We start from the raw sequence: 227,814 nt of genomic DNA, 5'->3' as shown, positions 1-227,814 counted from the left end.
CCGGACAGCACGATGATGAAGACCGGGTTGATCGACTGCACCCACGACACCGGCATCTCCCACCCGAACAGCGAGCGGTCCAGTCGCTCATCGGAGTAGACGGTGACGACGGTGAACTGCTGCTGGTAGAGCGACCAGAACACCGCGCTGCCGATGAAGAGCGGGATGAACGCGAACACCCGCGAGCGCTCCTGCGCGGTGATGCCGCTCGTCAGGATGACGACGAAGTAGCCGATCGTGGCGAGGATCACTATCGCGACGACCACGGTGGGCAGGTTGCCGACGTTCAGCAGCCCGGTGAGCACGGCGACCACGACCACACCGAGGGCGACGACGACGCCGACACCGATCAGCGGCAGGCGTCGGCGGTCGACCGGGTTCGTGACGTGGCGGACGGTGTCGGGCAGGTTCTTGCGCCGGATCGCGTACTGCACCAGCCCCGCGGCCATGCCGACGGCGGCGAGCCCGAAGCCGTAGTGGAAGCCGAGCGAGCTCTGCAGCAGGCCGGTCAGGAGCGGTCCGAAGAACGCTCCGAGGTTCACGCCCAGGTAGTACAGCGAGAAGCCGGCGTCACGACGGGGGTCGTCGCGGCTGTAGAGCCCACCGACGATCGTCGTGGCGGTCGCCTTGAGCCCGCCGGACCCGAGCGCGATGAGCACGAGGCCGACGCCGACGCCCGCGACCCCGGGGATGAGCGCCAGGGCGATGTGCCCGAGCATGACGACGACCGCGCTGCCGAAGAGCGTGCGGTCGGCACCGAGCAGCCGGTCCGCGATCCACGCACCGATGATGGTGAACAGGTAGACGGCGCCGCCGTAGGCGCCCATGATCCCGCTCGCGACACCCTTGTCGATCCCGAGGCCGCCCTGCGTGACGGTGTAGTACATGTAGATGAGGACGATGCCCTGCATCCCGTAGAACGAGAACCGCTCCCAGAGCTCCACCGCGAACGGTGTCGACAGCTCGAACGGCTGTCCGAAGAAGGTGCGTTTGGGCTTGGGATCGTGTCCCGTGGTGGAGCCTGACATGTCGGCCAGTCTGCCCCGCGGGCCGGTGGCACGCCCAATCGTCGATGGGTGCTCAACAAATCCGGCGGCCGGGCCGCTTGGAGGGTTCCCACCAACGCGGCCGGTCCGCGTGGACCAGGGTTGTACGCCCCGCACCGCGTTCCGCCGGCTGTCGGGCGCGGTGTCTAGCGTGGGTCGTGCAACACCGGACACCGCAGTTCAGGAGGACTCCGACCATGGTCGACACCGCATCCGCGCAGCACACCGGCACCCAGAAGGCGAAGCAGGACGCCGGCGAGGACACGAGCAACACCGCGAGCACGAACAACAGCGCGAGAACGAGCACGAACACCGACGTCCGCATCGACGTCGACATGGTCGAGACCCTCCTGCTCGGCCGCTGGGCCGAGGACCGCCGCATCTCGCGCCGCCTCGTGCTCGACCCCGCACTGCACAAGACCGAGGGCCTCGGCACCATCGAGCACCGCGCCCGCGCGTTCGAGCAGCTGCAGATCCTGGTGGACGCCGGTGCGATCCAGCGCCCGTACCCGCGCGAGCTCGGCGGCCAGGACAACCACGGCGGCAACCTGGCGGCGTTCGAGGAGATCACCACCGCCGACCCGTCGCTGCAGATCAAGGCCGGCGTGCAGTGGGGCCTGTTCGGCTCCGCGGTGCACCACCTCGGCACCGCGCGGAACCACGAGGAGTTCCTGCCCGGCATCATCGGGTTCGACGTGCCCGGCTGCTTCGCGATGACCGAGACCGGCCACGGTTCGGACGTGCAGAACATCGCCACGTCGGCCACATACGACCCGGCGACGCAGGAGTTCGTCGTCCACACACCGTTCCGTGGGGCGTGGAAGGACTACATCGGCAACGCGGCCCTGCACGGCAAGGCGGCCGTCGTCTTCGCGAAGCTCGTCACCCAGGGCGTCGACCACGGCGTCCACGCCTTCTACGTGCCGCTCCGCGACGACGACGGCGCGTTCCTGCCCGGCGTCGGCGGCGAGGACGACGGCGTCAAGGGCGGTCTGAACGGCATCGACAACGGCCGGCTGCACTTCGACCACGTCCGGATCCCCCGCACGAACCTGCTGAACCGCTACGGCGACGTCGCCGAGGACGGCACCTACAGCTCGCCGATCGGCTCCCCCGGTCGCCGCTTCTTCACGATGCTCGGCACCCTGGTGCAGGGCCGCGTGTCGCTCGACGGCGCCGCGGTCGTCGCGCAGAAGATCGGGCTGCAGATCGCGCTCACCTACGCCATGCAGCGTCGGCAGTTCCCGACGGCCGGCGGTGTCGAGGGCGTCCTGCTCGACTACGGGCGGCACCAGCGCCGGCTCATCCCCCGCCTGGCGACGGTGTTCGCGCAGTCCTTCGCGCACGAGCAGCTGCTCCGCACCTTCGACGACGTGTTCAGCGGGCGTGCCGACACCCCGGAGCGCCGCGAGGACCTGGAGACCCAGGCCGCCGCGTTCAAGTCGCTGTCGACGTGGTCCGCCCTCGACACCCTGCAGGAGTGCCGCGAGGCCTGCGGCGGCGCGGGCTTCCTCGCCGAGAACCGCCTGACGAGCCTGCGTGCCGACCTCGACGTCTACGTCACGTTCGAGGGCGACAACACCGTCCTGCTGCAGCTCGTCGGCAAGCGGCTGCTCACCGACTTCCGGAAGCGGGCGCCGCGCGATGCCGCATCGACCGCGAAGTTCGTCGCCGCCCAGGTCGGCGTGAAGCTCGCGGACGCCTCCGGGATCCGCCGCCTCGGGCAGACGGTCGCCGACCGCGGGTCACTCGCGGCGAGCGTCACCGACCTGCACGACCCCGCCACCCAGCGGGCGCTGCTCGCCGGCCGAGTGGACACCATGGTCACCGAGATCGGGCTCCGGCTGAACACCGCCGGCAAGGACCGCGCCCGTCAGGCCGTGCTCCTGAACCGGTCGCAGCACGAGCTCATCGAGGCCGCGCGCGCCCACGCCGAGCTCATGCAGTGGGATGCCTTCACCGAGGCGCTCGCCGCGGTCCCCGAGGGCGACACCCGCCGGGTGCTCGTGTGGCTGCGCGACCTGTTCGCGCTCGGACTGCTCGAGCAGCACCTCGACTGGCACCTGGTGCACGGCCGCCTGAGCGCACAGCGCGCCCGTGCGGTCTCGGCGTCGATCGACCGGCTCGTCGCGCGGCTCCGTCCGGTCGTCCCGCAGCTCCTCGAGACCTTCGGCTACGAGCCCGGCCACGTGCGGGCGCCCATCGCGCTCGGGGAGGAGCAGGCGCGCCAGGACGAGGCCCGTGCGTGGTTCGCCGCCGAGGCGGCAGCCGGACGGCTCCCCGAACAGGAGAAGAAGCCCCGCGCGTAGCCGCCCGTCGTTCCGTCCGGTCCGCGCCCCGCCAGCGTCGTGGGGGCCCCCCCAGGCCGGGGGCGCGCCCCCCCCCCCCGGGGGCGCACCCCCCCCCCCCCCCCCCCCCCCCCCCGGCCGCCCGCCCCCCCCCCCCCCCCCGCCCCCCCCCCCCCCCGGGCCCCCCCCCCCCCCCCGCCACGGGGCGCGATGCCACCACGGCGCGCGCGGCCGCCACGGGGCGCGATGCCACCACGGCGCGCGACGGCCCGGACTACGCCCGGTCGGCCCCGCCGCGGTCGCCGAGCGCCGCGCGCAACCGCGCCTCGGCGTCGTCTCCGGAGGCACCGGACGCCCCGGCAGCCGCGGCGGCCTCGGCGTTCGCCTCGGCGACCGCGCGCACGACCTCTTCGCGCTGGATCTTCACCCCGCGTGGTGCGTCGATGCCGATCCGCACGCCGTCCCCCCGGGCGTCGAGGACCGTGATGACGATGTCGTCACCGACGAGGATCCGCTCGCCGACCTTCCGCGTGAGTACCAGCACCCGCTCAGCCTAGCGACAGGACGGGGACCCCCAGCAGGTCGACGGAGTCCGGCGTGGCGGTCTCCCCGGCGCCGATCGCGACGACGCCGGCCACCGGCAGCCGTGCGGCCACCGCGGAGACCATGGCCGCCGAGTCCTCTGGCTTCCGGCCGACGTCGACGACGACCCAGACCTGGTCCGCCTCGATCCGGTCGCCCGTGGCGCGGTCGTCCCAGGCCGCCACGGCGAGCACGGCGTGGCCGTCGCGCACGCCGTCGGCGCGGGCGAGGATCGCGGACCGTCGGTCGGCGGCGTCGGTCGGCCGCAGTGCGTGCCGGACGGCGAACAGGCCGGCGGCGGCGTCGACGTCGTTCGGTCGACCGACCAGCAGCACCAGGTCACCATCAGCAGACCGCACTGCCGGAACAGCAGACCGCGCGGCAGGAACAGCAGATCGCGCGGCAGGGGCCGTGGGCCGGGCCACGGGCACGGCGGGTGCGGCGTCGGGGACGGTGGCCGGGCCTCCTGGCAGGGTGTCGGCAACGGCCTGGAGGCGCGGGTCGACGTCCGCAGACCCGTCCGGCTCCGGCAGGACGCGCGTCGGGCGCGGGGCGCTCCCCGTGATCCCGTCCGCCACGAAGCCGTCGAGCACCGACGCGAACGCGTCGGCGCGCGTGGTCGCGGTGCCGTCACCACCCGCGATGCGGGCCTCGGCCTCCTCGGCGTCGGCGAGCAGCGCCGCGATCCCGATCCGCTGGACGGGCGAGTCGGCGATGACCACGCGTGCGGTCGGGGTCTCCCCCGGTTCCGGCACCTCGACGGTGGCCTCGACGTGCGCCTTGCGGAACAGCCCGCCGATGCCCGGCGTGGTGACCCGCTCGGCGGCGACGATCCGTGCGCCCGCGCCGAACTCGGTCCGGACGGCGTCGCGGACCTCGTCGAGCGTGGCGCCGCTACGCTGCAATCGGGTCGGCGGCACGGACCACTCCCACGGTCTCGATGGTGGAACCCGCGGCGGTGGCCTCCTGGTACGACAGCACCGGGAGCCCGTTCGACTGCGCGGCGACCATGCGGTGCACGGCCGGTCGGAGCTGCGGGGCGCAGACCAGGACGGCGGACAGGCCCTGGTCCTCGACGCTGCGCACGGCGTCGCGGACGGACCCGAGCACCTGCTCGATGCGGTGGGCGTCGAGGACGATCTGGCTGCCCTGCTCGGACGGCCGCAGGCCCTCGAGCATCGACTGCTCGAGCAGCGGGTCGATCATGATGACGCGGAGCGTGCCCTGGTCGGTGTAGCGGGCGGCGAGGGCGGGACCGAGCGCGGCGCGGGCGGCCTCGACGAGTCCCTCGGGGTCGGTGGACGCCTTGGCCCGCAGCGTGAGGGCCTCGCAGATCCGGCCGAGGTCGTTGATCGGCACCCGCTCGGCGAGCAGGCCCTGCAGCACGCGCTGGAGTTCGGCCATCGAGAGCATGCCCGGCACGAGCTCCTCGACCGCGGCGGGGTTGACCTGCTTGACGCCCTCGGTCAGGACCTTGACGTCCTCGCGGGTGAGCAGGCGGGCGGCGTTGTCGCCGATGACGGCCTGCAGGTGCGTCACGAGGACGGACACGCGGTCGATCACGGTGGCGCCGGTCATCTCGGCGGCGTGCCGGAGTCCGGCGGGCACCCACTTGCCGGTCAGACCGAACACCGGCTCGACCGTCGAGGCGCCCGGCAGTCCGTCCAGGTGGTCGCCGAGCGCGAGCACGCTGCGGGCCGGAGCGGTGCCGCGGCCGGCCTCGACGCCGGCGATCCGGATGGCGTAGGTGGACGGTGGCAGGTCGATGCTGTCGCGGGTGCGGACCGGTGGCACGACGATGCCCATGTCGACGGCGATCTTCCGGCGGAGCGCACGGACGCGGCCGAGCAGGTCGTCGGAGGCGCCGGACACCATGTCGACCAGGTCGGGCGCGAGGAGGATCTCGAGGGCGTGCACCCGCATCTGCTCGATGAGGTCCTCGGGGGTGTCGCCGGTGGGCGCTGCGGCCTCGAGGGCCTGCTGCTCGGCGGCGGCCGACTCGGCGTTCGCGGCGTTCCGGCCGATGCGCCAGGCCGTGAACAGCAGCGTCGCACCGACGAGCAGGAACGGCAGGATCGGCATGCCGGGGATGAACCCCATCGCGATGGCGGCGACGCCGGCGATCATCAGCGCGTTGCGTGACTGCGACAGCTGCGTCGCGGCCGAGGCGCCCATCTCGGACTCCGCGCCGGAGCGGGTGACGATCATGCCGGTGGACACCGCCATGAGCAGCGCCGGGATCTGCGTGACGAGGCCGTCGCCGATGGTCAGGATGCCGTACTTCGACAGGGCGTCGGTGGCGGAGAGCCCGTTCTGCAGCATGCCGATCGCGATGCCGCCGACCAGGTTGATGATGATGATCAGGATGCCGGCGATCGCGTCGCCCTTGACGAACTTCGAGGCGCCGTCCATCGCGCCGTAGAAGTCGGCCTCGGCGGAGACCGCGGCCCGGCGGTCCTTCGCCTGCTGGTCGGTGATGAGCCCGGCGTTCAGGTCGGCGTCGATCGCCATCTGCTTGCCGGGCATGGCGTCGAGGGTGAACCGTGCCCCGACCTCGGCGACGCGCTCGGCGCCCTTCGTGACGACGACGAACTGGATGACGATGAGGATCAGGAAGATCACCGCGCCGATGATGATCGACCCGGACACGGCGACGTGGCCGAACGCCTGGATGACGTCGCCGGCGAAGCCCTCGCCGAGCACGAGGCGGGTGGACGCGACGTTCAGGCCGAGGCGGAACAGCGTCGCGACGAGCAGCAGCGACGGGAACACCGAGAAGTCGAGCGGCTTCTTCACGAACAGCGTCGTGAGCAGGATCACCAGCGCCAGCAGGATGTTGCAGATGATCAGGAAGTCGAGCAGGAACGACGGCACCGGCAGGATCAGCAGCAGGATGATGCCGACGATGAACACCGGGACGACGAGCTTCGGCAGGTCCTTGCGGTTCATGCGGGGAGTCCTTCGGTCTGGTTCGCTGCGGTGCGCGGTGGGCGGAGCCTGCGGGGGCGGAGGTCGCCGGTGAGCGTCGCCGGGTCGATGACGCTCGCGACCTCGTCGGGCGTGGTCGGCCGCGGTGGTGCGTGGGTGCCGGCCGCTGCACCGCGGGCCTTGAGCGCCATCACGAACGACAGCACCCGGGCCACCGGCGTGTACAGGTCGACGGGGATCTCGTGCCCGAGCTCGCACGCGGCGTGCAGGGCACGGGTGAGCGGGACGTCGCGGACGATCGGCACGCGTTCCTCCTCGGCACGGGCGCGGATGACGTCGGCGACCGGGCCGGCGCCCTTCGCGACCACCCGCGGTGCGGCCTTGCCCGGCTCGTACTTGAGCGCGACGGCGTAGTGCGTCGGGTTCGTCATGACGACGTCCGCGGTGCCCACGGACGCGATCATCCGGTTGCGGCTCATCGCGAGCTGACGGGAGCGGCGTTGGCCCTTGACGAGCGGGTCACCGTCGCTCTTCTTGTGCTCGTCCTTGACCTCGCGCTTGGTCATCATGGTGCGCTTGCGGTTGCGGCGGATGACGACGAGCACGTCGATCGCTGCGAGGACGAGCCCGGCGGCGATCGCGGCGCGGAGCAGGGTGCCGGCGCCGTCCGCTGCCGCCTCGAGCACGGCGGACAACGGCAGCGAGCCGCTCGTCATGAGCACGGGCATCAGGCCCTGCACGGCGAACCAGAGCACGAGCCCGACGACGGCGGTCTTCAGCAGGGCCTTCGCCCCGTTCCAGAGCGCCTGGACGCCGAACACGCGCTTCAGGCCCGCGATGGGGTCGAAGTGCGACGCCTCCGGTGCGAGCTTCCGGATGTGCACCCCGCCCTGCGCGACGGCGGCCGCGGTGACCGCGACGAGGACCACCGCGAGCATCGGTCCGAGGGTCGCGCCGACGCTCGCCATCGCCTCGCCGAACACGTGGTTCATGGTGCCGATGGTCGGGTTCGCGATGACGGACTGCACGGCGACGAGCTGCGCGGTGCCTGCGGCTGCCGCGTTGCCGATCATCGACGGCACCATGAGCGCGACGACGGCGATGCCGATCCACGCACCGAGGTCCTGGGACCGGCCGAGCTGGCCCTTCCGGTGGACCTCCTGCATGCGCTTCTGGGTGGCCTTCTCGGACTTCTCACCACTGTCGGACACGGCGCCTCACCCCCGTCCCGTGATCGCCTGCACGGCGTCGCCGGTCAACGACGACACCACCGAGGGCAGCGCCATGAAGAGCGCACCGGCGAACAGGACGGTCAGCCCGATCTTGATCGGGAACCCCATCTGGAACGCGTTGAGGGCCGGCGCGACGCGGGTGAGCAGACCGAGGCCGACGTCCGCCAGGAACAGCACGACCACCAGGGGCCCGGCGATCTGCAACGTCGCGAGGAACATCTGCGACATCGCCGCCACGAGGGCGTGCGCCAGACCGTCGACGGCGAACGCCCCGGTCAGCGGCACGGCGTCGAAGGACCGCACGAGCCCACCGACGATGAGCTGGTACCCGCCCGAGGTGAACAGGAGCGCGAGCGCAGCCATCTGGAACAGCCGGGTGAACTGGGCGCCGTTGACCTGCGACTGCGGGTCGAACGCCTGTGCCAGCGTGAACCCGCCGAACAGGTCGATGAGCGCACCGGCGGACTGCACCGCGGCGAACACCAGGAACACGAGGAAGCCGAGCGACAACCCGACGACGAGCTGGGTGAGCAGTGCGAGCAGGAACGGCCCGGTGGCGAGCGACTCGTACCCGACGGCGACGCGCGGGGCGACGCCGATCGCCAGGCCGAGCCCGAGGATCACCTTCACGGTGCCGGGGAACGCCCGGTACGAGAACGGCGGCGCGATGACGAAGAACGCGACGAGCCGGACGCCGGCGAGCATGGTCGCCTCCAGACGGTCGGCGTCGACGCTGAGCTCCATCAACCGCTCCCGAGCAGCTTCGGGATCATGTCGAAGGCGACGTGGGTGAACGCCACCATCTCCGAGATCATCCAGTTGCCGCAGATCACCAGGGCGATCGCGACCGCGACGGCCTTCGGCACGAACGAGAGCGTGACCTCCTGGATCTGGGTCACGGACTGGAACAGCGAGATCGCGAAGCCGACGACGAGCGACGTGATGAGCACCGGCGCCGCGAGCTTCGCCGACACGAGGAGTGCCTGGAGGACCAGGTCGATGACGGCCTGCTGGTTCATGCGCGCCCCCTAGACAACGTGGTAGCTCTCGATGAGCGACGTGATGATGAGGCCCCAGCCGTCGACCAGGACGAAGAGCAGGATCTTGAAGGGCAGCGAGATCATGACCGGCGGGAGCATCATCATGCCCATCGACATGAGGGCCGCCGAGACGACGAGGTCGATCACCAGGAACGGGATGAAGATGACGAACCCGATGATGAAGGCGCTGCGGAGTTCCGAGATGATGAACGCCGGGATGACCGTCGTCATCGGCACGTCCGCCATCGACTTCGGGTTGTCGAGGCCGGCGGCGCGGGTGATCAGGGCGACGTCCTCGTCGCGGGTCTGGTGCAGCATGAACGTCCGCAGGGGCTTCGTGCCGATCTCGACGGCCTGGTCGAAGTCCAGGTGGCCGGCGAGGTAGGGCTGCAGCGCGTCGTCGTTGATGTGCCCGAGCACCGGCGCCATCACGAACAGCGACAGGAACAGCGCCAGGCCCGCGATCACCTGGTTCGGCGGGATCGACTGCAGTCCGAGCGCGTTCCGGGTCATCGCCAGGACGACGAAGATCTTCGTGAACGACGTCATCATGAGCATGAGCGCCGGGGCGACGCTGAGCAGCGTGATGCCGATGAGCGTCACGACCGCCGACGACGGGGTGCCGTCCGGACCGTTCACGCTGACGCTGAAGTCGCCGTCCGCGGGAGCGGTCGGGGTGGCGGGAGCGGTCGGCTCCACGACCCCGGCGGCGTGGGCACCGGTCGCGGTGAGCATGAGGAAGCCGGCGACGACGGCCAGCCCGAGCAGGACGAGGGCGACGACGCGTCCGGACAGCGCCAGCCGGTGCGACCCTGCGGCGGTCACCCGACCCGCCGGTTCCGGAGCACCGCGGCCGCCTGCCGCCACGTGTCGACCGACAGGATCGACCCCTGCAGCTGCTGCGCGGTCGGCAGCGTGGTGCGCTGCGCACGACGGTTGCGCGGGCGCATCGGCAGGGCCTCCGGGAGGCCCGTGGGAGCGTCCGCCTGCAGCGCCAGTTCCTGACCGAACGCGTCGGCCGACGGGGCGGGACGCACGGGCAGCTGCACGGGTCCGGTCACGATGGTGAGTTCGGGAGCGGGCGCCTGCCCGCTCGTCAACAGGCTGACGCCCTGCTCGGAGACCCCGAGCACGAGGCGCTCCCCCTCGACGTCGACCACGACGACGCTCGCCTTGCCGCCCAGGCCCTGGCGACCGACGACCTCGACGGTCGCCGCGCGGCGCCCGGAGGTCCTGCCCGCGAAGCGCTTCTTGCTGGCGCGGTGCAGCACCCACATGAGGGCGAGCACGACGCCGAGCGACAGCGCGACGCGGAGGGTGACGAGGAGGGTGTCCACGGGCAGGCTCAGAGGGATTCGGCGACGTCGAGGATGCGGGTGATCCGGACCGCGTAGTCCTGGTCGACCACGACGACCTCGCCGTGCGCGATCAGGCGGCCGTTCAGCAGGACGTCGGCGGGGGCACCGGCGCTGCGGTCGAGTTCCACGACCGCTCCGGGTTCCATACCGAGGACGTCGCGGACCGACATGCGGGTGCGCCCGATCTCGACGGTCAGGGTCATCTCGACGTTGTTGATGCGGCCGAGGTTGCCGGCGGGCACACCGACCGGCGCGGCGGCCGAGACCGTGCCGTGCTCGCGCACGCGGATGCCGAACCAGCCGCTCGGCACACCACCGGCGGCCAGCTCGAACACCACCGTGTCGGGGTCGGCCAGCAGCGCGGCGGCCGACTCGCGGCTCGCCTCGCCGAGGACCCCGACGCCGAGCACGGAAGCCGCGGCCTCGAGCGACGGGCGCAGCACGTCGGTGACGGCGACGATCCCGTGGTCGGTGCCGCCGGCCGCGATCACGGCCTCGAGGTCGGTGAGCACGAGGGCCAGATCGGCCGACAGGCCGCCGACGAACGAGGCGACCACGGCGTCGGTCGCCGCCTCGAGCACGACGGGGGTCGCGCCTCCCGGCAGCAGCTGTGCGCCCAGCGGGACGGCCGTCGGGAGCTGCGCCGCGAGCGACTCGGCCGCGGTGGTCTGGAGGGTGGTCGTGGCGTTCATGCGAGCTCCGTGCTGGTTGCGGACGACGTGCCGGCGGCGGCCGAGGTGGTGGTGACGACGATGCCGGCGAGGCGCGAGCCGTTCGCGCCGACCGCGGCGGTGCCGACGGGTTCCCCGTCGACCGCGATGGTGAGGGGACGGTGCTGCGGGTGCGGCAACGGCAGGACGTCACCGACGGCGAGCCGGAGCACCTGCGTCGGCAGGACCGTCGCCGGGGCGAAGCGCAGGCTGACCCCGACGGGCACGCCCGCGAGCTGCGCGTCGAGCAGGGCCTGGGCGTCGGCGGGCGACACGTTGGCGGCGGCCTCGCCGAGCTGCGGCAGCACGGCCTCGGCCGGCAGGGCGAGGGTGCCGGGGGCGACGCGGTCGCCGACGCGGATCGAGAACGCCGCGACGATCATCAGGTCGCCCTTCTGGGCGGCCTGGGCGAACTGCGAGTTGAACTGGAAGCCGCCGGCCGTGACGTCGTGCGCGAGCAGCCCGCCGAACGAGTACCGGAGGTCGTCGAGGGCGTCCTCGACGATCTTGCGCACGAGGGCCTGCTCGATGGGCGTGAAGGTGCGCTCCGGGGTCGGCAGGGGCTTCGAGGCGCCGAGGGCGTGCGAGACCCAGGTCAGGGCGGCGTCGAGCGGGACCTGCAGGACGCCCTTCGGGACGACGTCGGCGATCGGCAGCAGCACCATGCCGGTGAGCGCGGGCAGCGAGGCGGCGTACTCGTCGTACGTCACCATCTGCACCTGCTCGCAGGTGACCTGGCTGACGGCGCGGACCTTCGCGGTGAGCTGCGTGCCCCACTGGCGCGCGAACGTCTCGAACGCGAGTTCGAGGACCCTGGCGTGCTCGCGGGCGAGCGTCGAGGGGCGCGCGAAGTCGTACACCTCGGGCGCGGGCAGGGTCTCGGTCACGGGTGCGTCTATCGGTCGCCTGTGTGGCACCCGTCAGTGCTGTACCCCGTACTGGGGAGGCGGGGGTGCGGCCCAGTGGCGTTCGTCGTGTCGTTTGCGCGGGCGGCTCAGCCCTGGCGTGCTCCGTCCTGCGCCTTCGCGAGCGCCGGCATCAGTGCGCTGACGTCCTGGTCGGCGTTCGACAGCACCACGATGTCGACCCGTCGGTTCAGGGCGAGGTCCTGGTCCGTCCCGCCCTTCGCGAGCGGTCGGCTCGACCCGAAGCCGACGCTCTGCACGTGGTCGCCCGGCATCCCGCCGCGCTCGACCAGGTCGCGGAGGACCCCCGTCGCCCGGGCCGCACTGAGTTCCCAGTTCGTGGCGTACGGCGCCGTCGAGTTCCGCTGGTCGGCGTGCCCCTCGACGCTGACGTCGTGGTGGCTGCCCTTCAGCACCGGGGCGATCGCGTCCATGATCGACTTCGCCTGGTCGGACAGGTCCGCGCTGTTCGTGCCGAAGTACGTCTCGCTGCCGATGAGCCGGACGATCAGGCCACGGGCATCGACGGTGAACTGCACGTTGGCGGTCTGCCCGGCCTTCGCGAGGTTCCGCTTGATCGCCGTCTCGATCGCGGTGAGGTCGTCCAGCTCCTGCTTCGCGGCGGCGACGTCCTGCTTCGTCGCGGTCACCGGCACGACGGTCGACGCGGGGTCGACGTTGGTGTCCTCCGCGCCGGACGACGCCGTCGAGTGGTCGGCCTGCGACTTGTCGCTGGAGTACCCGGATCCGTCCTCGACCTGGTCCTTCGTCACCACCGTGCCGCTGGCGGTGTCGACCTTCTGCGACTTCACCTCGCCGAAGCCGGTCGCCAGGGAGTTCTTCAGGGCGATGTACTTCTCCTGGTCGACCGTCGACATCGCGAAGAGCACCAGGAACATGCACATCAGCACCGTGATCATGTCCATGTAGGACGCCATCCAGCGCTCGTCGGGGTGCTCGGCCTCGTCGTGGCCCTTCTTCGCACGACCGCGGCCGCGGCCCCGGGGGTTGGCGCTCATCGTCAGGCCGCCAGCTGCTGGTCGTCGACGTCCTGGTCGGTCTTGCCGGCCTTGCGCTTCGTGGTATCGGCGCGTGCGGCCGGCGGCACCATCGCCTTCAGGCGTTCACCGAGCAACCGGGGCTGGCTGCCGGCCTGGACGGCGAGCAGGCCCTCCATCAGGAGCGTCTGCCGGTCCGACTCGAGCTGCGCGAGCTTCCGGAGCTTGCCGCCGATCGGCAGCCACATGAAGTTCGCCGTCAGCAGGCCCCACAGGGTCGCGACGAACGCACTCGCGATGAGCGGGCCGAGCTCGTCGGGCTTGCCGAGGTTCGCGAGGACGTGGGTCAGGGACACGACGGTGCCGATGATGCCGACCGTCGGGGCGAACCCGCCGAGGCCCATGAAGAACGCACTCGCGCTCCGGGTCGGCGCCGCGTTCGACTCGATCTCGTCCTCGAGCAGGATCCGCAGCTCGTCGCCGTCGGTGCCGTCCGCGATGTTCTGCAGCGCCTTCTTCATGAACGGGTCGTCGTGCTTGTCGGCCTCCTGCTCGAGCGCGAGCAGACCGTTCGACCGCGCCGTCTCGGCCAGGCCCACCACGTCGTCGATGACCGACTGCGGCGGGGTGACCTTGCCCGTGAACGCCTTCGGCACGGCCTTGAAGCTCGCGATGGCGTCCTTCAGCGTCGTGCTCGCGATGCCGCACCCGATGGTCGCACCGAACACGAGCAGCATCGGCGCGGGCAGGAACAGTCCGGCGAGCTCGACGTGCTCCATCTCGACCATGCCGAACAGGGCGCCGAAGGCGAGGAAGATCCCGATGATCGTCGCGATGTCCACGTCAGCGACCCCCGTCCTGCGTGCGGAGGGGTGCGACCGCGGTGAGCGTCGGCTGCGGGCCGGTGGCGTTCCTGGTCGGCAGGTCGGTGCCGTACGCCATCCCGACGATGCGGGCGCGGTACGCGGCGATCAGGTCGATGACGTCGGCCATGGACTCGCGGACGATGTACTTCGCCCCGTCGACCATGATGAGCGTCGTGTCCGGCGTCTCGTGGATGCGCTCCACGAGGTCGGGGTTGACAGCGAATGCGCTGCCGTTGAGTCGTGTGACGACGATCATGGCCCGTCCTGGTTCTCGATCGTCCCGCCGCCGTCCGTGGGGCGGGATGCTGCCCGTCCGTGGGCCTGCACGGAGGTCTATCGGCGGGTGGGGCCGGGGCGTTAGCAGGGGTCTGGCGGCGTCTCGGCTGATCAGCAGGGAACCGGTGCATCCGATCGGGGCCCACGGCAGGTAGTGGGGGTACGACGTCGACGACGACGTCGTCCGCTCCGGCCCGGACCGGCCCGAAGGAGAACGCCATGCGCAAGACACTCGTCACCGGCCTGAGCGCCGGTGTGCTGTTCGCCGCCGCCGCCGTCGTACTACCGGCGACCGCCGCCACCGCTGCCACCGGTGAGGCGACGCTCTCGGTCCTGCACGCCGTCCCGGACGTCACCGTGGACGTCTACCTCGACGGGGAGCGCGCCATCGACGACTTCACCCCCGGGACACTCGCCGGCCCGATGATGGTGCCCGCCGGTTCCCACCAGCTCGCGATCACCGCCTCGGACGCCACCGACGCGTCGAAGCCGATCATCGGCCCGGCCGACGTGTCGTTCGACGCGGGCGGTGACTACACCGCCGTCGCACACGACGCGGCGGACGGTTCGCCGACCGCCACGGTGTTCACCAACGACACCTCCGCCGTCCCCGCCGGCCAGGGGCGTCTCGTCGTCCGGCACGTCGCGGCCGCACCCGCGGTCGACGTCCTCGCCGGCGGGGAGGCCGTCGTCACGAACCTGTCGAACCCGGACGAACAGGCGCTGGAACTCCCGGCCGGCACCGTCTCGGCCAGCGTCGCCGCGACCGGCACGACCGATCCGGTGATCGGCCCGGCGGACGTCGAGGTCACGGCCGGCGCCGACACCATCGTGTACGCCTGGGGCAGCCTGGACGACTCGAACCTCGCCCTCGCCACGCAGACGATCTCGGACCTCGGTGGGACGCCGAACGGTGTCCCCGCCGGCAACGCCGGTCTGGTGGCCACGAACGGTCAGGACGCCCTGCCGCTCGTCGGTGGTGCGGCAGCAGCCCTGGCCGCCGCTGCCGTGGTCGGAGCGGTCGTGCTCCGTCGCCGTCACGCAGCGGTCCGCCGCTGAACGTGCGGTTCCCCGTGCGCTCCGCCGCGGTGACGGCCATCGCCGTCGCCGCGGCGGTCGCATCCCTGACCGGGTGCTCGTCGGCAGGATCCGCCCCCGACGGGCAGCCGCCCGCCCTGCCGACGAGCACCCCCACCCCGGTCCCGACGGCGTTCTCCACCGAGGTGCCGCAGCAGGCAGCCACCATCCCCCCGGTCCGGCGTGCACCGGCTCCGACGAGCATCGTCGTCGACCACGACGGCATCAGCGCCCCCGTCCGGCCCGAGGGCGTCGACCGCACCGGGGCCATGGGGCTGCCGCCCGATCCCGCGACGGCCGGCTGGTACCGGTTCGGCGCAGCTCCCTCGTCGTCGGAGGGCAGCGTGGTGCTCGCCGCCCACGTCGACGCCGTCGGGTACGGCATCGGACCCTTCGCCCGGCTCCGGGACGTCCCCCGCGGGACGACGGTCACCCTCACCGACGCTGCCGGTACCGACACCCGGTGGCGGATCGACTCCGTCAGCATGCTCGAGAAGCAGGGGCTCCCCTGGGGCGACGTGTTCCGCGACGACGGACCGCGCCGACTGGTCCTGGTCACGTGCGGCGGCCGGTTCGACACGAGCACCGGACACTACGAGAGCAACCTCCTCGTCACCGCGGCACCGATCTGACCGTGGCGACCGACGGCCGCCTACGATCAGGTCGTGGTCGACGACGACCGCACCAGCGACAGGAAGACGTGACGACCATCCTCCCGGACGACGGCGAACTCTCCGACGCGTTCCGCGCCGGGGGCGAGCACGCCCTGCGCGCCGTCTACGAACGCTGGTCGTCGCTGGTGTACTCGTTGGCCCTGCGCGCCCTGGCGGACCCGGCCGCCGCGGAGGACGTCACGCAGCAGGTCTTCGTGAAGGCCTGGCAGCGGAGCACGAGCTACGACCCCACCAGGGGCCCGCTCGGCGCCTGGCTGGTCGGCATCACCCGCAACTGCATCGCCGACGCACTGAACGATCGCCGGCGGCACGCCAGCGCCGCCGACCCGGACGTGGTCGAGGAGACCACCCCGGCTCCGGAGCCGGCGTTCGACCTGGCCGAACGCGCACTGGTCGCGGGTGAGCTCGACCGACTCGACGAGACACCGAGACGGGTGATGCGACTGGCGTTCTACGACGACCTCAGCCATCGTGAGATCGCCGAACGGCTCGACCTGCCGCTGGGCACCGTGAAGAGCCACATCCACCGAAGTCTGGCTCGGCTCCGAACACGTCTGGAGGTGATCGAATGAAGCACGTCGACGACGAGACGCTGGCGATGCTCGCGGTCTCCGACCAGGTGGCTGCGGACGACGTCGCCGAACACCTGGCGTCCTGCGCCCGGTGCCGCGACGAGGTCGCCGTGCTGCAGCGGGTCGCCGCCGTCACGCGGGCGTCCGACGACCTCGAGCTGATCGCGCCCCCGGACCACGTCTGGGACCGGATCGCTGCCGAGATCGCGCAGACGCCGCAGCAGGTGACCGCGCCCGTCGACGCGCAGCCCCACGTCGTGTCCCGTCGACCCCGGTCGGGCACACGTCGTCGTCGCCTCGTGACGGTCGTCGTCGCGGGTGCCGGCGTCCTCGCGGTCGTCCTGGGCATCGGTGTGGCGACCGGCGTCGTCCCCGGGCTGCCCCACGGCGGCACCGAGACCGTGCTCGCGGACACCGAGCTCGCGCCCCTGCCCGGGTGGTCCGGCACGTCCGGCACCGCGGAACTCGAACGCGATCGGGACGGCCGGGTGACGCTCGTGGTCGACCTGCACGGTGAACGCGGTCGCTCCGGCACCGGACCGCTCCGCGAGGTCTGGATGATGCGATCGGACCTCGCCGGCCTGGTGAGCGTCGGGTACCTGGACGGCGACCGCGGCACCTTCACCGTGCCCGCCGACCTGGACACCGCGCGGTTCCCGGTGGTGGACGTCTCGGCCGAGGCGGACGACGGCGACCCGGCACACTCCGGTGACTCGATCGTGCGGGGAACGCTGACCGATCCCTGAGCGTGTTCGTCCCCCGAATTCTCAGCTGTGACGTATTCGAGACCACCAGGTGCGCGACAGGTGTCGATGTGCACCCGTTTTATCTCATGAGCGTGTTAGCGTGGCGCGCATGACCGACACCACCACCGTCGTCTCGCCGGCATCTCCGGCGACCGCAGCACCACTCCGCGAGGTCGGCGCCCTCATCCGGGGCGCCCGCAAGGGCCGCAGCATGACCCAGGCGCAGCTCGCCGAACGCGTCGGCACCAGCCAGAGCGCGATCAACCGCATCGAACAGGGTGGGCAGAACCTGTCCCTCGAGATGCTCACGCGCATCAGCGACGCCCTCGACCAGCAGATCGTCTCGATCGGCGGCGCCCCGCAGCGTGCCCACCTGCGCGTGCAGGGCGGCCGGAAGCTCAGCGGCTCCATCGCCGTGAACTCGAGCAAGAACGCGGCCGTCGCACTGCTCTGCGCGTCGCTGCTCAACCGCGGCGTGACCCGGCTGCACAAGGTCGCCCGGATCGTCGAGGTCGACCGCATCATCGACGTGCTCCGCAGCCTCGGCGCGAGCGTCACCTGGTCCGAGGACGGCGAGACCCTCGAGATCGTCGCCCCGTCCGACCTGCGCCTCGACGCGATCGACGCCGACGCCGCCCGCCGCACCCGCAGCGTGCTCATGTTCCTCGGCCCGCTCAGTGGCCGGTACGAGTCCTTCCGGCTGCCGTACGCCGGCGGCTGCGACCTCGGCACCCGCACGGTCGAGCCGCACCTCATCGCCCTGCGTCCGTTCGGCGTCGACGTCGAGGCGACCTCCGGCTGGTACGAGGTCGGCGTCGCGAACCAGGACGTGCCCACCAAGTCGGTCGTCCTCACCGAGCGCGGCGACACGGTGACCGAGAACGCGATCCTCGCCGCGGCAGCCCGCGACGGCGAGACCGTCATCCGCAACGCCAGCCCCAACTACATGGTGCAAGACCTCTGCTTCTTCCTCGAGCTGCTCGGGGTGCAGATCGAGGGCATCGGCACGACGACGCTCCGCATCACCGGCAAGAGCCGCATCGACGAGGTCGTGGACTACTGGCCGAGCGAGGACCCGGTCGAGGCGATGAGCCTGCTGACCGCGGGCATCGTCACCGACTCGACGCTGACCGTCACGCGTGCGCCGATCGAGTTCCTCGAGATCGAACTCGCGACCCTGGCCGAGATGGGCCTGCGCTTCGACGTCACCGACGAGTACCCGGCCGCGAACGGCCGCACCCGACTGGTCGACATCACCGTGCACCCGTCCGAACTGCACGCACCGATCGACAAGATCCACGCGATGCCGTTCCCCGGGCTGAACATCGACAACCTGCCGTTCTTCGTCGTGATCGCGGCCATGGCCGAAGGCACCACGCTCGTGCACGACTGGGTGTACGAGGGCCGGGCGATCCATCTGCTCGACCTGACCCGCCTCGGCGCGAGCGTCACCCTCCGCGACCCGCACCGCCTCGACGTCACCGGTCCGACGCACTTCTCCGGCGCCGAGATCAGCTGCCCGCCGGCACTCCGCCCCGCGGTGGTCATCCTGCTGGCGATGCTCGCGGCGAAGGGCGAGAGCGTCCTGCGCAACGTGGGCATCATCGCCCGCGGCTACGAGCAGCTGCAGGAGCGCCTGAACTCGCTCGGCGCGTCCATCGAGACGTTCCACGACTGAGGCGACCGCCCACCCGCGTGACCTGACGGCCCGTCCCCGCAAGTGGGGACGGGCCGTCACCCGTTCTGCGCGGATCGACCCGTGCCTCCAGGCTGATGCGCAGGAGCGCTCCACCACCCACCCAGGCGACCGGTGCTGGATGGGGTGATGGCCACGAGATCGCTCTTGACCGTCCCCCTGCTCACCACGGTCGCGGCCGCCGCCGCGGCCTGGTTCGTCCTCGGCCCCGCCGCCGCCCTCGCGTTCGTCGCGCTCGCGCTCCTCGAGATCGCGATGGCCGCCGACTCGTCGGTGCCGATGGCCGGCATCGCCGGACGACTGCACTCCCCCGCCCGCCGACTCTTCTTGTCGCTCGGCATCGTCGCGGGCGTCCTCGCCATGCGGCTGCTCCTCCCGCCGGCGGCGGTCGCCGTCGGCGATGCGACCGACCCGGCGAGCTCCGTGCAGGAGGCCGTGTTCGCCCCCGGTTCGTTCTCGGCACACCTCGCCGAGGTGCGCCCGGCCCTCGCCGCCTTCGGCGCCGCCTTCATCTGGCTCGTGTTCGCCGAGTACCTGTTCAACACGGACCGTGCGTCGCGCAGGTCCTGGCTGGGCCGCCTGGAGGCCCGGCTCGCCGCCGTCGCGCGGCCTCGCGTCTGGTCGCTGGTCACCGCTGCGATGGGGGTCGCCGTGACGGCCGTCCTCGTCGGCGTCGACCGCGCGTGGTCGCCGGGAGCCCTGCTGCCGGTCGTGCTCGGCGGCGCGGCGGGCATCGCGGCGTACCTCGGGTCGAAGCGCGTCGCCGCCTGGGCGCTCGACGGGGTCGGGTCGGACACCGCGTCGATCGGGGTCGGGCGGGGCGCCTGGCGGATCCACGCCTACGCGTCGACGGTCGTGTTCGAGCGGGGGCTCGTCGTGTTCATGCTGTTCGAGATCCTGGACGGGGTGTACAGCCTGTCGGGCTCGGGCACGCTCGGCGCCGACGGGCTCGGAGCGCTCGAACAGGCCGCGGTCGCGGTGGCGGCGATCGGCGTCGGCGCGGTGTTCCTGGCGCGGTTGACCTCACGGTTGGACGAGGCCGCCGGACTGAAGCGGTTGCGCTACCTGAAGGCCGGGGCGGCGTACGTGCTGGGCGTGCTCGCGGTGCTGCTCTGGGCGAGCCTGCTCGTGCCGATCCCGGGTGTCGTCGTCGGGTGGTTCGGCAGCGTGGTGATCGGCTCGGCGCTCGCGAGCTCCCTGCCGTGGCGGGCGTGGTGGCGTCGGCTGTCGCGGCGCCCGCACCCCGCCTGATCGCGCGCCTGGAAGGATCCACCGGCGATCGGCGTTGACTTGCGGGTCGGACGACGATCGGAGTGCACGTGCTGGGTCCTGAACTGGTGGTCGTCCTCGGCCTGGCCATCGCGCTGACGGCGGGGATCGCGGACCGGATCCGGGTGGCCCCGCCGGTGCTGCTGCTCGTGTTCGGCGCCGCGTTGGCGTTCGTGCCGCAGTTCGCCGACGTCGAGCTGCCCGCCGACGCCGTCCTGCTGCTGTTCCTGCCGGCACTCCTGTACTGGGAGAGCCTGACCACGTCGCTGCGCGAGATCCGGAAGAACCTGCGCGGCATCGTCCTGATGGGCACGCTGCTCGTGGTGGTCACGGCCGGAGCGGTCGCGGTGCTGCTCCACCTGCTCGGCCTGCCCTGGGGACCAGCATGGGTGCTCGGCGCGGCGGTCGCCCCGACCGACGCGACCGCGGTCGGCGTGCTCACGAAGATGCTGCCCCGCCGCAACGTCACCGTCCTGCGCGCCGAGAGCCTGGTGAACGACGGCACGACCCTCGTCGTCTACGGCATCGCGGTCGCCGTCACGGTGGGGACGCAGGAGCTCACCTTCTGGGGCGTGTCGGGGATGCTCGTCCTGTCCTACGTGGGCGGGGTCGCCGCGGGCCTCGCCGCCGCGTGGGTCGGGACGCTCGTGCTGCGCCGGGTCGACACCGTGGTGCTCGAGAACCTCGTCACGTTGCTCGTGCCCTTCGGTGCGTTCCTCGCGGCCGAGGCCATCGGCGCGTCCGGCGTGCTCGCCGTCGTGGCGGCCGGCATCGTCGTCAGCCAGGTCGGCCCGAAACTCGACCGGGCCGAGACCCGGCAGCAGGTCCGGGCGTTCTGGTCGTTCCTGACGTTCCTGCTCAACGGCGCGCTGTTCGTCCTGGTCGGCATCGAGGCGATGGTCGCGGCCCGGGCCCTCACGCCACCCGAGCTGCTCCGCGCCGCCGGGATCGTGCTCGCCGTCGCGGTGGTGCTCGTCGTCGTGCGGTTCGCCTTCCTCAACGCCGCAGGCGGCACCGTCTGGCTCGTCACGCGACGCACCGGCGGCGCACCGCGCGAGGGGCACCGCGACCGGCTCGTCAGCGGCTTCGCGGGCTTCCGCGGTGCGGTGTCGCTCGCGATGGCCGTCGCCGTGCCGCGCATGCTCGAGTCCGGAGCGGACTTCCCGGACCGCGACCTCATCGTCTTCGTGACGGCGGGCGTGGTCGTCGTCACGATCGTCGGGCAGGCCCTCGTGCTGCCGGCGGTCCTGCGGCGGGCAGCGCTGCCCGAGGACGAGTCGGTCGGCGAGGAGCGCCGCTTCGCGGAGCGGACCGCGATCGAGGAGGCCCTCGACGCACTCCCCCGGCTCGCACGCTCCACGGGCGCCGACCGGGCGACCGTCGACCGCGTCCGCAAGGACTACGAGGCGCACCTCGACGTCATCCAGGCACGCGAAGAGGACGACGACGAGCACCCGGCACTGCAGCGGCACGACTCCGCCGTCGCGCTCGAACTCGCCCTGGTGCAGCACAAGGCCGCGACCCTGCTGCGGCTCCGCGACTCGGACGAGATCGACGACCTGGTGCTGCGCCAAGTCCGCGCCGGGTACGACGCGGAAGAGGCACGGTTGGGCGGCATCACGCCGGCGTGACGCCACCGTCCGCGTCGTCGGAGGCCGCAGCGTCGGACGCGAGCGCCTTCCGACGCTGCGCGACCTGGACCGCGATCGCGACCGGGATCGCGGCGAGGGCGACCGCCCGCAACCACGGGCGGTCGAACACGTGCCGCGTGGCGTGGTCCAGCGACACCGGGCCGGGGCCGCCGAGCGCGAACATCGCCGCCGAGAAGCCGAGGAACGCCGGGAACTCGAACCCGCCGTCGGCGTTGAAGAAGCCGTTCGGGGTGTGCACGCTCGACGCGACGCCCATCGTCGTCGCTGCGCCCGCACCGGCGATCGGGGTGGCGAGTCCGAGTGCCAGGGCGGCGCCGGAGCCGGCCTCCCCGATCCCGGCCAGGACGGCGTTCCGCTTGGCGGGGCGGAACCCCATCGCGTGCATGCCCTGCGCGGTGCCCTGGATGCCTCCACCGCCGAAGGCGCCGAAGAGCTTCTGGGAGCCGTGCGAGACGAGGACGGCGCCGAGTGCGATGCGGAGCAGGGTCTTGGCGGTGACCGAAGCGGTGCTGGTGGTGTGCGAGCTCATGCGTTCTTCCGATCGTCCGTTGTGGTGGTCCAGGCGACGGTACGCCGGCACGGCTGCGGTGTGCTCGGGCGGATCATCGACTGCGCACGAGCCGCACGAGCCAGAGCGGCACGGCGGTCAGTGCCGTGTGCTGCAGCGGAGCGGAGCGCCCGTGCCGGCCATGATCAGGGTGCCTGGTCGAACAGGCGACCCGTGATCTCGTCGGGCGTCACCCGGAGCCGCGTCCCTTTGACGGTGGGGAGCATGGAGCGCAACTCAGTGCCTTCGGGCAGGTCGAGGTCGTCCGTCTCCGTCATCGTCCCCCGCACGATGACGCTCCACACGCTCCACCCGTCGTGCTCGTCGACCTCGAAGACCACCTGATCGTGCTCGGCTGCAGCGGTGCGGACGACCTCGCTCGACGTCTCGAAGACGATCGAGTGTCCGTCGGAGACGAAGTTCACCGGGCGGATCTCGATGCGGCCCGATCCGACGGTCACGATGCGCCCCGTCCGTGAGGTCTGCAGCCTCGTCCAGCACTGGTAGGGCTCGAGGGCGACTGCCGGGGAGGCTGAGTCGAGCATCTCGGCGGTGCTCCGTGCGACGCTGTGGCGGTTCATCATCGTGTCCTCCTGCTGGTTCGACCGGGTTGGCCTTCGTCAGTCTCCGGCCACTCGCAGTCGGCGCACAGGGCCGAAGGGCCCGTCCGTCCGGTTCCGGGACGTTCGGCTCTGGCCGAGCCGACATCCGTCGACTGGGATGGTGCCGGGTCCGTCGGGATCCGCATCGCACTCGAGAGGCTTCGCGCATGGACACCACCGGAACCCCGCGCCGGAGCGCCCGTTCCGAGCCCCGGCTGACCTGGCACCAACGACACCACTCGTCCCTCACCCGTGGTGAACGGGCGGCTGACGCGATGCGCAACAAGATGGGCAGTTGGGGCTTCGTCGGCGGGTTCGTCGTTCTCATGCTCGTCTGGGCCGCCGTCAACACGGTGGGAGTCGCATGGGACCCGTACCCGTACATCCTGCTGAACCTGTTCCTCAGCATGCTCGCCGGCCTGCAGGGCGCGATCCTGCTGATCGCGGCGAAACGGCAGGACGGCATCGCCGCGGCACTGGCTCAGCACGACTTCGACACCAACGCTGCCGCGAAGGTCGACATCGAGGCGCTGCTCGAGATCAACCACCGTCAGCTGCTCATGCTCGCCGACCTCCAGGCGATCCTGGGCCGGACGGTGTTCGGGCCGGAACCCGTGCCGCAAGCCGACGTCGTTCCGCTCGGCGCACCGCGGTTCGCGGGATCTGGTCACTGACGCTGCTGCGAGGACCGGGAGCCAGGTTCCCAGTACGCGCCGAGCGACGCGAGGAGGATCCAGAGCAGCCGTCGGAGCGCCGGACGGGAGGCACGGTGCGGGCGTGCACCGCGCCTCCCGTCCGTCACGGCGTGGCCCGGTCGACGACCGTCAGCCGGTTGTCGACGAAGTGGACGCCTTCGGTCCGCGCCACCGCCGCGTGACCCGCGACGCGGGTCGCGGCGTCGGGCACCACACCGTGCAGGGTCGCGACGTGGTCCACGACGGTCACCGTGACCGCGCCGCCACCCGGCACTGCGTCCAGCGCCGCGGCGGCGCGGGCCGCGACCGTGCCGTCGGTGTCGTCAGATCCCACGTGCAGGGGCCGGATCGTGATCTCGCTCCGGACGGCATCGGCGCCTGCGACCGCTTCCGCGATCTCGAGCGCGAGGGTCCGATCGGCGTGGCACCCGGTGTCCCCGCGGAGCAGGATGCGTTCCTCGTCGATCCGGAGCGATGCGACGAGGCCGGTCGCGTCGAGGGCGGCGGATGCGAGCCACCGTTCGGTCACGGTGTCGACGGTGCGCGTGGTGAGCAGGGGTCGGCGCACGGCGGTCATGCTGTCGGGACGACGCACACGGGTGTGCGGGATCCGTGGATGAGGTTCATGCCGACCGAGCCGAACAGTGCGCCGCCGGCGGCGGTGTGGTGTTCGCGTCCGATGAACACGATGAGCGCATCGGTCGCGGCGGCGGCGATGACGTCGATCGGATCGCCGTCGACGGCTTCCGCGCGGACGTGGACGGCCGGGTACCGGGTGCGGACCCGGTCCATGACCGCTTCCAGGAGTTCCGCGTCCTGCGGGCGCATCTGCGCCAGGCCGACCGCGCCGGTCCGTCCGCCGGCGACCACGGCACCGACCGGGATCGGACGCGCCGAGACGAGCTGCAGTGACCGGCCGAACACCTCCGCGAACCGGGCGCCGACGACAGCGGCGTTCGCCTCGTCGATCGTGTCGATGCCGACCACGACGTCACCGTCACCGTCGAAGCGGTTCCAGTCATCCGGGACCACGACCGTGGGCACGGTCGATGCGACGGCGATGCGTTCGGGGAGCCAACCGGTGGCCATGGACCGCAGCATGCGGTCCCGGTGCGAGCCGATGACGAGCAGATCGCCGCCGCGGGCCTCGGCGATCAGCCGCTGCACGGTCGGTCCCTCCGCGGAGATCTCCGCGACGTTGACCCCCGGGTGTTCCCGGCGCAGTGCAGCGGCAGCGTCGACGAGCCGCCGCCGTGCCGAGCCCGACGCCTCGCCGAAGAACTCCGTGACGGTCACCACCTTCACCACGTCGCGGGCATCGAGTGGCAGCGACTTCACCCAGTCGAAGGCAGCTCGTCCGCTGCTGGTGTCGTCGAGTCCGATGGTGTAGCTGGTCATGGCGGGGTTCCTCTGTTCGTTCTGGCAGGACGGTCCGGGGCCCCGGCGTCGCCGCTCAGCACGATCCTCGACGCCCGAGGGCTGGCGCCACAGGGCCGAACGGCCCGTGCGGTCGCGTGTGCGCATCCCCACCGGGCACCGCAGCCGCACTGATCAGGGACCTTCGGCTCTGTACGCATGGCGACTCCGGGATGAAACTCACTGCGGCCCGGTCAGACCAGACCAGACCCCGACAAGAGAGCAGACCGATGCAGGCAGCACGCTTCCACGGACGAGGCGACATCCGCATCGACGACATCTCGGAGCCGCAGCCGCGATCAGGGGCGGTGACCATCGACATCGCCTGGTGCGGCATCTGCGGCACCGACCTGCACGAGTACCTCGACGGGCCGATCTTCATCCCGCCCGTCGGCCACCCGCACCCGCTGACGCACGAGCAGGTCCCCGTCACGATGGGACACGAGTTCTCCGGAACCATCACGCAGGTCGGCGATGACGTCGCGGACCTGCACGTCGGCGAGCACGTCGTCGTCGAGCCCTACTTCGTCTGCGGTCACTGCTCGCAGTGCGTCGCCGGCCGCTACAACCTCTGCACGAGCATGGGCTTCATCGGACTCGCCGGAGGCGGCGGGGGGCTCAGCGAACGCATCGTCGTCGACCAGCGCTGGGTGCATCCGATCGGCGACATCCCGCTCGACCAGGCCGCGCTCATCGAACCGCTCGCCGTTGCCCACCACGCATGGGTGCGGAGCGGCGCGACGTCCGGGGACATCGCGTTCGTCGGCGGAGCCGGACCCATCGGACTCCTCCTCGCCGCCGTGCTGCACGCCGAGGGGCTGACCGTGATCATCTCCGAACCCGGTGCCGCTCGGAAGGCGATGGCCGCGAACACCGGTGTCGCCGACCACGTGCTCGACCCGACGACCGACGACGTCCCCGCACGGGTCCTCGAACTCACGGACGGGCGCGGCGCCGACGTCGGCTTCGAGTGCTCCAGCGTGCAGGTGGTCCTCGACCAACTCATCGACGTGGTCCGCCCGGGCGGCGTGATCGTGAACGTGTCGATCTGGAGCTCCCGCGCATCGATCGACATCCAGAAGGTCGTCCTCAAGGAACTCGACCTGCGCGGCACGATCGCGTACCGAGACGACCACCCCGCGACGATCGACCTGGTGCGGACCGGCAAGGTCGACCTGGCACCGTTCATCACCGCGAAGATCCCGGTGGAGCGGCTCGTACCGGACGGGTTCCAGGCGCTGATCGACCACCGCGAGACCGCGGTCAAGATCCTCGTCACGCCGAACGGACCGACGTCATGACCTCGGCGGACCGGCCGGACGTCCCGCCACGACCAGTCGCACTGGACCCGTGCCCCACGATGCCGCTGAACATCGCGGAAGTCCCGAACCGGCGGCGGGCTTCTCCCCCGCCAGCGTGTGGCGAGGTTCACGAGGCAACGCAGGGCCGCTGACGCGCGGTCGTGCCGTTGACTCTCCTCGGACGCTACGGGCGTCCCTGTGTTCGTCGCAGAGCCGAACGTCCCGCGGTGAGCCCTCGGCACGGCCGCGAGTACCAGCACGTCGACCCGTGGCGCCGTGGGACGTTCGGCACTGACCAGCGCGATCCGGCGGAAATACCGTGATGGGCGTCGGTGGAACTCCCTCCGGCCGAAGGGGCAAGGAGTCACGACATGACGCGCTACAGGATCAGCATCGACGACACCGTTGCCGGCCAGAACGCCCTGGCATGGATCGACGCGAACGTCCTCTCCGAACTCGACCAGGTCGACATCGTGATGATCGGCGAGCACCGCCGCGCGGGCACCGCCGGCTCCCCGGCCGCACCGCTGCACACTGCGCAGGAGCGACTGCGTCGCCGTCACCCGCGCCTCGACATCACGGTCCACGCAACCGGCACCTCCCCCGGTACCGTTCCCGCGACCGCGGCGGACGTCCTCGTGATCGGCGTTCGGCAAGCATCGCCCGTTGCTCGCGCGTTGTCCGGCTGGGTTCCGGAACGCGTCACCGCCAACTCCGGCATCCCCGTCATCGCTGTCCCCGAACACTGGGAGGAGCACCACGGCGGCATCGTCGTCGGCATCGACGCCGACACGTCGGACACCGCACTCGCGTTCGCGGCCGAGCGAGCGCTCACTGCAGGGTGCGAGCTGACGATCGTCCGCGCATGGCAGGTGCCGACCGTGTCGACGCCCTACGGGTACGCCTACGTCGAAGAAGACCGCGAGATCTGGGCACACCAAGCCGAAGAACTCGTCGGCCACTTCGCTCGCCGAGCTCTGGAGCAGTTCCCCGGCCTCCGGGTCCGGACCGCCGTCCGGGAAGGACGCGCCGGTCACGTGATCGCCGGACTGTCCGACTCCGCATCCTTGCTCGTCGTCGGCCGCCGCCACCACACGCTGCTCGGCGGCGCGCTGTTCGGATCGGTCGGGCAGCAGCTGTTGCGCGACTCCGGCATCCCGGTCGCGACCGTCCCCCCGGACGCACCCCTGCACGGCGGCACGCACCACGTCGCTGCAGACGCCGAGCACGATCAACCGCACACCGACTCGTCGGCCGTCACCACCGCGGGTGCACGATGAGCGACTCGATCGAGCGGCAGCACATCCTGGTCGGGGTCGACCACCACGACGCGAACAACCGCGCGGTCGACTGGGTCGTCGAGGCTGCACGGACGTCCCCGTGCGACATCGAACTCATCACCGCGATGGACAGCACGGGCTCGGATCCGATCGCAGCCGAGGAGCACCTGGCCCAGGTGCGACGCCGACTCGCTGGCTGCGCCGGGTCGACGGTCCGATCAGAGCTCCGATTCGGTGACGCTGCAACGGTCCTCGTGGACGCGGCCCGTCACGCGCAGCTGCTCGTCATCGGCTCCCGCCGTGACCACCCGGTCCGGACGGCGCTCGACGGCTGGCTGCCCGAGCGCATTCCAACACAGTCGACGGTTCCCACGGTGGTGGTCCCGTCGGACTGGTCCGGTGGAACCGGTGACGTCGTCCACGGCGTCGACGACGACATCGCGGTCCCGGCACTCGACGCCGCCGCCCGGGCAGCGCTCCGTCGTGGGCTCGGACTGGTCCTCGTGCGTGTCTGGCGTGCTCCCAGCACCGACGAAGGGGGCATGCTCGCCGCGCTGGGGGACCCCGCGCGACACGAGGAGCACGGCCGTCGGGTCCTCGACGACGCGACCCGGATCATCTCCGTCCGGTTCCCGGCGCTCCGCACGAGCGCGCTGTTGCTCGAAGGGGTGCCCGGCAAGGTGCTCGCATCGATCGCCGTGTCCGCGACACTCATCGTCATCGGGCGGAACCACCGCACCACACTCGGCGGCGCCCTCGGCGGGTCGGTCGCGCACCGGCTGGTCCAGGACAGCCAGACCCCGGTCTGTGTCGTCCCCGGAACCGAGGCCATCGAACGAGCGCAGCTCTCCGACGCCGACGCCCTCGAACGGTCCGCACCATGAGCATCGAGCAGATCACCGTCGGCATCGACGACAGCACCGGTGCGCGGGCTGCGGTCCAGTGGGTGGCCCATCGAGCACGAACGGGGCCGATGCGGGTCGAGCTCGTGCACGCCATCGAGTGGTACGAGACCGAGGCGTACTGGGCCTCGACGCGGGCACGGTTCGAGGAGATCGGGCAGCTCATCACCGCCGAGAACGACAACGCCGTCGTCACCCTGACGCTCCGGGCCGGCTCCCCGAAGCAGGTCCTCCTCGACGCGTCCGAGCGCAGCGACCTCCTCGTGATCGGTGCGCACCGTTCACGGATCATCCGCTCTGCCCTGTCGGGATCGCTCCCGGAGTCGATCGCCACCCTCGCGGCCGTGCCCACGGTCGTCGTGCCCGACGACGTGGTCATCCGAGACGGACCCATCGTGCTCGGCGTCGCGTCCGGTGAGCCCGACGCCGCGGTGGTGTTCGGTGCGGACGAGGCGGCACGAACCGGCGCCGCAATCAGCCTGGTCGCCGCATGGCAGCTGCCCGTCCCGATGGGTGCCCGGCCTGTCACCCTCGCCGAGCAGCCCGCACTGTTCCGGGAAGGAGCCGAACTCGAACTCACCGACGCGACGGCCATCGTGCGCGCACAGACGCCGACCGTCTCCGTCCACGCAGCAGTCGCTGAAGGCTCTGCGGCACAGGCGATCGCGGACGCAGCGACCTCGGCCGCGCTCGTCGTCATCGGAAGGAAGCACCGTACGACAGTCGGGGGCGCCGTGTTCGGATCCACCGCCCGTGACCTCTTCCACCGCACGCGCACGCCGGTGTGCGTGGTCCCGCCCACCTGGCGGCCGGCGCACCACTGACGAGCACGTCCGCTGCCGCCCGCTCGAACGTGACCGGACCCCATCGGGCAGGGCAGGGCTACCGTGCAGAGCAAGGACGGGACGGACCACATGGAACGGCAACTGCACTTCCCAGACGTGGCACGATCAGATCTCGAACGCAACGTCGCCGACCTCGTTCAGCACGCACACGCCGTCCTCCGGACACAGGGGCGGCTGCGGAGCCTCCTCAGCGCGAACCGGCGCATCGTCGAGCACCTCGACCTCGCCGACACACTGCACGCGGTCGTCGAGACCGCTGTCGAACTCGTCTCGGCCCGCTCGGGTCTGCTGACCGTCTCGAGCGCGATCGGCGGGACCGAACGCTCCGTCCACGCCGGCGAGGACCGTCCGCAGGACTCCGCCGAGGGCGGAGCGCGCCAGATCACGGTTCCGATCCGCGTCCGCGACACCGTGTACGGCACGTTGCGACTCGACGGAACGACCGATGCGGAGTTCACCGACGAGGACGAGGAACTCGCCGGTGCGCTCGCCGCGACCGCCGGCGTCGCCATCGACAACGCGCAGCTCTTCGAACACGTCCGCCTCCGCGAACAATGGACCACCACCACGTCGGAAGTGACGGCGGCCCTCCTCGCCGACGACGACGTCTCGGTCGTCCTCGCCATGGTCGTCGATCGGGTCGGAGCATTCGTCGACACCGAGTTGGTCTCCATCGTCGAACCAGTCGGGAATCCGGAGACCGTGCGGGTCACAGCCGCCTCCGGGAAGTGGGCCGACGACGTTCGCGGACGTGAGTACACCGCCGTCGGAACCCTCGCCGGTGATGCGATGGCCACGCAGCGCGCCGTGTCCGGCGACCTCAGCGGAACTCCCTCGGTCGCCGATTGGCAGCCAGCGCTCGGTCCGACGATCGCGATACCGCTCCGCGCCTTCGGCGGTGCGCTCGGATCGTTGGTCGCATCGCGGGCACCTGGCGGTGCTCCGTTCACCGAGTCAGAACTGGACATGGCCGCCGATTTCGGTCGCCAGACCAGCGTCGTGCTCGCCGTTGCGCGCAGCCGCCACGACCGAAGCGCACTCGACCGCGCTGAGGAACGCAGTCGGATCGCCCGTGACCTCCACGACAACGCCGTCCAACGCCTGTTCGGTGCCGGACTGGCCCTGCAGTCGATCGCGCGATCAAGCCCCGCTCCGCTCCGAGGACGACTCGAGGAACAGATCAGCAACGTCGACGAAGCGATCAGCGAGATCCGCACCGCCGTCTTCGCACTCGGCGCGATCGAACGACCCCGCGTCGATTCCGTCCGCGATCGAGTCCTCACGACGGTCGCGTCGATCGCGACTGCGCTCGAGGTGCAACCCTCCGTGACCTTCGCCGGCCCGGTGGACCTCGACGTCCACGGTCAGCTCGCCGACGACGTGATCGCCGTGGTCCGCGAGTCCGTCACCAACATCGCCCGCCACGCACCCGGAGCGTCCAGCCAGCTCCGGATCGCGACGGCCGACGGTACGCTCACCGTCCTCGTCTCCGACGACGGCCCCGGACCCTTTCCCGGAGCGAAGACACGGCGGAGCGGCATCGCGAACCTCGCCGCTCGCGCTGACCGCCGTGGTGGCAGCTGCGCTGTCGCACAGGGCGATCGCGGCGGCACGGCAGTCCGCTGGACCGTCCCGTTGCCGACGAGCCGCGGAAGTGAGCTCGAATGACGACGACCGTGTTCCTGCTGGACGACCACGAGATCGTGCGCCGCGGCGTCGCGGAGCTCATCAACGCCGAGCCCGATCTCGAGGTGATCGGCGAGTCCGCCACCGTCGCGCAGACCTTCGGCAGGGTCGCGGCGACCCGACCGGACGTCGTCGTGCTCGACGTGCGGCTCCCCGACGGCAGCGGGATCGACGTGTGCCGCGACATCCGTTCGGCGTTCCCGCACATCGCGTGCCTGATGCTCACCGCCTACGACGACGAGTCCGCAGCCGAGGGCGCCGTGCTCGCCGGAGCCGCCGGATACGTCATCAAGGACATCCGCGGCCAGTCCCTCGTCAGCGACATCCGACGCGCAGCAGCCGGTGAGCGACTCCTGCCACAGGCACTGACCGCCCGCGTCACGGACCGCCTCGCCCGGACACTGCCCAGCAAGGACCCCGATCTCTCCATGCGGGAACGCCAGGTGCTCACGCTCATCTCCGCGGGGCTCACCAATCGACAGATCGCCGAACAGCTCGACCTCGCCGAGAAGACCGTGAAGAACTACGTCTCCGGCTTGCTCGCGAAACTCGGCATGGAACGACGGACCCAAGCGGCCGTCTACGGAGCCACCAACCGCCCGACAGGCCCGGGCGGTCAGGAGTCCAGGAGCGCGCCTAGCGCTTCAGGTTCGTCAGCTCCTGCAGCACCTCGTCCGAGGTCGTGATGATGCGGGCGTTCGCCTGGAACCCGCGCTGCGCCACGATCAGGTTCGTGAACTCCTGCGACAGGTCGACGTTCGACATCTCAAGGGTGCCCGCCGCGAGCGACCCGACGCCGGCCGAGCCGGGGCCGCCGACGGTCGCGGTGCCCGAGTTGCCGGTCGCACGGTAGCCCGAGGCGCCGGTCTTCTCGAGGCCCGCCGGGTTCGCGAACGTCGCGAGGGCGATGCGGCCGAGGGCGAGCGACGCACCGTTCGAGAACGTGCCCGTGACGGTGCCGTCCTTCGAGATGGCGTAGCCCTGCAGCGCGCCGGCCTCGCGGCCGTTCTGCGACCCGATCGACGCGGTGTTGAGCGACGCGAAGCCGGTCAGCTCCCCCATGTCGACGGCGATGCCGCCGACCGTCAGCGTGCCGCCGGACGTCAGCTTGCCGTCGGTGCCGAACGTGAGGGACCCGTTCGCGGTGGTGCCCTGCCCGTTCCGGGCGGTGACGTCCCAGCCGTTCGCGGTGCGCGTGTAGGCGAGGGACATCGTGTGCTTGGCGCCGGAGGCGTCGTAGACGGTGGCCTCGCGGGTGATGGTCGCGCCCGCCGCGGTCTCGGACGGCAGGTTGCCGGCGACCGAGGCCGAGGTGGTGCGGACGGCCGGTGCCGCGGCGTCGAGCGGGAGCGTGATGTCGGCGAGGCCCCCGTTGTCGTTGACGACGCCGTTCGTGGCCGGGTAGCCCTGCACGATCTTGCCGTCGGCGGTGACGAGACGACCGTCGGCGTCGAAGTCGAACGCGCCGGCGCGGGTGTACACGGTGTCGTTGCCGAGGCGGGTGACGAAGAAGCCGTCGCCCGAGATCATCAGGTCGGTGGCCTTGCCGGTGGCCTGGGCCGAGCCCTGCGCGAAGTTGGTGGAGACGCCGGCGACCTGGACGCCGAGGCCGATCTGCGCCGGGTTGGTGCCGCCGACACCGGTCTGCGGTCCGCCGGCACCCTGGGTCATCTGCGACAGGGTGTCCTGGAAGACCGTCGACGAGGCCTTGAAGCCGACGGTGTTGACGTTGGCGATGTTGTTGCCGGTGACGTCGAGCATCTGCTGGTGCGAGCGGAGGCCGGAGATCCCGGAGTAGAGCGAGCGGAGCATGGTGCGTCCTTTCGGAGAGGCAGGAAGAGCAGGGAGGAAAAGGGGAAGGAGAACGGTCAGGAAGCCGGTGCGGTGGTGGTGATGCCGGAGATCACGTCGAGAGCGACCTCCTTCCCGTTCACGGTGACCGTGGGAACGCTGTTCGCGTACGACACGGCCGAGGCGGTCCCGGTGACGGCGGTGCCGGTCGCGGCGTCGGTGTAGCTGACCTGCTTGCCGACGAGGTTGGCTGCGGCGATGCGCATCTGGAGCGAGAAGTTCTCGTTCCCCGTCGTGGTCTGGTTGGTGATCTGCTCCATCATCGCGAGCTGCGTCTGCTGGCTGATCATCTGGTTGGTGTCCATCGGCGACGACGGGTCCTGGTTCTGCAGCTGCGTGACGAGCAGCTTCATGAACACCTCGGAGTCCATCGTCTGGGACTTCTTCGCGGTCGAGTTCGCGGCGAGGGCCGCGGCCTGGGCAGCCTGGTCCACGCTGCCGGTGATGCCGTCGATGGGCATGGTCTGGTTCCTGTTCGTGAGCCGGTCAGGCGAGGACGTCGAGTCCCGCGGTGCGGATGGTGGAGGTGGTGGCGGAGGACGCTGGCTGCGTGGCGGACGTGCGCCGTGCCTCCAGGCCGGTGTCGGCACGCAGGCGGCCGTCGGCCGGTCGCTGGTCGCGACCCGGCGCCGTGTCCGGGTGGTTCTGGGAGGACAGGTCGAGCGTCGTGCTCAGCCCGGTGCCGGCGGCGTCGCGCCGCAGGTCGGGCAGCACCTGGCGGACCGCGTCGCGGCCCGCCTCGGACGCCGCGAACAGCTCGACGTGCATGCCGTGGGCCGTGACGTGTGCGCGGACCGTGACCGGTCCGAGGCTGTCCGGCACGACCTGCACGGTGACGACGTGCTCACCGGGGCCGGCCTGCGCGAGCGAGAACACCGGGCGCGCGAGCTGCTGCCCGAGCGGTGCCGGCGTCGCCGACGCAGACGGAGCCGCGGTGGCCGGGGTGGGCGCGGCGGTCGGCGTCGTGGGCAGGACGAAGGGCGTCTCGCCACCGCGGGCGGTGGTGACTGCCGGGAGGCCCGGATCACCCGCCGTCGACCCCTGCTGCTCCGTCCCGTGGCCGGTCTGGGCACCGCGTGCAGCGGTCGCCGCGACGGCGGTGACGACGACGGGGGTCGCGGTCGCGGTGCCGTCCGCGGGGGTCGGGTTCGTGGGCGCGGCCTGCGTGGGGACCGCCGACGTGAGCGGTGCGGCGGCTGCGGTCGCTGCGGCGGCCGTAGATGCAAAGGCCGTAGGTGCGGCGGCCGTGCGGACGGCGGCTCCGGCCGAGCCGGCGTCGGTCGGGGTGGGCGGAACGCTCCCCTGCTGGGCGGTGGCCGCCAGGAGCTGCGCTGACGCGGTCGGCGCAGCGGTCGAGCGTGCCGGCGCCGGGGTGGACTCGCCCGCCGCTTCCCCTGCGTCCGCACCGGCGACTGCGTCGGAGCGTGCCGACTGCGCGGGGACCACGGGAGTCGCGGACAGCTCGGCCGGGGCCGGAACCGAGACCGCACCGGCCACCGGGGGCTCGGTCACGGCCGACCGCAGGACCGCCGGAGCCGTCGTCGCGGCATCCGCGGCGGACCCCGCTTCGAGCGTGGCGGCCTCCGGAGCAGCGGTGGCGGCGGTCGCCGGAACCGGGGCGGCGGTGGGTGTGGGCACCAGTCCGGGGAGCAGCAGCGCCTGCGCGTCGGCAGCCGCAGCCGTTTCGGCCGTGGCCGTCTCCGGCGTGGGCGGCGTCGTGTCCGGCGTGGGCGGCGTCGCGGGGGTGGTGCCGTCGTCGGTCGCGGTGTCGGCACCGTCGTCGCGCGCCGCTGCCCGGTCGCCGGCGTGACGACCGGTCGCGGCGGCAGCGGACAGGGCAGCGTCGAACGATCCGGGCGCTGCAGGGTCGGAGCTCGCGCGGGATGGCGCAGCGGTGCTCGCCGGAACGGGCGCGGGCTGGGGCTGGGTGGCGATGGTCAGGCTCATGCGGCGCTCCCGGTCTGCATCATGGACAGCAGCGCGGCGGTCTGCAGGTCGGTGGCACTGCTCGCGGCCGTGGTCGCGGTCGGCGCCGGGGTGGCGGACGCCTGGGCCGGCACGATGCGGCGGATGGTGGCGATGTCGGCGTCGGAGTACCAGTTGTCGACGATGCGGACGTCCTTCCCGGGGCGCGGCGCGTGCAGCACCTTGCCGTCGCCGACGTAGATGACGACGTGGCCCTCGCCCTTCGGGACGATCAGGTCGCCGGGCTGTGCGTCCTTCAGGGACCCGACCTCGACGCCCATCTTCGCCTGGTCCGGCACGACCCGGGGCATGGTCACACCGAGGTCCTTGAACACGGTCTGCACCAGCCCCGAGCAGTCCATGCCGGCGGTCGTGGTGCCGCCGAACACGTAGGGCACGCCGAGGTACTTCTTCGCGTCCGCGACGACGTCCGAGCCGGTGGCGCCGCTGCCCGTGGCGAGCGTCCCGGCGCCCGCGTCGACCGAGGTGGCCGGCGCGCTGCCGGTCGTGGCGGCGGCTGCGGCAGCGGTGGTCGCGGTGCCGGTGGAGCCCGTGGCGGTCGCCAGTGCATCGGCGAACGCGCTCGAGGACGCACTGGTCGCGGCAGCGGACGACGACGAGCTGGCCGCCGCGGCCGAGCCCCCGCGCAGGGTGTCGATCTGGGACCGGATCTCGGAGATCCGGGAGAGCACCGCTTCGACGCTCATCGGGCACCACCTTCCGTGCGGCGTCGTGCCGCGATCTCGTCGAGGGCGTTCTGTTCGGTGCGGAGTTCCTCGGCGGCCTGCTCGGCGGCGTGCTTGCCCTCGAGCTTCTCCAGGCCGACCGCGGCACGTCGAGCGGCGGTGTACTCGTCCTGCGCACGGTCGGCGTCCGCGCGGCGGGTTCGCACGACGGCGTCGAGCTCCTCGAGCATCCCGCGGGTCGCAGCACGCGCGGCGGCGACGGCGCTCAGGGTGGCGGCGTCCTCGATCGGCTGCGCGCCCTCGGTGTCGGCGAGGCTCCGGCGCGCGGCGATCCGGGCGTCGGCAGCGTCACGGACCCGTTCGTTCGCTGTGGCGAGCGAGGCGGCCGCGCGGTCCTGTTCGGTGTGGCGCAGGCGCAGGAGTCCGGCGAGCGGGAACCGGCGGGCCATCACGACACCCCCAGCTGCTGCACGAGGCCGCCGAGGCGCTGCCAGGAGGCGTCGGCGGTCGCCCGCTCGTCCATCCCCTGGCGCAGGAACGCGTCGATGGCGCCCTGGTGGTCCACGGCGGCGTCGACGAGCGGGTTCGAGCCGCGCTGGTACGCGCCGACGTCGAGCAGGTCCTGGGCGCCGGCACGCGCGGCCATCACCTTCCGCAGCACGGTGGCGGCGGCACGCTGCTCGGGTCGGGTGACCTTCGAGGCCACGCGCGACACCGAGCCGAGGGCGTCCACCGACGGGAAGTGCCCGGTGATCGCGAGCTTCCGGTCGAGCACGACGTGCCCGTCCAGGATGCTGCGGGCGGCGTCGGCGATCGGTTCGTTGTGGTCGTCGCCGTCGACCAGCACGGTGTACATGCCGGTGATGCTGCCGACCCGGTCGGTGCCGGCGCGCTCGAGCAGCCCGGCGAGCACCGAGAAGGTCGAGGGCGGGTAGCCCCGGGTCGCCGGCGGCTCCCCCACGGACAGCCCGATCTCGCGCTGCGCCATCGCGACGCGGGTGAGCGAGTCCATCATGAGCACGACGTCCTGGCCGGCGTCGCGGAACGACTCGGCGATGCGGGTGGCGACGAACGCGGCACGCAGGCGCATGAGCGCGGGCTCGTCGGAGGTCGAGACGACGACGATCGAGCGGGCGAGACCCTCGGGCCCCAGGTCGTCCTCGAGGAACTCGCGCACCTCGCGGCCACGCTCGCCGACCAGCGCGATGACGTTGACGGCGGCGTCGCTCCCCCGCGCGATCATCGACAGCAGCGACGACTTGCCGACGCCGGAGCCCGCGAAGAGCCCCATGCGCTGGCCGCGGCCGACGGTGGTGAGGGTGTCGAGCACCCGCACGCCGAGCTGCATCGGGGTGTCGATGCGGGTGCGCGCCATCGCGTTCGGCGTCGCGTGGTCGAGCGGCACCAGGTCGACCGGCTCGCCACCGGCGCCGACGAGCGGGCCGCGGTCGTCGATCGGCCGGCCGAGCCCGTCGAGCACACGGCCGAACAGCCCGGCCCCCGTCGGCACGAGCACCGGACGGCCGGTGGGGCGTGCGGGGGTGCCGGCGGTGACACCGGTCAGGCGGCCGAGCGGCATGCAGCGCACGCCGGAGGCGTCGGTGGCGACGACCTCGACGGCGGTCTGCACGCCGCCCTCTGCTCCGACCGTGACGACCTCGCCGACGTGGGCGTCGAGCCCGGCGATCGTCAGACCGAGGCCGACGGCGCTCGTGACGACGCCGACCCGCTGGGGTGCGGCCTGCCGCAGGGCGTCGTCGAGCCCCCGGGGCCGGAGCAGCGTGGCGCTCATGCCGACGCCCCGTGCAGCTCGACACCGAGCGCGGTGCGGGCGCGGTCGAGCGCGGTCGCGATCCGGGCGTCGAGGATGCCGTCCGGCAGGTCGACGACGGCGTCGCCGTCCCGCAGCGCGGGGTCCGCGACCACCGGGACCGGCAGGTCGACGTCCGCGACGCGGGCCGCGTCCGCCGGGCTGAGCCGGACGGCCACCGGGACGCTGCGGTCGATGGACGCGAGCGCCCGCCGGACGGTGGTCTCGGCGCCGGACGTGATCCGGGCCTCCCCTCCGTCATCGGGACCGACCGTCGGACGGGAGGCCCGGATCTCGTACCCGACGATCGCCTCGGCCAGGTCCGTGGCCGCGCTGGCGACGGACGCCTCGGCGTCGCTGAGGACGGGCGCGACCGTGGACAGCATCGCGTTCGTCGCGGCGTCGAGGACCGCGATGCGGCGGACGGTGTCCGCGCGCAGCGACGCGGTCAGCGCGGCGTGCTCGGCCTGCAGGCGGGCGCGCAGGGCGTCCGTCTCGGCCTGCGCGGCGCGGAGCCCTGCGGTGTAGCCGGCGGCGTGGCCGCGGACGTCCGCACCGGACGCACGCTCGCGCCCGGCGGCGTCGCCGATGACGGGGAACGCGATGCGCTGCACGATGCCGGCGGTCGTGGTGTCAGTCAACGAGCTCGTCCTCCTCGGCGCGGTGCACGGTGATGACGCCCTGCGCCTCGAGTTCGCGCACGGAACGGACGACCTCGGCGCGCGCCTCTTCCACCTGCGAGACGCGGACCGGGCCCATGGCCTGCAGTTCGTCGTCGAGCAGCGAGCGGTTGCGCTCGGACACGTTCGCGCGGATCGTCTCGACGACGGGTCCGGCTGCACCCTTCATGGCGGTCGCCAGCAGCTTCGAGTCGATGCCGCGCAGCACCTGCTGGATGTCGCGGGACTCGAGCTTGACGATGTCCTCGAAGGTGAGCATGCGCGAGCGGATGTCCTCGGCGAGCTCCGGGTCACGGGCCTCCAGCCCGTCGAGGACGGCCTTCTCGGTGGCGACGTCGGAGCGGTTGATGATGTCGACCAGGGGCGCGATGCCCCCGACGACCTCGACGCTCTCGCGCGGCGACACGACGGCGCCGGCGCGCTGCCGCAGGACACCCGCGACGATGCCGACGGCTTCCGGGGTTGCGCTGCCCATCGTCGCGAACGCCTGTGCGACGTCGGTGCGGACGCGCTCGTCGACACCCGCGAGGACGGCGCTCGCCTGCCCCGGCTTGAGGTGTGCGAGGACGAGGGCGATGGTCTGCGGCAGCTCGCCCTCGAGCAGGGTGATCACCTGACCGGGCTCGGCGTCGTCGAGGAAGTCGAAGGACTGGCCCGCCAGGTTCGAGGCCAGGCGGTCCATCACGCCGGCGGCCCGCTCGGCGCCGAAGGACGCCTCGAGCAGCCCGAGCGCGGTCTCCTTGCCGCCGCGCTTCTGCAGCCGACCACTCATCGTGATCCGGTGGAACTCCGACATGGTCTGATCGACGACGGTGTCCTCGACGCGGCGCATCCGGACGATCTCCGCCGAGATCTCCTCGGCCTCCATCTCGGTGAACTGCTTCATCACCTCGGCGGCGCGGTCGGTCTCCATCTGCATGAGGATGAGCGCGACCTTCTGCGCGCCGCTCAGCGTGCGGTCGCTCGAGTTCTTGCCGGTGCCGTTGCCCGGGCCGCCGGCGCTCGGCATCAGGGCGCTCACACCGGCGCCCGGTCGTCGAGGAGCCCGCGCAGCAGCTCGGCCGTGCGCTTCGGGTCGCGTTCGGCCAGCGCGGAGATGTCCTGGCGGCGACGCTCGGCCGTGATCTCGTCGGTCGTCAGCACCTCGGTCGGCGGGTCACCGGCGGGCATCGTCGACAGCACGGCGGTCGGGGCGTCACCGGCACCGAGGGTCGCACGGTCGGCGGCGCCGTCCATCGCGAGGGGCAGCTGGAACGTCTCGCCGGCGAAGGCGTCGAGCTCGCCGAGGTCGACCGCCTCGCGCTCCTGCTTCCGGCTGCGGCGGGCGATGACGAACATGACCGCGATGAGCGCGAGCAGGATGCCGATGACGATGCCGGCGGTGCGGATCGACGACCACAGGGCCTCCTGCTGGTCGGCCTTCTGCTGCGCTTCGAGGGCCTTGGCGGCCTGGTCGGCGCCGCTGGTGTCGAAGTCCATCATCGCGACCTTGACCTGGTCGCCGCGGTCCTGGTCGACGCCGGCTGCGGCGGAGACCAGGTCGTTGATGCTCTGCAGGTTCGCGTTCTGCACGGCGTCGGCCTTCGAGTTCAGCGCGACCGAGATGGTCTGCCGGTCGAGGGACCCCGAGGGGATCTGCGTGGTCTCGGTGGTGTGGTCGACGGCGTTGTTCTTCGTCGCCGACTCGTTCGTGTAGCCGTCGTCGCCCGTGCCGCTCGTCGCCGTCCCGTTGGGCACGGCGATGTTGTCCGGGCCGAGGACCCCGGTCGCACCCTTCGACGCACCGGATCCGGCGCCGTACTGCTCGGTGGTGCTCGACTCGTTGAGCGCGACCGGTCCGGAGGTCGGGGTCGTGTAGCTCTCCGACCTGCGGGTGCCGGACTCCTGGTTCATCGTGCCGGAGACCACGACGGTCGCGTTGCCGACGCCGAGGGTGGTGTCGAGCAGGTCCTGGATCTTCTTGCTCGTCGCGGCGTCGTAGTCGGCTGCCTGGTCGGCGCCGCTGCCGGTGGCGCCGGTGCCGACGGCGGACAGCGTCTGGCCCTTGGCGTCGACGACCGAGACGTCGGTGGTCTGCATGCCCTCGACCGACGCGCTGGTCAGGTGCACGATCGCCTGCACCTGGTCGGTACTCAGCTGCGTGCCGTTGTCGGTGGCGATGAAGACCGACGCCGTCGGGTCCTTCTCCTCGGACACGAACACGGACTTCTCCGGGATCGCGAGCTGCACGGTCGCGGTCTGCACGCCGTCCATCGCGCCGATGGTCTTGGCGAGCTCGCCCTCCATCGCCCGCTTGTAGGTGACGTCCTGCTGGAACTCCGAGCTCGTCACGCCCATCTGGTCGAGCAACGAGTACCCGCCCTCGTTCGACGACGGCAGCCCGTTCGACGCGGCCTTGAGGCGCTCCGAGTAGACCTGCGCCTGCGGCACGAGGATCGTCGCGCCGCCGTCGGTGAGCTGGTACGGCACACCGTCGGTCTGCAGCTGGTCGGTGATGGAGCTCGCGTCGGCGGCAGCCAGCCCGGTGAAGAGCGGCGCGTAGGAGGCCTTGCCGAGCCACGACGCCAGGGCGATCCCACCGAGCACGAGCGCGGCGATCACCAGGATCGCGATCGTGCGCTGGGCGGCGGAGAAGCCCTTGACGTACGCGGACAGGCGCGCGAAGACGTTCTTGACGGCGACGGGCATCAGGCCTGCATCCTCATGATCTCGTTGAAGGCGTCGACGCCCTTGTTGCGGACGGCGGAGACGAGCTCGAGCGTGACCTGCGCGCGGGTGGCGGCGATGGTCGCGTCGTGGATGTCGTCGAGGTTGCCGGTGACGGCCTTGAGCGCGAGGGTCTTCGAGTCGCTCTGCAGCGCCTGCAGCCCGTCGACGGCGTTCCCGAGGCTGGCGGCGAACCCGCTGCCGTCGGTGCTGGTGGCGCCGGCGGTTCCGGCGACGTCGCTGGACGTGCCGGACACGCTCGTCAGCGCGTTCGTCATCGCGTTGGTGGTCACACCGTTGACGGCGTCGATGGGCATCAGTTCTTCCCGATCTGCAGTGCCGCCTCGTAGGCGGTCTTGGCACGGTCGACCACGGCGGCGTTCGCCTGGTAGCCGCGCTGGGCCATGATGAGGTCCGCCATCTGCGTGCCGAGGTCGATGTCCGGCATGCGGACGTAGCCCTCGTCGTTCGCGAGCGGGTTGTCCGGGTCGTAGGTCACGCGGCCGGCGGCGCTGCCGAACGCGGCGCCCTTGACGTAGGCGCCCGACACGCCGTTGCCCTCCTGCACCTCGACGTAGCGGGCCTGGAACGCGGTGTCGTCCATCGACTTCACGGTGTTCGCGTTCGCCATGTTGTCCGCGACGGCGTCGAGCCACTTCCGGTGCACGGTCATGCCGGTGCTCGCGATGCCGATCGCGTCGAAGGTCGTCACGAGTTCGTCCGCATCGCCGCACGGACGCTGGTGAGCTCGGAGTTCATCGCCTGGGTGGCGAACTGGTACCGGAGCACGGTGTCGACGTTGGAGAGCGTCTCCTCGTCGAGGTTGACGTTGTTGCCGTTCGTGTTCGTCGGCTCGAGGCTGCGGGCGACCGTCGGCGCGGTGTCGCCGCTGCCGTCGGTGATCGACTTCGCCAGGACGTCCTCGAACTGGACCTTCTCGGCGTGGTAGTTCGGCGTGTTGATGTTCGCGATGTTGTTCGCGATCACCTTCTGGCGCATCGACAGGCCGTCGAGAGCGCTCTGCAGCGCGACGCTCGTCACGGAATCGAACACGGTGGTCCCCTCGTCAGGCGTCGTCGGTGGACGTCGCCGTGCGGTGGTGGCCGATCCGTGGCCGAACTGGTGAGCGATCCGTGCTCGTGTGGCGCTATCGGTGCCCGTCGCGCGCCGCGTTAGCCCTCGCCCCGAACGGGGGTGGCCGGTGCGCGTCCGTCCGATGCAGAACGACATCCCCGTTGTCGTACGACATCGATCACGTCGCACCGTGCACACGCGTCACGTTGCACGCGCGGGTCGACGACACTCTCGTTGTCGTACGACGTCGACGATGACGCACCTTGCACGCGCAGACAGTTGCGTCCGGGATCGGACGACATCGTCGATGTCGTACGACGACCACCTCGTCGCACGGTGCCAGCGCCGTCCATTTACGCTGGGAACGGTTGCGCTCGCTGGACGTCGACACCGTCGATGTCGTCCGACGACGAGCTCGTCGCAGCCTGCGCTCGCCCGATGTTGCAGACGCGGGCGAGCGACACGCTCGATGTCGTACGACGTCGAGCATGTCGTACCGGGTCGAGCGGGGCGGACGGGTCAGGCGGAGGCGTCGAGGTACACCGCGCCGCGCGGCTCGCGCGTCGCGTCGACGGCCCGCAGGGCACCGAGGTGCTCGAGCGTCGCCCGTCGGTCCGACTCCAGCTCCGCGATGCGGTCCCGCTGCGCGGCGAGCAGCCGGGAGGCACGCCCCACCAGGTCGCGCGGCACCGGACCCAGCCCGGCCGGCTCCGACCACCCCACCACGGCCGTGGGGTCGGCCGCCTGCCGGGCGGCGTCGTGCTCCAGGGAGTCGAGCAGGGCCTCCCAGGCGAGGCGGTGGTCGACCGGCTCAGGCGACGGTGCCGGCTCAGGCGACGGTGCTCGCTCAGGCGACACCGAGGGCTCCGCCCGTCGCCTGCTGGCGTGCCGGCGTCGCCGGGAGCGACGCCGCGGCGTCGTGCCACGACTGCCGCAGCGGTTCGAGGATCCGGATGCAGTCCCGCGTGGCCTGCACGTCACGGTGCACGTTCGCGGTGATGAGGGACGTCGACGCGTAGTTGTAGACGGCGAGCAGACCCTCACCCCCGTCCCAGACGTCGATCCGGAGCGTCGACGACAGCTCGCCGACGATCGCCTGGGCGTGCAGGAGCTGTTCGCGGGCGGCGTCCCAGTCGGCGCCGGTCTGTGCGGCCTCGGCACGGTGCAGGTCGAGCAGCAGCCGGTCGTAGAGCATCGTGACGAGCTGCGCCGGGGTGGCCGACAGGACGGCCTCGTTCGTGTACTGGGCGCGACGCTGGTCGGTCACGGTGCGGGGCTGCGCAGCCTGCCGGAAGGCGGCGGCCTGGAAGTCGAAGGTCATGGTGATCCCGTCAGCTCGTCGTCGACGCGAGCTGGCTGGCGAGCCAGCTCGACTGGGACTGGAGCTTGCTGAGGCTGGTCTCGAGCGACGAGTACAGCGTCTGGAGCGATGCGCGGCGCATCGTGAGTCGGTCAGTCCAGCTGTCGATCTGGGTGTTCAGGTCCTTGGCGACCGCCTGCTGGCCGGTGATCGCCGTGGTGAGGGACCCGTCGTACTTGTCGGACGCCGCCGTCGCGGCGGCACCGACGTTCGTGGCGACGCCGGAGAGCATCGCCTGCGTGCCCTCCGGGTCGGTGGCGAGGGCCTTCTGGAAGACGTCGGCGTCGAAGGTGAAGCTGCCGTCCTTGGTGATCGTGATGCCGATCGACGACGGCGACTTGCCGCCGACGGGCGCCGACATGGTGCTGCCCAGGCGCTGCACGGCGTCGCGTGAGGTCCCGTCGCCCATCAGGACGCCGGCGGTGGTGGTCGTGGCGCCGCTGGTCGCGCTCGTGGTGCTCGTGACCGCCGTGTTCGTCTTGTAGTAGGACGTGATCGCGTTCATCGCGTCGACGAGTCCGGAGGCCACGGCCTGCGCCTTCGTGGTGTCCTGCGCGACGCCGACCGTGACCGGGTCCGTCGACGCCTTCGACACGGTGACGCTGAGCCCGGGCACCAGGTCGGTGAACGTGTTCGTCGCGCTCGTGATCGTCTGCTCGGCGGCGGTGCCGGCCCACAGCGTGACGCTGGCGTCCTTCGCCTGGGCGACGACCGCGGCGCCGACCTCGGTCAGCACGTTCGTCGCGGTGCCGGCGGCGACCTGGTCGGCGGTCCCCCGGTACACCTCGAAGCCGCCAGCGGCGCCGGTCTTGGCGGACGTGAGCTGCAGCCGGTAGAGCTTGGTGCCGTCGGCAGCGGCGCCCGCGGCGACCTTCGTGGCGGTGACGCCCGCCCCTGACTTGTTGATCGCCGAGACGGTGTCGTCGAGGGAGCCCGACGACGGCGTGACGGTGGTCTTCGTGCCGTCCGCGCCCACCAGGGTGATCGGCTCGGCGGCGGCCGACCACGTCGACATCGCGGCGGTCACCCCGACCTGCGCGGAAGCGGTCGCACCGACGGTGAACGTCAGCGACCCGGCGCTCGCGTTCGTGCCGGTCACGGCGGTGACGCCCGACGACGAGCTCGTGGCGGTGAACAGGTCGAGCGAGGTCGCCTTCGCGGCGTCCTTCGCCTTCGTCGCGAGGGCCTGCACCAACCCGTTGATCGTCTGCAGTGACGAGATGAACGAGTTGGTGCTCGTGAGCTTGTTCTTGAGCAGGGTCTGCGGCACGCCCTCGACGCTCATCAACGAGTTGATGAGGTCGGTCGTCTTGAGCCCGCTGACGAGCCCGTCGATCGCGAGGCTGGTGCTCGAGGACACGGACGATGACATCGTCGACACTCCCTGGCGTCGTGGGGATGGTCAGGAGGGCGACGCCGCCTCCCGGGAAGCCTGAACGATCCCGGAAGGCGGCGTCGTGGGTGCTAGCGCAGGAGCGAGAGCACACCCTGCGTGCTCTGGTTCGCCTGCGCGAGCATCGACGTGCCGGCCTGGCTCAGGATGTTGTCGCGCGTGTACTTGACCATCTCCTGCGCCATGTCGACGTCGGTGATGCGCGAACCGGCAGCGGTGAGGTTCTCCTTGGCCACGTTCGTCACGTTGATGGCGTGGTCGAAGCGGTTCTGGACTGCACCGAGGTTGGAACGAGCCTCCGAGACCGACTTGATCTGCGCGTCGAGCTCGGTCACCGCGAGGCGAGCGTTGTCGCCCGTGGTGAAGTCGAGCGCCTTGACCGCCGTGGCGACCTTCGAGACATCCGCACCCGTGAGGTCGACGTCGATCTTGCTGGCGTCGGAGCCGTCCGCGCCGACCTGGAAGGTCAGCTTGCCGGTACCCGGACCGGCAGCCGTGGTGGAGGCCTTGCCGTCGAGCAGCTTGATCCCGTTGAAGTTGGTCGAGTCCGAGATGCGCTGCAGCTCCTCCTGGAGCTGACCGACCTCGGTCGTGATCGCCTTCCGCGAGTCCTCGTTGTTCGAGTCGTTGCCGGCCTGGACGGCCAGGTCGCGCATGCGCTGGAGGATCGAGTGGGTCTCGGTGAGGCCACCTTCAGCGGTCTGCACGACGGAGATGCCGTCCTGCGCGTTGCGGGCGGCGACCGTGAGGCCACCGACCTGGGACTTCAGCCCCTCGGAGATCGACAGACCGGCAGCGTCGTCGGCAGCACGGTTGATGCGGAGGCCGGTCGAGAGCTTCTCGAGGGACTTCGACAGGTCGTTCTGCGTCGCGTTGAGGTTCCGGTACGTGTTGAGTGCCGAGAGGTTGGTGTTGATGGACATACCCATGGTGGTTTCCTCCGTGAATTCTGGGTCGTACTACAGCCCGTCCGTGGGCTGACGTGGATGACTCTCGACCGGTTGCCGGGAGTCGTTAGGGAATCGACGGAAATGACCGTCGACGGTTCAGCTCGCCGCCACGACGACCGGCGCGGTCGCGTCGTGGACGGCACGCGCGACGCCGGCGGTGGCGTTCGACGCGACACGTGCGAGGTAGGCGCTCCGGCGGGCTGCCGTGGTGCGCGAGGCGGGTTCGGCGACCGCGCCGCCGTCCCCGTAGTGCGCGGCCAGGCCGTCGCGGAGCAGGCGCATCGCCTCCGAGCGCTGCTGCGACACGGCGGAGTGCGTGATGCCGAGCTCCGCGGCGACGTCGGTCACCGAGCGGTCCCCGAAGTAGACCGCCTCGACGACGAAGCGCATCCGCTCGGGCAGCGCCTCGACGGCTGCACGCAGGTAGCGGCGTTTCTCGGTCTCGAGCAGGTCGTCACCCGGCAACGGCAGGTCGGCGGCGACGAGGTCGTGCACGGTCTCGTCGAGGGGCGCGACGATGCGGGCCGCGTCGCTCATGGCGTCCGAGGCGGTCTGCCGGTCCACGCCCATCGCGTCCGCGATCTCCTGCACGCCGACGCTCCGGCCGAGTCGGGCGGACAGGGCTTCCTGCGTGGCGAGGGTCTCGCGGATGCGCTTCCGGGTCCCGCGCGACGCCCAGTCGGCGGAGCGCATGTCGTCGGCGAGGGCACCGGCGATCCGGGTCCGGGCGTAGGCGCCGAAGGGGACGCCGAGGGTGGGGTCGAACGCGTCGGCAGCGGCGACGAGTGCGAGCGAGCCGACGGCGGCGAGGTCGTCGCGGTCCAGGTGCGTGGCACGGGAGCGGACGTCGGCGACGATGTAGCCCACGAGCGGGAGGTGCTCCACGATCATCGCGTTGCGTGCGGTGCGGTCCATGCTGATCCCCTGATCGACCTGAGGTGACTGTCCTGACTCACCCGTCCGTGGGCACGGCGAACGCCGGCCTCGGATGGCCGATGCGTACGCCGAAGACCCGCCCGGTTCCCTCCGAGCGGCGCACCCCGCGCCTCGTTCGCGCGGTTCGAGGTCGCCCTCGTGGTGCGTTCCGAATGTATCGGCTGGCAATGCGCTGTACGGGGGTCGATCAGTCCCCAGTGCGGGGGTGTTCCCGGTGTTTCGGGGTCGGCATTTGTGGGGACACCGGGTCGGGAACGGTCGTTCTCGTCCCCCATCGGGGGTCATTGGTCCGCGGTCGGACGATATCCGTTCCACGCACTCGTCCTCGGGCCTTACGGGCGGTGCCACAGCGTCGATAGGTCTCGGTGTCCGCCGGAAGGTGGACCGGAAGACCCGAACACCCGACGACGACCCACACGGGAGGAGCTGATGAGCGTGAACGACCTGTCCGCCGTGCTCTGGCGCGAACGCGAACTGCTCGAGCTGCTCACCTTCAAGCTCGAGGAGGAGCAGCTGCTGCTCACCGCGGGCCGCTCCCGATGGGTGTCGCACGCCAGCCGCGAGGTCGAGCAGGTCCTCGAACGACTCCGCAGCACCGGACTCGAACGCGCCGCGTCGAGTGCCGAGGTCGCCGAGGAGTGGGGCGTCCCCGCCGACGCACCCCTGCGCGAGGTCGTCGCCGCCGCACCGAACGGACCGTGGGGTGAGATCCTCGCCGCGCACCTGACCGCGATGGTCGAACTGACCACCCAGATCGGCGCCCTGCGCGACGAGAACGACCGCTTCCTGCGCACCGCCGCCCAGGCCACCGAGGAGACCCTCGCCGGCACCGTGACGAACGCCGCGACCTACGACGCCTCGGGCACCTCCGGCGCCGGCTCCGACGGCGCCCGCCTGTTCGAGGGGACCCTGTAACCCCGTGGTCAGCACCTTCGGCTCCCTCGCCACCGCGTACTCCGGACTCGCCGCGGCCCGCGCCGGCATCGACGTCACCGGCCAGAACATCGCGAACGCCGGCACCGCCGGGTACACGCGGCAGCGCGTCACGCAGAACTCGATCCCGGCGACCCAGACCGGCTTCATGCGGGGCACCGCCGCCCTCGCCGGACAGGGCGTCTCGGTCGACGGCATCGCCCGGCTGGCCTCGCTGACGCTCGACGTCGGCGTCCGGGTCGCCGCTGGTTCCTCCGCCTACGCCGACGCCCGCGCGACGGCCCTGTCCGCCCTCGAGACCGGCCTGCACGAGCCCGGCAAGGACGGCCTGAGCGCCAAGCTCGACGCCTTCTGGTCGTCGTGGAGCGAACTCGCCAGCCACCCGGACGACCCGGGTGCCGCCAGTGCCGTCCTCGGAGCCGCCAGCACCGTCGCCGCGGCCCTGGCCTCCGGCTCGAAGGCGGTCGACGCGCAGTGGTCCTCGGTCCGGGGCACCGTGGCCGGCCAGGTGACGCAGCTGAACGACGCCGCGAAGCAGGTGGCCGACCTCAACGGGCGGATCCGCACCGCGCTGGCCTCCGGCGGCGCCGCCAACGAGCTCCTCGACCAGCGCGACCAGCTCACCGAGCAGATCGCGACGCTCGCCGGCGGGACGACCCGCACCAACGCGGACGGCACGGTCGACGTGCTGCTCGGCGGGAACCCGCTCGTGCAGGGCACCGACGCCCGCGCCGTCGCCCTCGGCGGTGGCGAACGGCTCGCCGACGGCGCGGCGGTCACCCTCACCTGGACCTCCGGCAGCGCCGGCGCGGTGTCCCTCAGCGGTGGGTCGATCGGCGGCGCCCTCGCCGTCCTCGCCCCGGCGAACGGGAACGGCACGGGCGGTGCGCTCGCCCAGGCAGCCGCGTCGTACGACGCCGTCGCGACCCAGCTCGCGACCACGGTCAACGCCGTGCACGCCACCGGCACCACCCCGGCCGGCACCACCGGTACCGCCTTCTTCGCCCTCGCGGCGGGCGTCCCCGCGGCACAGGGCCTGTCGGTCGTCCCGACGGACGGCAGCGGTCTCGCGACGCGGAACGCGGCGGGGCAGCTCGACGACTCGTTCGCCGACGCGCTCTCGCGACTCGGCACGGGCCCTGGTGCTGCCGACACGACCTGGGCGACGTTCGTGGCGGGGGTGGGCACCGCCTCCCGGTCGGCCGCGACGGAGTCGACGCTCACCGGACTCGCCCTGACCAACGCGCGCACCCAGCAGCAGTCGAGCGCGGGCGTCGACCTCGACGAGGAGAACGTGAACCTGCTGAGCTACCAGCACGCGTACCAGGGCGCGGCACGGGTCCTGACCGCCGTCGACGAGATGCTCGACACCATCATCAACCGAGTCGGACTCGTCGGGAGGGGCTGATCGTGATCACCCGGGTGACCACCCAGATGTCGATGGCCGCGGCCTCGGCCCGCCTGCAGACCGGTGCGGCGCGCGTGGCGCAGCTCACCGAGCAGGCCACCACGCTGCAGGCGATCCAGAAGCCGTCCGACGACCCGGTCGGCACCGCGTCGTCGATGCAGGTGCGCAAGGAGCAGGCCGCCGCGGCGCAGTACACGCGCAACGCGAACGACGCCGTGGCCTGGCTGGCGACCACCGACAGCGCCCTGTCGAGCGTCTACTCCGTGCTCAACAGCGTGCGCGACCTGACCGTGCAGGCGGCGAACTCCGGCACCATGAGCGACACCGACCGCGACGCCTTCATCACCCAGTTCCGGTCGCTGAAGTCCGATCTCGAGGCACGGGCCAACACGACCTACGGCACCCGGTCGGTCTTCGCCGGTGCCTCGACCGCCGCCGCCGCGTACGACCCGGCGACCGGGTGGGCAGCGTCCGGCACGGACGTCACCCGCCGGATCGGCGACGGTACGACCGTGCGCGTCGACACCGCAGGGGCCGACGTGTTCGGCACCGGGGCGTCGTCGGTGTTCGGCGTGCTCGACTCCATCGTCAGCGACCTGCAGAACGGGGTGAACGTGAACGCGCGGATCAACGACGTGGACGGTGCCCTCGGGGCCGTCCGCGGCGCCCAGGCCGACGTCGGTGTCCGGCACGCCACCGCCCTCGCCGCCCAGGACTCGCTGAAGACCGCGTCCGTCGCGCTCGAGAACCGCCGCGCCGGCATCGAGGACGTCGACCTCGCCAAGGCCGTCCTCGACCTGCAGGTGCAGCAGACCAACTACCAGGCAGCCCTCGCCGTCACCGCGAAGGTCCTGCAGCCGACCCTGATGGACTACCTCCGATGAGCATCTCCCTGACCTTCGCCGTCCCGCCGTTCGGCCTGTCCCCCGCGCCCGTGTTCACGCTGGCCCCGGTGGACGGCGCCGAGGGCCTGTTCACCCTCGTCGGGGGTTCCTCGCGCCTGTTCCTGCTCGACGCCGCGGTGCACCTGCCGTCCTACGCGCCGGAACTCACCGACGAGCAGGCCGCCGGGCTCGAGCTGACCGACCCCGCCGACGCCATGCTGCTCGTGGTGGCGAACCCCGGCGCGTCCGGCACGACCGTCAACCTGCTCGCGCCCATCGTCGTGAACGCCCGGACCGCGGTGGGCGCCCAGCTCATCCTGGAGGACCAGGACCTGCCGCTGCGGGCGGAGCTCGCGCGGGCGTAGGGGCGCTGGTCGGCCGGGTCGGCTCGGCAGCTCGGCAGCTCGGTCGACCCCGAACGACGTCCTCGATGTCGTACGACATCGAGTTCGTCGCACTTGCGCGCGCGCAACAGTTGCACGCGCGGCCCGGCGACAACATCGACGTCGTGCGACATCAACGGTGTCGCACCGTGCGTCCGCCTCATCCCTCCACAGACTGGAGGCCCGGCTCGTTTCCCACAGATCGTCGCGCCGAACCGACGTGGTCGGCTCGCACCGCCGATCGTTGGGACATGCACGACCGAGTCCTCGCAATCCCCCTCGTCCGCACCGGTGACCATCCGAGCGCTGAACGGCGCGCCCTGCAGCGTCGTGTGCACCGCGGCTCGCTCGCTCCGGTGCGGCCCGGCGTCCTCGTCGATCCGTCGCACCTCCAGGGTCTGCGAAGCGAGGACCGTCTGCTCCTGCTCGTCCGAGCGACGACTTCTTCCGTCGAGCTGCCCCGTGCGTTCTCGCACTCGTCCGCAGCAGCCGTGCACGGACTGCCCTTCGTCGCGCCGGCCCCCACCAGGGTCGACGTCCTCGACCCCCGTCTGACCCGGCCGGAGACCACGGCGCTCGCCCGGGTCAGGCCGGGGCACGCGATCGACGACTCCGGCGGACGATGGACCGGGACTCCTTCGACCATGCCGATCGAGATCGACGGCTCGCCGGTGACATCGTTGGTCCGGACGCTGGTCGATGTCTCTGCCACTGCACCGCTGGACCAGGCCGTTCCGATGATCGACCAGGCGCTGCGCGAGCGACGGGTCCTGACGGAGATGCTCGGCGACGAACTCTCAGCCCACGAGCGGAAGGGGTCCGAGAAGGCGGGGGTGGCGATCGGGATGGGATCGGCACTGTCGGGGTCGCCGGCGGAGTCTGTGTGCCGGGTGCGCTTCCGGCAGGTCGGGACGCCGGAACCGGTGCAGCAGCACGAGTTCCGACGCGCCGGTGGCGGGACGGCCGTCGTCGACTTCTGGTTCCCGGATCAGGGCGTCGTGGTCGAGGTCGACGGCCGCGCGAAGTACGAGGACCCGACGATGCTCGACGGGCGCACCACGGCCGAGGCGCACTGGCAGGAGAAACGGCGCGAGGACTTCGTCCGGTCGTTCCCCGAGGTGCGGTTCGTGGTCCGGCTGTCGTGGGCCGACCTGATGCAGCCCGACCGCGTGCGCGCTGCGCTCCGCCGGGCAGGGGTCCCGTGCCGGTGACGAGGCGACGACCGACACCCGTTCGTCCGGCGGCGTCAGCGGCTCGGCGCCTCCGGGTGGTGTGCACGCTGCCGTTCGACGACGAGCGACGCACTGGGCACGCCGCCGCCGACGACCACCTCGCCGACGCCGACCCGCGCTCCGTGCACCCGTCCGATCCCCTTGACCACCCCGGCACGTCGGTCCGGGTCGGCCTCGCGGTGGTCGCCGCCCGCTGCGAGCACGGCGTCCCGAACGGCGACCGCACCCAGCACCTGCGCCCCGGCACCGAGGACGGCGGGCCCTTCGACGAGGCACCCGCCGGACAGTCGAGCGCTGTCGCCGACGCGCACGTCCGACCCCGTCGCCGTGATCGTGACGGGACCGGGCCCCAGTTCGGCACCGGACCCGATGGTCACCCTGGCCGTGGTCGCGACGACGGTGACGCACCCCGGACCGAGCCGCACGCCGGACCCCACGGTGATCGAGCCACCGGCGCGGGTCTCGAGCACGGTTCCCGGGTAGAGCACCGTCCCGGCTGCCAGGGCCACGTCCGCACCGATGAGCACCGAGCCGGGATCGAGCACACGGACCTCGGGCAGCAGACCGAGCACCTCGGCGACCGTCAGGAACCCGGCGTCCCGCCGAGCGTCGTCCGCCGGGTCCGGCGCGCCGTCGATGTCCATCCAGCGAGCCTCCCACATGCCCGGCGTACGGTGAGCGCATGGCCCGCTCCCCGAAGGACCAGGCGATCGTGCCGCTGCCGAACGCCCAGGTCTCCCCCATGCCCGACGACTCCCGGACCCCACAGGTGCAACAACCCGCCGGGTGGGTCAAGTTGCTCGACCGTGCCATCAGCGTCCAGCGCCCGGTGGTCGTGGCGCACGTCAACGCGATCCGCCGACGCAAGCCGGACGCCACCCCCGCCGAGGTCATCCAGATCCTCGAGCGGCAGTACCTCACCGCGGTCACCACCGGTGGCGCAGCGGTCGGTGCGAGTGCGGTGATCCCCGGCGTCGGGATGGTGGCCGCCCTCGGCCTGAGCGGCGCAGAGACGATCGGGTTCCTCGAGACGACGGCACTGTTCGCCCAGTCGGTCACCGAGGTCCACGGCATCGCGTTGGACGACCCTGAGCGGGCACGGACCCTCGTGATGGCGATGATCCTCGGCGCGCCGGGCACGCAGCTGATCAAGCAGCTCGGCGGGCAGATCGCCGGCGGCCAGGCTCGCACCGCGTTCTGGGGCGAGATGGTGACCTCGTCGTTGCCGAAGCAGGTCGTGAACGGCCTCGGCGGACAGGTCCGCGACCAGTTCATCAAGCGGTTCGCGGTCCGTCAGGGGACGTCGGTGCTCGGCCGCGCCCTCCCGTTCGGGATCGGCGCTGCGGTGGGTGGGCTCGGCAACCACGCGCTCGGGCGGAAGGTCATCCAAGCCTCGCGGACCGGGTTCGGGCCGCCGGCCGCGCACTTCCCGATCGTGCTCGAGCCGAAGTCGGGCAAGCAGCCGAAGTCGGGCAAGCAGTCCAGGGCCGACAAGCAGCCGAAGGCCGACAAACGGTCCACGGCTGACAAGCACCTGAAGGCAGAGAACCAGCCCAAGCCGAAGGGCCTGGGCTGGCGCCGAGGATCGGCGAAGGACGAGGACCTCTGGTCGGAGACCCCCGAACGCTGAACCGCTCTGCTCGGGAACCGGCACGGCCCGGTCAGAACGACCGAACCGGCGTCCTGACCACCTGCCCGGCGTGCGCGAACCCGCCGCCGAACCCGAACAGCAGCGCGGGGACGCCCTCGGGCAGGTCCCCGCGCGCCCAGGCCTTCGACAACCCGAGCGGCACACTGGCGGCCGAGGTGTTCCCGGACTCGACGACGTCGCGGATGACGAACTTCGACTCACCGCCGAGCGCGGTGACGAGCGGCTCGATGATCCGCAGGTTCGCCTGGTGGAACGCGAAGACCTCGATGTCGTCCATCGTGAGTCCGGCGGCCTCGACGACCTTGCGGGCGTGTCCCTCGGCCTCGGTGATGGCCCAGCGGTAGATGGAGCGGCCCTCCTGGTTGAAGCGGCCGGGCGACCCCTCGACCCGCACCGCGTCGAGCAGGTGCGGCACGCTGCCCCACGACACGGGTCCGATCTCGGGGGTGTCGGTGGCGCCGAGCACGGCGGCCCCGGCTCCGTCGCCGACGAGCACGCACGTCGAGCGGTCGGTCCAGTCAGCGATGGCGGACAGGGTCTCGGACCCGATGACGAGCGCGACGTCGGCAGAACCGACGCGGATCGACTGATCGGCGAGGGCGAGTGCGTACTCGAACCCGCTGCAGGCGGTGTTGATGTCGATGGGCGCGGGACCGTTCGTCATCCCGAGCGCCGCGGCGACCCGGCCGGCGGTGTACGGCGCGCGGTCCTGGTGCGTGGTGGACGCGACGATGACGAGTCCGACGGCCGAGGGCGAGACCCCGGCGTCGGCGAGGGCGTTGCGGCCCGCTTCGATCGCCATCGACGTGACGCTGTCGTCCGGTCCGGCGATGTGCCGGGTCTGGATGCCGGTCCGGGTGCGGATCCACTCGTCGTTGGTGTCGACCATGGTCGAGAGCTCGTCGTTGGTCAGGATGCGTTCGGGCTGGTGGTGACCGAACCCGAGGATCCGGCTGCCACGGAGTGCTGGGGTGTTCACCGACGTCACGGTACTCCTCCCCGCAGCACCGACATGCCCCCGACGGCATGCAGAACCACACGACGGACCAGGCACGACCACAACGCCGCACCAAGCACGACCACGACGCCGCGCCGTGCAGAACCGGTACTCCCAGGGCCTGGCACGGTGCCCCTCGGAGCGCGTAGACCGGAGTCATGGACTACACACACCTCGGACGGACAGGGCTGTCGGTTTCACGAGCAGTGCTCGGCACGATGAACTTCGGCCCGGAGACCACAGAGGACGACTCGCACGCCATCATGGACCGGGCCCACGAGCTCGGCGTCAACTTCTTCGACACCGCCAACGGCTACGGCGGCTCGGTGGGCAAGGGTGCCACCGAGGAGATCATCGGCCGCTGGTTCGCGAAGGGCGGCGGCCGCCGCGAGAAGACGGTCCTGGCGACCAAGGTCTACGGCGAGATGATCGACTGGCCGAACGGCGGCAAGCTCAGCGCGTTCAACATCCGCCAGTCGCTCGACGCCAGCCTGCAGCGGCTGCAGACGGACCACATCGACCTGTACCAGTTCCACCACGTCGACCGTGCGACGCCGTGGGACGAGATCTGGCAGGCGATCGACGTCGCCGTGCAGCAGGGCAAGGTCCTGTACGTCGGGTCGTCGAACTTCGCGGGCTGGCACATCGCCCAGGCGCAGGAGGCCGCGAAGCGCCGCCACACCTTCGGCCTGGTGAGCGAGCAGTCGATCTACAACCTCGTCGTCCGCGACATCGAGCGCGAGGTCCTGCCCGCCGCCCGCGAGTACGGCCTCGGCGTCATCCCGTGGTCGCCCCTGCAGGGCGGCCTGCTCGGTGGCGTCATCGAGAAGACCGAGAACGGTTCCCGCCGCCTGTCGGGTCGCAGCGCCGAGTACGTCGAGGGGCACCGTGACCAGCTCACGGCCTACGAGTCGTTCGCGAAGGAGCTCGGCCACACCCCGGGTGAGCTCGCCCTCGCGTGGCTCCTCCACCAGCCCGGCGTGACCGCGCCGATCACCGGCCCCCGCACGATGGAGCAGTGGGAGTCCGCGGTCCGCGCCGTCGACATCCGCCTGGACCAGCGTGCGCTGGACCGGCTCGACGAGATCTTCCCGGGGCACGAGACCTCGCCGGAGGACTACGCCTGGTGAGCTGACGGAACGGGCCGGGACCACGGCCCGCGATCAGGACCACGGACGGGAGGCACGGTGCGCGTCGGACGCGCACCGTGCCTCCCGTCCGCCGTTGCGGCCACTGCACGTGGCGAGCCGCAGGGGCCACGCACGCCCGTCAGAGCGACGCGATCTCCGCGTCCGTCAGTCCGGTCCAGCGCAGGTACGCGCCGACGCTCCCCCAGCGCGACTCGACGTGCCGGACGACGGTGGTCATCGTCTCCGGCACGCACCGCTGGGCGACCGCGGTGGCCTCGGGGTCGGTGCTGACCGCACGTTCCGCGACGAACCGGTCCGCCAGCCCGACAGCACTGGCGGCGTAGTCGACGCCGACGGTCTCGAGCGACGCGCCCCAGAGTCGGGCGAGCAATCCGCTGACGACGCCGGTGCGGTCCTTGCCGGCCGAGCAGCAGACGAGCACGTCGCCGTCGGCCCGGGCGATGGCGCGGAACGCCGCGGCGATCCCGGTGCGGTGCCGTTCGAGCCAGTCGACGTACTGCTCCTCGAGCTGCACAGCCCGGGCGCCGGACTCGACGGTCGACGGGTCGAACAGCGGGACGAGCCGGTAGCCGTCGGTGGTCGCGAGCGGGTGCGGGACGCGGGCGGCCTCGTCGTCGCGGCGGAGGTCGACCACGGCGCTGAGGCCCGTCGGGTACACGTCGGCACCGACGCGCTCGGTGTTCGCGCGGTACACGGTGTGGGCTCGGGCGTCCTGCAGGCCCGGTCCCCCGACCTCGCGCAGGTTGGTGAGGGTCGACGTCGTCGTCATGCGACCACCCTGTCAGAAGACGGACGCCGGACGCCGGACGCCGGATGCCGGACGACGGACCGCACGACGACGGGCCCCGCGCTTGCTGTGTGCGCGGGGCCCGTCGTCGTGCGGGTGGTGCTGGTGTCTGCTGGCTAGCGGACCGAGACCGGCGAGTCGTCGGTCTGCTCGTAGAGGACGTAGCCCTCTTCGCCGTGGACCGCGGTGTCGATACCGGCGACCTCGTCCTCGGTCTTGACGCGGAAGCCGATCGTCTTCTCGATGAGGAAGCCGATGACGAACGCCAGGACGAAGGAGTAGATGCCGACGGCCAGGGCCGCGGTGGCCTGCTTGCCGAGCTGCTCGAACGAACCGGAGTAGATCAGGCCGGTGTCGTTGGCGAAGAAGCCCAGGTACAGCGTGCCGACGATGCCGCCGACCAGGTGGACACCGACGACGTCGAGCGAGTCGTCGAAGCCGAGACGGTACTTCCAGTCGATCGCGAAGCAGCAGATGATGCCGGCGACGAAGCCGAGCAGGATGCCCCAGCCCGGGGTCAGGTTGGCACATGCCGGGGTGATCGCGACGAGACCGGTGACGGCACCCGAGGCGGCGCCGACCGAGGTGGCCTTGCCGTCCTTGAGCTTCTCGACGAGCAGCCAACCGAGGATGGCGGCGGCCGGAGCGGCGAGGGTGTTGACCCAGGCGATCGCGGCGATGCCGTCAGCAGCGCCCTCGGAGCCGGCGTTGAAGCCGAACCAGCCGAACCACAGGATGGCGGCACCGAGCAGGACGAAGGGCGGGTTGTGCGGCTTGTGCGCACCCTTGGCGAAGCCGACGCGCTTGCCGAGGACGAGCGCCAGGGCGAGACCTGCTGCACCGGCGTTGATGTGCACCGCGGTGCCACCGGCGAAGTCGATGACGCCCCACGTGGCGGCCCAGCCCGAGGTCAGGTTGAAGACCCACGAGGCGACCGGGAAGTAGACGACTGTGACCCAGATGCCGGCGAAGACCATCCACGCGCCGAACTTGGCGCGGTCGGCGATCGCACCGGAGATGAGAGCGACCGTGATGATCGCGAACGTGGCCTGGAAGCCGACGAACGCCATCGACGGGTACGCCGCCTGGATGTTCGAGGACTGCGCCTCCTCGAAGGCCTGGCCGAGACCGATCTGGTTCCAGTCGATGCTGAAGAACCCGACCACACCGGAGACCGCCGTGCCGTCACCGTGGTTGGCGAAGGCGATCGCGTAGCCGTAGAGCACCCACAGGACGCTCACGAGTGCGATCGCACCGAACGACATCATCATCATGCTGATGACGGACTTGGCCTTCACCAAGCCGCCGTAGAAGAAGGCCAGGCCGGGTGTCATGAACAACACCAGCGCCGCCATGACCAACACGAACGTCGTGTTGCCCTGATCAAGCATCTGTTCACCTCTCGATTGCACGAACGGCTCTTGGACCGCCTCGGGTGTCACCGAGTCTGGCGATGCGAGGTTTCGCGAGGGAGCACGATGTGTTTCGCGGATGTAACGCGACGGCGCGGTTTGTAAACGTCGTGTTTCGCACGGCCCGAAGCCCCCTGGAAAGGGGGTGCACCGACCGGTCAGCGGACGGCGAGGGCGAGCGTCAGTCCTGGGCGCGCGTCAGCGCCACGACACGGCTGGCGGCACGCAGGTACTTCTTCCGGTACCCGCCGTCGAGCATCGCGTCGGGGTACACCTGGTCGAGCGGGGTACCAGAGGCGACGATCCGGACCTGGGCGTCGTACAGCCGGTCGACCAGGGCGACCCAGCGCAGCGCGTCGGTCTGGTCGGTGAACGCCCGGACGTCGGTGAGCCCGACGGCGTCGAGACCCTCGACCAGCGCGACGTACTTCGAGGGGTGGACCGACCCGAGGTGCGCGACCACGGCCGAGAAGTCGTCGAGAGTGGCATCCCCGGACGGCAGGGCCGCGGCCACGTCGGACACCACACCCGCCGACTCGTCCACCGCGCGGCGGCGGTAGTCGAGCCCGTCGATCCGCATGGTGTCGAACCGGTCGGACATCGCCTGGATCTCGCGCAGGAAGTCCTGCGCCGCGAACCGCCCCTCGCCGAGCGCGCCCGGAGGCGTGTTCGAGGTGGCGGCGAACCGGGTGCCGGTCTCGGTGAGCTCCTTGATCAGGCGCGTCATGACCATCGTGTCGCCCGGGTCGTCGAGCTCGAACTCGTCGATGCAGACCAGCGCGGTCCCCCGCAGCAGGTCCACCGTGCCCTGGAACCCGAGTGCGCCCACCAGAGCGGTGTACTCGATGAACGTGCCGAACGTCTTCCGCCCCGAGGCCGCGTGGTACGCCGCGGCGAGCAGGTGGGTCTTGCCGACACCGAACCCGCCGTCCAGGTAGACGCCGGACTTCGCGGCGGGCTCGACCGACTGCTTCCGGCGGCCGAACAGCCCGCGACGGGGCGCCTCGGTCGGACCCGCCGCGACGAACGCGGCGACGGCGTCGCGCACGTCGGCCTGCGAGGCGTAGTCCGGGTCGGGCCGGTACGAGTCGAACGAGGCGTCCGCGAACTGGGGCGGTGGCACGAGGGCCGCGGCCATCTGCTGCGGGGTCACCTGGGGGTCACGGTCGACGAGGTGCGCTGGCAATCGAGTGGGCCTTCCGGGAAGCAAGTCGTGCGGTGTCACGTTGCGGCTGGGGCACGGTACGTCCGCGTACCGTTGCCCACAGGCACCGACGACCGATCCTAGTCCGGTGCCGGATGACCACCTGGAGGTAGCCCACCATGACCGCACCGGTCGACCCGTCCGAGAAGTTCACCGCCTACGCCCACCCGGAGCGTCTCGTCTCCACGGAGTGGCTGCAGGAGCAACTGGACGCCCGCACCCCGGACCTGGTCGTCGTCGAGTCCGACGAGGACGTCCTGCTCTACGAGACGGGCCACATCCCCGGTGCCGTCAAGATCGACTGGCACACCGACCTCAACGACCCGGTCGAGCGCGACTACATCGACGGCGAGGCGTTCGCCGAACTGCTCGGCAGCAAGGGCATCGGCCGTGAGACCACCGTCGTGGTCTACGGCGACAAGAACAACTGGTGGGCCGCCTACGCGCTCTGGGTGTTCTCGCTGTTCGGCCACGAGGACGTCCGCCTGCTCGACGGCGGCCGTGCGAAGTGGATCGCCGAGGACCGCGCCCTCACCACCGACGAGACCGTCGTGACGCCGGCCGAGTACCCGGTCGTCGACCGGATCGACACCGAGATCCGTGCCTACAAGGACGACGTGCTCGCCCACCTCGGCAAGCCCCTCATCGACGTGCGCAGCCCAGGCGAGTACGACGGTTCCCGCACCACCGCCCCCGACTACCCGGAAGAAGGAGCGCTGCGCGGCGGCCACGTCCCCACCGCGGTGAACATCCCGTGGGCCACGGCCGCCGCACCGGACGGCACCTTCAAGCCGCGCGCGGAACTCGACGCGATCTACCGCGAGGGCGCCGGCATCGGCGACGCGGACGAGGTCATCGCCTACTGCCGCATCGGTGAGCGGTCGAGCCACACCTGGTTCGTCCTGCAGCACCTGCTCGGCTACGACAGCGTCCGCAACTACGACGGTTCGTGGACCGAGTGGGGCAGCGCCGTCCGCGTCCCGATCGTGCAGGGCGCGGAGCCGGGTACAGTTCCGAACCGATGAACGACGCCACACTCCCCGCCACCCTCGCCGAGATCCGCGACGACTTCCTCGCCCTGGGCCAGAAGGACCGCCTGCAGCTCCTCCTCGAGTTCTCGAACGAGCTGCCCGCACTGCCCGAACGGCTGCAGGGGCACGAGGACGAACTCGAACGGGTCGAGGAGTGCCAGTCCCCCGTGTTCATCACGGTGACCGTGGGCGAGGACGGCGACGCACCCGACGTCGTCCGCATGCACGCGACCGCTCCGCGCGAGGCGCCGACCACGCGCGGCTTCGCATCGATACTCGCGCAGGGCCTGAGCGGCCTGACGGCAGCGCAGGTGCTCGCCGTGCCCGCGGACTACCCGTTGACGATCGGCCTGTCCGAGGCGGTCAGCCCGCTGCGGATCCGCGGCATGGTGGGCATGCTCGGTCGCGTGCAGCGTCAGGTGCAGGCTGCGGTGTCGTAGACGCGACCGGAAGGCGGACGGGAGGCCCGTGGCGGATCCGCCACGGGCCTCCCGTCCATCCCCCCTCGGCACGCATGCCGTCCTCTGGAATACCAGTCCGGACCCGTGCCGGGATGGTGCGGTCAGCACCAGGGGGAATGACGATGGCGAGTGGGACCTGCTCGGTCGCAGTCGGCGACGTGTTCACCGTGCCGTTCCCGATCAACGCCGGTTCCTGCCCGCGTTCAGCCACGGATCAGAGGACTACGACGGGGTGCACGTCACGAACTTCGAAGGGTCGAGGATGCGGAGGGCGACGGCTGACGAGCGCGGCCGGGCCGACCGGCGACTCGTCTCGAGGAGTTCGGGCCTTGCCAGCAGACGACGAACGGAACGATTGCCGCACCACCCGCTTCGTGAGCAGGAAGGGTCGAGTGCGCGACGGTGACCCGACCATTTCTGCTCACGAAGCGACCGAACGCACGCAACTTCGGACGGGAGGCGCGGTGCCAGCTGACACCGCGCCTCCCGTCCGCCCTTCGGTCGCGTCTACCGCGCGCTGGCCGCCCCGCGCCGCTGGACCACCTCGGTGAGCCACGCGAGGATGCGGGCGTCGAACCAGTCGGCGTCGTGGTTCCAGAGCTTGGTGTGCCGGGCCGTGGTCTGCACCTCGAGCCGTACCAGGTCGGGTCGGGCGCGTGCCAGGTCGTGCGACGCGGACGACGGCACGAACCCGTCGTCGTCGCTGTGCAGGAGCAGGATCGGCACCGTGAGCTCGGCGGACCGGGTGACCATGTCGAGCTCGCGCAGGTCGACGGGCCGCTGCAGCCCCGCCAACCGGTGGAGCACCGGGGTGCGGAGCAGCCGCTGGGCGACCTTGCGGACCGGGCGCGGCAACCCCATGAGCTGGCTCTGGGACTTGAGCACCGCGTGCCAGTCGACCACGGGCGACTCGAGCACCACACCATCGACGAGCCCGGCGAAGCGCGAGCGCAACAGGGTCTGCAGCACGACGGCGCCGCCCATCGACCAGCCCATGAGCACGACGCTCTGCGCGTTCTGGGCGCTGAGCCAGCGGAGGACGGAGTCGATGTCCTCCCATTCGGTGCTGCCGAGGCCGTAGCGGCCGTCCACGCTCGGCGGTGCGACGCCGTCGTTCCGCCACGATGCGAGCACGACCGAGTAGCCGGCGGCGCGGAAGACCGGGACGGCGCGGATGGTCTCGGCGCGGGTGACGCCGCGCCCGTGCACCAGGACGGCCCACGGGGCATCCGGGTCGTCGGCACGGACGACCCAGGCGGGTGCGGGCCCATTCGGGGTGGGGATGTCGATGTCCTCGACGGGCACGTCGAGCTCGCCGGGGGTCAGGTAGAACCAGCCGCCCCAGCGACCGCGGCGTGCAGCGGTCGGGTCGCCGGCGTCGATCGCGATGATGCGACGCGTGACCGTGGTGTCGGTGGTGCCGAGGACCTCGCCGACGCGCATGTGGCCGGTGCCGGCACCGAACCAGAGCGAGTACCGGCCCTGCAGCTCGGTGTCGGCGGTCCGCTCGATGGTCACGGTCATCCGGACCGGATCGACGGCGTGGATCGGGACGCGTTCGGTGCGTTTGCGGTCCGGGGTGACGACGGCACGGGCGACGGCGGCGACGAAGCCACCGATGACGGCCGTTCCCACGGCGGCGGCGGCCAGACCGGCGCCGAGTGCGATGAACCCGGCCGATCGTGCGGTCTCCTGGACGGCGTCCTCGGCGGGTCGCGCGGATCGGGACATGGCCCGGAGCCTAGTCTGCATGTGTGTCCGAAACCCGAGAGCCCGACGCCTTCGCGCGGCTCCGCGCGTTCGTGTCCTCCGGCAGCAGCCGTTCCGAGACCACCGTCACCGAGATCCCCTCGCCCACGCGGATCGCACCGTTCTCGATCGCCCTGGCGGCGGACGTGTCCGGCACCGCGCACGGCGTCGAGTCGGACCTCGGCACCGGGCGCTTCATCGCCCTGTACGACCCCGAAGAACCCGAGGGCTGGGGCGGTGCCTTCCGGGTCGTCTCGTTCGCCCAGGCGCCGCTCGAACCGGAGATCGGTGTCGACGAGTTCGTCGCCGACGTCACGTGGAGCTGGCTCGTCGACGCGCTCGAGACGCACGGCGCCGAGTACGACCATGCCTCGGGCACGGCCACCAAGATCATCTCGCGCGGGTACGGCGACCTCGCCGCACAGGGTGACGGCGCCCAGCTGGAACTCCGCGCATCGTGGACGCCGCGCGGTGACGACCTCACCGCGCACGTCCGGGCATGGCAGGACATCGTCGCCATGCTCGCCGGTCTGCCTCCTGCCTCGGACGGCGTGACCCTGTTGGCCCCGAGGAGGCTCGCCAAGTGACCGACCCCGTCAGTTCGACCCCCGGTGCACCGGACCCCGCGTTCGAGGACTCGCACGAGGCCGTCAAGGTCATCGACTCGCGTGACGACTACCTGGCCGCCGTCGCGGCGATCGCTGCGGGTCACGGCCCCGTTGCCGTCGACGCCGAGCGCGCCAGCGGCTACCGCTACTCGCAGCGCGCCTACCTGATCCAGGTGTTCCGCCGCGGTGCCGGCGCGTTCCTGTTCGACCCGATCCCGATCGGCGACTTCTCCGAGCTGCAGGCGGCCATCGTCGACGAGGAGTGGCTCTTCCACGCCGCGTCGCAGGACCTGCCGTGCCTGCAGGAGGTCGGCCTCGTCCCGACCCGAATCTTCGACACCGAACTCGGCGCGCGCATCGCCGGGTTCCCCCGGGTCGGCCTCGGTGCCGTCGTCGAGCAGCTGCTCGGGATCACGCTCGCCAAGGCGCACTCGGCGGCCGACTGGTCGACCCGACCGCTGCCGCAGTCGTGGCTCGTGTACGCATCGCTCGACGTCGAACTCCTGCCGGACCTGCGCGACGCCCTCGCCGCGAAACTCGACGAGGCCGGCAAGTCCCGCATCGCGGAAGAGGAGTTCGACGCGGTGCTGCACCGCGCCCCGAAGCCCGTCCGTGCCGAGCCGTGGCGCCGACTGTCCGGCATGCACGCCCTCCGTGGTGCCCGCGCCCTGGCGATCGCTCGGTCGCTCTGGGTCGCCCGTGACGAGTACGCCCGCGCGGCCGACATCGCTCCCGGGCGCACCATCCCCGACGCCGCGATCGTCGCAGCGGCGGCGGCCGCACCCGCGTCGCGCGCCGAGCTCGGCGGGCTGAAGGCGTTCACCGGCCGGGCCAGCCGGTCCGAGCTCGACCGCTGGTGGGCCGCGGTGGACGAGGGCCGGACGACCGAGGACCTGCCGAAGCTCCGCGGATCCGGCGAGGCCACGCTCCCGCCGCCCCGCGCCTGGGCCGACCGCAATCCCGCGGCCGACCGCCGGTACAAGGCCGCCCGTGCTGCGGTGACGAAGCGGTCCGAGGAGCTCGACATCCCGCTCGAGAACCTGCTCACCCCGGAGACCCTCCGGGTGGTGTCGTGGGCACCGCCGTCGCCACCGTCGACCGAGCTGGTCGGGGCTGCCCTCGCCTCGCACGAGGCCCGTCCGTGGCAGGTGGAGGAACTGGCCTCGGTCATCGCCTCGGCCTTTGTCGCTGCTGCACAGCAGCCCGCGGCGACGGATGACGTCGAGTCGTAGGAACCGCCCAACCGGCATGCGGCCGCCCAGCCTGGGGGCATAGCGTCGGGAGCGTCGCCGGGCGAGGCCCGGCCGGCCGGAGCGACCAGCGTTCCGGCCCGATCGAAGAGGATCTGGGAGGCCCGGATTGCCAAAGGCATCAGACGTCGTGTTCGTGGACGGAGTACGGACGCCGTTCGGACGAGCCGGCGAGAAGGGGGTGTTCTGGAAGACCCGGTCCGACGACCTCGCGGTGCACGCGATGCGCGGACTGCTCGACCGGAACGCCTCGCTCGACGGAGCAGCGGTGGACGACGTCGCCGTCGCGGCGACCACGCAACAGGGTGACCAGGGGCTGACCCTCGGCCGCACCGTCGGCATGCTGGCCGGCCTGCCGAAGTCGGTCCCGGGGTACGCGATCGACCGCATGTGCGCCGGTGCCATGACGAGCGTCACGACGCTCGCGGGGGCCATCGCCTTCGGTGCCGCGGACATCGCGATCGCCGGCGGCGTCGAGCACATGGGACGCCACCCGATGGGCTTCAACTCCGACCCGAACCCGCGGTTCATCGCCGAGCGCATGGTGTCCAGCGACGCACTGGTCATGGGTTCCACCGCCGAGCGCCTGCACGATCGCTTCCCGGCGATCACGAAGGACCGCACGGACGCCTACGCCGTCCAGTCGCAGCAGCGCTACGCCGCCGCCTGGGCAGCCGGCAAGCTGCAGCCGGACATCATCCCGGTCGAGGTGAACAAGGGCGACGGCTGGGACGTCGTCAGCACCGACGAGCCGCCGCGTCCGGGGACCACGCTCGAGGCCCTGGCCGCGCTGAAGACCCCGTTCCGTCCGCACGGACGCGTCACCGCCGGCAACGCCGCCGGTCTCAACGACGGCGCGACGATGAGCCTGCTCGCCTCGGCAGAGGGCGCCAAGGAGCACGGCCTGCCCGCGAAGATGCGGATGGTCTCGTTCGCCTTCGCCGGCGTCGAGCCCGAGGTCATGGGCGTCGGCCCGGTCCCCGCCACCGACAAGGCGCTGTCGAAGGCCGGCCTGTCCATCGACGACATCGGCCTGTTCGAGATCAACGAGGCGTTCGCGGTGCAGGTGCTCGCCTTCCTCGACAACTACGGCATCGCCCAGGACTCCACGAACGTCAACGCCTGGGGTGGCGCGATCGCCGTCGGGCACCCGCTGGCATCGAGCGGTGTCCGCCTGATGACGCAGCTCGCGGCGCAGTTCGCCGAGCGTCCGGACGTCCAGTACGGCATCACCACGATGTGCATCGGGCTCGGGCAGGGCGGCACCGTCATCTGGGAGAACCCCGGTTTCAGCAAGTCCGCAGCACGTTCGGCTCGGAAGGGGGCTTGAGCATGACCACCGTCGACACCGACCGCCTGTCCGAACTCAGCGAGGACGAGGTCGTCACGCACTCGTTCGTCAAGCACGTCACGATGCCCTCCGGCGGCACACTGGCACTCATCACGCTCGACAACGGCAAGGACTACAAGCGTCCGAACACCCTCGGGCCGCGCACGCTGCACGAACTCTCCGGGGTGCTCGACACCCTGAAGACCGAGGCGGCCGCCGGGACGATCCAGGGCGTCGCGATCACCGGCAAGGAGTACTGCTTCGCCGCCGGGGCCGACCTGTCGCAGGCGGCCTCGGTGCCGTCGCGGGACGTGGCGCACGACCTCGCGGCCCTCGGCCACGCCACCCTCCGCAAGCTGTCCGACCTCGGCGTGCCGTCGTTCGCGTTCATCAACGGCATCGCCCTCGGCGGCGGGCTCGAGATCGGACTGCACTGCACCTACCGGGCGTTCTCGTCCGCCGCGCAGGGCATCGGCCTGCCCGAGGTCTTCCTCGGCATCATCCCCGGCTGGGGTGGCGCGACGCTCCTCCCCCGCCTGATCGGCCCCGAACGAGCGCTCCGCGTCATCGTCGAGAACCCGCTCAAGAACAACCGCCTGATGGACGGCCCGGCCGCGGTCGAGATCGGCATCGGCGACGTGCTCATCCCGTCGGTGACGTTCCTGCCCGCAGCGGTGGCCTGGGCCGACGGCGTCATCACCGGCGCGACCAAGGTGGTGCGCAAGAACGAGCCGGGCATGCTCGAGAAGGCTGCCTGGGGCACCGTCGTCAAGGTCGCGAGGGGGCAGGTGGCGTCGAAGATCGGCACCGTGCCGAAGTCGCCGTTCCGAGCGCTCGACCTCGTCGCCGCGGCTCGCGGCGGCTCGTTGGACGAGCGGTTCGCCGACGAGGACGACGCCCTCGCGGACCTGCTCTCCGGCGATCAGTTCGCCGCGTCGATGTACGCGTTCGACCTGGTGCAGAAGCGTGCGAAGAAGCCCGTCGGCGCTCCGCAGGGCGTCGAGCCGAAGAAGATCACGAAGGTCGGTGTCCTCGGCGCCGGGCTGATGGCGTCGCAGTTCGCGCTGCTCTTCGCCCGACGCCTCGGCGTCCCCGTGGTGATCACCGACGTCGACCAGTCCCGCGTCGACGCCGGCGTGGAGCGCATCCGTGGCGAGGTCGCGAAGCTGCTCGACAAGGGCCGGATCTCCCCCGACGACGCCAACCGCATCACGGCCCTCGTCAGCGGCTCGGTGTCCTACGACGCCTTCGCCGACGCCGACTGGGTGATCGAGGCCGTCTTCGAGGAGATGACCGTCAAGCAGGAGGTCTTCCGGAAGATCGAGCAGGTCATCGCCCCGGATGCCATCCTCGCGACGAACACCTCGTCGTTGTCCGTCTCCGAGATGGGCTCGGTGCTCTCTGACCCGTCGCGCTTGGTCGGTTTCCACTTCTTCAACCCCGTCGCCGTGATGCCCCTGCTCGAGGTCGTCCGGACCGCCGACACCTCCGACGAGACACTCGTCACGGCACTCGCCGTCGCGAAGACCCTCAAGAAGACGGCGATCATCACGGCCGACCAGCCGGGCTTCGTCGTCAACCGCGTGCTCGCACGGGTCCTCGGTGAGGCCATGCGCGGCGTCGAGCAGGGCACCTCGTTCGACGTCGTGGCGGCCGGTGCCGCGCCGCTGGGACTGCCGATGTCGCCCTTCGAGCTGCTCGAGCTCGTCGGACTGCCGGTCGGCGCGCACGTGCTCGACTCGCACCACGCCGCGTGGCCAGAGCGCTTCTACCCCGGTGACGGGCTGAAGAAGATCGCCGAGCACGGGAAGATCCTCACCCGCGACAAGAAGGGCACCGCGACCGGGTACGATCCCGCCGCCGTCAAGCTCGTCGCGCCGTCCAAGAAGGACGCGAAGCCCGTCGACGCCGCAGCGATGCAGCAGCGCTTCGAGGACGCCCTGGCCGACGAGCTGCACCGCATGCTCGAGGACGAGGTCGTCCAGCACGTCGAGGAGATCGACCTCGGCCTGATCCTCGGTGCGGGCTACCCGTTCCAGGCCGGTGGGATCAGCCCGTACCTCGACCGCAGCGGTGCGTCCGAGCGCGTCTTCGGCGGGAGCTTCCACGACCCGCTGATCGTCGGCCCGGCTTCTCGCTAGCCGGCGCGAGTCCGTCCCGCACAACCGAAGTCACCCCGAACCGCGGATCGCCGTGGTTCGGGGTGACTTTGGTCGTGCGTGGCCGGCCCGCAGCGGTGTCGTCCACCGCCGTCGTGAGCCGCCGTCAACCGCCGACGCAGTCGTTGCTGCCGCTGAAGCACGGCGGGACCGACGGCCGTGGTGCCGACGGCTCGGGCGGCTCGTTGTCGTACGACGTGAAGTACGCGGCGCTGTGCGTCACGACGAGCACGTAGTCCGCCCCGCTCGCCCGGACGGCGTCATCGCGTCGGTCGACGCCGAGACCCGGTGCGGACTGCACGACGGACGATCCCTCCGACTGCCACAGTCCGAGTGACCCGTCCCAACCGCGGACCCGCACGACCGCGAACCGGTCCTGCCCGAGGTCGCTGCCGAGTGCGATCGACTGCCGCCCACCGATGTCAACCAGGGACGGCGTCGATCCGTCCGGCTGGATCGCCTGTGCCACGAGGTCTTCGTCGGTCAGGCCGCCCGCGCGCAATGCCGGACCGACGATGCGCACCGCGTCGACCGGTGTGTCCGCACCGTCGATCGTGTACACCGCTCCGGCGTCGATCCGACACGTCGTGCCCGAAGCGGGCTGGAAGAACCCGGAGTTGCTCGCGTGGCCGCACGAGTCGGTCCAGGTGGTATCGACCCGGTGGACTGCGGCGGTGCCCTTCCAGTCGACCACACGGTGCATCGTCTGTCTGGCGCTGATTCGGGCATCTGCACCGAGCTCCGGCGCGACCGAAGCGTCGTTCATCGCTGCGCACCCTGAGGACAGGGCCACCACGGCGAGACCGATCGCCACCGCCGTCGTCCTGAACCCCCGTCGCATGCAGCGATCCTGCCAGACGTCCCCGAGGGACATGCCCCTGACGGCATGGGTGACCTTCCGGCGGAACCAGGTTCCGGACACAGCACCGCGGAAGTACGTGGTGCCATGTCCGGAACCTGGTTCCGCGCACCCCGCCTAGCGGTCGGCCGACTCCCGCGACCGCGCGGGCTTCGCCTGCGGCAACTTCGTCCCGACGACCTGGTCGATGACGTCGCGGGCGATCGCCTGCGCCGTCAACCCGACGTCGGCGAGGATCTGCGACCGGGTCGCGTGGTCGATGAACGCGTCCGGCAGGCCCAACTCGTTCACACCCGTGTCGACCCCGGCGGCCCGCAGGTCCTGCCGCAGTCGTGTGCCGACGCCGCCCACGCGCACGCCGTCCTCGATCGTGATGACGAGCCGATGCGTGCGCGACAGCTCGATGAGCGACGACGGGATCGGCACCACCCAGCGCGGGTCGACCACGGTGACGCCGATGCCCTGCGCCTCGAGCAGCCCGGCGGCCTCGAGTGCGGTCGGCACCATCGAGCCGACGGCCACGAAGAGCACGTCCTCGACGCCGTCCGCGGCGGCGTGCAGCACGTCGACGCCGTCGGGGAGACGACGGACCGCGGGGATGTCAGGCCCGACCTGGCCCTTCGACCAGCGCAGCACGGTGGGGGCGTCGTCGACCGCGATCGCCTCGCGGAACTCCTCACGCAGGGTCGCGGCGTCGCGCGGAGCCGCGATCCGGATCCCCGGCACGACCTGCAGGAGCGCGAGGTCCCACATGCCGTGGTGCGAGGGGCCGTCCGGCCCGGTGATCCCGGCGCGGTCGAGCACGAAGGTCACGCCGGCCTTGTGCAGGGCGACGTCCATCAGCACCTGGTCGAACGCGCGGTTCAGGAACGTCGCGTAGAGCGCCACGACCGGGTGCAGGCCGCCGTAGGCCAGACCAGCTGCCGTGGTGACGGCGTGCTGCTCGGCGATGCCGACGTCGTACACGCGGTCGGGGTGCTGCTCCTGGAACAGGTGCAGCCCGGTCGGCCGGAGCATCGCCGCCGTGATCGCGACGATCCGGGGGTCCGAGTCACCGGCCGACGCCAGCGCCGACGCGAACACCGAGGTCCACGACGGCCCCGACGCGGCGTCGAGCGACTCCCCCGTCTCCGGGTCGATGTGTCCGACGGCGTGGAACTGGTCGGCCTGGTCGCGCAGGGCGGGTTCGAACCCGTGCCCCTTCTCGGTGATCGCGTGCACGATCGTCGGGGCACCGTAGGCCTTCGCCTGGCGGAGCGCCGCTTCCATCGCCCGCTGGTCGTGGCCGTTGACCGGGCCGATGTACTTGATGTCGAGGTTCGAGTACAGCGCCTCGTTGTTCGTGAACCGCGACAGGAACCCGTGCAGGCCCCCACGCATCCCCCGGTAGACCGCACGTCCGGGGGCACCGAACCGGTCCGCCACCGCCCGCGAGGTCTCGTACAGCGCCCGGTACTCGCGCCGCGTCCGCATCGAGCTGAGGAAGCGCGCCATGCCACCGATCGTCGGGGCGTAGGACCGGCCGTTGTCGTTGACCACGATGAGCAGCCGGCGGTCGTTGTCGTCCGAGATGTTGTTGAGCGCCTCCCACGTCATCCCACCGGTGAGGGCACCGTCACCGACGACCGCGACGACGGTGCGGTCGGTCTGGCCGGTCTGCCCGAAGGCACGGGAGATCCCGTCGGCCCAGGACAGCGACGACGACGCGTGCGAGGACTCGACGATGTCGTGCTCCGACTCGCTCCGCTGCGGGTAGCCGGCGATGCCGCCCCGCTCGCGCAGCTTCGAGAAGTCCTGCCGCCCGGTGACGAGCTTGTGCACGTACGACTGGTGTCCGGTGTCGAACACGAACGGGTCGTTCGGCGAGTCGAAGACCCGGTGCATCGCGAGCGTCAGCTCGACGACGCCGAGGTTCGGTCCGAGGTGCCCGCCGGTCTTCGCGACCTCGGCCACCAGGAACCGGCGGATCTCGGCGGCGAGGTCGGTCATCTGCGCGTCGGAGAGACGCTTCAGGTCGCGCGGCGACGTGATGCTGCTGAGCAGGCTCACGGGCGCTCCTTTCGTGGGGCTGTCGGCCCACTCTATGCGCGCAACCGGCAGACGGGCTGGAGGCCCGTGGCGGGTTCGCCACGGGCCTCCAGCCCGTCGTGTGGTCGCGTCAGCGACCCGTGCTCACGTCGTTCAGACGAGCGAGCGGAGCACGTACTGCAGGATGCCGCCGTTGCGGTAGTAGTCGGCCTCACCCGGGGTGTCGATGCGGACGACCGCGTCGAACTCGACCGGCTGCTTGCCGGCGGGCGAGTGCTCGCTCGGCGTCGCGGTGACGTGCACGGTCTTCGGGGTGCGGCCCTCGTTCAGCTCGGTCAGGCCGGAGATCGAGACGACCTCGGTACCGTCGAGTCCGAGGGACTCGACCGTCTCGCCCGCCGGGAACTGCAGCGGGACGACACCCATGCCGATCAGGTTCGAGCGGTGGATCCGCTCGAAGCTCTCGGTGATGACGGCGCGGACGCCGAGCAGGTTCGTGCCCTTGGCCGCCCAGTCGCGCGACGAGCCCGAGCCGTACTCCTTGCCACCGAAGATGACGAGCGGGATGCCCTGTTCCTGGTAGTGCTGCGAGGCGTCGTAGATGAACGACTGCTCGCCGTCGGCGGTGGTGAAGTCGCGGGTGTAACCGCCCTCGACACCGTCCAGCAGCTGGTTGCGCAGGCGGATGTTCGCGAACGTGCCGCGGATCATCACCTCGTGGTTGCCACGACGGGAACCGTAGGAGTTGAAGTCCTTGCGGTCCACGCCGTGCTCCGCCAGGTACTTGCCGGCCGGGCTGTCCGCCTTGATCGAACCTGCGGGCGAGATGTGGTCGGTCGTGACCGAGTCACCGAGCTTCGCCAGCACGCGGGCGCCGGAGATGTCCGACACCGCGTCGGGCTGCATGGTCATGCCCTCGAAGTACGGGGGCTTCCGCACGTAGGTCGACTCCTGGTCCCACTCGAAGGTGTCGCCCATGGGGGTCGGCAGGTTCTTCCAGCGGTCGTCGCCCTCGAACACGGAGCCGTACTCGTGGGTGAACATCTCGGTGTCGATCGACTCGTCGATGACCTGCTGCACCTCGGCCGCGTCGGGCCAGATGTCCTGCAGGTAGACGTCGTTGCCGTCCTGGTCCTGCCCGAGGGCGTCCTTGTCGAAGTCGAAGTGCATCGACCCGGCGAGGGCGTAGGCGATGACCAGCGGCGGGGACGCCAGGTAGTTCATCTTGACGTCGGGGTTGATCCGACCCTCGAAGTTGCGGTTGCCGGAGAGCACCGCGGTGACGGCGAGGTCGTTGTCCTGCACGGCCTGCGAGATCTCGTCCGGCAGCGGGCCCGAGTTGCCGATGCAGGTGGTGCAGCCGTAGCCCACCGTGTAGAAGCCGAGCTGCTCGAGGTAGGTCGTGAGACCGGCCTTCTCGTAGTAGTCGGTGACGACCTTGGAACCGGGCGCGAGCGTCGTCTTGACCCAGGGCTTCGAGGTGAGGCCCTTGGCGGCGGCGTTCCGCGCGAGGATGCCGGCCGCCATCATGACGGACGGGTTCGACGTGTTCGTGCACGACGTGATCGCGGCGATCGCGACGGCGCCGTGGTCGATCGTGAACGGGTCGGCCCCGTCCATCGCGACCTTCGTCGGGGCCGAGGCCGTCGACGGGGCGCTCGACACGAAGACGTGCTCGTGCAGGTCGGTGTCCTCGTTGGTGGAGCCCGCGGCGATCGGGTCGGAGGCCGGGAAGGTCTCCTCCACCGCGTCGTCGAGGTCGGTCTGCTCGCTCGGGGTCGTGTAGTTGTTCAGGTCGACCTCGAACTGGCTCTTCGCGTTCGTCAGCTCGATGCGGTCCTGGGGACGCTTCGGACCGGAGATCGACGGCACGACCGTGGAGAGGTCGAGCTCCATGTACTCGGAGTAGTTCGGCTCCACCGAGGCGTCGTGCCAGAGGCCCTGGGCCTTGGAGTACGCCTCGACCAGGGCGATCTGCGCCTCGTCGCGACCGGTCAGGCGCAGGTAGTCGAGCGTGACGTCGTCGACCGGGAAGATCGCCGCCGTCGAACCGAACTCGGGCGACATGTTGCCGATGGTGGCGCGGTTCGCGAGCGGGACGGCACTGACGCCCTCGCCGTAGAACTCGACGAACTTGCCGACGACGCCGTGCTTGCGGAGCTCCTGCGTGATGGTGAGCACCACGTCGGTCGCGGTCACGCCGGCCGGGATCTCGCCGGAGAGCTTGAAGCCGACGACCTTCGGGATGAGCATCGACACGGGCTGGCCGAGCATCGCGGCCTCGGCCTCGATGCCGCCGACGCCCCAGCCGAGCACGCCGAGCCCGTTCACCATCGTGGTGTGCGAGTCGGTGCCGACGAGGGTGTCCGGGTAGGCGTACGTCTCCCCGTCGAAGTCGCGGGTGTAGGTGACCTTCGCCAGGTACTCGATGTTCACCTGGTGCACGATGCCGGTGCCCGGCGGGACGACCTTGAAGTCCTCGAACGCGGTCTGGCCCCAGCGGAGGAACTGGTAGCGCTCACCGTTCCGCTCGTACTCGAGGTCGGTGTTGCGCTGGAGTGCGTCCGTGCTGCCGAAGAGGTCGGCGATGACCGAGTGGTCGATGACCATCTCGGCCGGGGACAGCGGGTTGATCTTGTTCGGGTCGCCGCCGATGTCCGCCATGGCCTCGCGCATGGTGGCGAGGTCGACGATGCACGGCACACCCGTGAAGTCCTGCATCACGACGCGCGCCGGCGAGAACTGGATCTCGGTGTCCGGGTCGGCGTCGGGGCGCCAGGAGCCGAGCGCGCGGATCTGCGCCTCGGTGACGTTCTTGCCGTCCTCGGTGCGGAGGAGGTTCTCGAGCAGCACCTTGAGGCTGTACGGGAGCTTCTCGTGCCCGGGCACCGTGTCGATCCGGTGGATCGCGTAGTCGACACCCCCAACCGACAGTGTGTCCTTCGAGCCGAAGCTATTGACTGCAGCCACCGTGCCGCCTCCCTACTGATCGGTTTGCCCTCATCCTCGCGGGCCGTGGACCGTCCCACCAGCAAGGCAAACCTAATCCCGAGAACGCGTGCGCGCCCTGCGAGAACTATCTTGATGTCGAGACAACGCTACACCGTGGTGGCGGCGTCCCCTCGCACGAACACGGTCCGGACCAGCAGCCACGTGACCCAGAGCACGGCGGCGTAGAGCGGAACGCCGAGGATGAGCTTGAGGCCCGCCAGCAGCTCGACCTGGGCGGTGAGGTACAGCGGCACCTCGACGGCCAGGCGGAGCGCGAACAGCCCGACCCAGATCCAGGTGGCGACGGTCAGCACGCGGCGCTTGACCGGATCGGCGCGCCAGTCGACGTGCGAGCCGTCCTCGTTCGCCGGCAGCAGGAACCCGACGACCAGACCGATGAGCGGCCACCGCACGGCCAGCGAGACCAGGAGCCCGACCAGCCACACCGAGTTGATGACGATCCCCGGGATGAAGTTGCTCTCGGCACGCCCCGTGATGAGCGCGAGCCCGGCCGACACCGCGACGCCGAGGATGCCGGCGAAGGACATCGTCAGCGACTGCCGCTGCGCCAGGCGCAGTGCGACGAACACCAGACCGACCACCACGGGGATCACGACGCTCGGCACGAGCTCCTTCGTGATCGCGTAGACGACCAGGAACGCGAACCCGGGCAGCACCGACTCGGCCAGCCCACGGATCCCGCCGACCGCACCGAGCAGCGCACGGCCGGACGGTGCCTCGCCGGGAGCGACCCGGGCGATGCCGGCGTTCTGCACCGCGTCGCGGAACTGGGAGGAGAACGACGGCGCGACGGGCTCGGACCCGGCCGTCTCGGGTCGTGGGGTGTCGTCGTGTTCCGGCACCGTGCCTCCAGGCGGGTTCGTCGTCAGGTCGTCAGCCGGCCGCAGCGTCAGATCGCGGTCTGCGTCGACTTCGGCATGTGCAGCGGGATGAGGTCGCGCGGCGGCATCGGCGTCGTGCCGCGCACGACGACGACGCTGCGGAACAGCTCCTCGATCTCGCTCGCGTCGTCGGGCTGCTCGGCGGCCTTGCCGGCGATCACGCCACGCAGGAACCAGCGGGGGCCGTCGACGCCGACGAAGCGGGCCGGCCGGACACCGGCCGCGCCGCCGTCGCCGTCGACCGCGACGGGCACGGATGCACGGAGCTCGGGGCCGAACGGGCCGTCGACCTCGGTCACGACACCGCCCTGGCGCTCGATCTGCTCGGCGATCTGCGCGCGGATCTCGTGCCACAGGCCCGTCGAGCGGGGTGCGGCGAACGGCTGGACCTGGAGCGTCGAGTCGTCGTAGTCGAGCCCGACCGCGACGACGCGCTGCGAGCCCTCCTCCACCTCGAGGCGCAGGTGCAGCCCCTCGCGCGGCAGGACCTTCACGCCACCCAGGTCGACGTACGGACGGACCAGGTTCGCCTCGGTCTCGTCGTGCGGACCGTTCTCGGCGCGGTCCTCGGGCGCGGACTTGTCCGTGGGGGCCACCGCGTCGACCTCGTCGAGGTCCGCGTCGGCGTCCGTCGCGATGTCGACCTCGGGGGTCGTGTCCGCGATCTCGACCTCGTCGGCGACGGCCTCGGCCACCTCGACCTCGGCCACCTCGACCTCGGCCACCTCGCCCTCGTCACGCTTGCGTCGACCGAACTTCATGCGCGCGTTCCTTCCTGAACATCGTCGGCGGCACCGGTCACGGCGCCGCTCCGGTCACCGTAGCCCGACGAGCCGAAGCCACCCTGGCCCCGGACGCTGTCGGGCAGCTCCTCGACGTGCGTGTACGTCACCCGCGGGACGGGCATCACGATCAGCTGCGCGATGCGGTCACCGACGTGCACCTCGTACGGCTCGGACCGGTCGGTGTTGAGCAGTGCGACCTTGATCTCGCCGCGGTACCCGGAGTCGACCGTGCCCGGGCTGTTGACGATGCTGATGCCGTGCTTCGCGGCGAGGCCGCTGCGCGGGACCACGAACGCGGCGTACCCCTCGGGGAGCGCGATCCGCAGCCCCGTGGCTGCGAGGTGTCGCTCGCCCGGCTGCAGCACGAAGGACTCGGCCGAGACGAGGTCGGCACCCGCGTCGCCGGGGTGGGCGTGTCCGGGGCGGTTCTCCCCGGTCCAGAGGACGTCGACTGGTTCGGTCACGTGTCGAGGGTAGTGCAGAGACGTGACCCGACCGTGACCTGGCCTGAGTCGTGGTCGAATGGACTCGTGACCCTGTACCGCGAACGACTCTGGGCCCCGCCCGCCCTGTACCTGGCGACGGCGCTCGTCATCCCCGCCACCCTGCTCGTGTTCCTGCCCATCAGCGTGCTCGCCGGTGTGCTCGTGGCGATCGGCATGGAGCTCGGCGTGCTCGTGCTCCTGTGGGCACTCGCACCCACCATCGAGGTCACGGACAGCGAGTTCCGCGCCGGCAAGGCGCACCTGCCGCGCGCGCTCGTCGGCACGGTCGAGGCGTTCGAGGGCGCCGAGGCGACCACGCAGCGCGGTCCGAAGCTCGACGCCCGGGCGTGGACGCTGTTCCGCGGCTACGTGCGCGGGGTCGTCAAGGTCGAGGTGCGCGACGACGCCGACCCGACGCCCTACTGGCTGGTCAGCGTCCGACAGCCCGGCAAGGTGGTCGAGGCGCTGCGGTCCTGACGGTCCGCAGCGGGCGACCGGGAGGCCCGGCGCGCGTCCGCCCCGCACCGCACGAAGAAGGCCCCGCATCCGGGAGGATGCGGGGCCTTCGGTGATCGGTGCGTCTACAGCGCCGCGCATTCCGCGCAGACCGGCCCGAGCTTCGACTCGTGGTCGAGCTGGGAGCGGTGCTTCACGAGGAAGCACTCGACGCAGGTGAACTCATCGACCTGCGGGGGCAGCACCACGACGTCGAGGTCGACGTCGCTCAGGTCCTGCCCGGCGAGTTCGAAGCTGCCGGGGTTGTCCGAATCATCGTCGACGACCCCCGACATCTTGTCGGGAACGCGCTCCTTGAGGGCCTCGATCGACTCCGAATCGGAGTTGTCATCGGTCTTCCGGGGGGCGTCGTAATCGGTGGCCATGCCCATCCATTTCTCGTATCGAGAGGTCGTCGCCGGGTGATCGGCGGCGACAGTTTGCACGACGTCCCGCCAGAGTGCAAACCGAGATCTGCGGCGCGTCGTCACGGCCCTGCAACCCGTACCCCGTTCCGGACATTCCCGACACCCGTCGACGCTCGCCGCAGACTCCGCGGCACGCCCGTGCGCCTCCGTGGAAACCGTCCACGACCACTGCATACTCACGGGGTACGACGCACGACCGTACGCGACGCTGGGAAGGCTGGACCATGCAAGACGTGAGAGTCATCGGAGTCGAGGCAGGCGCACTCCTCCTGGCGACCGACGGCGGTACCGAGTTCCGGTTGCCCGTCACGTCCTCGCTGCCGGGGCAGGTCCGTCAGGCCAACCCCGACGCCGGGCCGCAGAAGCGGGTCTCCCCGAAGGACGTCCAGGCACGCATCCGTGGTGGTGCCGACGCCGCCGACGTCGCCGCCGCGCTCGACGTCGACGTCGAGTACGTCCGACGCTTCGAGGGTCCGGTGCTGGCCGAACGCGCGTTCGTGCTCGACGCCTCGCACCGCGTGCCGGTGACCCCGGTCGACGACGAGGCTCCGGACACCTTCGGCGCGGCGATCACCGCGAAGCTCGAGGCCGGCGAGGCCACCGCGATCAGCTGGGGCTCGTGGAAGCACCCGGAGAGCGGCTGGCAGGTCCGGGTCCGCTACACCGCGGCCGAGGTCGAGCACGACGCCCAGTGGCGCTTCGACCCGAAGACCTCGACGCTCGTGCCGGACAACGGCGACGCGCACCGGCTCTCGCACACCGACGACGAGGGCATCGCGCCCCGCCTGCGTGCCGTGGAGTACGAGCAGCAGGACGACGACGGCACCCGCTTCGACTCCGGCGCCTTCCGCGTCGAGGAAGAGGACGAGGCCGTCACGAACCCCGACGTCCCCGACCGCGCGCCGCTCCGCGCACCGCTGCCCCGCATCGGACAGGCGGCCGTCGAGGAGCGCGCACCCGGCAACGAGACCGCCGACCTGCTCGAGGCCCTCCGCCGACGCCGGGGCGAGCGCGAAGCCGCCTCGTTCGGCGAGCAGCGCGACGAGCCCGCCCGCGGCACCTCGATCAGCGTCGTCGACATCCCGCTGCAGGGGTTCGAGGACCAGCCCGAGAGCGACACCGCCCCGTCGTCGACCGACGCCCGCCCGGCATCGGCGCCCGAAGCCGAGGGACGTGCCGAGCGCAAGAAGCGCAACCGCCGGTCGATGCCGAGCTGGGACGAGATCGTCTTCGGCACCCGCCCGGAGGACCCGGCCTGATCCGCTCGGACTGATCCGCGGTAGCCGGCGACCGGCTACTGCGCGAACGCCCCGGCGAGCCGGAGCGGCACGAGGGTCTCCTCGTCGGTCATCGCACCGTGCTGTCCGATCATGCGCTTCGGGACCTCGCCGTCGCGCAGCGCCCGGTCGTCGTTGAACGCCCACGAGCCGCGTGCCACGACGATCACGTCGCCGATGCGCGGGACCACCTCCGGCGAGACCGCACCGAACCAGCCGGCGGCGATCGCCTCGTCACGGCTCGCGACGTACGCCTTCTTGCCGTAGCGCGCACGGAAGGCCCCGACGAGCCCGCGCACGTCGGTGCCCGGCGCCACCGTGAACTGGCGGCACCGGGGGTCGCCCGCCACCCCGACGACATCCGTCAGCAGCAGCGGGTCGACGGCGATGTTCGCGTGGTCCGGCACGTCGAGCACACCGTGGTCCGCTGTGACCAGGATGCCGACGTCGCGTGCACCACGGGCGTCGAGGCGGGCGAGTTCGCCGTCGAGCAGCTCGAGCGTCGCCGTCCACCGGTCGGACTGCCACCCGGACTTGTGTCCGATCGAGTCGAGCTCCGGCACGTACAGGTAGACGAGCGACCGGCCGGTGGCGGTCTCGGCCAGGGCGGCGTCGATGCGCTCCGGGATCGTGTCCGCTGCCACGTACCGCGCGCCACCGAGGACGTTCGCGGTCATGCCGGACGCCCGGTAGCGCTCCGGACCGACCACGACGGGGTCGACGCCGAGCTCCGCGGCCCGGGTGAACAGCGTCTCGACGAGGAACCAGTCCGCCGGCACCTCGGTGTCCCACCCGCCGAGCAGGTTCATCACCGCGCCGGTGTCCGGGTTCCAGCCGCTGTAGCCGACGACACCGTGCGTGCCGGGCGACCGTCCGGTCGTCAGCGTGCTCAGTGCCGCGGCCGTCGTGGTCGGGAACCCGCTGCGGAGCTTCTTCGCGGTGCCGGTGCCCTTCGCCGCGGTCAGCCAGCGGGCGTGGCCGGCGCGAGCCGACAGCGCGACCGAACCGAGGCCGTCGACCAGGACGACGATCGCGGAACGGGCGGGACGGAGGGCGATCCGGGCCTCCAGGCCGTTGGCACGCGACCACGCGTCGTCCGCAGCCCCGAGCGCCACGAGGCAACTCGGGAAGACGTCGGCGAGGTTCGCGGCGGCGTCGGGGGCCGTCGGTACGCTTGTTCCCATTCCACAGAGTCTTCCAGACGACCCCGGTCTTCCAGACGACTCCGGTCTCCCAGAAAGGTGCCATGGCACGCACGGACGCAGTCGGCCTGCCCGACGGTGAGCGCATCGAGGACGTCGACGTCTCCGAGGAGATGCAGGGCTCCTTCCTCGAGTACGCGTACTCCGTCATCTACTCGCGGGCGCTGCCCGATGCGCGTGACGGCCTGAAGCCCGTCCAGCGGCGCATCCTGTACCAGATGGCCGAGATGGGCCTGCGGCCGGACCGCGGGCACGTCAAGAGCGCCCGCGTCACCGGCGAGGTGATGGGCAAGCTGCACCCGCACGGCGACGGCGCGATCTACGACGCCCTGGTGCGGATGGCGCAGCCGTTCACCATGCGGGTGCCGCTGATCGACGGCCACGGCAACTTCGGCTCGCTCGACGACGGTCCCGCTGCCGCCCGGTACACCGAGGCACGCCTGGCCGAACCGTCGATGGCCATGACCGAGGGCCTCGGCGAGGACGTCGTCGACTTCGTCCCGAACTACGACAACCAGATCATGCAGCCCGGCGTGCTGCCGGCGGCGTTCCCGAACCTGCTCGTCAACGGCGCCTCGGGCATCGCGGTCGGCATGGCGACGAACATGGCGCCGCACAACCTGGGCGAGGTGGTCGAGGCCGCGAAGCACCTGCTCATGAACCCCCAGGCCACCCTCGAAGAGCTCATGGAGTTCGTGCCCGGCCCGGACATGCCCTCGGGCGGCACGATCGTCGGACTCTCCGGGGTCCGCGACGCCTACGCCACCGGGCGCGGCACGTTCCGCACACGCTCGAAGGTGAGCGTCGAGAACCTCACTCCGCGCAAGGTCGGACTCGTCGTCACCGAGCTGCCCTACCTGGTGGGCCCCGAGCGCGTCATCGAGAAGATCAAGGACGGCGTCCAGTCCAAGAAGCTCGTCGGCATCTCGGACGTCAACGACCTGACCGACCGCAACCACGGGCTCCGGCTCGTCATCGGCATCAAGAGCGGCTTCAACCCCACCGCGGTGCTCGAGCAGCTGTACAAGCACACTCCGCTCGAGGACGGCTTCGGCATCAACAACGTCGCGCTCGTCGGCGGATCGCCCCGCACGCTCGGGCTGCGCGAGCTGCTCGACGTCTACGTGCAGCACCGGCTGTCGGTCGTCACCCGGCGGTCCGAGTACCGGCTCGCGCGTCGTCGCGAGCGGTTGCACCTGGTCGAGGGACTGCTCATCGCGATCCTCGACATCGACGAGGTCATCCAGGTCATCCGCACCTCGGACGACTCCGAGGCGGCACGCAGCCGACTCCGCGACGTCTTCGACCTGTCCGAGGTGCAGGCCGAGTACATCCTCGAGCTGCGGCTCCGGCGCCTGACGAAGTTCTCGCGCATGGAGCTCGAGGCCGAGCGCGACCAGCTGCTCGCCGACATCGCCGCGCTCGAGGAGCTGCTGGCGTCCGACGAACGGCTGCGGGCCCAGGTGGCGCTCGAGCTCACCGAGGTGTCCGACAGGTTCGCCACCCCGCGCCGCACGCTGCTGACCGAAGCCGACGCACCCGTCAAGGGCGGTCGCAAGGCAGCCGTCGACCCGGAGTCGCTCCAGGTCGCCGACTCGCCGTGCCGTGTGCTGCTCTCGACCACCGGACGGCTCATCCGCGTCGACATCCCGACGTCGGAGCTCAGCATCGTCCGCGTGCCGAAGCGCTCCAAGCACGACGCCGTCCGGTCCGCCGTGGTGAGCACCGTCCGGGGCCAGGTCGGCGCGCTGACCTCCACCGGTCGGGTGCTGCGGCTCTCCCCCGTCGACGTCCCGGCGGTGCCGCCCGCAGCCGTCCGGCTCGACGCTGGCGTCCGGGTCACCGACTTCCTGGCGCTCACCAAGGGCGAGACGGTCGTCGCGCTCGTCGACCTGTCCGGCGCGTCGTCGGACGCACTCGCCATCGGTACCGCACAGGGTGTGGTCAAGCGCGTCGTGCCCGGCACCTGGCCCGACAAGCCGGAGTTCGTCGCCATCGGCCTGAAGCCCGGCGACACGGTGATCGGCGCCGCTCAGGCACCCGAGTCCGACGACCTGGTGTTCATCAGCTCGAACGCCCAGCTCCTGCGGTTCCCCGCGGCAGGCGTCCGCGCCCAGGGGCTCCCCGCCGGCGGTGTCGCGGGCATGGCGCTGGCCTCCGGCGCCTCGGTGATCTGGTTCGGGTCCGTCGCCCGCTCCGACGACGCCGTGGTCGCCACCGTGTCCACGACGTCGACTGCGCTGCCCGGCACGGACTCCGGGCGCGCCAAGGTCTCCGCGCTGTCCGAGTTCCCCGCCAAGGGCCGTGCGACCCAGGGCGTCCGGGCGCACGCGTTCCTGAAGGGCGAGGACGGGCTCACCGTGGGCTGGGCGGGCATCGCTCCCCCGCACGCGGTCGGCACGGACGGCGCGGCGCGGACCCTGCCGGACTGGCTGTCGAAGCGTGACGGGTCCGGTGCGCCGCTCGAGGCCGTCATCGGCTCGATCGGTGGCAGTGCCGCTGCGCTCGACGGCACCGCCGGCGACGCGTAGGCGGGCCGGGCGCTGCGCTACGCCCACCCTCCGCCGCGCTGCGCTGCGACCCCCGGCGCTGCGCTGCGCCCACCCTCCGCGAAAGCGACAGTGTCCCGCGAACAGTTCGCGGGACACTGTCGCGTTGGCGGCACGGACGGCGCAGGGTGGCGTCACAGTGTCGCTTCGGCGGCACCGAGACTCGGCCTGAGCGACATCATTCGCGGTCCGGCACCCGAGTTCAGTCGCCCACCGCGAGACTCGCTGGCCGGGAGGCGCGGGCCGGTCCCGTCTGGAGATCCCGCCCCACCGGCGCGAAAGCGACAGAAGTCCGCGAACAGTTCGCGGGGCACTGTCGCGTTGGCGGCACGGTCGGCGCAGGGTGGCGTCACGGTGTCGCTTCGGCGGCACCGAGACTCGGCCTGAGCGACATCATTCGCGGTCCGGCACCCGAGTTCGGTCGCCCACCGCGAGACTCGAGCCGGCTTCGCCGCGACTCGGGCCAGCAGCGGCACCGCGGCCCGGCGCGCTACGCGTCGATGCGGTCGCGGTCGAGGCCCTCGCCGGCCAGGATGAACTCCTTGCGCGGGGCGACGTCGTTGCCCATGAGCAGCTCGAACACCTTCGCCGCGCTCTCGGCGTGCGTGATGTTCACCCGCCGCAGGGTGCGGTGCGCTCGGTCCATCGTGGTCTCGGCGAGCTGGTCGGCGTCCATCTCCCCCAGGCCCTTGTACCGCTGGATCGGCTCCTGGTACTTCTTGCCGGTCTTCTCGAGCTTCTTCAGCACGGTCTGCAGTTCCTGCTCGGAGTACGTGTAGAGCGTGTCGTTGGGCTTGCCGCGGTTCACCACGACGACCCGGTGCAGCGGCGGAACGGCAGCGAAGACCCGGCCTTCCTCGATCATCGGTCGCATGTACCGGAAGAACAGCGTCAGCAGCAGCGTGCGGATGTGGGCGCCGTCGACGTCGGCGTCCGACATGATGATGACCTTGCCGTACCGCGCCTGGTCGATCTCGAACGTGCGACCGGAGCCGGCGCCGATGACCTGGATGATGGACGCGCACTCGACGTTCGACAGCATGTCCGAGACGGACGCCTTCTGCACGTTGAGGATCTTGCCGCGGATCGGCAGCAGCGCCTGGTACTCGCTGTTGCGTGCGAGCTTCGCGGTCCCGAGGGCCGAGTCGCCCTCGACGATGAAGAGCTCGGTGCCCTCGGTCTCCTGCGACCGGCAGTCCGCGAGCTTCGTCGGCAACGACGAGTTCTCGAGCGCGTTCTTCCGGCGCTGCGTCTCCTTGTGGGCGCGGGCGGAGATGCGGGTCTTCATCTCGGCGACGACCTTCTCGAGCAGGGTCGCTGCCTGGGCCTTCTCGGTGCGCTGCGTCGACGTCAGGATCTCGGTGATGCGCTTCGACACGACCTGGTCGACGATCTTCCGGACCGCCGGCGTACCGAGGATCTCCTTCGTCTGCCCCTCGAACTGCGGCTCGGGCAGTCGGACGGTCAGCACGGCGGTCATGCCGGCGAGCACGTCGTCCTTGTCGAGCTTGTCCTGCCCGACCTTGAGCTTGCGGGCGTTCGCCTCGACCTGCGCGCGGACGGCCTTGACCAACCCGGACTCGAAGCCGGCCTGGTGCGTGCCGCCCTTCGGCGTGGCGATGATGTTGACGAAGCTGCGGAACACGGTCTCGTAGCCGTCGCCCCACCGGAGGGCGAGGTCCACTTCGCAGGAGCGCTCGACCGCGGTGGAGACCATGTGGCCCTTGTCGTCGAGCATCGGGACGGTCTCGGTGAAGGTCCCGGTGCCCTGCACGCGCCAGACGTCCGTGACGGCGGTGTCGGTGGCGAGGTGCTCGACGAACTCGCCGATGCCGCCCTCGTAGCGGAAGCGCTCGACGACCGGACCGGCCTCGACGGCGGTGCCCGTCGCCTCGGCACGCGCGGCGGCGGCCTCGATCGAGGACACGCGCTCGTCGGTGATCGTGATGCCGAGTCCGGGGACGAGGAACGCCGTCTGCCGTGCGCGGGTGACCAGGTCGTCGGTGCTGAACCGCGCGTCGGCCGTGAAGATCTGCCGGTCCGCCCAGTAGCGGATGCGGGAACCGGTGACGCCCTTCTTGACCTTGCCGACGACCCGCAGCTCACTGCCCGATGTGAAGGGGCTGAACGGAGCGTCCGGACCGATCCCCTTCGTGTCGTCGAACGTGCCGGGCTCGCCGCGGTGGAAGGACATGGCGTAGGTCTTGCCGCCGCGGTCGACCTCGACGTCGAGGCGCTCGGACAGGGCGTTGACCACCGAGGCACCGACGCCGTGCAGCCCACCCGAGGCCGCGTACGACCCGGAGCCGAACTTGCCACCGGCGTGCAGCTTGGTGAACACGACCTCGACCCCGGTCAGGCCCGTCTTCGGTTCGACGTCCACCGGGATGCCACGAGCGGTGTCGCGGACCTCGACCGAGCCGTCGGCGTGCAGCACGACACCGATCTCGTCGCCGTGCCCCGCCAGGGCTTCGTCGACCGAGTTGTCGATGATCTCCCACAGGCAGTGCATGAGGCCGCGGGAGTCGGTCGAGCCGATGTACATCCCCGGACGCTTCCGGACCGCCTCGAGCCCTTCGAGGACGGAGAGATGGCGTGCGGAGTAGTCGGAGCTCACCGTCCGATGCTACCGAGCGGCACCGACACCCTCGGCGTGGACACTCGCACTGGGGACAACCGATCCGCGCTCAGCGAAACAGCGCTGCACAATGCATCGTTCTCAGGCATCACGTGTTGAAATGGTGCAACCACCCGGCACCACCTGCGATCCGTGAGGAGCACAGCAATGACCCAGACCGTGCAGGACCCCTCCATCGACGAAGTCAGCAACCACCAGCTGACCGCCGCCGACCGTTGCGACAGCTGCGGGGCGCAGGCCTACATCCGAGCCACCATGTCGAGCGGCGAACTGTTCTTCTGCGCCCACCACGGCGCCGAGTTCAAGGACAAGCTCGCGGCGACCGCCATCGAGTGGCACGACGAGAGCAGCCGACTCTACGAGTCGAAGTAGCGCGCGAAGGCGCGAGCACAGCAAGACGGGAGGCCCGGTGCCAGCTGGCACCGGGCCTCCCGTCTGTCTGTTGCCCGTCTCAGAACGCGCGGTTCAGCGCCCAGGCGGCGCCGCGGTAGCTGTTCGGCCCCCAGACACCGTCGATGGGGCCGCTGTAGCGGCCGTGGGCGGCCGCCCATCGCTGCAGTGCCCGGATGATCTCGGGGCTCTGCCAGTTGTGGAGGTCGCTTGCACGGAAGTACCCGCCCTTCGCGAGCTGCTCGGAGAGACCCGACCAAGAGTACGGCCCCATGACGCCGTCGATCGGCCCCTTGTAGCCGTAGTACCCTGCCATGCTGCCGAGGCACTGGAGCCGCTTGTAGAAGATCGTCCCCGGAACCCCGTCGAACTCGGTCGTGGTCGTCGGTACCGAACTGCAGGCATCACTGATGCGCGGCGTCGCGGCCTCGGCCGGAGCTGTCTGGACGACGGCCCCGGCAGTGGTCAGTGTCACGACGAGGGCGCCGACCACGGCGAGGACGGATTTGTTGTTGAGCATGAAGCCTCCTTTGTCGGCTTCCAACATTTCACATCCTGAACACGACCGGACGGGGTTGGCAATAGTTGCCACTTTTCGGAGACGATGAAGGCCGGGTCCCGTCGGGACCCGGCCTTCGTGAGCGTCACGCGATGCGCTTGAACGCCTTGTCGACGTAGCGGTCGACGGTCGCGCGCGCTTCGCGTGCGTAGCGGTCGATGGTCGCCGTCTGCTCCGGGTCCGGCGTGTACTCGCGGCCCAGCCGTGCGGCGGCTGCGGCGAGGACACCGTCGGTCAGCTGCGGGTTGAGCGGCAGGATCGGGCCCTGGGTGTGCGTGCCGAAGGACGTGCCGACGATCGCACCCTCGACCGGGGCGCCCGCCTGGTTGCCGCCGCCGGACACGACGTCGGCGAAGGGAGTGACCCCGGCCGCGAGCTCGATGCTGGTGGCGTGATCCTCGAAGCCGGCGAGACGCTTCGGCGCTCCGGGAAGCAGCGGGTAACGGGTCTCGAGCACGAAGTAGTTCACGCGCCGCTCGGCACCGCGGACGGCACGGGCGTCGAACACGCCGAACCCGGCGACCGGTGCACCCTCGGTGGGGACGACCTCGTTCGTCGACAGGTCGAACCCGCCGCCGACCGCGATGACCGGCACCCCGTTGCTGGCGAACGCGCGGAGCGGGGCACCGATGCGCGTGACGTCGGCGCCGAGGGACCGCATCGCGCTGAGCGGCCCGTTGCCGATCACGACGACGTCGGCCGCCGTGGGGAGCTCGTCGCCGGGCGCGTACTCGAGCACCTCGGTGTCGAGGCCGGCTGCAGCGGCACGGCGCACGAGGGCCGCGACGTTGCCACGGTCGCCCGAGACGCCCATCTGCCGGGGGTAGACGTGCAGGATGGTCAGCCGGTCGGCCGTCATGCGGTCTTCTCCATGTCCGGGTGGCCGAGGGCCTTGCGGGCGATCATCATGATCTCGTAGTTGACGATGAAGTTCTTCGTCCCGCTGGTCGTCGACCCGAGCTGCTCCATGTGCTTGATCGCGGCCTCGACGTCGGGTTCGACCCGACCGATGCGGACACCGGCGTGCTCGAGGGCGATCGCGATCTGCCAGGCCTTGTCACCGGAGACGACGTCCACGTGGTCGAGCTTCGAGAAGTCGATGTCGTAGATCCAGGAGATGTCCGGCGTGCCCTCGTCGATCGCCATGAGGACCTGCTCGGGGCGGTCCGGCAGCGCGTCGAGGTTGAGCTGGAGGCTCGCGGCGTTCTTGAACATCGTGAACTCGGCGGACTCGCCCGCGATCGGGAGTCGTTCCCCACGGCCGTAGGCGGGCTTCATCGTGCCGAAGGCCTTCGTCACGGCGTCGGCGCGGAACTGGGTGCCGAGTGCCGCGCTGGCCGTGGCCGTGGCCGCGGCGGCGTCGACCGCGTAGTGCAGGCCGCGGGCCGGCAACCGGACCGGGATCTCGGCGCCGTCGAAGCGGATCGTCGCACCGTCACCGGTGTTCACGACGACCTCGGCCTCGGCGGCGTTCGGCTGAGCGTCCTGCCGGTCGAAGTCGTCGGCGTTCTGCAGGCCGTTCGGCGCCGCGGCGACGACCTCGGCGCTCGCACCGAAACGCAGGACGCGCTGGCCGGTCCGTGCCACGTAGGCGTCGAGGAACTGGTCGTCGCGGTTCGTGATGACGTTCGCCGTCGACAGTGCCGCGGTGTCGAGCATCATGTCGGCGACGCGTTCGGTCTCGAAGAACCGGTACAGCTGGTCGACCTGCACGTTGAGCATCGTCACCGTGGACGGCGACAGGATGCCGGCGAGTTCGACCGCGAAGGCCTCGTCGACCTCGAGGATGCCGATGTCCGCCTTCAGGCGACCGGTCAGCGAGACCTCGGACAGCAGCGCCGACGCGATGCCCTGCGGCAGGTTCGCGCCCGAGGGGTTGGTGAAGACACGGAGCCCGTGCGCCCGGACGATGTCCGAGATCATGTGCGTCGTCGTCGACTTGCCGTTCGACCCGAGCACGAAGACGACACCGTTGGGGAACTGCTTCGTCACGTGCTGCAGGAAGTCGGGCACGAGCTTGAGCACGATGAAGCCGGGGTACGCGGATCCCCCGCCCCGCGCTCGCGCGAGGGCACGGAGGATCCGCCCGATCAGGATCGGGATGAAGAACCGCATCGGCCTACTCGAGGTAGTCGCGCAGCGACTGCGACCGCGACGGGTGGCGGAGCTTCGCCATCGTCTTGGACTCGATCTGGCGGATGCGCTCACGCGTCACACCGAACGTGTCACCGATCTGGTCGAGGGTCTTCGGCTGGCCGTCACCGAGGCCGAAGCGCATGCGGATGACGCCCGCCTCGCGCTCGGACAGGGAGTCGAGCAGGCTCTCGAGCTGCTTCTGCAGCATCGTGAAGCCCACGGCGTCGGCCGGCACGACCGCCTCGGTGTCCTCGATGAGGTCACCGAACTCGGAGTCGCCGTCCTCGCCCAGGGGCGTGTGCAGGGAGATCGGCTCGCGGCCGTACTTCTGTACCTCGACGACCTTCTCCGGGGTCATGTCGAGCTCGCGGGCCAGCTCTTCCGGAGTGGGTTCGCGACCGAGGTCCTGCAGCATCTGGCGCTGGACGCGGGCGAGCTTGTTGATGACCTCGACCATGTGCACCGGGATGCGGATGGTCCGGGCCTGGTCGGCCATGGCGCGGGTGATCGCCTGGCGGATCCACCACGTCGCGTAGGTCGAGAACTTGAAGCCCTTGGTGTAGTCGAACTTCTCGACCGCACGGATGAGGCCCAGGTTGCCCTCCTGGATGAGGTCCAGGAACTGCATGCCACGGCCGGTGTAGCGCTTGGCGAGCGAGACCACGAGGCGGAGGTTCGCGCCCAGCAGGTGCGACTTCGCACGCTGACCGTCGCGGGCGACCCAGCGCAGCTCGCGCTCGGCCGGCTTGGTGAGGCCGGTCGAGTGCTGCAGCTTGTCCTCGGCGAACAGGCCGGCCTCGATGCGCATCGCGAGCTCGACCTCCTGCTCGGCGTTGAGCAGGGCGACCTTGCCGATCTGCTTGAGGTAGTCCTTCACCGGGTCGGCGGTCGCGCCCGTGATGGTCGTGGAGTAGACCGGCGCCTCGTCGTCGTCGGTCTGCGAGATGACGAGTGCGCCGGCAGCGACCGCAGCGGCGGCGTCGGGCTTGATCGCCTTGTCGTCGGTTTCCTCGACGTCCTCGGTCGGCTCGTCGGTGGCTTCGTTCGCCTCGTCGACGGGGTCGACCTTCTTCGCCTTCGGGGCGGCCTTCTTGGCCGGGGCCTTCTTGGCGGGGGCCTTGGTGGCGCGCTTCTTCGGCGCGTCGGTTCCCTCGGTGTCCGTGGCGTCCTCTGCCACAGCACCTTCGGGCTGAGTGTCCTTCGTGGGATCGATCGTCGTGCTCCGGGCAGCCATGCGATCACCTCTCTCGTCGTGCCACGTTCGTGGGGTCGTGGCCTCCCTCGCCGCCCAGGGCCCGAGCCGCAGTCCCCCGCGTCGTCGAGTCCTACCGTTCCGGGCAGCACTAAGACCCATGTCAAGTCCCCCGTGTCGATCGGCGCTCCGAAGTGCTCCGACAGGAAGGGGGTCCTGAGTGGGTCCGTGATCATTATTGCACGTGCCGCTTCCGCAGGCGCGCAACGAGTGCAACCCAGAGCGGTCCGACGCGTATTCCCTCCTCCGCGTGGAGCACTCGCCGTGTCCGGCGCCGAGCGTGCAGGAGCATCGCGACGCCGAACCCGACCACCAGGTACTGCACCGTGAGGGCCACCCGGAAGTTGTCCCAGGCAAAGACGGTCTCGCCGGTGACGCGGGACATCACGTCGAGCAGCAGCCCGATCAGGTACATCATCACGAACGCCGCCAGGAAGCCGCCGACGTTGACGACACCGTTCGCGGACCCCAGGGAACCGACCGGGTTGAACGTCCGGGCGAAGTCGAACCCGATCAGCGAACCGGGGCCGCCGATCCCCATCGCGACGACGAGCAGCACGAGCAGCCAGGTGGGCGGGTGGCCGGGCCAGAGCAGGATGGCGGTCCACACCACGGCGAGCAGCACGACGACCCCGAGCACGAGGTTCGAGCGGCGCATCGGGAACCGCGCGCACAACAGGCCCAGCACCGGTCCGGCGACGAAGCCCACGGCGACGATGATCGTCAGGAAGCCGGCGGCCTCGGCCGGGCTGTAGCCGAGTCCACGGAGCATCGGGACGCCCCACAGCAGCGAGAACACCGTGCCGGAGGACTGCGTCACGTAGTGCGACCAGAAGCCGAGCTGCGTGCCGGGACGCCGCAGCGCGTGCCCGAAGGTCCGGAAGGCGGCGCCCCACGAGTGCGGCAGCGGGATCGTGCCGGTCCGGACGACGACCGGGCCGTTCCGGACGAAGACGAAGGCCAGGACGAGCCCGACGGCGCTCACCGCGGCGGCGACCCCGAACGCGGGAGTCCACCCTGCGGCGTGCAGGAGCACCGCGAACGGGAACGCCGACAGGATCTGGCCGATCTGCCCGAGGTTGCCCGTCCACTGCGAGATCTGCGGCAGGATCCGGCCGCTGAACCACATCGGCACCAGACGGATCACCGAGATGAAGGTCATCGCGTCGCCGGCACCCACGAGCACGCGTCCCGCGATCGCCGGGCCGATCGTCGGCGAGAAGGCCACCACGGCCTGCCCGACCACGAGCAACGCGGCGCCGAGCAGGACGAGCTTGCGCGGCCCCACCCGGTCGAGCGCGACACCCACCGGGATCTGGAGTCCGGCGTACACGGCGATCTGCACGACCGCGAGTGTGGAGAGCACCGCCGCCGACACGGCGAACCGGTCCTGCGCGTCGACGCCGGACACCCCGAGCGAGGACCGCTGGACGACCGCGAGGACGTAGGCGAGCACCGCGATGCCCCAGACGAGGAAGGCGCGACGGGAGTTCACCCCGACAGGTTACCGATCCGGCGGAGCCGGATACGCGACGGCTGTCGTCGAGGCTCGCGACGCTCTGGTCACGACCGGACGACGGACGGGAGGCGCGGTGCGGGCCCGCCACGGGCCTCCCGGCCGCCGTTCCGGACCGTCCAGGGCCCGACCCGGCTACTCGCCGCCGTCACCCTGGGTGCGACGATCCGCCAGGAAGCGCTCGAGCTCGGCCGCGATCGCGTCCGCGGTCGGCACCTCGCCGTCGACGTCCGTGAGCGGCGACGCGACCGGGTTGCCCTCCATGTACGTGTCGTGCCGCTCCTCGAGCACACCGACGAGCCGCTGCAGCTCGGCGTTGCCGGCGACCTGCTCCTCGACCCGGGTGAGGAACTCGCGACCCGCTTCGCGCAGGGCGTCCGTCGGGAAGATGAGGCCGGTGGCCGCGGCGATGCCGGACAGTGCGGCGACGGCCGCGTCGGGGAACTCGGTGTCCGACAGGTAGTGCGGCACGAGGAGGACCAGGCCGGTGACCTGCGATCCGGTGGACGCGAGCCGGTGCTCGACCAGGTGCAGGACGTTGGCCGGCGCCTGGGTCTCGGGCTTCCAGACGCTCATCTGCTCCACGAGGTCGGCACGGGTGCCGGAGACGGTCAGGCTGATCGGCCGGGTGTGCGGAACGGGCATCGGGATCGACTGCACCCAGGTGGTGTCCGCGACCTGGAGCCGGGCGGCGAGGCCGGTGACGGCGTCCACGAACCGGTTCCACTGGAAGTCCGGCTCGTACCCGGACAGGAAGAGGAACGGCTGGCCGATCTCGTCGCGCACCAGGTGCAGCGCCAGGCGGGGCGGCTCGACGGCGGCGATGTGGTCGTGCTCGAAGGTGATGACCGGCCGTCGGGCGCGCCAGTCGAGCAGGACGTCGGGGTCGAACTCGGCGACGAGCTGAGTGTCGAGGTCCTCGAGCACGGACGTCGTCACCTGGGCCACGGCCGAGCCGGCATCGGCGAAACCGGTGAGCCCGGCGACCAGGTGCAGTCCGGCCGGGACGGTCGGGGCGGCCTCGTCGAACGTGTAGAGCTCCTCGGGGTGGTTCACCGTCCCCATGCTAGGCGGGGCCACCGACGCACCCGCGTGGGACGGCCACGCCGACAGCGAACAGCGCGCGGATAGGGTTGGCGCATGGTCCGACCGACGCTCTCCACCACCAGTTCCGCCCCCGAGACCACCACCGCCGACGTGCTCGTCGTCGGGGTCCGCCCCGGGTCGTCCACCGACGCCGCGCCGTCCGGCGACACCGCTGCCGGCGCGTCCCTCGCGCCGAGCGCCGCCGGTGTCGTCGAGGCACTCGCCGGGCTCGACCTCGCGGCGATCGGCGTCACGGGCGCCAAGGACCAGCTCGTCCGCCTGCCCGGCACCGGCGTGGCCGCGTCCTCGATCGCACTCATCGGTCTCGGGTCGGCCACCGGCGTCGCGGCGATCCGTGCCGCCGCCGGCAGCGCCGTCCGCCAGCTCCCGCAGGTCGCCTCGATCACCCTGGCCCTGCCGACCGACTCGGCCGAGCTCGTCGACGCCGCACTCGAGGGCGCCGCGCTCGGCGCCTACGCCTTCACCCGCCACAAGGGCGCCGGCACGACCACGCCGACGCGGGGTGACCAGCGCATCGAGGTCGTCGCGCCCGCCGACGTCGCCGCCGACGCAGCAGTCCGGCCCGCCATCGTCGCCGACGCCGCGTCCCTCGTCCGCGACCTGGTCAACACCGCCGCCGGCGACCTCGGGCCGCAGGACGTCGCCGACGTGGCGACCGGCCTCGCCGCGGACCTGCCGCTCACGGTCGAGGTCCTCGACGAGCAGGCGCTCGAGGAGCAGGGCTTCGGCGGCATCCTCGGTGTCGGCCGCGGTTCGGCCCGTCCCCCGCGCCTGGTCGTCGTCCGCTACGCGCCGGAGTCCGCCACGAAGCACCTCGCCCTCGTCGGCAAGGGCATCACGTTCGACTCGGGCGGGCTCTCGCTCAAGCCGGCGGCGTCGATGCTCGGCATGAAGACCGACATGACCGGCGCCGCCACCGTGCTCGCCGCGACCGTCGCCGCCGCGCGCCTCGGCCTCGACGTGCGCGTCACCGCCTGGCTCGCGCTCGCCGAGAACATGCCGTCGGGCACGGCGACCCGCCCGGGAGACGTCCTCACGCTGAAGAACGGCAAGACGGTCGAGGTCACGAACACCGATGCCGAGGGCCGCCTGGTGCTCGGTGACGGCATGGCCGCCGCCTCGCTCGAGACGCCCGACGCGATCGTCGACGTGGCCACCCTGACCGGCGCGCAGGTCGTCGCACTCGGCGACCGCACGACGGGCCTGATGGGCAGCGACGACCTCGTCGCGAAGGTCCGCGCCGTGGCCGAGGGCGTGTCGGAGCCGATCTGGCCGATGCCCCTGCCCGAGGAACTCGACGCGCGGCTCGCCAGCGACGTCGCCGACATGGTCAACGCCACGGTCGGCAACCCGGCCGGCGGCATGCTGCTCGCCGGCAAGTTCCTGGAGCGCTTCGTCGGCGAGGGCATCCCGTGGGCGCACCTCGACATCGCCGGCCCGTCCGAGCACAAGGGCGGCGGCTACGGGTGGCTCGGGAAGGGCGCGACGGGTGTGATGGTCCGCACGCTCATCGCACTCGCAGAAGACCTCCAGTCCGAGTAGTAGGTTTGGTACCGGTGGGACGGGGCATCGACGCGCCTCCCACCGGTACTGCACGGGACGGGACCGGAACCACGCGGTCCGACCGTCGGACGCCGCCCCCGCGGTGTCCACGTAGGGCCCGATCGGCCCGACACGCACGAGGGAGTTGCACCAGGTGACGGAACAGACTTACGACGTCGTGGTCCTCGGTGGCGGGAGCGGTGGCTACGCCGCTGCGCTCCGGGCCGCCGAACTCGGCATGAGCGTCGCGCTCATCGAGGGCGACAAGCTCGGAGGGACGTGCCTACACCGTGGCTGCATCCCCACCAAGGCGCTGCTGCACGCGGCCGAGGTCGCCGACGCGACCCGCGACGCCGAGAAGTACGGCGTGATCGCGGAGTTCGCCGGTGTCGAGGTCCCGAAGGTCATCGAGTACCAGCAGGGCGTCATCACCTCGAAGTACAAGGGCCTGCAGGGCCTCATCAAGGCCCGCGGCATCACCGTCGTCGAGGGCTGGGGTCGACTCACCTCGCAGAACACCGTGCAGGTCGGCGACCAGAACATCGTCGGCAAGAACGTGGTGCTCGCGACCGGCTCCTACTCGAAGTCCCTGCCCGGACTCGAGATCGGCGGGCGTGTCATCACGTCCGAGACCGCGCTGCGCATGGACTACGTGCCGAACAAGGTCGTCATCCTGGGTGGTGGCGTCATCGGCGTCGAGTTCGCCAGTGTCTGGAAGTCCTTCGGTGCCGAGGTCACGATCGTCGAGGCGCTCCCCCACCTCGTCCCCGCCGAGGACGAGTCCATGTCGAAGCAGCTCGAGCGCGCCTTCCGCAAGCGCGGCATCGAGTTCTCGCTGGGTGTCCGGTTCCAGGGCGTCGAGCAGCACGAGAACGGCGTCGTCGTCACGCTCGAGGACGGCAAGACCTTCGACGGCGACGTCCTGCTGGTCGCCGTCGGTCGTGGCCCGGTCACGCAGAACGTCGGCTTCGACGAGGTCGGCGTCGCCATGGACCGCGGCTTCGTCACCACGAACGAGCGCCTCGCCACCAACCTGCCGAACGTCTACGCGGTCGGCGACATCGTCCCCGGCCTGCAGCTCGCGCACCGCGGCTTCCAGCAGGGCATCTTCGTCGCCGAGGAGATCGCCGGGCTCAACCCGGTGGTCATCGAGGACAAGAACATCCCGAAGATCACGTACTCCGACCCCGAGGTCGCCTCCGTCGGCCTGTCGCAGGCGAAGGCCGAGGCCGAGTACGGCGCCGACAAGGTGGACTCGTACGAGTACAACCTGGCCGGCAACGGCAAGAGCCACATCATCGGCACGTCCGGTTCGGTCAAGGTCGTCCGCGTCGTCGACGGCCCCGTCGTCGGCGTCAGCATGATCGGCGCCCGCGTCGGCGAGCTCATCGGCGAAGCGCAGCTCGCCGTGAACTGGGAGGCGTACCCGGAGGACATCGCTCCGCTCGTCCACGCCCACCCGACGCAGAACGAGGCCCTGGGCGAGGCGTTCATGCACCTCGCGGGCAAGCCGCTGCACGCGCTGTGACCCGCACGAGTCCGCGCCCTGTGACAATGACATCAACAACAACTGCAACCCCCCGCGAAGAGGAGTCCACCCGATGAGCGAATCCGTCAGCCTCCCGGCGCTCGGCGAGAGCGTCACCGAGGGCACGGTGACCCGATGGCTGAAGAACGTCGGTGACCGGGTCGAGGTCGACGAGCCGCTGCTCGAGGTCTCGACCGACAAGGTCGACACCGAGATCCCGTCGCCCGTCGCCGGCGTCATCGAGGAGATCCTCGTCCAGGAGGACGAGACCGTCGAGGTCGGCACCGCCCTCGTGAAGATCGGCGATGGCTCGTCCGACTCCGGTTCCTCCGACGCCGGTTCGTCCGACGAGTCCTCGAACGATGCCGCTGCCGAGGCAGAGGCCCCCGAGGCCGAACCGAGCACCGAGCAGGAGTCCGAGACCCCCGCCCCGGAGCCCACCGAGCCCGAGCCGGCTCCGGCCGGACAGACGCAGCCCGCAGCCCCGCAGGCACCGTCCGCGCCGCCCGCCGCCGCCCCGGTTCCGCAGGCAGCCCCGGTCCCGCCGCCCGCCGCCGCCCCGGCTCCCCCGGCCGCGGTCCCCGCCCCCGCAGCACCGGCCGCAGCGCCCAGCGCGACGACCGCCGCCGCGGTGCCGAACCCGTCGCAGGACGGCGCAGCCTCCGGCTACGTCACGCCGCTCGTCCGCAAGCTCGCCAACGAGCAGGGCGTCGACCTGTCCACCGTCACCGGCTCCGGTGTCGGCGGGCGCATCCGGAAAGAGGACGTGCTCGCGGCCGTCGCGAAGGCCCCGGCCGCCGGTGGTGCAGCTGCACCCGCCGCCGCGTCCGGCCCGTTCGTCGCCGAGGTCTCGCCGCTGCGCGGCACCCGCGAGAAGATGACGCGCCTGCGCAAGGTCGTGGCCGAGCGTGCCGTGCAGTCGATGACCTCGACCGCTCAGCTCACGAGCGTCGTCGAGGTGGACGTCACGAAGGTGGCGCAGTTCCGCGACGCCCACAAGGCGGAGTTCCTCGAGAAGACCGGTTCGAAGCTCTCCTTCATGCCGTTCTTCGCCCTGGCTGCCTCCGAGGCGCTCAAGGCCCACCCGAAGATCAACTCGACGGTCGAGGGTGACGAGATCGTCTACCCGGAGTCCGAGAACGTCTCCATCGCGGTGGACACCGAGCGTGGCCTGCTGACCCCGGTCATCAAGGACGCGGCGTCGCTCGACCTGGCGCAGTTCTCCAAGTCCATCGCGGACCTGGCGGAGCGCACCCGGAACAACCAGCTCAAGCCCGACGAGCTCGCCGGCGGCACGTTCACGCTGACGAACACCGGTTCGCGTGGCGCGCTGTTCGACACCCCCGTCGTGTTCCTGCCGCAGTCGGCGATCCTCGGTACCGGCATCGTCACGAAGCGTCCCGCGGTCGTGAAGGTCGACGGGCAGGAAGCGATCGCGATCCGTTCGTTCGTCTACCTCGCGCTGTCGTACGACCACCGGATCATCGACGGTGCGGACGCATCGCGGTACCTGGTCGCGGTGAAGAACCGCCTGGAAGAGGGCAACTTCGCCCCCAACCTCGGGTACTGACACCCCGCAGCACGGCCGACGGCCCCGGTTCCCCTTCGTGGGGAGCCGGGGCCGTTCCCGTTCGTGGGGAGCCGGAGCGGTCCTCGTTCGTCGGCGGCCGCGGCGTCAGCCACCACCACCCGGCGGACCGGCACCGAGCGCGGAGACGGCCGCGACGACCGTGCCGATCGCGACGACGACGCCGACCAGGGCGCGCCGGAGCGGCACGCGTCGCTCCACGCCGACGGGGATGCCGAGTTCGACGACCGCACGCAGCCGAGCCGCCACGCCACCGGGATCGAGCGGCGGGTCGGCCTCCGCGAACACCAGGTCGGCCGGGGGTGGCGTCCACCGGAACGGCCGTGGCGGCGCAGCGCCCCGCACCGTGTCGAGGGCCGTGCTCACCGCGGTACGGTCACCGTCCAGTGCCGCGACGAGTGCAGCGTCCACCTGGTCGCGCGACGGATCGCGCGGGTCCACCCGGTCCCAGACCACCCGCGCGGCGAGCACGAGGACGCCTGCGGCGTCGGTGCTGCCCGGGTCCGTGCCGTCGCGGACTGCCCCAGCCGGGTGGTCGCACAGCACGACGGCGCCGGCGTCGTCGACCAGGACGTCGTCGATCCCGGCGACACCGAGCCGCAGCGCACCGTCCACCGCCGCGACGAGCAGCTCGAGCAACGGGACGCAGAGGGTCACAGCGACCCCGGTCGTCGGGGCGCCGAGCCGTTCGAGCGCAGCCGGGAGCGGCGTCCCGCACGGGCGGTCGAGCAGCACCACGAGTGCGCCGTCAACGGTCCGACCGACCGCCGAGACGGGGACCAGGTGGCGGTGCCCGGTGGCACACCGGTCCGCCACCCACGAGGCAGCTGCAGCGTCGTCGGCCTGCGCGACCCAGCGGTCGGTCCGGGCGCCGTGGGTGCCCTGGTCGGTGCTCGTGTCCATGGTGACGAGCGTGTCGGACGCGGGTCGGGCCTCCTGGCCGTCCGGCCCGACCTGTGGACAACGCGTGTTCGCGCACAGCCGGACCGGCTGCGGTCTCCCCCGGACCGCGGAGGCCGTATCCTGTCAGCATGGCACGCAGCACTTCCACAGACACGAAGGCGAAGGAGCCGGGGCGTCTCAAGCAGATGTTCCAGGTCTTCCAGATGACCCGGCGGGCCGACCCGTCGTCGGTCTGGTGGTTCGCCCTCGCATTCGTCGGCCCGGTCGTCCTCGGCATCGTGCTGGCGCTGGTGCTCCCCGGCCAGAACTGGCTCGCGATGATCCTGTGGATCGTCGCCGGTGTCCTGATGGGCGTGCTCCTCTTCCTGATCGTCCTCGGCCGGTTGGCCGAACGCGCCGCGTACTCCCAGATCGAGGGCCAGCCCGGCGCCGTCGGTGCGGTGCTCTCCAACTCGCTGCGTCGGCAGTGGCGCTCGAGCGAGATGCCCGTCGCCGTGCACGGCCGGTCGCAGTCCGCGGTCTACCGCGCGGTGGGTCGCCCCGGCGTCGTCCTCATCACCGAGGGCCAGCGCGGCAACCTGAAGCGGCAGCTCGACGAAGAGCGCCGCAAGGTGCAGCGCATCGTCCCGAACGTCGCGGTCCACGTGGTCAGCGTCGGTGACGGCGACGACACCATCACCCTGCACAAGCTCCCCCGTGCGATGAACAAGTTCAAGAAGTCGCTCAACCGCAACGAGGTCCTGGCGGTCGCGAACCGCCTTGACTCCCTGACGCAGAGCCCCGCGGCCGCGATCCCGAAGGGCATGGACCCGATGCGGGCTCGCGCCGGCCGTCCGCGCTGATCCGTCCCCGAAGCTGCACTGCAGAACGCCCCCGACCGTGCCAGGTCGGGGGCGTTCTGCGTGCGTGCGGCGGGCGGGGCCAGCCGGGCGCACCGTGCGGCTTCGGTTACCCGGTGCGGGGTTGGCCACTCGGTGCGAGCCTGTCGCGCTGCACCGAGCGGGCAACCTCCCGTGCCGACGAACCTCGCACCGTGCGCCCGCACCCCGCCGCGCCCCGGCGACGAACCTCGCACCGTGCGCCGCAGGACCCGGCCGCGCCCCCGCCGCACGTGACGCCGGTCAGCGCCGGACCAGCACCGTCCCGGCGATGCGGTCGTGCGCGCCGCGGCTGTCCCGGTCGATGATGAGCGCCGGCACCACCAGGCAGAGCAGGACGGTGCGGACGACCGGACGCCACACCCCGACGTAGCCCCCGCGCATCGGCACGACGCGCAGGCCGACGCAGATGTGCCCGAACGAGCCGGACAGCAGGCAGATGAAGAGCACCTGGAGCGCGGCGAAGATCGCCAGCTGCACCCACGAGTGCGCGATGTCCCCGGAACCGTTCACCGGCGACCAGACCCCGGTCACGTAGGCGATGAGGTCGGCGAGTGCTCCGTCGATCAGCAGGGCGACGATCCGCCGTCCGATCCGCCCGACGCTGCGGGGACCGTCCTCGGGCAGCCCCAGGTCCTTGCCCGGCCAGCCGTCCGGGTGCTCGGAGGGCGCGGACGGACGGGAGGAGCTGCTAGCCATGCGACAAGCGTAGGCGACCGGCCGCCCGTAACACGCCCGAAACAATCCAGTCACGTCCGGGAAACCCCGTGTCAATAGCCTCGTCGGAGGTGCCTTGATCGGTGCCTCCGACATCACCCAACCCATTGGAGATCGGCCCCATGTTCAGCGATTCCTCCGAGGTCCTGGCCTTCATCAAGGACACCGACGTCAAGTTCCTCGACATCCGATTCACGGACCTGCCGGGTGTGCAGCAGCACTTCAACATCCCCGCCTCGACCGTCGACGAGGACTTCTTCTCGGTCGGCCAGCTCTTCGACGGCTCCTCGATCCGTGGGTTCGCGTCGATCCACGAGTCCGACATGCAGCTGATCCCCGATGTGACCACCGCGTACGTGGACCAGTTCCGCGCCGAGCGCACGCTCATCATGATCTTCGACATCTACAACCCGCGGAACGGCGAGATCTACGGCCGCGACCCGCGCCAGGTGGCGAAGAAGGCCGAGAAGTACCTCGCGTCGACGGGCATCGCGGACACCGCGTTCTTCGCCCCCGAGGCCGAGTTCTACATCTTCGACGACGTCCGCTACTCCGTCACCCAGAACGAGTCGTTCTACGCGGTCGACTCCGAAGAGGGCGCCTGGAACACCGGTCGTGATGAAGAGGGCGGCAACCTCGCCAACAAGACCCCGTACAAGGGTGGCTACTTCCCCGTGTCGCCGGTCGACAAGACCGCCGACCTGCGCGACGACATCACCCTCAAGCTGATCGACGCAGGCTTCGAGCTCGAGCGCTCGCACCACGAGGTGGGCACGGGCGGCCAGCAGGAGATCAACTACAAGTTCGACACGATGGTCCACGCCGCGGACGACATCCTGAAGTTCAAGTACATCGTGAAGAACACCGCTGACCAGTGGGGCAAGGTCGCGACGTTCATGCCGAAGCCGCTCTTCGGCGACAACGGCTCGGGCATGCACACCCACCAGTCACTCTGGTCGGAGGGCAAGCCGCTGTTCTACGACGAGAACGGCTACGGCGGCCTGTCGGACCTCGCTCGTTGGTACATCGGCGGTCTGCTGAAGCACGCTCCGGCGCTGCTCGCCTTCACGAACCCGTCGATCAACTCGTACCACCGCCTGGTCAAGGGCTTCGAGGCGCCGGTCAACCTGGTCTACTCGGCCGGTAACCGTTCGGCTGCGATCCGCATCCCGATCACGGGCACCAACCCGAAGGCCAAGCGCATCGAGTTCCGCGCACCGGACGCCTCGGGCAACCCGTACCTCGCCTTCGCGGCGCAGCTGATGGCCGGCCTCGACGGTATCCAGAACCGCATCGAGCCGCACGAGCCGGTCGACAAGGACCTCTACGAGCTCCCGCCCGAGGAAGCCAAGAACATCCCCCAGGTCCCCGGCTCCCTCGACGAGGCGCTCGACTTCCTCGAGGCGGACCACGAGTTCCTCACGAAGGGCAACGTCTTCACCGAGGACCTCATCCAGACCTGGATCGACTACAAGCGCGAGAACGAGATCCTCCCGCTGGCCCAGCGCCCGCACCCGTTCGAGTACGAGCTGTACTTCGGCGTCTGATCCCCACGCACGGAAGGCCCCGCACCGTCAGGTGCGGGGCCCTTCGTCTGTGCCGCGACAGCGACAGTGTGCCGCGAACCATTCACGGGATTCTGTCGCTTTCGCGAGACGATTCGGCCGGCTGGAGCGCGGGCTGCGGACGCACCGCACGCCAGCGCGCACGGGAACGGGGCCCGTGCCGCCCGGCACGGACCCCGCTTCGCGAACGGTGACTACCGAGCCGTGGCCAACGAGTCGTTCGTCCCCGCTGCGACGCTCACGGGTGCACCCGTGACCGGCGTGGGCCGTCCCAGGGAACGGACGGTCCACCCCGCTTTGACCCAGTCGTGGACCGGGAGGCAGTTGCGCGCGTCGATCACGACGCGGCGACCGACGAGGTCACCGAGGGCGACCGGGTCGGCGGTGATGATCTCTTCCCACTCGGTGAGCACCAGGACGACGTCGGCGCCCTCGATCGCGTCCGTCATCGACGCGGCGTAGCTCAGCGTCGGGAACGAGCGCTTCGCGGGTTCCATCGCCTCGGGGTCCCAGAGGGTGACCTGGGCGCCGCGCAGGTGCAGCGCAGCGGCGACGTTGAGCGCCGGGGAGTCCCGCACGTCGTCGGTGAGGGGCTTGAACGCGGCGCCGATCACGGCCACGCGACGGTTCAGCACCGATCCCCCGGCCGAATCGATCGCCATGTCGATGACCCGCTGACGCTGGCCCATGTTGATCTCGTCGACCTGCTGCATGAGCCCGACGACCTGGCCCGCGCCGATCTCGTTCGCGCGGTGCATGAGGGCCCGGATGTCCTTCGGCAGGCAGCCGCCGCCGAAGCCGAGGCCGGCGTTCAGGAACTTCCGGCCGATGCGGGCGTCGTGCCCGAGGGCGTCGGCGAGCGTCGACACGTCGGCGCCGGTGATCGCGCACATCTCCGAGATCGCGTTGATGAACGAGATCTTCGTGGCGAGGAACGCGTTGGCGCTCACCTTGACGAGCTCGGCCGTCGCCAGGTCGGTGGTGATGACCGGGGTGCCCTCGCTGATGGGTGCGGCGTAGACCTCGCGGATGACGGCGTCGGCGGCCTCCGACGCGCCGCCCCAGACCAGGCGGTCCGGGTGCAGGGTGTCCTCGACGGCCTTGCCCTCGCGGAGGAACTCCGGGTTCCAGATGAGCTCGGCGTCGATCCCCGAGGGCGTGAACTCGCGGACGATGCCGCGCAGCCGCGCTGCGGTGCCGACCGGCACCGTCGACTTCCCGACGATGAGGCCCGGGTGGGTCAGGTTCTCGGCGACACCGCGGGTGGCGCTCTCGACGTACGCCAGGTTGGCGGCGTGCGAGCCGGCCTTCTGCGGGGTGCCGACGCAGACGAAGTGGACGTCCGCGGCGGCGACGGCCGATGCGATGTCGGCGGTGAACCGGAGCTTGCCGCTCGCGACGTGCTTCGTGATGAGCTCGGGCAGGCCGGGTTCGAAGAACGGGACCTCGCCGGCGGACAGTGCGGCGAGCTTCGCCGGGTCGACGTCCACGCCGATGGTCTCGAAGCCCATCTCGGCCATGGCGGCCGCGTGGGTGGCGCCGAGGTAGCCGGTGCCGATGACGCTGATGACGGGTGCGGGACGGGTGTCGGCCTGGTCGGGCGACTTCTTGGACGCGGTCATGGCGTGACCTCCTGCAGGTCGTAGTCGATGTCGTTGCGCTTGATGCCCTCGGCGAAGGCCGCCAGGGAGTCGGCTCGTGAGTTGAGCCGCCAGTCGTTCGTGGTGCGTGTGCCGTCGACGATCGTGGTCGCGGTCTCGCTGAAGTACGCGAAGCCGATGATGTCCGAGTTGGCGGGGTCGGCCAGGGCGTCGAAGAGCGAATCGATCCACTGGGTCTTCTGCGGGTTCGAGACGCTGCCCCCGGTCTCGGTGGCCCCGATCTCGTTGAGCACGATGCCCTTGCCCGGCGCGACCTGCCGGATCTGGGCGAGCGTCGCGCCGAACGTGTTCTCGAAGGTCGGCTGCTCGGTGGCGTCACGGTAGTAGCCGCTCATGCCGACCCAGTCGACGTACTCTGCGCCCGGGTAGTAGTTCTGCATGTACTCGAGCGTCTGGTACTTCGCGTTGCCGAGCTTGTCGATGCGCGACGGCGACCAGTCCCAGATGGCGTACTGGTTCGCCCCGTTGGCCTGGAAGACCTTCCAGACGTGCTGCCACATCGCGGTGTACGAGCCGGCGGCGTTCTGCTGCTTCGCGGATTCGGACCAGTTGTACCACTGACCGTTCATCTCGTGGTCGAACCGGATGACGAGCGGCTGGCCGTTGGCCGCCAGCGCCTTGGCGTACTGCGTCAGGTAGGCGTCGAACTTGCCGGAGATGACGTCCTCATTGGTGTAGCCCTCGACGTACGGCTGGTCGTTGCCCGTCTTGGCGGGTACCGACTCCCACGTCATCATCGGCAGACGCCCGTTCGCCCACGAGCGCTGGACGGCGTTCTGGTTGAAGTCCTGGTCGAAGCCCTGGAAGAAGCCGACCATGTTCGTCGCCTTCCCGACCTCTTGCGAGACCTGGTCGTACTCGGACCAGTTGAACGGGGACTGCGCCGTGTACAGGCCGTACCAGCGGGACTGCTGCGCGAGGATGTCCGCCTTGGTCGGGACCGCCACGGGCGTGGTGCCCGGGTCGGTCGACGGGCCGGGGTTCGGGTTGGTGACCCCACCGGAGCCGCCGTCGGACCCGCCGGAGCCGCCGCCCGAGCCGCTCCCGCTCCCGCTCCCCGAGCCGGACCCGTTGTCGGACACACCGGACCCGCCGGACCCGCCTGACCCACCGGACCCACCGGACCCACCGGACCCCCCGGACCCGGAACCCGAGCCGGAGCCCGAGGTGCCGGCCCCGTTCGCACCGGAACCCGAAGCGTTGACGGAGGACGAGCCTCCCGAGCCCTTCGCGGAACCGAGCTGGGACTGGAGCGACGCGATCTGCGCCTTGAGCTGCGTGATCTGGTCGCCGCGCGACCCGGCCTGGGCCGTGCGGGAGTCGAGCTTGCCCTCGAGCGCCCAGATGCGGTCCTGGGCGGCGTCGAGCTGCGTCTGCAGCTCGGCGGCGGACACCTTCTTGGCCTTCGGGGCGGTGACCCCGAGCGCCTGGTGGACGGCGGTGGAGACGGGGCCGGCCGGGGAGACCCAGACCGACCAGGTGATGAGGGCGAGGGCGAGGACGATGGCGGTCGTGCCGACGGCCGTCCAGCGGGCGTGCTTGCTCGACTGCGCCCACCAGGTACTCGAGGAGCGGATGATGTCAGACAATGAGGAACGCCTCCAGGGCGAAGATCGCGAAGCCGATGCAGTACGGGATCGCGGCGTACGGGTTGTACCGGCGGGCCTTCACGGGGGCGGTCCGTGGGGCCGCGGGCTGCTGGTCGGCGAACGCCGCTGCTGCCTCGCGCCGGGTCGCGAGCACGGTCGCGGTGGAGTTGGTCGTGGCGTCGGCGCCGAAGAGCTCGTCGAATGCGCGGTCCACGGCCACCTGCTCGTGCGCGGCGCCGGACGGTGTGCCCTGCAGCTGGACGAATCCGTCGAGCGCCTGGGCGCGGTCCGCCGCGTCGATCGGGCTGAACGGGATCTGCGTGCCAGGGGTGGTCGGCTGGACGCTCTCGGCGGGGTCCTCCTGCATCGGACCGCCGGCGTAGGCGCCGGCCCGGGTCCCCCAGCCGGACGCGTGCGCCAGGCGGAAGAAGCCGATGAGCCGGATCGGCATCAGGAAGAACGTCGACACGATGATGAACATCGGCAGGCGGAAGAAGTCGCTCGGCTTCTCGGCCAGGTGGCGCATCTGCCGGATGGCCATGCTGAGCACCGACGACACGACCATCAGCGCGGCGACGTAGACGAAGCCGGTCGAGAAGCCGTACTGCGACAGGATGCCCTGGTACAGGTTCTCGCCCTGCCCGGTGAATGCCCGGTAGACCCAGCCAGCGATGACGCCGAAGAGCATGAACGGCAGGATGATGTCGGTGATGAAGAACGCCGCCAGCACCGGGGCGTGGCCGAGCATCCACGGCAGCATGCGCAGCGTGTTGTACTGCGAGCCGCGGGCCCAGCGGAGCTGCTGCTTGAACAGCTTCTTCACCTGCAGCGGGGCGTCCGTGTAGACCAGCGAGGTGTACTGGTAGACGGTCCGGTACCCCTCCTTGAGCGTGAGGTTGGTCAGCGTTCGGTCGTCGGAGACCTCGAGGAAGACGCCCATGAACTTCTCGTGCATGAACTTGTCCATGACCCGGACGAGGATGTTCCGTCGGAACGCGATCGTGCGCCCGGGCAGGCAGCCGATCTGCCCGAGGACGCTCTGCGCGGGCATCGAGTAGAGCGCCCGGGAGTTCTCGAGCCAGTCGGCCCAGCGCGTGATCCAGCTGCGCTCGGGCTCGAGGATGCGCTGCCGGGTCGTGACGCCGCCGACGGACTCGTCGGCGAAGGGCTTGAGGAGTTCCTCGAGCGCGCCGGGGGTCCAGACGGTGTCCGAGTCGACGAGCACGGTGATGTCGCCGTTGGACATCTCGGTGCCGACCTTGACGGCGTTGCGCTTGCCCGGGATGGGCGTGTGGGTCCAGCGGACGAGCGGGGCGAACTCGTCGCAGACGGCTTCGAGCGCCTCGTTGCGGGCGCCGTTGATGACGACGATGATCTCGCCGGGTCGCTGCTCGACCATGCGACCGATGACGTCGCGGAACAGGTCGAGCGGTTCGTCCACGACGGGGACGACGACGCTGGTGGTACCGACGAAAGTGCCGGTGAACGGGCGGTAGCGGGCGGAGATGACGACCTTGACCAACCAGAGCAACCAGATCACCGCGGAGTACACGGCGAACAGGTAGAACTCGGGGTGGCCTTCGACCATCTGCCTGATCTGCAGAATGAAGGTGAACACTGATCCCTGCTTCAACGTTCGAGGTGGAGATTCCGCGACGTTGGGGAATCAGGGTCGGTTCGGGTGATGCCATTGACGCAGAAACCTGAACCCCCGCGCAACGCGACCCCCGTCCGGGGGCGTTTCGAACGCGTTACGGGGTACACACTTGTCCCCATCTCCGCCGGGACCAGTGGTCCCCCCTCGTGCTGACAGCACTCCTGCGGACCGGGTCCACCCGATCGGTCACCCTGGTACGCGACGCGTGATGCCGGGAGGCGCGGATCACCAACCCAGGAAACCCCTGTTCAGGGCGTCGTCACCGGGCGAGTCGGCGCGCACCTCCGGCAGGTCGGCCGGCAGCCCGGTGCAGGGTGGTCACGACGCGGTAACGACCGGCCCGCCGACGCCGCTCGGGGTACAGTCCGAAACGAACGGGGGACGGTGCGCGACACGGGGAATTAACCTCCGACGTCCCGTCAGCTTCGGCTCCGGGGAGCATGCCCGGGCGTGTCGCGGTCGCGTCAGGCGCCGTAGAACTCGCGCTCGAAGACCTGCCGTGCACGCCGGGTGACGCCGAGGTAGTCCTCTTCCAGCTGGCTCGCCGAGCCGGGCGGGTACTCCATCAGCCGCGCCACGCCCTCGAGCTGCACGCGGTCGACGGGCAGCACGTCCGTCGTCTTCCCCGACCAGAGCACCAGGGCGCTGCGCGTCCGCGAGGCGAAGCGCCAGGCCGCACCCAGCCGCTCGCCGTCGTCGGCGCTGACGAACCCCGCGGACACCGCACCGTCGAGCGCCTCGAGCGTCGACGTGGTGCGGAGCGCCGGGACCTCGAGCGCGTGCTGGAGCTGCAGGAGCTGGACGAACCACTCGACGTCGCTCAGGGAGCCCCGACCGAGCTTGAGGTGGCGGGCCGGGTCGGCACCGCGCGGCAGCCGCTCGGACTCGACGCGCGCCTTGATCCGCCGGACCTCGCGCACCTCGTGCTCGTCGATCCGCTCCGGGTAGCGCGTGCGGTCCGCCAGGTGCTCGAAGTCGCGGAGCAGCTGCGCATCACCCACGGCGCCGCGGGCACGGAGCAAGGCCTGCGCCTCCCACGTCAGCGACCACCGGGCGTAGTAGGCACCGTAGGACTCGAGGGTGCGGGCCACGGGGCCGTTCTTCCCCTCGGGGCGCAGGTCGATGTCGAGGTCGAGCGGGTGGACGGTGTCCTCGGTGAGCCGGTTCAGCTCGCGCACGATGGTCTGCGCCGTCCGGGAGGCCACCTCGGGCGCCAGGTCCGGGGCACGGTAGACGTAGAGCACGTCGGCGTCGGAGCCGAAGCCGAGCTCACGGCCGCCGTACCGGCCCATCGCGATGATCCCGAACTCGAAGTCTGCCGGGGCGTCCCGTCGAGCGAGCGCGAGGGCCCCGGCGAGCGTCGCCTCGGTCACGTCGCTGAGTGCCGCGCCGAGGGCGTCCACGTCGAGGTGCCCGAGCACGGCGGCCATGCCGAGGCGCAGGGTCTCGCGGCGACGGGCCGAGCGCAGCAGGCCGGCCGCCCCGTCGACGTCGTTGCCGTGCCGCGCGGTCGTCGCGGTCATCTCGGCGAGCAGCGACTCCATCGGGCGGGCACGGAGGAGCGTTTCGGGTTCGTCGAGCCAGGCGACCGCCTCGGGGAAGCGTTCGAGGAGTCCGGACAGGAACGCCGACTCGGACAGCACCGTGGTGAGCGAGTGCGCGGCCCCGGACGAGTCGCGGAGCATCCGGAGGAACCAGCTCGACTCCCCCAGCGTGTCGCTGAGCCGTCGGAACGCCAGCAGGGCCCGGTCGGGTGCCGGCCCCTCGGCCATCCACCGCAGGAGCACCGGCAGCAGGTTCCGCTGGATCGCCGCCCGTCGGCTCGTCCCCTGCGTGAGTGCCCGGATGTGCCGCAACGCACCGGGCGGGTCGACGAACCCGATCGCGCCGAGACGGTCGACGACCTGGTCGTCGGTCAGGACGATCTCGTCCTCGGTCGCGGCGACGGCGGACAGCAGGGGCCGGTAGAACAGCCGCTCGTGCAGGCCACGGACCTCGAGCTTGACGGCACGCCAGCGGGTCTCGAGCGCGGAGGCCGAGGTGGCCACGCCGCTCGACCGGGCGAGGACGCGCAGCTCTTCCTCGTCCGTCGGCATCAGGTGCGTCCGCTGCAACCGGCGGAGCTGGATGCGGTGCTCGAGGACGCGGAGCAGGGCGTAGTCCGGGCCGAACCGTGCGGCCTCGGCCCGCCCGACGTAGCCGGCAGCCGTCAGGGCGTCCATCGCCTCGAGGGTGGACCGGACCCGGACCGACTCGTCGTCGCGACCGTGTACGAGCTGCAGGAGCTGCACGGTGAACTCGACGTCCCGCAGCCCACCGGGACCGAGCTTCAGCTGCCGGTCGACCTCGCCGTCGGGGATGTGCTCGGTGACGCGTTCGCGCATGCGCTGGACCGACTCGACGAACCCGGGGCGTGCCGACGAGCTCCAGACGAACGGGGCGACGGCGTCGGCGTACCGGGCACCGAGGTCGGCCGACCCGGCGATCGGCCGCGCCTTCAGCAGCGCCTGGAACTCCCACGACTTCGCCCACCGCTCGTAGTAGGCGACGTGCGAGTCGAGCGTGCGGACGAGGGCACCGTCCTTGCCCTCCGGTCGCAGGTTCGCGTCGACCTCCCACAGACCGGGCTCGGCGGCCAGGTCGGTGATCGCGTGGGTCGCGGCGATCGCGATCCGCGTCGAGATGAGGACGGCGCGGTCGGTGCTGATCTCGTCGGTGGACTCGGTGACGAAGATGACGTCGACGTCGCTGACGTAGTTCAGCTCACGGGCGCCGGCCTTGCCCATCGCGATCACGGCGAGCGGGGTCGCGGCGACGTCGGCCGCCGGGAACGGGACCTCGCGCCGGGCCACGTCGACCGCGGCGTCGAGCGCTGCCCCGGCCAGGTCGGCCAGTCCGGCGGCGACCGCCGGGAAGGCCTCGGTCGGCGACGTGTGCAGCACGTCGTAGAGGGCGATCTGGGCGAGGTGCCGGCGGTACCGCACCCGCAGGCACATCCGCGCCTCCTCGCCGGTGGCGCCGTCGATCCCGTCGATCAGGGACGCCGTGTACTGCTCCTGCGACCAGGGTGCGACGACGGGCTCGAGCAGCAGCGCGAGCTCGGCCGGTCGGCGGTGCAGGAACTCCCCGAGACCGACCGAGGCGCCCAGGAGTCGGATCAGCCGCTCGGTCGCTGCCTCGTCCGCCAGGACGGGGCGCAGCTCGTCAGGAGCACGTTCCAGCAGCCGTTCCAGCAACCGCAGCGCACCGTCGGGATCCGCGGTGATGCCCCAGAGCGCAGGGGTGCCGCTGACCGGCAGCGGGACGACGGAGCCGAACCGCGCCTCCAGGTCGGCGATCCGCTCGAGGCTCTCCGACAGCTCGGCGAACCCCAGGCGGGCCAACTCGGAGCGCGACGACGTCGTCCGACCGGTCATGTGGTGCGCTCGCTCAGAGGGCGCCGAGGTTGGTGTCGAGCTCGAACGGCGTGACCTGGTCGCGGTACCGCTTCCACTCCTGCCGCTTGTTGAGGAGCACGAAGTTGAACACGTGCTCGCCGAGCGTCTCCGCGACCAGCTCGGAGTCCTCCATCAGGCTGAGGGCGTGGTCGAGGCTCGACGGCAGCTGGCTGTACCCGAGGGCACGGCGCTCGGCGTCGGTCAGGCTCCAGACGTCGTGCTCGGCCTCGGCCGGCAGTTCGTACTCTTCCTCGATGCCCTTGAGGCCGGCCGCGAGCAGCAGCGAGTACGCCAGGTACGGGTTCGCCGCCGAGTCGATGCCGCGGTACTCGATGCGCGAGGACTGACCCTTGTTCGGCTTGTACAGCGGCACGCGCACGAGCGCGGAGCGGTTGTTGTGGCCCCACGTCACGAAGGACGGGGCCTCGTCGCCACCCCAGAGGCGCTTGTACGAGTTGACGAACTGGTTCGTGACCGCGGTGATCTCCGGTGCGTGCTTGAGCACACCGGCGATGAAGTGCTTGGCGGTCCGGGACAGCTGGTACTCGCCGCCGGCCTCGTAGAACGCGTTCTGGTCGCCCTCGAACAGCGAGACGTGCGTGTGCATGCCCGAACCCGGCTGCCCGGAGATCGGCTTCGGCATGAACGTCGCGTAGACGCCCTGCTCGATGGCGACCTCCTTCACCACCGTGCGGAAGGTCATGATGTTGTCCGCCATCGTCAGCGCGTCGGCGTACCGGAGGTCGATCTCGTTCTGGCCCGGACCGGCCTCGTGGTGGCTGAACTCCACCGAGATGCCCAGGTCCTCGAGCATCCGGACGGAGCGGCGTCGGAAGTCGTGCGCGCTCCCGCCGGGGACGTTGTCGAAGTAGCCGGCCTGGTCGACGGGCTGCGGGCCGCCGTCCTTCCACTCGCGGCTCTTGAGCAGGTAGAACTCGATCTCGGGGTGCGTGTAGAACGTGAAGCCGCGCTCGCTCGCCCGGGCCAGCGTGCGCTTCAGCACGTTGCGCGGGTCGGCGACGGCGGGCTGCCCGTCCGGCGTCGTGATGTCGCAGAACATCCGCGCGGTCGGGTCGATCTCACCGCGCCACGGCAGGATCTGGAACGTCGAGGGGTCCGGGTGCGCGAGCACGTCGGCCTCGTACGAACGGGACAGGCCCTCGATCGCGGAGCCGTCGAACCCGATGCCCTCGGCGAACGCGCCCTCGACCTCCGCCGGGGCGATCGCCACCGACTTGAGGGTCCCGATGACGTCCGTGAACCAGAGTCGGATGAACTTGATGCCGCGCTCCTCGATGGTGCGGAGCACGAAGTCCGTCTGCTTGTCCATGCACGACCTTTCCGTGTATCGGGTGGCCGCGGGCGGGCCTCGTCCCAGGCTAGTGGTCCGGCGGTGTGCGCGGGGCCGTGCGACGCGCCGCCGCCGCACGTGTCCGGCTCACTGGTCCTCGGCGTCCCACTTCTCGTTGTTCGCGGCGATCCGGTCGAGGGCGTGCTGTGCTTCCTCGCGCGTGTCGAACGGGCCGATGCGGTCGCGCTGCGGGGACTGCGGCCCCTGCTCGACCTGACCGGTCTTGTCGTTGAACCACCACTGGGACTCGATGCGCTCGTCGCTCATGTCGCCCACCGTACCCAGGTGACGGCCTGGAGGCCCGGGGGGGGGGCGGGGGGGCCGCCCCCGGCCGCCCCGCCGGCCCCCCCCCCCCCGCGGGGCCCCCCCGGGGGGGGGGGGGCCGGCGGGGCGGCCGGGGGCGGGCCCGCCCCCCCCCCCCCGGGCCTCCAGGCAGTCACGCCCACCCCGTCGGGCCGCACCGTGGGGCGGTTGCGCTCGGCGCGTCGCGCCGCGGCTAGAGTGGTCGGCATGCCCCGGGACGAACACGGACACCTGACCGCTGGCCGCATCTCCCCGCACCGGGCAGTCCCGAAGGACATCGAGCGTCCGGAGTACGTCGGCAAGGTCGAACCGCACGAGCACGGCCTGGGTGACACGTACTCGCCGGACGAGGTCGAGCGCATCCGCACCGCCGGCCGCATCGCCTCGCAGGCCATCGACGCCGTCGGCGCCGCGATCCGTCCGGGCGTGACCACGGACGAACTCGACCGCATCGGCCACGAGTTCGTCGTGGCGCACGGCGCCTACCCCTCGACGCTCGGGTACCGCGGGTACCCGAAGTCGCTGTGCTCGAGCCTCAACGAGGTCATCTGCCACGGCATCCCCGATGACACCGTCCTGCAGGAGGGCGACCTCGTCAACATCGACATCACCGCCTACAAGGACGGGATGCACGGCGACACGAACCGCACGTTCATCGTCGGGCAGGCGTCGCAGGAGGTCGAGGACCTCGTGACCCGCACGCGACTCGCCCTCGAGCGCGGCATCAAGGCCGTCGCCCCCGGCCGCCAGGTCAACGTCATCGGCCGCGCCATCGAGGCCTACGCGAAGCGCTTCGGCTACGGCGTCGTCCGGGACTACACCGGCCACGGCGTCGGTCGTGCCTTCCACTCCGGCCTGATCATCCCGCACTACGACGCGCCGCAGTACGACACGGTGATCGAACCGGGCATGGTGTTCACCATCGAGCCCATGCTCACGCTCGGCGGGATCGAGGCCGACATCTGGTCCGATGACTGGACGGTCTCGACGCGCGACAAGTCGTGGACCGCGCAGTTCGAGCACACCCTCGTCGTCACCGAACGCGGCGCGGAGCTCCTCACCGTCTCCTGACCGGATCCGTCTCCCTGACGGGACCCTCTTCCTGACCGGGCACTCCGGCAGGCAACCGAAAGGCACGACAACCTCATGACCTCCCTCGCAGTCGGCGTCGACATCGGTGGTACGGGCATCAAGGGCGCGATCGTCGACGTCGCGTCCGGTGAACTCACCACGGACCGCATCAAGAAGGCCACCCCCGAAGGCGGGAAGCCCCACGACATCACCGCCGTCGTCGCCTCGATCCTCGAGGACCTCGCCCCCGCGGCCGACGTCCCCGTGGGCGTGTGCTTCCCCGCGATCGTGCGGGACGGCAAGACCATGTCCGCCGCGAACGTCTCGAAGAAGTGGATCGGCTTCGAGGCCGAGGCGTTGTTCGAGAAGGAGCTCGGCCGCGCCATCCACTTCGTGAACGACGCCGACGCCGCCGGGTTCGCCGAGCAGCAGTTCGGTGCGGCGAAGGGCAAGGACGGCCTGGTCATCGTGACCACCCTCGGCACCGGGATCGGCAGCGCGCTCATCAACGACGGCGTGCTCATCGTCAACTCGGAGCTCGGGCACCTGGAGATCGACGGGCACGACGCCGAGTCGCGGGCTTCGTTCGCCGCCAAGGAGCGCGACGACCTGTCCTGGAAGCACTGGGCGAAGCGCCTGCAGACGTACTACTCGACGCTCGAGGCGCTGCTCTCCCCCGAGTTGTTCGTCGTCGGTGGTGGTGTGTCGAAGCAGTACGAGGAGTTCCTGCCGCTGCTCGACCTGCAGGCGGAGATCATCCCCGCGACCCTGCGCAACAACGCCGGCATCATCGGCGCTGCGACCCTGGCCGCGCGCAGCGCCTGACCCGGCGATCCGCTCAGACCGCACACCGGCCCGCAGCGTGCGGTGTGGGAGTTGTCCGGCGCGGTTCGACGCGCCCGGCCGGTCGCACCGAGGTTCCACGACTCGCCGTCTGCGGTGCGCCGAGGTTCCACGGAGGCCCCTCGTGCGCGCCGACATGCCGAGATTACGGAACCTCGGGGCCGGGGCTCGGGCGCGGGCGCGGGGCCGGTAGACTCGGACTGCGAATGGGTCGGTGAGACGGTCGCGTCACTCCCCCGGGAGTGCCGAGGAACGTCCGGGCTCCACAGAGCAGGGCGGTGGGTAACACCCACCCGGAGCAATCCGCGAGACAGTGCCACAGAAAGCAGACCGCCGGCGGCAACGTCGGTAAGGGTGAAACGGTGGTGTAAGAGACCACCAGGGGTCCGGGTGACCGGATCTGCTCGGTAAACCTCGCCCGGAGCAAGGTCAGACAGAGGACGCTGAGGCTGCTCGCCGAGTCCTCGGGTAGACCGCTGGAGGCCGACGGCAACGTCGGTCCGAGAGAGATGGCCGTCACCGCCGTGCAAGCGGCGGGACAGAACCCGGCGTACGGCCGGCCCATTCGCCCCACTTCCACGAGCCCCGTGCTCGACGCACGATGCGGCGCTCGCGATCCCGTGCGAGGTTGCACGCTCGGTGCAGCGCCACAACGCCGCACCGAGCGTGCAAGCTCGCACCAGGCGAGAGACCCTGCACCGTGCGCCGCCACACCCCGCACCCCCGCCGACAGACCCGCACGGTGCGACGTTCGCGACCCGGTGCGAGGTTGACCGCTCCGTGCGCCGCAACAGCCTCGCACCGAGCGTGCAAGCTCGCACCAGGCAACCGGCTACGCACAGACGGGAGGCGCGGTGCCAGCCCGGCACCGCGCCTCCCGTCGACAGCGTGCGAGCGCCTACAGCCCCGACTCGGCCGTGCGCACCAGGATCGCGTCACTGTCCGGGCAGAGCACCACGTCGTCCGGAGCGGCCCGACGGATGTCCTGCAGGTCCGAGTTGTTCAGCGCGACGCCCGACGCCGTCGACACCCCGCCCTGCAGCAACGACGCACCGAATCCGTAGCGGGCGCGCTGCCGGTCGTAGAGCGCGAGCAGCTCGGCCGGCACCTTCGCGGCGACGTCGGCGCGGGCCTGCTCGGCGGATGCGCGGTCGGAGGACAGCCGTGCGATCTCGGCATCGCGCTCGGCAACCAGGCCGGAGCGCGCTGCCTCGACGTCGGCGAGCTGGGCCTCGACGTCGCCGACCCGGGCGCGGAGCCCGTCGAGGTTCTCCATGACCTCGAGCTCGGCGGTCTCGAGGCCACCGATGCGGCGCTGGAGCGACTCGAGCTCGTTCTGGAGCCCGGCCGCGTCCTTCGAGTTCGACACGTTCTGCAGCATCGTGGTGTCGCGTTCGACGCGGGCCTGCGCAGTTGCGGTGTCGGACTCGAGACGGGCGAGTTCGCGTTCGGCGTCCTCGACCAGGCCGGTCGCGGCGACGAGTTCGCTGCGCAGCCCGGCCGCCTTGGTGCCGAGTTCGGTGAGCTGGTCGCCCTTCTGCAGCGACGTGATCCGGTGCGCGATGCGGGTGACGTCGTTGTCGAGTCGTTGGACGTCGAGGAGGATGACCTGGTCCTCGGGTGCTGCCTTCATGGTCAGACTCCTTCAGTGGGGGTGGTGGGTTCGGCCGCCGGCAGGACCGCGAAGTCCCACGGGTCGGTGCGGAGGTCGCTCACGGTGACCCGGACGCCGGCGGCGTCGCGCAGTTGCGCGGCCGCGACGTCGAGCCAGAGCCACTCGGTGGCCCAGTGCGAGGTGTCGATGAGGGCGGGGCCGCCGCCGAGCAGGGCCTGTTCACGGAACTCGGACGCCGGGTGGTGGCGGAGGTCGCTCGTGATGTACACGTCGGCCGCGAGGACGGCGGGGTGCCCGAGCAGCGAGTCCCCCGCGCCGGCGCAGAGTGCCACGGTGCGGACGGGCTGGTCGAAGTCGCCGGAGACCCGCACGCCGGTCGCGGTGGGCGGCAGCAGGTCGACGAGCTTCCGCGCCAGGGCGCCGAGCGTGGTGCCCTCGGCGAGGACGCCCACACGGCCGATGCCCGTCGCGGGGTCGGAGCCGGGGCCGGACCCGGGATCGAGGGGCCGCTGGTCGGTCAGCCCGATGCGATCGGCGAGCACCGCCGAGGTGCCGGTGGTGACGACGTCCGCGTTGGTGTGGGCGGCGACCAGGGCGCTGCCACCGCGCACGAGGGTCGCGAGGACGCTGCCCTTGTACGTCGACTCAGCGATCGTCGTGACGCCGCGCAGCAGCAGCGGGTGGTGCGTGAGGAGGAGTCCGGCGCCGAGCTCGACCGTTTCGCGTGCGGTCGCGGGGACGGCGTCGACGGCCAGGTGCACGTGCTCGACGGTGGCGTCGGGGTCTCCGGCGACCAGTCCTACGGCGTCCCACGACTCGGCTCCTGCGGCGGGCCACAGGTCTTCGATCACGGCCTGGAGTTCGCGGAGCGTCGGCATCCGGTCAGTCTACCGAGGCGACCGCGTCGGAACCGGCAGCCGGTCCGCGCGGGGTGATCCGGGCCTCCCGGTCAGCGGCGACCGAGCGCACGCAGCAGGCCGGCGACGAGCCGCGACCACCAGCCGGGCCGGGACGGCTCGTCGGTGTCGATGTCGACGTGCGTGGGAGCCGCCGTCTCGACGGGCACGGCGACCGCGTCCGGCAGGACGACGGGCGTGCTCGCGGTCGTGCCCTGGTGGGCGGTGAGGGCCGCCGCGAACGCGGCACGGTCGATGACCGTGGGTCCGGTGGCGGGCTGGACGAGCGGGGTCGGTCGCGTGTTCGCGGACACCGGCGACACGGCCGGGAGGCCCAGCACCGGTCGCACGGGTTCGTCGCGTTCCGGGGTGACCAACGCCACGGCCGGGGTCGCCGTGACGACGTCGGCTGCGGGCGCGGCGACTGCCGCAGGTGCGGGGCGGACGACCGCCGCCGGAGCGGGGGCGGGCCCGGTCACGACGGCGACCGGGGCGGTCGCGGCACGGCGGGCGGCCGCGCGGTCCTGACGGTCCGACTCGGCGGCGGCGTCCTCGAGCAGGTCGGCGAAGACCGTCCGGGCGAAGGCGCGAGCGGCGGTGAGCTCCGGGTCGTCGGCGCCGGAGACCGTGGCCTCCCAGGCGGCGAGGCGCGCGAGGTCCTCGTCACGACGCCGGACCTCGGTCTCGAGCAGGACGATGCGCTCGATGGTGCTGCGGCCGGTGGACGAGGAGACCTCGATCGCGAGGTCCTCGATGCGCAGGGCCAGGCGCTCCGGGGGTTCGGGGAACGACGGTGCGCAGACGGCGGCGTGCCGAGCGCGGTCACGGCGGAACGCGGGGGCTGCCGGCGACTGCTCGACGACGGGCGTCGCGGTGCCGTGTGCAGCCGTCTCGCTGCCGGCTTCCGGCAGCTCGACGGCGGTGGCCTCGGCCGCGACGCCGGGGCGCTGCACGGGGCCGGTGACGGGCGGGACCACGAGGTCCGCCACGTACGGCGTGCGCGTCGCCGGGGCGTCACGGAGCCACTCCTCGACCTCGCGACCGAAGGGGTCGACGAGGGGGGTGCGTGCACCGGACTGGGTTTCCATGTCCGAAGGATAAATATCGCGCGCGTCGGAACTGCGGACATCCGCGGTGTGTCGCAGCAATCCCTGCCATATCGCCCGGAACGTGAACGGCGTGTCGTCCGTCACACCGGCGCGCGCCTCAGAGGGTCTGCTCGAAGGCGTCGAGGAGCTCCCGACCGGCCGACCACCCGCCGACGCCGCTGGCGACGTTGACGTGGCCGAGGGTGCCGACACGGAGGACCGTGGCGCCCATCGTGTCCGCGAAGGCGACCGCACGGTCGACGGTGCAGTACGGGTCGTCGTCGCTCACGACCATGCGGATCGGAACGCGGCCCGCCGCGGTGCCGAGCGGGACGGGGCGGGGCGCCGTGAACCCGGAGGCAGCGGCGGGGAAGCCCGGTGCCGAGGGGTCCGGTGGTGCCACGAGGAAGGCCCCGGCGACGGCGGTCTCGCCCGGGCCAGCGCGGTCCGCTCGGTCGGCGGCGAGCCAGTCGGCGACCGCGAGCACGCCCAGGCTGTGCGCCACGAGCACCGGCGGCTCCGCGCACGACGCGACGGCCTGGGAGATCGCGTCCCGCCAGTCCCCCGGGTCCGGCTCCCCCCAGGACGCCGGCGCGATGCGGACCGCGTCGTCGCCGCGCTCGCGTTGCCAGACGGACTGCCAGTGCTCCGCGTCGGAGTTCCAGATCCCGGGGACCATCACCCACGGTCGAGGTCTGCTCACCCGGGAAGCGTAGCGAACCCGGCCGGCGCTAGCGCTGCAGTGTGTCGCGCGGGTACTCGGAGAACCGCGCTGCGTACGCCGCCGAGAACCGGCCGAGGTGCGCGAAGCCCCACCGCATGGCCACGCTGGCCACGGTGAGGTCGCCCACCGACGCGCGGCGGAGTTCTTCGCGCACGCGGTCGAGGCGGATCCCGCGCAGCATCGCGTTCGGAGCGGTACCGACCTGGCGTTGGAACGCCTGCTGCAGACCGCGGACGCTCAACCCCACGTGCTCGGCGACGTCGGTGGTCGAGATCGGCGTGTGCGCGAAGGCGTGCATGTACTCGACCGCCTCGCGCACCCGGCCCGTGGCACCCTGCGGCAGGGGTATGTCAGGAGCCAACAGCTTGTGCGGGAACGTGCGGAGCAGTGACCGGGCGGTGTCCTGGGCGACCTCGGCCAGGGCGAGCGGACTGACCGACGCCCGACCGAGCACGATCGCCGCGGCACGCTGGACCTGCGCGTTCCAGCCCCGCAGTTCCGCCGTCCGGGGTGCCGCCGTGTGGTCGAAGACGAGCGGGCCCGGCTGGGCACCGTGGACCTCGGCGGCGACGCGCTCCAGAGCGGTCCGGTCGAACTGCACCAGGCTCTGCCGGACGTCCTGCAGGTCGAAGGCGAACGGCCGCCCGGTCGGGAACATCATCGGGGTGGCGGGCGTGAACGCGACCTCCTGCCGGCCGACGTCGACGCGTCCGCCCCCGTCGGTGGTCCACATGACTACGTACTCGTCGCGGACGTCCAGCTCGCCCTGCATCCGGGCGTCGAACCGGGTCGAGCGGAAGGACATCACGTCGTCACCCACGACGCGGAAACGGTACGCGAACGGCCGCTCCGTGCGGGTCGCGGTGAAGCCCACACTGGCGTAGGCGTCCTCGTACATGTGCACGGCAGCGTCGAGATCGACCCCCGACGTCTCGAAGCTGATCCTGGGATCCGGTTCGGCTGTCATCGCGCGAATCGTGACACGGCGGCCAGGTCGCCCGGGAATCCGCCGGGACACCTTGCGGATTGTGGCCCGTGGAGTGCGCGAGACGGACGAACGGCGGTGGGGCGGGGTCAGTGCCGGGAGCGCAGGACCGTCCAGCGGTTCTCGTCGGCGATCCGCTCGTACCGCAGGTCGTCGACGACCATCCGGACCAGGGCGAGTCCGCGGCCGCTCTCGGCGAGTCCCTCCGGCAGCTGGGCCGCCTCGGTGTCCACGGTCGCGGCGACGCCGTCGTCGGACAGCAGTGCGGAGAACCGGTCCGCTCCGATCTCCAGGCGCAGGCGGCAGGTCACGCCGTCCGGGCGCGTCCCGTGCTCGATCACGTTCGACGTCAGTTCGACGATCGCGAGTTCGAGGGCCATCCGGTCCTCGACGGACACCGACGGCTCGTCCTGCCACACACCGGCCAGGAACTCGTGCACGGCGGACACGTCGTCCGGCGGGCAGGACAGGGCGAGCGTGTGCTCGGCGGCGGAGGCGGTCATCACCAGTCGGTGACCGCAGCGTCCCCGTCGGGGTACGTGCGGAGGATCTTGTCGATGTTGGAGAGCTGCAGGACCATCTGCACCTGCTCGGACGGCGCGGCGATGCGGAGGTCGCCACCCGCCTGCCGCGCGGTCTTCAGGCTGCCGACCAGTGCGCCGAGTCCGGACGAGTCCATGAACTCGACACCCGAGAGCTCGACCACGACGCGGGCACGTCCGTTGCCGACGACCTGCGCGACCGTCTCGCGGAACGCCGGGGCGGACACCATGTTGAGGCGTCCACTGCACTCCAGTACCGCGGTGTCGGGCTGCGCTTCGTGTACGACGATGTCCATGCCGGGTGGCCTCCTCAGGTCGGTGCGCCTTGCAACCAGCAACCTACCGGCTCCGTCGTGTCAGGTCCCGGTGCGGTCCCGCCGCGTCGCGGTGATCTGCACCACGACGGCCGCCGCCATGAGCGCCGCCATGACGCCGCCCATCGCCAGCGCGGTCCCGCCGAGGGCGCCGGCGAGCGGTGTGCCGAGGCCGCCGATCCCGAAGGTGAGACCACCCTGCAGGGCCGCTGCGGTGCCCGGGTGCGCCGCGCCGACGTGCTGTGTGCGGGTCATCGCCGCGGGCAGCACGAAGCCCCACGCGCCCGTGACGACCGCGAGCGCGCACCAGACCGGCACCGGGCCGAGGTCGAGCAGCGCGGCGACGAGGACGGCGGCCGCGCCCGTGGTGCCGACGAGCAGTCCGGCGGTGAGCAGGGAGTCCTCGGAGAACCGCCCGACGACGCGACCGAACACCAGCGTCGTGACGATCATCATCGAGGCGTTCGTGGCGAAGACCAGCGTGTACATGCCCTCGGAGAACCCGAACTGGGTCTGGAACACGAACGAGCTCGTCGCGATGTAGGCGAAGAAGCCCACTGTCGAGAGCACCCCGCTCAGCACGTAGGCACGGAACCGCGGGATCGCGAGCAACTCGCGGATGCGTCGCCCGTTCGCCGCGAAGCCCACACCGCCGCGTCGCTCCGGTGGCAGGGTCTCGCGGAACCAGAGCAGCACCATCGCGAAGAACAGCGCGCCGAGCACCGCGAGCACGACGAACATGACCCGCCACGTGCCGACCGTCAGCACGGCTCCCCCGGCGAGCGGCGCCACGACGGGGCCGATCGCGTTGATCGCCGCGAGCGTGCCGAAGACCTTCGCCATCCGGGTCCCGCTCGCCACGTCCGACACCATCGCCCGGCCGGCGACCGCACCGGCGGCGCCGCCGAGCCCCTGCGCGATGCGGGCGACGACGATCGTGCCGACGTCCGGCGCGAGGGCGCACCCCACCGAGGCGAGCGCGAACACCGCCGTGCCGACGACGAGCATCGGCCGCCGGCCGACCCCGTCGCTGACCGGCCCGACGAGCAGCTGCCCGACGGCGAAGGCGACCAGGAACGCCGTGAGCGACAGCTGGACGACACCGGGTGTCGTCCCGAGGTCGCGCGCGATCTGCGGCAACGCCGGGATGTACATGTCCGTGGCGAACGGTGACACCCCGACGATCAGGGCCAGTGGCACGACCGGCGGCAGGGTGGTCGTCGTCGGCTTCCGCATGCGCTCCGTCGTCACGGTCGACACGCTACGCGCAGCCGAATCGATTCGACGCACCCCGCCGGCCGCGGATCAGCCGGTGTTCTGCAGGCCGGCGGCGATCCCGTTCACGGTGAGCAGCAGCAGGCGGTGGTCGGCGTCGGTCGGGTCGGTGCTGCCCGTCGTCCGGATGGACCGGAGCGCGCGGAGCTGCAGGTGCGACAGGGCGTCGACGTACGGGCTGCGCAGGCGGACGGCCCGGGCCAGGACCGGACGGTCCTCGAGCACGTCGCTGCCACCCGAGATCCGGAGCACCCAGTCGCGGGTGCGTGCCATCTCGTCGAGCACCTTCGCGGCGAGGTCGTCGCGGTCGGCGAGCTCGAGGTACCGACGGGCGATGTGCTCGTCGGTCTTGGCGAGCGACATCTCGACGTTCTTGATCATCGCGCCGAACAGCGGCCACTCGGCGGACGCGGCGCGCAGGACGTCGACGTCGCCGACGGCCTCGAGCGCGGAGCCGAGCCCGTACCAGCCGGCCAGGTTGATCCGCGCCTGGGTCCAGGAGAACACCCACGGGATCGCGCGGAGGTCCTCGAGCGACTCGACCGACAGCCCGCGGCGGGCCGGGCGAGAGCCGAGCGGGAGCAGACCGATCTCCTCCATCGGGGTGACCCGCGCGAACCACGGGGCGAAGCCGTCCGCCTTGACCAGCTCGTAGAACGCCGCGCGCGACACGTCGTCCAGCTGCTGCGCGAGGTCGGCGAACCGGGTCGCCGCCGTGGCCGTGCGCGCCTCGTTCGACGGCGACGACGCGAACAGGGTGGCCGAGGCCATCTGCTCGAGGTGGCGGGCCGCGATGTCCTGGTCGCCGTACTGGGCGAAGATGACCTCGCCCTGTTCGGTGAGCTTCAGGCGACCGTCGATCGATCCCGGCGGCTGCGCGAGGACGGCTTCGTTGGCCGGTCCGCCGCCGCGGCCGAGCGAACCACCGCGGCCGTGGAACAGGGTCAGTTCGACCTCGTTGTCCCGCGCCCAGTCGGCGATGCGGGCCTGGGCGTCGTAGAGCGCCAGGTTCGCGGAGACGGGGCCGACGTCCTTCGACGAGTCCGAGTAGCCGAGCATGACCTCGAGTCGACGGCCGGTCGCGGCCAGGCGACGCTGGAACGTCTCGGTGCGGACGGCCTCGTCGAGGATGTCGACGCTGGCGTGCAGGTCGGCGAAGGTCTCGAACAGCGGGATCACGTCGAGCACCGGCGCGGCCTCGGGCGACCCGAGTGCGGCGACGGCGAGCTCGTGCACGTTGGCGAGGTCCGCCGCCGACTGCGTGAAGGACACGATGTACCGGCTGGCGGCACGGACGCCGTACCGCTCCTGCAGGCCGGCGATGGTCCGGAAGACGGCGAGGACCTCTTCGGTGGTCTCGCTCAGGGCGCCGCCGGCACGGATCTCGGCGAGGGCCGTGCGGTGCACCTGGGAGTGCTGGCGGACCTCGAGCTCCGCCAGGTGGAACCCGAAGGTCTCGACCTGCCAGATGAGGTTCTGCAGCTCGCCGTTCGCCGGTCGGATCGCGCCGGCGGCGACGAGCGACGCCTGGATCGTCCGGAGGTCGGTGAGCAGCGCGTCGGGCCCGCTGTACCCGAGCGGCGTGGTGCCCTGGCGGGTGGCGTCGATGCGCGCCGCGACGAACAGCAGGGCACGACGGTGGGTCTCGTTCGGGGCACGGACGCCGATGCGCTCCGCGATGGTCGGGTCGAGGGACTCCTGCGCCGCGACGAGCGCGGTGAGCCCGGCGTCGGCCGGGGTGTCGCTCGCGTCGAGCGTCAGGGCGCTGCCGATGCGGGTCGTGGCACGGGTGAGGCCGATCAGGATGTGCTCGGCCGCGATCTCGGCGGCCTGGCGCGTGATGTCGGCGGTCACGTGCGGGTTGCCGTCGCGGTCGCCGCCGATCCAGGTGCCGAACCGCACGAACGCGGGGGCGGTCACCGGTGCGCGACCGGCGTCGTCGCCCTGCAGCCGGTCGTCGAGCAGGCGGTACACCTGCGGGACGATCTCGAACAGGGTCTGGTCGAACACGCTCATCGCGGTGCGGACCTCGTCGAGCGGGGTCGGGCGGGTGGTGCGGAGCGGCGAGGTGCGGAGGAGGGTCGTGATCTCCTCGAGCAGCCGTCGCTCGTTCTCGGCACGTGCCGTGGCGTTCTTCGCGCGGTCGCGCTCGTCGATGAGGTCCGTGATGCGCCGCACGCCCGTGGTCACCGCACGACGGCGGGCCTCGGTCGGGTGCGCGGTCAGCACCGGGTGGAACCGCAGCGTCCGGAGTCGCTCGGCCGCCTCGGCCTCGCCGACCTCGGCCACGAGTTCCGCGTAGGTCGCCGGGAACGAGTCGCCGGCCAGCCCGCCGTCGTCGCCACGCTGTCGGAGCACCCGCACGCGGTGGTGCTCCTCCGCCAGGTTCGTGAGGTGGAAGTACGTCGTGAAGGCCTGTGCGACCGCTTCGGCGCGCTCGGCCGACATCGCGGACACGAGGGTCTGCGCGCGGGCGGCGCCCTCGGCGTGGTCGCCCTCGTAGGCGTCGATCACGGCTGCGCGTAGCGACTCCACGTCACGCAGCAGCTCGTCGCCGCCGTTCTCGCGCAGCACCCGGCCGAGCAGGTTGCCGAGGTAGCGCACGTCGGCGCGCAGGTCACTGTCGACCGCGCCGCTGACGTCGTCCCGAGCGCGCTCATGGCGCGCCGATCCGTCGATCGCCGTCATGGGGTCCTTTCGGGGTCGTCCGGGAACACCGTCCCGGCTCCGAGCAGCGTATCGGCCAACGGCCGCCCGTGACGTCGACCGTCCGGACGGACCAGCCGGCCGTTCGTGCCGCGCGCGGGCACGCACGGAGGACGCCGGGATCGCGACGCGAGGCGGGAGCACCCCTGCAGTTGCGACGCGATCCGCGATCCCGGCGGGTCTGTGGTCGGCGCGGCTCGGCTCCGCTCGGCTCAGCTCGGTTCGGCGAGCTGGGCCTGCGCGGCGGAGTGGACCTCGACGATCTGCACCCGAGCCGAACGGCGGTCGGTCAGCGGCGACGTCCACGGCACGATGACCTGTTCCTCGTCGCCGTCGTCGAGGCGGGCGAGCCAGACCCCGGCGACGGCGTCGATCTCGGTCATCGTCGCCGCCACGGCGGTCGCGGCACCGTTCGCGCGGACGATCGCCAGGTTGTCGCGGGCGTGGTCGGCGTTCATGTGCCGGAGGATCGCGCGGCGCGCCTCGTCGTCGAACGGCTCGGTCACGCGGTCACCGCCGCGTCGCCGGCACCGTCCGTCACCGGCCGCCGACGGGCGTCGAGGCCCTCGAGCAGACCGCTGTTGAGCGAGTACGCCAGTTCGACCTCGGCGATGACCCGTTCCTGCTCGTCCGCCGACCACGGTGCCGCGTCGAGCTGCGCACGGTAGGTGTCCTTGAAGGCGCTGGGGTCCGCGACCTGGTCGAAGATGTAGAACAGGACCCCGTTCGTGTCGAAGCCGAACTGGTCGGACAGCATCCGCCCGATCATCTGCCCACCGGACAGGTCACCGAGGTACCGCGTGTAGTGGTGGGCGACGAAGCCGCCGGGCCACTCCGCCGCGACCTCGTTGAGCCGCCGCACGTACGCCGTCGTGGCGGGGAGCGGGCACACCAGCTCGGACCAGTCCGGACCGATCAGGTACTCGAGGTCGGCGCGGATCGCCGGCATCCGCGTGAGCTGCGAGGTCACGAACGGCGCCGCCACGGGGTGTTCCGCCATCCGGTCGGCGGCACGCTCGAGGGCGTCGTAGACGAACGAGTACTGTCCGAGCAACGCCGCGTAGTCGGCGACGTCGCACCTCCCGCCGAGCAGGTCGTGCATGAAGCCGTTCCCGGCCGAGGAGCCGTGCGAGCGCCGGGTGCGCTTGCGCAGCAGCTCGGAGAACGGGATGACGGTCGTGTCCATGAGGTAAGGCTAACCTTAGTTCGACAAACGTCAAGCAGGAGAGAGGACGCTCGTACCGATGAGCTCCAAGCCCAAACGCCCCCAGCACGTCTTCGTGGTCGACCGAACCGAGCGGCTGTCGCCGCACATGGTGCGCGTCCACCTCGGCGGACCGGCCTTCGACGACTTCGTGGGCACGGCCGATCCGGACAAGCTGGCCGCCACCGACAAGTACGTCAAGCTCCTGCTCGCCAAGCCGTCGCTCGGCCTCGAGCCGCCGTACGACCTCGAGGCGCTCCGCGACACCCTGCCGAAGCAGGACCGGCCGGCCCGCCGCACCTACACGGTGCGGGCCGTCGACCACACCGCGAGGACGATCGCGGTCGACTTCGTCGTGCACGGCGACGAAGGGCTCGCCGGGCCCTGGGCCGCAGCGGCGCAGCCCGGCGACAAGCTCGCCCTGTCCGGTCCCGGCGGTGGCTATGCGCCCGTGGGCGACCCGGACGTGACGCACGTCCTGCTCGGCGACGACAGCGCCCTGCCGGCCATCGGCGCCGCGCTGGAGTCCATGGCCGACACGGCCACGGGCGTCGCCCTGGTCGAGGTCGCCGGCCCGGCCGACGAGCAGCAGATCGCGCACCCGGCCGGGGTCGACCTGCGGTGGCTGCACCGCGACGCCACCGGCGCCCAGCCGGGCACGCTCCTGCTGGACGCGGCCCGGGCGCTGCCCCGCGCCTCCCGGCCGGTCCAGGTCTTCGCGCACGGTGAGCGGACCGCGATGAAGGCGATCCGTCGGCTGCTGCAGGACGACTGGGGGCTCGAGAAGCGCGAGATGTCGCTGTCCGCCTACTGGGCGCTCGGGCGCGGCGAGGACCAGTTCCAGGAGGAGAAGCGCGAGCCGGTCGGCGTGATCTTCACCGACTGACGGCCGGCTGCCTGCGCGCGGTCTTTCCCAGAGCGGTTGCGATGGGAAGCGGAAACGGGCCTACCTGGTCGTTCCAACCGACCAGGTACGGCCGGTTCCGGCAGGTGCGCACCGGTTCCCGCAGGTACGCCCGGTTTCTGCAAGTACGCCTGGCTCTTCCCAGAGCGGTTGCGATGGGAAGCGGAAACGGGCGTACCTGGTCGTTCCAACCGACCAGGTACGCCCGTTTCCGGCAGGTGCGCACGGTTCCGGGAGGCACGGGGGACGTCGGTGGGTCCGGCTAGCGTTCCGGACATGGTCACCTCGTCGTGCTGCGTGCCGGGTTGCGCAGGCACCGCTGCGGACGCGCTCGCGGGCGTGCCCCTGTGCGCCACGCACGTCACGCTGGTGACCGAGTTCGCGGCCGAGCACGTCGGCGTCGAGGACGCCCTCCCGGGGCCCTGCGCGGTCTGCGGGTCGCGCATCGGCGTGCGGTTCCCGTCCGGCTTCGTCTGCGCGCGGTGCGAGTGGCGGTGGGGCGACGTGCCCGACGGCGACCTCGCTCCCCCGCGGGTCGACGTCGTGTACTACCTGCGGATGCGCGACGACTTCGGCGACCGGGTGAAGATCGGCACGACGACGAACCCGCGCCAGCGGCTGGCCGCGATCCCGCACCAGGACCTGCTGGCGTTCGAGCGGGGCGACCGGTCGCTCGAACGCCGCCGGCACACGCAGTTCGCCGCCACGCGGTACCCCGGCACCGAGTGGTTCCGGGCGACGCCGGCGCTGCTCGCACATGTCGACGCCGTCGCCGCCGGCGTGGACGACCCGTGGAACCTGCACGCCCGGTGGACGAGCGAGGCACTCGCGCTGCGCGGCTGACCGGAGCGGGCCGTGGCACGATCGCGCCGTCGGCCCGCTCGCGCAGGTCAGGCGGCCCGCTCGCGCAGGTCAGGCGGCCCGGAGCATCCGGTCGGCGGTGCGGAGCGACAGCGCCATGATCGTCAGCGCCGGGTTCGCGATGACGGCGCTCGGGAACACCGAGTTGTCGGCGATCCACAGGTTCGGGACGTCCCACGAGCGGCCGTTGGGGTCGACGACGGAGGTCTCGCGGTCCGCGCCCATGCGGGCCGTGCCGATGGTGTGCGCGGTGCGCTCGAGGATCCGGACGTCCTTGCCGCCGGCGGCCTCGACGATGGCGGTCATGGTGCGGACGGCGTGACGGCGGATCGCGTCCTCGTTGGACCCGGGCGTGAACGACACCCGTGCGCGCGGGACACCGTGCTCGTCGACCTCGTCCGCGAGCACCAGGCGATTGTCGTCGTACGGCAGGCACTCGGCGTTGATGCCGACGCCCGCCGAGTACGGGTAGTCCTGCAGCGCGCGCACCAGTTCGGCGCCGCGCAGGCCACCGCCCCGGACGAGCGTGTTGGCGAAGGTCTGCGGCTGCACCCCGAGGCTCTGGATCAGGTACCCGCCGGCGAAGTCCGCGTCGGCGGGCCGGACGAAGTCCTCGGTGATGATCGACGAGGGGTAGCCGCGGTAGGAGCGCATCGACTGGTCGAAGCGGGCCCAGACCTGGGTGGCGCCGTGCGCGGTGAAGTTCCGGCCGACCTGGTCGCTGCCGTTCGCGATCCCGGTGTGCAGCAGCAGGCGCGGGGTCTCGACGCCGCCGGCGGCGAGCACGAGCGACCGGCAGCGCTGCCGGTGCTCGCGGCCGTCGTGGGTGTACAGCACGGCACTGACCTCGCCCGCGGCGTCGAGCTCGATGCCGTGCACGAACGAGTCCGGCCGGATCTCGGCGCCGAACGCCACGGCGGCCGGCAGGTACGTCGTGTCCATCGAGACCTTGGCGCCGTTGCGGCAGCCCTGGTGGCACGAGCCGCAGGACACGCAGGCATGGCGCAGACCGTGGTGCTCCTGGTGGCGGTCCTCGGTGGTCAGGCCGACGGGGGCGTCGGTCGCGGTGATGCCGGCGGCCGCTGCCCCGCGCATCATCATGTCCGACGAGGCGTTGCGCGCCGGCGGACGCATCCGGTAGCGGCGCGACGGGTCCCACGGGTAGTGCTCGGGACCGGCCACCCCGACGTCGTGCTCGACCTGCTCGATCCAGCCGGTGAGCTCGGCGTGGCTGATCGGCCAGTCCTGACCCTGGCCGCTCTCGGAGCGCAGGCGCAGGTCGTGCTCGCTCGGGCGCGGTGTGAACGCACCCCAGTGCAGCGTCGAGCCGCCCACGCCGGTCCCGCTGTTGTTCGGGCCGAACGCGGTCGGTGCTCCGCCGCCGCTCAGCCGCTCATCCATCCAGTTGATGTCGCCGGGTGCGGCGACCTCGTCGGGCACGTGGTCGCCCGGCTCGGTGTTGCGACCGGCCTCGAGGGCGACGACCCGCAGGCCGCGACGGGCCAGGGAGGCCAGCAGGGGGGCTCCGCCGGCGCCGGTCCCGACGACCACCACGTCGACGACGTCGTCCGTGCCGTAGGTGCGCTGTCCGTCGAGTCTCATCGTGCTGCTTCCGTCGTCGTGGTGTCGTCGCGGGTGTCGTCGCGGCGGTGGGGTGCCGGTGGTTCCCAGGCCTCGCGCTGGTCGGCGGCGAGCAGCTGGAACCCCTGCTTGCGCACGCCGTCGCCGCCGTTCGCGAAGCCGTCGAAGTCGATCGCCGCCATCGTCGCGGGGTGGGCCAGCCAGTGCTTCACGAGGTCGACGCTGGCGTCCTCGAACCAGGCGCGCAGCTGCTCGGCGTCGAGCACGCCGTCGGCACGGTACCGACCGGCGGAGACGTCCTGCAGCGCGCGGTCGAGCACGCCGTCCTGCGCGGGCCCGGCGAGCACGTCGAGCGCCGCCCGGTACGCCTCGACGTCGGCCGGCATGCCGTCGACGCGCCACCCGTCACCGAGCCCCGCGGCGAGCTGGTCGTCGACGCGCAGGGCGAGGTCGACCTGACCGTCCCCGGGCTGTGGGACGACGATCCGGGCGATGGCGCGGAGGGTCTGCAGCTGGAGCGCCGTGAGCGCGCGCGGCGCGGCGGTCGGGTCGTCGGGCAGCGCGCGTGCCGCCAACAGGGAGCGCATGCGGGCGCTGACCCGCGGCGAGGCGATGACCCGTGCCTGCTCGACGGGCACGACGGGAGCCCCGGTGAAGCGGCGGGTCCAGAAGTCGCGGATGCGGTCGGCCACGGCCTCGGGCTGTTCCCACGGCAGCAGGTGTGCAGCGCCCTCGACGACGTGGAGCTCCGAGTCCGGCCAGTGCGGGAGCGTGAGGCGACGCTGCGCCTCGGCGTCGAGGTCGCCGTCCTCGGCACCGGCGAGCACGAGCGCCGGCACGGGGTTCGGCGCCGCGTCCGACCAGTCCTCGCGGCTGCCGCGCGTGAGCCACGCCGTCCACGCGCCGGGATCGGTGCGCTGGACGTCCTGCACGGCGGTCGTGTGCCGCTCGGGCGCCAGGGTGGATGCGGTGTTCGCGTCGACGAACTCGGCGGCGTGGGTCGCGCCGATCGGGCCGTCGGCCGCCCAGGACAGCATCGCGGCGCGGCGCTCGTCGTCCATCGGTTCCGGCGCCAGCGGGGAGGCCGCCAGCAGCACGACGGCGCGCAGGCCGAACAGGCCGTTCGCGCCCGACATGGTGCGGTCGGCGACGACCGTGGCCACCTTGCCGCCCATGGAGTGCCCGATGAGCACCCACTCGCTCGCGCCGCTCGCACCGATCGCGCGCTCCACGAGCACGGCCATCTCCTCGACGGTGGTGCCGGACGACGCAGGGCTTCGGCCGAAGCCGGGCAGGTCGATGCCGATGAGTTCGAGGTCGTCACGGATCAGGGCACGGCGGAGCAGGGCGAACTCCTCGGAGCTCGCCCCCAACGCGTGGAGGCAGAACGCAGGGGTCACCCCTCTTGCCTACCGGTCGCTCCGCGGCGGACCCAGGCGGCGTGTACCCCGTCGGACGATCCTGTCCCCCGATCGGTCATCGTGCGTACGCGTCGACGAAGAGGTCGCCACGGATCCGCCGCAGGGTGTCGGCGAGCCGATCGACCGTCCGGCCGGAGATGCCGGACACCTGCAGGTCGTACGGGCCGAGCGCCGGCAGTCGTCCGGTGCGGATGCGCACGACCTCCCAGCCCACGGCGCGGACCGCGCGGTCCTTCTTGCGGTCGGTGTCCTGCCGCGGCCCGACGTGTTCGAGGCCGTGCCGACCGGTCGAGTCGTACTCGATCGCCACGCGGAGCTCCGGCAGGATGATGTCCGGCCAGACCTCGACGTGGTCGAAGAACGGCCGGTCGAGGCGGATCGCCGAGTGGTCGTAGGTGAACGCGAACCGGTCGGACAGCGCGGCGCGCAGCTCGGCTTCGACCGCGGACGCCGTCGCCGGTGCGCAGACGCTCGCGAACGACTCACCCGACGGCAGCCGCGGGGTCTTCGGGCAGATCGTGCGGGGCACCGGCTGGTTCGCGCGTCGCGGTACCCCCGGCACCGGTCGACGCGCTCGGGTGCGGCTCGAGGCGACGGCGCCCGCCGGGGTGCCGCGGGAGGGCGCCGCCGGCAGGGTCTGGCGGCCGGTGGCACGGACCACCCGCTGCGGGACCGGCACCTGCGACGGCCAGTCGGACGGCAGGACCGGCCAGCGCTGCGGCTGCGCCTGCACCGCGCACTCCGGGCACCACACCGAGCGCCGGCGTTCACGACCGGGTCGGGACCGCTGCTCGGCGGGAGTGGCGACGAAGACGTGGCCGACGTCGCACTCCCAGGTCAGCAGGACCTCGGCCGCCGGCGGGACCTGGGTCAGGACGACACCGTGGTTCCAGTCGGGGTGGTACTGGCGGATGAGCACCGGGTACGGCGCCCAGTCGGCGCGGAACTGCCCGACGGCGTACGGCACCGCCTCGCCGCGCGACCACTGTCGGCGGCGCCACCACGCGTCGACGGGTTCGGCCACGTCCACACGCTAGGCACCGCCACCGACACTGCCGTCGACACCGCGGGACGGCGACGGGTGCTCAGCGTGCGAGGGCCTGCTTCGCGTACGCCACGAGCGCGTTCGCGTGGCCGTGCCCGAGCCCGTGCTCGGTCTTCAGCCAGGTGACGACCTGCATGTGCGGGTGGTCGTCGAGCTGCTCGGCAACCAGGTCGAGCCACTCCTGGACGGGGCGGCCGTACGTCGTCTCGATGCTCGGGAAGTACGACGCCGGACCCTTCGGCTTGCTGCCGTCCGCCGGGGGCACGGGAGCGGTCACGCGGTGCGCTGTCATGGCAGAACCGTACTGCGCACAAGGCGTCACGGAACGTCATGCGCGACGCGACTGTGACGCCGCGTTCCGCCCCGTAGCGGTGTGTTGCACCGTGCGTTGTCCAGGCACCGCGACCCTTCTACGGTCGCGACATGACCGACACCAGAACGGGACCGCCCCGGGACGCGACCAGCGCCGTCGCGGGGACCGATGCGGTCGACGCGACCAGCGTCGACGACGCGGCCGGATCGCGGGGCACACCACGGGCCTCCCGGACGACGGACGCGACCGTCGACGCGGCCGGACGCGCCGCGCTCGACCGACCCGTCGTCCCGTTGCGGCACCCGCTGCGCTGGATCGCCGCAGCCGTCGTGCTGGTGGTGCTCCTGAACTTCGTCGAGACCCTGTTCACGAACGAGTCGTGGGGCTGGCCGGCCGTCGGGAAGTGGCTGTTCAGCCCGGCGATCCTGACCGGTTTGCAGCTCACGCTCGTGGCGACGGCACTCAGCGCGGTCATCAGCTTCACCGGCGGCATCGTCGTCGCGATCGCCCGGCTCTCACGCAACCCGGTGCTGTCCGGGCTGGCGTGGGGGTACGTCTGGCTGTTCCGCTCCGTGCCGCTCATCCTGGTGCTCGTCTTCCTGTACAACCTCGGGTCGCTGTACCCGACCATCGGCATCGGGATCCCCTTCGGGCCGCAGGTCGAGGTCACCACGGCCAACGTCCTCGGCGACCTGGCGATCGGCGTGATCGGGCTGAGCCTCAGCGAGATCGCCTACGCGTCCGAGATCGTCCGTGCCGGGGTGCTCGCCGTCGACCACGGCCAGCACGAAGCCGCGCAGGCGCTGGGGCTCCCCCGCCGTCGCCAGTTCGTGCGGGTGATCCTGCCGCAAGCACTGCGGTCGATCGTGCCGGCGTTCGTGAACCAGGTCGTCGGGCTGCTCAAGGCGTCGTCGCTGCTGTTCTACGTGTCGCTGCTCGACCTGTTCGGCGTCGTCCAGAACCTGTCCAGCACCTACCCGACCGACATCATCCCGCTGCTCGTCGTCGCGACGCTCTGGTACCTCGCGCTCACCAGCGCGGTGTCGGTCGTGCAGTACTACGTCGAGCGGTGGACCGCTCGCGGGTCGGTGCGGGCGTTGCCGCCCACGCCGTTCCAGCGGGTGCGGGCCGCGGTGCGTCGCGGTTCCGGACGCGGGCCGGGTCGGCCTGGAGGCCCGGATCGCGCCCGGCAGGCCGCCTCCGCCGCGGCCGTGGTCGCGTCCGGCCCCGGTTCCACCATCGACGACAGGACCATCTGATGAGCGCGGCGATCAGCATCCACGGAGCCGTCAAGGCGTTCGGCGACACGGTGGTCGTCGACGGCGTCGACCTGTCGTTGCCGTCCGGGAGCGTCACCGTGGTCCTGGGTCCCTCGGGCTCCGGTAAGTCCACGCTGCTGCGCGCGATCAACCACCTCGAACCGCTCGACCGCGGGGTCGTCACGGTCGGCGGAGAGACCATCGGCGTCCGGCTCCGGACCGGGCGCGACGGCATCCCCCGGTACAAGGAGCTGCCCGAGCGCCTGATCCTGCGGCAGCGGTCGCGGATCGGGTTCGTGTTCCAGCACTTCAACCTGTTCCCGCACCTGACCGCGCTCGAGAACGTGGCCGAGGGACCCATCGCCGCCGGGGTCCCCCGTGCCGTGGCGCGCGACCGCGCAGCGGCTCTGCTCGAGCGCGTCGGACTCGGCGACCGTGGCGACACCCGGCCCAGGCAGCTCTCCGGCGGGCAGCAGCAGCGCGTGGCCATCGCGCGGGCGCTGGCGCTCGAGCCGTCGGTCGTCCTGCTCGACGAACCGACCTCGGCGCTCGACCCGGAGCTCGTCGGCGAGGTGCTCGGGGTCATCCGGGGGTTGGCGGACACGGGCACCACGCTCGTCATCGTCACGCACGAGATCGCCTTCGCCCGCGAGGTCGCCGACCACGTCGTGTTCCTCGACCACGGCCGCGTCGTCGAGCAGGGCTCCCCCGCCCAGGTGCTCGACGATCCGCAGCACGCTCGCACGCGGGACTTCCTGTCCCGCGTCCGCTGACGCCGTTCCCTCGACGTTCCTTCTTCCCCTTCCACCCGATCCCAGGAGAACCATGTCCATCACCACCCCTTCCCGCTGGCGGACCCGCGCCGGCGCCCTCGTCCTCGCCACCGGAGTCGTCGTCGCCCTCGCCGGGTGCGCCACGTCGGCGACGGCCGGCTCCGGCTCTGGCTCTGGCTCTGGCTCTGGCTCCGGCGCGTCCGACGGCACGGTCACGATCGGCGCCGCGTCGAACGGTGCCGCCACCGAGACGAAGGTCACCGTCGACGCGGACGAGAAGCTCCACGACGAACTCCCCGCGTCGATCAAGAAGTCCGGCAAGCTCGTCGTCGGCATCGGTGCGCTGCCGGCCGGGTTCCCGCCGCTCGCGTTCACCGGCGACGACCAGAAGACGCTGACCGGCTCCGAGCCCGACCTCGGCCGGCTCGTCGCCGCGAAGCTCGGCCTCGAGGCCCAGGTCGAGAACGCCACGTGGGACAACCTGTTCGTCGGGATCGACGGCGGCAAGTACGACGCCGGGTTCTCGAACATCACGGTGACCGAGCAGCGCAAGGAGAAGTACGACTTCGCCTCGTACCGCCAGGACAACCTCGCGCTGCAGGTGCCGGAGGACTCCTCGTTGACGTTCGACGGCGACCCGTCCGTGCTCGCCGGCAAGACCGTCGCGGTGAGCTCGGGCACCAACCAGGAGCTCATCCTGCTCGGCTGGAAGGCCGACCTCGCGAAGCAGGGCAAGACGATCACGATCAAGTACTACCCGGACGGCAACGCCGTGAAGCTGGCACTCGACTCCGGCAAGATCGACGCGTACTTCGGGCCGAACCCGACGGTCGCGTACCAGAACACGTTGAGCGCGGACGGCGCGAACCCGACGAAGACCGCGGGCACGTTCTCCGGAGCGGGCGGCGACCTGCAGGGGCTCATCGCGGCGACGACGAAGAAGGGCAGCGGGCTCGCCGAGCCCATCGCGGACGCCATCGACGAGCTGATCGACGACGGCACGTACGCGAAGTGGCTCAAGTCGTACAACCTGTCGAACGAGGCCGTGGAGCACTCCGAGGTCAACCCCGAGGGGCTGCCGCTCGACGCGAGCTGAGGGCCGGGGTCGGGCCCGGGGCCGGGTCCGTCCGACTCGGAACGACTCCCTCGATGTCGCACGACGTCGAGGGAGTCGTTCTGTGCGTGCGCGGGCGGTCGGCTCCGACGCGGAACGACATCGTCGACGTCGCACGACGACCACGGTGTCGCTCGTTGCGCGTGCATCGTCCGACACTGCACGAGGTGATCGACGCGTGGACCGTCGGAGCATGCGCGCGCATCGGCCGCACGGGCCGCACGCCGAACGACTTCGTCGACGTCGCACGACGACCACGGTGTCGCTCATTGCGGGCGCCGACACTTGCACGCGCGCACGAACGACGAGCCCGATGTCGTGCGACATCGGGCTCGTCGTTCCGGGTCGACACGGACCAGTCCGGTCAGCGCACCAGTGCGGTCAGCGCACCCCGGCACCCACGCCAGCCCCCGCACGCGCAGCACCAGTACCAGCGCCAGCACCACCACCAGCACCCCGCGCGGCCCACTCCGCCGCGAGCAGCTCGTACGAGCGCACCCGGGCGTCGTGGTCGTGCGTGATCGTCGTCACGAGGAGCTCGTCCGCGCCGGTCGCCCGCTGCAGCACCTCGAGGCGGTCGGCGACGGCCGTGGCATCGCCGACGAACCGGGTGGCGAGCCGATCGGCGACCGACGCCGCCTCCGCCGCAGCGAGCGGCGCAGCCCGTGCCGCGGACGGCGTCGGGTACTCGATCGCCCCGACGCCGGAGCGGATCGAGTGCACCCACTCCGCGTACCCGAGCGACAGCTCCGCGGCCTCGGCCTCCGTGCGCCCGACGACGACGTCCGCCGACACGATGACGCGCGGTGCCTCGAGCACCCCCGGGCGAAATGCGTCGCGGTAGGCCTGCGCCGACGCCAGGACCGTGCCGGGCGACGTGTGGTAGTTCGCGCCGTACGGCAGTCCGAGTGCTCCGGCGACCCGGGCGCTCTCGCCTCCGGTCGACCCGTGGATCCAGAGCTCGACGGCGGCTCCGGTGGCGGGCGGCGCCCCGACGACGGCGCCGTCCCGCGACCAGGTGCCGGCGAACAGCGCACGGACGAGGTCCAGCTCGCCCTCGAACCGGTCGACGTCACCGGGCACCCGCCCGAGCAGCTCTCCCTGCAGCGCGAACCGGCTGCCCGGTGCGATGCGGAAGTCGAACGGTGCGGGGACGAGCAGTCCGTCGACGACCTCGTCCGACCGGGGCGCGAGCGACGGCGGCTTCGGGGTACCGGGAGCCGGCGCCCCGGAGCGGCCGAGCCCGAGGTCGATCCGCGGCCCGTACAGCGCAGCGAGGGTGCCGAAGGTCTCGGCGATCTGCAGCCCGCGGACGTTGCCGACGAGCGTCGCCGCACTGCCGACCCGGATCGTGGACGTGGCGGCGGCGACCGCACCGATCACGATGGTCGGCGCGCTGCCGGCCACCCCGGGGTTGAGGTGGTGCTCGGCGAGCCAGTAGCGGGCGTACCCGGCGCGTTCCGCGGCGACGGCCAGGTCGACGGTGCGGTGCAGCGCCGTGGCGGCGGACGACCCGGCGGTGACCGGCACCAGGTCGAGCACCGAGAGCGGCGCCCGTCCAGCGGCGCTCACGACGCGTCCTTCCACGCGCCGGTCAGCTGGTCGAGCCGGGTGTCGGCCCCGAAGACGATGCCGTGCACGTCCGTCGCGGGCGCGATGATGCTGGTGAGTTCGTGCACCGGGACGAAGTCGACCTGGGACGCGATGCGCTGCTGGATCTCCCCGAAGGTGGCCGACCGGTCGGACGCCGACGACTGGGACAGTTCCTTCGTGAACAGCGCGTCGAGCGTCGTGTCCGACGCACCGATCGACTGGGCGCCCGAGCTGGAGAACTTCGACCGCAGGACGTCGCCGTCGGCGCGCGAGCTGTTGTCCCACGACAGGTCCCAGTCGCCGCTCGTCAGGTTGGCGAGGTACTGCGGCACGGTCCCGCTCTCGAGGGTGACGCCGACGCCGACCTTCCCGAGCTCCTGCTGGATCAGCTCGAGGGACGTCTGGTTCGGTCCGAAGTTCGTGATCCAGACGAGCTTGAGCTGCAGCTTCGTCCCGTCCTTCGAGCGGATGCCGTCGGAGCCCTTCTTCCACCCGGCGTCGTCCAGGGCAGCCGCCGCGGCCTTCGGATCGTACGTGGCCGAACCCGACGACGTGGCCGAACCCGACGACGTGGCCGAACCCGACGACGTGGCCGAACCCGACGACGTGTCCGCGTACCCGGGTGTCGTCGACCCGAGGACCGAGTCCGCGACCTTGAACAGGTCGTTCAGTGCGGTGTCGCGGACCGCCTTCGGGTCGACGGCCTGGGCGATCGCCTTCCGGACGACCAGGTCGGACACGATCGGCCGCTTCTGGTTGAACGTCAGGCCGAACACCTGGCCCGGGTTGGCGCGGGTGACGAGGTCGTACTGCGCCTGCAGGGTGTCGACGTCGCTCGGCTGCACGCTGCTGATCGCGTCGAGCTGGCCGGACTGCAGGCTGCCGGTGCGGACGCTGGCTTCGGGGACGACCTGGAACGTCACCTCGGACAGGTGCGCCGCCCCGGCGTTCGACCGCGCGGCGGGGCCCCAGTCGTAGTCCTTGCGCTTCGTGAGGACGGTGGAGGTGTTCTTCGTGTACGACTGCAGCGTGAACGGCCCGGTGCCGATCACGGCCTTCCCGTCGGCACGGTCGTCGAACGGGGTCTCGGTGGTCTTCGGGGCGACGATGCCGAGGGCGACCGACGCCGTGGCGTTCGGGAACGCGGCGTTCGGCGTCGAGAATTCGACCTCGACCGTGTCGTCGTCGACGACCTTCGTCCCCGTGTAACCGGAGAAGTACGCGGCGGCCGTGCTCGATGCGCCGGCCGAGGCGATGTCGTCGAAGGTGTCCTTGACGGCCGTCGCGTCGAACGCGGTGCCGTCCGAGAACGTGACACCGGAGCGCAGGTCGAACGTGAACGCGGTGGCGTCGGCGTTCGCCGAGTACTTCGTCGCCAACCACGGCTTGAGCGAGCCGTCGGACGGGTCCTGCCAGAGCAGCGAGTCGACGAGCTGCCGCGTGATCGCCAGCGTGTCGTTGCCCGCGCCGGTGCCCGTCGGGTTGAGCGTGATCGGGTCGTTCGCGATGGCGTAGGTGAGCGAGCCGCCGTCGACGGGCTTCGACGACGAGGACGTCGACGCGGTACCGCCCGATGAGCAGCCCGCCATGACCAGGGCCGCCGCGGTGCCGGCCGCGATCGCGGCCACCAGACGGAACGGGGTGCGGTGGGTGGTCATGAGACTCCTTCGGTGGTGGCGACGCGCCGGGATCGTCCCGGGATCGCGTCGAGCAGTGCGCGCGTGTACTCGTGCTGCGGGTCGTGCAGCACCTGCGCCACGTCGCCGTGCTCCACGACACGGCCGCCCCGCAGGACGGACACCTCGTGCGCGATGCGACGGACGACGGCGAGGTCGTGCGAGATGAACAGGTAGGAGACGCCGAGCGTCGACTGCAGCTCCGCGAGCAGGTCGAGGATCTGCGCCTGGACGGACACGTCGAGTGCGGAGACCGGTTCGTCGAGGACGATGAACGACGGATCGAGTGCGAGCGCGCGGGCGATCGCCACACGCTGCCGCTGTCCGCCGGACAGCTCCGCCGGTCGACGACCGAGCACGGACGACGGCAGCGCGACGAGGTCGAGCAGCTCCGCCGCCCGTGTCGCGCGGGACCGCCGGGTGCCGATGCCGAAGGCCGCGAGCGGGTCCGCGATCACCGCCCCCACCGACAGCCGCGGGTGCAGCGCCGCGTACGGGTTCTGCTGCACGATCTGCGCCTGCCGCCGGTACGCCCGCAGCGCCGCACCGCGGGCTCCGCCCACGTCGGCGCCGTCGAACCGCACGCGGCCGGCGTCCGGGCGTTCGAGTCCGAGCACGAGGCGTGCGGCGGTCGACTTGCCCGAACCGGACTCCCCCACCAGCGCCAGGGTGCGGCCCCGCGGGACGGTCACGTCCACGCCGTCGACGGCGGTCACGCGGTCGAAGGACTTCCGCAGTCCGGTCGCGACGACGAGTGGGTCGCCGTCTGCCGGGAGGCCCGTGCGGAGTCCGACGGACACGGTCACGTCGTCGAGACTGGGCGCCGCCGCGATCAGTGCGCGCGTGTACGGCTCGCGGGGTGCGCCGAGCACCTCGGCCGGGGTGCCCTGCTCGACGACCCGCCCCTCGGACATCACGACGATGCGGTCGGCCCGGTCGGCGGCGACCCCGAGGTCGTGCGTGATGAACAGCACGCTCGTGCCCCGTTCGGCGACGAGCCGGTCCAGGTGGTCGAGGATCGTCCGCTGGACCGTGACGTCGAGCGCGCTCGTCGGTTCGTCCGCGACGAGCAGCTCCGGGTCGCCGATCAGCGCGATCGCGATGAGCACCCGCTGCCGCATGCCGCCGGACAGCTCGTGCGGGTACTGCCGCGCGCGGAGTTCGGGTCGGTCGATGCCGGCACGGCGGAGCTCCTCGACGGCGTGTTCCCGAGCCTCGGCACCGGTGGCGAGCCCGTGGATCCGGAGCACCTCGGCGACCTGCGTGCCGATCCGCGTCACGGGGTTGAGCGACACCGTCGGGTCCTGCGGCACGAAGCCGATCCGGACGCCGCGCACGGAACGCACCTGGCGGTCGGTCGCGGTGACCAGGTCGAGGTCCCCGGATCCGTCGGCCGCCCCGGAGAGCCGCACCGTCCCCACTGGCTCGGCCGTGCCGTCGCTCCGCAAGCTCCGCGACGCCCCGGAACCGGCCAGCGTGGCCCCACCTCCCGTCAGGTCCGCCGCTGCGGGCAGGAGCCGGAGGACCGCGTGCGCCGTCGTCGACTTGCCCGAACCGGACTCGCCGACGATGGCGACGCGCTCGCCGCGGCCGACCTCGAGCGAGACGCCGTGGAGCGCGGTGCGCGCACTGCTCCCGCGGCCGTAGGTGACGGTCAGGTCCTGGATGCTGAGCAGGCTCATCGGACGGCCCTCCGTTCGGTGTCGAGCGCGCGGGCGACGCGGTTGCCCGCGAGCACCGTGACGGCGATCACGAGGCCGGGGATGGTCGTGAGCCACCACGAGGACGCGATGAAGTCGCGCCCGGTGGCGACGAGGGAACCCCACTCGGGCTGCGGTGGCTGCGCGCCGTAGCCGAGGAAGCTCAGGCTGGAGACGGCGAGGATCGCGGTGCCGAACTCGAGGGCGGCGAGCACCAGGACGGGACCGGCCGCGTTGGGCAGCACGTGCACGGCCAGCACGCGCCACCAGCGGTTGCCGTTCGCGCTCGCCGCCTCGACGTACGGCGCGGTGCGGACCCGGACGACCTCGGAGCGCATGATGCGGGCGATCGTGGCGATGCTCGCGACGCCGACCGCCACCGCGACGTTCACGGTGCCGAAGCCGAGCACGGTGACGATCGTCAGCGAGAGCAGCAGGCTCGGGATCGCGAGCAGGACGTCGGCGACGCGCATGAGCACGGCGTCGACGACCCCGCCGACGAAACCGGCGACGAGCCCGACGAGCGAGCCGCCGACCAGGCCGATGACGATCGCGAGGACCGCGGCCTGCAGTGTGAGCGCGGTGCCGTGCACGACGCGGGCGTACAGGTCACGGCCGAGCTGGTCGGTGCCGAACCAGTGCGCGGCGTCGGGAGCGGTGAGCTTGGCGGCCGGGTCGGCGGCGAGCGGGTCGTGGTGGGTGAGTGCTCCGGGCAGGAGCGCGGCGAGCACGACGAGGGCGAGCCAGACGAGCGCGACGGTGAGCGTCGGGCGGGCGACGAGCGCACGGAGCGCTGTCGTGGTGCCGCCGGGGAGGCGGTCAGTGGCGAGCGACGCGGGGCGCCCGATGGCGAGCTGCGTGGTCTCGGTCATGCGGGGACCGCCTTCGGTTCGGTGGCGCTGGACGGGGTGGCGTCGGGCGTCGCGCCCGGTGTCGCGCCGTCCTGGTCGCGGAGCTTCCGACGGCTGCCGGCGACGACGACGCGCGGGTCGAGCAGCGGGTACACGAGGTCGACGACCAGGTTCACGACGACGAAGATCGCGGCGGCGAGCAGCACGATGCCCTGCACGACGGGGATGTCCTGCTGCTGCACGGCGGTCGCGGTGACCCGACCGAGGCCTGGGCGGGAGAACACCGTCTCGGTGACGACGGTGCCGGAGAACAACTGCCCGACGATGAGTCCCGTCACGGTGAGTGCGGGCAGCGCAGCGTTCTTGAGCGCGTGCCGGAGCTGAACCCGCCAGCGTCCGGCACCCTTGGCGTACGCGGTGTCCACGTACGGCTCACGGAGGGTCTGGACGAGGGACTTCGACAGCAGCTGGGCGATCGTGGCACCGGTCGGCAGCGCCAGGGTGATCGCCGGCAGGACGACCGACGCCGGACCCTCGCCACCGAACGCCGGGAAGACGTGCAGCCCGAACGAGAACCACTGCACCAGCAGCAGCGCGAACCAGAACCCGGGGACGGCGACGCCGATCGGGGGCAGCTGGAGCAGGAACTGGCCGAGGGCCCGGTTCCGGGTCCACGTCGCCAGGACCGCGATCCCACCGCCGAACACGATCGCGAGCACGAGGCCGGCGACCGCGATCTGGGCGGTCGGCGCGATCGCTTCGCCGATGACGTCGGCGACCGGTCGACCGACGCCGATCGAGCGGCCGAGGTCGCCGGTGAGCAGGGCGCCGAGGTGTTGGACGTACTGCACGAGCACCGGCTGGTCGAGGCCGTACTGGTGCCGGAGCGCGTCGAGCTGTGCCGCCGTGACGTCGGTGGCGTCCGGGCCGACCATGATCCGGGCCGGGTCGCTCGGCAGGACGTAGAGGACGAAGAACGAGATCGTCCACGCCGCCCAGAGCACGAGCACGGCCTGGCCGATGCGGGAGAGCAGGTAGCGGGTCATGCCGCCACCGCCGTCCGCGCCGTCCACCCGAGCGCCGGTGCGACCTTCGCCACGACGTCCGAGACGATCTGCTCGTACTCGTCACCGGCGAACTCGTAGGGCAGCTCGATCCGGAACTCGTCGACCTCGGCCAGCGTCGCGTCGTGCACGAGCTGCTCGACGATCTGCTCGGCGGGCCCCACCAGGTCGGCGGAGAACAGGGTCCGGCGCGGCCCCTGGGGCGCGGTCTGCCGTGCGAGACGGGACTCGGACCAGGTGCGGTACCGCTCGCGCGAGACCCGATCGGCCGAGTCGGTCGGTACGACGCACCGGCCCCAGGCCACACGGGGCGTGCGGCCGGTCGGCAGCGCGGCGCGGTACGCCGCGAGCTGGTTCCGCTGGGCGGTGCCGTAGTCGTCGGTGCCCTCGCCCGAGGTGAGGTTGCCGAGCAGCAGGTTGAGCCCGGAACTGCCGGCGAAGGAGGCCGACCGGAGCGACCCGCCGCCGTACCAGACCCGGTCGACCAGACCCGGCGCGTACGGCTGCAACCGGGGGCGCTGGACGTTCCCGGGACTCTGGATGACGGTGTCGTCCGCGCCGAGGAACGCGCCGCGGAGGTTGTCCACGAACCGGGACACCCGCCCGTATCCCCGGTCGAACGCGCGCCAGTCGCCGTCGAACACCAGGTCGCCGAGGATCTCGGCGTGCGGCGAGCCGGTGGACAGCCCGACCTGCAGCCGCCCGTGCGCCAGGACGTCGGCGAGCGAGAAGTCCTCGGCCAGGCGGAAGGGACTCTCCCACCCGATCGGCACGACGGCCACGCCGAGCTCGATGGACGTGGTGCGCTGCGACGCCGCCGCCAGGAAGACCGCGGCCGAGCCGATGCCGTGCTCGAGGTGCCGGTGCCGGACCCAGGCGCCGTCGACGCCGAGCCGCTCGGCCGTGGCGAACAGGTCGAGGGTGGCCTCGAGACCGTCGACGGGGGCGTCGTCCTCGAAGTTGCCGGGGACGAGGATCGCGAGGCTGGAGATCGTCACGCGAGCACCCCGGCGGACGCTGCCGCACGCGCCGGACCCGCCGCAGCGGCCGTGCGTGCGGCGGCCGATCGGTCGCGGATCGTGCCGGGCAGGTCGAGCGTCTGCCGGAGGGTCGCACCCTCGTCGTAGGACTGCCGGTAGACGCCGCGCTCCTGCAGCAGCGGGACGACCGTGTCGACGAACTCGTCGAGGCCGTACGGGTTGGTGTGCGGCACGACGACGAACCCGTCGGTGGCGCGCTCCTGCACGTACCGGTCGATCTCGGCGGCGATGTGCGACGCCGTCCCGACGAACCCGCCCCGGGTCGACGCGCGGATGACGAGGTCGCGGATCGACAGGTGCTCGGCCTCGGCCAGGTCGCGCCACGACTGCACCAGGGCGGGGACGTCGCGGGTGTGTCGGGCGCGGCCCCGGGTGATCGCGGCGCCCTCGTAGTCGGGCTCGATCGTCGGCAGCGGGCCGTCGACGTCGTACGACGACAGGTCGCGGTTCCAGACCTGCTCGAGGAACGCGATCGCCGTGGCCGGGCTGACCTGGGCGCGACGGATGGCGTTCGACCGCTCCTCGGCGTCCTCCGCCGACGAGCCGATCACGAAGGTCGCGCCGGGCAGGATCTGCAGCTCGTCCTTCGACCGTCCGACCCGCTCGAGCCGCTCGGTGACGTCGCGGTAGAACGCCTGCGCGTCGTCGAACTCGGTGTGCAGCGAGAAGATCACCTCGGCGTTCGCGGCGGCGAGGTCGCGCCCCTCGTCGGAGTCACCGGCCTGCACGATCACCGGGTGCCGCTGCGGACTGCGGGGCACCGGGAACGTGCCGGTGACGTCGAACTGCGGGCCGTGGTGGTCGACGTCGTGGATGCGGGACCGGTCGGCGAACACGCCGTCCGCCAGCGCGCCGCCCGCGGCGGTGCCGGCGACGACGGCGTCGGCCTGCCACGAGTCCCAGAGCTCGCGGGACAACGCGATGAACTCGGCAGCGCGCGTGTACCGGTCGGCGTGGTCGAGGAACCCGCCGCGGCGGAAGTTCGCGCCGTGGAACGCGTCCGAGCTCGTCACGACGTTCCACCCGGCACGACCGTCGGTCAGGTGGTCGAGCGTGGCGAGCTGCTTCGCGAGTTCCACGGGCTCGTTGAAGGTCGTCTGCAGGGTGCCGACCAGACCGATGTGGTCGGTGACCCCGGCCAGGGCGGCCAGGACCGCGAGGGTGTTCGGACGCCCGACGACGTCGAGGTCGTGGACGCGGCCCTTCTGCTCGCGGAGCCGCAGGCCCTCAGCGAGGAAGAGGAAGTCGAAGAACCCGCGCTCGGCGTTGCGGGCGAAGTGCTCGAACGACGAGAACGCGATCTGGCTCTCGGCACGGTCGTCGCTCCAGATCGTGGTGTTGTTGACGCCCGGGAAGTGGGCGGCGAGGTGGACCTGACGCTTGGTGCTCATGCTGAGACCTCCACGGAGACGGAACCGGCGGGTGCGGACGCGTACCGGCTGACCGCCGGGGCGATGCCGAGCCGCGTGCGCAGGTCGGCGGTGGGACGGGACGCCACGTCGGCGCGGAGCCCGGCGGTGACGAGCGCGGGGACGAGCTGCCTGGCGATGGCGGTGCTGTCGAGCGGGATGCGCAGGGGGCGGAGCCGGACGCCGGCGAAGCCGAGGCCCCGCAGGTCCCCGATCAGCGACACCAGTTCGGGCACCGTCGTCGCGAGCACGGACGTGTCCGACGCCCCCGCGTACGCGCTCCCGGCAGCGCCGTCGAGCGCGGCGAGCTCGTCGGCCGCGGCAGCGGACGACGACCCGATCAGCACCGCGAGGTCGGCGAGGACCGGACGACGGACGTCAGACCCGGCCACCTGCTCGAGGTGACGGACCTCGTCCAACAGGTCCCGCGCCTCCCGGCCCTGGTACCCGGGCGTGACCAGCACGACGTCCGCAGCGTCCACGGCGAACGCCGCAGCGTCGGCGCGGTGGGCCAGGGCGAAGACCGGCGGCCGCCCCTGCGGCGACCGCGGCACGATCGACGCGCCGTGGACGGACAGGTGGCGGCCCGCGTACTCGGCGTTGTGGATGCGGTCGCGGTCGATGAACCGGCCGGTCGTGACGTCGCGGATGATCGCGTCGTCGTCCCAGCTGTCCCACAGGCGGGAGACGACCTCCGCCGCCTCGCGGGCCTCGTCGAACAGGGTGGCCGCGTCGTCGCCGCCGGGTCGACGGCCGAACAGGGCCGCCTCGCGGGTCGTCGGACTCACCTGGATCCGCCAGCCGGCTCGCCCGAGCGAGACGTGGTCGAGGGTCTGGAGGCCCGTGGCCACGTGGAACGGCTCGGTGTGCGTCACCGAGACGGTCGGCACCAGACCGACGGCGCGGGTCGCGGGGGCGACCGCGTTCGCGACGAGGAGGGCGTCGAGCCGTCCGACGACGGTCGTGGTGTCGAGGTCGTGGTCGGCAGCCGTCGGGCCCGCGGTGAACGAGTCCTCGATGGTGACGGCGTCGATGCCGAGACGGTCCTGTTCCACGACGACGTCGCGCCAGTGCCGGAGGCTGGACAGGCGCTGCGCGACCGGGCCGGCGACGCGCCAGGCGGCGGGGTGCCAGCCGGCGCCCTGCAGCGCGGTGACGAGGGTGATGCGGTCGGGCATGGCGGTCCTCCTAGTGGGTGTGCGCGGCGTGGTCGGCGGCGGCCGGTGCTGAGTCGGCGGGGGTCGCGCGGGCCGGGGACGCGTCGGCGGGGGTCGCGTCGGCGCCGAACTTGAAGCCGAGTCGGCCGTGCGCGAACCCGCCGCCGGCGCGGATCGCGGTGGCGACCCAGGCGGCCTCGGCGAGCTCGGCCTCGGTCGCGCCGGCCGTCACGGCGCGCTGGCTGTGGCCGTCGATGCAGTAGACGCACTGCGTGGTGATGCCGACGGCGAGGGCGATGAGCTCCCGGTACTTCAGCGGGATCGCGCGGCCCTCGGCCTGGAACACCGACTCGTCGAACTGGACGAAGGCCTTGAGGATGTCCGGGGTCTGCTGCTTGTAGACCTTCGTGAAGGTCTTGTCCTGCTCGCGGTCGAGGTAGTCGGTCATGTCGGCGACGCTAGGGCGGTCGTGGCCCCGAGGCGACGGGTGTTGCGGACCGTGACCGGCGGTGTCGCCGTGTGACGCGGTGCCGCGGTGCCGGCCGTCACACAGCGTCACGCGGGGTGCGGGACGCGCGGTGCGGACGGTGCGGGACGCGCGGTCCGCACGGTGCGGCTTCCGTCGGTCGGTGCGAGGTTGCTCGCACCGTGAGCGGCTGCGAGCCCGCACGGTGCGACCAACCTCGCACCGTGTGAACGCACGCGCACGGTGCAGCAGCGCGGCCGTACCGCGGACCGCGCACCGTGCGAGGTCAGAGCCCCCGGGCACGCGCGGCGAACCGCCCGCGCAGCGTCACGTCCTCGTACGACCGGTGGAACACCCCGCGGCGCTGCAGGATCGGCACGAGCTCGTCCACGACGGTCTCGAGGCCCCGCGGGAACTCGTCGATCATCAGGTTGAAGCCGTCGGCGGCACCGGTGCGGTACCAGTCCTCGATGGTGTCGGCGGCCTGTTCCGGGGTCCCGACCACGATCCGGGCGCCGTACCCACCGAAGCCCCGCAGCACGTCCCGCAACGAGGTGTTGTTGGCGCGCACCCACCGCACGACGGTCTCGTGGTACCCGAGCGAGGGCCCGTAGGTGACCGGGTCGACCTCGCGGTCGAGGATCGCCGACGGGATCGGCGCGTCCGGGTCGAGCCCCGAGAGGTCGGCGTCGAGGTGCGTCCCGAGCGCCCGGAGCGAGTAACCGTCCGGCGCGAGGGCTTCGAGCTCGTCGAACCGGCGCTGCGCCTCGGCCTCGGTGCTGCCGAGCACGAGCGACAACCCCGGCACGATCGCGACGTCCGCTGCGCTCCGCCCGTGTGTCTCCGCAGCGGCCTTGACGGCGCGGCGGTGCTCCCGCGCCGGTTCCGGCGTCAACTCGACGGCGAAGACCCCCTCGGCGACGCGTGCCGCCAGGTCGCGGCCGTGGGGCGATCCCCCGGCCTGGAACACGACCGGGTGGCCCTGGGCCGACGACGGGACCCGGAGCACGCCCTCGAGGTCCAGGAACCCGCCGTGGTGCACGACGGGGACCCCGGTGGCGGCGGACCGCCAGAGCGCCGTCACCAGGTCCACGAACTCCCCCGCACGGGCGTAGCGCTCGGGCCGGTCGGGGTTCGTCGCGACGCCGAAGTTCGCGGACACCGAGCGGTCGTAGGTGGTGACGGCGTTCCACGCGACGCGTCCGCCGGACACCGTGTCCAGCGACAGCAGCCGCTCGGCGACGTCGAACGGGTCGTTGTACGTCGTCGACGCGGTGCCGACCAACCCGAGGTGGCTCGTCGCGTCGGCGATCGCCCCGAGCGCCACGAACGGCTCGAGCAACCCGTAGGCGCGGACGTTCGGGTCGCCGAACGCCGGGTGGTCGGCGAAGAACACCATGTCGAGCAGGCCGCGTTCGGCGGTGCGCCCGAGGTCGGCCCAGAACTCCGCCGTGAGCAGGTCGGTGGGCTCGACGTCCTGGGTCCGCCAGGCCGCGGGGCGCTGCCCGAAGCCCTGCAGGTTCACGCCGAGGATCAGCCCGGCGTCGTCGGCCGGGCCCGTCACGCGGTCACCGCCGTCGGGTCCGGGAGTCCCAGCAGGGTGCGGAGCGTCGGTCGCGCTGCTCGCGGTGGCCGTGGTGGTCGCGTCGCGGTCGACCGGGAGGCCCGGTGCGGCTCCGCCTCGGACCTCGCCGCCGGCAGCGGTGCGAGCGGGTGCGCGGTCCCGCCCAGGACGAGGTCCGCTCCGGGCAGGTCGACGTCGTGCCAGACCGCGAGGACGGGTTCACCCTGCCGGCTCGACGGCGTCGTGAGCGGTCCCCGGACGCGGTAGCCGTCCGGTCCGCCGTCGTGGTCGAGCGGTCGGATCCGGTCGATGTGCGCGAAGAGCCCCGACGTGCGGTCCCCGACGATGCTGTCGAGCGGCCAGGTGCGCCACAGCCCGCGGAGCACCCGGGCGAACTCGGCAGGGTCGTGCGGTGCGCCGGTGCTCGGGACTCCGGTGTTCGTTGCGCCGTGGTCTCGGGCGCCGACGACGGCGCCCACCCGACCGTCCAGGACGTGGTCGAGCGAGAGGACCCGGCGGGCGGCGTTGTACGGGTGCTCGCGGGTCGGGGCCACGGCGACGAGGAACCCGTGGTCCGGCAGCGCACGGCCGAGGGCGAGTGTCGCGGTGGTGGGGTCCAGCCGGTGGCCGGTGCTCGTCGCCGGATCGAAGCGGTCGGTGCCGACGGCGACGACGGCGGCACCGGAACCGGCGAGGCGGTCCGCGAGTCTGTCGATGCCGCCGGGTGTGGCTGCCGCTGCTGCGAGGTCCGCGTCCGGCACGGCGACGACGGGTGGTGCGGGGGCGGTGGTCACGGTGGTCCTCCCGTTCGGGTGCGCAGAACGGCCCGCCACGGTCGCCTCCCCAGCGTCCGTGGCGAGCCGGTGCACCGACCGTAGGGGCTCGCCTCGGCGCGGCGCACGCAGGTGTCGGCGGGTTGCGCTCCGTGACGGTCCGTTACGGTCAGCGGTCCAGCGGACTCGCACCGTTGACGAGCAGGTCGGCGACGATGCGGCGCTTGTGCACCCGCGGGTTGTGCGACGCCAGGGTGCGGGCGTTCCGCCAGTGCCGGTCGAGGCCGAGCGAGCGGAACGTCCCCGAGGACCCGAGGGCGTCGAACACCAGCGTCGTCGCGTCGAGCACCGCGTCGGTGACGACCGTCTGGGCGCGCGCCACCGCGATCCAGCTGCGTTCGAGCGCCGCCCGGAGCACCGGGTCGGTCGACGGTTCGGCACCGGCCGCACGCAGGGCGGTGTGCCGGTCGACGGCCGCGTCCACCGGGCCGAGGCTCGCGGCGAACGCGGCGTCGGCGGCGTGCACCCGGGCGTCGACGGTGCCGATCACGCTCAGCAGCTCCGGATCGCGGGCCGGGTCGGCAGCGGTGCCGTTGTGGTGTCCGCGCGCCCGGGATCGGAGTGCCTCGACGCCCTCCCGCAGGGCAGCGCGGCCGATGCCGACGAGGATCGCGTGCATCACGGTCTGGTAGTACTGCTCCTGGTACGGGTACCGGGTCGCGTACGGCAGCACCCGCTCGTCGGGCACCGGCACGTCGGTGTACGTCACGCTCCCGCTGCCGGTGATGCGCTGGCCGAAGCCGTCCCAGTCGTCACCCACCACGACGCCGGGGCCCTGGGCGTCGACGAGCGCGACGAACCGTGCACCGGTGTCGTCGAGCGCCAGGACCGTGATCCACCGGGCGTAGACGCTGCCCGTCGAGTAGAACTTCCGGCCGGTCAGCCGCCAGGACCCGTCCGGGTCGCGGACGATCCGCGTGGTCAGGTCGCCCCCGGCCGGGTTCGGCGACTCGCTCCACCCGCCCCCGACGAACTCGCCGTCACCGAGCCGCGTGACGATCGCACGGTCGAACGCGGTGCCCTCGGCGTGCACGCGGTCCTCGACGAACGAGAAGTGGTTCCGCCACACGTGCGCCAGGTTCGGATCGACCTCGGCGATCTCGGCGATCGCCCGGAACACGTCGGACAGACGGGCACCGACCCCGCCCCACGCGACCGGCGTCCGCCACCGCGCGAAGCCGGCGTCGACGAGCCAGCCGAGCTGTTCCGTGGCGAGACGCTCCTCGCGTTCCCGCTGGCGGGCGTCGATGCCGATCCGCTCGACGACGGGCCGGAGCGGTGCGATCAGCTCGTCGTAGCGGTCGTCGGCCGGGATCTCACTCGGACACATGGCGGCACGCTACCCAGGTGCGATCACGGCGCGGCCGGCCGCCGCAACGCGGGGCAACGGAGCGCAACCGGACGTCACACGGTCCGCCGACGGCATCACCACACGATGCGGGCGAACTCCTCGCGGAGCCGTCGGGCGCGGCCCGGGTTGACCTGCTCGACCCACCCGATGCGCCCGAGCAGGTGCGCCCGGAACTCCGGGTGACCCGAACGGTTCTGCGAGGCAGGCCCGTGCACCGCGGCGTTGTGCAGGACGGCGTGCAGCCGGTCGACCTCGCGGCGCCCGGGCGACGGACGCTCGTTGACCACGACACCCGTGACCGACTGCCGGACCCCGCGGCGCCGCACCCGGGTCTTCGACGGGTTGAGGCGGTGCCCCTGCTCGGTCACGATGCGGTCGACGCCGCGCAGGAACGCGTCCGGTCGTGCGGCGAGCCGGTCGCCGCCGCTGAACGTCAGGTCGTCGGCGTAGCGGGTGTACACCGCGTCGACGGCCCCGGCCCATCCGGCCAGCCGGGCGTCGAGGTGCCGCAGCGAGGTGTTCGCCAGCGCGGGCGACGTCGGGGCACCCTGGGGAAGGTGCGCCCTCGCCAGGGCCTGACACAGCGCGTGACGCTCCTCCGGCGAGCCGCCGGCCGGCATCGCGCTGAGCACGTGGACCGGTACCCGGTGGGTGCAGAGCCCGGTCAGCACGTGCGCGAGCGGCTCCGCGAACCCGGCGGCCCGGAAGACGCCGTAGACGGTCGGCGCGGAGACGCTCGCGAAGAACGTCGTGAGGTCCGCGGTGACCACGACCTGCTGACCGGTGTGCACCGCTGCTCCCGTGACGACGCTCCGGCCGGGCACGAAGCCGTGCGCGGCGTCGTGCACCGGCAGCATCGTCAGGAGTTCGTCGAGGATCGTCCGTTGGGTGCGACGGAGCATGTCCATCGGCTTCTCGAGCAGGCGAGGCGCGCGACCGGGCCGGGTGATCCACTCGTGCCGGTGGTGGTGGAGGGGGCTCGAGGGTCCCTGGCGGCGGTTCCACGCGCGGGTGTCGGCGAGCCAGAGCAGCCGGCCGACGGTGAGGTCGAGTGCCCGCGCGAGCTCGGGCAGGGTGTCGACGAGCAGCGGGCTCGCCGTCTCCGGACGGGCACGGACCGCGGTGGCCCGGCGCACGAGCACCCGGATCGGCCGACGGTCCTCGCGCGACCGGTGCTGCGCGACGAGGCGCGGCGCAGCGGCGAGCACGGCCGCGAGCTGGCGCGGAGCGTCCACCGGTGGCCGGGGGTACGCCTCGAGCGCGGCGGCGACCGCGAGCCCGACGTACGCACGCTCGACGCCGACGACCACGTACCCGACCGCCGTCAGCACGTCCGCCTCCCACCGCTCGGCGGTCAGGAACGCGTCGGCCAGCGCGGCGGTGACGACGGAGAGGGGCGTGGGGTTCCCGGAGGACCTGTCGGTGCCTCCGTGCAGCGTCGCGCGCGGAGCGCGCTCGCCTGCTCGGGGCGTGTCGTCCTGCTGGTCCTGCGTGCCCCGGGGTGACCCCGGAGAGGTCGACGCGTCACGCGCGCCGGCCGCCTCCCCCGGGAACTCCACGCGCTCACCCTACGACGAGCCCCCGACGCGCACACCACCCCGGTCCGTGCCAGGATCGCCGGATGGTCTCGTACTTCCTGAGCCACGCCGAGGTCGTCGTAGAACCCGCCGAACCGATCGAGTCGTGGGGACTGTCCGTCGTCGGGCGCACCCGTGCCGGGCGGGCGGACGCGCTGGCGTGGGACTCGGGTGTCGATCGCATCGTGTCGAGCACGGAACGCAAGGCCGTCGAGACCGCCGAGCTGCTCGGGGCCGCGGTCGGGCACGTGCCGACGCAGGACGAGCTGCTCGGCGAGATCGACCGCAGCGCGACGGGCTACCTGCCACCGACCGAGTTCGAGGGGGTCGTCGACCGGTTCTTCGCCGAGCCGGCCCGGTCGGTCCGCGGATGGGAGCGCGCCGTCGACGCCCAGGCCCGCATCGTCGGAGCGGTCCGGCGGCTCACTGCGGCGGGCGACGCGACCATCGTGTCGCACGGTGCGGTCGGGGCGCTCCTGCTCGCCGACCTGACGGGAGCGCCGGTGTCACGCGCGCTCGACCAACCCGGCATGGGCAGCGTGTTCGCGTTCGATGCGCGGGCGTGGCGGGCGACGAGCACCTGGGAGCGCGTGCCCCTCGCCTGACGCACGCCGACCGCCGACGCCGAGCGACACCGTGGACGTCGTACGACATCGACCTCCTCGCTCCCGCGCGGCTGCAACGACCCGCGCGCGCAACGAACGACGTCCTCGTCGTCGCACGACATCGAGGACGTCGTTCCGCGTCGGGCGTGCGCGGCCCCCAGCCACACGGGCTCAGACGGGCAGCCGCTCCCCCGCCTCGACGGCCACGTCGAGCCGGTTCTCGGCCGGGGGCAGCGGGCACGTCGCGTGCGCCGTGTACGCGCACGGCAGGTTCGTCGCGCGGGTGAAGTCGATCCGGGTGGCGCCGGTGGCATCCGGGGCGGCGATGTCCAGGCTCCGGTTGGCGGCGTAGGTCGTGACACCACTGGTGCGGTCGGTGAACAGGACGTGCAGGCCGTCCCCGTGCCCGTTGAACGCGAGCAGCGACCGCGGCCCGTCGAGGTCGAAGGTCAGCACGCCCGGCGCCGAGTAGACGTGCTGCAGGCCGTCGACGACGGAGCCGACGGTGACCTCGCGCGGTTCGTCGAACGGTTCGAAGTGCGCGTCGACGACGAAGCGTTCCGACGGCTCGTACGTCGGGGTGCCGGGGTACTCGGTCCGGGTCGCGTTTCCGGGGTGCCGCGGGCGGATGACGTCGCTGCCGCCGCGTCGGGCGACCTCGATCACGACGGACTCGTCGCCGTCCTGCCACACGACGTTCGTGCTCGAGCGCTCGGGCAGTGGTCCGAAGCGGTGGGTTCCGGTGACCGACTGCCCGTCGACCGTGATCGTCTCGCCGTCCGCGAGCTCGACGACGGGTCCGTCCTCGCCCGTCGACCACGTACCCGGGGCGTCGTCGAAGCGCTCGGGCGTCGCGGGGAGCCACCGGATGCTGGTGATGGCGAGGAAGCCGTGCTCGCTCGCCCGTGCCCGCTCGTGCTCGTCGTGCCAGGCGGCCCACTCGGTGGCGAAGTCGGATGCGGTCGGCGTCGTCGTGCTCATGCTCCGACGCTACGGCGTCGCGACGGCGGCCGCGCCGACGTCGTCGCACGGCGTCACGCGCGCTGCCGGCCCCGTGCCCTGGACGCGCCCGCTCACCAGGGGTGGGCGATGCTGCGGAGGTGCACCGGGCCTCCCGGTCGACGCCCCGGACCGGCACCGCGGACGGCGGGTGCGGGCACGGCGAGGTCGGCCTGCAGCACCGCGCAGGCCACACCGCGGGCGACCGAGGCCTCGCCGAAGGCGGTCGCCGCGACCGTCGGGAACGGCCCCTGCGGCAGGCGGACGGCGAGCCGCTCCCGGACGGCCGCGATGAAGACGTCGCCGCCGGCGAGGGCCGCGCTGCCACCGATCGTGACCCGCGGCACATCGAGCAGCTCGACGACGTGGGCGAGCGCCGATCCGAGTGCGGCCCCGGCCTCCGCGACCAGCGGTGCCGCGGCCGGCGTCGCGCAGAGCCGCTCGAACGCGCGTCGGACGTCGGTGGCCCGGTCGAGCGGGATCCCCGCGGGGAGCAGCCCGGCGGTGACCGCGCGCCGGACCTGCTGCAGGGGCTGGCAGGCTTCCCAGACCTCGGTCCAGCGGCCGTGCGCCTCGACCGGCATGCCCCCGAACTCGCCGGCGTTGCCGGTGGCGCCGCGGACCACCTCGCCGGCCGCGACCGTCGCCGCGCTGATCCCGTGGCCGAGGAAGACGGACACCAGGTCGTCGGCAGCGGGCTCGGCCCAGACCTCGCCGAGGGCGCTCGCGACGCCGTCCTTCTCGAGGAGCACGGGCAGACCGGTCCGGGCGGCGAGCTCGTCGGTGACGGGCAGCGACCACCAGGCGGGCAACTGCGCGGGGGTGCCCATCCGGACGCCGTCCGGGTCGATCGATCCGGGGACGGCCAGGCCGATGCCGGCAGGGGCGGAACGGCCGCCGCGGACGCGCCGCACGGCCGCGGCCATCGTGTCGAGCGTCCGCGCCGGGTCGTCGGTCGCGTCCAGGTCGACGTGCTCGACGGCCAGCACGGCACCGGTCAGGTCGGTGCGCACCACGACCAGGTGCGCCGGGTCGAGGTGCACCCCGATCGCCGACCGCGACCCCGCGACGACCTCGAGCCGTCGCCCACCGCCCGGCACCTCGCGCACCAGCCCCGCCCCCACGAGTCCGGCGGCGATGTTCGACACCGTCTGCGCGCTGAGCCCGGTCGCACGCACCAGATCGGCTCGGGCGAACGGCCCCCGGCGGCGGACGAGGTCGAGCACGAGCGCACGGTTCTGGACTCCGACGCGCACGAGGTTCGTGCCGCCCGTTCTGCCCTGCACCACGGTGTCAGGAAGGGGTTGACGGGGCTCGGACATGATCCCTAGCATCTCTGGTCATACGAATTTGTCAATCAATTGGATTGAAACCGCGACGGTGCGATCGGTTCGCCCGTCCGACGACGGATTCGCCTGTGCCACACCGGCGTGGCACGGGGTCGGAAGGGACGCTCGTGACGACGACGACACGATCCGGGACCACTGCACCACCACGGACGCGCACGGGCGGTGACGCTCCGGCCCGTCGACGACCACGCGAGAAGCATCCGTGGACCCCGGCCGAGAAACGCCGGCTGCGCGTCGGCATCGCGTTCATCTCGCCGTGGATCCTCGGCGTGCTCGTGTTCATCGCCTACCCCCTGATCTACTCGTTCGCGATCAGCCTGACCCGGTACTCGGGCATGGCCGACATCACCTGGGTCGGGTTCGCCAACTACGTCGCCGCGTTCATCGACCCGCTCGTGCACACCGCGGTCGGCAACACCCTGTTCTACGCCGTGATCGCAGTGCCCGTCGGCATCGTGATCGCCATCGTCATCGCCATCGCGATGAACCAGGACGTCCGCGAGATCGGCTGGTACCGGACCGCGCTGTACATCCCCTCGCTCATCCCCACCTTCGCGCTGGCGTTCATCTTCGTGGTGCTCGTCAACCCGCAGACCGGCCTGGTCAACCAGGTCATGAAGCTCGTCGGGATCCCGGCGACGAACCTGCTCGGCGACCCGACCACGGCGAAGCTCGTCATCGTCGCGCTCGCCCAGATGGGTGCCGGCAACGCGGCGCTGATCTTCCTCGCCGGACTGCGCGGGATCCCGAAGACCCTGTACGAAGCCGCTCGCGTGGACGGCGCCGGACCGGTCCGGCAGTTCTTCGCGCTGACGCTGCCGCTGCTCTCGCCGGTGATCCTGTTCAACCTGATCACCGGCATCAGCAACGGCCTGCAGGTCTTCACCGAGGCGTACGTGATCTCGTCCGGCACCGGCGGCCTCGGCAGCCCGGACAACGGGACGTTGTTCTACATGCTCTACCTCTACAAGAACGCGTTCAGCTACGCGCAGCTCGGGTTCGCCAGCGCCATGGCCGTGCTGCTGTTCCTGGCCGGCATGATCCTGTCCGGGCTCGTGTACTGGCTGTCCAAGCGCTTCGTCAACTACGACGTGACCGGGGAGTGACCGATGACACTGCGCACTGAACGACACCCGGACCGCGACACCGTCACCTCGTCGATCGAGGCCGTCCGGCCCCGCGGCCGCAAGGGTGCCGACGACCGCTCCCGCAACGCCGACGGCTCGATCCGCTCGCCGTGGTCGTCCGTCCTCGCCCGCGTGCTCCTCATCGCGATGAGCCTGCTGTTCCTCATCCCCATCTACTGGATGGTCATCTCGGCGCTGAAGGGCAACTCCGAACTCGGTGCCTTCCCGCCCACCTGGTTCCCGCAGTGGCTCGACTGGTCGAACTTCGGCAAGGCGATCGACGCGATGCCGTTCTTCACGTTCTTCCGGAACACGCTCATCATCACGGTCTGCGTGACGCTCTTCTCGATGGTCTCGAACCTCGTGATCGCCTACGGGTTCGCGTGCCTCGAGTGGCGCGGCCGCGACAAGGTGTTCTACGTCGTGCTCGCCACGCTGTTCATCCCGTTCCCCGTCACGCTCATCCCGATGTTCGACCTGTACGCCCGACTCGGCTGGATCAACACCTTCCTGCCGCTCATCGTGCCGAGCCTGTTCGGGTCCGCGTTCTACGTGTTCCTGCTCCGGCAGTTCCTGCTGCAGATCCCGAAGGACCTGCTCAACGCAGCGCGGATGGACGGCGCCTCCGAGTGGGGCATCCTCTGGCGGATCGTCTTCCCGCAGGCCCGGGCGGCGCTCGTCACCGTGGGGATCTTCGCGGCGGTGGGTGCCTGGAACGACTTCCTCGGACCGCTCATCTACCTGCAGGACGAGAACGTGCAGACGCTGTCCATCGGGCTGCAGATCTTCCGCCTCAACAACTCGCAGGACTTCCAGTTCAACCAGCTGATGGCGGCATCGGTGCTCATCATCCTGCCGCTCGTGGTCCTGTTCTTCGTGTTCCAGCGGACGTTCATCAAGGGCGTCCAGATCGGGAGCTTCAAGTGAGCAGCGCATTCGACCGACGAACGTTCCTCCGCGGTGCCGCGGCCACCGGCGGGGCCGGCGCGCTCGCACTGCTCGCCGCCTCGTGCGCGAGTGGCTCCGGGGCGCGCAGCAACCCGAACCAGGTCACCATCTGGGGCGTCACGGGCACCTTCGTGCCGTTCCAGACGAAGGTGATCAAGGACTTCAACGAGGTCCACCCCGAGGTCGACGTGAAGGTGAACGTCGTGCCCTCGCAGGGCACCGGCGACGCCACGAGCATCATCACGGCCGTGCGCGGCGGCACCGCCCCCGACCTGTGGCTCCTCGACCGGTTCAGTGCGGCGCAGTACGCGGCGATCGGGCTCATCGAACCGATCGACGACATGATCGAGGAGTTCGAGGACCAGCCGAAGGACGAGTTCCTGGCGCAGTGGCTCGGGTTCACGATCGGCGAGGTCAGCTACCAGGGCAAGACCTACGGCCTCCCCCACGACACCGACGCCCGCGGCATGTTCGTGAACCGGAAGATGCTCACCGGCGCCGGGATCGACCCGGACGAGTTCGACTGGGAGCACAACGGTCCGGTGAGCATGGACCGGATGTGGGACGTCAGCGAACGCCTCACGAAGAAGTCCGGCGGGAACTACACGCACGTCGGACTGCTCCCCTGGTACGGCGAAGGCTGGCCGTTCACGTGGGGGCTCGGCCTGGGCGCCTCGTACTTCGACCAGCAGGACTCGAAGATGACGATGGACTCGGCGAGCGTCCGGAGCATCTTCGAGTTCTACGAGGACTGGGCCAAGCGCTACGGCTACAAGGACGCCGACACCTTCATCGCGACCTACGAGCCGACCGGGCACCCGCCGGGACAGACCGCGTTCATGGCGGACCGGATGGCGTTCATGGTCAGCGTCCCGTCGACGATCCAGACCTTCGACAACTACGGCCCGAAGGACCTCGACTGGGGCACCGCGTACCTGCCGACCCAGCAGGACGGCGGCGACAAGTACACCTGGTCCGGCGGCTTCGCGCTGTGCGTGCCGAAGGGCTCGAAGAAGAACAAGGCCGTGTGGGAGCTCATGAAGTACTTCACGAGCAAGCAGGGTCAGGAGACCTACATGGTGCCGGCCACGAGCGTGCCGTCGAACATCGCAGCGCTCGAGGACCCGAAGGGCTCGGCGAAGTCGATCCGCTTCTTCACCGAGTCGATCGGCGCGTCCACCTGCCGCCCGCCGTTGCCCGTCGGCGGCGCGTGGTGGGACTCCCTCGCCGACGCGCGGTCGAGCGTCCTGCTCGGCACCGCGAGTCCGCAGGAGGCCGTCGAGCGTGCGCAGAACCGCGTCGACCCGATGATGCAGACGTACTCGCCGTTCACGCTGCCGAAGGACTACGACACGGTCCGGATCTGAGCAGGAACGCACCGCCCGTCACCACGAGAGGAACCACCGACACATGCCCTCCACCCCCTTGCGCGTCGCCGTCCTCGGCTTCTGGCACGTCCACGCCGGCGACTACGCGCAGCAGACCGTCGACCACCCCGGCACCGAGCTCGTCGCCGTGTGGGACGACGACGCCGAGCGCGGCCGGGCCGGCGCCGAACGGTTCGGTGTCGAGTTCACCGACGACCTCGACGCCCTGCTCGCCCGGCCGGACGTCGACGCCGTCACGATCACGACCTCGACCGACGTCCACCGCGACGTCATCGTACGCGCCGCCGCGGCCGGCAAGCACGTCTTCACCGAGAAGCTCCTCGCCCCCACCGTCGAGGAGTGCGAGGCGGTCATCGCCGCCTGCGACACGGCCCGCGTCGCGCTCGTCGTCTCACTCCCGCGGCTGTACCACGGGTACACCGCCGCGATCCTGCGCGAACTCGACGCGGGTCGCCTCGGCGACGTCACGTCCTCCCGCGTCCGGCTCTCGCACGACGGTGCCGTCGCACCGTGGCTGCCGGAGCGCTTCTTCGACCCGGCGACGGCGATCGGCGGCGCCCTCACCGACCTCGGCTGCCACCCCGTGTACCTGACCCAGCTGTTCCTCGGCGCACGGCCGGACAGCGTCGCGGCCGTCTACCGTTCGGTCACCGGCCGAGCGGTCGAGGACCACGCCGTGGTCACCGTCGGCTACCCCTCGCAGGCGATCGGCGTGATCGAGGCCGGCTTCGTCGCCGGCACCCCGTTCACGATCGACGTGGCCGGCACGCGGGGGTGGCTCGCCTACTCCGACCTGGAGGCCCGGCTCACCGCCGGCGGACCGGCCTACGGCGACGAGACGGTCACCCTCGAGGTCCCCGCCGACACCCAGGACGCGTTCGGACAGTGGGTGGACCACGTGGCCGCCGGCACGCGTGCCGACGACAACCTCGCCCGCGCCGTCGAGCTCACCCGCCTGGTGGTCGCCGCGAACGACGCCGCGGGCCAGCCCGCGGGACACGCCGCGGTGTACGCCGCGGGGCACGCCGCCCCCGTCGGCGCATCCGTCTGACGGCCCCAGCAGTCCAGCAGTGCAACGCCACGAACCCACCACAGGAGTCACCATGTCCAGCGACATCATCCGCGTCGGCCTGATCGGCGGCGGGGGCATCGCCACGTTCCACATCAGCGGGTACGCCCAGCACCCGGAGCTGATCCGGGTCGCCGCGGTCGCCGACGCGTTCGCGGCCACGGCCGAGGAGCGCGGCGCCGAGCTCGGCGTCCCCTGCTTCACCGACTACCTCGAGATGCTCGAGCAGGCGGACATCGACGCCGTGGACATCTGCCTGCCGCACCACCTGCACCGCGACGCGATCGTCGCCGCCGCGAAGGCCGGCAAGCACGTGCTGTGCGAGAAGCCGCTGTGCCTGAGCCCGGACGAGGCCGCCGACGTGCAGCGTGCGGTGTCGGAGTCCGGCATCACCCTGATGTGCGCGCACAACCAGCTGTTCATGCCAGCGGTCGCGAAGGCCAAGGAGCTCATCGACGGCGGCGCGCTCGGCACGGTGTACGAGGTCCGCACCACCGACTCGTTCCGCAACGAGTTCGACCCGTCGAACATGGGGTGGCGTGCGCACGCGTCGACGAGCGGCGGAGGTGAGCTCATCGACACGGGCTACCACCCGAGCTACCTGCTCATGCACCTGGCCGGCGGCGTCCCGGTGCAGGCCACCGCGATGCTGTCCACGCACCGACTCGCCTTCATGGAGGGCGAGGACTCGGCACAGGCCCTGTTCCGCTTCGACAACGGCGCCGTGGGGCAGCTCGTGACGAGCTGGGCGTACGACCCGGCCGCCGGCACCGAGCGGTTCAGCGTCGTCGGCGAGCACGGCTCCCTGACGAGCGACGGCACCACGCTGCGGTGGGACCTGCGGGACGGCACGAGCGAGTCCGTCACCTTCGACGAGGTCGACACCTTCGCTGCCGAGATCGGCGCGTTCGGGGCGTGCCTGCGTGACGGCACGCGGCCGATCCACTCCGAGCGGGAGGGCATCGCGGTGCTCGGCATGATCCTGGCGGCGTACGAGGGCGCCCGGACGGGCACGATCGCCCCGGTCCTGACGGCGGACGAGACCGTCAGCGCCTGACTGGCGCGGATCGGCCCCGGACGACATCCTCGACGTCACACGACGTCGAGGATGTCGTTCCGTGTCTCGGGGCTTCGCGCGTCAGCTCGTCGCCGGTGCCGCGTCCTCGTCGTCGGCGGCGTGCAGCACCGACTCCGCCTGCCCGAGCAGGTGGCGCGCGGCCAGGTTCAGTGACCGCACCCCGACCACGGCGACGAGCAGGGTCAGCAGCACGAGCAGCACGGTCGTGGGCACCCAGGCCACCGGCAGGTCGAGCACCCGGAACCACTCGATCGCCGCCGTCGCGACCGCCGCCGCCGGGAACACGAAGGACCAGAACCCGAGCGAGAACCCCAGCCGGACGTACCGGGGCAGCAGGGCGAGCTGCACGAGGAGCATGAGGACGCCGAGCCCGGCGATCGCCTGCACGGGCAGGGTGAGGGCGTCGTCGGTGAGCGCGAACAGGGAAACGGTGGCCACCGCGGGCGGGGCCACGAGGATCGCCATGGTGGGGACGAGGGGGTCGGGCAGTGCCGGGCGGAACGACAGCCGGATGAGCAGCAGCCCGGTCATCACGCCCCAGAAGAACACGCCGACGCCGAAGCAGGCCCACGACGACCAGCCGGCTCCGACCTCGTGGGTGGCGACGGCGGCCACGAGGGCGGCGGCGACGGTCGGCAGCAGGTAGCCGCCGTGCACGGCCTCGAGGCTGAGGCGCCCCTCGAACCACGTGCTCAGCAACCACGCCGCGAACCCGGCGGCGACCGTCACCGCGAGCAGCACGAGGACCTGCCCGCCGAGCTCCCAGAAGCGAGCGAGGTCGACACCGAGGAGCATCGCGGTCGCGGGGACCAGCGCCGCGATCGGCCCCTGCGCGGGGTGGCGGAGCTGGTCGACCAGGCGTTCCTCGACGCGGACGCCCCGCAGGACGTGCGCGCCGAGCAACCACACCCACGCCACCGCCGCGACCGCCCAGAACACCTGTGGGACGACGGCCGGCAGTCCGAGCACGGGCGCTGCGTAGGACCAGGTCTCCGCGAAGCCGGCGAGGCCGAACGGTGCGGCGAGGGTGTTGAGCGGGATGCGGGAGGTCGGGCGCGCGCTGGGCATAGGGGTCCCATTCTCCCCGGACCGCGTCGCGTCGCGTAACGCCTCGCCCACCGTGACGCCCCCGTGGCACATTGGGCCCATGCCCTTCGAGAACACCGACCACGTCCAGGCCACCACCGCCGGTTCGCTTCCCCGCACGCCGGAGCTCATCGCCGCGAACGCCGCCCGACCCGTGGGCGCGGACGGCTTCACGCTCGAGACCACCGACGAGGTCCGTCAGCTGACGAGCGCGGCGGTCGACGACGTCGTCGCACGCCAGACCGCCCTCGGCATCACGCAGCCGGGCGACGGCGAGTTCGGCAAGGCGATGTCGAACGGCGTCGACTACGGCGCGTGGTGGGGCTACTCGTTCCAGCGGGTCAGCGGCCTCTCGCTCACCGAGGAGAACGTCTTCACGCAGGAGCCGGTCCGCTCGAGCCCGGGCAACGTGCAGCTCACGAGCTTCCCGGACCGCCGCGACTGGACGATCTTCCGCGACGCCTACACCGACCCGGAGTCGGGCATCGGCACCGGCAAGAACGCCACCGCGTTCCCCACCACGACCGGCCCGATCACCTACACCGGGCACGACGCCGCGCGCGCCGACGCCGCCAACCTCACGCACGCGGTCGCGGCCGCCGGCGCCGACAACGGGTTCATCACGGCGCTCTCCCCGGGCTCGGCAGCCCGGGTCGCGAACGAGTACTACGCGACGGACGAGGAGCACATCTGGGCCTGGGCCGACGCCCTGCGCGAGGAGTACCGGATCATCCTCGACGCCGGTCTCGTGCTGCAGATCGACGACCCGTCGATCGCCGAGAACTGGGACCAGATCAACCCCGAGCCGAGCCTGGAGGACTACCGCGCCTTCACCCGCATCCGCGTCGAGGCACTCAACCACGCGCTCAGGGGCCTCGACACCAGCCGCGTCCGCTTCCACCTGTGCTGGGGCTCCTGGCACGGCCCGCACACCACCGACATCGAACTCCGCCACATCGTCGACCTGATGCTCGACATCGATGCCGGCGCCTACTCGTTCGAGGCCGCGAACGCCCGCCACGAGCACGAGTGGACCGTCTGGCAGGACGTCACCCTGCCCGACGGCAAGGTCATCGTGCCGGGTGTCGTCGGCCACGCCACGAACGTCGTCGAGCACCCCGATCTCGTCGCGCAGCGCATCGAACGGTTCGCCTCGGTCGTCGGGCGCGAGCGCGTCATCGCCGGCACCGACTGCGGGCTCGGCGGCCGCATCCACCCGCAGATCGCCGCCGCCAAGCTCGAGTCCCTCGGCGAGGGTGCCCGGCGTGCGAGCGCGAAGCTCTTCTAGCCGCCCGTTCCTTCCCAGAACGGCTGCAGTACCTAGCGAGATCGGGCGTACTTGCCGAGAAGAACACGGCAGGTACGCCCGGTTTCGGAAGGTACGCCCGATTACCGGCGCGCGCGGCCGAGCACGACCGCGCCGACCGCCGCAGCCGCGCCGAGCCACACGATGGGGCGTGTGACGCGTCGCCGCTTGGCGACCCAACCGCCGTTCGTGGCGTTGTCGGCGTCCGCCGGGGCGTAGAGGTTGCCGTCGGTCGGCGCGGCCCTCCCGCGCAGCGCGAAGGTCTCGACCATGGGCTTCGTGATCTTGTGGAACAGGCCAGGGAACACGTACTGCAGCGGCACGAGCGACGCCTGGATCCGGCCGACGAAGCGGTACCGCTTCGGGTGCGTGGCGGCGGTGACGACGGCACGACCCGCGCGTTCGACCGACACCGTCGGCGGCAGCGGGTGCGAGTTCTTGCCGGTGTAGTTGGCGCCGTTCTGGTAGATCGGGGTGTCGATCGTCGACGGCAGCAGCGCGGTGAAGTGGATGCCGGTGCCGGCGAACTCGTCACCGAGGACGTCGATCAGGCCGAGCGCCGCGTGCTTGCTCGTCACGTAGGCCGACTGGTACGGCGCGGACAGCAGCGACTGGATCGAGCCGACGAGCACGTACGTGCCCTTCCCGCGCTGCTTCCAGTGCGGCAGCAGGTGGGTCACGGCGTTGAGGTGCCCGTACAGGTTGGTGTCGACGACGCGCTTGAAGGCCTCGGTGGGGGTCTGTTCGAACAGGCCGTATACGAACAGGGCGGCGTTGCCGACGAAGACGTCGATGCGGCCGTGCCGACTCGTCACCGTGCCGATGAGGTCCTTGACCTGGTGCTCGTCGGCGACGTCCGTGGGGATCGCCACCGCGTCGGCGCCGAGAGCCCGGCACTCCGCGGCGGCGGCCTCCAGGGAGTCGTGGCCGCGTGCGGCGAGCACGAGCGTCGCGCCCTGCCGGGCGAACTCGTGCGCCGCGGCCCTCCCGATGCCGCTCGATGCTCCGGTGACGACGACGATCTTCCCGCGGTACCGATGTCCCATGCGTCCTTGGTACGCGCCGCTGGTCCGTTCCCGCACAGACGCGCCGTACCCCTGCACCCGGTGCGAGGATGGAGCATGCGCAAGGACGACCTGACCGTCGACGAAGCCACGGTCATCGCCGAACACGCCCGGTCCGGTGCCCTCGAGCTGGACGACCCCGAGGTCCGCAGGGTCGTCGAGCAGGCGAACCGCGTGCTCGTCCGTGCACAGATGTGGGGCGAGGAGCGGAGCCCGAAGCTCCGTCGCCGCCGCCGCTTCATCGCGATCGGCGCACTCGTGATGGTGCTCGTCTGGGTCGCCGGACTGTTGGTGCCGCTCGCACTGCGGTTCGGGGTGTAGCCGGAGCCGACCTCGCGTCGCCGTTCGGCTCAGCGGCCGGTGCGGGCGTTGCGGGCGAGGAGCCAGAGGTACGTGCTGTGCCCGACGAGCGCCAGGCCGAAGAAGATCGCGGCGACGGCGTAGACGCGGTCGAGCTTGCCCTGCCCGATCACGAGCATCACGACGCAGAACGCCACGGCGATCGCGAGCACGCCGACCTGCACGGTCGACCAGATCCGTCGGAAGCGCGGCATGCCCGTCTCGTTCACCCGGCCATTCTCCCCCATGCCGGGCCTGCTGTGCGGTCAACCGACGTCGGCCCGCGGTACGACACGGACGTCGCACGCCGGTACCGTGCTCCGATGCGCGGCGGTCCGAGCCGGACCTAGCGTGCAGGCATGGACACGCACCACCCCACGGCCACCCCCACCAGCACCCCGGCCCGACCTGCACGCCGACGACGCCGCCGCCGCCCGTTGAGGATCATCGGGTTCTCGCTCGTCGGGCTCGTGGGCCTCGGCGCCCTGACGCTCGGCGGCACGGCCACCTACGACGCGATCGCGACCGCGGCGGAACGGGACGACATCCGCCCGTACGGCGAACTCGTCCCTGTCACCGGCGGTCGGCTCAACGTCGCCGTCACCGGGTCCGGGGCGTCGACCGTCGTGCTGCTGCCCGGCTTCGGCACGGCGTCCCCCGTCATCGACTTCGCCCCGCTCGTCGACCGGCTGCAGGACACCCACCGGGTGGTCGTGGTCGAGCCGCTCGGGTACGGCCTGAGCGACGGCACCGACCGACCACGGACCAGCGCGAACATCGTCGACGAGGTGCACCAGGCGCTGTCGACGCTCGGCATCGATCGGTACGTGCTCGCCGGGCACTCGGTCGCCGGGATCTACGCGCTCGAGTACACGAACGCGTACCCGGACGAGGTGCAGGCGTTCGTCGGCATCGACAGCAGTGTGCCGACGCAGCCCGGCATCGACGAGGCCGTCGGGTCCGGCCTGTTCCGCTTCGTGAAGACCACCGGCCTCGCCCGCGTGCTCACTGCCGTGTCCGGCGACGCGTACGCCGGGTTGCCCTACACCGATGCGCAGAAGGAGCAGATGACCCTGCTGTCACACCGCACCAGCATGCGCGCGACGTACCTGGACGAGTACGAGCACCTCGGCGCGAACTTCCGGCACGCCCGCAGCGTCGCGTTCCCCGCCGATCTGCCGGTCCGCCTGTTCGTCGTGGGCGACGACCCGGAGGTGCCGGGGTGGGAGCGTCTGCACCGTGAGCAGGCGGCGTCGGTGGCCGACGGTCAGGTCGTCCTGCTCGACGGCGGGCACTACCTGCACCACACGCACGCAGCGGAGATCGCCGAGGGCATCGACGCGGTCGCCGACCTCGGTCAGTGATCCCGGAGCGCCTCGACGAGCTCGGCCTTGCGCTTCGACGAGTACCCGGTCAGGCCGAGCTCCTTCGCCCGCTTCCGGAGGTCGGCGACGGTCCAGTCTTCGTAGGAGCCGGACTCGCCGCCCTTCTTCCCGACTGCCTTCTCGCCGCGGGCCGCTGCGGCGTTGCTGATCCGCGCGGCCTTCTCCTTGGAGTTGCCCTCCTTGCGGAGCTCCTCGTACATGTCCGGCTTCTTGAGTTGGTTCGGCATGGGACGTCACGGTACGCGCACCGGCCCGGCGTCGTTCCGAGCCGGCGGCGGCTCAGCGCTTCTCGGGGTCGTGACCCCAGTTCATCAGGGACCACCGCCACGGGGTGTCGTGCACGTCGCCGTCCGGCCGCTGCTCCGAGTGCCGGGCGACGTAGCCGATCACCTTCCGCATGTGGGCGTGGTCGTCGTCGGTCCGGTCCGCCTTGTGCTTCTCGAGGATCCGGATGACGTGCCGCCCGCTCTCGTGCCCGGTCGACTCGCCGCCCCCAGGGGGCTTCTGCCCGACGTGCTTCGACTCGTCGGTGTCGAGCCACTCGCGGAGCTCCGACGGGGTCATGTTCACCGCGTCGGCGAAGTCGCGCTCGGTCTGCTGGTCGTCGTCGTCGCTCATCCCCCGAGGCAACGCCCCGGCCCTGGACGAGTGCGCAGGACGGACGGCGCTCCGGCTTCCCCCAGCGCCGACGGGTTCGGTGGTCACGAGCCAGCAGGAAGGAACCCCATGCCCACCGACCAGTACGAACACGGCGACCCGCGCACCCGCTACCCCGATGTCCAGCCGGAGCCGCAGACCCAGGACGAGCCGGGCCTCCAGTCCGCCATGGACCCGGTCCCCGACCTGGGCGAGACGAGCTACCGGGGCACCGGTCGGCTCGCCGGCCGGAAGGCCCTGATCACCGGCGGTGACTCCGGCATCGGCGGCGCCGTCGCGATCGCGTTCGCCCGCGAAGGCGCCGACGTTGCGATCGCCTACCTGCCGGAGGAACAGTCCGACGCCGACCACGTCCTCGAGCAGATCCGTGCCACCGGACGCACCGCCGTCGCGATCCCCGGCGACCTGCGCGACAAGGCGTACGCGCAGGAGCTCGTCGACCAGGCGGTCGCCGGACTCGGCGGGCTCGACGCCCTCGTGAGCGTCGCCGGCAAGCAGCGGTGGCAGCCCGACGTGCTCGACATCACGGACGACCAGTTCGAGGCGACTTTCGACGTGAACGTCTTCGGGCTGTTCCGCCTCGTGAAGGCGGCACTGCCGCACCTGCAGCCCGGTGCGACGATCACCACGACGGCCTCGATGGAGGCGTACAAGCCGGCGCCCGACCGGCTCGACTACGCGGCGTCGAAGGGCGCGATCAACAACCTGTCGAAGGGGCTGTCCCAGCTGCTCGTCGAGCGCGGCATCCGCGTGAACGTCGTCGCTCCCGGGCCGACGTGGACGGTCCTCCAGCCGAGCGGCGGCGTCGACCCGTCGACGTTGCCGGAGTTCGGCAGCAGCGAGTCGCCGATGGGTCGCGCCGGGCAGCCGGCTGAACTCGCCCCGGCCTACGTCTTCCTGGCGTCGGACGAGTCGAGCTACGTCGTCGGCGAGACGCTCAACGTGAACGGCGGCATGGTCACGCCCTGACCGGCACCGCTCGCCGACGACACGGCAGCGGGTGGGAATGGATCGGACCCGCCCGCTGTCGGACTCTGCACCGATCACGAAGACCACGAAGGAGCACACCATGAGCCTCGAACCCCACAAGGGCGCAGCGATCGTCGACGAGCGCACCTGCACGCCGAAGCCCGTCCTGACCAAGCTGCACGACACCCGCACTCCGGCGTTCGGCCGGTGGCTCGGGCAGATCAACCGCCAGGACTGAGGCGCCGCCCGGCGCACCGCGTCGCCCTGCTAGCGTGCAGACGTGTTCCGGGGCCGGCTCTACTTCGCACTGCAGGCACTCGGTGGCGCTGTCTGGTGGATCACCGTCGCGACCGTCCCGGGCATCCGGACGCTCACCCTCGGCTCGCTCGACCCGGTCGCCGTTGCGGCCGTCGACGTCCCGCTGTTCGTGGTCGCGTCGGCGATCGCGGCGTCGTCGGCCAGTGCCCTCGGCCGGGCCGCCGCGATCGTCGCCACCAGCTGGACGGCGGTCGTCCTCGCGGCACTCGCCGTCTGGGCCACCGTCACCGGTGAGGCCGGCTGGGGAGTCCTGGTCATGACCGCGGCCACCGTCGGCTCCGGGCTGGCCCTCGCGCTCGTCCTGCTCGGCCGGGTGCCGACCGAGTGGCTGACGTCCGGTCCGCTGCGGTTCCGCACCGCCGACCCGGGTGCCGCGACGTCGCGGCACGTGGTCGCGACGACCGTGCAGATCGTCGTCTTCTGGGGACTCTTCCTCGGCGTGTTCCCCGTGGTCATCGCCGCGGCCGAGCACCGCTGGCGGCTGCACCAGGCGCTGCCCGAACCGGTCGTCGTCACGCTGCTCGTGATCGGGCTCGTCGTCCTCGCGCTCGCCAGCGCGCTCGGCATCGCGTCGGCGGCGGCGATGTCGACCAAGGGCGCGGGGACGCCGCTGCCGTCCGCCAGCGCGAACCGGCTGGTCGTCGCCGGCCCGTACCGGTCGGTCCGCAACCCGATGGCGCTCGCCGGCATCACGCAGGGCGTCGCCGTCGGCCTGCTGCTCGGGTCGTGGATGGTCGTCGTCTACGCGCTCGCCGGCTCGATCGTGTGGAACTGCGTCGTCCGACCGCTCGAGGAGGCCGACCTCGAGGTCCGCTTCGGCGACGACTTCCGCCGCTACGCCGCGCGCGTCCGGTGCTGGGTGCCGCGGTGGCCGATCGCCGCGAGCGTGGGCGGCGTGCCCGTCGCCGTCAGCTCGTCGACCCGCTGATGTTCACGAGCCACGTGACCCGGAACCGGTCGGTGAGCATCCCGAACGTGTCGCCCCACGGCGCCTTCGTCAGCGGTTCGATGATCGTCGCCCCGTCGGCGAGCCCGTTCCAGTAGCGGGTCAGCGCCTCGTCGTCGTCGCCGCTGAGCGACAGCGAGATGGTGCTCTCCGACGGCGTCTCCATGCCGGTCGGCGCGTCCGACGCCATCAGCAGCAGGCCGTTCTCGCCCTCGAGCTGCCCGTGCATGACCTTGTCGACGTCGGCCGGGTCCTGGCTCATGCCGGCCTCGCCGAAGGTGCCGATCGTGAGCTGGCCGTGGAACACCGAGTGGTAGAAGTCGAGGGCCTCGCGGGCTCCGGAGCGGAAGCCGAGGTACGGGTTGAGACGCACGGACATGGTGGACTCCTCACGACGGGCGGGCGTCGTCGCCCGCTGCGCGCCCATCGTCGCAGACGCGACGTGCCCGCGGAAGGGCACGTCGCCGTGGACGGGCGTGCGATGCGGCCTGGAGGCCCGTGGTGGGGCCGCCCAGCGCCTCCAGGCCGTCAGGCGGTCGCGGTGCGGTCCGTGGCCGGGTCCGCACCGGCCAGGTCGCGGATGCGCTTCGCCGGCACGCCGGCGTAGACGCCGTGCGCCAGCAGGCGCCCGGTGACGACCGCGCCGGCCGCGACGACCACGTCGTGCTCGATGTGCGCGCCGGGCAGGATCGTCGCCCGGCCGCCGATCCACACGCGGTCCTCGATGACGACCGGACGGCCGGTCGCGGTGTCGCTCCACCGGCCGTCGGCGTCGATCGCGTGGTGGCTCGTCATGATGAGGACCTGCATGCCGATCGCGGCGTTCGCACCGATGGTGACGGGGGCGATGGCCTCGATGGTCGTCCCGCGGTTGAAGTAGACGCCGCGCGCGACCGACAGGTTGCGCGGGTCGCCGGTCAGTGAGAACCCGGGACCGGGAGCCGACTCGGCACGGGCGCCTGCGGCGTTCAGCAGCAGCCGTCGCACCACCCGCGGCAGGAACGGCGAGCCGAGCAGGGCGGTGAGGAGGACGTGCTCCCGGGCGTGCGCGGCGTCCTCGCGGAGGCGTCGGGAGAACGTGGAGGGGACGGGGACGGGGACGGCTGGCGTGGCCATGCGGCCTCCTGGGTTCGACGGGGGGGGGTGCGATGTCGCACAGCCGAAACGTAGGCGCTGCCGGGCGACCCGACAACGGACACCGAGGCGGTTGCGTGATCCTTGCGGTAACGCCCCGGCCCGCTACTCCCGCGCCGCCAGCGCCGTCTGCCGCGGCAGCTCCCCGAACTCCTGCCGGTAGCTGCCGGCGAACCGGCCCAGGTGCGCGAACCCCGTCGCCCGGGCGATCTCGGCGACGCTGCGGTCGTCGCCGGCCTCGAGCTGCTCGCGGGCGAGCAGGAGCCGGATCCGGCGCAGGTACATCGTCGGCGTGATGCCGTGGTGCCGCTGGAACGCGGCCTGGACACCGCGCACGCTCAGGCCCGCGGCCTCGGCGACGTCGTTGACCGTGATCTGCTCGGTCGCGTGGTCGAGCAGGAACGTCTCGGCGCGGGCGAAGCGGGCGGTCGAGGCCATCACCGGCTCGTGCTGCCCCACCGGCCAGTGCGGGATCGCGGTCAGCAGCCCACCGGCGGCGAACCGGGCGAGCTCGCGCTCACGTTCCACCGGCACGTCGGCCGGGCCCTGCAGCACCTCCTGCGCGACCGACCGGACCATCAGCCACCACGCGGCCAGCGGCGCGCCCTCGGGTACGTGTCGCGGACGGAACTCGAGCGGACCCGGTGCCCAGTCGCCACGCTCGGCGGCGACCTGCTCGACGATCGTCCGGTCGATGCGCAGCACGTCGTGCTGGACGTCCACCCACCGGAACCGCTGGGGGTCCTGCCGGTAGAGCACCGGGCGGCCGACCTTGACGGGGTTGTCGTCGACGACCGCGGAGCCGGACTTCACCCAGACGATCATCATCGCCCGTCCGGGCTCGACCGCGCCGCTCAGGGTGCCCGTGCACCGCGTCGACTCGAGCGACAGCAGGGCGGTCCCCCGCACGCGTTCCTCGAAGGCGAACCCCTCGCCGGTGCCCTCGACGGTGAGGCCGTGGGTCACGTGGGTCACCGAGAGTGCCTCGGCCGCGACCGACGGCTCGTCTGTCCTGATCTGCCGCTGCGTGCGGTGCATCATCTCGGGCACAGGACGATCCTCGCGACATGTCGGCATCCGCGCAACGCACGACGCGCCGGGTTCCTCGGAAGACAGCCAGCAACCGCGCGTTTGACTGGTGGGCCATGAAGTACATCCAGTACGACCGCTCGACGATCCTGACCAGCGACGACGTCGCCGATGCCGTGATCGAGTACGCCGCGGCGCTCGCCGGCGGCAACCGAGCCGACGCCATCGCGATCCCGGCGGTGGCGGAGGACGGCACCATGACCACGACGAAGATGCTCATCGGCCCGTCGAGCGAGATCGTCGTCGCCGATGCGGACGAGGACGAGCTCGAGGTCGAGAACGGCGAGTTCGTCGCCCGTCTGCGTGCGGCAGCCGGCACGTTCGAGCACCCGGAGACGATCCACGCGGACACCCGCTCCGACCTGACGGGCGAAACGCCGGTCGCCTGACCGCAGCACGGTCGTCGCGACGCTCACCGGCCGAGGTCGGTCGGGAACCTGCTGGCGTCCACGGCGAGGACCGCCTCGGTCCGTCGGCGCATCTCCGCCAGGAAGGCCCCGCCCTCGGGCTCCAGGTCGTCGTCCGGCGCCGGCTCCAGGGCGACCGCCACCGCAGGAGCGAGGAGCAGCTCTACCGTGCTGGCCGCGCCGAACTCGTCGGTCGTCGGGACCGACACGACGTCGCTCAACCGGCTCTGGTGCAGCGCGGCCGCGTACCGGATCACCGCGTCGGCCACCGCGTCACCGGTCAGGACCCGGACGGCCCCCGCGTAGTTGACGTACTTCATCGGTGCTCCCTCGTGACGAGGGGCACCCGCCGCGGTGACGGTTCCCTGATCCTGCTGGACAGTAGGCCGTGGTCGCCGCGCGCGTCACAGACAGCGACGCCGGAGACGGCGCCGAGGGGTCTGTCCGCTCCGCGCTGTCGCTCGGGATCCCGCTGGTAGCAACGAGGTGCGTGCCGCCACCCGTGCGGCGCGGGAAGGAAGCGACTCTTGACCGAGATCACCGCCCACCACGGGCTCTTCAAGGACACGAACCTGCACGTCGACGACACCGGCGGTTCCGGCCGCACCGTCGTCCTGATCCACGGCTGGCCGCTGTCCGGCGAGTCCTGGAGCAAGCAGGTCCCGGCGTTCGTCGACGCCGGCCACCGCGTCGTCACCTACGACCGTCGCGGCTTCGGTCGCAGCGACAAGCCGAAGACCGGCTACGACTACGACCACCTCACCGAGGACCTGCACACGATCCTCACCGAGCTCGACCTGCAGGACGTCACCCTCGTCGGCTTCTCGATGGGCGGCGGCGAGGTCGCCCGCTACTTCTCGAAGTACGGCACCGAGCGGCTGCACAGCGTCGTCTTCGCCTCGGCCGTGCCGCCGTACCTGCTGCAGACGTCGGACAACCCGGACGGCCCGCTGCCGAAGGAGCAGGCGGCCGAGATGACCGCGAGCCTGACGAAGGACGAGGACGCGTTCTACGACCAGTTCACGACCGACTTCTTCTCGGTGGACGGCACCCTGGTCGTCTCCGAGGAGGACCGGCAGCAGGCCCTCACGCTCGCGAAGCAGGCGTCGAAGACCGCCGCGCTCGAGGCGATGGCGTCCTTCGCGAACACCGACTTCCGCGACGACCTGCCGAAGGTAACCGTGCCGACGCTCGTCATCCACGGTGACGGCGATGCGACCGTGCCGTTCGACGGCTCGGGTGCCCGCACGCACGCCGCGATCGCCGGCTCCGAGCTGCACGTCGTGGCCGGCGGCCCGCACGGCGTCAACGTCAGCCACCCGGACGAGTGGAACCGCGTGGTGCTGGAGTTCCTCGCGAAGTAGCGCGGAGACAGGGCGGACGGGAGGCCCGTGGCGGGTCCGCCACGGGTTCGCCGTCCGCCCTGTGCGCAGGTCCAGGGCCCCACTCAGGCCGCGGGAGCCACCAGACCGGCGCGCCGGCGCAGGTCGAGCGCGGCCGCGACGAGCTCGCGGGTGCGCGGGTGCGCGCCCGCGTCGAACAGCCGCTCCGCGGGGCCCACGTCGACGACACGACCGCCGTCGAAGACCGCGATGCGGTCGGCGACCCGGCGCACGACGGCGAGGTCGTGCGAGATGAACACGCAGGTCGTGCCGGTGGTGCGCTGCAGGTCGAGCACCAGGTCGAGGATCCGCGCCTGCACCGAGACGTCGAGCGCGGACGTGGGTTCGTCGCACACCACGAGCGGCACCGGTCCGGCGAACGCCCGGGCAATGGCGACGCGCTGCTTCTGCCCGCCGGACAGCTGGGCCGGCCGGCGGTCGAGGACGTCGGCGGGCAGCCCGACCCGCGCCGCGAGCTGCTCGGCGGTGCCGTCGCCGTGCAGCAGCAGGATCGCCCGTCCCAGCACCTGTCGGACCGTCCGCCGCGGGTTGAGCGAGGCGTCCGCGTTCTGGAACACGACCTGCACGGGTGGGGTGCCGGCCGGCGTCCGGTCGCCGGCGTCCAGCGCGATCGTGCCGTCGTGTCGGACCAGTCCGGCGAGGGCTCGGCCGAAGGTCGTCTTGCCAGAACCGGACTCCCCCACGACGCCCAGCACCTCACCGCGGCGCAGCTCGAGGTCGATGCCGTCGAGGGCGACCGCGCCGTCGTACTCCTTGCGGAGGCCCCTGATCGTCGCGAGCACGTCGTGCTGCGCGGTGTCGGCCGACGTGTCGGCCTTGCCCGCCGTTCCTGCCTTGCCCGTCGTGATGTCGGGCAGGGCGTCGACGAGCTGCTTCGTGTACGGCTCCGTGGGGTGGAGCAGCACCTGGGTCGCGGTGCCCTCCTCGACGAGCACCCCGTGGCGGAGCACCCCGACCCGTCCGCAGTGCGCCGCGACCAGCGGCAGGTTGTGGCTGATGAGCAGGGTCGCGAAGCCGATCTCGGTCCGGAGCTCGTCGATGAGCGCCATGATGCCCGCCTCGACCGTGCTGTCCAGGCCGGTCGTCGGTTCGTCGAGCACGAGCAGGCGCGGACGGGCCACCAGGGCCATCGCGATCGCGACGCGCTGCTGCTGACCGCCGGACAGCTCGTGCGGGTACCGGACCCCGATCGTCGTCGGCGACGGCAGCCCGACCCGGGTGAACGCCTCGATCGTCGCGGTGTCCGCAGCCGCGCGGCCGGAGCCCGTGGCGCGCAGGACCTCGGCGACCTGGCGTCCGACCGTCATCGTCGGGTTGAGGGCGAGGCCGGGTTCCTGGTGGACGACCGCCACGACGTCGCGCCGGAACCGCCGGAGGCGCTCACCGCGCAGGGACGCGACGTCGACGCCGTCGACGACCAGCGCCGACGACCCGACGGCGGCGTCCGGGCCGAGCGACGCCGTCAGCGTGCCGGCCACGGTGCTCTTGCCGGAGCCGGACTCGCCCACGAGCCCGTACGAGCCACCGGGCTCGATCACGAACGCGACGTCGTCGACCACCCGGGTGCCGCGGTACGACACGGTGAGCCCCTCGACGCGGACCAGTGCGTCGGTCGTGCCGGTGGTCCGGGGCTGCTCGCTCGTGCCGGTCTGCTCGGTCACTCGGAGACCTCCTTGAGGTTGTCGGCGATCAGGTTCGCGGACACGACGATCGACGCCACGGCGACGCCCGGGAACACGACCGTCCACCACGCGGCCTGTAGGTAGGCGCGGTTCGCGTTGATGTCGAGCCCCCAGTCGGCGGCCGGTGGTTGCGAACCGAGCCCGAGGAACGACAGCGACGCGGTGATGAAGATCGCGGCACCGAGGCTCAGGACCGCCTGGATCACGAAGACCCCGATCACGTTCGGCAGCAACTCGGTGACCATCGCCCGGACGGCGCTCTCGCCCTGCAGCCGTGCGGCCTGGACGTAGGACTTGCCCATCTCGACGAGCACCGCGGCCCGGACGATCCGCGCGATGCCCGGCGCGAAGAGCACGCCGACGATGAGGACGAGCGCGGGCGTCGACACCCCGAACGCTCCGACGAGCACGACCAGGAAGATCAGGCTGGGCAACGCGAGCAGCACGTCGAAGAACCGCATCAGGGCGGTGTCGACCCAGCCGCGGTGGTAGCCGGCGAGCAGGCCCAGGGTGCCGCCGACGACGGTCGCCAGCGCCGCGCCGAACGGGCCGATGACGAGCGCCGGCCGGGCCCCGGCGGCGACGCGGGCGAAGACGTCACGGCCGAGCGAGTCGGTGCCGAACCAGTGCGCAGCGCTCGGCGCCTGCAGGAGCTCGCCGGTGCGGGCGAAGGGCTGCAGGCCGAGCAGGTGCCAGCCCACGGCCAGGACGACCCACCAGAGCAGGATCGCCACGGAGACCAGGAACGTGGGACGCCGGAGGAGTCCGCGCCACCCGCGGCGGGTGACCCGTACGGTGCCCGTGGTGGTCGACGCCGACGGACGACCGGCGAGGGCGTCGGTCTCGACGGCACCGGGGACGACGGCGGTCATGCGGTGGCCGCCCGTTCGAAGCGGATCCGGGGATCGACCACCACGAACAGCAGGTCTGTGAGCAGGAGCGCGCCGAGCGAGAGCGCCCCGGCGAGCATCACCCCGCTCTCGAGCAGCAGGGCGTCCTTGCGTTCGGCGGCCGACACGAGCAGCGCGCCGAGGCCCGGGTAGGAGAACAGGGTCTCGACGATGACGCTGCCGCCGAGCAGGGTGCCGAGGTAGATGCCGAGCACCGAGAACGTCGGGATGAGCGCGTTGCGGACGACGTGCCGGCGGACGACCTGGCCGGTGGTCAGGCCCTTGAGCACGGCGGTGCGGTGGAACTGCGACCGGATCGTCTCGATCGTCCCCGCACGCACCATCCGGGTCAGGACGGCGAGGTACGCCAGGGCGAGCACCACGGCGGGCAGCGTGAGCACCCGGAGCCGCTCGCCGAACCCGGCGTCGAGCGCACCGGACGCCTGCACCGGCACCACCCGCAGCCAGACCGCGAAGACGAGCAGCAGCACGATCCCGACGACGAACTCCGGCACCGCCGAGATCGTCAGCAGCCCGACCGTGACGGCACGGTCGGAGCGGCGACCCTGCCGGTACGCCTGCACGGCGCCGAGCGTGATCGCGACCGGCACCATGATGACGAACGCGTACGCGCCGAGCAGCAGGGAGTTGCCGAGACGGCCGAGCACCAGGTCGCGGACCGGCTCGGAGTAGACGAAGCTCGTGCCCCAGTCCCCCGTGACGAACCCGCCGATCCAGTGCAGGTACCGGCTGACGAGGGACCCGTCGAGCCCGTGGTCGACGTTCCACGCGCGCACCTGCGCCGCCGTCGCGTACTGCCCGAGGGCGTTCCGGCCCGGGTCCCCCGGCACGACCTGGACGAGCCAGAACGTCAGGACGGAGACCACGACCAGGACGAGCGGGATCTGGACGACCCGTTGCCCGACCAGGGTCAGCAGACGACGGCGGCGCGCGGTGCTCATGACGCGGTGACCCCGATGCCCCGGAAGTCGAACCCGCCCGGGAAGTCCTGCCCCGACCGGAAGGTGCCCGTGACGCGCTTCTGCAGCAGGATGCTGCTCGACGCGAACGCGGGGACGATCACGGGCAGGTCGGTCCACTCGATCTCGGCGATCTGGTTCGCCAGGTCCTGCCGCTCCGACTCGTCGGTCGTCGACTCGTACCGGTCGGTCAGCTGCTCGAGCTCCGGGCTCGAGTACTTCGAGGCGTTCCAGACGGCGCCGTCGCGGTAGATCAGGTCGACGTACTGCGCGGGCAGGCGCTGCGCCCAGTTGGTGATCGTCACCGGGGCGTTCAGCCACGGGGTGTCGTCGCCGTCGGCGTAGTACTGCGCGCTCGTCAGCACCTTGAGGGTGACGTCGAACCCGCCGACCGCCTCGAGCTGCTGCTGCACCACCTGGGCGAGGGCCTTCTCGGCGTCGAGCGTCGTGATCTCGAAGGAGACCGTCTTGCCGCCGAGCAGGTCCGCGACCTTCGCCTTGTCCTGCTCGCGCTGCTCGAGTCCCTTCGGCTGGATCGCCGAACTCGGGAAGAACGTGGTGTCGTTGCCGACCTCGGCGGCTCCGCCGTAGACCGTCTTGACGATCTCCTCGCGGTCGAGCGCGAGGGCGAAGGCCTCACGGACCTTCGGGTCGTCGAAGGGCGCCTTGGTGACGTCGAGGAAGATGCCGTCGAACTTGTTGAAGTACGGCTCGGTCTCGGTGTAGTCCGAGGCCCGCAGCGTCGACGTCGCAGTGGGGCTGGCGGCGATCTGGTCGATCTCCCCGCTCTGGAACGCGAGCAGCTGGGCCTGGTCGTCGGCGTAGAACTTCACGTCGACCTGCTGCAGCTCCACGTCCTTCGCGTCCCAGTAGTCCGGGTTCTTCGTGAACGTGGCGCCCTGGCCGGCCGAGTACTTCGTCAGCACGAACTGTCCGGCGCCGACGGGCTGCTTGGCCCAGTTCGCGCCGGCGTCGAAGCCGGCCGGCTGGATGGTCGTGTTCGAGCCCGTGAGCAGGTAGGGGAAGTCGGCGTACGGCTTGGCGAGCGTGAAGTCGACGGTCGAGGCACCGTCGGCGGCGACCGACTGCAGGATGCCGTCGAAGCTCGACTTGCCGGGCGACTGGCTGTCCTTGCCGATGATCGAGTCGAACGTCGCGACGACGTCCTTGCTCGTGAGCGCGGCACCGTCGGAGAACTGCAGGTCGTCGCGGAGCTGCACCGTCCAGGTGCGTCCGTCGGACGACGCCTTCCACGAGTCGGCCAGACGCCCCTCGAGCTTGCCCTTCGCGTCCTGGCTGAGCAGGCCCTCGGACGCCAACCCCACGATGAACATCGCGTTGTAGTCCGAGGTGGTGAGCGGGTTGATCGTGCTGTCGGGCTCCTGGAGCCCAAGCGTGTAGGTGCCGGTGTCCGAGGACGATCCGGGCGAGGCGTCGCCGCCGGACGAGCACGCGGCGAGCGTGAGGGCGAGGGCGGACGCGGTGGCCGCGAGGGCGAGGCGCTTGAGGCGACGCCGCCGCGACGTGAGGTCGACGGTCACGGATGACTCCTAGGGGTTCGGGTTGCAGGGGTGCGGTGCAGGGAGCGGTGGAGCGGTCAGCGGTGCGCGCGGTCCGGCACCCGGGGGTGTCCGAAGCGCTCGCGCAGGGTGAGGTCGTCGTACGCCGTCGCGGTCCGGCCGCGGCGCTGCAGTTCCGGGACGACGTGGTCGACGAACCGGTCGATCCCGCCGGGCAGGTACGGGAACTGCACGATGAAGCCGTCGGCGCCACCGTCGTCGGCGAGCTCCTCGAACCGGTCGGCGATCTCCGGACCGGTGCCCGTCAGCAGGCTCCGGCGGTACGACCACGCGTAGACGTCGCGGGGCGTCGCCGGGCCGTCGGCGAGCAGCCGTTCGACCGCGGGCTTCGGCGAGCGGGTCTCGTTCGAGGTGTCGAACTCCTCGGCGTAGTCGAACGGCACGTCGACGTCGCGGCCGGACAGGTCCTGCCCGATCTGGTGCGACACGTCCTCGAGGATGAGGGCGTCCGGCGTCAGGGCGAGGATCGCGTCCGCCTCGGCTCGGGCGTCGGCGGCGGTCTCCCCCACGACCGGCATCACCGACGGCATGATCTTCACCGCGTCGGCGGAGCGGCCGTGCCGGACGGCGCGGGCGCGCAGGTCGTCGACGAAGCGTCGGACGTCCGCGGCGGAGCCACCACGGGTGAACACCGCGTCGGCCGTGTCCGCGGCGAGTTCCAGCCCGGACTCGGACCCGCCGGCCTGGAACAGCAGCGGGTGGCCCTGCGGCGGCCGCGCGATGTTGAGCGGCCCGCGCACCCGGAAGAACTCGCCCTCGTGGTCGAGACGGTGCAGGCCGTCGCGGCGCGCGAAGACCCCGGACGCCGGGTCGGCGACGATCGCGTCGTCGTCCCAGCTGTCCAGCAGACCGTTGACGACGTCGACGAACTCGCGACCGCGCTCGTACCGCCGGGAGTGGTCGATGTGGGCGTCACCGCCGAAGTTGCGGGCCTCTTCGTCGTAACGACTCGTGACGAGGTTCCACGCGGCTCGCCCACCGCTGAGGTGGTCGAGCGAGGCGAGGGTCCTGGCCACGTGGTACGGCTCGTTGTACGTCGTCGACACGGTCGCGGCGAGGCCGATCCGCGACGTCACCTGGGACAGCGCGGCGAGCAGCGTGAACGGTTCGGGCCGCAGCGCACCGTAGTGGTCGACGCCCGACGGGTACCGGTCCCAGAAGTACAGGCCGTCGGCGAGGAAGAGCGTGTCGAACACCCCGCGCTCGGCGGTCTGCGCGATGTGCCGGTGGTGCCGGATGCTCAGGTGCTCGGCGGGACGCGAGGACGGGTGCCGCCACCCGGTGACGTGCGCGCCTCCCGGGTGGAAGGCGAAGGCGCCCAGCAGGATGCGGTCGCTCATGCGGACGCCTCCTGGTCGACTGTCGCTGGCGCGGGCACGGCTGCCGAACCGTCGTACCGGCTCGCCGGTCGCGCCAGCCCGAGGTGCTCCCGCAGGGTGTCGCCGCGGTACGCGCGGTCGTACACGCCACGACGTTCGAGCTCCGGCACCACCTGGTCGACGAACCGGTCGACGCTCACCGGGATCGACGAGAACGCGAGCATGTAGCCGTCGGCGGCGTCCTGCGCGTAGCGCTCGGTCAGCCAGTCGGCGATCTGCTCGGGCGTGCCCGGCAGGAACCGACGGCGCAGGATCGTCCGGTAGACCTCGCGCAGCGTGGTGGCCTCGGCAGCGATGCGGCGGATCGACTCGTAGACGGACTTCGACTGGTTGATCGCCGTCTCGTCGAAGACGTGCTCGAACGGTGCGTCGAGCGGCCGGTCGGACAGGTCGGTCTGCAGGTAGTGGGACAGCAGGTCGAGCGAGACGCGGTCCGGTGTCAGCTCCTCGATCTCGTCGAGCTGCCGCAGCGCGTCGGCCTCGGTGTCGCCGATCACCGGCGACACCGCCGGCAGGATCAGCATCGACGACGCGTCACGTCCGTGCTCGACGGCGCGGCGCTTGTAGTCGGCGTACAGGGCCTGTGCGTCGGCGAGGTCGTCCTGCCAGAGGGTGAAGACGCCCTCGGCCTTCGCACCGGCCAGCGCACGGCCGGCCTCGGATGCCCCGGCCTGGAACAGCACCGGGTGGGCCTGCGGCGGCCGGGCGATGTTGAGCGGCCCGCGTACGCGGAAGAACTCGCCCTCGTGGTCGAGCACGTGCAGTCCGTCGCGCTTCGCGAAGTACCCGGACTCCTGGTCGTACAGGAACGCGTCGTCGTCCCAGCTGTCCCAGAGGCCCTGCACGACGTCGACGAACTCGGCACCCCGGCGGTAGCGGACGGCGTGGTCGAGGTTCGCGTCGCGACCGAAGTTCCAGGCCTCTTCGTCCGAGGCGCTCGTCACGAGGTTCCAGGCGGCCCGGCCCTCGCTCAGGTGGTCGATCGACGCCAGCTTCCGAGCCACGTGGTACGGCTCGTTGTAGGTGGTCGAGACCGTCGCGGCGAGCCCGATGTGCTCGGTCCGCTGCGACAGGGCACCGAGCAGGGTGAAGGGCTCGGTGCGGATGTTCACGGCGTGGTCGATGCCCGACGCGAAGCGGTCCCAGACGTACAGCTCGTCGGCGATGAACAGCGTCGCGAACCCACCGCGCTCGAGCGTCTGCGCGAACCGCACGTAGTACTCGACGTCCAGGTAGGCGTCCGGTTCGCTGCCCGGCAGGCGCCAGCTCGTGACGTGCTCGCCGCCGGGGTAGAAGACCATCCCGCCGAGCACCAGGCCGCCGTCGCGGGTCATGCCGTCACCGCCTCGTGGGCCAGGACGGCGCCGAGCTGCGGGGCCACCTGTTCGGCGAACAGCGCGAGGGCGTCCGTCCGTGCACCGACGTCGGAGTAGCCGTCGTCGACCTGCACGTTGAGCTGCGTCGCGTACCGGGAGTACGGCTTCGACGCGATCGACTCGGCGATGTCGTCGGCCGTGCCGTAGTGCAGGTTGAGCGACGCGGCCATCTCGGCCAGGGTCGTCGCCGGCGGCAGGAACGACTCGCCCCACGCGTACTTCGCCTCGATGCCCGCACGCGCCTCGCGCAGCGCGGTCTCGCGGTCCGGCGCCGGGTAGATCGCCGTCGAGAGCGCGACGCGGGGAACAGCGCCGTCCGGCAGTGCGGCGTGGTAGGCGTCCGCGGTGACCTCGGCCGGCACGGTCTGCGTGGTGCCGATCAGCACTCCGTGCCCCCGACGGGCGGCGATCGCGGCGCTCTCGGCGCTGAGCGTGGCGTCCCAGATCCGGTCGAGCAGCCCGCTGCCGTCCGGGTTCAGGCGTGCGGTCCCCGTGCCGAGTGACGCACCACGCAGCGCGTCGAGCAGCCGTGCGAGCTGCTCGTCGAACGCGGCACGACGGGTGTCGTGGTCGGCCCCGACCAGACCGGGCGCGAAGACGTCGAGGGTCTCCGGGCCGCCACCGTTCGCGACGCCGAGTTCCACGCGTCCGTCGCTGATCGCGTCGAGGACGGCAGCGTCCTCCGCGACCCGGACCGGGTCCTCGTGCGGCAGCGTGACCGCTCCGAGCCCGAGGCGCAGGGTGGACGTCCGCTCGGCGAGGGCCGCGAAGAACACGAACGGTGACGGGAGTCCGCCGCGCGCCGGTGCGTCGTCGTGTCGGAAGTGGAACTGGCGGACCCAGGCCCCGTCGTACCCGAGGCGTTCCGCCGCGGTGAACAGCTCGAGCTCCTCGCGGTAGGCCCGGGTCGCCGGCGGCGCCTCGGTGCCGTGCGAGAACACCGCGATCCGCAACGGCACCGTGGCCGCGCGGGCGGTGCGTTCGACGTGCGTCATGCAACACTCCCTCGTCAGTGGAGCGATGCAAACACGAGCGAGCGACGCGCACGAGCGTCGACGTAACGGGACGCAGTGATTCGTCACAGAACGTAGGAGAGAGCGCACCGCTCGGGACAGGAGCATGATCACCGCCCTTGTGCCCGGAGCAGGACGGACGTAGCTTTGCGGCAGCTGCCCCGGACCCCGGTCGCCGGAACTCCTGTGTTCCTCGAGACGATCAGGGATATTCACCGTGCCGCAGCAATTCGTCGACGAGACGTCATCCGCGAACACCCGCGAGCGCACCACCGTGACCGCGGTCGCACCGGTCCGCCTGGAAGCCTCGGCGTCCTCGCCCGAACAGGCGCTCGAGCAGTTGCCGGGCCTCGTCACGGGCACCGCCTGGCAGACCCGTCCGACCACCGGGGCGTACTCGTTCCGGTACCTCGCCGTCGGTGACGGCAACGTGACGCTCCGCCGGTCGCAGATGCGCGGGTACGTCCGCGGCACCGTGGCTCCCGACGACGCGTACGTCGTCGTCCTGGTGCTCGGCGGCGTCGTCACGCTCGATCTCCTGCGCGGCGGCGGACCGGTCGACAACGGCGCACCCACGCTGATGCCGACCGAACGACACGCCGTGGTCGAGGCGCGCAACCACGATGCCGTGATGGTGCACCTCGACCGTTCCTTCGTCCGGACCGTCGCCGAGGAGCGCCACGGTCTGCCCGCTGGCGGCCTGCACCTCGACGAACACGCCGTCCCCACCGCGGACGCCGTCGTGCGCTGGCGGCACGTCCTCGAGTCCGCTCGTCGCGTCCTCGCGGAACACGGCGTGGCCTCCAGCGCGTGGTCGGACGCCACCAGGGCCGTCGCCGTGGCCTTCCTCGCCCTGTACCCGCCGAAGGCCGCCGGGCCGTCGAGCGCCCTGTGGGCCCCGCGGAACGCCCGGATTCGGCGAGCGGTCGACCACGTGCACGAGCACGCGGCGGAACCGATCGCCGTGTCGGACCTCGCCGCCGTGTCGGGCTTGAGCGTCCGTGCCGTGCAGGAGTCGTTCCAGCGGCTGTTCGGGATGCCGCCCTCGACCTACGTCCGGTCCGTGCGTCTCCAGCGCGTCCGAGGCGACCTGCTGCGGCTCGACTCGACGTCCACCTCGGTGAGCGAAGTCGCCCGCCGCTGGGGCTTCGCGCACCTCGGCCGGTTCTCGGCGGAGTACACGAGCCGCTACGGCGAGTACCCGAAGGCCACGCTGCACCGGTGATGGTCGGATCGCCACACCGCCCGGCCGTCGCGGGCGCCTGGGTCGCCGCGCACCCGTGCTCGCCTACCGTCACGTCCATGTCCACGCGAACGAAGACCGCCACGGCGCTGTTCGGTGCCGCCACCCTCGCACTGCTGCTCACCGCCTGCGACCCGGGCGGCGCACAGAACCCGAACCCCGTCGGGCAGCTGCCCGGTTCCGAGGAGAAGTCGCAGGCGGCCGAGTGCGACCTCGCCTCGGGTGCCGCGGTCGACCTGATCGCGGACGCCGTCGGCCCGGACGACACGATCACCGCCGCCAACATCCAGAAGGGCGACGGCGGCTGGTACATCGGTGCGACGATCATGCCGAAGGGCGACGACGACACGAACGAGGACGACGAGGAGGACGCCGTGTCGGTCTGGGCGAGCACCGCCGACCCGACCGCAGACGACTTCGACGGCCCGCTCTACGCCGTCAACGACACCGCGCAGGACGCGGTGTCGGACACCGCCGCGACCGCCGCGCCGAGTTCGTTCAGTGACGACTCGCAGCTGGCGCAGCAGGTCGAGAACTGCGTCGACGGCGAGACCGACGGCTGACGCCACCACGCGCCCTGGGCGCGACCGACGGGCGGACGGGAGGCACGGGGCGGGCCCGCACCGCGCCTCCCGTCCGTCAGGTCGTGGCGTCCACCGCCCTGGCGGACGTCACGCAGGCGGTGTCGCGTCGAGCGCGATGACCGCGACCTGGACCACCGCGTTGTCCGGCATGTCCGGGTAGTAGTTGGCGCGCAGCTGCCGAGCGAAGTCGGCCATGTCGGTGTCGGCCGGCTGGTGCGCGGCGCGAGGGGTGAGCTCCGCCAGGCGGTGGTCGGTCACCTCGGTGACCTGGCCGGCCAGCGGCGTCGCCGAGGGGTGCTCGTCGAAGACGAACACCGCGGGGCCGGTGCGGACGTCTTCCTGCCAGCGCACCGTCGTGACCTTGTCGCCGCGCTGGACGGCGTCGTGGTGCTTCTGGTGGAAGTGGATCGTCTGGGACACGGATCAAGTCTGGGCGATGTCGACCAGGTCCGCGTGCCGCGCGGTGTAGGCCGTCGCACGGCGGATCCGGCGGAGCGTCAGCGGGACGATCCAGACGAGCACCGCCACCATGAGCACGAGGAACACCGGCGGCAGGATCCCGAGGTCGCCGCGGACCCACGTCGACACCATCTGGAACGCGAGCGCCGTGTAGAGCAAGCCGATGTACGCGAGCTGGAACCGCAGCGCGAGTGGGACCACCGTGGCGTACCGGACGGCGGCCGCCGGGATGCACGGGCTGTTGATCGACCACGGGGCCCAGGACGGCCCCGACATGGAGACCCTGGTGCTCACGGCGCTCGGCGGCGGCACGCGGCCGTAGAGTGCACCATGACCCAAACACCGGCAGCATCGCCGCTGCTGCACCTCGGGGTGCTGGCCGAGTCGCGGAAACCCGACGAACGCCGCCTCCCGATCCATCCCGCCCACTTCGAGCGCATCGACCCCGACCTGCGCGCGAACATCATCCTGGAACGCGGGTACGGTCGCCGCTTCGGCGTCACGGACGACCAGCTCGAACCCCTCGTCGGCGCCATGGCGGACCGAGACGAGCTCATCGCCGCGTCGGACGTCGTCCTGCTGCCCAAGCCCCAGGTGTCCGACCTCGAGGACCTGCGGGACGGACAGGTCCTGTGGGGCTGGCCGCACTGCGTGCAGGACCCCGCCCTCACCCAGGTGGCGATCGACAAGCGCCTGACCCTCATCGCGTGGGAGTCGATGAACCACTGGCGGTCGGACGGCGGGTTCAGCCTGCACGTGTTCCACAAGAACAACGAGCTCGCGGGCTACTGCTCCGTCATCCACGGCCTGCAGCTCTGCGGCTCCACCGGGGACTACGGCCGCCGCCTCACCGCGGTCGTGATCGGCTTCGGGGCCACCGCCCGCGGAGCCGTCACCGCGCTGAACGCCCACGGGATCCACGACGTCCGCGTCCTGACCAACCGCGACATCGCGGCCGTGGGGTCGCCGATCCCCTCCGTCGACATGCTGCAGATCAGACAGGACGACCACGACCCCAGCGGCAACACGGTGAAGACCGAGGACGGTCCGGTGCCGCTGGCGCCGTACCTGGCCGAGAACGACATCGTCGTGAACTGCACGCTCCAGGACCCGAACGCCCCGCTCACGTACCTGCGAACCGAGGACCTGGGCGTGTTCCGTCCGGGCAGCCTCATCGTCGACGTCTCGATCGACGTGGGGATGGGGTTCGAGTGGGCGCAGGCGACGACCTTCGCGGAACCGATGATCACCGTCGGCGAGAGCACGAACTACTACGCCGTCGACCACAGCCCGTCGCTGCTCTGGAACTCGACGACGTGGGAGATCAGCGAGGCGCTCATGCCGTTCCTCCGACCGGTGATGGAGGGCCCGTCGTCGTGGGCCGACTCGGACACGATCCGACGCGCTGTCGAGATCAAGGACGGTCACGTGCGCAACCCGGCGATCCTCGCGTTCCAGGGACGCTCGGACGAGTACCCGCACGTGGTGGCTGGCTGACGCGGGCGCTGGTCGGCGCTGACCCGATGCGGAACGACGAGGTCGACGTCGTGCGACAACGGCCTCGTCGTACCGCGTCGGCGGTGCTCACCGGAGCGCGGCAGCAGCCTCCCGCAGCTCGGCGAACGCTGCGAGCGCATGGCCCGCGAGTCCGTCGTCATCAGCGCGTGCCGCACCGGCCCACCGGTCGAACCCCTGCTTGAAGGCGAGCACGCCCATCTCGCTCGCGAGCCGGGCCGTCGGTTCCGCGACCCCGCGCTCGATGAGCGCATCGGTCATCGCGGCGGCCATACCGACGCTCTTCAGGGCGTCGCGCTCCTGGAGCTCGGCGCTCGCGGCGACCGCGGCCTTGAGTCGCGGACCCAGCTCGCGGTTCATCGGACCCATCTCGCCCGATGCACGTTCGAGTCCAGCAGCGACGGCGTCGAGCGGTGAACGTTCGGGCGCTGCGTCGGTGATCCCCTCGGACAACAAGCGGCTCAACGTCTCCTGCCCGGCGACGAGCAGTTCGCGCTTGTCCGGGAAGTGTCGGAAGAAGGTGCTCTTCGTGACCCCCGCGCGCTCGGCGATCTGCGTCACGGTCGTCTCGTCGTACCCCTGTTCGGAGAACAGGTCGACGGCGGCCAGGACCAGCCGTTCCCGAGCTCCCGGTTCCCATCGCGCCATGGGAGCATCCTACGGGACGGGACAATTGTCTCATCACGGGTGTACGGTGACGAGACACTTGTCCCATCACTGGAGGATCCCATGCGCGTCTTCATCACCGGCGGCACCGGCACCATCGGAACGGCCGTCGTCGCCGAACTCATCGCCGCAGGCCACAGCGTCACTGCGCTCGCCCGCTCGGAACGCTCCGCTGCAGCCCTCACCGCGGCGGGCGCCGAACCGGTCCGGGGCGGTCTCAGCGACCTCGACGCCCTCCGTGCCGGTGCGCGCGCCGCCGACGGCGTCGTCAGCCTCGCGTTCTCGAACGACTTCAGCTCGCCGGAAGCCCTGACCCGGGGCATCGCCGAGGAAGCAGATGCGATGGCCGTACTCGGCGAGGAACTCGTCGGCTCCGACCGCCCGTTCGTCGTCGTGTCCGGCACACCGTGGGTCCCGGGCAGGGCGTCGACCGAGGCCGACCCCCTGCCCCACGAGGGACCGGTCGCCGGCCGCGCTCGATCGGTGCTCGCCGCGCTCGACCTGGCCGAGCGTGGCGTGCGGGTGTCCGCGATCCGGTTGCCGCGCACCGTGCACGCCGACGGCGCGGGCGGCTTCGCGGGCATCCTCACCGAGACGGCCCGAGGCAGCGGTGTGGCCGGGTACCCCGGAGACGGCGAACAGCGCTGGCCCGCCGTGCACGCGCGGGACGCTGCCGTCCTCTTCCGACTGGCGCTGGAGGTCGCACCGGCCGGCACGGTCTGGCACGCCGTGGCCGACGAGGGCGACCGGGTGCGCGACGTCGCCGAGGTGATCGGCCGACGGCTCGGACTACCGGTCGAGCGCGTCGCGGACGAGACGTTCGGGGCGTTCGCCCCGATCTTCGTGATGGACCAGCCGGCGTCGAGCGAGCACACGCGTCGCACGCTCGCTTGGGAGCCGGTCCACGAATCGCTGCTGGCAGACCTGGAACACGTCGAGCGCTGACGTCGTGGCCTGGGCGCGACGTCAGGGACGGACGGGAGGCGCGGTGCGGGCCCGCACCACGCCTCCCGTCCGCCGTCGGCGCACGTGACCCGCCCCGCGTCGGTCGCGCGGACCGGTGCGGTCGGTCAGGCGGTGCGGTCGGTCAGGCGGTGCGGTCGGTCAGGCGGTGCGGTCAGTCGCCGGGCGCCGACACCCAGACGTTGGGGGCGAGCTCCTGGAACGGGTCCGGTCCGCCACTGGTGTAGCCGTCGGACACCAGGAGGGTCTGGTGTTCCTGCTCGTCGATCATGCTCGTGATGACCGATGCCGGCTCGAGATCCTGCCCGCCGGCACACACCGCGTAGTTGTCGACACTGTCGGGGTCATCGTTCCGTGCGATCAGGCACGCTCCGCCGTCGGCGACGGCAGCGATCCAGTACTTCGTGCCGTCGCGCTCGACCGCGAACCGTGCACTGTCCGGGACCATGTCGGCAGCAGCCGTCGTCTGGTCCTCCTCGGGCAGCGCGTCCGCGGCGGTGACCGGCTGCCGCAGGATCGAGAAGTAGTCTGCCGCGTCGGTCGTCGGGTTCGGACGCGGCGTCGTCGACGCTCCGGTTGGGTGCGCACTCGGCGATGCACGTGGTGCGGCATCACCGTCCGAGCAGCCGGTAAGGGCGACGGCCGACACGATCACCGCACCGATCACTCCAGCGAACAGGCGGACGAACCCGGGTCGACCGTTCACGAGGTCAGTTCCCCCACACGAAGAACGCGATGACCCCGCCGATCAGGACCGCGCCGATCGGGACGAGGTACACCCAGTCGTGACGGATGGGACCCTGTCCGGGCTGGTGGTCGCGCTGGAACGGCGCGACCGGGTTCCCACTCGTTCCCGGCAGGAAGTCGACAGAGTGCTGTCGGACCGGTTCGTGTCGTCGGCTGTGCATCGGACCCCCCGTGATCGCGTCTGCGGTGGGCTCTGGCGGGCTCGAACCGCCGACCACTTCGGTGTAAACGAAGTGCTCTACCAACTGAGCTAAGAGCCCGCGACTCGATCCTAGAGGTCGATCCCCCGTATCGTGGCGCTGGACAGCTCGGCCGCGAACCAGTTCAGTGCTCGGCTTCATTTCGCCGATAGTAAGCCGTACACTTAACCCATGTCGGACGAGCCCATCTACGCCGTGATCCTCGACCTCGTCGACTCCCGCACGCTCGAGGACCGCCCCGCCGCGCAGCGCGACGTCGAGCGGGCGTTCCGCGAGACGACCGACGTCACCCCGGTGGACCCGGTGCACGCGACCGTCGGCGACGAGTTCCAGGTGATCTACGCAACGCTCACCGACGCGCTCGTCGCCAGCACCGCCGCGATGCTCGCGCTGCCAACGACGGTGCAGGTCCGACTCGGGATGGGTCGCGGGACGGTGCGCACCGTGGGGTCCGGCACGAGCGGTCCGCTCCAGGACGGCCCGGCGTGGTGGTCCGCCCGCGACGCCATCAACGAGACGCACCGCCGCGAAGACGGCCGGACGTCCTTCCTCCGGTCGTGGTTCCACGCGTCCGACGACCGCCACGGCACCGAGGAGCGACTCGTGAACGCCTACTTCCTCAGCCGCGACCACGTCGTGGCCCGCCTGACACCACGGGCCCGACGCATCGCGCTCGGACTCGTCCAGGGCCGGACCCAGGCGCAGATCGCCGCGACCGAGGGGATCACCCCGTCCGCGGTCTCCCAGTCGGTGCAGAAGTCAGGCGTGGCCGCGATCGTCGAGGGTCTCCGGGTCCTCGCGGGACAGGAACGCTGATGCTCGCCGGGATCCTCCTCGCACTCATCGGGCTGGGCGACGTCGTCCGGGCACGCACCGGTACTGACGCGCACCGACCGCGCACGCTGACCACCATCGCTATCGTCGTGCTCTGGGCCGGGGTGTCCGCTGTGGCCTGGCTCGGTCTCGGTGTCCCCGTGTGGAGCGTCCTCGTCCCGGTGGTGCTCGCAGCGGCGTGGATCGCCACGACCGCGCCGGTCCGAGCCGGTGGCGGGACCGCGGACGGCGACCGTGGCGAACCGACGGCCCGGGGGCTGCTGCGAGGGTCCGGGTCCTGGCCCGCGGTCCTGCTCGCCGTCGCCGTGGCCGTGCTGCTGCTCTGGGGGCCACTGCCCGACGGCACGGGCTTCGTGGTCGACTGGCACGACGGCTCGGGCCTGGCGTTCGTCGACGCCGTTCCGCTCGCCGCCGTCGTGGGCGGTGTCGGCTCGGCGCTGTTCCTCGTCGACTCCGCGAACGTGGTCGTCGCCCAGGCACTCCCGCCGGGACTCCAGCGCGGAGCTACCACGGGCGCCGAGGCCGACGACCTCCGCCGCCGGTTCGGGCGACGCCGACGCTCCGACGCCGACGCCGAACAGTCCGGGGACAACACGGTGCGCCTCAAGGGCGGTCGCCTGATCGGCCCGATCGAACGACTGCTGCTGGCCGGGTTCGCGGTGGCGGGGGCCTTCCCGGTGGTCGCTGCGCTGATCGCGGCCAAGGGCATCGTCCGGTTCCCCGAGATCCGGCGCGAGACGACCGGCTACCAGGCGGAGTACTTCCTGATCGGCAGCCTGGTCAGCTGGGCGATGGCCTTCGCCGCCGCCGGCATGTGCTGGCTCCTGGCGCACAGCTGACCCGCGCGGAGCCCGTCGGCCCGCCCGTCCCGTCCCCCGCCCCGTCCCCGAGGTTCCGAAATCTCGGCATCTCGCGGCCCTGAGCACGTCAGTGTGGAACCTCGGCGACGAACGCACGGCGAGTTGTGGAACCTCGGCACAGCGAGTCCACCCGCACCGCGCCGCTTCGGAGACGCGTCAGGCCGCGCGGCGAGCCCGACCCTCGACCTGGCGTTGGACGAAGGCCTGTCGGAGTCGCTCGAACAACACTGCCGGACGCCCGGTGTCGGCGGATGTTGCGTGGATGACGATCCAGCCGTTCACCGCGAAGCCGTTCGACCGGCGCTGATCGTGCTGGAAGGTCCGGCGGTCACGGTGGTGATCGCCGTCGTACTCGAGGGCGATCCGGAGCGTCGGCCACGCGAGGTCTGCTCGGCCGAGGAAGGAACCATGGTCGTCCACGACGTCGACGTTCACCTCGGGTTCCGGGAACCCCGCATCGACCACGCCGAGCCGGAGACGGGTCTCCATGGGCGACTCGACTCCGGTCCGCACCCCGTCGAGTGCGGCTCGTGCTCGTCGTGCCGAGCGACTCCCGGCAACGATCGCGGCCGCCAGTCCGTCGATGGTGGCGAGCCCGCTCGGACCGACGAGGTGGTCACCCAGGACGACGAGTTCGACGACGGTGAGCAGTGACGCCGATTCGAACCACGCGCGCGCTGGCGGGCTGACCGGGATGCAGCGGACGAGTTCCGGCCGGAAGCCCTCGATCCGAAGCCGGTGCGGGATGACCTGGGGGCGGCGCATGATCGGCGCGGTCCCGATCGCCGTCACGTGCACGAGTTCGTCGTCGAGCCGTGCCGGGAGCGGCGCTCCCCAGAGCCGAGCGGCCGTGGTGTGGCTGACGAACTGGTCGCTCCGGAGGACGACGGCGATCGCTTCCACGACCGTCACGGGGACGTCCGCTCGGACGCGGACGCCGTGGACCGGAGCCCTGAGGTCGCGGCGGGTCAGCCGCGATGGGCTCGCTCCGGCCGCCAGCGCCTCTCGCACCGGGAACGGCCTCGGCGAGTGGTCGACGCGTGCTCGATTCCCCATGACGAGAGCATCGCGCACGAGGTGTCGGGCCCGACCCCGGTGGGACGCATCTGTGGAGAACGACGCGGGACGGGCCTCCAGTCCGAACCAGAAGGACGTGGCGAGGTTCCACGACATGCCGCGCGATGGTCGCCCAGGTGCCGATCCCGGGCGAACAGGGCCACGAGATGCCGAGATTTCGGAACCTCGGGGCACACCGCGGAACCTCGGGGCACACCGCGGAACCTCGGGGCACACCGCGGAACCTCGGGGCGCACCCGCCCCGGGGAACCTCGGCAACGGCGCGTACCCTCTCCCTCGTGAACGGTGCCGGTGTCCTCGACGAATCCGGGCGGCTGCGGCTCCTCGGCTCCGGGGTGACGGGTGCGGCGTTCGCGGTCGTCCTCGTCATGCTCGTGTTGTCGTCGTGGACCGAGGCGACCACCACCGTCCTCGTCTCCGTCGGCATCCCGTCCGCGGTGGCAGGTGCCGCGATCGCCGTGTACCTGCAGTTGCGCGCCTGGCGTGCCGAGGGCGGGTACGAGCGCTCGATCGCGGTGCGCGAGTGGATCGCCGACGGTCAGGTGCCCTACGGGGTCCCGGCGGAGCTGTGGATCCCGCTGGTCCAGGCGCAGGCCGACCGCGAGGGCGCTGGCTGGGGCAAGGTCGTCCTCGGCACGCTGTGGATCGCGATGACGTGGTCGATGCGCGACCAGCACGACGCCCTCATAACGACGATGTTGATCCTGCTCTGGGCCGGCATGGTCCTGTGGGCGGCCGTCTGGGTCATCCCCCGCGCTCGGGCGGCCCGTGCGCTGCTCCGCCGCGGGGTCTCCACCATCGGCTGAACGACCGCGCGAACCCGCTGACTACGCTCGGCGGCATGCAGAGTCGCACCCTCGGCCGTACCGGCCGCGAAGTCTCCCCCATCGGTCTCGGTACGTGGCAGTTCGGCGGTGACTGGGGTCCGGTGAGCGACGCGGACGCGAACGCCGTGATGGACGCCTCCGTCGAGTCCGGCATCACGCTCTTCGACACCGCCGACGTGTACGGCGACGGTCGCAGCGAGCAGCTCATCGGTGCGTGGCGTGCGTCCAACCCCGACGTGCCGCTGACGATCACGACGAAGATGGGCCGCCGCGCCGAGCAGGTCACGTCGAACTACGTGGCGGCGAACTTCCGCGAGTGGGTGGACCGCTCGCGCACGAACCTGCGGCAGGACACGCTCGACCTGGTGCAGCTGCACTGCCCGCCGTCCGAGGTCATCGGCGACGACGCCGTGTACGACGCCCTCGACGCGCTGGTCGCGGACGGCTCGGTCGCCGCCTACGGCGTCAGTGTCGAGACGGCCGACCAGGCGTTGGCCGCGATCGCCCGGCCCGGCGTCGCGAGCGTCCAGATCATCCTCAACGCGTTCCGGCTCAAGCCGCTGGACCGCGTGCTGCCGGCGGCCCTGGAGGCAGGGGTCGGCATCCTCGCGCGCGTCCCGTTGGCCTCGGGGTTGCTGTCCGGCAAGTACACGACGGAGACGTCGTTCGCCGAGGGCGACCACCGCAACTACAACCGGCACGGCGAGGCCTTCGACCAGGGCGAGACGTTCAGCGGTGTGGACTACGACGACGGCGTGCGCGCGGCGCAGACCTTCGCGGCGTCCCTGCCCGACGCCGTCTCCGTGCCGCAGGCGGCGCTGGCGTGGGTCATCGCGCAGGACGGCGTGACCGCCGCGATCCCCGGAGCACGGAACCCGGAGCAGGCGCGCTCGAACGCGGCCGCCGGTGACCTGCCGCCGATCGAGGGCCTCGACGCCACGGTGCACGACCTGTACGACACGTGGTTCCGCGCCACGGTCCACGACCGCTGGTGAGGACCCGCGTCGTCGCGGTCGCGGTGGCCGCACTCCTGCTGCTGTCGGGCTGTGCCGCGCCGGGGGCGGGGACGTCGCGCGACGCTCCACCCTGGCCGCGGCCGACCGACCTGTCCGCCCGTGCCGACGTGGCGGGCTTGCGGAACGTGTGGGGTGAGCGGCTCGCCGAGCACGTCCACACCCACCTGACGATCCTGGACGGCGACGACCCGGTGACGGTCCCCGCGAACATCGGGCACTCGGACCGGGGGAAGTTCGCCGCCGAGATCCACACGCACGACACCTCGGGCATCGTGCACGTCGAGTCCCCCACCGAGCAGACCTTCACGCTCGGCCAGTTCTTCGACGAGTGGGGTGTCTCGCTCGGTCCGGAGCACGTCGGCGGCCTGCGTGGCGAGCTCACCGTGTGGGTGGACGGCCACCGCCGGATCGGCAACCCGCGTTCGATCGAGCTGACGAACCGGCGCGAGGTCGTGCTCATCGTGACGACGATCGGCGAGGTCCCGCGCCTGCCCGCCCCCTTCGACTGGCCACCGCAGTACGGCTAGCGAGCACCGGCCCGCCCCGCGCGGCGAGCCCGCTCAGGCCTCCTTCGGCGCGACCCAGGCCAGGTCGAGCTCCCACTGGTCCACCGCACCGGCCGGCAGCTGCCAGACGTACTCGTTCTTGAGCTTCTTGCCGTCCTCGCGGAACGGCCCCGTCCGGTACGGGTAGAACGCCACCGTCGGCAGGGTGCCGGGCGGCGCCGTCCGGATCGCGTTCGAGAAGTCCTTGTTCAACCGCCGCAGCTCGGTGATGACCGCGGAGCGAGCACTGTCCGAGTCGAACCCCGACGCCCCGGACGCGAGCTGGAACGCGATGTGCAGCTGTCGGTCGCCCCGGTCGTCCTCGTAGCTGATCAGCCGGTGGTTCTCGACGGCCTCGAGCAGCTCCGGGTCGTCGTAGACCACGTCACGCACGACGTCGGGCGCGACGACCGCACCGTTGTAGTCGACGGACAGGTCGGAGCGGCCGTAGTGGAACAGCAGGGGCAGGTCGAGCTCGGCGGCGTCGGCGAGCTCGTCGAAGCCGTGTGCGCGCAGCGTCCGGCGCAGCGAACGCATCCGCACGACGTGCCCGCGATCGTGGATGTTGTACCGGATCCGTGGACTGATGTTCTCGGACCGGGTGATGGTGACGACGAGTTCGCCGAGGTCGTTCGTCTCGATCAGGTACCCGAACGGGTTGAACTGGAACACCATCGGCAGCACGCCGTACTCGGCCTGCTTCGTCAACGCGGCGGACAGCTCGGATGACGCAGCGATCGCCCGGCGCAGCTGCACGCTGAACGGCGTCTCGATGCCGAGGTTGATCTCGAGATCGCTCGCCCCGTAGGAACCGAGGACGGCCTGCGCGTACTGCTCGATGTGGGCGCGCATGTTCTCGCTGATGCCCTCGCCACCGAACGCCGCGACGATCGTGTACTCGCTCCAGTCGAGCCGGTCGTCCTCGAACAGCGCCTTCAGGAAGGGCGGGTAGCTGCAGATGATGTAGGTGAAGTCGGTGCCGAACTCGCGCATCGTCTGCACGATCTTGTCGCGGTCCGGCCCGATCGACTTGATCATCGACGACTCGGTGAGCGACGCCGTCACGTTCATGCCCGTGGCCCACGCCCCGAGCGAGAAGGCGTTGAGCACGAACGGCTGCTTCGGCAGGTCCTTCGCGGTGCGCGAGAACCCGAGTTGCAGCAGTTGCCGGGTGGCCTGCCGTTCGTCGGGACCGCGGACCCAGCTGGTCGGCGTGCCGCTCGACCCGCTCGACTCGTCGACGACCACGCCGCGCCGTGGCAGCCGTCCGTCGACGCAGCGCTCGGGGATGCTCCACCGTCTGACGTAGGAGTCCTTGTCCATCTCGGGCAGGCCCGAGATCGCCGCGGCGATCCCGCCACGCGTGTCGAGCCGGGAGGCCCGTCCCGCCTCCGCCAGGAACGCCCCGTAGGCGGGTACCCGCTTCGCAGCCCGCTCCACGGTCCGCCAGGCACGCCAGCGTCCGAGGGTCCAGCGGAGCGGCTCGATGCCCGGCGTGAGCAGGAGCTTGTGGGTGCCGACGCGGGGCATGAACAGCGCCACGAAGGTCTCGACGACCCACACGACCGTGAAGACCGCCGCGCGCTTCACCGTGCACCCCCGAGCGTCATGGCGGCCGCGGGTCTGCGGTGCGCCAGGGGCGGTGGCGCACTGTGCCCGAAGCGGAACAGCATCCAGGCCATCCGGCCGTCGGACTCGTCGACGCCGGCGCGTTCGACGAAGGCGGCGTGCGACCGCGGGTTCGTGATCACGGTGCCGAACGGGTGCAGGGCGATCCCCCGCGCGCTGAACTCGAGCCAGATCCGCATGAACACCCGGCCGGCCTCGACGTAGTCGGCCGGCGTGCGGAAGGGCCCCTCGAGCCACCCGAGCTGCCGGACGCCGCGCATCGTCGACAGGTACACGCGCTTGAATACCCCACCGACACCGGGTGCCTCCCACAGCCCACGGTGCTCCATCGCGAACCGCAGGACCGGTCCGGGCATGAGCATCGTCTCCGCCGACAGCCCGTCGCCGGTGGTCACCGCCTGCCGCTTCGAGAACCGCAGCCAGTGCAGGATCTCGTCGTGCACGGCGTCGTGCTGCAGGTCGTCGAACAGGGTCTCCTGGTTGACCCGGACGATCTCGTCGACGGTCGCCCGGTCGGACGTGGTGCGGAACCGCTGCCCGGCGGCCGACGCGATGGCGGACGCGGCGTCCACGGCGGCGTCGTCCACCAGGGTCGCGTCGTAGGGCCTGCGCGAGGTGCGCCGTGCCAGGAAGACGGCCAGGGCCTCCCGGTCGTCCGCGGTGACCGCCCGCGGACGCAGGCGCACCGTGCCCAACCGGTGCAGGTGGTCGTCCGCCGCCCCGGAGTCGCCGGCGTCGAGCCGGCCGAAGTCCATCTCGGCGTGGTCGAGCCGCTCCTGCACGGCGAAGCCGTGCGCTCGGGCCACGACCTCGAGCCCGGCCAGGAACACCCCGGCGCAGACGTGCCCGAACGGGATGCCGAACGACTCCGCCGGCAACCCCCGCCGCAGGTCGTAGAAGACGGTCGCGGTGTGGTCGTCCTCGACGCGCACGACGATCGGTTGCGAGTTGTGCGGCGACGGGTAGTGTCGCGCGTCCTCGATGATGCCGGTCCACGGTGATGCCATCGGTTCCCCCTCGGTGGTCTCTCGCACCGATCATACGAACCGCCCCCGACGCCCATGCCGTTGCGGGCATGCGGTTCCGCCGCGACCTGCGTAGCCTGCAGCCATGAGCACGATCCGGACCGGGACCGACCTCGCCGCGGTCGAGGACGTGGTGGCGGGCATCTCGGCGCACGGCGAGCGGTACCTGGACCGGCTCTTCACCGTCCGGGAGCGCACCGACGCGGGCGACGACCCGGAGCGCCTGGCCGCCCGGTTCGCGGGTAAGGAGGCCGTGATGAAGCTCCTCCGCCCCGCACCGGACCAGGCGATCCCGCTGCGCGAGGTGGCGATCGTCCTCGACGACCACGGCGCGCCGACGGTGGAGCTGACCGGGACCGCCGCCGCCCTGGCCGATGCGATCGGGTGCGGCGCGATCGCGGTGTCCCTCGCGCACGAGCGGGGTCTGGCCGTCGCGACGGCGGTGGCGCTCTCCGACCGCTGACGTCCGCCTGTGCCGCGGCACAGGCGGTGCGGATCGCGTGCGGTTTCCCGCACCCGCACGGCGGTTTCCCGAGGCCCGGTTCTCCTTATGGTTGCCAGCATGGACCAGGAACCACAGCACTCGAGCACGACCGCGACGCTGCTCGACCCCACGATCGAACAGGCCGTGCGCCGCGCACTCGCCGACCACGGGCGCCTGACCGTGGACGCACAGGACGTCGCCTCGATCGCCGACCTGTACGCGCTCGGGCTGTCGTCGCACGCCACCGTGAACGTCATGCTCGCGGTCGAGTCCGAGCTCGACGTCGAGTTCCCCGACTCGGTCCTGAACCGCTCCACCTTCGCCACCGTCGAGTCGATCGTCGCCGCTGCGGAGCTCGCCTCGTGACCCTGACCCTGCCGACGACACCGGTCGTCGACCGCTTCGCCGAGCGCGCCGCCGCCGTGGCTGCGGTCGCCGCCCAGTTCGCGGACGAGGTCGACCGCGACGCCCGCCCGCCGCGCGAGGCCATCGCGGCCATGCGCGAGTACGGGCTGCTCGCCGCCGCCGTCCCCACGGAGCACGGTGGCGAGGGCGCATCCGTGTCCGAGCTCTCGGCGATCGCCACCGAGCTCGGCCGGGCCTGCGCCGCCACCGGCATGGTCTTCGCGATGCACCAGGGCCAGGTCATGGCGCTCTGGCGGCACGGCGGCGACGGTGCCGGCGTGCTCGACACGATCGCCGCGGTCCGGGACGGCGCGCTCGTCGCCTCGGCCACCACGGAGCGCGGGGTCGGCGGCGACGCCCGCCGTTCGACCTGCTCGATCGAGGCCACCGACGACGGCCGCATCCGCCTGCGCAAGGACGCGCCGGTGATCTCGTACGCGACCGAGGCCGACGCGGTGTTCGTCACCGCCCGCCGCGACCCGGACGCCCCGGCCTCCGACCAGCGCCTGCTCATCTGCCGGACCGACTCGATGGTGCTCTCGCAGACCTCGACCTGGGACACGATGGGCCTGCGCGGGACCTGCAGCAACGGCTGGATCCTCGACACCGAGACCACCGTCGACCGGGTGTTCCGCGACGACTACTCCGCGATCTCGGCGCAGACGGTCCTGCCGGTCTCGCACGTGCTGTGGGCCTCGGTCTGGCTCGGCATCGCCGCCTCGGCGAGCGAGCGCGCCCGGACCGCGGTCCGCAAGCAGGCGCGTGCAGCGATCGGGACGACCCCGCCCGGAGCGCTCCGGCTCGCCGAGCTCCTGGTCGACCTGCAGGCCCTCGCCGACTCCGTCCGGCACGCCGCCGAGCGGTTCGACGCCGCGGCCGACGACCCCGAGGTGCTCGCCTCGAGCGCCTACGCCCTCGCGGCGAACGCCCTCAAGATCGGTGCGTCCGAACGCGTCACCGACATCGTCACCAAGGCGCTCCGCATCGTCGGGATCGCGGGCTACGCGGCCTCCGGCCCGATGAGCATCGCCCGACACCTCCGAGACGCCCACGGTGCCGCCGTCATGGTGAGCAACGACCGTCTCCTCAAGAACGACGCCGATCTTGCCCTCATGACGGGAGTGATCCTGTGACCCTCACGGACCCCACCACCAGCACGACCACCGCGACCAGCACCACCGCGCCGGACCTCGACGCCGCGCGGGCGGCCCTCCGCGCCCGCCTGCTCGCCGACCGAGTGCTCATCGACCTCGGCTCGCCCGGGCTGTACGGCCGGACCGGCGTGTTCGAGCGCGTGTACACGGCCGTCGACGCCGCGGCCGTCCGCAGCCAGCAGGACCTCGACGCCGAGGTGCTGCGGTTCCCGCCGGTCGAGCCGCTCGCCGCGTTCGAGCGCACCGACTACATCGCCTCGTTCCCGGACCTCGCCGCGTCGATCTCCGGCTTCACCGGCGACGACCGCACGCACCGGGCACTGCTCGCCGCCCGCGAGCGCGGTGAGCGGTGGGAGGGCTTCCTCGAGCCCGCCGACCTCATGCTCACCCCGGCGGTCTGCCACCCGGTGTACGGCCTGGTCGGCGACACGATCCCGCAGGAGGGCCGCTGCTTCGACATCGTCGGCGACTCGTTCCGCCGCGAGCCGTCGCTCGACCCGATGCGCCTGCAGGCCTTCCACATGCACGAGTTCGTGCACATCGGCACGCCGGCGTCGGCCCAGCAGCACCGCGACGACCGGATCCCGGTGATGCGCGAGCTCCTCGAGTCGTTCGGGCTCGAGATCGACGTGGTCCCCGCCAACGACCCCTTCTTCGGTCGCGTCGGGCAGATGCTCGCCCGCAACCAGGTCGAGCAGGCGCTGAAGTTCGAGTTCGTCACGCCCGTCTACGGCGACGACCACCCGACCACGGCGATCAGCTCGGCGAACCTGCACGAGGACCACTTCGGCACCTCGTTCGGTCTCCGCACCGCCGACGGCGAGGTCGCCCACAGCGCCTGCATCGCCTTCGGACTGGAGCGCATCACCATCGCCCTGTTCGCCGCACACGGCACGGACGTCGACGCCTGGCCGGCGCCGGTCCGCGCGGCGCTCGCGCTGTGACGACGCTGCACGGGTGGTCCGGTTCGCCGGCCGTCCGCGCCGCCGTGCAGCTGCCGCCCGCTGCGCGGGCCGGGGTCGTCATCTGCCCGCCGCTGGGGCAGGAGGGCGTCATCGCGTACCGCACGCTCCGCCTGCTCGCAGACCGCCTGGAGGCCCGTGGCATCGCCTCGGTGCGCTACGACCCGTCCGGACGTGGTGACGGCGCACCCGACACCGACCCCGACGCGCAGGTCCGGTCCGCGCGCCACGCGGCCGCCGTGCTCCGCACGTCCGGGGTCCGGCACGTCGCGTTCGTCGGGCTCGCCTCGGCCGCCCTCGTCGCCGCGACCGCCGCCGAGGAGACCGACGCCCTGGTCGTCTGGGACGCCCCGGCCTCGGGCCGCGGCTGGCTCCGCCGCCAGCGCGCACTGGCGACCATCACCATCGGCACCGAGCGGTTCGTGGACGGCGTCGAGAGCCTGATCGGCATCGAGGTCGAACCGGACGAAGCGGCAGCGCTCTCCACCCTGGCGTTCGCGCCGCGCACCGGTCCGACCGTGGCGCTCGTGCGACCGGAGACCCGTGCCCCGAAGACCCTCGGGCCCGTCGAGACCGTCGAGGTGCCCGGCAGTGCCGAGCTGCTCGACGGCACGAGCATCCACGCGCGGATCCCCGGAGCCGCCGTGGACGCCGCCGTCGCCTGGCTCGACACCTGGGCCCCCGCGGCGTCGGGACCGGTCGTGCCGCCCGTGCTCGACGAGGTCCTGGACGTCGACGGCCGGGTGTCCGAGCGCATCGTCCGCCTCGGTCCGGACGAACTGTTCGCCGTCGAGACCGTCTCGTCCGCACAGCACCACGACGCTCCCCTGGTGGTCCTGCACAACGGTGCCGCCGAGCACCGGGTCGGAGCCACCGACTACCAGGTCGACCTCGCCCGGGCGCTCGCCCGTGACGGTGCCCGCGTCGTCCGGGTCGACCGCCGGGCCACCGGTGAGAGCTCCACCGTGCGCGACGACGAACGCAGCTTCCTCTTCGCCCAGGAGTGGGTCGAGGACCAGTCCGCCGTCGTCGCCGACCTCGGCACCCCGTCGGACCGCCTGGTGCTCGTCGGCATGTGCGCCGGCGCCTGGCTCGCCGGTCGGTCCGTCGACGAGGCACCCCGCCTGGTCGTCGAGATCAGCCCGAACGACTACCGCCGGCAGCCGGCCGCCCCCGGCAGCTACGAGGACGCCGTGCGGGCGATCGACGCCCCCTCGCCCGCTCGCCTGTGGGTCCGCCAGCGGTACAACGCCGTCGTGCCGACGGCCCTGCGCGAGTGGATCGCCCGGCGGGACCGCGTCGGCGGCGTCGTCGAGCACGTCCGACCGCTCGTGGAGCACGGCACCGACGTCGTCGTGATCGCCGCTCCGGACGACGCCGCCCTGTTCGACCGGCTCGGTGGCCAGAAGGCCCTGCGCCGCTACGGCGGGGTCGGCCGGCGCGGCTCGGTGTCGATCGTGCGGGTCGAGGACGGCGACCACTCGCTGTTCTCCCCCGTGATGCGCCGAGCCGTCCGCGCCGAGGTGCGTTCCCGCGTCGCGGCGACGTTCCCCGTCCCCGCCTGATCGTCCGGAGGGGTCAGGTGAGCCCGAGCTCGCGCGCCACGGCGTCCGGGTGCTCGACGTGGGCGAAGTGCCCGCAGTCGTCGAGCAGCACCGTGCGGAGCTGCGGCACGAGCTCCCGCACGGCCTCGAGGTCCGAGACGCGCGCGAACACGTCGTCGCGCCCGGCGATCGCGGTGACCGGGCAGGCGATCCCCCGCCAGCGACCGAGGTCGTAGCCGGCCGCGATCCGTGCCGCGTCCGTGAACCGGGTCGGCCGGAGCTCCTGGACGAAGGCGTCGAGCACGCTGCGGTCGAGGCGTCGCACGTGCGTGAACACCGGCGCAGCGAGCAGCGCCAGCAGCCCGACACGGGACAACGCCCGGAGCACCGGCCGCGCGGCCTCGCCGGTGATCGACAGCCCCGCACGCAGGAGCGTGAACGCCGGTAGCGTCCGGAGCGCCCGGACGGGGTGCCGTGCGGCGGCCGCCGTCGCGACGGTCGTGCCGGACACCAGGGCCACCGACCGCACGCGCAGGGGCGCCACGACCGCCAGGTGCATCCCGACGAAGGCGCCCATCGAGTGCCCGAGGACGTCCACCGTCGCGATCCCGAGCGCTTCCAGCACCGTGGTCAGCGACCCGGCGACGTCGTCGAGGTCGAACGGGTGTGCCGGTGCCGGGGACGATCCCCACCCCGGCAGGTCGACGAGCACGAGTCCCCGGTCGCCGACGCCGTCGGCAGCGGTCAGCAACGGGGTCCAGGTCGACCAGGATCCCGCGACGCCGTGCAGCAGCAGGAGCGGGTCGGGGCCGGGCCGGTGGTGCACCACGACGGGCCCGGTGGGCGTCGGGACCTCGGTGCGCCGGAGGTGCCACGTGGCGGGCGTGGGCGACACCGGGTACGGGGCGTAGGCCTCGGTGGTGACCACACGGTCACGTGCGTCCGTGTCGATGGCGTGCACCGTGCCTCCTGTCCGATGTCGACGCGGATGCGTCGCAGGAGGGGTTCGGAACGCTAGCCGACCGGGACGGGTGCGGTGCAGGCGGCGAGCCGGTCGAGGGCTGCCTTGTACTCCGCGACGTCGCGCTGCAGGCCGGGCTCGGTGATGATGGAGGCCTTGATGCGGCCCTGCACGTCGATCACGAAGGTCGCGCGGGTGGCGAAGCCCTTGTGCTCGAGGAAGACGCCGTACTCCTTCGAGACCGCGCCGTGCGGCCAGAAGTCGGCGAGGAGCTCGAAGTCGTAGCCGTTGAGCTCGGCGAAGGAGCGGAGCGTCGCCTTGGAGTCGACCGAGATGCCGATCAGCTCGACGCGCTGGTCCTGGAACATCGCGACGTTGTCCTGCAGGGCGCAGAGCTCGTTCGTGCAGTTCGACGAGAACGCCAGCGGGAAGAAGACGAGTGCGACCGGGCGGTTGCCGCGGAAGTCGCTGAGTCGGACGTGCTCACCGAACTGGTTCGGGAGCTCGAAGTCCGGCGCGAGAGAGCCGATCTCGAGAGCCATCGGTACGTGTGCTTCTTCCTCGGGTGTGGGGTGTGCCCGTCGGGTCCGTGCGCACGCGGGTCGCGTGTGCACGATCGGCCATGCTACGCCGACGACACGCGAAAGCAAGCACCCGTCCACCTGCACGGCACCATCAGCATCCGAGTCGGTGCTGGGGCCTAGAGTGGACGGGGCCCCATCCGGTCGCGACCCGACCACCGGAGCCACCATGTCCACCACCACGAGAACGAACGAGGTCAAGGGTGACGGTGAACGACCAGGACCCGTACAGCACCGGGGCGAACGACCAGGACCCGCAGGAGACCGCCGAATGGCGTGAGTCCCTCGACGGATTGGTCCAGACCCACGGACACCAGCGCGGTCGCGAGATCATGCTGAGCCTGCTCAAGCGGTCCAAGGAACTGCACCTCGGTGTGCCGATGGTCCCGACGACGGACTACGTGAACACCATCGCGCCGGAGAACGAACCCGAGTTCCCCGGCGACGAGGAACTGGAGCGCCGGTACCGCCGGTGGATCCGCTGGAACGCGGCCATCACGGTGCACCGCGCGCAGCGTCCGGGCATCAGCGTCGGCGGCCACATCTCGACGTACGCGTCGAGTGCCGCGCTGTACGAGGTGGGCTACAACCACTTCTTCCGTGCGCAGGACCACGCGTCCGGCGGCGACCAGGTCTTCTTCCAGGGCCACGCCTCCCCCGGCATGTACGCCCGCGCCTACATGGAAGGGCGTCTCGGCGAGGACCAGCTCGACGGGTTCCGTCAGGAGAAGTCCCACGCCGGCGGCGGCCTGTCGTCGTACCCGCACCCGCGCCTCATGCCGCACTTCTGGCAGTTCCCGACCGTGTCGATGGGCATCGGCCCGATCAACGCGATCTACCAGGCGCAGCAGGCCAAGTACCTGACCAACCGCGGCATCAAGGACGCCTCCGACCAGCAGGTCTGGGCCTTCCTCGGCGACGGCGAGATGGACGAGGTCGAGTCGCGCGGACAGCTCCAGGTCGCCGCGAACGACGGCCTCGACAACCTGAACTTCGTGATCAACTGCAACCTGCAGCGGCTCGACGGTCCGGTGCGCGGCAACGGCAAGATCATCCAGGAGCTCGAGGCGTTCTTCCGCGGTGCTGGCTGGAACGTCATCAAGGTCGTCTGGGGGCGTGAGTGGGACGACCTGCTCGCCCGCGACACCGAGGGCGCACTGCTCAACCTGATGAACCAGACGCCGGACGGCGACTACCAGACGTACAAGGCCGAGAACGGCGCGTACGTCCGCGAGAACTTCTTCGGGCGCGACCCGAAGGCGCTCGAGCTCATCGAGGGCTACAGCGACGACCAGGTCTGGAACCTCAAGCGCGGTGGCCACGACTACCGCAAGGTCTACGCCGCGTTCAAGGCCGCGACCGAGCACAAGGGCCAGCCGACGGTCATCCTGGCGAAGACGGTCAAGGGCTACGGCCTCGGCCCGAGCTTCGAGGGGCGCAACGCGACCCACCAGATGAAGAAGCTCACGCTCGACAACCTCAAGCAGTTCCGCGACGAGATGCGCATCCCGGTCACCGACGCGCAGCTCGAGGAGAACCCCTACACGCCGCCGTACTACCACCCGGGCAACGACGACGAGGCGATCCAGTACATGCACGAGCGTCGTCAGGCGCTCGGCGGCTACGTGCCGGAGCGTCGCACGAAGTACACCTCGATCACCCTGCCCGAGGACTCGAAGTACCAGGTCGTGAAGAAGGGCTCCGGCAAGCAGGAGATCGCCACCACCATGGCGTTCGCCCGACTGCTGAAGGACCTGCTCCGCTCCCCGGACTTCGGCGACCGCGTCGTCCCGATCATCCCGGACGAAGCGCGCACGTTCGGCATGGACGCGTACTTCCCGTCGGCGAAGATCTACAACCCGAACGGCCAGCACTACACGTCGGTCGACCGGGAGCTCCTGCTGGCCTACAAGGAGAGCCCGCAGGGCCAGATCATCCACGTCGGCATCAACGAGGCGGGCGCCCTGGCGGCGTTCACCGCGGTCGGCACCTCGTACTCGACGCAGGGCGAGCCGCTCATCCCGGTCTACGTCTTCTACTCGATGTTCGGGTTCCAGCGCACCGGCGACGCGATCTGGGCGGCGGGCGACCAGATGGCCCGTGGCTTCATGATCGGCGCCACCGCCGGTCGCACGACCCTGACGGGTGAGGGCCTGCAGCACGCCGACGGCCACTCGCTGCTCCTCGCGACGACGAACCCGGCCGTGGTGTCCTACGACCCCGCGTACGGGTACGAGATCGGGCACATCGTGCAGGCCGGCCTCGACCGGATGTACGGCACGAACGAGGACGGCTCGCCCAAGCACAGCGACCCGAACGTCATGTACTACCTGACGGTCTACAACGAGCCGATCGTCCAGCCGGCGGAGCCCGAGGGCGTCGACGTCGACGGGATCGTCAAGGGCATGTACCTGCTCAAGCCGAGCGAGCACGACGGCCCGAAGGCCCAGCTGCTCGCGTCCGGTGTGGCGGTGCCGTGGATCCTCGAGGCGCAGCAGCTCCTCGCCGAGGACTGGGGCGTCTCCGCCGACGTCTGGAGCGTCACGAGCTGGGGTGAGCTGTACCGCGACGGTCTCGACGCGGAGCAGCACGCGTTCCTCAACCCGAACGAGTCGCCGCGCACGCCCTACGTCACCGAACGCCTGCTCGCCACCGAGGGGCCGGTCGTCGCGGTCAGCGACTTCATGCACCAGGTGCAGGAGCAGATCCGTCCGTTCGTGCCGACCGACTACGCCACGCTCGGCGCCGACGGCTTCGGCTTCTCGGACACCCGTCCGGCCGCGCGCCGCTTCTTCCACATCGACGGCCCCTCGGTCGTCGTGCGGACGCTGCAGCAGCTCGCCCGCCAGGGCAAGGTCGACGGCGCACTCGTCCAGCAGGCGATCGACAAGTACCGCCTGCACGACGTGACCGCCGGCACCACGGGCAGCGCGGGCGGCGAGAGCTGATCAGCCGGTGACGCCAGTCCGACCGGACACCGAGGGCCTGTCCAAGGCCCAGAGCCAGGAGAGCGCGCGCGAGCGCGCGCTCTCCTGGCTCCGTCAGGTGTCCGGGGAACTCTCCACCGCCACCATCAAGCGGCTCGAGGACACCCTCCCCTGGTACAGCGAGATGCCACCGGGGCGCCGCTCCGCCGTCGGGCTCGTCGCCCAGGCGGGCATCACCTCGTTCATCAGCTGGCTCGAGGGCACCGCGTCGACGCCGTGGATCGCCGCGGCCGACGTCTTCGGGTCGGCTCCGCGTGAGCTCCTGCGCTCGGTGAGCCTGCAGCAGACCCTGCAGCTCATCCGCGTGGTCGTCACCGTGGTCGAGGAACGCGCCGCCGACGACGAGATGCTGCAGGAGGCGATCCTCAAGTACTCGCGCGACATCGCCTTCGCGGCGGCGGACGTCTACGCCCGCGCCGCCGAGGCCCGCGGGCTGTGGGACGCCCGACTCGAGGCGCTCGTGGTGGACTCGATCCTGTCGGGCGAGTACGACGACGAGCTCCCGTCCCGGATCGCGGCCCTCGGCTGGCACGGACACGGCGAAGTGGCAGTGCTCGTCGGCACGGCGCCGAAGCAGCTCGAGGTCGACCAGGTCCGCCGCACCGCCCGTCACATGGACGCCGACGTGCTCGTCGGGGTGCAGGGCTCGCGGCTCGTCGTGGTGATCGGCCGCTCCACCCCGCGGGACGACGTGCCCGAGGGCGAGGACCCGGTGTCGTTCACCGCCATCGCGCAGGCGCTCGAACCGCTGTTCGGCGAGGGCCACCTGGTCCTCGGCAACGAGGTCCCCGGGGTCGTCGACGCCTCCACGAGCGCGAAGGCGGCCCTCGCCGGGTTCGCCGTCGCACGCGCCTGGCGGGGCGTGCCGCGTCCGGCGCTGGCCGACGACCTGCTCCCCGAGCGCGCCCTGGCCGGCGATCCGCTCGCCCGGTCCGCCCTGGTGCAGCGCATCTACGTCCCACTCAAGGACCAGTCCACCGAGCTCCTCCAGACGCTCTGGTGCTACCTGGACACCGGGCGGTCGCTCGAGGCCACGGCACGCGAGCTCTTCGTGCACCCGAACACCGTGCGCTACCGCCTGCGCCGGGTCGCGGACATCATCGGGTGGGACGCCACGCACGCGCGGGACGCCCTGATCGTGCAGTCCGCCCTGATCCTCGGCGCCATGTCGGAATCGGCCACGGGTCGACGCCGGATCACCCCGCGCCGGTAGGGAACCGACAATGTCACGCGGGGTTTCGTGTGGGAAGCCCACACGGGCCCCGCGGTGCATGAGCGACAGGATTGTCCGGTGATCGTCGTCGTCGCGCCCGGACAGGGCTCCCAGACCCCCGGCTTCCTCGCCCCCTGGCTCGAGGACGCCGCCGTTCGTGAACGTGTCGGGCAGTGGTCCGAGTCGATCGGGGTGGACCTCGCCGCGCACGGCACCACGTCGGACGCCGACACCATCAAGGACACCGCGCTCGCACAGCCGCTCATCGTCGCCGCCGGTCTCGTCGCCACCGACGCCCTGCTCGCCGACGGCCGCCGTGCGCTGGTCGGCGGGGTCGCCGGACACTCGGTCGGCGAGTTCACCGCCGCCGCGGTCGCCGGGATCCTCGAACCGACCGACGCCGTCTCGCTGGTCGCCGAGCGCGGCCGGGCCATGGCGGACGCCGCTGCGCTCGAGCCGACGTCGATGGCCGCCGTCCTCGGTGGCGACGCCGACGCCGTCGCGGCCGCACTGCAGCAGCACGGACTCGTCCCCGCGAACCACAACGGTGGCGGCCAGACCGTCGTCGCCGGCGCCGCCGACGCCATCGCCGCGCTCGTCGCCGACCCGCCCGCAAAGGCCCGCGTGATCCCGCTCGCGGTCGCCGGCGCGTTCCACACCCGGTACATGGCCCCCGCCGTCGAGCGGGTCGCCCCGGTCGCCGCCGCCGCCACGGTGCAGGACCCGACCCTGCCGATCTGGACGAACGCCGACGGCTCCCGGGTCGACGACGGTCGCCGGTTCGTCGACCTCATGGTCCAGCAGATCGCGAACCCCGTGCACTGGGACGCGGTGATGGAGTCCTTCGCCGCCGCCGCCGCCGGCGTGACCGGCATCATCGAGCTCGCACCGGCCGGTGCCCTCGTCGGCCTGGCGAAGCGCGGCCTGCGCGGCACGCCGTCCGTCGCCATCAAGACCCCCGAGGACCTGCCCGCAGCGATCGACCTGCTGCAGCGCGCGGGCCAGGAAGCAGACGCATCCGCATGACCGAACGCCCCGCACTCTCCCAGCGCCGCGGCCACGAGTTCACCCGCATCCTGGCGTTCGGCGCCGCCCGCGGCGAGAACGTCGTGCCGAACGACGACCTGGTCGGCCCGATCGACTCGTCCGACGAGTGGATCCGCCAGCGCACCGGGATCATCACCCGCAAGCGCGCCGGCAAGGACGTCGAGGCCGTCGACCTCGCCGAGACCGCCGCGCGCGAGGCGATCGAGAAGGCCGGCATCGAGCCGTCGCAGATCGGCGTCGTCCTGGTCAGCACCGTGACGCACACCGTCGCGACGCCGTCGATGGCGTCGCTGCTGGCCGAGCGGATCGGCGCCACCCCCGCGGCCGCGTACGACATCAGCGCCGCCTGCGCCGGGTACGCCTACGGCATCGCCCAGGCCGACTCGTTCATCAAGTCCGGACTCGCCGACCACGTCCTGGTCGTCGGGGCCGAGAAGCTCAGCGACGTGGTCGACCCGACCGACCGTTCGATCTCGTTCCTGCTCGGTGACGGCGCCGGCGCGGCCGTCGTCGGCCCGAGCGACTTCCCCGGCATCGCCCCCACCATCTGGGGTTCCGACGGCTCCAAGTGGGACGCCATCGGCATGACGGCGACCTACAACGAGTGGGAGGCCGGCGCACCCCGCCCGACCATGCGCCAGGCGGGCCAGACGGTCTTCCGCTGGGCCGTGTGGGAGATGGTCAAGGTGGCCCGCGAAGCCCTCGAGACCGCCGGCGTCCGGCCCGAGGACCTCGCCGCCTTCGTGCCGCACCAGGCGAACATCCGCATCATCGACGAGTTCGCGAAGCAGCTCGGCCTGCCCGAGTCCGTCACGATCGCCCGCGACATCACCACCACCGGCAACACCTCGGCCGCGAGCATCCCGCTCGCCACGCACCGCCTGCTCGAGGAACACCCCGAGCTGTCCGGCGGGCTCGCGCTGCAGATCGGCTTCGGTGCCGGACTCGTGTTCGGCGCGCAGGTCGTCGTGCTCCCCTGAACCCACCCGGCCGCGCACCCGCGCGACCACCCCGACCAGCCTCCGGGCGCGAGCACGCTGCGTGCCCTAGGCTGGTCCACGGTCAAACGACACCCCCTCAAGGAGAAACTCATGGCCCTGTCCAACGAAGAAGTCCTCGCCGGCCTGGCCGAGCTGATCAACGACGAGACCGGTATCGCCACCGACACCGTCGCCGCCGACAAGTCCTTCACGGACGACCTCGACATCGACTCCATCTCGATGATGACCATCGTGGTCAACGCCGAGGAGAAGTTCGACGTGAAGATCCCGGACGAAGAGGTCAAGAACCTCAAGACCGTGGGCAACGCGGTCGACTACATCGTCAAGGCCCAGGCCTGACACGAGCTTCCTGAGCGCCGCGGCCAGCGGTCACCGTCGGCCGCGGCGCTCATCTTGTTCCCCAACGAAAGAACCGTCGTTCCATGACCAAGAAGACCGTCGTCGTCACCGGGATCGGTGCGATCTCACCCCTCGCCGCGACTGCCCCGGAAACGTGGGACGCGCTGCTCGCCGGCAAGTCCGGCATCACCCGCATCGAGGACCCGCGCTACGCCGAGCTCGAGCTCCCCGTGGAGTTCGCCGGCCAGGCGCGCCGGTTCCTCACCGACCAGCTCACCCGCCCCGAGTCGAAGCGCCTGGACCCGTCCTCGCAGCTGTCGCTCGTCGCGGCGCGTGAAGCGTGGGCTGACGCAGGCATCGACGCCGAGTCCGTCGTCCCCGAGCGGCTCATCGTCGACTGGGCGACCGGCATCGGCGGCGTGAACACCCTGCTCGACGCCTGGGACACCCTGCGCGAGAAGGGCCCGCGTCGGGTCCTGCCGATGACGGTCCCGATGCTCATGGCGAACGGCCCGGCCGCCGCCATCGAGATGGAGTTCGGCGCCCGTGGCGGTGCCCGCACCTACCTGTCGGCCTGCGCCTCGTCGACCGAGTCGCTGGCCGAGGCCTACCGCCACGTCGCCGACGGGGACGCCGACATCGTGATCACCGGTGGCGCCGAGGCCGCCCTGCACCCGCTACCGCTGGCGGCGTTCGCGGCGATGCAGGCCCTCTCCCGCCGCAACGACTCCCCCGAGACCGCGTCGCGTCCGTACGACGTCACGCGTGACGGTTTCGTGCTCGGTGACGGCGCAGCGGCGCTCATCCTCGAGTCGAAGGAGCACGCCGAGGCCCGCGGGGCGACGATCTACGCCGAGGTCGCCGGAGCCGGCATCACCTCGGACGCGTTCCACATCACGGCACCGGACCCCGAGGGCAGCGCTGCCGCCCGCGCGGTCCTGCAGGCGCTCGACCACGCCGGCGCCAGCCGCGAGGACGTGGTGCACGTCAACGCGCACGCCACCTCGACGCCGGTCGGCGACGTCGCCGAGTACCACGCGATGCGTCGCGTCTTCGGCGACCACCTCGACGACATCGTCGTGTCGGCGACCAAGGCGTCGACGGGTCACCTGCTCGGCGGTGCCGGTGCGATCGAGGCCGCGTTCACGGTCCTCGCCCTGCACAACCGCGTCGCACCGCCCACGATCAACCTGCACGACCAGGACCCGGAGATCGTCATGGACGTCGCGCGCGAGCCGCGTGCGCTGCCCGACGGCGACCTGCTCGCGGTGAGCAACTCGTTCGGCTTCGGCGGCCACAACGCCGTGGTCGCGTTCCGCAGCGTCTGATCCGTCGCACCCTGCCAGGAGGCCCGTCCCGCGTCGTCGGGGCGGGCTTCCGTCGTCCGGTGGCGCTGTCCAGGGCCCGGCCCGCTGGGCCGTGTGTCCGTCAGCCGACGCGGTGCAGCCAGACGACGGGGTTGCCCTCGGCCGCGTGGCGGAAGGGCTCGAGCTCGTCGTCCCACGCCTGGCCCAGGGCGAGTCGGAGCTCGCGGTGGAGTTCGAGCGCGTTGCTGCCCGCGACCTCCATGGCGTAGCGGACGCGGTCCTCGGGGATGACCATGTTGCCCGTGACGTCGGTCTGCGCGTAGAACACCCCGAGGTCGGGGGTGTGCATCCAGCGGCCACCGTCGGACTCGGTGGTCGGTTCCTCGGTGACCTCGTAGCGCAGGTGCTCCCAGCCGCGCAGCGCGGAGGCGATCGCGGCACCGGCACCCACCGCACCGGTCCACGTGAACTCGGTCCGGCGTGCTCCGTCCTGTGCCGGCTGGTCGAGCCACGAGAAGTTCACGGCGCGGTTCATCGCGCGACCTGCTGCCCATTCGACGTGCGGGCAGAGCGCGCGGGGTGAGGAGTGCACGTAGAGCACTCCTGTCGTCGTTCCGTTCACGGTTCCTCCGATACGTCAGGTGCGACTTCCCCATCGACCTGGTGCGGAGGATCCGAGCGGCTGCGAGCCACGGAACCATTCGGTATGCGATTGTGATGTCCCGACAGGACACGCCCATTATGCAGCGTTCCGGCTGGGAACGGCAAGGACCTCGCCGGGTGCGATCCGGTTCAGTGCAGGACGGTTCCCGCGGCGTCGACGGGGTGCCGCTCCCCCGCCGTGATCGGCACGGGGACGCGGTTCTCCTCGGGCGGGATCGGGCAGGCGAACTGGTACGAGAACGCGCACGGCGGCAGCACCAGCTGGTTCCAGTCGAGCGCGACCGTGCCCGCGGCGCCCGGGTCGTCGAGGTACAGGAACCGGCCCATCGAGTACGTGCTGCCGGGGTCGTCCTCGGGCAGGGCGCTCGTGGCGTCCTGCACGATGAGCTGCAGCCGGGGCGCACCCCGGAAGGCCGCCGACCGGACCGCGACGAACCGGACCGTGGTGCTGCCGACGGCCGTCTCGATGTGCCCGGCGACCGGCAGGGCGTCGCCGGCGGCGTCGAGGACGCCGCCACGGGCCTCCCGGTCGTCACCGGGACCATCCCCCAGCGGGACGTACGTGCCGGACCGCACCCAGTCGTCGGACCGGTCGAACCGGGCGATCCGCGCGAACCGCTGGATCGGCTCCGCCGCCGGGTCCCAGATGCGCAGCGTCGAACCGGACACGGTGCCCGCGAAGCCGTCTGGGAACACGACGACGGACGGCACCACGGCGGTGTCACCGGCGACGAGGACGGTGCCGTCGACCGGCACGTCGTCCACGACGACGCCGTCGGCAGCGGCAGCCGTCACGGTGAGGCCGCCGGCCGTCGGCGCCCAGGTGCCCGGCACCGGCCACACCGGCTGCGGGTGGTCGACGCGCTGGGCGTTCACGAGCGCGAGCGGACCCCGCGGGCCGCGTGCCCAGCGATCGCGTTCGGCGACGTGGGCGGCGAAGGCGGCGTCGGTCACGCCAGCTCCTGGCGCGGGTAGATGACCTTCTGCACGATGATGATGACCGACGCGGCGACGGGCAGGGCGACCAGGGCGCCGAGCACGCCGCCGATCGTGCCGCCGGCCACCGCGGCGATGACCACGAGGGCACCGGGCACCTGCACGGCACGCGACATGATGCGCGGCGAGATCAGGTAGGCCTCGACCTGCATGTAGACGAGGTAGTAGATCGCCGCGGCGAGGGCGGTCGCGGGCGACGCGAACAGGCAGAGCAGCGAGATCACGACCGCGGCGCCGAGGGTGCCGACGAGCGGGATGAGTGACCCGAGGAACGCGAACGACGCCAGCAGCACCGGCAGCGGTGCACCGATGATGAGCAGGAACACCAGGCTCAGGATGCCGTTGATGAGCGCCTGCGACACCTGTCCGACGACGTACCGACCGACCGCCTGGGTGATCTGCTCGCTGACGTCGATGAAGTTCTCGCGGCGCGACGCCGGCACGAACCGGTACGCCGCACGCTTCATCCCCCGCATCGACGCGAGGAAGTAGAGCATCAGGATGAGGACGATGAGGACGCCGGTGAGCCCGGACAGGATGCCGCTGCCGACCGCCAGGATCCCGCCGCCGACGCTCAGCAGGTTGCCCGGGTTCTCGACGAACGACTGCACGGACTCGAGGGCGTGGTCGATGTCGAACGACCCGGCGAACTGCTTCGACAGGTCCTGCACCCACTGCTGCTTCGAGATGTCGTCGACGACCTCGGGGAAGTTCTGGATCAGGTTCGTCGCCTGCTCGACCAGGATCGGGACGACCGCGAACACGACGGCGGCGAACACCCCGAGGACGCCCACCACGACGATCGTGATCGCCGCCCACCGCGGGATGATCCGCTCGAGGAACGACACGAGCGGGTCGATGCCCAGCGCGAGGAACAACGCGACGCCGATGTAGACGAGGACGGTGCTGAGCTCGCCGATGATGGTGCCGGCGAGCAGGGCGACGAGCACACCGATGGCACCCATGAACCCGATGCGGAAGGCGTTGACGCGCACGCCGGTGCCACCACGGGTCACCTCGAACGTCACGTTGGGCGTCGGGCTGTGGTCCTCTTGCTGCGGTGTGTCGCGCTTTCTCGGCAGGTGCACGTAGGGCGGGCGGGACTTGAACCCGCGAATCGTTCGGTTATGAGCCGACTGCCTTGACCAGCTTGGCTACCGCCCCTCGACGACCCTCAGGCCACCGGTTCCCCACGATACAGCGCCTCGAACGTCGAGAGCGTGCGGTTGATGTCGTGTGCCTCGATCATGGCCGTACTGCGCTGCCGCATCGCCGTGTACTCCGCTTCGGGGGCCGTGAGCACGGCCTCGAGCTTGGCGGCGAGGTCGTGCTCGTCGCCCGGGACGAACAGGTACCCGTTGCCGTCGATCAGGTGGGGCAACGCCATCGAGTCCGCGGCGACGACCGGCAGTCCGGACGCCATCGCCTCGAGCGAGGAGATGCTCTGGAGCTCGGCGGTCGAGGGCATCGCGAACACGGTGCCGTTCGTCAGGGCGGTGCGCTTGGCCTCGTCCGAGACGAACCCGAGGAAGCGGACGCGGTCCTCGAGCCCGAGCTCCTTCGCCAGGGCGGTCAGCTTCGGGATCATCTCGCCGTCGCCGACGATCGTCAGGGTCGCCGCCAGCGAACCGGGCAGCAGGGCCACGGCGCGGACCAGGACGTCGAGGTTCTTCTCCGGCGCGACCCGGCCGACGAACACGATGTCGTTGTTCGCCGGGCGGCCCTCGCGCGCGACGTAGCGGGACGCGTCGATGCCGCACGAGATGGCGAGCACCCGCTGCCCGGCGATCGCCTTCCGCAGGTAGTCGGCGGCCAGGTTGGTCGGCGTCGTGATGGTGTCCGCGAGCCGGTAGGTCTTCGCGGCGTCGCTCCACGCGATCTTCAGCGCGATCGGCAGCGTCCACTTGCCGAACGGCGTGTACTCGAGCAGGTTCTCGGGCATGAAGTGGTTCGTCGCGACGACCCGGATGCCGCGCGCGTTCGCCTCGGGGACGATGCCGCGACCGATGACGACGTGCGACTGGATGTGCAGGACGTCCGGCTTGACGGCGTCGAGGATCGGGCCGGTCCACTTCTTGACGCTCCACGGCCACACGAAGCGCAGCCAGGCGTGCAGCGGCCACTTGTACGACTTCAGGCGGTGCACGACGAGGGTCACGCCCTGGTGCTCCTCGTCGAAGGTGCCGTACTGGCGGCTCGACGCCGGGGCGACGACGTGGACCTCGTGCCCGCGCTCGGCCAGGCCGACGGCGAGCTGCTCGGCGAAGGTGGCGGCGCCGTTGACGTCCGGCGGGAAGGTGTCCGCGGCGATCAGGACGCGCAAGGGTCGGTGTCCGCCCGTCGCACCCGTCGGTTCGGCGGTGGCGGTGGTGACGTCTCCTGACACGGCGGGCGTCGTCCTCTCGTGGGCGATTGCTGGTCGGACTGCGACGGTACCGCACCTGGTTCCGCTGCCGCGTCAGCCGCGCGGAGGACCCCGTGGTACCCCGGGGTGACCGGGTCGTCGCCGCCGCGCCGCGATGCGACCGCGGTCAGGCGCGGGTCTGCGGGTGGTGCTTGGCGAGCAGGAACACCCCGGTGATGGCGATGCCGGCCGCGACCACGAACCCGGCGACCGCACCCCACGGCGCCCCGGACGCCTCGTCGAGGACGATGACGCCGATCCCGACCGCGACGATCGGGTCGATGACCGTCAACCCCGCGATCACCAGGTCGGCCGAGCCGCTCGAGTACGCGTTCTGCACGAAGTACCCGCCGAGCGACGCCGCGACGACCACCCCGATGATCGCCAGGACCGTCAACCAGTCGAACGTGCCGTTCACGAAGCGGTTCAGCACGACCTTCGCCAACGTCGCCACGAAGCCGTACAGGACGCCGGCGCCGACGATGTAGTAGAGCGCGCTCTTGTGCTTGGCCACGAGCCGGAACGACACGAGCACCAGGACGAGCACCACGGCCAGGATCACCAGGACGGTGACGAGCTGCTGGCGGGTGATGGCGCTCTCGTGCCCGACGAAGGCCGCGATGCCGACGAAGATCGCGACACCGATGATGCACGTCCACACCGCACGCCGCGCGCGACGCCCCAGCGGCACGCCCGACGACCGGGACGAGAACCACGTGGTGATCACGAGCGCGACGGCACCGAGGGGCTGCACCACGATCAGGGGCGCGAACGTGATGCTCACCAGCTGCAGGACGACCGCGATGCCGAGCATCAGCGTGCCGAGCACCCAGGAGCCGCTGGAGAGCAGGCCGACCACGTGCCGGACGCTCAGCCCCTTCGACTGCCGCCCGAGCCGTGCCTCGACCCGCTGCACGCCGCGACTCTGGAACTGCGCACCGAGGGACAGGAACACCGCACCGATGAGCGCGACCGGGATCATGAGCGCCTGGAACGGCGTGAGGTTGCTCACTGCGTCCGGCAGCTGGAGGTCCGTCGTCACGCGTCGAGGCTACCGTTCCGCGCCGGATAACCTGGGTGAATGGCCGTTCTCCCGATCCGCATCACCGGCGAACCCGTCCTGCACGAGCGTGCAGCCGAGGTCACCGAGTTCGATGACGACCTCCGTTCGCTCGTCGCCGACATGTTCGAGACCATGGACCTCGCCCCGGGCGTCGGGCTGGCCGGACCCCAGGTCGGCGTCGGCAAGCGCCTGTTCGTGTACTCGTACACCGACGACGACGAGGTCCTGCACCGTGGTGCCGCCGTGAACCCCGTCCTGTGGATCAGCCCGCCGGTCCCCGAGTCGGTCGACGAGCTCGACGAGGACGACGAGTCCGAGGGCTGCCTGTCCGTGCCGGGCGAGCGCTTCCCGCTGCGACGCTCCGGCAGCGCGTTGCTCCGCGCGTTCGACGAGCACGGCGAACCCTTCGAGGTCCGGGCCGACGGTTGGCTCGCGCGCGTCTTCCAGCACGAGTACGACCACCTGGACGGCTGGCTCTACGCCGACCGCCTGGTGCACCCCTACGGCAAGCAGGTCGCGAAGGCGATCCGCAAGAACAGCTGGGGCGGCCCCGGCCAGTCGTGGCTGCCGGGTCGCGACCACCCCGAGGGCTGACGGCCAGGAGGCCCGGCTCAGCTCCGGTACGTCGACAGTGCGTCGCGCAGGTGGTCGGTCTCCGGGTGCCCCGGGCAGTACTGCAGGAGCCCGGCCGCGACGTGCGCGGCGCCGTCGTCGGCCACGGCCGACGTCCACGGGTCCGTGCCGGTCACGGCGCAGGTGCTCGCGAGCTCGACGAGCGTCGCGTCACCGCGGGCCGCGTCGACCGCAGCCTGCTGCTGCGCCGACGGCACCGAGCCCGTGAGCCGCTTCGCGGTGCACGAGGTCCGTTCGTCCTCCCACACCGCGGAGTACGTCGTGTAGGTCTCGGGGTCGCCGTCGTCGCACACGAACGCGAACACGACCGGCGAGGCACCCGACCCGAGCCCGGTCTCCGAACTCGTGGGCTCCTCGGACGAATCGGTGTCCGGTCCGGCACCACTGCACCCGACCAGCACCGGCGCGACCACGACCGCGAGCAGCACGCCGAGGAGCGCGGCGCGGGTCGGACGGGATCGGTGCACCTGTGAACGCTAACAGCAACTGCCCGGCAGGAGCCGCACGGCCGCTCCTGCGATGATGGTCGGGCACGCCCCGCCCTGGAGGTCCTCATCCCCCGCCTGCACTCCCGCCCCGTCCGCGTCGCCGCCCTCGTGGTCGTCGCCGTGGCTGCCCTGTTCGTCGCCGTCTGGCACCTCGGCCGCCCGACCATCGTCAACGACGAGTTCGTGTACCTGCGGGCGAGCTGGGCGTACGTGCACGGCAACTTCTCGCTCAACCTCGAGCACCCGCCGACGGCGAAGTACCTGTACGGCATCGCGCAGCTCGTCGTCGGGCAGGGACCGCTCGGGCCCCGCCTGGTCGCCGCGGCCGCGATGCTCGGCACCGGCGTGGTCCTGCTCGTCTGGTTGCGGCGCGAGGTCGGGTTCTGGACAGGACTCCTCGCCGCGGGCGCGTGGTGGCTGACGCCGCGCGGGTCCGGCGCCAGCTGGGCCGAGGCCGGCTCGGTCATCGGCGCGCGGATCGACCGCTTCGCGATGCTGGAGCCCCTGATGGTCTTCTTCGCGGTCGCCTCGCTCGCAGCCGCCTGGACCTGGATGCGCACCGGCAACCGCTGGTGGATCGCGGCCGCGGGTGCGCTGCTCGCGATGTCGGTGACGTCGAAGGTCTCGACCGCGGTGCTCGTGCTCGCGATCGGCGCGTTGCCGCTGCTGTTCCGGCGTTGGCGCGACCTGGGCGTCGGTGCACTGTTCGGTGGCGTCGCGTTCGTGGTCGTCTTCGTGCTCCTGTACCTGCCGGTGGGGCTGTTCACCGCCATCGGGCACATGCTGAAGTTCCAGGCGCAGCAGAACGCGCACGGACACCCGACGACGATCCTCGGCACGATCTACCCCGCGGCCCCGTGGTGGGCGAACTTCGCGTTCCTGGCGGCGGGGACCGGCTGGTTGCTGCTCTCGGTGCTGCTCGTCGGCGTCGTCTGCGCGTTCGCGATCCGACCGGACCGGCTCGTCGCGTACCTCGGCATCGCGCTCGGCGTCTTCCTCGTCTTCTACGTCATCGTCGCGAACGTCTCGCTCCCCTACTACTACGACGCGTGGATGCCGCTCGTCATCGCGCTCGCGGCGATCGGGTACGCCCGGCTGGCCGCGGTGCGCCCGCCCGTCGGTCGCATCGTGGCCACGGTGCTCGTGGCGTCGTTGCTCGTGCCGGCGGCACGGCTCGGCGTCGCGGTGGCGCAGTCCCGTCCGAGCGGCATCGCGCTGCTCTCCGATGCGCTCCAGGTGCGCGGCAAGGACTCAGAGGGCGTGCTGTTCGCCCGGTTCAGCGCGAACACCTGGCGGATCTACCTGCCCGAGCGTGGCACGCAGAAGCCGCAGTACGGACCCTTCGACGCGATCGTCGTCGGGCACGACGACCGCCGCGCCATGCCGCACCAGGTCACGGAGTTCCTGTCCGAGTACGCCGACCAGCTCGACCACTTCCGGCTCGACTACCTCGACGTCTACGTGACCAAGACCGGCACGATCGACGACAACAACCGTGACGGCACGCTCCGCATCGAGCCGGACAGCCCCGCGTCCTGACCGGCGCGCCCGCACGACGGGCGGCCGTGGGCACCGCCCCCGAAACGCAAACGGCCCGGATCCGTGAGGATCCGGGCCAGACGCTCCCCGAGTTGGACTCGAACCAACAACCTGCCGGTTAACAGCCGGCTGCTCTGCCAATTGAGCTATCGAGGATCACTGTCCGCTGGCGAATGTCGTGCGAACAACGGGTAACAGCATAGCAGCACCGTGGGGACACTCACCGCATCGGACACGCCGCCCGGGCGCGCCGCGACGCGGACCCCGGTGCAGCACTGTTCCTCAGTACCCGGCGACCGGGTCGACGACGCCGACGAACCCCTCGCCACTGCCGGCGAGGAACGCCGTGGTGTTGAGCCGCACCCGCTCGGCGAGCAGCGGCGCGACCATCTCCGGGGTGTCCGCCTGGTGCGGCGTGATGACCGCGCCGGGCTCCGACCACAGCGGGTGGCCGTCTGGCAGCGGCTCGGGGTCGGTGACGTCGAGCCCCGCGCCGGCGATCGCACCGGTGCGCAGGGCGTCGACCAGGGCGTCGGTGTCGACGAGTCCCCCGCGGGCGATGTTCACGAGCCGGGCAGACGGCTTCATGATCGCGAACTGCCGCGCACCGAACAGCTTCGCGGTGCCCGAGGTCATGGCGGCCGCGATCATCACGACGTCGGCGTCGGGCAGGACCGCGTCGAGCTGGTCGGTCGTGACGGTGCGGGAGGCGCCGTCCACCGGGTCGGCCGAGCGACGCACCACGGTGACGTCGACGTCGAACGGGGCGAGCAGGCGGATGTACTCGAGCGCGATCCCGCCCGCGCCGATGACGAGGACGTTGCGCCCGTACAGCGACACACCCTCGGGCTCGGTCGCCCACGAGGACGCGCGGGCGCGCTTCGGCAGCACCCGCAGCGTCCCGAGCGTCAGGGCCAGGGCGTGCTCGGCGACGGGTTCGGCGTACGCGCCCTTCGCCGAGGTGAAGAGCACGCGGTCACCGTGCTCCTGGATGAGGTGCGCGAAGGCGTCGACGCCGGCGAACGGCAGCTGCACCCAGCCGACACCCGGAGCGGCGTCGAGCGCGTCGGCGAGGCCGGACGGGTCGCGGGGGTCCAGCCAGACGAGCCCGCGGGTCTGGGCGTCGAGCGGCGCGACGGTCCCGCCGGCCTCGGTCACCGCGGTGACGTGCAGGTCGGTCGGTTCCGGCAGCACGGCGACGGGACCGGACTGCGGCGCGTCGATCGGCAACGGTGCGCCGGAGGTCGGGACGACGGCGCGGTGGCCTCGGGCGGCGGTGCTCACGGGTTCTCCTGTCGGTCCGTGCGGGGGCCGGTGCCGGCGGCGACCGGTCGGCGCGGCGCCGTCGAGCGGCGCGGGGCGGTGGGCGCCGGACGTCGCTTGACGCCGCGGGCCGCGGTCGCGGCCAGGGTCTTCACGTAGGGGTCGACGGGGTTGTCGAGGACCTCGTCGAAGGTGCCGAGGCCGACCAGCCGGGCGTCGGCCATCACGGCGACGCGGTCCGCCAGGGCACCGGCTTCGCGCAGGTCGCTGGACACCACGACGGCGGAGAACTGCCGGTTGCGCTGCAGGGTCGCCAGCGCCTCGAGCACCGACTGGCGCACGAGCACGTCGACACCGCGGGCGGGTTCGTCGGCGACCAGGAGCTGCGGTTCCAGCACGAGGGCCCGCGCCAGGGCGACGCGCTGCCGCTGCCCGCTGGACAGCTCCCACGTGTTCAGGCGCATCACGCCGAGCGGCAGGTGCACGGCGTCGACCAGTCGGGCGACGATCAGGCCCGCTTCCTTCCGGTCGAAGCGGCGGTCGCGCTGGTAGATCGGTTCGGCGATGGCCTCGCCGACGGTCAGGTCCGGGCTGAGCCGGTCGGCACCGTCCTGCGGCAGGTAGCCGATGCGTCCGCTCAACCGCTCGAGCTTTCGTGACGAACCGCGCAGGCCGCGGGTCTTCTGGCCGAGGACGGTGAGTTCGCCTCCGACGATGTGGCGACGGAGCGCGCCGTCGCCCTCGCCGTGCGACCCGAGCTGCCCTGCGATCGCGGCGGCGAAGGTCGACTTGCCGGACCCCGACTCGCCGAGCAGCGCGAGGATCTCGCCCTGCCGCACGGTCAGGCTGACCCCGTCGACCGCTCGGATCGACTCGGACCCCCGTCCGCCCCGGTACTCGATCGACACGTCGTCCGCGACGACCGCCGGTCCGTTGACCGCGATCATGGGTCCCCTTCCACGCCGCCCCCTGGCGGCGGTTCGCGACGGACCGCGCTGGCAGGACCGTCGTGCGTACAGCTGTGGAGGCGACCGCCCAGGAGGCCCGGCGTGCGTCGACGACGCAGGTCGGGCCTCCTGGGCGGGTCACGTCGGGTCAGGACCCGGCGTTCTCCAGTTGCTCCAGCGTACGCCGTCGCTCGGCCTGCTCCGCAGGGTCGGGCACCGGGAGTGACGCCAGCAGGCGCTGCGTGTACGGGTGCTGCGGGGCGCCGAGGACCTGCGCCGTCGTGCCCACCTCGACCAGGTCACCTCGGTAGAGCACGGCGATCCGGTCGGACAGCGCACCCACGACCGCCAGGTCGTGACTGATGAACAGCGACGCGAAGCCCAGGTCCTGCTGGAGCTCGAGGAAGAGCTCCAGCACGCGGGCCTGCACCGACACGTCGAGCGCGCTCGTCGGCTCGTCGGCGATGAGCAGCTTCGGCCGGAGCGCGAGCGACCGGGCGAGCGAGGCGCGCTGGCGCTGACCGCCGGAGAGCTCGTGCGGGTAGCGGTCGCCGTACGCCTTCGGCAGCTGGACCGCCTCGAGGAGCTCGTCGACGCGCTGGCGGGCCGCACGGGGGCTCGACACCTCCTTGTGGACGACCAGCGGCTCGGCGACGCACTCGGCGATCGTGAGCAGCGGGTTGAACGAGGTCGCCGGGTCCTGAAACACGAACCCGATGTCCTTCCGCAGGTGCTTGAAGTCCCGTTCGCGGTAGCCGAGCATCTCCGCGCCGAGGACCTTCAGGGACCCGCCGGTGACCTTCGTCAGGCCGGCCATCGCGCGCCCGATCGTGGTCTTGCCGGAACCGGACTCCCCCACCAGCCCGAGGACCTCGCCGGGACGGATCGCCAGGTCGACGCCCTTCACGGCCTTGAACGCGGGCGAACCGAGGCGACCCGGGTACTCGATCTCGAGCCCCTTCGCCTCGACCAGCGGGGTGACGTCCTCGGTGATCGCGGCACGGCGGGCGGTGCCCGTCGACGCCTCGAGCCGGGGCACCGCGGCGAGGAGCCGCTTCGTGTAGTCGGCCTGCGGCCGCGCGAAGAGGTCCGTCGCCGACGCCTCCTCCACGATCTCGCCCTGGTACATCACGGCGACGCGGTCGGCCAGGTCGGCCACCACGCCCATGTTGTGGGTGATGATCACGATCGCCGTGCCGAACTCGTCGCGGCACCGGCGGAGCAGGTCGAGGATCTCGGCCTGCACCGTCACGTCGAGCGCCGTGGTCGGCTCGTCGGCGATGATCACCGACGGCTCGAGGGCCAGCGCACTCGCGATGACGACCCGCTGCTTCTGCCCGCCGGAGAACTGGTGCGGGTAGTGGTCGACACGGGTCTCGGGGTCGGGGATGCCGACGCGGCCGAGGTAGTCGATCGCCTTCGCCCGTGCCTCCTTCTTCGACATCCCGCCGTGGGCGCGGAGCCCCTCGGCGATCTGCCACCCGACGGTGAACACCGGGTTGAGGGCGGTCGACGGCTCCTGGAAGACCATCGCCCCGGCGGTCCCCCGCAGGCTGCGGAGCTTCTGCGCGCCCACGCGCACCACGTCGGTGCCGTCGAGCAACACCGCGCCGCCGAGCGTCGCCGTCTCCGGCATCAACCGGAGCATCGCGCGAGCGGTGACGGACTTGCCGGAGCCGGACTCGCCGACCAGGGCGAGGACCTCGCCGGGTCGGACGTCGAGGCTGACGCCCTTGACCGCGTCGACGGCGCCGCCGTCGGTGGCGAAGGTGACGGTCAGGTCGTCGACGACGACGACGGGTGCGTTCTCGGTGTCGGTCGTCATGCGCCCGCTCCATCCGCGGTGGCCGTGGTGCGCGCGTCGCGCGTGGACACCAGCTGCTTCAGCCGTCGGCGCGCACGCAGACGGGGGTCGGAGATGTCGTTGAGGCTCTCGCCGATGAACGTCACACCGAGCACGAGCACCACGATCGCGACACCCGGGTAGACACCGGTCCACCAGACGCCGCTCGCGACGTCGGACAGCGCACGGCTCAGGTCGTAGCCCCACTCGGCGCCGGACGTCGGACCGATGCCGAACCCGAGGAAGCCGAGGCCGGCCAGGGTCAGGATCGCGTCGCTGGCGTTCAGCGTCAGGATGAGCGGCAGGGACCGCGTCGAGTTCCGCAGCACGTGCCGGATCATGATGCGCCACGGGTTCGTGCCCATCACGCGCGCCGACTCGACGAACGCGTCGTTCTTCAGGCGTACGGCCTCCGCACGGACCACCCGGAAGTACTGCGGCACGTAGACGACGGTGATCGAGATCGCCGCCGCGATGATGCCGCCCGAGTAGCTCGAGTTGCCGCCGGAGATCACGATCGACACGACGATCGCGAGCAGCAGCGAGGGGAAGGCGTAGATCGCGTCGGCGACCACGACCAGGACCCGGTCGAGCCAGCCGCCCAGGTACCCGGAGACCAGGCCGAGCAGGACGCCGACGATGATCGACACGACGACCGCGACGATCACGACGAGGACCGCGGTGCGGGCGCCGTAGACGACCCGGCTGAACACGTCGAACCCGCCGACGGTGGTACCCCAGATGTGCTCGGCGCTCGGAGCACCGGTGCGCGGGAAGCTCTCGCCGTCCGCGCCCTGCAGCTGGCCGAAGCCGTACGGGGCCAGGAGCGGCGCGAACACCGCGACGAGCAGGTACAGGGCGCAGATGACCACGCCGACGATGAGCATGGCGCGCTGCCAGCCGGTGCTCTTGCGGAGCTGGACCACCACGGGCAGCCGCTTCCAGAGCGGCTCGTGGCGGTCGACGAGGGTGGTGTCGGCCATCGTCAGAACCTCACTCTCGGGTCGATCAGGGCGGCGACGACGTCGACGATGAAGTTGGTCACCGCGACGATCACCGCCAGCATCGCGACGATGCCCTGCACGGCGACGAAGTCACGGGCCGACAGGTACTGGTTCAGCTCGAAGCCCAGGCCGCGCCACCCGAAGGTGGTCTCGGTCAGGACCGAACCGCCCAGCAGCATCGCGATCTGCAGGCCCATCACGGTGATGATCGGCACGAGCGCGGGGCGGAACGCGTGCGTCCGGACGAGCCGCGACTCGCGGACACCGCGGGAGCGGGCCGCGTCGACGTACTCGGAGCCGAGCGACCCGATCATGTTCGCGCGCACCAGGCGCAGGAAGATGCCGGCGGTCAGCAGCCCGAGCGTCAGCGCCGGCAGGACCGCGTGCTGCAGCACGTCGCCGATGACGGCGGCGTTGCCGGTGCGGAGCGCGTCGATGATGTAGATGCCGCTCGCACCGGGGATGCCGTCCAGGATGAGCTCCACCCTGGTCGAGGCACGGTCGCCGAGTGGCAGCCAGCCGAGCCACACCGAGAAGACGAGCTTCAGCAGCAGGCCGCCGAAGAACACCGGGGTGGCGTAGGTCAGGATCGCGAGGGCGCGGAGCAGCACGTCGGGCCACTTGTCGCGCGTGTACGCGGCCAGCATGCCGAGCGGGATGCCGAGCACGAGCGCGACGACGAGGGCGTAGAACACCAGCTCGGCGGTCGCGCCGCCGTACTGCAGGATGATCTCGGTGATCGGCCGGTTGTCCGTCGACGCGTTGCCGAAGTCACCGCGCAGGATGTTGCCGAGGTACTCGAAGTACTGCACGAGCACGGGACGGTCGTACCCGGCGGCGTGCAGGCGTTCCTGCAGCTGCGTCGGGGTGAGTCGACCGCCGACCGACGCGGTGATCGGGTTCCCGATGACGCGCATCAGGAAGAAGACGAGCGTCACCAGGATGAAGACGGTCGGGATGATGAGGAGGAACCTGACGAGGATGTACCGGCCGAGTCCGCCGCCACTGCTCTTGGCACGACGTTGTGCCTGTGGCTTGGTCGGATCGGTGCCGTTCACGTCCTGGGTCGCCTCTGGGGTGCTCAGGGTCACGGGGAGGGGTGCCTTTCATGCCGGTGCGCAGGCCGCGGGCGTTCCTCGTGGGAACGCCCGCGGCCTGCGCGAGGGGCGTGGTGCTACTTGCTGAGGGTGGCGTACCGGAACTTGAACGAGGCGTCGAGGGTCAGGCCCTTGACGTCCTTACCGGCGACGGCGACGGACTTGCCCTGCAGCAGGGGCAGCGTCGAGATCTGCGAAGCCTCGCGCTCCTGGGCCTGCTCGATCAGGTCGGCACGCTTGTCCGGGTCGGACTCCGCCTGCTCCTTCGCGATGAGGTCCTGGATGACCGAGTCGTCGTAGTGGTTCTGGACGAAGTTCTCCTTGGTGAAGAACGGCGACAGGTAGTTGTCGGCGTCGGAGAAGTCCGGGAACCAACCGAGCTGGTACTCCGGGTACGCGTCCTTCGTGCGCTCCTGCGCGTAGGTCGTGTAGACCGTCGACTGGATGTTGACGGTGAACAGGCCCGAGTCCTCGAGCTGCGTCTTCAGCAGCGCGTACTCGTCGTCCGAGGCCGAACCGTAGTGGTCGGGCGCGTACTGGATGTCGAGCTGCACCTTGCCGGAGACACCGGCGTCGGCGAGGGTCTTCTTCGCCTTGTCGACGTCGGGGCCGCCGTCGCCGTCGCCGTACATGTCCTTGAACGGCTGGACCGCACCGGTGAGGCCGTCCGGCACCATCGAGTACAGCGGCGTGAAGGTGTCGTTGTAGACCTCCTTCGCCAGGGCGGCGCGGTCGACCACGTCAGCGGCGGCCTGGCGCACGGCGAGGGCCTTCGCCTCGTCGGCGTCGTCCTGACCGGTGCCGAACGGCTGCGTCTTGAAGTTGAAGACCACGTAGCGGATCTCGCCGCCGGGGCCGTCGGTGACCTTGAGGTCGTCGTCCTTGCGCAGGTCCGAGATGTCGGTCGGCGTCAGCGAGCGGTACGCCACGTCGACGTCGCCCTGCTGCACGGCGAGCTTGAGGTCGGTCTCCTTGGTGTAGTAGTTGGCCGTCACCTCGTCGGTCTTCGCCTTGCCGAGCAGGCCGTCGTACTTCGGGTTCGTCTTGTACTGGACCAGCTGGTTCTCCTTGTAGGAGCTGATCTGGTACTGCCCGGCGAACGCCTTGCCCTTGACGATGTCGTCGGCGCTGGTGAGCTTCGTCGCGCTGAAGACGTCCTCGTCGACGATCGGACCGGCGGGGCTCGAGAGCACCTGCGGCCAGGTCTGGTCGGCGTGGTCGAGGTTGAACACCACGGTCGTGTCGTCCGGGGTGTCGATGCTCTTGAGGTTGGCCAGCAGCGACTGCGGACCGTTCTCGTTGTTGATCTTCAGCTCACGGTCGAACGAGAACTTCACGTCGCTCGAGGTGAGCTTGTTGCCGTTCGCGAACTCGAGCCCGTCCTTGAGGGTGACCTCGTACGTGGTCGGGTTCGTGAACTCCGCCTTCGTCGCGATGTCCGGCTCGACGTCCGGGCTGCCGACGGGCGTGTTCATCAGGAACGGGAAGACCTGGTTCTGCACGGCGAAGGAGCCGTTGTCGTAGGAACCGGCCGGGTCGAGGGACGTGACCTTGTCCGTCGTCCCGATGCTCAGGCCGTTCAGCTCGGTGTCGCTCACGCTGCTGCTCGCGCAGCCGGTCAGCACCAGCGCCGTCGCTGCTGCTCCGGCGCCGAGCGCGATGCCGCGCCTGCCCCACGTGGCTGTGTGCTTCTTGAACACGGATGCCATGTTCGATGCCTCTCTTGAAGATGGGTGCAAGTGTCCTGACCGGCGGGTGGAACGTCTGTGTGCCCGGCCAGGAACGCTCATTGGTATCACCCTGTCACGGAACAGATCGAACCGGGAGCGATTTGTTTACACCGCTGTAATGCAAGCACCCGTCGCGTGATGCATCATTCGTGCGCATCGAACCGGCGCGCCGCACACGAAAGTTGCGCCGTGCAACGCGCCGCCCGAGCGCGCCCGGCCCGCCTCCGCCTTGCCTCAGCCCCCGCCTCCGGCTCGCCTCAGCCCGCCTCCGGCTCGCCTCAGCCCCGCCTCCGGCTCGCCCGAGGTTCCGAAATCTCGGCATGTCGACGCTCGTTCGGCCCGGCATCGGAACCTCGGCGGAGCGCACGCGGCGTGTTGTGGAACCTCGGCACGCCGACCGGGAGGCCCGGCCCCAGCCCCCTTGCCTCCGCCGACCGGTCACGTCCCGCCCGCCCGCGCGCCTTGCCTGCGATCCCGCCTCGCCGCGCCCCCGCCCGGCCTGGCTCCAGGTTCCGAAATCTCGGCATCTCGACGCTCGTCCGGCCCGGGATCGGAACCTCGGCGGAGCGCACACGGCGTGTTGTGGAACCTCGGCACGCCGACCGGGAGGCCCGGCACACCTCCACCGCGACCGTCACCTCGCCGACATGGTCGCGCCGCACGGCCTCAGTCACGCTGTGCGGTCGCGTCACCGCGGCACTCGTGCTCGCCGAGGTTCCACGAAGGGCCACTCGAGTGCGGCCAGATGTGCAGATTTTGGAACCTGGACGAACCGCACACGACTGGGCACCTGGGCACCCGGACACCCGGGCACCCAGGCGCTCGGCCGGCTCGAGCAGCCTCGGGCCGGCGGCCGGGCGGCTCGGGGGCTAGGACGCCTCGGCGTCGGCGCGCAACCGCATCCGCTGCGCGTCGATGTCCACGAGCTGCCGCTGGATCTCGGCGCGACGCTCGGCCTGCTCGTGCGGGTCCGCGCGCTGCAGCTGTCCGAGCAGCGAGGCCTTGCGGGCGAGCAGGTCCCGCTCGACCAGGGCGACGACGATGCTCCGGCAGTACGCGGCGAGGTCCTCGGCGTTCCGCGCGGGGATCGGCGCGAGGGCCAGTTCGTGCGTGAGGGTGCGCAACGGTGTCGGCACGTCGGCGAGCAACCGGTCGAGCCAGTCCTGCGCCCCGATGACGTCGACGTTGGCGACCACGGCGTCCCGCACGACCGCGAGCATCGGTGCCGAGAACGTGGCGGACGCGGCGAGCCCGAGCAACGGCGCCCCGACGGAGGTCGGCTGCTGCACCATCGCCATCACGGCGTCGCGCTCCATGCGGCTGATCGGGTCGTTCGGCAGCGAGCGGATCCCGGCGACGGGCTCCTCGACCACACCGGCCCCGTCGGTGGCGTGACCGGCGCGACCGTCGCGCCCCGGGCCTCCTGACCGATCGTCCGTCGACCCCGCGCGCCGACGCGCGGTCTCGACCGCTCGGCGGACCTCGGGCATGTCCATGCCGAGCCACCCGGCGAGCTCACGGACGTAGCCCTGGGTGAGCGATCGGTCGCGGATGCCGGCGAGCACGGGGGCGGCGGCGCGGAGTGCACCGACGCGACCCTCGACCGTCTCGAGGTCGTGGCCCTCCAACGTGCGGCGGATCATGAACTCGAACATCGGACGCTTGTTGGTGATGAGGCGGCGGATGGCGTCGTCGCCGCGGGCGAGCCGGAGGTCGCACGGGTCGAGGCCACCGGGCGCCACGGCGACGAAGGTCTGCGCGGCGAACCGCTGCTCCTCGGCGAAGGCGCGAGAGGCGGCTCGCTGCCCGGCCTCGTCCGGGTCGAAGGTGAAGACGACCTCGCCGTTGGCGTTCGGGTCGGCACCGGCCAGGTCGCCGAGCATCGGGCGCAGCACCTTGATGTGGTCGACGCCGAACGAGGTGCCGCACGTGGCGACCGCGGTGGTGATGCCGGCGACGTGGCAGGCCATGACGTCGGTGTAGCCCTCGACGATCACGACCTGCTTCTGCTTCGAGATGTCGCGGCGGGCCAGGTCGAGCCCGTAGAGCACCTGGCTCTTGTGGTAGATCGGGGTCTCGGGCGTGTTGAGGTACTTCGGGCCCTTGTCGTCGTCGAGCAGGCGCCGGGCACCGAACCCGATCGTCGCCCCGGTGACGTCGCGGATGGGCCACACCAGGCGCCCGCGGAACCGGTCGTACGGCGACCGGTCACCCTGGCTGACGAGCCCGGCCGAGGTGAGTTCCTCGAGCGTGAAGCCCCGACCGCGCAGGTGGTCCTTGAGCATGTCGTACGACTTCGGCGCGAAGCCGACACCGAAGTGCTGCGCCGCCGACGGGTCGAACCCGCGCTCCCCCAGGAACCGCCGTGCGGGGTCGGCCGCGGCGGTGGTGAGCTGCGCCGTGTAGTACTCGAGCGCGGCTTCGTTGGCGGCGATCAACCGGGCGCGGGTGTTGTAGTCGGTGCGCGGCCCGTCGCCCTCTTCGTAGTGCAGGGTGAAGCCGATCTTCGCGGCCATGCGCTCGACGGCCTCGGCGAAGGTGGTGTGGTCCTGCGCCATGATGAAGCTGAAGACGTCGCCGTCCTCGCCGCAGCCGAAGCAGTGGTACCGGCCCACCTGGGGCCGGACGTGGAACGACGGGGAGCGTTCGTCGTGGAAGGGGCAGAGCCCCTTCATCGAGCCGACGCCCGCGTTCTTCAGCGTGACGTAGTCGCCGACGACGTCGGCGATGTTGACACGCGAGCGGACCTCGTCGATGTCGTTCCGCGCGATCCTGCCAGCCACCCTCTGATCCTAGTTCGTGGCACCGACCTCGGCCGACCGCGGCCCCGAGATGTGGACGAACCACCGAGGCCCCCGCGCACACCGGGACGAGGACGAACCACCGAGGCCCCGCTCACACCGGGATGTGGACCGCTTCCCGCTCGCCGACCACCAACCGCCTGTGCCAGGCGATCGCGCCCTGGTCCGTCAGGCTGGCGACCTGGTCGACCACGGCACGGAGTCGTCCGTCGTCGTCGTTCGCCGCACGCCAGTCGGCCGCGAAGCCGGGCTCGAGGTCCGACGGCCCGGACGCCGCCAGGGCATCGAGCAGCTCCGTCAGGATCCGCCGCTGGTCCTCGTACACGGGCTGCCGGTCGCCCTGGGTCATCACGAACGCCGCGACGATGCCCTTGAGCACCGCGATCTCCCCGATGATCTCGGGCGGTGTCACGACCGAGGCCGCGAACCGGACGAGGGACCCGGAGGCGTAGGACTCGCGTGTCGCGGCCGTCGCCGTCCGCGCGAAGCGTCCGATCAGCTGCGAGGTCAGGTTCTTCAGGTGCGCCGCGTCGCGGCGGGAGCCGTCGTACGAGGTCATCCAGAGCGGCAGGGCCCGGAGGCGGTCGAACGCCTCGAGCAGTTCCTCGCGGCTCAGGTCGTCGCCCACCCACGCGTGCATCGCGGTGACGATGTCGTTCTCGCCGACGCGGTCACCGAGGGCCGCGACGTCGATGAACCCGGCGACGACGGCGTCTTCGAAGTCGTGCACCGAGTAGGCGATGTCGTCCGACAGGTCCATGACCTGCGCCTCGATGCACCGCTGGCGCCGCGGGGCCCCGGCGCGGAGCCACTCGAAGGCGTCGTGGTCGTCGTCGTAGAAACCGAACTTGGTCCGGCCCGAGGACGACTCGGAGACGCCCTGCGCCGCCGGCCACGGGTACTTGCAGCTGGCGTCGAGCGACGCCCGGGTCAGGTTCAGCCCGAACGGACGGTCCCCGCCCCCGGCAGTGCCGGCATCGGCGCCCGGCCGCAACCCGTAGACCTTCGGTTCGAGCCGGGTGAGCAGCCGCAGCGTCTGCGCGTTGCCCTCGAAGCCGCCGATGCCGGCGGCCCAGGCGTTGACGGCGGTCTCACCGTTGTGACCGAACGGCGGGTGGCCGATGTCGTGCGCCAGGCACGCGGTGTCCACCACGTCGGGGTCGAGGCCGAGCGAGTCCGCGAGTTCACGACCGACCTGCGCCACCTCGAGCGAGTGCGTCAGGCGGTTCCGGGCGAAGTCGAGTCCGGTCGTCGGGCTGAGCACCTGGGTCTTGGCGGCGAGGCGTCGGAGCGCACTCGAGTGCAGCAGCCGTGCGCGGTCGCGAGCGAAGTCCGACCGGCGGTTGCCGTGCTCTTCCGGCAGCCAGCGCTCGGCGTCGGCCGGACCGTACGAGGCGGTGGCGCTCATCCGCCGCTGTGGTGCAGCTCGGCGGCGGCGAGGACCTTGCGGAACTCGCTGTCGACGTCGCGGGACTCGAGCCAGCGGTCGGGCAGGGCGGTGCGCTTCGGGTTGCCGGAGCGGCCGCGGGGCCCCTCGGCGTCGGCCCCGGGGTACGGCGCGTCGTGGTCGAGCTGCCCGAGCAGGTCGTCGATCTCCTGCAGGCTCGACGCCATCGCGAGTCCGGACCGCACGTCGCTGCCGATCGGGTACCCCTTGAAGTACCAGGCCACGTGCTTGCGGATGTCGCGGCAGCCGTGCTCTTCGGACCCGAAGAACTCCACGAGCAGTTCGGCGTGCCGGCGGAAGCCGTCCGCGACCTCGCCGAGCGAGGGCATGTACCGGAGCCCCTCGCCGCGGAACGCCGCTGCCAGGTCGCCGAACAGCCACGGACGCCCGAGGCATCCGCGCCCGACGACGACGCCGTCGGCGCCCGTCTCGTCGACCATGCGCAGGGCGTCGGCTGCGGACCAGATGTCCCCGTTGCCGAGGATCGGGATGTCCGTGACGGCTTCCTTCAGCGTCGCGATCGCGGACCAGTCGGCGTGACCGGAGTAGTGCTCGTTCGCCGTGCGCGCGTGCAGCGAGACGGCGGCGACGCCGGCGTCCCGCGCGATGCGTGCGGCGTCCAGGTAGGTGAGGTGGTCCTCGTCGATGCCCTTGCGCATCTTCACGGTGACGGGAACGTCGCCCGCCGCGCGGACGGTCTTCGTGACGAGTTCGCGGAACAGCTCGAGCTTCCAGGGCAGTGCCGCCCCGCCGCCCTTGCGGGTGACCTTGGGCACCGGGCAGCCGAAGTTCAGGTCGATGTGGTCGGCGCGGTCCTCGCCCACCAGGATCGATGCCGCCTCGGCCACGGTGTTCGGCTCGACGCCGTACAGCTGGATCGACCGCGGGGTCTCGGACTCGTGGTGCTGGATGAGCTGCATCGACACGGGGGTGCGTTCGACCAGCGCGCGCGAGGTGATCATCTCGCAGACGTACAGACCGGCGCCGTACTCGCGGCAGAGCCGGCGGTACGCCATGTTCGTGATGCCCGCCATCGGCGCGAGCACGACCGGCACGTCGACCTCGATCGGGCCGATGCGCAGAGGCCGTGCTGGGGCTTGTGTGATCGTCATACCTGCTCCATCCTCCCACGTCGGTGCGCGGCGGTAGCGTTCTCCACATGACGATCGACGCCAGCACCCGGTTCGACACCGACGCAGCGGCCCGCGGCCTCACGGTCGAGGTCGTCGAACGCCCCGCTGCGGACTCCCTGCAGCAGGCCGCCGAGCTGCTCGGCATCGACCCCGGCGACATCGTCAAGACGCTCGTCGTCAAGCGGCACGACGGCGGCTTCCTGCTCGCCCTCGTGCCGGGCGGTCGGAGCATTGCGTGGAAGAAGCTCCGGACCGTGGTCGGCGTGAACAAGCTCTCGATGCCCGACGCGGCGACCGCGCTCCAGGCGTCCGGCTACGAGCGCGGCACCATCACCCCGATCGGCGCCACGGGTGACCTGCCGGTGTACGCCGACGAGCGCATCGTCGGACGCCGGGTCGCTCTGGGCGCCGGACGCCACGGCGCGAGCGCCTTCGTCGACGCGGACGCACTCGTCGCTGCGTACGGCGCGACCGTCGCCGACATCACCGACGAGGAACCGCAGCGCGACTGATCGCGTCGGCAGCAGCGCGACGCGCAACCGACCGATCGCGCCCCCGCACAGCCGTGGGGGCCCCCCCCCGCGGGGGGGCCCCCCCCCCCCGGGGGGGGGGCCCCCCCCCGCGCCGCGCGCGCCGGGCGGGGGGGGGGGGCGGGCGCC

216 protein-coding genes, 3 tRNA genes and 1 other RNA gene (1 of these 220 only partly in view) are annotated in these 227,814 nt (G+C 71.6%); 82 read left to right on the top strand and 138 right to left on the bottom strand.

The genetic code is table 11. The annotated features are described in order from the left end of the window. Positions 1–1,028, bottom strand: partial view of a peptide MFS transporter gene (locus ACVKXF_RS08615; protein ID WP_222657601.1) — the 5' portion only. The gene continues 436 nt to the left of window position 1, outside the view; 1,028 of the gene's 1,464 nt are visible here — the first part of the coding sequence; its start codon is at positions 1,026–1,028; the stop codon falls past the left edge of the window. A gap of 215 nt (positions 1,029–1,243) precedes the next feature. On the opposite strand from ACVKXF_RS08615, the gene ACVKXF_RS08610 reads away from it, so the two are divergent. Beyond that, positions 1,244–3,355 (top strand): acyl-CoA dehydrogenase family protein, encoded by a 2,112-nt coding sequence (locus ACVKXF_RS08610; protein ID WP_456795468.1) that lies wholly within the window; start codon positions 1,244–1,246, stop codon positions 3,353–3,355. A 253-nt stretch (positions 3,356–3,608) separates the two neighbouring features. On the opposite strand, the gene csrA is transcribed toward ACVKXF_RS08610, so the two are convergent. The 13 genes from csrA to ACVKXF_RS08545 all read right to left on the bottom strand — a co-directional run bounded on the left by csrA (position 3,609) and on the right by ACVKXF_RS08545 (position 14,209). Continuing rightward, positions 3,609–3,878, bottom strand: coding sequence for a carbon storage regulator CsrA (csrA, locus tag ACVKXF_RS08605; RefSeq protein WP_222661101.1), 270 nt, complete (start codon positions 3,876–3,878; stop codon positions 3,609–3,611). Between the two features lie 4 nt (positions 3,879–3,882). Next, positions 3,883–4,836: a hypothetical protein gene (locus ACVKXF_RS08600; protein ID WP_456795467.1), complete on the bottom strand. Its 954-nt coding sequence runs from the start codon at positions 4,834–4,836 to the stop codon at positions 3,883–3,885. Next, positions 4,811–6,865, bottom strand: a complete 2,055-nt coding sequence (locus ACVKXF_RS08595; RefSeq protein WP_456795466.1) for a flagellar biosynthesis protein FlhA — start codon at positions 6,863–6,865, stop codon at positions 4,811–4,813. Before ACVKXF_RS08595 ends, ACVKXF_RS08600 begins: the two co-directional genes overlap by 26 nt. Next, entirely contained in the window at positions 6,862–8,055 is a 1,194-nt protein-coding gene (locus ACVKXF_RS08590; protein ID WP_396288309.1) for an EscU/YscU/HrcU family type III secretion system export apparatus switch protein, read from the bottom strand. Before ACVKXF_RS08590 ends, ACVKXF_RS08595 begins: the two co-directional genes overlap by 4 nt. Before the next feature lie 6 nt (positions 8,056–8,061). Continuing rightward, the gene (locus tag ACVKXF_RS08585; protein ID WP_123312688.1) at positions 8,062–8,820 is read right to left on the bottom strand and encodes a flagellar biosynthetic protein FliR; all 759 of its coding nucleotides are present in this window, start codon (positions 8,818–8,820) and stop codon (positions 8,062–8,064) included. Next, positions 8,820–9,095 (bottom strand): flagellar biosynthesis protein FliQ, encoded by a 276-nt coding sequence (gene fliQ / locus ACVKXF_RS08580; protein WP_123312689.1) that lies wholly within the window; start codon positions 9,093–9,095, stop codon positions 8,820–8,822. Before fliQ ends, ACVKXF_RS08585 begins: the two co-directional genes overlap by 1 nt. Positions 9,096–9,104: 9 nt before the next feature. Continuing rightward, positions 9,105–9,941, bottom strand: a complete 837-nt coding sequence (fliP, locus tag ACVKXF_RS08575) for a flagellar type III secretion system pore protein FliP (protein ID WP_123313118.1) — start codon at positions 9,939–9,941, stop codon at positions 9,105–9,107. Next, positions 9,938–10,453: a FliO/MopB family protein gene (locus tag ACVKXF_RS08570; RefSeq protein ID WP_456795465.1), complete on the bottom strand. Its 516-nt coding sequence runs from the start codon at positions 10,451–10,453 to the stop codon at positions 9,938–9,940. Before ACVKXF_RS08570 ends, fliP begins: the two co-directional genes overlap by 4 nt. 8 nt (positions 10,454–10,461) lie before the next feature. Further along, positions 10,462–11,166, bottom strand: coding sequence for a flagellar motor switch protein FliN (gene fliN, locus ACVKXF_RS08565; RefSeq protein WP_123312691.1), 705 nt, complete (start codon positions 11,164–11,166; stop codon positions 10,462–10,464). Continuing rightward, positions 11,163–12,071, bottom strand: coding sequence for a flagellar motor switch protein FliM (locus ACVKXF_RS08560; RefSeq protein WP_340196139.1), 909 nt, complete (start codon positions 12,069–12,071; stop codon positions 11,163–11,165). Before ACVKXF_RS08560 ends, fliN begins: the two co-directional genes overlap by 4 nt. Before the next feature lie 107 nt (positions 12,072–12,178). Beyond that, positions 12,179–13,108: an OmpA/MotB family protein gene (locus ACVKXF_RS08555; RefSeq protein WP_396288302.1), complete on the bottom strand. Its 930-nt coding sequence runs from the start codon at positions 13,106–13,108 to the stop codon at positions 12,179–12,181. A 2-nt stretch (positions 13,109–13,110) separates the two neighbouring features. Further along, positions 13,111–13,929 (bottom strand): motility protein A, encoded by an 819-nt coding sequence (locus ACVKXF_RS08550; protein ID WP_456795464.1) that lies wholly within the window; start codon positions 13,927–13,929, stop codon positions 13,111–13,113. Between the two features lies 1 nt (position 13,930). Further along, positions 13,931–14,209, bottom strand: a complete 279-nt coding sequence (locus tag ACVKXF_RS08545) for a flagellar FlbD family protein (RefSeq protein ID WP_222661086.1) — start codon at positions 14,207–14,209, stop codon at positions 13,931–13,933. Between the two features lie 239 nt (positions 14,210–14,448). Here ACVKXF_RS08545 and ACVKXF_RS08540 point away from each other — a divergent pair, with 239 nt between their 5' ends. The 7 genes from ACVKXF_RS08540 (at position 14,449) to ACVKXF_RS08510 (ending at position 21,894) form a co-directional block, all read left to right on the top strand. Next, positions 14,449–15,288, top strand: a complete 840-nt coding sequence (locus tag ACVKXF_RS08540) for a DUF4397 domain-containing protein (protein WP_456795463.1) — start codon at positions 14,449–14,451, stop codon at positions 15,286–15,288. Between the two features lie 29 nt (positions 15,289–15,317). After that, on the top strand, positions 15,318–15,938 hold the full coding sequence (locus tag ACVKXF_RS08535) for a class F sortase (RefSeq protein ID WP_456795462.1): 621 nt from the start codon (positions 15,318–15,320) through the stop codon (positions 15,936–15,938). Between the two features lie 68 nt (positions 15,939–16,006). Next, positions 16,007–16,552 (top strand): RNA polymerase sigma factor, encoded by a 546-nt coding sequence (locus ACVKXF_RS08530; RefSeq protein WP_123312698.1) that lies wholly within the window; start codon positions 16,007–16,009, stop codon positions 16,550–16,552. Beyond that, on the top strand, positions 16,549–17,298 hold the full coding sequence (locus tag ACVKXF_RS08525) for an anti-sigma factor (RefSeq protein WP_456795461.1): 750 nt from the start codon (positions 16,549–16,551) through the stop codon (positions 17,296–17,298). The genes ACVKXF_RS08530 and ACVKXF_RS08525 overlap by 4 nt, the downstream gene beginning before the upstream one ends. Positions 17,299–17,407: 109 nt before the next feature. Next, the gene (locus ACVKXF_RS08520) at positions 17,408–18,976 is read left to right on the top strand and encodes a helix-turn-helix domain-containing protein (RefSeq protein WP_222661084.1); all 1,569 of its coding nucleotides are present in this window, start codon (positions 17,408–17,410) and stop codon (positions 18,974–18,976) included. A gap of 147 nt (positions 18,977–19,123) precedes the next feature. After that, positions 19,124–20,245, top strand: coding sequence for a DUF475 domain-containing protein (locus ACVKXF_RS08515; RefSeq protein WP_456795460.1), 1,122 nt, complete (start codon positions 19,124–19,126; stop codon positions 20,243–20,245). 68 nt (positions 20,246–20,313) lie between these two features. Beyond that, entirely contained in the window at positions 20,314–21,894 is a 1,581-nt protein-coding gene (locus tag ACVKXF_RS08510) for a Na+/H+ antiporter (protein ID WP_456795459.1), read from the top strand. On the opposite strand, the gene ACVKXF_RS08505 is transcribed toward ACVKXF_RS08510, so the two are convergent. After that, the gene (locus ACVKXF_RS08505; protein ID WP_456795458.1) at positions 21,881–22,444 is read right to left on the bottom strand and encodes a DoxX family protein; all 564 of its coding nucleotides are present in this window, start codon (positions 22,442–22,444) and stop codon (positions 21,881–21,883) included. The genes ACVKXF_RS08510 and ACVKXF_RS08505 overlap by 14 nt on opposite strands. 164 nt (positions 22,445–22,608) lie before the next feature. After that, positions 22,609–23,046: a pyridoxamine 5'-phosphate oxidase family protein gene (locus ACVKXF_RS08500; RefSeq protein ID WP_456795457.1), complete on the bottom strand. Its 438-nt coding sequence runs from the start codon at positions 23,044–23,046 to the stop codon at positions 22,609–22,611. A gap of 185 nt (positions 23,047–23,231) precedes the next feature. Here ACVKXF_RS08500 and ACVKXF_RS08495 point away from each other — a divergent pair, with 185 nt between their 5' ends. Next, entirely contained in the window at positions 23,232–23,738 is a 507-nt protein-coding gene (locus ACVKXF_RS08495) for a DUF1003 domain-containing protein (protein ID WP_456795456.1), read from the top strand. A 124-nt stretch (positions 23,739–23,862) separates the two neighbouring features. Here the strand turns inward: ACVKXF_RS08495 and ACVKXF_RS08490 are convergent, their stop codons facing one another. Both ACVKXF_RS08490 and ACVKXF_RS08485 read right to left on the bottom strand, forming a co-directional pair. Continuing rightward, complete coding sequence (locus ACVKXF_RS08490; RefSeq protein ID WP_456795455.1) at positions 23,863–24,327, bottom strand: BON domain-containing protein; 465 nt, start codon at positions 24,325–24,327, stop codon at positions 23,863–23,865. A gap of 5 nt (positions 24,328–24,332) precedes the next feature. Next, entirely contained in the window at positions 24,333–25,157 is an 825-nt protein-coding gene (locus ACVKXF_RS08485) for a universal stress protein (protein ID WP_456795454.1), read from the bottom strand. A gap of 248 nt (positions 25,158–25,405) precedes the next feature. On the opposite strand from ACVKXF_RS08485, the gene ACVKXF_RS08480 reads away from it, so the two are divergent. The 6 genes from ACVKXF_RS08480 (at position 25,406) to ACVKXF_RS08455 (ending at position 31,875) form a co-directional block, all read left to right on the top strand. Further along, positions 25,406–26,476 carry a 2,3-butanediol dehydrogenase gene (locus ACVKXF_RS08480; RefSeq protein ID WP_456795453.1) on the top strand — a complete coding sequence of 357 codons (1,071 nt, stop codon included), beginning with the start codon at positions 25,406–25,408 and terminating at the stop codon, positions 26,474–26,476. 371 nt (positions 26,477–26,847) lie between these two features. Then, complete coding sequence (locus ACVKXF_RS08475; RefSeq protein ID WP_456795452.1) at positions 26,848–27,756, top strand: universal stress protein; 909 nt, start codon at positions 26,848–26,850, stop codon at positions 27,754–27,756. Next, a complete protein-coding gene (locus ACVKXF_RS08470) occupies positions 27,753–28,640 on the top strand; it encodes a universal stress protein (RefSeq protein WP_456795451.1) in 888 nt (295 codons plus the stop codon). Before ACVKXF_RS08475 ends, ACVKXF_RS08470 begins: the two co-directional genes overlap by 4 nt. Continuing rightward, positions 28,637–29,482, top strand: a complete 846-nt coding sequence (locus ACVKXF_RS08465; protein WP_456795450.1) for a universal stress protein — start codon at positions 28,637–28,639, stop codon at positions 29,480–29,482. The genes ACVKXF_RS08470 and ACVKXF_RS08465 overlap by 4 nt, the downstream gene beginning before the upstream one ends. A gap of 117 nt (positions 29,483–29,599) precedes the next feature. Continuing rightward, complete coding sequence (locus tag ACVKXF_RS08460) at positions 29,600–31,171, top strand: GAF domain-containing protein (RefSeq protein WP_456795449.1); 1,572 nt, start codon at positions 29,600–29,602, stop codon at positions 31,169–31,171. Further along, entirely contained in the window at positions 31,168–31,875 is a 708-nt protein-coding gene (locus ACVKXF_RS08455; RefSeq protein ID WP_456795448.1) for a response regulator, read from the top strand. The genes ACVKXF_RS08460 and ACVKXF_RS08455 overlap by 4 nt, the downstream gene beginning before the upstream one ends. Here the strand turns inward: ACVKXF_RS08455 and ACVKXF_RS08450 are convergent. From ACVKXF_RS08450 to ACVKXF_RS08370, 17 genes are all read right to left on the bottom strand, one after another. Further along, positions 31,826–33,001: a flagellar hook protein FlgE gene (locus tag ACVKXF_RS08450; protein WP_123312730.1), complete on the bottom strand. Its 1,176-nt coding sequence runs from the start codon at positions 32,999–33,001 to the stop codon at positions 31,826–31,828. The genes ACVKXF_RS08455 and ACVKXF_RS08450 overlap by 50 nt on opposite strands. Before the next feature lie 56 nt (positions 33,002–33,057). Further along, positions 33,058–33,501 carry a flagellar hook assembly protein FlgD gene (locus tag ACVKXF_RS08445; protein ID WP_123292727.1) on the bottom strand — a complete coding sequence of 148 codons (444 nt, stop codon included), beginning with the start codon at positions 33,499–33,501 and terminating at the stop codon, positions 33,058–33,060. Between the two features lie 25 nt (positions 33,502–33,526). After that, entirely contained in the window at positions 33,527–34,987 is a 1,461-nt protein-coding gene (locus ACVKXF_RS08440) for a flagellar hook-length control protein FliK (protein WP_456795447.1), read from the bottom strand. Continuing rightward, positions 34,984–35,712, bottom strand: a complete 729-nt coding sequence (locus ACVKXF_RS08435) for a C40 family peptidase (protein ID WP_456795446.1) — start codon at positions 35,710–35,712, stop codon at positions 34,984–34,986. Before ACVKXF_RS08435 ends, ACVKXF_RS08440 begins: the two co-directional genes overlap by 4 nt. After that, positions 35,709–36,140, bottom strand: a complete 432-nt coding sequence (locus ACVKXF_RS08430; RefSeq protein WP_123312735.1) for a flagellar FliJ family protein — start codon at positions 36,138–36,140, stop codon at positions 35,709–35,711. The genes ACVKXF_RS08435 and ACVKXF_RS08430 overlap by 4 nt, the downstream gene beginning before the upstream one ends. Continuing rightward, complete coding sequence (locus ACVKXF_RS08425; RefSeq protein ID WP_456795445.1) at positions 36,140–37,483, bottom strand: FliI/YscN family ATPase; 1,344 nt, start codon at positions 37,481–37,483, stop codon at positions 36,140–36,142. The genes ACVKXF_RS08430 and ACVKXF_RS08425 overlap by 1 nt, the downstream gene beginning before the upstream one ends. Next, complete coding sequence (locus tag ACVKXF_RS08420) at positions 37,480–38,142, bottom strand: FliH/SctL family protein (RefSeq protein WP_456795444.1); 663 nt, start codon at positions 38,140–38,142, stop codon at positions 37,480–37,482. The genes ACVKXF_RS08425 and ACVKXF_RS08420 overlap by 4 nt, the downstream gene beginning before the upstream one ends. Beyond that, positions 38,135–39,202 (bottom strand): flagellar motor switch protein FliG, encoded by a 1,068-nt coding sequence (fliG, locus tag ACVKXF_RS08415; RefSeq protein ID WP_261784217.1) that lies wholly within the window; start codon positions 39,200–39,202, stop codon positions 38,135–38,137. The genes ACVKXF_RS08420 and fliG overlap by 8 nt, the downstream gene beginning before the upstream one ends. Continuing rightward, a complete protein-coding gene (gene fliF, locus ACVKXF_RS08410; protein ID WP_456795443.1) occupies positions 39,199–40,869 on the bottom strand; it encodes a flagellar basal-body MS-ring/collar protein FliF in 1,671 nt (556 codons plus the stop codon). The genes fliG and fliF overlap by 4 nt, the downstream gene beginning before the upstream one ends. Further along, positions 40,869–41,204, bottom strand: a complete 336-nt coding sequence (fliE, locus tag ACVKXF_RS08405) for a flagellar hook-basal body complex protein FliE (protein WP_123312739.1) — start codon at positions 41,202–41,204, stop codon at positions 40,869–40,871. Before fliE ends, fliF begins: the two co-directional genes overlap by 1 nt. After that, entirely contained in the window at positions 41,204–41,599 is a 396-nt protein-coding gene (locus ACVKXF_RS08400; protein WP_235035933.1) for a flagellar basal body rod protein FlgC, read from the bottom strand. Before ACVKXF_RS08400 ends, fliE begins: the two co-directional genes overlap by 1 nt. Next, positions 41,596–41,940 (bottom strand): flagellar basal body rod protein FlgB, encoded by a 345-nt coding sequence (locus ACVKXF_RS08395; RefSeq protein ID WP_456795442.1) that lies wholly within the window; start codon positions 41,938–41,940, stop codon positions 41,596–41,598. Before ACVKXF_RS08395 ends, ACVKXF_RS08400 begins: the two co-directional genes overlap by 4 nt. Before the next feature lie 540 nt (positions 41,941–42,480). Beyond that, the gene (locus tag ACVKXF_RS08390) at positions 42,481–42,819 is read right to left on the bottom strand and encodes a hypothetical protein (protein ID WP_456795441.1); all 339 of its coding nucleotides are present in this window, start codon (positions 42,817–42,819) and stop codon (positions 42,481–42,483) included. Then, positions 42,809–43,282 carry a flagellar export chaperone FliS gene (locus tag ACVKXF_RS08385; protein ID WP_222661070.1) on the bottom strand — a complete coding sequence of 158 codons (474 nt, stop codon included), beginning with the start codon at positions 43,280–43,282 and terminating at the stop codon, positions 42,809–42,811. The genes ACVKXF_RS08390 and ACVKXF_RS08385 overlap by 11 nt, the downstream gene beginning before the upstream one ends. Before the next feature lie 10 nt (positions 43,283–43,292). Next, entirely contained in the window at positions 43,293–44,681 is a 1,389-nt protein-coding gene (fliD, locus tag ACVKXF_RS08380) for a flagellar filament capping protein FliD (protein WP_456795440.1), read from the bottom strand. 104 nt (positions 44,682–44,785) lie between these two features. Continuing rightward, entirely contained in the window at positions 44,786–45,643 is an 858-nt protein-coding gene (locus ACVKXF_RS08375; protein WP_027465508.1) for a flagellin N-terminal helical domain-containing protein, read from the bottom strand. A gap of 117 nt (positions 45,644–45,760) precedes the next feature. Next, positions 45,761–46,579 (bottom strand): sigma-70 family RNA polymerase sigma factor, encoded by an 819-nt coding sequence (locus ACVKXF_RS08370; protein ID WP_340196044.1) that lies wholly within the window; start codon positions 46,577–46,579, stop codon positions 45,761–45,763. A 450-nt stretch (positions 46,580–47,029) separates the two neighbouring features. Between ACVKXF_RS08370 and ACVKXF_RS08365 the strand changes: the two genes are divergently transcribed. The 5 genes from ACVKXF_RS08365 to ACVKXF_RS08345 all read left to right on the top strand — a co-directional run bounded on the left by ACVKXF_RS08365 (position 47,030) and on the right by ACVKXF_RS08345 (position 51,419). After that, on the top strand, positions 47,030–47,515 hold the full coding sequence (locus ACVKXF_RS08365) for a flagellar protein FlgN (RefSeq protein ID WP_123312744.1): 486 nt from the start codon (positions 47,030–47,032) through the stop codon (positions 47,513–47,515). A gap of 4 nt (positions 47,516–47,519) precedes the next feature. Then, positions 47,520–48,941 carry a flagellar hook-associated protein FlgK gene (gene flgK, locus ACVKXF_RS08360; RefSeq protein ID WP_456795439.1) on the top strand — a complete coding sequence of 474 codons (1,422 nt, stop codon included), beginning with the start codon at positions 47,520–47,522 and terminating at the stop codon, positions 48,939–48,941. Between the two features lie 2 nt (positions 48,942–48,943). Next, entirely contained in the window at positions 48,944–49,825 is an 882-nt protein-coding gene (gene flgL, locus ACVKXF_RS08355; RefSeq protein WP_396288250.1) for a flagellar hook-associated protein FlgL, read from the top strand. Continuing rightward, positions 49,822–50,190, top strand: coding sequence for a flagellar assembly protein FliW (gene fliW, locus ACVKXF_RS08350; RefSeq protein ID WP_456795438.1), 369 nt, complete (start codon positions 49,822–49,824; stop codon positions 50,188–50,190). Before flgL ends, fliW begins: the two co-directional genes overlap by 4 nt. A gap of 269 nt (positions 50,191–50,459) precedes the next feature. Continuing rightward, on the top strand, positions 50,460–51,419 hold the full coding sequence (locus tag ACVKXF_RS08345) for a hypothetical protein (RefSeq protein WP_456795437.1): 960 nt from the start codon (positions 50,460–50,462) through the stop codon (positions 51,417–51,419). Between the two features lie 35 nt (positions 51,420–51,454). On the opposite strand, the gene ACVKXF_RS08340 is transcribed toward ACVKXF_RS08345, so the two are convergent. Next, positions 51,455–52,084, bottom strand: coding sequence for a hypothetical protein (locus tag ACVKXF_RS08340; RefSeq protein ID WP_456795436.1), 630 nt, complete (start codon positions 52,082–52,084; stop codon positions 51,455–51,457). Positions 52,085–52,122: 38 nt separating this feature from the next. Here ACVKXF_RS08340 and ACVKXF_RS08335 point away from each other — a divergent pair, with 38 nt between their 5' ends. Beyond that, positions 52,123–53,070, top strand: coding sequence for a hypothetical protein (locus ACVKXF_RS08335; RefSeq protein ID WP_456795435.1), 948 nt, complete (start codon positions 52,123–52,125; stop codon positions 53,068–53,070). A 31-nt stretch (positions 53,071–53,101) separates the two neighbouring features. Here ACVKXF_RS08335 and ACVKXF_RS08330 read toward each other — a convergent pair whose 3' ends face one another. Next, positions 53,102–54,070 (bottom strand): beta-ketoacyl-ACP synthase III, encoded by a 969-nt coding sequence (locus ACVKXF_RS08330; protein ID WP_340197713.1) that lies wholly within the window; start codon positions 54,068–54,070, stop codon positions 53,102–53,104. A gap of 176 nt (positions 54,071–54,246) precedes the next feature. Between ACVKXF_RS08330 and ACVKXF_RS08325 the strand changes: the two genes are divergently transcribed. Next, positions 54,247–55,218 (top strand): aldo/keto reductase, encoded by a 972-nt coding sequence (locus ACVKXF_RS08325; RefSeq protein ID WP_123312750.1) that lies wholly within the window; start codon positions 54,247–54,249, stop codon positions 55,216–55,218. A gap of 139 nt (positions 55,219–55,357) precedes the next feature. Here the strand turns inward: ACVKXF_RS08325 and ACVKXF_RS08320 are convergent, their stop codons facing one another. The 3 genes from ACVKXF_RS08320 to zapE form a co-directional block, all read right to left on the bottom strand. Continuing rightward, positions 55,358–56,008, bottom strand: a complete 651-nt coding sequence (locus tag ACVKXF_RS08320; protein ID WP_456795434.1) for a tyrosine-protein phosphatase — start codon at positions 56,006–56,008, stop codon at positions 55,358–55,360. Positions 56,009–56,142: 134 nt separating this feature from the next. Further along, positions 56,143–57,417: an ammonium transporter gene (locus ACVKXF_RS08315; RefSeq protein ID WP_111086361.1), complete on the bottom strand. Its 1,275-nt coding sequence runs from the start codon at positions 57,415–57,417 to the stop codon at positions 56,143–56,145. Positions 57,418–57,619: 202 nt separating this feature from the next. Further along, on the bottom strand, positions 57,620–58,576 hold the full coding sequence (gene zapE, locus ACVKXF_RS08310) for a cell division protein ZapE (protein ID WP_340197717.1): 957 nt from the start codon (positions 58,574–58,576) through the stop codon (positions 57,620–57,622). 185 nt (positions 58,577–58,761) lie between these two features. Between zapE and ACVKXF_RS08305 the strand changes: the two genes are divergently transcribed. Next, entirely contained in the window at positions 58,762–59,667 is a 906-nt protein-coding gene (locus tag ACVKXF_RS08305; RefSeq protein ID WP_456795433.1) for a sulfurtransferase, read from the top strand. Beyond that, positions 59,664–60,113 carry a SufE family protein gene (locus ACVKXF_RS08300; RefSeq protein WP_123312753.1) on the top strand — a complete coding sequence of 150 codons (450 nt, stop codon included), beginning with the start codon at positions 59,664–59,666 and terminating at the stop codon, positions 60,111–60,113. The genes ACVKXF_RS08305 and ACVKXF_RS08300 overlap by 4 nt, the downstream gene beginning before the upstream one ends. A gap of 528 nt (positions 60,114–60,641) precedes the next feature. On the opposite strand, the gene ACVKXF_RS08295 is transcribed toward ACVKXF_RS08300, so the two are convergent. After that, complete coding sequence (locus tag ACVKXF_RS08295) at positions 60,642–61,865, bottom strand: alpha/beta fold hydrolase (protein ID WP_333926075.1); 1,224 nt, start codon at positions 61,863–61,865, stop codon at positions 60,642–60,644. Between the two features lie 23 nt (positions 61,866–61,888). Here ACVKXF_RS08295 and ACVKXF_RS08290 point away from each other — a divergent pair, with 23 nt between their 5' ends. From ACVKXF_RS08290 to ACVKXF_RS08275, 4 genes are all read left to right on the top strand, one after another. Then, complete coding sequence (locus ACVKXF_RS08290) at positions 61,889–62,470, top strand: DUF3000 domain-containing protein (RefSeq protein ID WP_123312757.1); 582 nt, start codon at positions 61,889–61,891, stop codon at positions 62,468–62,470. After that, a complete protein-coding gene (locus ACVKXF_RS08285) occupies positions 62,467–63,723 on the top strand; it encodes an HRDC domain-containing protein (RefSeq protein ID WP_456795432.1) in 1,257 nt (418 codons plus the stop codon). The genes ACVKXF_RS08290 and ACVKXF_RS08285 overlap by 4 nt, the downstream gene beginning before the upstream one ends. Positions 63,724–63,850: 127 nt before the next feature. Further along, positions 63,851–65,071, top strand: a complete 1,221-nt coding sequence (locus ACVKXF_RS08280) for a thiolase family protein (protein ID WP_456795431.1) — start codon at positions 63,851–63,853, stop codon at positions 65,069–65,071. A 2-nt stretch (positions 65,072–65,073) separates the two neighbouring features. Then, a complete protein-coding gene (locus ACVKXF_RS08275) occupies positions 65,074–67,212 on the top strand; it encodes a 3-hydroxyacyl-CoA dehydrogenase NAD-binding domain-containing protein (protein WP_456795430.1) in 2,139 nt (712 codons plus the stop codon). Positions 67,213–67,336: 124 nt separating this feature from the next. On the opposite strand, the gene ACVKXF_RS08270 is transcribed toward ACVKXF_RS08275, so the two are convergent. The 6 genes from ACVKXF_RS08270 to dut form a co-directional block, all read right to left on the bottom strand. Continuing rightward, positions 67,337–68,071: a hypothetical protein gene (locus ACVKXF_RS08270; RefSeq protein WP_456795429.1), complete on the bottom strand. Its 735-nt coding sequence runs from the start codon at positions 68,069–68,071 to the stop codon at positions 67,337–67,339. Between the two features lie 135 nt (positions 68,072–68,206). Beyond that, complete coding sequence (dxs, locus tag ACVKXF_RS08265) at positions 68,207–70,138, bottom strand: 1-deoxy-D-xylulose-5-phosphate synthase (protein WP_456795428.1); 1,932 nt, start codon at positions 70,136–70,138, stop codon at positions 68,207–68,209. A 132-nt stretch (positions 70,139–70,270) separates the two neighbouring features. Then, entirely contained in the window at positions 70,271–73,087 is a 2,817-nt protein-coding gene (gene acnA / locus ACVKXF_RS08260) for an aconitate hydratase AcnA (RefSeq protein WP_456795427.1), read from the bottom strand. Positions 73,088–73,215: 128 nt separating this feature from the next. Further along, positions 73,216–73,971, bottom strand: coding sequence for a DUF3159 domain-containing protein (locus ACVKXF_RS08255; protein WP_123312763.1), 756 nt, complete (start codon positions 73,969–73,971; stop codon positions 73,216–73,218). A gap of 47 nt (positions 73,972–74,018) precedes the next feature. Next, on the bottom strand, positions 74,019–74,648 hold the full coding sequence (locus ACVKXF_RS08250; protein ID WP_123313130.1) for a DUF3710 domain-containing protein: 630 nt from the start codon (positions 74,646–74,648) through the stop codon (positions 74,019–74,021). A gap of 119 nt (positions 74,649–74,767) precedes the next feature. After that, the gene (dut, locus tag ACVKXF_RS08245; protein WP_340197706.1) at positions 74,768–75,259 is read right to left on the bottom strand and encodes a dUTP diphosphatase; all 492 of its coding nucleotides are present in this window, start codon (positions 75,257–75,259) and stop codon (positions 74,768–74,770) included. Positions 75,260–75,325: 66 nt separating this feature from the next. Here dut and ACVKXF_RS08240 point away from each other — a divergent pair, with 66 nt between their 5' ends. Next, entirely contained in the window at positions 75,326–75,757 is a 432-nt protein-coding gene (locus ACVKXF_RS08240) for a DUF3093 domain-containing protein (protein ID WP_456795426.1), read from the top strand. 104 nt (positions 75,758–75,861) lie between these two features. Here ACVKXF_RS08240 and ACVKXF_RS08235 read toward each other — a convergent pair whose 3' ends face one another. Next, complete coding sequence (locus ACVKXF_RS08235; protein WP_031263038.1) at positions 75,862–76,161, bottom strand: DUF4193 domain-containing protein; 300 nt, start codon at positions 76,159–76,161, stop codon at positions 75,862–75,864. A gap of 266 nt (positions 76,162–76,427) precedes the next feature. On the opposite strand from ACVKXF_RS08235, the gene sepH reads away from it, so the two are divergent. Continuing rightward, a complete protein-coding gene (gene sepH / locus ACVKXF_RS08230) occupies positions 76,428–77,462 on the top strand; it encodes a septation protein SepH (protein WP_456795425.1) in 1,035 nt (344 codons plus the stop codon). A 35-nt stretch (positions 77,463–77,497) separates the two neighbouring features. Here the strand turns inward: sepH and ACVKXF_RS08225 are convergent, their stop codons facing one another. Next, positions 77,498–78,664 (bottom strand): alkaline phosphatase family protein, encoded by a 1,167-nt coding sequence (locus tag ACVKXF_RS08225; RefSeq protein ID WP_340197703.1) that lies wholly within the window; start codon positions 78,662–78,664, stop codon positions 77,498–77,500. 62 nt (positions 78,665–78,726) lie between these two features. Here ACVKXF_RS08225 and ACVKXF_RS08220 point away from each other — a divergent pair, with 62 nt between their 5' ends. Continuing rightward, positions 78,727–81,213 carry a DNA gyrase/topoisomerase IV subunit A gene (locus tag ACVKXF_RS08220; protein WP_456795424.1) on the top strand — a complete coding sequence of 829 codons (2,487 nt, stop codon included), beginning with the start codon at positions 78,727–78,729 and terminating at the stop codon, positions 81,211–81,213. 508 nt (positions 81,214–81,721) lie between these two features. Here the strand turns inward: ACVKXF_RS08220 and ACVKXF_RS08215 are convergent. Further along, positions 81,722–83,848: a DNA gyrase/topoisomerase IV subunit B gene (locus ACVKXF_RS08215; RefSeq protein ID WP_456795423.1), complete on the bottom strand. Its 2,127-nt coding sequence runs from the start codon at positions 83,846–83,848 to the stop codon at positions 81,722–81,724. Between the two features lie 168 nt (positions 83,849–84,016). Here ACVKXF_RS08215 and ACVKXF_RS08210 point away from each other — a divergent pair, with 168 nt between their 5' ends. Next, the gene (locus tag ACVKXF_RS08210; RefSeq protein WP_071255055.1) at positions 84,017–84,241 is read left to right on the top strand and encodes a DUF7455 domain-containing protein; all 225 of its coding nucleotides are present in this window, start codon (positions 84,017–84,019) and stop codon (positions 84,239–84,241) included. Positions 84,242–84,320: 79 nt separating this feature from the next. Here the strand turns inward: ACVKXF_RS08210 and ACVKXF_RS08205 are convergent, their stop codons facing one another. The 6 genes from ACVKXF_RS08205 to ACVKXF_RS08180 form a co-directional block, all read right to left on the bottom strand. Further along, positions 84,321–84,779, bottom strand: coding sequence for a hypothetical protein (locus tag ACVKXF_RS08205; RefSeq protein WP_456795422.1), 459 nt, complete (start codon positions 84,777–84,779; stop codon positions 84,321–84,323). A gap of 124 nt (positions 84,780–84,903) precedes the next feature. Next, positions 84,904–85,677 carry a type 1 glutamine amidotransferase gene (locus ACVKXF_RS08200; RefSeq protein ID WP_456795421.1) on the bottom strand — a complete coding sequence of 258 codons (774 nt, stop codon included), beginning with the start codon at positions 85,675–85,677 and terminating at the stop codon, positions 84,904–84,906. Beyond that, positions 85,674–86,933, bottom strand: coding sequence for a MurT ligase domain-containing protein (locus ACVKXF_RS08195; protein ID WP_340197699.1), 1,260 nt, complete (start codon positions 86,931–86,933; stop codon positions 85,674–85,676). Before ACVKXF_RS08195 ends, ACVKXF_RS08200 begins: the two co-directional genes overlap by 4 nt. Positions 86,934–86,937: 4 nt before the next feature. Further along, the gene (locus ACVKXF_RS08190; RefSeq protein WP_123312773.1) at positions 86,938–88,188 is read right to left on the bottom strand and encodes an RNA polymerase sigma factor; all 1,251 of its coding nucleotides are present in this window, start codon (positions 88,186–88,188) and stop codon (positions 86,938–86,940) included. Positions 88,189–88,381: 193 nt separating this feature from the next. Next, entirely contained in the window at positions 88,382–89,701 is a 1,320-nt protein-coding gene (locus tag ACVKXF_RS08185; RefSeq protein WP_123312774.1) for an MFS transporter, read from the bottom strand. Positions 89,702–89,857: 156 nt separating this feature from the next. After that, positions 89,858–90,787 (bottom strand): proteasome assembly chaperone family protein, encoded by a 930-nt coding sequence (locus ACVKXF_RS08180; protein ID WP_123312775.1) that lies wholly within the window; start codon positions 90,785–90,787, stop codon positions 89,858–89,860. A gap of 75 nt (positions 90,788–90,862) precedes the next feature. Here ACVKXF_RS08180 and ACVKXF_RS08175 point away from each other — a divergent pair, with 75 nt between their 5' ends. From ACVKXF_RS08175 to sucB, 3 genes are all read left to right on the top strand, one after another. Next, positions 90,863–92,371 (top strand): leucyl aminopeptidase, encoded by a 1,509-nt coding sequence (locus ACVKXF_RS08175; protein WP_396291082.1) that lies wholly within the window; start codon positions 90,863–90,865, stop codon positions 92,369–92,371. A 154-nt stretch (positions 92,372–92,525) separates the two neighbouring features. Then, complete coding sequence (lpdA, locus tag ACVKXF_RS08170) at positions 92,526–93,899, top strand: dihydrolipoyl dehydrogenase (protein WP_111086393.1); 1,374 nt, start codon at positions 92,526–92,528, stop codon at positions 93,897–93,899. A gap of 73 nt (positions 93,900–93,972) precedes the next feature. Beyond that, a complete protein-coding gene (gene sucB, locus ACVKXF_RS08165; RefSeq protein ID WP_456795420.1) occupies positions 93,973–95,469 on the top strand; it encodes a 2-oxoglutarate dehydrogenase, E2 component, dihydrolipoamide succinyltransferase in 1,497 nt (498 codons plus the stop codon). A 105-nt stretch (positions 95,470–95,574) separates the two neighbouring features. Here the strand turns inward: sucB and ACVKXF_RS08160 are convergent, their stop codons facing one another. Continuing rightward, positions 95,575–96,390, bottom strand: a complete 816-nt coding sequence (locus ACVKXF_RS08160; protein WP_456795419.1) for a hypothetical protein — start codon at positions 96,388–96,390, stop codon at positions 95,575–95,577. A gap of 128 nt (positions 96,391–96,518) precedes the next feature. On the opposite strand from ACVKXF_RS08160, the gene ACVKXF_RS08155 reads away from it, so the two are divergent. Then, positions 96,519–97,232 (top strand): DUF4191 domain-containing protein, encoded by a 714-nt coding sequence (locus tag ACVKXF_RS08155; protein WP_123312779.1) that lies wholly within the window; start codon positions 96,519–96,521, stop codon positions 97,230–97,232. A gap of 279 nt (positions 97,233–97,511) precedes the next feature. Here ACVKXF_RS08155 and ACVKXF_RS08150 read toward each other — a convergent pair whose 3' ends face one another. Continuing rightward, a complete protein-coding gene (locus tag ACVKXF_RS08150; RefSeq protein WP_123312780.1) occupies positions 97,512–97,967 on the bottom strand; it encodes an RDD family protein in 456 nt (151 codons plus the stop codon). Positions 97,968–98,107: 140 nt separating this feature from the next. On the opposite strand from ACVKXF_RS08150, the gene glnA (ACVKXF_RS08145) reads away from it, so the two are divergent. Then, complete coding sequence (gene glnA, locus ACVKXF_RS08145; RefSeq protein ID WP_456795418.1) at positions 98,108–99,532, top strand: type I glutamate--ammonia ligase; 1,425 nt, start codon at positions 98,108–98,110, stop codon at positions 99,530–99,532. A 212-nt stretch (positions 99,533–99,744) separates the two neighbouring features. On the opposite strand, the gene ACVKXF_RS08140 is transcribed toward glnA (ACVKXF_RS08145), so the two are convergent. From ACVKXF_RS08140 to ACVKXF_RS08115, 6 genes are all read right to left on the bottom strand, one after another. Beyond that, positions 99,745–101,172: a UDP-glucose dehydrogenase family protein gene (locus tag ACVKXF_RS08140; RefSeq protein ID WP_456795417.1), complete on the bottom strand. Its 1,428-nt coding sequence runs from the start codon at positions 101,170–101,172 to the stop codon at positions 99,745–99,747. Continuing rightward, positions 101,169–102,800 (bottom strand): glycosyl hydrolase, encoded by a 1,632-nt coding sequence (locus ACVKXF_RS08135; RefSeq protein WP_456795416.1) that lies wholly within the window; start codon positions 102,798–102,800, stop codon positions 101,169–101,171. Before ACVKXF_RS08135 ends, ACVKXF_RS08140 begins: the two co-directional genes overlap by 4 nt. After that, complete coding sequence (locus tag ACVKXF_RS08130) at positions 102,793–104,418, bottom strand: glycosyltransferase family 2 protein (RefSeq protein ID WP_123312784.1); 1,626 nt, start codon at positions 104,416–104,418, stop codon at positions 102,793–102,795. Before ACVKXF_RS08130 ends, ACVKXF_RS08135 begins: the two co-directional genes overlap by 8 nt. A gap of 503 nt (positions 104,419–104,921) precedes the next feature. Next, complete coding sequence (locus ACVKXF_RS08125) at positions 104,922–107,873, bottom strand: bifunctional [glutamine synthetase] adenylyltransferase/[glutamine synthetase]-adenylyl-L-tyrosine phosphorylase (protein WP_456795415.1); 2,952 nt, start codon at positions 107,871–107,873, stop codon at positions 104,922–104,924. A 13-nt stretch (positions 107,874–107,886) separates the two neighbouring features. Beyond that, a complete protein-coding gene (gene glnA, locus ACVKXF_RS08120; RefSeq protein WP_123312786.1) occupies positions 107,887–109,224 on the bottom strand; it encodes a type I glutamate--ammonia ligase in 1,338 nt (445 codons plus the stop codon). Between the two features lie 108 nt (positions 109,225–109,332). Next, positions 109,333–109,512, bottom strand: a complete 180-nt coding sequence (locus ACVKXF_RS08115; protein WP_123312787.1) for an SPOR domain-containing protein — start codon at positions 109,510–109,512, stop codon at positions 109,333–109,335. 243 nt (positions 109,513–109,755) lie between these two features. Here ACVKXF_RS08115 and map point away from each other — a divergent pair, with 243 nt between their 5' ends. The 3 genes from map (at position 109,756) to rnpB (ending at position 112,030) form a co-directional block, all read left to right on the top strand. Beyond that, the gene (map, locus tag ACVKXF_RS08110; protein WP_340196844.1) at positions 109,756–110,619 is read left to right on the top strand and encodes a type I methionyl aminopeptidase; all 864 of its coding nucleotides are present in this window, start codon (positions 109,756–109,758) and stop codon (positions 110,617–110,619) included. A gap of 75 nt (positions 110,620–110,694) precedes the next feature. Further along, complete coding sequence (gene ppgK, locus ACVKXF_RS08105; RefSeq protein WP_456795414.1) at positions 110,695–111,444, top strand: ROK family protein; 750 nt, start codon at positions 110,695–110,697, stop codon at positions 111,442–111,444. Between the two features lie 225 nt (positions 111,445–111,669). After that, an RNA gene (rnpB, locus tag ACVKXF_RS08100) (RNase P RNA component class A) lies at positions 111,670–112,030 on the top strand. Positions 112,031–112,360: 330 nt separating this feature from the next. Here rnpB and ACVKXF_RS08095 read toward each other — a convergent pair. From ACVKXF_RS08095 to ACVKXF_RS08045, 11 genes are all read right to left on the bottom strand, one after another. Then, positions 112,361–113,095 carry a zinc ribbon domain-containing protein gene (locus tag ACVKXF_RS08095; RefSeq protein WP_222660981.1) on the bottom strand — a complete coding sequence of 245 codons (735 nt, stop codon included), beginning with the start codon at positions 113,093–113,095 and terminating at the stop codon, positions 112,361–112,363. 2 nt (positions 113,096–113,097) lie between these two features. Beyond that, positions 113,098–113,955 (bottom strand): Nif3-like dinuclear metal center hexameric protein, encoded by an 858-nt coding sequence (locus tag ACVKXF_RS08090; RefSeq protein ID WP_456795413.1) that lies wholly within the window; start codon positions 113,953–113,955, stop codon positions 113,098–113,100. 71 nt (positions 113,956–114,026) lie between these two features. Beyond that, the gene (locus ACVKXF_RS08085; protein ID WP_456795412.1) at positions 114,027–115,061 is read right to left on the bottom strand and encodes a hypothetical protein; all 1,035 of its coding nucleotides are present in this window, start codon (positions 115,059–115,061) and stop codon (positions 114,027–114,029) included. A gap of 118 nt (positions 115,062–115,179) precedes the next feature. Next, positions 115,180–115,764 carry an RBBP9/YdeN family alpha/beta hydrolase gene (locus tag ACVKXF_RS08080; RefSeq protein WP_456795411.1) on the bottom strand — a complete coding sequence of 195 codons (585 nt, stop codon included), beginning with the start codon at positions 115,762–115,764 and terminating at the stop codon, positions 115,180–115,182. A gap of 28 nt (positions 115,765–115,792) precedes the next feature. Continuing rightward, positions 115,793–116,752 (bottom strand): AraC family transcriptional regulator, encoded by a 960-nt coding sequence (locus tag ACVKXF_RS08075; protein ID WP_456795410.1) that lies wholly within the window; start codon positions 116,750–116,752, stop codon positions 115,793–115,795. Positions 116,753–116,859: 107 nt separating this feature from the next. Next, positions 116,860–117,273, bottom strand: coding sequence for an ATP-binding protein (locus ACVKXF_RS08070; protein ID WP_396291071.1), 414 nt, complete (start codon positions 117,271–117,273; stop codon positions 116,860–116,862). Further along, on the bottom strand, positions 117,273–117,608 hold the full coding sequence (locus ACVKXF_RS08065; protein ID WP_123312795.1) for an STAS domain-containing protein: 336 nt from the start codon (positions 117,606–117,608) through the stop codon (positions 117,273–117,275). The genes ACVKXF_RS08070 and ACVKXF_RS08065 overlap by 1 nt, the downstream gene beginning before the upstream one ends. A gap of 60 nt (positions 117,609–117,668) precedes the next feature. Further along, positions 117,669–118,877, bottom strand: a complete 1,209-nt coding sequence (locus tag ACVKXF_RS08060; RefSeq protein WP_456795409.1) for a multidrug effflux MFS transporter — start codon at positions 118,875–118,877, stop codon at positions 117,669–117,671. A gap of 54 nt (positions 118,878–118,931) precedes the next feature. Further along, entirely contained in the window at positions 118,932–121,589 is a 2,658-nt protein-coding gene (locus ACVKXF_RS08055; RefSeq protein ID WP_396291069.1) for a phosphoenolpyruvate carboxylase, read from the bottom strand. A 230-nt stretch (positions 121,590–121,819) separates the two neighbouring features. Continuing rightward, a complete protein-coding gene (locus tag ACVKXF_RS08050) occupies positions 121,820–122,113 on the bottom strand; it encodes a DUF2470 domain-containing protein (RefSeq protein ID WP_456795408.1) in 294 nt (97 codons plus the stop codon). After that, a complete protein-coding gene (locus tag ACVKXF_RS08045; protein ID WP_456795407.1) occupies positions 122,110–122,793 on the bottom strand; it encodes a biliverdin-producing heme oxygenase in 684 nt (227 codons plus the stop codon). The genes ACVKXF_RS08050 and ACVKXF_RS08045 overlap by 4 nt, the downstream gene beginning before the upstream one ends. A gap of 58 nt (positions 122,794–122,851) precedes the next feature. On the opposite strand from ACVKXF_RS08045, the gene ACVKXF_RS08040 reads away from it, so the two are divergent. Together ACVKXF_RS08040 and ACVKXF_RS08035 are read left to right on the top strand one after the other, a co-directional pair. Then, the gene (locus tag ACVKXF_RS08040) at positions 122,852–123,697 is read left to right on the top strand and encodes a siderophore-interacting protein (RefSeq protein ID WP_456795406.1); all 846 of its coding nucleotides are present in this window, start codon (positions 122,852–122,854) and stop codon (positions 123,695–123,697) included. A 294-nt stretch (positions 123,698–123,991) separates the two neighbouring features. Then, the gene (locus tag ACVKXF_RS08035) at positions 123,992–124,558 is read left to right on the top strand and encodes a GIY-YIG nuclease family protein (RefSeq protein ID WP_456795405.1); all 567 of its coding nucleotides are present in this window, start codon (positions 123,992–123,994) and stop codon (positions 124,556–124,558) included. Positions 124,559–124,627: 69 nt separating this feature from the next. On the opposite strand, the gene ACVKXF_RS08030 is transcribed toward ACVKXF_RS08035, so the two are convergent. The 4 genes from ACVKXF_RS08030 to ACVKXF_RS08015 all read right to left on the bottom strand — a co-directional run bounded on the left by ACVKXF_RS08030 (position 124,628) and on the right by ACVKXF_RS08015 (position 128,915). Continuing rightward, on the bottom strand, positions 124,628–126,178 hold the full coding sequence (locus ACVKXF_RS08030) for a GMC family oxidoreductase (RefSeq protein ID WP_456795404.1): 1,551 nt from the start codon (positions 126,176–126,178) through the stop codon (positions 124,628–124,630). After that, positions 126,175–127,557, bottom strand: a complete 1,383-nt coding sequence (locus ACVKXF_RS08025; protein WP_456795403.1) for an alpha/beta fold hydrolase — start codon at positions 127,555–127,557, stop codon at positions 126,175–126,177. Before ACVKXF_RS08025 ends, ACVKXF_RS08030 begins: the two co-directional genes overlap by 4 nt. 76 nt (positions 127,558–127,633) lie before the next feature. Continuing rightward, entirely contained in the window at positions 127,634–128,602 is a 969-nt protein-coding gene (locus ACVKXF_RS08020; protein ID WP_456795402.1) for a hypothetical protein, read from the bottom strand. Between the two features lie 61 nt (positions 128,603–128,663). Then, a complete protein-coding gene (locus ACVKXF_RS08015) occupies positions 128,664–128,915 on the bottom strand; it encodes a DUF4287 domain-containing protein (RefSeq protein WP_340196856.1) in 252 nt (83 codons plus the stop codon). Between the two features lie 131 nt (positions 128,916–129,046). Here ACVKXF_RS08015 and ACVKXF_RS08010 point away from each other — a divergent pair, with 131 nt between their 5' ends. From ACVKXF_RS08010 to ACVKXF_RS08000, 3 genes are read left to right on the top strand one after another with little or no spacing between them, the layout of a single operon-like run. Continuing rightward, positions 129,047–130,195 carry an amino acid ABC transporter permease gene (locus ACVKXF_RS08010; RefSeq protein WP_456795401.1) on the top strand — a complete coding sequence of 383 codons (1,149 nt, stop codon included), beginning with the start codon at positions 129,047–129,049 and terminating at the stop codon, positions 130,193–130,195. Next, positions 130,195–130,968, top strand: coding sequence for an amino acid ABC transporter ATP-binding protein (locus tag ACVKXF_RS08005; RefSeq protein WP_123312804.1), 774 nt, complete (start codon positions 130,195–130,197; stop codon positions 130,966–130,968). The genes ACVKXF_RS08010 and ACVKXF_RS08005 overlap by 1 nt, the downstream gene beginning before the upstream one ends. Positions 130,969–131,020: 52 nt before the next feature. Then, positions 131,021–132,064 (top strand): ABC transporter substrate-binding protein, encoded by a 1,044-nt coding sequence (locus ACVKXF_RS08000; RefSeq protein ID WP_456795400.1) that lies wholly within the window; start codon positions 131,021–131,023, stop codon positions 132,062–132,064. Positions 132,065–132,463: 399 nt separating this feature from the next. Here the strand turns inward: ACVKXF_RS08000 and ACVKXF_RS07995 are convergent, their stop codons facing one another. From ACVKXF_RS07995 to ACVKXF_RS07935, 13 genes are all read right to left on the bottom strand, one after another. Beyond that, on the bottom strand, positions 132,464–133,654 hold the full coding sequence (locus ACVKXF_RS07995; RefSeq protein WP_456795399.1) for an LLM class flavin-dependent oxidoreductase: 1,191 nt from the start codon (positions 133,652–133,654) through the stop codon (positions 132,464–132,466). Further along, the gene (locus ACVKXF_RS07990) at positions 133,651–135,333 is read right to left on the bottom strand and encodes an ABC transporter substrate-binding protein (protein WP_456795398.1); all 1,683 of its coding nucleotides are present in this window, start codon (positions 135,331–135,333) and stop codon (positions 133,651–133,653) included. The genes ACVKXF_RS07995 and ACVKXF_RS07990 overlap by 4 nt, the downstream gene beginning before the upstream one ends. Further along, positions 135,330–137,033 carry a dipeptide ABC transporter ATP-binding protein gene (locus ACVKXF_RS07985; protein WP_456795397.1) on the bottom strand — a complete coding sequence of 568 codons (1,704 nt, stop codon included), beginning with the start codon at positions 137,031–137,033 and terminating at the stop codon, positions 135,330–135,332. The genes ACVKXF_RS07990 and ACVKXF_RS07985 overlap by 4 nt, the downstream gene beginning before the upstream one ends. After that, on the bottom strand, positions 137,030–137,923 hold the full coding sequence (locus ACVKXF_RS07980) for an ABC transporter permease (protein WP_340196861.1): 894 nt from the start codon (positions 137,921–137,923) through the stop codon (positions 137,030–137,032). Before ACVKXF_RS07980 ends, ACVKXF_RS07985 begins: the two co-directional genes overlap by 4 nt. Next, positions 137,920–138,948 carry an ABC transporter permease gene (locus tag ACVKXF_RS07975; RefSeq protein ID WP_456795396.1) on the bottom strand — a complete coding sequence of 343 codons (1,029 nt, stop codon included), beginning with the start codon at positions 138,946–138,948 and terminating at the stop codon, positions 137,920–137,922. Before ACVKXF_RS07975 ends, ACVKXF_RS07980 begins: the two co-directional genes overlap by 4 nt. Further along, entirely contained in the window at positions 138,945–139,964 is a 1,020-nt protein-coding gene (locus tag ACVKXF_RS07970) for an LLM class flavin-dependent oxidoreductase (RefSeq protein ID WP_456795395.1), read from the bottom strand. Before ACVKXF_RS07970 ends, ACVKXF_RS07975 begins: the two co-directional genes overlap by 4 nt. Further along, entirely contained in the window at positions 139,961–141,397 is a 1,437-nt protein-coding gene (locus ACVKXF_RS07965) for an NtaA/DmoA family FMN-dependent monooxygenase (RefSeq protein WP_456795394.1), read from the bottom strand. The genes ACVKXF_RS07970 and ACVKXF_RS07965 overlap by 4 nt, the downstream gene beginning before the upstream one ends. Next, on the bottom strand, positions 141,394–142,593 hold the full coding sequence (locus tag ACVKXF_RS07960) for an LLM class flavin-dependent oxidoreductase (protein ID WP_456795393.1): 1,200 nt from the start codon (positions 142,591–142,593) through the stop codon (positions 141,394–141,396). Before ACVKXF_RS07960 ends, ACVKXF_RS07965 begins: the two co-directional genes overlap by 4 nt. Before the next feature lie 10 nt (positions 142,594–142,603). Continuing rightward, the gene (locus ACVKXF_RS07955) at positions 142,604–143,020 is read right to left on the bottom strand and encodes a carboxymuconolactone decarboxylase family protein (protein ID WP_456795392.1); all 417 of its coding nucleotides are present in this window, start codon (positions 143,018–143,020) and stop codon (positions 142,604–142,606) included. Between the two features lie 304 nt (positions 143,021–143,324). Beyond that, the gene (locus tag ACVKXF_RS07950; protein WP_456795391.1) at positions 143,325–144,602 is read right to left on the bottom strand and encodes an LLM class flavin-dependent oxidoreductase; all 1,278 of its coding nucleotides are present in this window, start codon (positions 144,600–144,602) and stop codon (positions 143,325–143,327) included. Continuing rightward, on the bottom strand, positions 144,599–145,396 hold the full coding sequence (locus tag ACVKXF_RS07945) for an LLM class flavin-dependent oxidoreductase (RefSeq protein ID WP_456795390.1): 798 nt from the start codon (positions 145,394–145,396) through the stop codon (positions 144,599–144,601). The genes ACVKXF_RS07950 and ACVKXF_RS07945 overlap by 4 nt, the downstream gene beginning before the upstream one ends. Positions 145,397–145,544: 148 nt before the next feature. Further along, positions 145,545–146,765 carry an acyl-CoA dehydrogenase family protein gene (locus tag ACVKXF_RS07940; RefSeq protein ID WP_456795389.1) on the bottom strand — a complete coding sequence of 407 codons (1,221 nt, stop codon included), beginning with the start codon at positions 146,763–146,765 and terminating at the stop codon, positions 145,545–145,547. 95 nt (positions 146,766–146,860) lie between these two features. Continuing rightward, on the bottom strand, positions 146,861–148,345 hold the full coding sequence (locus tag ACVKXF_RS07935) for a reverse transcriptase family protein (protein ID WP_456795388.1): 1,485 nt from the start codon (positions 148,343–148,345) through the stop codon (positions 146,861–146,863). Between the two features lie 62 nt (positions 148,346–148,407). Between ACVKXF_RS07935 and ACVKXF_RS07930 the strand changes: the two genes are divergently transcribed. After that, positions 148,408–148,968 (top strand): histidine phosphatase family protein, encoded by a 561-nt coding sequence (locus ACVKXF_RS07930; RefSeq protein ID WP_456795387.1) that lies wholly within the window; start codon positions 148,408–148,410, stop codon positions 148,966–148,968. Positions 148,969–149,139: 171 nt separating this feature from the next. Here ACVKXF_RS07930 and ACVKXF_RS07925 read toward each other — a convergent pair whose 3' ends face one another. Both ACVKXF_RS07925 and ACVKXF_RS07920 read right to left on the bottom strand, forming a co-directional pair. Next, positions 149,140–149,949, bottom strand: coding sequence for a DUF1684 domain-containing protein (locus ACVKXF_RS07925; RefSeq protein WP_456795386.1), 810 nt, complete (start codon positions 149,947–149,949; stop codon positions 149,140–149,142). A gap of 92 nt (positions 149,950–150,041) precedes the next feature. Beyond that, positions 150,042–151,289, bottom strand: a complete 1,248-nt coding sequence (locus ACVKXF_RS07920) for an ROK family protein (protein WP_456795385.1) — start codon at positions 151,287–151,289, stop codon at positions 150,042–150,044. Positions 151,290–151,423: 134 nt separating this feature from the next. On the opposite strand from ACVKXF_RS07920, the gene ACVKXF_RS07915 reads away from it, so the two are divergent. Genes ACVKXF_RS07915 through ACVKXF_RS07895 form a run of 5 tightly spaced genes read left to right on the top strand, consistent with a single transcriptional unit; the run spans position 151,424 to position 156,905 of the window. Beyond that, complete coding sequence (locus ACVKXF_RS07915) at positions 151,424–152,422, top strand: carbohydrate ABC transporter permease (RefSeq protein ID WP_123312820.1); 999 nt, start codon at positions 151,424–151,426, stop codon at positions 152,420–152,422. 3 nt (positions 152,423–152,425) lie between these two features. Continuing rightward, positions 152,426–153,370: a carbohydrate ABC transporter permease gene (locus tag ACVKXF_RS07910; RefSeq protein ID WP_123312821.1), complete on the top strand. Its 945-nt coding sequence runs from the start codon at positions 152,426–152,428 to the stop codon at positions 153,368–153,370. Further along, entirely contained in the window at positions 153,367–154,758 is a 1,392-nt protein-coding gene (locus ACVKXF_RS07905) for an ABC transporter substrate-binding protein (RefSeq protein ID WP_185021359.1), read from the top strand. The genes ACVKXF_RS07910 and ACVKXF_RS07905 overlap by 4 nt, the downstream gene beginning before the upstream one ends. 43 nt (positions 154,759–154,801) lie before the next feature. Next, a complete protein-coding gene (locus ACVKXF_RS07900) occupies positions 154,802–155,830 on the top strand; it encodes a Gfo/Idh/MocA family protein (RefSeq protein WP_456795384.1) in 1,029 nt (342 codons plus the stop codon). Positions 155,831–155,882: 52 nt separating this feature from the next. Beyond that, the gene (locus ACVKXF_RS07895) at positions 155,883–156,905 is read left to right on the top strand and encodes a Gfo/Idh/MocA family protein (protein ID WP_222660921.1); all 1,023 of its coding nucleotides are present in this window, start codon (positions 155,883–155,885) and stop codon (positions 156,903–156,905) included. 81 nt (positions 156,906–156,986) lie between these two features. Here ACVKXF_RS07895 and ACVKXF_RS07890 read toward each other — a convergent pair whose 3' ends face one another. Continuing rightward, positions 156,987–157,994, bottom strand: coding sequence for an SLAC1 family transporter (locus ACVKXF_RS07890; RefSeq protein ID WP_456795383.1), 1,008 nt, complete (start codon positions 157,992–157,994; stop codon positions 156,987–156,989). Positions 157,995–158,073: 79 nt separating this feature from the next. Between ACVKXF_RS07890 and ACVKXF_RS07885 the strand changes: the two genes are divergently transcribed. Further along, positions 158,074–159,300 (top strand): cobalamin-independent methionine synthase II family protein, encoded by a 1,227-nt coding sequence (locus ACVKXF_RS07885; protein ID WP_456795382.1) that lies wholly within the window; start codon positions 158,074–158,076, stop codon positions 159,298–159,300. Positions 159,301–159,401: 101 nt separating this feature from the next. Here ACVKXF_RS07885 and ACVKXF_RS07880 read toward each other — a convergent pair whose 3' ends face one another. Beyond that, positions 159,402–160,364 (bottom strand): SDR family NAD(P)-dependent oxidoreductase, encoded by a 963-nt coding sequence (locus ACVKXF_RS07880; protein ID WP_456795381.1) that lies wholly within the window; start codon positions 160,362–160,364, stop codon positions 159,402–159,404. 75 nt (positions 160,365–160,439) lie between these two features. Here ACVKXF_RS07880 and ACVKXF_RS07875 point away from each other — a divergent pair, with 75 nt between their 5' ends. Beyond that, positions 160,440–160,703 (top strand): hypothetical protein, encoded by a 264-nt coding sequence (locus ACVKXF_RS07875; protein WP_123312828.1) that lies wholly within the window; start codon positions 160,440–160,442, stop codon positions 160,701–160,703. 29 nt (positions 160,704–160,732) lie between these two features. Here the strand turns inward: ACVKXF_RS07875 and ACVKXF_RS07870 are convergent, their stop codons facing one another. After that, positions 160,733–160,936 (bottom strand): hypothetical protein, encoded by a 204-nt coding sequence (locus ACVKXF_RS07870; protein WP_456795380.1) that lies wholly within the window; start codon positions 160,934–160,936, stop codon positions 160,733–160,735. 144 nt (positions 160,937–161,080) lie between these two features. On the opposite strand from ACVKXF_RS07870, the gene ACVKXF_RS07865 reads away from it, so the two are divergent. Beyond that, positions 161,081–162,085 (top strand): alpha/beta fold hydrolase, encoded by a 1,005-nt coding sequence (locus ACVKXF_RS07865; protein WP_456795379.1) that lies wholly within the window; start codon positions 161,081–161,083, stop codon positions 162,083–162,085. Here ACVKXF_RS07865 and ACVKXF_RS07860 read toward each other — a convergent pair. Further along, positions 162,079–162,333 carry a DUF7218 family protein gene (locus ACVKXF_RS07860; RefSeq protein ID WP_456795378.1) on the bottom strand — a complete coding sequence of 85 codons (255 nt, stop codon included), beginning with the start codon at positions 162,331–162,333 and terminating at the stop codon, positions 162,079–162,081. The two genes, ACVKXF_RS07865 and ACVKXF_RS07860, sit on opposite strands and share 7 nt — an antisense overlap. Before the next feature lie 52 nt (positions 162,334–162,385). Continuing rightward, complete coding sequence (locus ACVKXF_RS07855; protein WP_123312832.1) at positions 162,386–162,724, bottom strand: DUF3140 domain-containing protein; 339 nt, start codon at positions 162,722–162,724, stop codon at positions 162,386–162,388. Positions 162,725–162,832: 108 nt separating this feature from the next. Between ACVKXF_RS07855 and ACVKXF_RS07850 the strand changes: the two genes are divergently transcribed. The 3 genes from ACVKXF_RS07850 to ACVKXF_RS07840 all read left to right on the top strand — a co-directional run bounded on the left by ACVKXF_RS07850 (position 162,833) and on the right by ACVKXF_RS07840 (position 164,978). Next, positions 162,833–163,732 (top strand): SDR family oxidoreductase, encoded by a 900-nt coding sequence (locus ACVKXF_RS07850; protein ID WP_123312833.1) that lies wholly within the window; start codon positions 162,833–162,835, stop codon positions 163,730–163,732. 100 nt (positions 163,733–163,832) lie between these two features. After that, complete coding sequence (locus ACVKXF_RS07845) at positions 163,833–163,970, top strand: hypothetical protein (protein ID WP_185021360.1); 138 nt, start codon at positions 163,833–163,835, stop codon at positions 163,968–163,970. 42 nt (positions 163,971–164,012) lie between these two features. Then, complete coding sequence (locus ACVKXF_RS07840; RefSeq protein ID WP_456795377.1) at positions 164,013–164,978, top strand: methyltransferase family protein; 966 nt, start codon at positions 164,013–164,015, stop codon at positions 164,976–164,978. Here the strand turns inward: ACVKXF_RS07840 and ACVKXF_RS07835 are convergent. The 3 genes from ACVKXF_RS07835 to ACVKXF_RS07825 form a co-directional block, all read right to left on the bottom strand. After that, on the bottom strand, positions 164,959–165,375 hold the full coding sequence (locus ACVKXF_RS07835; RefSeq protein ID WP_396291035.1) for a VOC family protein: 417 nt from the start codon (positions 165,373–165,375) through the stop codon (positions 164,959–164,961). The genes ACVKXF_RS07840 and ACVKXF_RS07835 overlap by 20 nt on opposite strands. A 149-nt stretch (positions 165,376–165,524) precedes the next feature. Beyond that, on the bottom strand, positions 165,525–166,112 hold the full coding sequence (locus tag ACVKXF_RS07830; RefSeq protein WP_456795376.1) for a DapH/DapD/GlmU-related protein: 588 nt from the start codon (positions 166,110–166,112) through the stop codon (positions 165,525–165,527). 123 nt (positions 166,113–166,235) lie between these two features. Further along, positions 166,236–167,171: an AraC family transcriptional regulator gene (locus tag ACVKXF_RS07825; RefSeq protein ID WP_123312837.1), complete on the bottom strand. Its 936-nt coding sequence runs from the start codon at positions 167,169–167,171 to the stop codon at positions 166,236–166,238. Between the two features lie 104 nt (positions 167,172–167,275). Here ACVKXF_RS07825 and ACVKXF_RS07820 point away from each other — a divergent pair, with 104 nt between their 5' ends. Beyond that, positions 167,276–167,608, top strand: coding sequence for a hypothetical protein (locus tag ACVKXF_RS07820; protein WP_123312838.1), 333 nt, complete (start codon positions 167,276–167,278; stop codon positions 167,606–167,608). Positions 167,609–167,631: 23 nt separating this feature from the next. Here the strand turns inward: ACVKXF_RS07820 and ACVKXF_RS07815 are convergent, their stop codons facing one another. Further along, a complete protein-coding gene (locus ACVKXF_RS07815; RefSeq protein WP_340196523.1) occupies positions 167,632–167,946 on the bottom strand; it encodes a hypothetical protein in 315 nt (104 codons plus the stop codon). Positions 167,947–168,153: 207 nt separating this feature from the next. Between ACVKXF_RS07815 and ACVKXF_RS07810 the strand changes: the two genes are divergently transcribed. Then, complete coding sequence (locus ACVKXF_RS07810) at positions 168,154–168,990, top strand: alpha/beta fold hydrolase (protein WP_456795375.1); 837 nt, start codon at positions 168,154–168,156, stop codon at positions 168,988–168,990. Between the two features lie 83 nt (positions 168,991–169,073). Here the strand turns inward: ACVKXF_RS07810 and ACVKXF_RS07805 are convergent, their stop codons facing one another. The 7 genes from ACVKXF_RS07805 to ACVKXF_RS07775 are packed head-to-tail and all read right to left on the bottom strand — an operon-like array spanning position 169,074 to position 177,911. Further along, positions 169,074–170,690 (bottom strand): ATP-binding cassette domain-containing protein, encoded by a 1,617-nt coding sequence (locus ACVKXF_RS07805; RefSeq protein WP_456795374.1) that lies wholly within the window; start codon positions 170,688–170,690, stop codon positions 169,074–169,076. Continuing rightward, positions 170,687–171,583, bottom strand: coding sequence for an ABC transporter permease (locus tag ACVKXF_RS07800; RefSeq protein ID WP_123292847.1), 897 nt, complete (start codon positions 171,581–171,583; stop codon positions 170,687–170,689). The genes ACVKXF_RS07805 and ACVKXF_RS07800 overlap by 4 nt, the downstream gene beginning before the upstream one ends. Further along, the gene (locus ACVKXF_RS07795) at positions 171,580–172,563 is read right to left on the bottom strand and encodes an ABC transporter permease (RefSeq protein WP_111085670.1); all 984 of its coding nucleotides are present in this window, start codon (positions 172,561–172,563) and stop codon (positions 171,580–171,582) included. Before ACVKXF_RS07795 ends, ACVKXF_RS07800 begins: the two co-directional genes overlap by 4 nt. Beyond that, positions 172,560–174,122, bottom strand: coding sequence for an ABC transporter substrate-binding protein (locus tag ACVKXF_RS07790; protein WP_456795373.1), 1,563 nt, complete (start codon positions 174,120–174,122; stop codon positions 172,560–172,562). Before ACVKXF_RS07790 ends, ACVKXF_RS07795 begins: the two co-directional genes overlap by 4 nt. Positions 174,123–174,178: 56 nt before the next feature. Further along, positions 174,179–175,501, bottom strand: a complete 1,323-nt coding sequence (locus ACVKXF_RS07785; protein WP_456795372.1) for an LLM class oxidoreductase — start codon at positions 175,499–175,501, stop codon at positions 174,179–174,181. Beyond that, positions 175,498–176,874, bottom strand: a complete 1,377-nt coding sequence (locus ACVKXF_RS07780) for an LLM class flavin-dependent oxidoreductase (protein WP_123312846.1) — start codon at positions 176,872–176,874, stop codon at positions 175,498–175,500. Before ACVKXF_RS07780 ends, ACVKXF_RS07785 begins: the two co-directional genes overlap by 4 nt. Beyond that, positions 176,871–177,911 (bottom strand): LLM class flavin-dependent oxidoreductase, encoded by a 1,041-nt coding sequence (locus tag ACVKXF_RS07775; protein WP_456795371.1) that lies wholly within the window; start codon positions 177,909–177,911, stop codon positions 176,871–176,873. The genes ACVKXF_RS07780 and ACVKXF_RS07775 overlap by 4 nt, the downstream gene beginning before the upstream one ends. Positions 177,912–178,146: 235 nt before the next feature. Between ACVKXF_RS07775 and ACVKXF_RS07770 the strand changes: the two genes are divergently transcribed. Beyond that, positions 178,147–179,154 carry a helix-turn-helix transcriptional regulator gene (locus tag ACVKXF_RS07770; protein ID WP_456795370.1) on the top strand — a complete coding sequence of 336 codons (1,008 nt, stop codon included), beginning with the start codon at positions 178,147–178,149 and terminating at the stop codon, positions 179,152–179,154. Between the two features lie 77 nt (positions 179,155–179,231). Next, entirely contained in the window at positions 179,232–179,735 is a 504-nt protein-coding gene (locus ACVKXF_RS07765; protein WP_456795369.1) for a hypothetical protein, read from the top strand. A gap of 108 nt (positions 179,736–179,843) precedes the next feature. On the opposite strand, the gene ACVKXF_RS07760 is transcribed toward ACVKXF_RS07765, so the two are convergent. Both ACVKXF_RS07760 and ACVKXF_RS07755 read right to left on the bottom strand, forming a co-directional pair. After that, positions 179,844–180,176 carry an ASCH domain-containing protein gene (locus ACVKXF_RS07760; protein ID WP_456795368.1) on the bottom strand — a complete coding sequence of 111 codons (333 nt, stop codon included), beginning with the start codon at positions 180,174–180,176 and terminating at the stop codon, positions 179,844–179,846. 3 nt (positions 180,177–180,179) lie between these two features. Then, positions 180,180–180,491, bottom strand: a complete 312-nt coding sequence (locus ACVKXF_RS07755) for a hypothetical protein (protein ID WP_456795367.1) — start codon at positions 180,489–180,491, stop codon at positions 180,180–180,182. Between the two features lie 54 nt (positions 180,492–180,545). Here ACVKXF_RS07755 and ACVKXF_RS07750 point away from each other — a divergent pair, with 54 nt between their 5' ends. After that, the gene (locus tag ACVKXF_RS07750) at positions 180,546–181,712 is read left to right on the top strand and encodes a N(5)-(carboxyethyl)ornithine synthase (RefSeq protein WP_456795366.1); all 1,167 of its coding nucleotides are present in this window, start codon (positions 180,546–180,548) and stop codon (positions 181,710–181,712) included. Between the two features lie 87 nt (positions 181,713–181,799). On the opposite strand, the gene ACVKXF_RS07745 is transcribed toward ACVKXF_RS07750, so the two are convergent. Next, entirely contained in the window at positions 181,800–182,378 is a 579-nt protein-coding gene (locus ACVKXF_RS07745; protein WP_123292596.1) for a TetR/AcrR family transcriptional regulator, read from the bottom strand. An 81-nt stretch (positions 182,379–182,459) separates the two neighbouring features. On the opposite strand from ACVKXF_RS07745, the gene ACVKXF_RS07740 reads away from it, so the two are divergent. After that, positions 182,460–183,341 carry an NAD-dependent epimerase/dehydratase family protein gene (locus ACVKXF_RS07740; protein WP_456795365.1) on the top strand — a complete coding sequence of 294 codons (882 nt, stop codon included), beginning with the start codon at positions 182,460–182,462 and terminating at the stop codon, positions 183,339–183,341. A 172-nt stretch (positions 183,342–183,513) separates the two neighbouring features. Here ACVKXF_RS07740 and ACVKXF_RS07735 read toward each other — a convergent pair whose 3' ends face one another. From ACVKXF_RS07735 to ACVKXF_RS07725, 3 genes are all read right to left on the bottom strand, one after another. Next, positions 183,514–184,065: a hypothetical protein gene (locus tag ACVKXF_RS07735; RefSeq protein WP_194648760.1), complete on the bottom strand. Its 552-nt coding sequence runs from the start codon at positions 184,063–184,065 to the stop codon at positions 183,514–183,516. A gap of 4 nt (positions 184,066–184,069) precedes the next feature. After that, a complete protein-coding gene (locus tag ACVKXF_RS07730) occupies positions 184,070–184,267 on the bottom strand; it encodes a hypothetical protein (protein WP_456795364.1) in 198 nt (65 codons plus the stop codon). A 26-nt stretch (positions 184,268–184,293) separates the two neighbouring features. After that, a tRNA-Val gene (locus ACVKXF_RS07725) sits at positions 184,294–184,366 on the bottom strand. 111 nt (positions 184,367–184,477) lie between these two features. On the opposite strand from ACVKXF_RS07725, the gene ACVKXF_RS07720 reads away from it, so the two are divergent. Then, positions 184,478–185,122: a SatD family protein gene (locus tag ACVKXF_RS07720; protein WP_456795363.1), complete on the top strand. Its 645-nt coding sequence runs from the start codon at positions 184,478–184,480 to the stop codon at positions 185,120–185,122. Then, positions 185,122–185,979: a hypothetical protein gene (locus ACVKXF_RS07715; RefSeq protein ID WP_456795362.1), complete on the top strand. Its 858-nt coding sequence runs from the start codon at positions 185,122–185,124 to the stop codon at positions 185,977–185,979. The genes ACVKXF_RS07720 and ACVKXF_RS07715 overlap by 1 nt, the downstream gene beginning before the upstream one ends. Positions 185,980–186,156: 177 nt before the next feature. Here the strand turns inward: ACVKXF_RS07715 and ACVKXF_RS07710 are convergent, their stop codons facing one another. Next, complete coding sequence (locus ACVKXF_RS07710) at positions 186,157–186,912, bottom strand: hypothetical protein (RefSeq protein WP_456795361.1); 756 nt, start codon at positions 186,910–186,912, stop codon at positions 186,157–186,159. Positions 186,913–187,355: 443 nt separating this feature from the next. Here ACVKXF_RS07710 and ACVKXF_RS07705 point away from each other — a divergent pair, with 443 nt between their 5' ends. From ACVKXF_RS07705 to ACVKXF_RS07695, 3 genes are read left to right on the top strand one after another with little or no spacing between them, the layout of a single operon-like run. Beyond that, the gene (locus tag ACVKXF_RS07705; RefSeq protein WP_396291020.1) at positions 187,356–187,883 is read left to right on the top strand and encodes a hypothetical protein; all 528 of its coding nucleotides are present in this window, start codon (positions 187,356–187,358) and stop codon (positions 187,881–187,883) included. A 35-nt stretch (positions 187,884–187,918) separates the two neighbouring features. After that, positions 187,919–188,899 (top strand): aldo/keto reductase, encoded by a 981-nt coding sequence (locus ACVKXF_RS07700; protein WP_456795360.1) that lies wholly within the window; start codon positions 187,919–187,921, stop codon positions 188,897–188,899. Further along, the gene (locus ACVKXF_RS07695) at positions 188,896–189,447 is read left to right on the top strand and encodes a hypothetical protein (RefSeq protein WP_456795359.1); all 552 of its coding nucleotides are present in this window, start codon (positions 188,896–188,898) and stop codon (positions 189,445–189,447) included. The genes ACVKXF_RS07700 and ACVKXF_RS07695 overlap by 4 nt, the downstream gene beginning before the upstream one ends. A 33-nt stretch (positions 189,448–189,480) precedes the next feature. Here ACVKXF_RS07695 and ACVKXF_RS07690 read toward each other — a convergent pair whose 3' ends face one another. Together ACVKXF_RS07690 and ACVKXF_RS07685 are read right to left on the bottom strand one after the other, a co-directional pair. Then, complete coding sequence (locus tag ACVKXF_RS07690) at positions 189,481–191,055, bottom strand: CoF synthetase (protein WP_456795358.1); 1,575 nt, start codon at positions 191,053–191,055, stop codon at positions 189,481–189,483. Further along, positions 191,052–192,101, bottom strand: coding sequence for a hypothetical protein (locus tag ACVKXF_RS07685; protein ID WP_456795357.1), 1,050 nt, complete (start codon positions 192,099–192,101; stop codon positions 191,052–191,054). Before ACVKXF_RS07685 ends, ACVKXF_RS07690 begins: the two co-directional genes overlap by 4 nt. Before the next feature lie 103 nt (positions 192,102–192,204). Here ACVKXF_RS07685 and ACVKXF_RS07680 point away from each other — a divergent pair, with 103 nt between their 5' ends. The 5 genes from ACVKXF_RS07680 (at position 192,205) to ACVKXF_RS07660 (ending at position 196,689) form a co-directional block, all read left to right on the top strand. Further along, positions 192,205–192,582, top strand: a complete 378-nt coding sequence (locus tag ACVKXF_RS07680; RefSeq protein ID WP_456795356.1) for a holo-ACP synthase — start codon at positions 192,205–192,207, stop codon at positions 192,580–192,582. 99 nt (positions 192,583–192,681) lie between these two features. Continuing rightward, positions 192,682–192,969: an acyl carrier protein gene (locus ACVKXF_RS07675; protein WP_222660863.1), complete on the top strand. Its 288-nt coding sequence runs from the start codon at positions 192,682–192,684 to the stop codon at positions 192,967–192,969. Continuing rightward, the gene (locus tag ACVKXF_RS07670) at positions 192,966–194,141 is read left to right on the top strand and encodes an acyl-CoA dehydrogenase family protein (RefSeq protein WP_456795355.1); all 1,176 of its coding nucleotides are present in this window, start codon (positions 192,966–192,968) and stop codon (positions 194,139–194,141) included. The genes ACVKXF_RS07675 and ACVKXF_RS07670 overlap by 4 nt, the downstream gene beginning before the upstream one ends. Beyond that, on the top strand, positions 194,138–195,106 hold the full coding sequence (locus ACVKXF_RS07665; protein WP_456795354.1) for an amino acid--[acyl-carrier-protein] ligase: 969 nt from the start codon (positions 194,138–194,140) through the stop codon (positions 195,104–195,106). The genes ACVKXF_RS07670 and ACVKXF_RS07665 overlap by 4 nt, the downstream gene beginning before the upstream one ends. Continuing rightward, a complete protein-coding gene (locus ACVKXF_RS07660; protein WP_456795353.1) occupies positions 195,103–196,689 on the top strand; it encodes a hypothetical protein in 1,587 nt (528 codons plus the stop codon). Before ACVKXF_RS07665 ends, ACVKXF_RS07660 begins: the two co-directional genes overlap by 4 nt. 13 nt (positions 196,690–196,702) lie before the next feature. Here the strand turns inward: ACVKXF_RS07660 and ACVKXF_RS07655 are convergent, their stop codons facing one another. Both ACVKXF_RS07655 and ACVKXF_RS07650 read right to left on the bottom strand, forming a co-directional pair. Beyond that, positions 196,703–197,629, bottom strand: coding sequence for an alpha/beta fold hydrolase (locus ACVKXF_RS07655; protein ID WP_456795352.1), 927 nt, complete (start codon positions 197,627–197,629; stop codon positions 196,703–196,705). Positions 197,630–197,682: 53 nt separating this feature from the next. After that, positions 197,683–198,171, bottom strand: coding sequence for a peroxiredoxin (locus ACVKXF_RS07650; protein WP_111085695.1), 489 nt, complete (start codon positions 198,169–198,171; stop codon positions 197,683–197,685). Between the two features lie 242 nt (positions 198,172–198,413). Between ACVKXF_RS07650 and aceE the strand changes: the two genes are divergently transcribed. From aceE to ACVKXF_RS07620, 6 genes are all read left to right on the top strand, one after another. Next, positions 198,414–201,158, top strand: a complete 2,745-nt coding sequence (aceE, locus tag ACVKXF_RS07645; protein ID WP_222660852.1) for a pyruvate dehydrogenase (acetyl-transferring), homodimeric type — start codon at positions 198,414–198,416, stop codon at positions 201,156–201,158. Between the two features lie 37 nt (positions 201,159–201,195). Then, positions 201,196–202,410: a PucR family transcriptional regulator gene (locus ACVKXF_RS07640; RefSeq protein WP_111085717.1), complete on the top strand. Its 1,215-nt coding sequence runs from the start codon at positions 201,196–201,198 to the stop codon at positions 202,408–202,410. Positions 202,411–202,488: 78 nt separating this feature from the next. After that, on the top strand, positions 202,489–203,436 hold the full coding sequence (locus tag ACVKXF_RS07635; protein WP_456795351.1) for an ACP S-malonyltransferase: 948 nt from the start codon (positions 202,489–202,491) through the stop codon (positions 203,434–203,436). Further along, on the top strand, positions 203,433–204,437 hold the full coding sequence (locus tag ACVKXF_RS07630) for a beta-ketoacyl-ACP synthase III (protein ID WP_123312869.1): 1,005 nt from the start codon (positions 203,433–203,435) through the stop codon (positions 204,435–204,437). The genes ACVKXF_RS07635 and ACVKXF_RS07630 overlap by 4 nt, the downstream gene beginning before the upstream one ends. A gap of 111 nt (positions 204,438–204,548) precedes the next feature. Beyond that, positions 204,549–204,797 carry an acyl carrier protein gene (locus tag ACVKXF_RS07625; protein ID WP_017886710.1) on the top strand — a complete coding sequence of 83 codons (249 nt, stop codon included), beginning with the start codon at positions 204,549–204,551 and terminating at the stop codon, positions 204,795–204,797. Between the two features lie 83 nt (positions 204,798–204,880). Continuing rightward, positions 204,881–206,125, top strand: coding sequence for a beta-ketoacyl-[acyl-carrier-protein] synthase family protein (locus ACVKXF_RS07620; RefSeq protein ID WP_123312870.1), 1,245 nt, complete (start codon positions 204,881–204,883; stop codon positions 206,123–206,125). 100 nt (positions 206,126–206,225) lie between these two features. Here ACVKXF_RS07620 and ACVKXF_RS07615 read toward each other — a convergent pair whose 3' ends face one another. From ACVKXF_RS07615 to ACVKXF_RS07590, 6 genes are all read right to left on the bottom strand, one after another. Then, positions 206,226–206,705 (bottom strand): DUF3145 domain-containing protein, encoded by a 480-nt coding sequence (locus ACVKXF_RS07615; protein ID WP_111085700.1) that lies wholly within the window; start codon positions 206,703–206,705, stop codon positions 206,226–206,228. 191 nt (positions 206,706–206,896) lie between these two features. Then, entirely contained in the window at positions 206,897–207,721 is an 825-nt protein-coding gene (locus tag ACVKXF_RS07610; RefSeq protein ID WP_456795350.1) for a DUF1684 domain-containing protein, read from the bottom strand. Beyond that, positions 207,718–208,791 carry an AI-2E family transporter gene (locus tag ACVKXF_RS07605; protein ID WP_311316883.1) on the bottom strand — a complete coding sequence of 358 codons (1,074 nt, stop codon included), beginning with the start codon at positions 208,789–208,791 and terminating at the stop codon, positions 207,718–207,720. The genes ACVKXF_RS07610 and ACVKXF_RS07605 overlap by 4 nt, the downstream gene beginning before the upstream one ends. 61 nt (positions 208,792–208,852) lie before the next feature. Beyond that, positions 208,853–208,927 (bottom strand) — tRNA-Ile (locus ACVKXF_RS07600). Between the two features lie 10 nt (positions 208,928–208,937). Then, positions 208,938–210,149, bottom strand: coding sequence for a glycosyltransferase (locus ACVKXF_RS07595; protein WP_340195744.1), 1,212 nt, complete (start codon positions 210,147–210,149; stop codon positions 208,938–208,940). A 145-nt stretch (positions 210,150–210,294) separates the two neighbouring features. Further along, a complete protein-coding gene (locus ACVKXF_RS07590) occupies positions 210,295–211,209 on the bottom strand; it encodes a DMT family transporter (RefSeq protein ID WP_456795349.1) in 915 nt (304 codons plus the stop codon). 39 nt (positions 211,210–211,248) lie between these two features. On the opposite strand from ACVKXF_RS07590, the gene def reads away from it, so the two are divergent. Continuing rightward, positions 211,249–211,824 carry a peptide deformylase gene (gene def / locus ACVKXF_RS07585; RefSeq protein ID WP_123312874.1) on the top strand — a complete coding sequence of 192 codons (576 nt, stop codon included), beginning with the start codon at positions 211,249–211,251 and terminating at the stop codon, positions 211,822–211,824. 17 nt (positions 211,825–211,841) lie between these two features. Here the strand turns inward: def and ACVKXF_RS07580 are convergent, their stop codons facing one another. Next, positions 211,842–212,330 carry a hypothetical protein gene (locus ACVKXF_RS07580; protein ID WP_456795348.1) on the bottom strand — a complete coding sequence of 163 codons (489 nt, stop codon included), beginning with the start codon at positions 212,328–212,330 and terminating at the stop codon, positions 211,842–211,844. Between the two features lie 141 nt (positions 212,331–212,471). Between ACVKXF_RS07580 and ACVKXF_RS07575 the strand changes: the two genes are divergently transcribed. Then, positions 212,472–213,890 (top strand): ArnT family glycosyltransferase, encoded by a 1,419-nt coding sequence (locus ACVKXF_RS07575; RefSeq protein WP_456795347.1) that lies wholly within the window; start codon positions 212,472–212,474, stop codon positions 213,888–213,890. A gap of 83 nt (positions 213,891–213,973) precedes the next feature. Here the strand turns inward: ACVKXF_RS07575 and ACVKXF_RS07570 are convergent. The 10 genes from ACVKXF_RS07570 to dusB form a co-directional block, all read right to left on the bottom strand. Continuing rightward, positions 213,974–214,046 (bottom strand) — tRNA-Asn (locus ACVKXF_RS07570). A 126-nt stretch (positions 214,047–214,172) separates the two neighbouring features. Further along, positions 214,173–215,174, bottom strand: a complete 1,002-nt coding sequence (locus ACVKXF_RS07565) for a D-isomer specific 2-hydroxyacid dehydrogenase family protein (protein ID WP_456795346.1) — start codon at positions 215,172–215,174, stop codon at positions 214,173–214,175. Further along, complete coding sequence (locus ACVKXF_RS07560; RefSeq protein WP_123292572.1) at positions 215,171–216,100, bottom strand: ATP-binding cassette domain-containing protein; 930 nt, start codon at positions 216,098–216,100, stop codon at positions 215,171–215,173. Before ACVKXF_RS07560 ends, ACVKXF_RS07565 begins: the two co-directional genes overlap by 4 nt. Positions 216,101–216,248: 148 nt before the next feature. After that, positions 216,249–217,925, bottom strand: coding sequence for an ABC transporter ATP-binding protein (locus ACVKXF_RS07555; RefSeq protein ID WP_340195737.1), 1,677 nt, complete (start codon positions 217,923–217,925; stop codon positions 216,249–216,251). After that, positions 217,922–218,926, bottom strand: a complete 1,005-nt coding sequence (locus ACVKXF_RS07550; RefSeq protein WP_456795345.1) for an ABC transporter permease — start codon at positions 218,924–218,926, stop codon at positions 217,922–217,924. Before ACVKXF_RS07550 ends, ACVKXF_RS07555 begins: the two co-directional genes overlap by 4 nt. 2 nt (positions 218,927–218,928) lie before the next feature. Next, complete coding sequence (locus tag ACVKXF_RS07545; protein WP_123313142.1) at positions 218,929–220,005, bottom strand: ABC transporter permease; 1,077 nt, start codon at positions 220,003–220,005, stop codon at positions 218,929–218,931. Between the two features lie 116 nt (positions 220,006–220,121). Further along, entirely contained in the window at positions 220,122–221,753 is a 1,632-nt protein-coding gene (locus ACVKXF_RS07540) for an ABC transporter substrate-binding protein (protein ID WP_123312880.1), read from the bottom strand. Between the two features lie 890 nt (positions 221,754–222,643). Beyond that, a complete protein-coding gene (dnaG, locus tag ACVKXF_RS07535; RefSeq protein WP_456795344.1) occupies positions 222,644–224,557 on the bottom strand; it encodes a DNA primase in 1,914 nt (637 codons plus the stop codon). 112 nt (positions 224,558–224,669) lie between these two features. Further along, positions 224,670–225,983: a deoxyguanosinetriphosphate triphosphohydrolase gene (locus tag ACVKXF_RS07530; RefSeq protein WP_456795343.1), complete on the bottom strand. Its 1,314-nt coding sequence runs from the start codon at positions 225,981–225,983 to the stop codon at positions 224,670–224,672. Beyond that, positions 225,980–227,134, bottom strand: coding sequence for a tRNA dihydrouridine synthase DusB (dusB, locus tag ACVKXF_RS07525; RefSeq protein ID WP_123312883.1), 1,155 nt, complete (start codon positions 227,132–227,134; stop codon positions 225,980–225,982). Before dusB ends, ACVKXF_RS07530 begins: the two co-directional genes overlap by 4 nt. 47 nt (positions 227,135–227,181) lie before the next feature. Between dusB and ACVKXF_RS07520 the strand changes: the two genes are divergently transcribed. Beyond that, positions 227,182–227,667 (top strand): aminoacyl-tRNA deacylase, encoded by a 486-nt coding sequence (locus ACVKXF_RS07520; RefSeq protein WP_340195734.1) that lies wholly within the window; start codon positions 227,182–227,184, stop codon positions 227,665–227,667. The last annotated feature ends 147 nt before the right edge of the window (positions 227,668–227,814 follow it).

The sequence above is a fragment of the Curtobacterium sp. PvP017 genome (assembly GCF_054060195.1).
Note: the sequence above shows the minus strand (reverse complement) of the source record. Positions and strands in the feature narration are given on the sequence as shown.

Coding starts and splice junctions, on each gene's coding strand:
- ACVKXF_RS07895 (WP_222660921.1), top strand. CDS start 155,883: ATGTCCAGCGACATCATCCGCGTCGGCCTGATCGGCGGCGGGGGCATC.
- ACVKXF_RS08340 (WP_456795436.1), bottom strand. CDS start 52,084: ATGGACATCGACGGCGCGCCGGACCCGGCGGACGACGCTCGGCGGGAC.
- ACVKXF_RS08305 (WP_456795433.1), top strand. CDS start 58,762: ATGACCGCACCGGTCGACCCGTCCGAGAAGTTCACCGCCTACGCCCAC.
- ACVKXF_RS07885 (WP_456795382.1), top strand. CDS start 158,074: ATGCCCTTCGAGAACACCGACCACGTCCAGGCCACCACCGCCGGTTCG.
- ACVKXF_RS08595 (WP_456795466.1), bottom strand. CDS start 6,865: ATGAACCGCAAGGACCTGCCGAAGCTCGTCGTCCCGGTGTTCATCGTC.
- ACVKXF_RS07985 (WP_456795397.1), bottom strand. CDS start 137,033: ATGAGCCTGCTCAGCATCCAGGACCTGACCGTCACCTACGGCCGCGGG.
- ACVKXF_RS08090 (WP_456795413.1), bottom strand. CDS start 113,955: ATGCCGACGCTCCGCGAACTCCAGGCCGTGATCGAAGACCTGTGGCCC.
- ACVKXF_RS08480 (WP_456795453.1), top strand. CDS start 25,406: ATGCAGGCAGCACGCTTCCACGGACGAGGCGACATCCGCATCGACGAC.
- ACVKXF_RS08345 (WP_456795437.1), top strand. CDS start 50,460: ATGCACGACCGAGTCCTCGCAATCCCCCTCGTCCGCACCGGTGACCAT.
- glnA (WP_123312786.1), bottom strand. CDS start 109,224: ATGGACAAGCAGACGGACTTCGTGCTCCGCACCATCGAGGAGCGCGGC.
- ACVKXF_RS07955 (WP_456795392.1), bottom strand. CDS start 143,020: ATGACCGACTACCTCGACCGCGAGCAGGACAAGACCTTCACGAAGGTC.
- ACVKXF_RS07720 (WP_456795363.1), top strand. CDS start 184,478: ATGTCGGACGAGCCCATCTACGCCGTGATCCTCGACCTCGTCGACTCC.
- ACVKXF_RS07780 (WP_123312846.1), bottom strand. CDS start 176,874: ATGACCCGCGACGGCGGCCTGGTGCTCGGCGGGATGGTCTTCTACCCC.
- ACVKXF_RS07900 (WP_456795384.1), top strand. CDS start 154,802: ATGCCCTCCACCCCCTTGCGCGTCGCCGTCCTCGGCTTCTGGCACGTC.
- ACVKXF_RS08015 (WP_340196856.1), bottom strand. CDS start 128,915: ATGACAGCGCACCGCGTGACCGCTCCCGTGCCCCCGGCGGACGGCAGC.
- glnA (WP_456795418.1), top strand. CDS start 98,108: ATGTTCAGCGATTCCTCCGAGGTCCTGGCCTTCATCAAGGACACCGAC.
- ACVKXF_RS07875 (WP_123312828.1), top strand. CDS start 160,440: ATGCGCAAGGACGACCTGACCGTCGACGAAGCCACGGTCATCGCCGAA.
- ACVKXF_RS08470 (WP_456795451.1), top strand. CDS start 27,753: ATGAGCGACTCGATCGAGCGGCAGCACATCCTGGTCGGGGTCGACCAC.
- ACVKXF_RS08210 (WP_071255055.1), top strand. CDS start 84,017: ATGACCCAGACCGTGCAGGACCCCTCCATCGACGAAGTCAGCAACCAC.
- ACVKXF_RS08055 (WP_396291069.1), bottom strand. CDS start 121,589: ATGACGGCGATCGACGGATCGGCGCGCCATGAGCGCGCTCGGGACGAC.
- ACVKXF_RS08540 (WP_456795463.1), top strand. CDS start 14,449: ATGCGCAAGACACTCGTCACCGGCCTGAGCGCCGGTGTGCTGTTCGCC.
- ACVKXF_RS07870 (WP_456795380.1), bottom strand. CDS start 160,936: ATGCCGCGCTTCCGACGGATCTGGTCGACCGTGCAGGTCGGCGTGCTC.
- ACVKXF_RS08085 (WP_456795412.1), bottom strand. CDS start 115,061: ATGGAAACCCAGTCCGGTGCACGCACCCCCCTCGTCGACCCCTTCGGT.
- ACVKXF_RS07925 (WP_456795386.1), bottom strand. CDS start 149,949: ATGAGCACGACGACGCCGACCGCATCCGACTTCGCCACCGAGTGGGCC.
- ACVKXF_RS07815 (WP_340196523.1), bottom strand. CDS start 167,946: ATGAAGTACGTCAACTACGCGGGGGCCGTCCGGGTCCTGACCGGTGAC.
- ACVKXF_RS07835 (WP_396291035.1), bottom strand. CDS start 165,375: ATGTCCGTGCGTCTCAACCCGTACCTCGGCTTCCGCTCCGGAGCCCGC.
- ACVKXF_RS07755 (WP_456795367.1), bottom strand. CDS start 180,491: ATGTCGGGGCCGTCCTGGGCCCCGTGGTCGATCAACAGCCCGTGCATC.
- ACVKXF_RS07520 (WP_340195734.1), top strand. CDS start 227,182: ATGACGATCGACGCCAGCACCCGGTTCGACACCGACGCAGCGGCCCGC.
- ACVKXF_RS08610 (WP_456795468.1), top strand. CDS start 1,244: ATGGTCGACACCGCATCCGCGCAGCACACCGGCACCCAGAAGGCGAAG.
- ACVKXF_RS08320 (WP_456795434.1), bottom strand. CDS start 56,008: ATGACGACGACGTCGACCCTCACCAACCTGCGCGAGGTCGGGGGACCG.
- ACVKXF_RS08220 (WP_456795424.1), top strand. CDS start 78,727: ATGGCACGCACGGACGCAGTCGGCCTGCCCGACGGTGAGCGCATCGAG.
- ACVKXF_RS07845 (WP_185021360.1), top strand. CDS start 163,833: ATGAGCCTCGAACCCCACAAGGGCGCAGCGATCGTCGACGAGCGCACC.
- ACVKXF_RS08195 (WP_340197699.1), bottom strand. CDS start 86,933: ATGCGGTTCTTCATCCCGATCCTGATCGGGCGGATCCTCCGTGCCCTC.
- ACVKXF_RS08545 (WP_222661086.1), bottom strand. CDS start 14,209: ATGATCGTCGTCACACGACTCAACGGCAGCGCATTCGCTGTCAACCCC.
- ACVKXF_RS07975 (WP_456795396.1), bottom strand. CDS start 138,948: ATGACCCGCTACCTGCTCTCCCGCATCGGCCAGGCCGTGCTCGTGCTC.
- ACVKXF_RS07930 (WP_456795387.1), top strand. CDS start 148,408: ATGGTCTCGTACTTCCTGAGCCACGCCGAGGTCGTCGTAGAACCCGCC.
- ACVKXF_RS08485 (WP_456795454.1), bottom strand. CDS start 25,157: ATGACCAGCTACACCATCGGACTCGACGACACCAGCAGCGGACGAGCT.
- ACVKXF_RS08000 (WP_456795400.1), top strand. CDS start 131,021: ATGTCCATCACCACCCCTTCCCGCTGGCGGACCCGCGCCGGCGCCCTC.
- ACVKXF_RS08205 (WP_456795422.1), bottom strand. CDS start 84,779: ATGCTCAACAACAAATCCGTCCTCGCCGTGGTCGGCGCCCTCGTCGTG.
- ACVKXF_RS07825 (WP_123312837.1), bottom strand. CDS start 167,171: ATGATGCACCGCACGCAGCGGCAGATCAGGACAGACGAGCCGTCGGTC.
- ACVKXF_RS07890 (WP_456795383.1), bottom strand. CDS start 157,994: ATGCCCAGCGCGCGCCCGACCTCCCGCATCCCGCTCAACACCCTCGCC.
- ACVKXF_RS08555 (WP_396288302.1), bottom strand. CDS start 13,108: ATGAGCGCCAACCCCCGGGGCCGCGGCCGCGGTCGTGCGAAGAAGGGC.
- ACVKXF_RS07750 (WP_456795366.1), top strand. CDS start 180,546: ATGACCCAAACACCGGCAGCATCGCCGCTGCTGCACCTCGGGGTGCTG.
- ACVKXF_RS07560 (WP_123292572.1), bottom strand. CDS start 216,100: ATGATCGCGGTCAACGGACCGGCGGTCGTCGCGGACGACGTGTCGATC.
- ACVKXF_RS08160 (WP_456795419.1), bottom strand. CDS start 96,390: ATGGACACGAGCACCGACCAGGGCACCCACGGCGCCCGGACCGACCGC.
- ACVKXF_RS07795 (WP_111085670.1), bottom strand. CDS start 172,563: ATGAGCACCGCGCGCCGCCGTCGTCTGCTGACCCTGGTCGGGCAACGG.
- ACVKXF_RS07740 (WP_456795365.1), top strand. CDS start 182,460: ATGCGCGTCTTCATCACCGGCGGCACCGGCACCATCGGAACGGCCGTC.
- ACVKXF_RS07965 (WP_456795394.1), bottom strand. CDS start 141,397: ATGAGCACCAAGCGTCAGGTCCACCTCGCCGCCCACTTCCCGGGCGTC.
- ACVKXF_RS08370 (WP_340196044.1), bottom strand. CDS start 46,579: ATGGACCGCACCGCACGCAACGCGATGATCGTGGAGCACCTCCCGCTC.
- ACVKXF_RS08585 (WP_123312688.1), bottom strand. CDS start 8,820: ATGGAGCTCAGCGTCGACGCCGACCGTCTGGAGGCGACCATGCTCGCC.
- ACVKXF_RS08335 (WP_456795435.1), top strand. CDS start 52,123: ATGGCCCGCTCCCCGAAGGACCAGGCGATCGTGCCGCTGCCGAACGCC.
- ACVKXF_RS07850 (WP_123312833.1), top strand. CDS start 162,833: ATGCCCACCGACCAGTACGAACACGGCGACCCGCGCACCCGCTACCCC.
- ACVKXF_RS08500 (WP_456795457.1), bottom strand. CDS start 23,046: ATGATGAACCGCCACAGCGTCGCACGGAGCACCGCCGAGATGCTCGAC.
- ACVKXF_RS07625 (WP_017886710.1), top strand. CDS start 204,549: ATGGCCCTGTCCAACGAAGAAGTCCTCGCCGGCCTGGCCGAGCTGATC.
- ACVKXF_RS08270 (WP_456795429.1), bottom strand. CDS start 68,071: ATGCGACGGGGGTTCAGGACGACGGCGGTGGCGATCGGTCTCGCCGTG.
- ACVKXF_RS07855 (WP_123312832.1), bottom strand. CDS start 162,724: ATGAGCGACGACGACGACCAGCAGACCGAGCGCGACTTCGCCGACGCG.
- ACVKXF_RS08425 (WP_456795445.1), bottom strand. CDS start 37,483: ATGAGCGCCACGCTGCTCCGGCCCCGGGGGCTCGACGACGCCCTGCGG.
- ACVKXF_RS08070 (WP_396291071.1), bottom strand. CDS start 117,273: ATGACCGCCTCCGCCGCCGAGCACACGCTCGCCCTGTCCTGCCCGCCG.
- ACVKXF_RS08010 (WP_456795401.1), top strand. CDS start 129,047: ATGACCGACACCAGAACGGGACCGCCCCGGGACGCGACCAGCGCCGTC.
- ACVKXF_RS08065 (WP_123312795.1), bottom strand. CDS start 117,608: ATGGACATCGTCGTACACGAAGCGCAGCCCGACACCGCGGTACTGGAG.
- ACVKXF_RS07620 (WP_123312870.1), top strand. CDS start 204,881: ATGACCAAGAAGACCGTCGTCGTCACCGGGATCGGTGCGATCTCACCC.
- dusB (WP_123312883.1), bottom strand. CDS start 227,134: ATGACGATCACACAAGCCCCAGCACGGCCTCTGCGCATCGGCCCGATC.
- sepH (WP_456795425.1), top strand. CDS start 76,428: ATGCAAGACGTGAGAGTCATCGGAGTCGAGGCAGGCGCACTCCTCCTG.
- ACVKXF_RS08430 (WP_123312735.1), bottom strand. CDS start 36,140: ATGGCCCGCCGGTTCCCGCTCGCCGGACTCCTGCGCCTGCGCCACACC.
- ACVKXF_RS08325 (WP_123312750.1), top strand. CDS start 54,247: ATGGACTACACACACCTCGGACGGACAGGGCTGTCGGTTTCACGAGCA.
- ACVKXF_RS08445 (WP_123292727.1), bottom strand. CDS start 33,501: ATGCCCATCGACGGCATCACCGGCAGCGTGGACCAGGCTGCCCAGGCC.
- ACVKXF_RS07730 (WP_456795364.1), bottom strand. CDS start 184,267: ATGCACAGCCGACGACACGAACCGGTCCGACAGCACTCTGTCGACTTC.
- ACVKXF_RS08075 (WP_456795410.1), bottom strand. CDS start 116,752: ATGACAGCCGAACCGGATCCCAGGATCAGCTTCGAGACGTCGGGGGTC.
- ACVKXF_RS08475 (WP_456795452.1), top strand. CDS start 26,848: ATGACGCGCTACAGGATCAGCATCGACGACACCGTTGCCGGCCAGAAC.
- ACVKXF_RS07540 (WP_123312880.1), bottom strand. CDS start 221,753: ATGGCATCCGTGTTCAAGAAGCACACAGCCACGTGGGGCAGGCGCGGC.
- ACVKXF_RS07960 (WP_456795393.1), bottom strand. CDS start 142,593: ATGCCCGACCGCATCACCCTCGTCACCGCGCTGCAGGGCGCCGGCTGG.
- def (WP_123312874.1), top strand. CDS start 211,249: ATGGCCGTTCTCCCGATCCGCATCACCGGCGAACCCGTCCTGCACGAG.
- ACVKXF_RS08450 (WP_123312730.1), bottom strand. CDS start 33,001: ATGCTCCGCTCGCTCTACTCCGGGATCTCCGGCCTCCGCTCGCACCAG.
- ACVKXF_RS07880 (WP_456795381.1), bottom strand. CDS start 160,364: ATGGGACATCGGTACCGCGGGAAGATCGTCGTCGTCACCGGAGCATCG.
- ACVKXF_RS07650 (WP_111085695.1), bottom strand. CDS start 198,171: ATGGCTCTCGAGATCGGCTCTCTCGCGCCGGACTTCGAGCTCCCGAAC.
- ACVKXF_RS07785 (WP_456795372.1), bottom strand. CDS start 175,501: ATGAGCGACCGCATCCTGCTGGGCGCCTTCGCCTTCCACCCGGGAGGC.
- ACVKXF_RS08005 (WP_123312804.1), top strand. CDS start 130,195: ATGAGCGCGGCGATCAGCATCCACGGAGCCGTCAAGGCGTTCGGCGAC.
- ACVKXF_RS08200 (WP_456795421.1), bottom strand. CDS start 85,677: ATGACGGCCGACCGGCTGACCATCCTGCACGTCTACCCCCGGCAGATG.
- ACVKXF_RS07940 (WP_456795389.1), bottom strand. CDS start 146,765: ATGTGTCCGAGTGAGATCCCGGCCGACGACCGCTACGACGAGCTGATC.
- ACVKXF_RS08465 (WP_456795450.1), top strand. CDS start 28,637: ATGAGCATCGAGCAGATCACCGTCGGCATCGACGACAGCACCGGTGCG.
- ACVKXF_RS07715 (WP_456795362.1), top strand. CDS start 185,122: ATGCTCGCCGGGATCCTCCTCGCACTCATCGGGCTGGGCGACGTCGTC.
- ACVKXF_RS07830 (WP_456795376.1), bottom strand. CDS start 166,112: ATGGCCACGCCAGCCGTCCCCGTCCCCGTCCCCTCCACGTTCTCCCGA.
- ACVKXF_RS08385 (WP_222661070.1), bottom strand. CDS start 43,282: ATGACCTTCGACTTCCAGGCCGCCGCCTTCCGGCAGGCTGCGCAGCCC.
- ACVKXF_RS08095 (WP_222660981.1), bottom strand. CDS start 113,095: ATGAAGGCAGCACCCGAGGACCAGGTCATCCTCCTCGACGTCCAACGA.
- ACVKXF_RS08495 (WP_456795456.1), top strand. CDS start 23,232: ATGGACACCACCGGAACCCCGCGCCGGAGCGCCCGTTCCGAGCCCCGG.
- ACVKXF_RS07765 (WP_456795369.1), top strand. CDS start 179,232: ATGTCCACGCGAACGAAGACCGCCACGGCGCTGTTCGGTGCCGCCACC.
- ACVKXF_RS07700 (WP_456795360.1), top strand. CDS start 187,919: ATGCAGAGTCGCACCCTCGGCCGTACCGGCCGCGAAGTCTCCCCCATC.
- ACVKXF_RS08040 (WP_456795406.1), top strand. CDS start 122,852: ATGAGCTCCAAGCCCAAACGCCCCCAGCACGTCTTCGTGGTCGACCGA.
- ACVKXF_RS08175 (WP_396291082.1), top strand. CDS start 90,863: ATGGTCCGACCGACGCTCTCCACCACCAGTTCCGCCCCCGAGACCACC.
- ACVKXF_RS07745 (WP_123292596.1), bottom strand. CDS start 182,378: ATGGCGCGATGGGAACCGGGAGCTCGGGAACGGCTGGTCCTGGCCGCC.
- fliQ (WP_123312689.1), bottom strand. CDS start 9,095: ATGAACCAGCAGGCCGTCATCGACCTGGTCCTCCAGGCACTCCTCGTG.
- ACVKXF_RS08030 (WP_456795404.1), bottom strand. CDS start 126,178: ATGAGACTCGACGGACAGCGCACCTACGGCACGGACGACGTCGTCGAC.
- ACVKXF_RS08365 (WP_123312744.1), top strand. CDS start 47,030: ATGAGCGTGAACGACCTGTCCGCCGTGCTCTGGCGCGAACGCGAACTG.
- ACVKXF_RS07680 (WP_456795356.1), top strand. CDS start 192,205: ATGAGCACGATCCGGACCGGGACCGACCTCGCCGCGGTCGAGGACGTG.
- ACVKXF_RS07920 (WP_456795385.1), bottom strand. CDS start 151,289: ATGTCCGAGCCCCGTCAACCCCTTCCTGACACCGTGGTGCAGGGCAGA.
- ACVKXF_RS08225 (WP_340197703.1), bottom strand. CDS start 78,664: ATGGGAACAAGCGTACCGACGGCCCCCGACGCCGCCGCGAACCTCGCC.
- ACVKXF_RS08505 (WP_456795458.1), bottom strand. CDS start 22,444: ATGAGCTCGCACACCACCAGCACCGCTTCGGTCACCGCCAAGACCCTG.
- ACVKXF_RS07990 (WP_456795398.1), bottom strand. CDS start 135,333: ATGACCACCCACCGCACCCCGTTCCGTCTGGTGGCCGCGATCGCGGCC.
- sucB (WP_456795420.1), top strand. CDS start 93,973: ATGAGCGAATCCGTCAGCCTCCCGGCGCTCGGCGAGAGCGTCACCGAG.
- fliE (WP_123312739.1), bottom strand. CDS start 41,204: ATGCCCATCGACGCCGTCAACGGTGTGACCACCAACGCGATGACGAAC.
- ACVKXF_RS07865 (WP_456795379.1), top strand. CDS start 161,081: ATGGACACGCACCACCCCACGGCCACCCCCACCAGCACCCCGGCCCGA.
- ACVKXF_RS07675 (WP_222660863.1), top strand. CDS start 192,682: ATGGACCAGGAACCACAGCACTCGAGCACGACCGCGACGCTGCTCGAC.
- ACVKXF_RS08155 (WP_123312779.1), top strand. CDS start 96,519: ATGGCACGCAGCACTTCCACAGACACGAAGGCGAAGGAGCCGGGGCGT.
- ACVKXF_RS07550 (WP_456795345.1), bottom strand. CDS start 218,926: ATGGCCGACACCACCCTCGTCGACCGCCACGAGCCGCTCTGGAAGCGG.
- ACVKXF_RS08190 (WP_123312773.1), bottom strand. CDS start 88,188: ATGGCTGCCCGGAGCACGACGATCGATCCCACGAAGGACACTCAGCCC.
- fliF (WP_456795443.1), bottom strand. CDS start 40,869: ATGCCCGTCGCCGTCAAGAACGTCTTCGCGCGCCTGTCCGCGTACGTC.
- ACVKXF_RS08440 (WP_456795447.1), bottom strand. CDS start 34,987: ATGAGCCTGACCATCGCCACCCAGCCCCAGCCCGCGCCCGTTCCGGCG.
- ACVKXF_RS08515 (WP_456795460.1), top strand. CDS start 19,124: ATGGCCACGAGATCGCTCTTGACCGTCCCCCTGCTCACCACGGTCGCG.
- ACVKXF_RS07800 (WP_123292847.1), bottom strand. CDS start 171,583: ATGACCGCCGTCGTCCCCGGTGCCGTCGAGACCGACGCCCTCGCCGGT.
- ACVKXF_RS08180 (WP_123312775.1), bottom strand. CDS start 90,787: ATGGGGACGGTGAACCACCCCGAGGAGCTCTACACGTTCGACGAGGCC.
- ACVKXF_RS08045 (WP_456795407.1), bottom strand. CDS start 122,793: ATGGACACGACCGTCATCCCGTTCTCCGAGCTGCTGCGCAAGCGCACC.
- ACVKXF_RS08150 (WP_123312780.1), bottom strand. CDS start 97,967: ATGGCTAGCAGCTCCTCCCGTCCGTCCGCGCCCTCCGAGCACCCGGAC.
- ACVKXF_RS08435 (WP_456795446.1), bottom strand. CDS start 35,712: ATGAGCGTCGAAGCGGTGCTCTCCCGGATCTCCGAGATCCGGTCCCAG.
- ACVKXF_RS08295 (WP_333926075.1), bottom strand. CDS start 61,865: ATGTCCCGATCCGCGCGACCCGCCGAGGACGCCGTCCAGGAGACCGCA.
- ACVKXF_RS07860 (WP_456795378.1), bottom strand. CDS start 162,333: ATGCCGAACCAACTCAAGAAGCCGGACATGTACGAGGAGCTCCGCAAG.
- ACVKXF_RS08455 (WP_456795448.1), top strand. CDS start 31,168: ATGACGACGACCGTGTTCCTGCTGGACGACCACGAGATCGTGCGCCGC.
- ACVKXF_RS08375 (WP_027465508.1), bottom strand. CDS start 45,643: ATGGGTATGTCCATCAACACCAACCTCTCGGCACTCAACACGTACCGG.
- ACVKXF_RS08125 (WP_456795415.1), bottom strand. CDS start 107,873: ATGACCGGTCGGACGACGTCGTCGCGCTCCGAGTTGGCCCGCCTGGGG.
- fliN (WP_123312691.1), bottom strand. CDS start 11,166: ATGAACGCCACGACCACCCTCCAGACCACCGCGGCCGAGTCGCTCGCG.
- ACVKXF_RS07980 (WP_340196861.1), bottom strand. CDS start 137,923: ATGACCGAGACCACGCAGCTCGCCATCGGGCGCCCCGCGTCGCTCGCC.
- ACVKXF_RS07685 (WP_456795357.1), bottom strand. CDS start 192,101: ATGGCATCACCGTGGACCGGCATCATCGAGGACGCGCGACACTACCCG.
- map (WP_340196844.1), top strand. CDS start 109,756: ATGCCCCGGGACGAACACGGACACCTGACCGCTGGCCGCATCTCCCCG.
- ACVKXF_RS08520 (WP_222661084.1), top strand. CDS start 17,408: ATGACCGACACCACCACCGTCGTCTCGCCGGCATCTCCGGCGACCGCA.
- ACVKXF_RS08300 (WP_123312753.1), top strand. CDS start 59,664: ATGAACGACGCCACACTCCCCGCCACCCTCGCCGAGATCCGCGACGAC.
- ACVKXF_RS08115 (WP_123312787.1), bottom strand. CDS start 109,512: ATGAGCGACGAGCGCATCGAGTCCCAGTGGTGGTTCAACGACAAGACC.
- ACVKXF_RS08140 (WP_456795417.1), bottom strand. CDS start 101,172: ATGACCGCGTCCAAGAAGTCGCCCGACCAGGCCGACACCCGTCCCGCA.
- ACVKXF_RS08525 (WP_456795461.1), top strand. CDS start 16,549: ATGAAGCACGTCGACGACGAGACGCTGGCGATGCTCGCGGTCTCCGAC.
- ACVKXF_RS07630 (WP_123312869.1), top strand. CDS start 203,433: ATGACCGAACGCCCCGCACTCTCCCAGCGCCGCGGCCACGAGTTCACC.
- ACVKXF_RS07775 (WP_456795371.1), bottom strand. CDS start 177,911: ATGACGCACGTCGAACGCACCGCCCGCGCGGCCACGGTGCCGTTGCGG.
- ACVKXF_RS08235 (WP_031263038.1), bottom strand. CDS start 76,161: ATGGCCACCGATTACGACGCCCCCCGGAAGACCGATGACAACTCCGAT.
- ACVKXF_RS08035 (WP_456795405.1), top strand. CDS start 123,992: ATGGTCACCTCGTCGTGCTGCGTGCCGGGTTGCGCAGGCACCGCTGCG.
- ACVKXF_RS07555 (WP_340195737.1), bottom strand. CDS start 217,925: ATGACGACCGACACCGAGAACGCACCCGTCGTCGTCGTCGACGACCTG.
- ACVKXF_RS08315 (WP_111086361.1), bottom strand. CDS start 57,417: ATGCTTGATCAGGGCAACACGACGTTCGTGTTGGTCATGGCGGCGCTG.
- ACVKXF_RS08275 (WP_456795430.1), top strand. CDS start 65,074: ATGACCACCGTCGACACCGACCGCCTGTCCGAACTCAGCGAGGACGAG.
- zapE (WP_340197717.1), bottom strand. CDS start 58,576: ATGGCCGCGGCCCTCGTGCCACCGCCCCAGTTCGCGGACGCCTCGTTC.
- fliW (WP_456795438.1), top strand. CDS start 49,822: ATGAGCATCTCCCTGACCTTCGCCGTCCCGCCGTTCGGCCTGTCCCCC.
- ACVKXF_RS07910 (WP_123312821.1), top strand. CDS start 152,426: ATGACACTGCGCACTGAACGACACCCGGACCGCGACACCGTCACCTCG.
- ppgK (WP_456795414.1), top strand. CDS start 110,695: ATGACCTCCCTCGCAGTCGGCGTCGACATCGGTGGTACGGGCATCAAG.
- ACVKXF_RS07530 (WP_456795343.1), bottom strand. CDS start 225,983: ATGAGCGCCACCGCCTCGTACGGTCCGGCCGACGCCGAGCGCTGGCTG.
- ACVKXF_RS07820 (WP_123312838.1), top strand. CDS start 167,276: ATGAAGTACATCCAGTACGACCGCTCGACGATCCTGACCAGCGACGAC.